The following is a 174,922-nucleotide window of genomic DNA, read 5'->3' as shown; positions in this document are numbered from 1 at the left end:
TAGACATTATTCAGGACGCGACACAGTACATGTTAGAGATACTTCTCTACGAGCTCTGCGTGCTCCATTCCTCTGCGTGAGCTGTTCAGGGACTGGACTCTATAGAGGCTAGAGGGCAGTCAGCGTATCGTCACTGCGAGACGCGTTGAGCACTGAGCGTGCGGCGAGTTCCGGTAATTCATGTACAGAGAACTGCTCCGCTCTTGTCTGGGCTTGTGACTGCTGGTGCAGAGTATCACGGCGCTCAGCGATCCACAGCTGCATCGCCGCGCCACGGCCGCGTACCGTTGCGTGGTACTGGGTTCGCACACCGCTGCGCCGGTGATGCAAGGCAACGTGCCAGTGGCTGTGCTCAATCTTGTCGGTCGCTGCCTCGGGCCTCACCACCAGGTCATACACACCGAGCCGATCGGGCAGGGGGCCGACGCGTTCCGCGTCAGCAAGTGAGGCCAAGGCCGCGGCGCCTGCCGCCACGCGCATGCCCACATCGCGATCGGGCAGGGCGTCATGCAGGAACACGTCGGCGGCACTGGGGCCATGGTGGCTCTCGTGCCTGGCCAGACGCAGGGCGTCGACCAGGGGACCGGCCCAGGCGCCAGTCTGTCCGCTGAGTTCGAGCACGCGGGCCGCGTAGCGCAGCACCTGCCGAACCTCAATGCGATCGACGTCGTCGAAGAACCAGGCGCAGGATGTGAACAGCCGGAGTGTGGCGCGCTCGAGTTCGAGCAGCTCACGGGCCCGCAGCAACGGCTGCGCTTCCTGTGCGCTGTCGGCCATCGGGCGCAGCTGCGCGCGAACGAAGGTCTCCAGCGTGTCGCCATCTTCCGACACCACCTCGCCGTAGGCATCACGCACCGCCCACGGATCGGTGGCAAACAGCGAGCGCGCCTCGTGTTCGTACTGCGCATGCGCGCGTTCTGCCAGCGTAGTGAGCGCGTCGCGCAGCGGGCCACGCCAGCCTTGTTGTGGCGGACGATTGCCATCGAGGCGACAGCCACAGTTGCTGCGCCAACGCTCCACCCCATGTGCGCAGCTCCACGCTGAGGGTGAGACGAGGCGCACCGTCGTGGTGGCGGGGACACGCGCCACCAGCGTGGCGGCATTGACGAGGAGAGTCTGCGGCCCTTGTGATGCGGTCCCGTTGCGCTCTGCTACCCTGCGCAGTGCGTCGAGCAGCGTGACTTCCCCGCCCGCGTGATGATGCCCGAACGTCTCGCCGTCGGTGCAGAGCGTCGTGGCCCGCGGTTCGCGCGCCAGCTGCTCACGGGGCCAGTCACGAAATGGCGTGAAGCGCGAGGCCAGCGCCTCGGCGTTGCGCAGCAGGCCCCCAAACGCGACGTCGCCGGCGAGACTGCCGTCGTAGGGCAGAATGGTCAGCGAGCGTCCGCCGCTGCCCTGCCAACGCAGTGGCAGGCCGCGTCCGTCATGGCCTTCCACCTGATAGGGAGCCAGTATGACAAAGCGCAGGCCTTCGTCAGCGAGTGCGTCGAGCGTGGCCTCATCCACCGCGCACTCGGGCAGCCAGAAGCCTTCGGCCTCGCGACGAAAGCGACGCTGGAAGTCCCGCAGACCCCAGCGGATTTCGGTGCGCCGTTCACGCGGTGAGGCCAGCGGCAGGATGACATGATGATACGGGGCGGCCATGGCATTGCCGTGCCCCCAACGCGCCACACTTGCGGCGTCACCCTGCTGCATGGCGCGCATGGTGTCAGGCGCCTCGCGTTCGAGCCATTCGCAGAGCGTGGGTCCCACGTCGAACGAGCACCACGCGTACAGATTCACCACCTGGGCCAGGCCAGCCCGCGCATCAGGGTCGATGACGGCCGATGGGCCGTGCGCGGCTTTGTGCTGCACCCAGCGCTCGGCCGCAGCCTGCCGCGCGTAGCACTCGCGGGTGATGCGTGCGTTCCAGTCGTGGTCGGGCGCGGCCGAGGCTTCGCGCGGCACCAGCTCCATCCACGGATCTTCACGAGGTGGCTGGTACAGATGCTGATGCACGACAAGCCAATGCATGCTGCGCCCGGTCAGCCGCGGCGTCGCGCGATGTCCAGCGCCCGACGATACACCTCGGCGTAGCGCTCGGCCGACCGCTCCCAGCTGAAGTCGCGGCGCATGGCGGTCTGCATACGGGGCAGCCAGGCGCGCGGATCGTGGAAGCGCGCGAGGGCGCGCGTGATGCCGCGGTCCAGTGCGCGTGCATCGTACTCGTCGAACAGGAAGCCGCTCGCGTCGTCATCGATGGTGTCGGCTATGCCGCCCACGCGTCGGCCCACCGGCAGGGCGCCGTAGCGCTGCGCCCGCAATTGCGTGAGCCCGCAGGGTTCGTACTGCGAGGGCATGAGAAAGATGTCTGCGCCCGCCATGAGGCGATGCTCAAGGCGATCGGTGAAATCGAGCTGCACGCCTACGTGGCGCGGCCTCGCCCGCGCCAGCTCCAGCAGGGCCCGCTCATAGCGGGCTTCGCCGGCGCCAAGGAACACGAACTGCGCATCGAGATTCCAGATCTCGTGCGAGCCGAGCATGAGATCGAGGCCCTTCTGCGAAACGATGCGTCCGGTGAAACCGAACAGCGGCGTGCGTTTGCGCTGCGGCAGTCCGAAGGAGCGCTGGAGCGCGGCCTTGCAGCGCTGCTTGCCGGACAGATCGGCGACCGAATAGTTGGCCGTGATCTGATCGTCGGTGGCCGGATCCCAGACCTGCTGATCGATGCCGTTGGTGATGCCGCCGAAGCGGTTGCCCAGCCATTGAAACACTTCGTGCAGGCCAAAGCCACCGCCCGCCGTGCGCAGTTCTTGCGCGTGCGTGGGGCTCACGGTCACCACTTGATCGGCAAAGGTCAGTCCGCACTTGAGCAGATTGATACGTCCGTACCATTCGGCATGCCGGAAGTTGAAGACCTCGGGCGGAATGCCGCAGTCGTTCAGCATGGACGCCGGAAAGTGTCCCTGGTAGCCGGCGTTGTGTACCGACAACACCGTGGGGGTCCCGGCGTACTGGGCATCGAGACCGGCGTAGCTCCGCATGTAGAGCAGCGCCAGCGAGGTATGCCAATCGTTGGCGTGCACGAGCACCGGGCCGCTGATGAGCCGCGGAATGGCATCCAGCACGGCGCGCGAGAACAGCGCGAAGCGTCTGGCGTTGTCGGTGTAGTCCTTGCCGCCTTCGCCATACAGGCCACCGCGCGCGAACGCACTGGGGATGTCCACGAACACGACCTTGGGCCCCTTGCGTGGATGCACCTCGCGGAAGAAGCGCACTTCTTCGCCGCGGAAGCCGAGTTCGATTTGCAACGGACGCCCCAGGGGAGCGAGGTCCGGCGCATGGTCGCGCACGGTGCGATAGAGTGGCAGGAACACCACCACGTTGGCGCCACCGCGCACCTGGCACTCGGCGAGGCCCATGACGGCCTCACCGAGTCCGCCGCTGCGTGCAAACGGGGAGTACTCGGCCGTGAGGTGCACGATGGTGGGCGCGCCGTCGGCTGGCGCACGCACCAAGGGTGAGCCCAAGCCCGGAAGTGTCATGCTCAGTTGACCGGCGGATCGTCAGGCGTGCTGAGCCCGATCATGGCCGGCGCATAGTAGGAGCGGGCATACTGCTCCACCATGCGCCGCGAGGTGAACTGCTGGCCCGCCACCCGGATGGCATGCTTCATCATGACCAGCCAGCGACGCGGCAGCTCGTTGCGATCGCGCTCGTAGTAGCGTGGTACCACTTCCTTCTCGAGCAGGTCGTACAGACGCTGCGCCGTATTCCATCCGGCGTCGTCGTCCACTTCCGGTTCGATGGCCCAGCCGTTGTTGCCCTCGTAGCCCTCTTCCCACCAGCCATCAATGGTGGAGAGCTGCGGCACACCGTTGAGTGCGGCCTTCATGCCGCTGGTGCCCGACGCCTCAAGCGGAACGCGCGGCAGGTTGAGCCACAGGTCCACACCCTGCACGAGCAGATGCGCGAGGTGCATGCCATAGTCTTCCACGAAGGCCACGCGGCCCTCGAAGCGCGGATCGCGCGTAAACTGGTAGACGCTCTGCAACACCTGCTTGCCCGGCGTGTCGGCCGGATGCGCCTTGCCGGCGAACACGATCTGCACCGGACGCGACGGGTCGGTCACGAGACGGCGCAGACGCTCCACATCGCGGAAGATGAGATTGGCGCGCTTGTACGTCGCAAAGCGCCGTGCAAAGCCAATGGTGAGCGTGTTCGGGTCGAGGAGAGTACCCGCGCCCACGAGCTGCGTGGACTCCATGGCGCCGCGCGCAAAGGCCCGCCGCGCCTCCTCACGCACCAGCCGCATGAGCGTGTGCTTGAGGCGCTGATGCACATACCACAGCCGCTCGTCGTCGAGTGTGAGCACTTCTTCCCAGAGCGCGGCGTCGTTGCTGTGGCCCCACGCCGGCCCGAGATGCTCGTCGAGCAGGCGCATGATGGGATTGGCCATCCAGGTGGCGAGATGCACGCCATTGGTGACATGTCCCACGGGCACCTGTTCCGCCGGACGATTGGCCCAGAGCGAGCGGCTCATCTCGCGCGTGACAATGCCGTGTCGACGGGAGACGGCATTGACGTGCCGCGACAACCGTGCCGAGGCGGCCGTCATGTGAAATACCTCGCTGCCCGACTCGGGATGGAAGCCGATGCGCAGGAAGGTCTCGACGTCGATGCCCATGTCGTTCCACACGCCGTTGGCGCAGGCCCGCACATCGTGCGTCGGGAAGTGATCGTGTCCGGCCGGGACGGGCGTGTGCGTGGTGAACACGCTCGCATTGCGTACCTGCTTCACGGCCTCGGTGTAACCCAGTCCCTGTTTGGTGAGTTCGCGCACGCGCTCGACCATCATGAAGGCCGCGTGGCCTTCGTTGGCATGCCAGGCCGCCGGGTGAATGCCAAGCGCACGTAGCGCGCGGACACCACCCACACCCAGCAACCACTCCTGTCTGAGACGCATGGCGGGCCCACCGGAGTACAGCTTGGAGAGCAGGGGACGGTCGTCGGGATGGTTCTCCTCGAGATCGGAATCGAGCAGGTACACCGTCACACGCCCGACCTGCATGGTCCACACCCGAATGTGAATGTCACGGCCAAAGGTGTTGACCGTCACCAGGTGCTTCGCGCCATTGCGGCCCGGCAGCGGCGTGATCGGCACGTCGCGGAAGCTGATGCGAGCATCGGAGTCCTCCTGCCTGCCGTCGACGCGGATGTGCTGGTCGAAGTAGCCGTTGCGATACAGAATGCCCACGGCTACCAGCGGCACACCAAGATCGGAGGCCGTCTTCAGGTGGTCGCCGGCCAGTACGCCGAGGCCGCCCGAGTAGATGGGCACGGAGTTGTGAATGCCGAATTCCGCGCAGAAGTAGGCGACGGTCTTGCCGCGCAGGTCGGGGAAGCTGCGGGCGTACCAGGTGTGCTCGTCCGACTGCTCGGCGGCCAGCCACTGCATAGCCCGGTCGTAGCGCGCGAGGAACACGTCGTCCTGGGCCAGTTCCAGCAACCGAGCGGGTGCTACCTGCTGAAGCAAGGTGATGGGATTGTGGCGCAGTCGCGACCAGAGGGCTTCGTCGATAGCCTTGAAGAGCGAACGGGCTTCCCGGTTCCAGCTCCAGGCGAGGTTCTGCGCCAGACGGGCGAGGCCGCGGATGCGGGCCGGAAGGGCCGGTGCGTCAGGGGCAAAGGGATTCTGGGGCGCAGTAGCGGGTGCGGTCATGACGTGGGGCCGGTGTTGCCAATGGCCGCCCGAATGGCGACACGAGGATGTGCAAGGTGAAAGGTATGCAGGGAGACACGGGTGTGGACAGGGAAGGCGGCGCGAACTAGAGTCGGAAGTCCCGTAAAATGTCCCCAGACCCGTTGACCCATGCCGAGCCGCTCCGCCAGTAAACCGTCCTCCCGCAAACCATCGTCCCGCCGTGCCGCTACGCGAGGCACCCGGGGCACGACGGGCGCGGTGGAGGTCTTCAAATTCGGCGGGGCGTCGTTGGCCGATGCCGATGCAGTCCGGCATGCCATCGGCCTCATTGCCGACGCCCCATCGTCACGTGTGGTCACGGTTGTCTCGGCGTTGGCAGGCGTTACCGACGCGCTGCTGGACATTGCCGATACCGCCCTGCGCGGTGATGTGGCCAAAGTGGACAAGGCGGTGGACGCGCTGCGTCTGCGGCATCATGCCGTGGCCAACGGCGTGATGACGCGGCAGGCGGAGCGCAAGGCGCTCTGCGCCGAGCTGGATGTGGTGTTTGCCGAGCTGCAGGCGTTGGCCCATGGTGTGGCCAGTCTGCGTGAGCTCACGCCACGCACCCGCGATTTTCTGGTGGTGCGCGGCGAGCAACTCTCGGCGCGCCTGGTGGTGGCGGGACTCGTGGCGCGTGGTGTGAAGGCGCGCTATGTCGAAGCCGCCGAGGTGATTCTCACGGACGGCGTGTTTGGCAACGCGTTCCCTGATCTGGCGGCCACGGACAAGCAGGTGCGCGCCCGCATTCAGCCGCTGCTCGCGCGGCGCATCATTCCCGTGGTGCCGGGATTCGTTGGTGGCACCAGCAGCGGCGCATTAGTCACGCTGGGCCGCGGTGGCAGTGATCTGACGGCCACCGTGCTGGGGCGGGCCCTCAAGGCCGAGCGCATCACGTTGTGGAAGGACGTGCCGGGTCTCATGACCACCGACCCGCGGCTCGTGCCGTCGGCGCGCATCGTGCCGCAGCTCAATGTGCGAGAGGCGGCGGAGCTCGCGTACTATGGCGCCAAGGTGCTGCATCCGCGGGCGCTCATTCCGCTGGCGCGCACGGCGGTGCCGGTGTTTGTGCGTCCCTTTGCCACGCCGGATGCGCCGGGCACCGAGATCAGTACACGGCACACGCTCGACAAGTATCCGGTCAAGGCGCTGAGCATCGTGCGGCAGCAGGCGCTGGTTACCGTGACCGGCAATGGTATGCTGGGTGTGCCTGGCATCGCCGCACGCACCTTCGCCGCGCTGCAGCAAGCGGGCATTTCGGTGACGCTCATTTCGCAGGCGTCATCGGAGCACAGCATTTGCCTGTGCATTCCGGCCGAGCGCGGCGATGATGCGCGCGTCGCGCTTGAGCAGGCCTTTGAGCGTGAACTGGCCCGTCGTGAACTCGAAGGCATGGCCGTGCAGACCGGCATGGCGACGCTGGCGGTGGTGGGTCTTGGCATGGCCGGCACCCCTGGCATTGCGTCGCGCATGTTCTCCTCGCTCTCGCAGGCGGGTGTGAATATCGTGGCCATTGCGCAGGGTTCGAGTGAGCTCAACATCTCGGTGGTCATTGATGAAGCGCAGGCGGTCATGGCTGCGCAGGCGGTGCACGACGAGTTTCAGCTGGACAAGATCGGCGGTGGCGGCACACGAAGCCGCGACCGCCTCGATGTGGTCCTGCTGGGTGTGGGGCAGATCGGGCGCGAGTTGCTGCGCATGCTGCCGCGCACGCGGCGCCGCGTGAAGCCCACGGTGGTTGGGCTCATCGATCGCAGCGGCTTCGTGTTTGAACCCGATGGCTTGTCGGCGGCGCAACTGCAGCAGGCCGTCAAACACAAGGCGGCGGGCGGCGCGCTGGCGTCGCTGCCGTCGGCGCACAAGAGTCAGGCCACGCAGGCCGTGCAGTACATTGCGTCGCATGCACTGGCGCAGCCGGTGCTTGTGGACCTCACCGCGGACGAAACATTGCCGGCGTTGCGCGCCGCGGTGGGCGGCGAGATGGACATCGTGCTGGCCAACAAGAAACCCTTGGCTGCGGCGCGTGGCGAAGTGGCGGCGCTGCACGCGGCCGCCGCGGCGCAGGGGGTGCGCATTCTGCACGAGACCACCGTGGGCGCCGGTCTGCCGGTCATGGACAGCTTTGCCAAGCTCGTGGAGACGGGGGATCAGGTGCTGCGCATCGAGGGTTGCACGTCGGGTACGCTGGGATTCCTGCTCACGCAGATTGGTGCGGGACGCGCGTTCAGCGAGGCACTGCGTGAAGCCATGCAGCGTGGCTACACGGAGCCCGATCCGCGTGACGACCTGTCCGGCATGGATGTGGCGCGCAAGGCGCTCATTCTCGCCCGCCTGATGGGCTTTGAAGGCGAGCTGTCGGATGTGCAGGTCGAGTCGCTGGTGCCCGAAGCGGCGCGCCAGCTCACAACGGCCCGCTTTCTGGCCACGCTGCATGAGCAGGACGCTGTCTGGGCCGCGCGTCAGGCGGCCGCCGAGCGGCAGGGGAAGGTACTGCGCTATGTGTTGCGGGCCACCAGTCGTGCGGTGCGCGTCGGTCTGCAGGCGGTGGACCGCAGTCACCCGCTGGCCAGCCTGCGTGGCACGGACAATCAGATCGTGTTCACCACGCGTCGATACCGCGAGTATCCACTGGTCATCACCGGTCCCGGCGCCGGGCCGGAAGTCACGGCCGCCGGTGTGCTCAACGACATTCTTCAACTCACGCCCGCCTGACCATGGCCGCTCACGATTCGCTGTTTCTGTCTGCGCATGAAGCGGCGGGCGCACTGAGTGTGCAGCGCTGCGATGTCTGCGGGGAAACGCTGCACGAGCACGACGCGTCACCGGCCTGTCCGGCCTGCGGTGGCCTGCTGGCCATCGTGCATCGGGCGCCGGTCGATGCGGCGGGTGCACCGCTTACGGCGATGGCCATGCGCCAGCAATTCGCGGGCCCTTGCTGTGCGCTGCCTGCGGTGGCTGGTGGCGGCCATGCGTCCGGCGTGTGGCGGTTTGCCTCGCTGGTCATGCCCAGCGTTGGCACGGCCATGGTAAGTCATCCGGAGGGCAATACACCCGTGCTGGCGCGCACGCGCGTGCAGACCTACGCCGGATGCGACGGGCTGCTGCTCAAGCACGAGGGCTACAACCCCACGGGGTCGTTCAAGGATCGCGGCATGACCGTGGGCGCCACGCAGGCGGCGCGTATTGGGGCGCGGGCGGTGGCATGTGCGAGCACCGGTAACACCTCGGCATCATTGGCGGCCTATGCGGCGCAGGCCGGCATACCGGGTTTGGTGTTCGTGCCAGCCGGCAAGGTGGCCATGGGCAAGATGGCGCAGACGCTGGCCTATGGGGCGCGCACGCTGCTGGTGCGCGGCGACTTCGACGAGTGTCTGCGCCTTGTGCAGGCCGCGTCGAAAGACTTGGGCATCTATCTGCTCAATTCCATCAATCCGTGGCGCGTGGAAGGGCAGAAGACCATCGTGTTCGAGCTGCTGCAGCAGCTCGGCTGGGATGCGCCGGATTTCATCGTGCTGCCGGCGGGCAACCTTGGCAACACGGCGGCCTTTGGCAAGGCGCTGCGCGAAGCGGCGGCACTGGGCCTCATTGCGCGCGTGCCTCGTCTCGTGTCGGTGCAGGCTGCGGGCGCGTCGCCGTTTGCGCGTGGCTTTGCCGAGGGCTTTGCCACGCGGCACAAGATGCAGGCGGACACCGTGGCCACGGCCATTCGCATTGGTGATCCGGCGTCGTGGGATCGGGCGGTGCGCGCCATTCGCGAAACCGATGGGCTCGTACTGAGTGTGAGCGACGAGGACATTTTGGAGGCCAAGCGTGTCATCGATGCGGCCGGAGTGGGCTGCGAGCCGGCGAGTGCGGCGTCGGTGGCCGGTGTCCGGCAGTTGGTGTCGCGTGGTGTCGTGCGTGCCAGCGATCGCGTCGTGGCCGTGCTCACCGGTCATGTGCTCAAGGACCCGGGCATTCTGGTGAGCATGCATCAGGAACGCGAGGCGTCAGAGGGCGCCAACCGGCCCATCGAGATTGATGCGACGGTGGAGGCCGTGGCGCGTGTGATTGACGCGTCGCGCTCGGAAGGAGCGGCGTCATGAACGCCCTTGGTGCACGTCGCACGCTGGTGACGGGAGCCGCACATCCCCTGGGCATCGAGTTGGTGCGCCAGTGCCTGGCGCGTGGCGACCGCGTGTATGCCGCCTGTCGCAATCCGGCGCGTGTACCGGAGTTGGCCGACCTTCGTGCGGAGTTCGGTGGGCTCGAGCTGCTGCCATTTGAACCGGCGGACGCCTCGAGTGTGGCCGATGTGGTGCCGGTGCTGGAGAGTCTCACCGATTCGCTCGACCTGGTGGTACTGGGGCCGGTAGAGCTCGGGGCGCATGAGCGGGTACGCGATGCTGCGCGGGACGCACACTTGTCCACCATGACCTCCACGGGACTGACGGAGCACTACCGGCGACACGCGGTGGCCCCGGTGCTGTTGATTCGCACGCTGCTGCCCTGGCTCACGCGAGGGGACGGGGCGCGGGTGCTGGTGGTGAGCAGCGAGCGCGGCTCGCTCAAGGACAAGCAGCTTGGTGGGGATTACGCGGAGAGCGCAAGCGCCGCCGGACTGCACATGCTGGTGCGCGCGCTGGCGCACGACTTGCGCGAGGAGCGGGTGGTGCTCTGTCTGGGCAATGCGAGTGCGCTGGTGCTTGGCGCAGGCCACGTGGCCGAAGACGAAGATGTGCCCGCAGACGAGGAGCGCAGCGTGGAACTGGCGGATGTTGCATCAGGCCTCCTGATGCAGTGCGAACGCCTGGCTCGCGATCGCAGCGGCGCGTTCGTGGATTGGACGGGGGTTGAGCGGGCCTGGTGATGGACGAGCGAGTTGGTGAGCGCGGCGAGGTGACAACGCCGTTGGCGGGGGAGGCACAGAGTGTCTCACACAGTGTCTCATGCGGTGTCGCACCGGCGGCGCAGGTGCCGGTTGTGGTGGAGTTTGAGGAATCGCCGGTGCGCAGTGAACCGGAGCCCGCGCCGGCGTCGTGGCCGCTGCACTTGCTCACCTGGTTGTTTGCGGCGGGCATAGTCGGCGGTGTGCTTGGTCTTGTGTTTCTTGCGCTGTTCGACGTGCCGGCCAATCTGCCCGAGGGTGTGACGTACGAGGAGCTCAAGCCCAAGATGTATTTGCGCGCGGTGTTGGCATTGGGCACGAGCGCAACCGCATGGTGGTTGCTGAGCAAGCGTCGACGCGCTGGCGCCATCCTCGCCGCATTGGTCTTTGCGCTGCCGCAGATCCCCACGTTGGTCGTCGGTCAGTTTCACTGGTCTTCGCTGGCATTTTCGGCGGCGGTGATTGCGTGTGCTGCCGCGAGCTGGCGCGAGTTGGAATAGCCGCACTATCCCACCAGCTTGCGCCAGAGCCACGCCTTTTGCGTCCGGGCACAAAGGATGGCGCCAGAACCGCGAGAGGATAGAATGTGTAGGTGGTTCCATCCTGACACTCCCCGCGTTGATCCGGAGTACTTCGTGAAGTCACTGTCTCCCGTCGTTCGGTTCGCACTTTGTGCTGGTCTGTCTGTGCTTGTGGCGCCTGCGGCGCTTCGCGCGCAGGACAGCGCGGCCGTCGCTGGCAAGTCCGGCAAGTGGTCGGCCACCATGTCCACCTTGAACGGACTGCGCGGCGCCGCGGACCTGCGTGTGGAGCCGCAGGGTGGCAAGGACTCGCGTGCCCGCCTCAGCATTCGCAACGCGCCCATCAATCGTCAGTTGGCATGGGACATCGTGGCCGGCTCCTGTGGGGACGAAGGCCGTCCCGTGGCAGCAGGCGCGGCATTCCGTCAGATCCTTACGCGCAACGACGGCACGGGTGACGCCACGGCGCGCATTTCGAAATTGGAGACCGGCAAGCGCTACTACGTGCGCCTGTTTGAGCCGTCCCAGGTGCCGGGAGACCGGACGGGCTTTGGATGCGCCAATCTGAGCGAAGAACCCTAGAATTGCGGCGTGGAGTTGTGAGCTTTGGGTTATGAGTAAGGGGCGTCTCCCGGGTAACGGGAGGCGCCCCTCACTTGTTCATGCTAGGTCGGGACGACTATCAGGGCGCGCTGCCCGGACCACCGCCACCAATGGTGTAGTAGGGCAGGCCAAGCGTCTCGAGCTCACGACCGTGTACCGGGAAGTGCATGGGTGTGCCCGGGAGCAACTTGCCCCAGCCACGTGCGTCGGCAAAAGCGATGATGGCCTCGGTGGGGAAGAGTTCGATACGCTTCTCGTACTGGAGGGCGTCGAACAGATCACCACAGCTGCCGTCATCCCGCTTGGGCACGCAGGCGCGTCCCGGTGGCGGACCGTTGACGTCCACCGCCGGCAGGTTGGACGCAATACGCGTGGGATTGATGAGTGCCGCCGCTTCTGCCCGCCGGTTGAGACGATACAGGGCCTCGGCGCGGATGAACATCATCTCCTGGGTGCTCATCGTGGTGATGAGCCCGACCTGATGGTAATTGTTGGAGGGTGGCAGCAAGTAGCGGACGTTACGGTACTGCGAAAGCATGTACGTGCCACGCACAGTGGTCATGGTCTGCGTGGTGAGGAGGCCGAAGTAGCGTCCCGCCGTGGTGGGCGTGGCCCCATGAATGCGGCGGTCCGGTGTCACGAAGCGCGGCGCATTGCGTGAGCCCAACGGCTGCGCCAACCAAGCCTGATAGGCACCGCTGGTGTCAGCGGGGCCGATGAGGCGGTTGTTGGTGCGGCCGTTCGTCTGCAGGTACGAGTACTGGTAGTACGCCGATGAGGTGGCACCGATGAGCAGATCGGCCTGCTGGGCAAAGTTGCGCGTGATGCCCGAGTCCAGCAGCGTCAGCACCCCGTTCCAGTTGACCGACGCCCGCTCGGCCGGCGTGCGCGCGCCATACACCCGACCACGCACGATGTATGAGTACATGACACGAATGAACTCGTCTCGCGTGTAGGTCTGGCCGTTGATCCAGGTGGCCGGAATGGTGAAGTTCTCGGCCGCCCGCGCCTCGGCAATGGCTTCGCGCAGGATGCGCTCGGCATTGGCCAGCACTTCGTTGTACGGCTTGAGCTCGTACACAAAGGTGGAGACGTCGGTCTTTTCATCGGTGATGAAGGCCTGATCGAAGAGCAATCCGAGATACAGGTTGTCGACGCCGATGAGGAACTTGGCAAAGACCTTGGCCCGCGGTGTGTCCTGCCCGTTGGGATATTGGGTATTTACGGTGCCGATCTTGAGGCCCTTGTTCTCGATGGCCTGATAGGCTTCGCGGGCCGAGGCCATGCTCTCGAGCAGGTCGTACCAGGGCTTGCGGTTGGTCCAGCCGCCCTGATCGCGGTTGTCGATGGCAACGCGTGGTTCCTGCGAGATGATGTACGTGTCGAGATCGGCCGTGGTGAGTTCGTTGCCGAGCACGGACAACTGCTTGACGGGGTAGGGCGCCGTCGTGGTGGTGCCGCGTGCACCTTGCGCGACCCCCCAGAAGGCGCGCCAGGAGCCCAACAGCGCCGCCTCAAGATTGGCGCCGCTAGTGAACACACCGTCGATGTCCGGCGTGTTCTGGTTGGTGACATCGAGCGACTGACAGCCGGCCACACCCAGCACCGTGCCGGCGGCCGCGAGGCCGAGGGCCGCGGTGCGAAGCCGCCCACGTCGCGAGAAGAGAGAAGTGGACATGCAGATCAGAAGTTCAGGGTGGCTGCCATGGTCCACGTGCGGAGCAGCGGATACACGGTGTTGTCGACACGGGCCGAGTAGGGGCCCGATTGCGGATTGAGACCGGAGTACTTGGTAAAGGTCAGCAGGTTGCGACCCACGAGGTCGAGCTGCATGCGGCTCGCACCCGTGCGGCGCAGCCACGCGTGCTGGCGGGCGTCGAACATGTAGCCCAGCGTGAACTCGGCGAGGCGTGCGTAGGTGCCGTCTTCCACGAAGACCTGGCCGTAGTTGTTGTTGCCATCGGCCAGCGAGGTGCTGTAGTAGGCCGTTGGCTTCTTGCTGTCTTCCGCCTTGCCCGTCTGATCCACGTCCATGTGGTCATTGGTGGCGTAGAGCGTCTGCTTGACCTGATTGTAGACATCACCGCCCAACTGGCCGTTGAACAGCGCGTACACACGGAAGCCCTTGTAGCGGAAGGTGTTGCCGAAGCCGAACTGGAGATCGGGATTGCCATCACCGATCTGACCGTACCAGCGCTGACCAGTCGTGGGATCAATCTCGAAGATCGGACGGCCCCAGGCATAGCTGCGGCCATCGATGTTGACCGTGGTGCCCCAGAGGTTCTTGGCCTTGCCATCGCGCCAGGTGTTGCCGGCACCGACGGGCACGACGTAGCCCTCGTCGTTGATGTCGAAGGCGCCCTGGTTGTTGGCATGAACCGTAGGCAGGCTGGCCTTGTCCCGCACGTGGCGGTTGCCCCAGAAGGTGGCAATGCGATTGCCCTGGCAACGGTAGAACGAGCCTTCGGTGTAGCAGGTGCGCGGGAACTCCGACACGAAGTTGCGACGCTTGTCAGCCGTGAAGAGCACGTCCCACTGCAGACCTTTGGGGTTGTTGAGCAACTGCGCCTGCAGCGTGGTTTCGATGGTATTGCCGGTGGTCACACCGCTGTTGAGCTCCACCGTATTGAAGCCGGAAAGACCGGACGCCGGCATGCTGATGAGATTGTCCTTGGACATGACGTCCACGAACACCAGCGACCACTGCACGCGATTCTTGAAGATCACGTCCATGCCGTATTCCTGCTCTGTGGCGATCTCGGGACGCAGGAAGGGGTTACCGAGCGCCTGACGCGTTACGGCACCCGTACCGTCGATGCCAAGCGCGGCGTACTGGTCAGCAAAGTCGGGGCGTGTACCGGCGGTACCGATGTTGTAGCGCAACTTGAACAGGCTGAGCGCCGGAATATTCCACCAGCCTTCCTCACTCATCAGCCAGGCGGCCGAGGCGCGGTAGAAGGTGTTCCACCGGCTTTCTGGACCGAAGAGCGAGCTGCCTTCACGGCGGTAGAGCACATCGCCGACGTACTTGCCGTTGTAATCGAGGCCAAGATTGACGAAGCCCGCGTTGGTGCGGCGGTCGGTGTAACCGGACGTGACGTTCTTCGTGCGGGCTACATCCATGTCCTTGATGCCCGTAATCGTGAAGTCCGTGCCGGAGGTCTCAAGGTAGGGATTCTGCTCCCGTTGCATCTCACCGCGGAGCGCGAGCCGTGTAGTGAGACCACCGAAGGCCTTGATGACACTGGCGCCACCCTGCGCGTTGATGCCGTCCACGTCGTCATCGACGATGGTCAGGGCGCCCAGTGTGGTGCCCTCGCCGTTCAGATTGATGAGCCCACGCGGTGTGTAGTTGGTCACCTGACGGTCGCCGCGATCATAGCTGGCAAATCCATCGAGGCTGAGCCAGGAGAATGGCCGGTACGACGCATTCACGTTGAGCAGCGTGCGCATGCGCTGCGTGGTGTTGTCGTTGAAGCCCTGACGGTAGAGCGGGTTGGTCCGGGTTTCGGTGGAGTCCGGAATGATGATGTATTGACTCTGCCCGGTTGGATCGGGAGCGCGCAGGTTTACATCCGGATTGATCCGGTAGAGGTCAGAGAACGAGATCTGCGACGGATCTTCATTGCCGCGCGTGTGCGAGACCGACATGCCCACCTGCAGGGCATCACGCAGGCGATGGTCCACGTTCAGGCGAATGCTCTGACGCAGGAAGCCATTGCTGTTCTCCACCACACCCGGCTGCTGGTTGCGCGTGTACGACAGATTGAAGTTGGTGCTCGCGCTATTCTGCTGCAGCGTCAAAGTCTGCGTATTGAAGGTGCCAGGGCGGAAGAACTGGTCCACGTGATCATAGAGTGGATCGATGTACGCATTCTCCATGATGCCATTGGCCTGCACCACGCGCTGGTTACGGCTCACCACGGCCCCTTGGGCGTTCACATACTGTCCGAGTTCGTTCACCCGGTATTGATGCGCGCGTGGCTTCTCCAGCGTTTTTGCGATCTGGTCGCCGCCTACTTCGTTGCGCACCGTGAACTGCGTCTGGCCAAGCGCGAGATTCTTGCCGCGATTGGTGGTGATGGAGATGACACCGGACGCTGCGCGCGATCCATAGAGCGACGCGGCGGCCGCACCCTTGATGACCTCGATGGACGCGATGTCCATCGACTCGATGTCCTGCGTGGTCACCGCCTGCGTGCTGTTGAGGAACACACCGTCCACCACGTACAGGGGCGAGGTGCTCTTGAACTGCGAGACGGGGCTGCGCAGCTGGACGTACACACCGGAGCCCGGCGCACCACTGGCCTGGATGATGGTCGCACCGGCCACCTTGCCGATGAGTGCACCTGCTGCCGACGTAGTGGGGGCCACCGGCAGGTTCTCACTGGTGATCTTGTCCACCGTGTACGGCGTCTTGCGACCCGAGGTGGGATCGAGCGAGGCCGAGACCACCATTTCGTTGAGGCGGAGCGGATTGACCGTGAGCTCAAACGTCAGCGTGAGGACGCTGTCGGCCACCAGTCGCACGTTCTCCTTTACGGAATTGCCAAAGCCGATGCGTCGCGCTTCGACGCTGTACACGCCAACCGGTGCCGACGGAATGGCAAAGCGTCCGTCTTCATTGGTGGTGGCGGCTACGGATGTTCCGACGATCTGGACGTTGGCGCCCTGAACGGGTTGGCCCGACGCGGCGTCGAGTACACGTCCGGTGATGCGCGCGCGGCGTGATGCCGGTTGCGCCGTACCTGACGCTTGTGCGCCGATGTCCTGTACGATGCCCGGAGCGGCCGTCATGGCCGCAATCAGGGGCAAGATGCGCATCAGGGCCGCGCGTGCGCGCGGCGGTGGTGTGCAATGCATGCGGATGTTGGGGGTAGGGTGAACCAACGAGGAGGGCGCACTATCGTTGAGCGCACTACTCGCTGCAATGCATTCGTTACTCGACGTTGACTGGGTGGTGCCACACGCGTTGTACAGGTACGGCCCTCTCACTTCTGAGCAGGTCAGTACTGTGTGCGTACTTTCGCATTAGCATTCATCAGAGCATCGTCATATCATCACACGATCAATTCCTTCTTGGAGAAAGCGACATGCGTCTTTCGGTGGGTTGCATGCGGCGGACAACCATGCTGTCAGCGCTCGCGTTGGTGTTGTGCAGTGTTGCGCGCAGTGTCGACGCGCAAAGCGGCGGGACCAGCAGCGCTTCACCTGCGCCGGATGCCACGACCTCTCGACTCATGCAGCGCCTGCACGCGCTCGCTGCTGACTCCATGGAAGGGCGACGCGCCGGTACACCAGGCGCCGCGCGTGCTCGGCGCTGGCTGATTGCCGAACTGCGCGCGATCGGGGTCGAACCGATGGGTACGTCGTACGAACATCCGTTCGTCATTCGCACGCGCAACGCGTCCCCCGATACCAATGGTGTCAACGTGGTCGCGCGCATCAAGGGGACTGCCGGCAGCGGTCCCGCGTTGGTGCTCAGTGCACACTATGACCATCTCGGAATTCGGAACGGCGAAGTTTTCAATGGCGCAGACGACGATGCGTCCGGCTGCGTGACGTTGCTCATGATTGCCGAGCGGCTCATGCGCGAGCGGCCCACGCATGACGTCATTCTCACGTTCTTCGATGCCGAGGAGTCGGGGCTTCAGGGAGCCCGCGCGTTTGTTGCCAATCCACCGTTGCCACTAAGCACCATTGGCATGAACCTCAATCTCGACATGGTGTCGCGGCAGGATGCCGGAGCGCTCTGGGTGGCAGGCACGTCACACACGCCCATGCTCAAGTCGGTCGCCGAATCTGCGGCCAATGGCGCCCGCGTGACCATTCGTTTCGGGCATGACACGAAGGACCTCAAGCCCGGCGACGATTGGACCAACTCATCGGATCACGGCGCGTTTCACGCACGCGGCATTCCGTTCCTGTATCTCGGCGTGGAGGATCACCCCGACTACCACAAGGCGGGTGACGAGGCACACAAGGTGGATCCCACGTTCTTCCGCGGCACCATGGAGTACGCCTATGCGCTGCTGCGTCGTGTCGACGCGGCGCTGCCGGACATCGCCAGGGCTCGTCGCACCCCCTGACGTCGCGCTGGGCTGTTGGACGGAAACGACGAAGGGCCGCCACCGATTGCTCGGGGCGGCCCTTCATGATTCCCTGCCGGCTCGAGGATTCCGAACCGGAGTACCCGTGTTACCGGGCGCCGATCAGGAGATCGCGTGCCCAGGACGAGCCGGCTACGGGACTTTCGCTAGACAATTGATCACCTCCTCGAGATGGGTGGGACATCGGGCTGACGTTCGCCGATTTGCTACGCCTGCAGTGCTGCTGGTACTCTCACCGGTTCTCGCCCCCAACGGCCGGCTGGATGCCGGGCATGAGGGACCCCCTCGGGACTGGGCCGCTCCTCCGCAGTCGACCACATCCTAGGCGGGAACACGCAATTCGGCAAGGATTTGTTTGGCCGACCGTCACATTTCTGGCGCCAGCCGTCTAGCTTTCTCGCCATCGGGCTGCGGCCCGTCCCACCTCCCCCCGTTCCTTTCCTCCCGGATCCGACGCATGGTGCTCTCGATCCTCTCCGCCCCGTGGCGGCGTCGTCACAGTTTTGCTCTATCCACACTTGTGCTGGCCGCTTCGGCCACGCTGCAGCCGATCGCCGCCGAGGCACAGGGCGCCGGCCGTGGTCAGGCGCCCCGTTCCGCCGGCGCCAGCCAATCGCTGCCCAAGGGCCCGCGGGCCATGATGCTGGGCGACTGGTATCGCGTGGTGAATGTCAGCAGCCCGGCCGTTTCGCCGGACGGCAAGCAGGTCGCCATGACCGTGACACGGGCCGTGGAAAGCGATAATCGTCGCCACAGCGAAGTGTGGGTGGTGAGCACGGCCGGCGGTGAGCCGCAGCGCTGGACCTCACCTGGCACCGAAAGCAGCAACCCACGCTGGTCGCCCGACGGCAAGTACCTGTTCTTCAACTCGCAGCGGCCGGGCGGCCGGGGCAACACCTGGGCCATCCGGCTCGACCAGCCGTCGGGTGAAGCGGTGCAGGTGCCCGAGTATCCCGCGGGCTCGATGCCGGCCAATGGCCGCTTTGCCGTTTTCACGGACGCGGTGACGCCCGCTCCCACCGTACCCACGCCCGATGTGTTCGCGCAGATGCCGGCCATGGCGCGTCCGCCATACGACGCCATCACGCGTCCGACGGTACCAGCGCGTTTCGATGGCCGCCATGTCGTGGACATGGTTTACAAGAACAACAACACTGGCTTCGTGCCGGGCCGTCGCACGCCGCGCGTGTGGCGCCCGCAGCAGCTGTTCAAGCAAAATGTGGGTGACACGGCGCGGACGCAGATCACCAACGTGGCCTACTCGCATCGCGGCGCGACGGTGAGCCCCGATGGTCAGTGGATCGCCTTTGTTGCCGATGCGGGACTGCGTCCCGACTCGGTCGTGGATCTCGAGCGCGATTCGCTGGCCAGGCTGCCCTACGACAAGGTGCGCGATGAGGCGGAGCGCAACGACGCGGACATCTATCTGCTGCCGGTGGCCGGCGGAACGCCGCGCAAGCTGATGGAATGGATGGGTGCAGAGTCGAATCTCACCTGGTCGCCCGACGGTAAGCAGCTGGCCTTTGTGGGGCGTCCCGCACGCACCAAGAGCGCGCGCATCTATACGGTTCCGGTTGCCGGCGGCGCGCCGGTGAATGTGTTGGGCGACTGGCAGTTCGAGCCGAGTTCGATGGAGTGGCTCAAGAACGGTTTGCACTTCACGGCTGACATTGGCGGTCGCTCGGCCGTGCTGAAGGCCGATCTCACGGGCAAGACGGCACCGAAGGAACTCGTTGGTGGCCGCCGTCAGGTGCGCGGCATGAGCTTTGACGCGGCCGGTCGGACGATGGCCTTTGTTGCCACCAGCCTCACGCGCCCCACGGAACTGTTCGTGGCCAATGCCGACGGCACGGGCGAACGACAGCTCACCAACTTCAACAAGGACGTGAACGCCGACGTGGTGTGGAGCGACGCCGAGCGCTTCACCTACAAGAGCGTGGGCGACGTGGAGATTGAAGCCTGGCTGATGAAGCCCTACGGCTACCAGCCGGGCAGGAAGTATCCGCTGGTGCTCTACATTCACGGCGGCCCGCACTCGGCCTATGGTGAAGGCTGGTTCGATGAGTTCCAGAACCTAGCCGCGCAGGGCATGTTCGTGCTGTTTACCAACCCGCGCGGATCGAGCGGCTACGGCGCCGACTTCACCTACAGCACGCGCGGTCGCTGGGGTATGGAGGACTACGAAGACCTCATGAAGGCCGTGGACATCGTGGCCGCGCGCCCCGACGTGGATGCGACCAAGCTTGGCGCATCCGGTGGTTCGTACGGTGGCTTCATGACGACGTGGATGGCCACCAAGACCACGCGCTTTGCGGCCATTCAGACGGACCGCACCATCACCGATTGGACGTACTGGTATGGCGCGAGCGACGCGCAGGGGCTCACGGAGTTCGAGTTCTATGGCAAGCCCTGGGACAACCAGAAGCTGTACGATGAGCTCTCGCCCATTCGCTATGTGAACAAGGTCAAGACGCCCATGCTGATCGTGCAGAGCGAAGAGGATCATCGCACGCCCATGGGCAGTGCCGAGATCTGGTTCATGTCGCTGAAGAAGCAGGGTGTACCGGTGGAGCTCATTCGCTATCCGCGCTCCAATCATGACCTGAGCCGCACCGGTGAGCCGTGGCTGCTGGTCGATCGACTCGGCCGTCTGCGGGACTGGTTCGGGTACTGGCTGCAGGGACAGAAGGCCGGTACGGCGAACTGATTGGAGTCGTCACCACGAAAGCAAACGACCGACCGCTGATGCGGTCGGTCGTTTGACTTCGGCGATATGATTCGACTACACCGCGAAGCAGTAGAACAGCCCCGCGCCTCCGGTGGCGCGCAGGTTGTCCTGCCCGCAGCCACGGGAGGCATGCGCTGAGTTCCACGAGGTCGGATTGGCGCCGCCACCCTGACGGTCGTGATGGCCCAGCAGGGCCGACCCCGTGGCCGCGTTGCTCGTCCAGTTGCTGCAGGTACTGTCGCCATCGCCGGCCTGTACGCGTCCGTCGAGTGTGGAGCCGGTGAGAATGTCGTGGGTGTTGGGCTGATCGCCGCGTCCGTTCACCGGCGCGCCCTTCTCCGTGAGACTGTTCTCCTTGGACAACTTGTTGTTGTCGCTATGGAGGTCGTCAACGCTCGTGGCGACGACCACACCCTTGGCGTTCTTCCACGGGCCTTTGCCAATGCGATCGCGGGCGTTGACTGCCGCTTTGCCGCCCACGGCCTGCTGGCTCAGATAGGCGTGCCAGGTCTTGCCTCGCACGCCAGCCGCTTCGGCCAGCGTGGCGCAATGTTTGTCGGCGCCCTCGAGGCCACCGAGATTGGCGCCATCACCCGGGCCAGCGCTGGTGATGAAGAACGACATGTCCGTCTGGATACGCGGCGCCGAGGTCGGATCAACCGGGGCGGGAGCGGCCGAGACGGAAGCGGCCAGCACGATGATGGGAAGGGAGATGGGAAGCATGGTCGGGTGGGGTTGAATGTTACGCTACAGGGTTGAGCGAACAGCGGCGCGATTCACAGTTCTGAGTGCTGTGACGTGCGTTCTGGGTGAGAGTGGTTCAGCAGGGATGCCTCGCATTCCGCCACGATGTCACCGGCAGGTTTGATGTCGGCGATCGTTTCGACACTGCGTCCAGCCTGCCAATAGTCACTGTTGCTTCCGGCAATGGAGCTGCGCTTGAGCCGATAGAGCGAACGCAGCGCGTACCAGCTGCGAATCCAGTGCTTCGTGCGTCGTCCGCGAAACATCCAGCGCGCCAGCGGTGACACGCGGGTGCCGAGTCGTTCGACGTAGGGCGTGCGCAGCACCGCCACCGGCACACCGGTCAGACGTTCGGTGAGCACCACATCACTTGCCTGCGCGTTCACGATGGCCTGCTTGTAGCGCGGATCGGCAATGCACTCGGTGGTGGCGATGAAGCGCGTGCCCATCTGCACACCGGCATAGCCCATGCGCAGCATGTCCACAAACTGCTGTGCATTGCCCACGCCACCGGCACCCACCACCGGGAGACCGAGATCGGCCACTTCGTCGAGCAGCGCCTGTGGACTGCGCGCGCCGGCATGTCCGCCCGCCTCGCGGTTGACGGCCACCAGGCCATCGACGCCCGCGTCCCGCCCCTTGAGCGCCCACTTGCGTTCGGTGACGTCGTGGTACACCACCCCACCTGCCGCGTGTACCCGCTCACAGACCCAGCGTGGATTGCCAAGCGACGTGAGAAAGAATCGTACGCCTTCTTCGAGCGCGATGTCCACCCAGCGCTGCATACGCTCGTGGTAGGTGCGACTGGACGCCTCGATGAGGGCGTTGAAGCCTATGGGCGCATTGTTGCTCAGTTCGCGAATGCGCTGGAGGCCGGCACGAAACTCGTGCCCGTGCACATAGGTGAGCGAAATGGGTTGTACGATGCCCAGACCACCCGCGCGGCTCACCGCAGCCACCAGCTCCGGGTTGCTGCACGGGTACATGGGGCCGCAGATGAGCGGGACCCGCACGCCGGCGTGCCGGGTGAACGGCGTCTCGATGTCTGCCGTGTGCAGTCGCGCGTTCATCATGTTCACGACACGTCCAGTGGCGAGAGACGCCAGTGCACCGTGCATTCGGCCACGACATCGCCGGCTCCATCACGAATGACGGCCGTGACGGGATGGTCGCGTGGTGTGTCGATGACATCGGGGGCGCTGGCCGTGCAGGAGCAGGTGAGTGTGCCGCGCGCCTTCTTGAGATAGCGAATGTCCAGCGAAGACACGATGCCTCGCACCCCGCGCGGCAGAGCAGTGAGCAGGGCGACACCGCTGGTCATCTCGGCCAGGTTGACGAGCGCCACGGCGTGAACGGAGCGGAGATGGTTGCGCACCCGTTGGCGATCGCGCAGCTCGACCTGCGCAAAGCCCGGCCGGACCTCGGTGTACACCCCGCCCACCGTGCCCGTATAGGGCGCCATACGTCCCACGGCCCAGCTGAAAAGCTGTTTGCCGAGCGGCCAGCGGTGCACGCGCGCCCAGTTGGCGAGCAGCCGCTGACCCAGCGATTCCGGAGCAGAAGTCATGTGAGAGCCTATCCCCGGAACCGCCGGGGCGCCACCTTCCATTGGTCAGGCAGGGAGTGGCTGGCCGCTGTTCTGGCGGCCACTCCCGATCTGTCACCGCTCGACCACTGCAGGTCCCTGCAAACTTTCTGCAGACTCCCCGTTTTCCGCGCATGCTGCCTTCCGTGTCGCCCGGCGTCCTGTTTGGTCTTGGCCTGCTGTTCGTGCAGGCCGTGCTGCTGAGTGTGCTCACACTCCGGCTGCTGCCCGGGCGCACTCGGCGGCCGCCGCTGCCGCCACGTCTGTCGCCGCGCGACGACACCACGGTGAGTGTGATGGTCACCACGCTCAACGAGGCGCATCGCGTGGGGCCGTGTCTCGAAGGGCTGATGCAGCAGACCGCGCCGCTGCTCGAGGTGCTGGTGGTGGACAGTCGATCCACCGACGGCACACGCGAGCTGGTGCAGGCGGCCGCGGCGCGCGATCCGCGTATCCGGCTCATCACCGACGACCCGTTACCGCAGGGTTGGGTGGGGAAGGTGTGGGCGTTGGAGAGTGGTCTGCGCGAGGCACGCGGCACCTGGGTTCTGGGCATCGATGCCGACACGGTGCCGGCCCCGGGCATGGTGGGCGCCGTGGTGGATGCGGCCGAGCAGGATGGCTACGATGTGGCCAGCTTCGCGCCGCAGTTCATTGGGCAGACAGCGGCTGAGCGTTTTGTGCAACCGGCCATGCTGGTGACCCTGGTGTATCGCTGCGGCGCGGCTGGCGCCACGCAGCCACCGCCCGATCGCGTGCTGGCCAATGGCCAGTGCTTTCTCGCGCGACGTGAGTTGCTGCTGCAACATGGCGGCTACGCGCCGGCCCGGGCCTCATTCTCCGACGATGTGACGCTGGCGCGGCATCTGGCGCGTCATGGCGCGCGCGTGGGTTTTCTCGATGGCTCGCGTCTCATTCAGGTGAGCGCCTATCGCTCGCTGGGCGAGATGTGGCGTGAGTGGGGACGCAGCTTTGATCTCAAGGACGCCACCGGCTGGTGGCTGCGCTGGTTCGATGTCTGTCTGGTATGGCTGGTGCAAGCGCTGCCTCTGACGATTCTGCTGGCCCTGTTGGTGACCTGGCGCGCTGGGGTGTGGAGTCCCACCGGTTCCGATCTGGCGTCGCGCGTGGGAACGGGCCTGCTGATTGTGAATGCGGTGGCGCAGAGCCTCAGGTGGTTCATGCTGTGGGCGCTGCGCGGCAGCTACGGCACCCGTGGCCTGTCGTATTGGGCCTCGTGGCTGGCGGATGCCGCGGCGGCGTGGCGGCTGACGCAGAGCACGCTGAAGACGCCCACGGCCTGGCGCGGCCGGAAGTACGAGCCGCTGTCTGCGACTGCTTCGGGCGTTGGGACTTGAGGGCTGTGAGATGGGATGGTGGGATGGTGAGAGGATGAGACTGAAATAGAGGGATGGGAGACCAGCAACCAATGATGTGAGAATCCCGATCGTGTGCTGCCAGGACTGCGGTTGCGGTCAACCACAACTGCGGTCCTGGCCGCCGAGATTCGGGTCTCTCACATCATTGGTTGCTGGTCTCCCATCCCTCTATTTCAGTCCCATGCTCTCGACTCGCAACTCGCACATCTCGAGTCTCGATGGCCTGACGAAAGATGGACGAACTGCGCCTACTTGTGACTGATCTTGTACACGTACGCCGCTACGGCTCTGTGCTTGGCCGCGTCGAGGGGCGCACCGCCGAACGGCGGCATGACACCAGAGAATTCCTTGGGCGTCATCACGCCTGAGGCGATGGTCTTGTGAATGCCCTCGAAGCTGCCGTCGCTGTGCAGCCACTTGTCGTCCACCAGGCTCGGCGCCGCCGCTCCATTCACGCCGCCCGCGCCGTGGCAGGACTGACAGGATGTGGCACCGATCAGGCCGTGAAAGATCGAGTCGCCGAGCGCGAGCTCGGCGTCGGTGATGGTGGAAGGATCAAACGACACGGCAACAGCCGGTGTGGCGTCGTCCTTGTCGTCGCCTTCCTGTTCCTTCGCCGCTTCGCCGCCACCACAGGCGGCAATCAAGGTGGCAACGGCGATTCCGGCGGGCAGCAGCATCCGGGACATACGCATCATGGCAGGACTCCGTGAAATGGTGGTGGGTGGGGAAAACACGGATCAGAAGTCGCGTCGTTCGAAACTGCGGCGCGCGACAAGCATCGGCAACACAATCCAGGCCAGAAGGCCCAGAGCGGCCGCGGCCGTGCCGACGGCCGACCCGAGGAATCGCTGCATGACGGCGCCGGTGTAGCCCATGAGGGCTGCCGTGTCACTCTGCAGGATGATGACACTGCGGGCGAGATCGACCGGATTGCCAAGCATGAGCGCCAGCATCGGCCGCTCGAGCGGATAGTCGGCCATCGTGGTGGAGACGATCAACACCAGCGCGTCGTAGCCAACGGTGAGCAGCAGCCACAGCATGAGGCCCGTCATGACCGAGCGCAGCCGGTCGTCGACACGAATGCCGATGAGCAAGGCCAGGCCCCCGAAAACGAACGTAAGCGCGACGCCACCGCCGACCGTGGACAACAGGAGGCCACTCGTTTCGGGACCGATGACCCGATGCCAGGCCATGGGGAGCAGGAGGCCAAGGGCGAACACCACGGCCAGCGGCAGCACCAGTGCGAGGTAGAGCGCCACGAACAGTGAGCGGCGGCGTACCGGTTGGGTGAGCAGCAGTTCGTTGAACTCACGCGACGCATGCCAGCTGATGATGCCGGCCATGGTGGTCACGAGCGGCACCACCAGCAGCACCAGGTTGAGCAGGGCACTGAGTGCGCGGGGCGCCGATCCGGTAAGGCGCAGCACGATTTCCGTGAGGAGCAGCGTACCCACGCCAAAGACCAGCACGCCACGATTGCGCAGGACGCTGCGCCACTCATGACGCAGGACCGTGCCCACCACCGACGGTGACGCCATGGCCACGGCACTCATGCGACCGCCATGCCGGCGGACTGCGACGGGCCGCGCGAACGCTTCATGAGCAGCGCGATGGCCCGTTCGAGCGAGGTGACGTTGGTCCGCTCGAGCAGGGCATCGAGCGTGCCGGAGAAGTGTACGCGCCCTTCGTGCAGAAAGACCACACGATCGGCAAGTTCCTGCAGCTCACTGAGAATGTGTGAGGTGATGACGACGGCGCGTCCCTCCGCACGCACGGCACGGATCTTGTCCTTGAGGATGCCGCTGGCCACGGGATCAAGCGCGGCCGTGGGTTCGTCGAGCAACAACAGGTCGGGTGTGAAGAGGAAGGCGGCGGCCGCGTTGACTCGCTGCCGCTGCCCACCTGAGAGGGCGCGTGCCGGGGTGCCAAGCAGTGGCTTGAGCTCGAACGCAGTGATCAGTTCGTCGTCGATGCGCGCTGACGGGCCACGCAGTTCGCGCAGCAGCGTGAGCACATCCCCAGCGGTGAAGGCATCGGGATAGCGCGGCGTCTGGGGCATATAGCCGATGCGTGCGCGATGCACGATGTCACCGCGCGTGTCGCGACCATCAAAGCAGATCTGGCCCGCATCCACACGCACGAGGCCCAGCACGGCTTTGTTGAGCGTGGTCTTGCCGGCGCCGTTGGGACCGATGATAGCGGTCACGCTGCCGCGCGGCAGGTCCAGATCAACCTGCGAGAGCACCTCGCGTGCGCCGTACTTCTTCACCACCCCACGCAGGCTCACGATGGTCCCGGTGGATTCCTGCATGTCGCGTCCGATCATCGCACGGTCCTCGGCGCCCGCATCAGCGGGGCCTCATCACGCAGAGTTTCCGGCGTCAGTGTGGGCACCACGCGTTCCGCCACATCGAGTACATCCACCAGCAGGCTGCGCACCAGCACCAGTGCCGCGGGGGACTGCTCGACCAGCAACGCAAAGAGTCGCACAGGACGGTGGGCCACGTCACCACGGCCGTCGCGATCGAGGTCGTAGCCGCGATAGCGGTCCCACCAGTTGCCGGTGAAGGTGCTGAAGTTGAGTCGACTGTTGGTGCCCACGTCAAACACATTGCCGGAGAAGAGATTGCCACGCAGCACATTCTCCTGGGCATCAGCCATGATGCGTACGCCCCAGCCATTGCGGACGAAGTCGTTGTCCGCAATCCGGTTGCGGTTGGCCCCTTCGAGGTGCAGGCCGATGGAGTTCTCCACAAACACGTTGCCACGCAGTTCGCTGTCGCTGATTTCCTTGAGCAGCACGCCGTAGGCCGCACTGCCGCGATTGCGCTCGAAGCGATTGCCGATCATGCTGACGTACTTGGCGTACATCACCGCCACGCCCGATTCGTTGGCCAGGAAGGTGTTGTTCTCGTAGCGACAACTGTCGGAGAACATGAAGTGCAGCCCGTAGCGGCGGCTGTGGCGGCTGATGTTGCGCCGCGCCACACCACCCACGGTGAACTCGAAGTAGATGCCGTCCCGGTGACCGTCGATGACGTTGTCTTCAAAGACGACGTCGCGGCTCGACCAGCTGTGCAGGCCGTTCCCGGTGACGGTCTGCGATCCGGCCATGCCCTGCAGCACGTTGCGCCGCACGAGGCAGGCGCTCGCGCGCTGCAAATAGATGCCGAACAGTGTGTTCTCGAAGCGATTGTACTCCACCAGACATCCGGCGGCTTCCACGAAACGCAGCGCCGCCCGATCGGTGGCCTGACTGGTCCCGGTGTTGCGAAACGTGAGGCCTCGCACCGTGACCGAGTCGGCGCCGACCACCAGCAGCTCGCGCTGCCCCTCGCCGTCGAGTACCGCCCCGCTGTCACCCACGAGTGTGAGCGGCTGACGGACGATGACGGTGGGCTCCCTGTAGATACCGGCGCGCACTCGCACCACGCCGTACCGCGGCACACGCGCCACCGCGTCGCTGAGTCGTGTCACCGTGCCCGCCTCGCCATCTGCGGAGACGACAATCGTGTCACTCTGCGCGTGGCCGATGCTGGACGACGCGCCGAGCATGGACAGCATCAGCAGCGTGGCCGTTGCCGAACTGCGCCAGTCAGTGCGCATGCGCGCTGGCACGGGCTGCGGTATCGGCAGCCGTATCGCGCTGCGGGGACGGACCAGCCGTGGGCCGGAAACCGGCCACCGGGTCGGACACCAGGGCGCGGACACCCGACCAGGTGGTCAGCGTGCCGCCATGTTCGGCCAGGAGCGTGGTGGTGTCGGCATCGGCCGCGAATGCCACGAGCTCACGGCCCATGGGGGAGCGCAGTCGACTGCCATGCAGGTACACCGCGCGCGTGGCGTCCACCCATCGCGCCGGCGCCGAGAAGTCGGCCACCCACACCGTGCGCGGCGGTTCGCTGTCAGCCAGGCCCTGCACATAGGCGGCCGCGCACTCGATGGAGTCAAACGTCTCAAGGCGCCCCTTGGCGGTCACGACCAGCGCGCCGAATCGTGCATCGTCGATCGTCATACGGCAGAAGGCGCAGCTGTCCTCACCGGGCACCAGAGGTCGTGGGCTGGCGGTGCAGGCCATGGTGGAGAGGCCAAGCCCGCCTACAGCGAGCCAGGCCATCGTGGAGGCCATCGTTGAAAGCACGTCGCGGCGCGACAGGGTGGAGGTCATGCGGTCACCCGACGCGCACGCGTGGCGACACCAAGCGAGAGCAGCACCGCGCCGATGGCCAGCAGGCCACCCGTTGCCGGGAGCGACGTGGCCGTGAAGTTGAGCAGGTTCTTGCTGCCGATGAGCGGCGGCTGATAGGTCATGCCCGGTACCTTGATGGGCGCGTTTTCGAGATCGAGATCGTGTCCGTAGTCGTACTCCCAGCGCCAGAAGTCCACGAGGCCGACAATGGCGGACAGCACGAGCACGCCGGTCCACCAGCGCATGTAGCGCAGTCGGCCGGTGAAGGCCACGAACAGTCCAAGTGCCGCCATGGCCAGAATACCGGGCCGCATGACCTTGAGTTCGGGAATCGACTCGGGCACGATGGCCTTCATGCCGATGTAGTGATTGAGGCCGTTGATGTTCTGCAAGTCGTTTGGGCTGATTCCGGCCACTGTATGGGCCCAGATGTACATGCCCAGCCCTTCGGGGTACTGCGGCGCGGTCAGCGAGACGCGCCAGAGGGGAAAGAGCACGGCCGCGCCCAGCGCGAGTGCGGCGATGGCAAAGAGAACACGGGAACGCTGGGAAACCATTGTATCGTCACCCGGGCGCCGGATGCGGGGTGTCTGGAGCACCACCGCACCCGGGTCCCTGAAGGGAGAAAAGTGAGAGGTCCGCTTCAGCGCGGCGCTTCTCGGCGCGGCGCGTCTCAGCGCGGCTGCGGCATGCTGTGTCCCGCATGCGGATTCGCGCCTTCACCACTCGGCGGTGTGGGCAGCGTCACACCGCGCGCTGCCGCACGGGCTACCTGACCCTGCGCCTTGACCGAGTTGCCCTTGAGCGGCACGCTCGAGCCAACCGGCGAGACCCGCACGTAGCCCGACATTTCCTGGTGCAGCGCCGAGCAGAAGTCGGTGCAGTACATCGGGTACACACCCACGGTCTTCGGCACCCACTTCAGTGTGCGCGTTTCACCCGGCATGATGAGCAGTTCCGCGTTGGTGGCGCCCATGACCGCGAAGCCGTGGGGGATATCCCAGTCCTGCTCGAGGTTGGTGATGTGGAAGAGCACCGTGTCACCCACCTGCACGCCCTCGAGATTGTCCGGCGAGAAGTGCGAGCGGATGGCGGCCATCTTCACGTGCACCGTCTTGCCACTGCGGCTGACGCCCGTTTCCTTCTCGTTCCGCACGACCTGCGGGTGCTTGTTCTCGGCGAGCGTGAAGAACTTCTTCTGGTTGGGCTTGATCTTGTCGGCGGCAATGGCGTTGCCGTAGTGCGGCTCACCTGTCGTCGGGAAGTCGAGCAGCAGTTTCATGCGCTCACCCGAGATGTCGTAGATCTGCGCTGACTGCGTGAGCTCGGGGCCAGTGGGCAGATAGCGGTCCTTGGTGATCTTGTTGAGGGCGACGACGTACTTGCCGGACGGCTTGGTGGTGGCACCACCGGGAATCATGAGGTGGCCGATGGAGTAGAACGTCGGCGCGCGGTCGACGATCTCCCAGGTCCCCAGCTTCCACTTCACGATTTCGCTGGAGATGAACATCGACGTATAGGCATAGCCCTGGCCATCGAACTCGGTGTGCAGGGGGCCAAGGCCCGGGTCCTTCACTTCACCGGCGAGAATGGCTTCGTACTTGATCACGGGGATGCCGTCGATCGTCGTTTCAAAGGCCTGATCCTTGATGGCCTGCTGCAGCTTGGTGAACGAGTGCACGGGAATGACCGTGGCCAACTTGCCACCGGCGACGATGTACTCACCGCTCGGGTCCACGTCGGCGCCGTGCGGCGACTTGGGCGTAGGCAGGAAGTAGATCGAGTTGGGGCAGGTGGTGGGCGTGAGCACCTTCACCGACTGCTTGACCTCGTTCTGCGCGGTGCGCGTGGCGTGGTCCATGGTGTTGTGCATGTACTGCGCCGGCCAGGTCTCCGCCTTGCCGCCCGCGACGCAGGCCTCGAGCGTCTTCCAGTTGATGGCCGCGATGAAATCCTTGTCGGCCTTCGATGCGTTCACTTCCAGCTTCTCGTACGCCTGCTCCGAGTTGTACGAAGTGAAGAACACCCAGTCCTTGGACGGACCCTTGCCGGCACGCGCGAGGTCGTAGTTGTAGCCGGGCACGAGCAGCTGGAAGGCCACGTCCATCTTGCCGGGCTGATCGGCCTTCACGAAGGAGATGGTACCCTTGAAGCTCTTGGCGTAGTCGGCGATGGCCACGTCGGCCTGGGGAATCGGCACCGAGAAGCGCGTCGAGGCCAGTACATACTCACTGTTCGATGTGATGAACGGCGAGCCGTGGTTGCCACCGGAGTTCGGGATCTGGAGGATCTCGTCGGTCTCGAAGGTGGCGAGGTCCACGCGCGCGACACGCGGCGTGTTGTTGGCGTTCACAAACAGCCAGCGCCCGTCGTCTTCGCCGTTGGTTTGCGACAACGCTGTGTGGTGGAGGTCATCCCACGGGATGTTGCCGAACGTGGTCTCGAGCATCGGCTTCGTTTCTTCCGAATAGCCGTAGCCGTTCTCGGCGAACTGGGAGAAGACCGGAATGATCTTGAGCAGACGGCCCGAGGGCAGGCCGTACACACCGACCTGGCCATTGAATCCGCCGGAAAGGAACGCATAGAACTCGTCGTGCGTCCCGGGCGCGACGTACACCTTGCTGGCAGCGTCACCGGTGCCGATGGTGCCCGCCGGCCGGTTGGCCGGCGCACAGGCAAAACCGTAAACCAGCGTGGCCACAATGGCGGCCGACGCGGCAATCCATCCGGTGCGGCGTGGAGCAGACATGGAGAAACCCCCGTAGGGAGTGAGAGGTGCGGGGAAGGCTCGGTCACCCCCAATGGGCGACCGGTCCTGCACGAACGAATCTCGGATATCGAATACCGGATTGAAGTCGGAGAATTCCCGCGACATGGCAGGATTTCCCTGACAGGAGCGATGGGGGGGCGCGTTGCAGCTTGCTGTGCATGCGACTCACCCAATTCAGCGACAACGCGCTTCGCTGCCTGCTCGCACTCGGACTGCAGCCCGACCAGGTCGTGTCCATCAACATCATTGCGGTGCAGATGGGCATGTCACACGAGCACCTGATGAAAGTGGTGCACCGGCTGCATGACCTCGGCTACGTGGAAACGCGGCGCGGTCGGCATGGCGGTGTCCGGCTTCTGAAGGCTCCGGCCGATATTGTACTCGGGACCGTGATTCGGCAAACGGAAGACAATCTGGACTTGGTTGAATGCTTCAATAGTGAGACATCTCGTTGTCCCATTGCGCCGGCCTGCCAGTTGGCCGGCATGATGGACGAAGCGCTCTCTGCTTTTCTTGGCGTGCTCGACCGTTACACGCTGGCCGATGCGCTGCTCAATCGCGCAGCCCTCGTGCCGCTGTTGCGGGCCGCGCGCCATTGAACGCGCGCGCGAAGCGCAACAGCGGCCCGAAGCCGCCAGGCGTGCCTACTGCGGCGGCAACAGCACGCCGTCGATGACGTGCACCCAGCCGTTTGACGCGCGCACGGATGCCACGATGCGCGCACTGCCGATGTAGGTGTTGCCGTCCTTGCGCGTGATGCGCTCACTGCCGCCGGCCACCATGCCAAGGTCCTGACCGTCAGCCAACGATTCGAGGTCGAGGGCGGAGGTCGTCACATGATGATGCAGCACCGCCGTGAGCTGACTCTTGTTGGCGGGCTCCATCAACGAGGACAACGCACCGGGTGGCAACTTGTCGAACGCGGAGTTGGTGGGCGCAAACACGGTGAACGGTCCCGGATTGGCGAGCGGGTCCACCAGGTTGGCCGCCTGCAGAGCCTTCACGAGTGTGGTGTGATCGGCGGAGCGCACCGCCACACGCACGACATTGGGGACCGAGGTGGTGTCGTCAACCAGCGCCTGACCCGCCGTAGCGCCGGTCGCGGGTTCATCCGATGAAGCTTGGGGCGCCTCACCGCGATTGCAGGCCGACAGGCCTAGCGTGAATGCGGCAGACAGCACGAGCACAGCGCGCGACATGGGTTCTCCTGCGTGCAGAGTGGTGGGGCAGTGAAGACCGAACTGGGGGTGTGTGCGTGCCTCAGTTGGTGACCATGCCCTGCGGTGCGATACGAGCGGGGCGACGGCCAACCACGTACATGCGCGCGGTATTGACGACCACGAGGCCCGTGCCCAAGGCCCAGAGGGCTGCCGCGGCGCGCGCGCCGGCAGCGTGTTCGGCCAGCAGCGCGACGACAAGCAGGCTCCATCCGGCGCCGAGGCACACGGCGCTGATGCACTGCCAATCGTCGCGCAGCAATGCGTTGGGGCTGCCCAAGGCGGCAAAGCCTGGCATGTGACGCGCGAGATTGATGTAGCTCAAGTGCGGCAGAATCTTGGCCATGACACCAACCACCAGCACGGCCAGACAGCCGGCCACCAGCGCCACCAGCAGGGCTGCCCAGCGACTGAAGCGGTATGGATCGCCAAGCAACAGCCACAGACCGACGGCGGTGGCGGCGGCGAGCGCCAGCATCGATGAGGCCACCTGCCAGAGCGCGCCATCGAGCGGACGTCGCCGCCGCGCAAACCACCGCCACGGCAACATGAGTGTGGGAACAGCCGCCGCCATGAGCAGCCACGCGCCACTCTGCATGAGCCATCCGGCGGTGAGCACGGCGCCTGCGGTGTACACCAGCAAGGCCAACACCGTAAGTCCAAGCTGCCAGTGCAGCCAGCGTGTGTCGTCACCCGGGCCCATGAGGAAAGTGGGCAGCATGCGACTGCCGACACCAATAACCGATAGCAGACCAAACCCGACGGCGCCAAGCAGGGCATGCGCACTGACCAGCGCCATGCGGTCGACTTGCCACCAGCCCAGTGTTTCGCCAATGCGGGCGAAAGCCACGATCATGCCGAAGCCCAGCGCCGAGTGGGCGACGGTGATGTAGAGCCCGACCAGCTTGCCGTTCACACTGTGACGTCGGGCGCGCAGCACGTTGCGCGACACGCCACCAACGGCGCCCAGGATGGCCAGCCAGCCCAATCCTTGCGCCCAGCCACGCCATCCAAGAAAGCCCAGCACGAGGATGGTGACGCCGAACTGCAGCAACGCAAAGCTGGCAAAGCCAAGGCGCACGCTGCGGAGTGGTACGCCAAGTCCTCCCGGCACGAATTGCTGGAGCGTGCCGAAGATGGCGGAGCCGACGACGCCAAGCATGAGCGCGTGCACGAGGGCAAAGACGGGCGGGTCAAAGACGCGGCCCATGGCGAGGCGGGGGGCGAGCCAGACGAGCAGACCCGCGGAGACGAGCAACCAGAACAAGGCCGCCGCGAAATGCACGGCGGGCAGGGCAAAGGGCGGAGCGGCAACTGGACCGCCGGCCGTCGGCAGGGCGCGTCCTTGTGATTGTACCATGGGTCCAAATCTCGGATGTGGTTTACCGGATTGCCATCAGTCGATCCCTGACAACGGCGTAGGGGCCCGAGGGGAGTGAATTGCTTCGGCATTTGTTCGTGGTATGGCCGCGCTTCATCCCAAGGATGTTCCAGCGTGCAGTCCTGGCAAGTTCTCTGCGTCATCTTGGCATAAATGTGAAGTAGAAGGCCGATCAACTGGAACATTGGTGCAGTTTGTGCAATTGTTCCGGTACACCGGCGCTTTCAATCTCCCGAGCCCACCTGTCATGAAGCTCATCGTGGCCATTATCCGCCCGCAACGTCTGGCCGAGGTCAAACGGGCTCTGTTCGAGGTTGGCGTCACCGGCATGACCTTGTCGCGTGTGAGCGGGCATGGCGGGGAGCGCGACGTGGTGCAGCAATACCGCGGCGAGTCAGTGGTGCTGGAGTTTCACGAAAAGGTGCGCATCGAAATGGCCTGCTCCGAGGAGTTCGTCGAGCGCGCCATCGATGCCATCTGCAAGGGGGCTCGCACTGGCGAGGTGGGTGACGGAAAGATCTTTGTGCTGCCGCTCGAGCGCACCGTCCGCATTCGCACCGGTGAACGCGACAATGACGCACTCACCGCCGTAAACGCCGACGAGATCATGCGGCAGACGCAGCTCGAGATGCGCATCCCGTCGCCGGAGTCATTGTGAGCGAAGGGATATCGGAAGCGTCTACCCTTGTGGCTGGTGATACCGCGTGGGTGCTGATGAGCGCTGCGTTGGTGCTGCTCATGGTGCCGGGCCTCGCGTTCTTCTACGGCGGGCTGGTGCGCACCAAGAGTGCGCTCAACACCATGCTCATGAGCCTCGGCGCACTCGCGGTCGTGACGGTGCAATGGGTGTTGCTGGGCTACAGTCTGGCCTTCGGCCCAGGCTCCACCTGGATTGGTGATTGGTCGTACGTCGGGTTCGCCGGCGTCACGGCCGAGCCCAATGCCACTTATGCAGCTGGCTTGCCGCAGCTCTTGTTCGCGGCATTTCAGGCCATGTTCGCGGGCATTACGGTGGCGCTGTTTTCTGGCGCCGTGGTCGACCGCATGCGCTTTGCAGCCTATCTCGTGTTTGGTGTGCTCTGGACCACATTCGTATACGACCCCCTCGCGCACTGGGTCTGGGCCTCAGGCGGCTGGCTGCGCGAACTCGGTGCGCTCGATTTTGCCGGTGGCACGGTGGTGCACATCAGTGCCGGCACCACAGCCGTCGTGCTTGCTCTCGTGCTTGGGCCACGTCGCGATTTCCGGCGAGTGCCCAATGTGCCGCACAACGTACCGTTTGCGCTGCTTGGCGCAGGACTGCTCTGGTTCGGATGGTTTGGCTTCAATGCGGGTTCGGCACTCGCGGCGGACGGTATCGCCGCAAATGCGCTGGTTACCACGCACGCCGCCGCAGCGGCCGGTCTGGTGACCTGGGTGCTCATTGAGTTCGTGCGTAGCAAGCGCGCCACGGCGGTGGGTGCGGCGACAGGCGCCGTGGTGGGACTCGTGGCCATTACTCCGGCCGCCGGATTTGTCACTCCGCTCTCGGCGCTGGCCATGGGGGCACTGGCCGTGCCGTTCTCGTTTGCCGCGCTGCACTATCGTCCCAAGACCCGTCTGGATGACACGCTCGATGTGCTGGCGTGCCATGGTGTGGCCGGAGTGGTGGGCGCCGTGCTCACGGGCGTCTTTGCGAGCAAGGCGGTCAATCCGCTCGGTGCCGATGGACTACTGGCTGGAAACGCGGAGCTCTTGGGGGTGCAGGTGCTGGCGGTCCTGGCGACGGTGGCGTTTGCGGCGGTGGCCAGCACGGTGTTGCTGCTCGGCCTTCGTCTCGTGATGCCGCTTCGTGTGCCGGTGGTGGCGGAGGTCGAGGGTATCGACCTCGCGGAACACGGCGAAGAGGCGTATCACGGCGGCGACCTGAGTGATCTCACCGGCCGACGCACGTCGCTTGGCGATGCGGTGGTGCTGCCCGTGAGTCTGCTTCGGTAGCGAGAGTTCGCAGAGCACAGCCGTCTGGGCTGAACCGCCTTGTCGCGGATGACGCGGATGGGGCGGAAACTGCACGGATTGGCATCTGGGAGAGTTTGCGGCTATTCCTCTGCGACCTCTGCGAGCTCCATTCCTCTGCGTGAGCTGTTTGCCGATCGCATTCATGGACGCCAGCGCCAGCTCGCTGAATCGGGGCAGGCGACTGAACACGAAAAAACGGCGAGGCCAAGGCCTCGCCGTTCGTGCTTCGTGATACGCTGGGGATGCTGCCGAGCGCTACGCGACCTGCGCGTCGCGACTCCGACGCGCCTCAGTTGTTGAAACCGCCCTGCTTCTGCTTGAGCCAGGAGAGCGGAATCAAGAACAGCGGCGTGAGGAACAGTCCGAGCAACAGATTGATCCACGTGAGCGCCATGTAGTAGGCGGTCATGCCGAACGAAGCCCAGATGGTGCCGAGGGTGCCGTGATATTCCACTGCCGTTCTCCGGTGACGATGGGCGGCGCGGGTGGGTGACCCCGGCGCCGGAACACGACAAGAGTAAACGCGAAGCGCGTTCAAGGGTAGGCCCTATGTCCCCGGTGCCTGCGTGTGGTGGCCAGCGGTTGACTGGGCGGAGTTCCGTGGCGAGTGTGCGAGACATGGAGGCCAGCGTGCACACACCGCGCGGCGACGTCGCCCGGCAGGACGAGGCGGAGCTGCCGCTGCCAGACTTGGAACCGATTGCCCCGGGCGACCTGCTCCGGGCCGCATTGTCGGTGGCGCTGGATGCGACAACCGAGCCCTGGGTGCTGGCGGTGTCCGGCGGCAGCGATTCCATGGCGCTGCTGCATGCCATGGTGCGCTGGGCGCCGGAGCGACTGGCGGCGGTGGCCACGTTCGATCATGCCACGGGCGACTGGGCCACGGAGGCCGCGTCGGTCGTGGCGGCGCAGGCCCGTCGCCTCGGGGTGACGGTGGTGCGCGAGCGGGCACGGGTGCCGGGAGCCACCGAGGCCGCGTGGCGTGATGCGCGATGGAGTTTTCTGCGACGGGTGGCGCGCGGCTTCAAGGCGCGCGTGGCCACCGCACACACGCGCGATGATCAGCTCGAAACCATTGTCATGCGCGCCCTGCGCGGCAGTGGCGCGCGTGGGCTGGCGGCGCTGGCAGCGCCGTCGCGTGTCGTGCGACCCTGGCTGGGCGTGTCGCGGGCGGAGCTCAAACGCTGGGTGGCGAGCGAGGGGATTCCCTTTCTCGATGATCCCATGAATGAGTCGCTGCAGTTCCTGCGTGGACGGGTGCGACACGAGTTGCTGCCGGCGCTCGAGCGGGTGGCGCCAGGTTTTGGTGATGCGATGCTCACGGTGGGGGAGCGGGCCGCCCAATGGCGCCGCGACGTCGAGCGTCTGGTGGACGAGACGGGCCTGCAGATTCAGGCCAACGGTCAACGGCTGGTGGTGCCGGTGTCGGTCCTCGAGGCTACATCGGACGCCGGGCGGGGGGTGCTGTGGCCGGCACTCTGCGCACGGGTGGGCATTACGCTCGACGCCGCCGGAACCCGCTCGGCCGTGCGGTTTACCACAAACCGGCGTGTGGGGGCGCACATCACCGTCGCGGGCGGGGCGAGCATCATGCGCCGCCGCGAGGGACGCGGCGAGGTGTTCGAAGTGCGGCGTCCCGAGCGCCGGGTGAGTGCGCCGTCCATCTGGACGGGGCTGAGTGAGGCGCTGCCGCTCCGGTTCGGGCGGTGGCGCTTCCGCCGTCTGGGTGTTGAGCCGCTGGCCAGCGACGCCTGGTGTGTCGGTTTACCGGCCGCGGCGCCGGTCGTCGTCCGACGGTGGGAGCAAGGCGACCGCATCCGCACGGCGGGAGCACCAGCGGGACGGCGTGTGACGCGGTACTTTTCGGAGTTGCGGATTCCCGTCCTCGATCGGCCAGGCTGGCCGGTGCTGCTGTTGCATGACGAGGTCGTGTGGGTCCCTGGAGTCTGCCGCGGCCTAGCGGCGCCGTCCCGACCCGGTCGGTCGGACCTGATCTGGTATCGTTGTGAGCGTGAGTTCGACTGAGTCTTCGCATCCGGGACACCCGGCTTCCGGTGACGCCGATCCGCGGCTGAGTGGTCGGGCGGTGAAGCGGGTGGTGTACGATGCCGCCGCCATCCAGGCCCGCGTGGCCGAGTTGGGTGCCGACATCACGGCCGCCTATCCGGACGGCGACTTGCTCGTGCTCGGGTTGCTCAAGGGCAGCTTCATTTTCCTCAGCGATCTGGTGCGACACATCAATCGCCCCCTGCAGGTGGATTTCCTCGTGGCCAGTTCCTACGGCGACGCCATGGAATCCAGCGGCGTGGTGCGGTTGCTGTACGACCCGGAAACGGAATTGGAGGGTAAGCACATTCTGCTGGTGGAGGACATCGTGGATTCCGGGCGAACGCTCAGTCGACTCATCGACTTGTTACAGGCACGGAACCCGCGGTCGCTCGAAATCTGTGCGCTGTTGCACAAGCACATCGCCACGGAGTTGCAGCATCCCACGCGGTTCGTCGGGTTCGACGCGCCACACGAATTCCTGGTGGGCTACGGCCTCGATCATGCCGAAAACTTTCGGCACCTGCCGTACGTCGCCAGCCTGCAGTAAGGCGGATACCTCATGGCACCAAACATGACGCCCACTCCCAAGAAGCCCACGAACTGGGGACGTTTCTCCAAGACGCTCTCGTTCTGGATCCTGGTGATTCTCATCCCGGTGGCGCTGCTGTCCTACGGCAATGGCCGTGAGCCGCAGAGCGCCGAGATCGACTATTCCGCGTATCGGCAGCAGTTGGCCGCCGGCAACATCAAGACGGCCACCTTCACCGAGAACGTGCTCAACGGCCAGTTCAACCAGGAAGTGCGGGTGGGGAATCGTCCCACCACGCGCTTCACGGTGCGTCTGGTCAACGGCAGTGCGCCCAAGGAGCAGGAAGACCTGTACAAGGCCGGCGTGAAGACGGCGGCGGCCGAGCCGCGCGCGAACTTCGGCAGCCTGCTCATCACCATGCTGCCGTACCTGCTCCTGATCGGCTTCTGGATCTTCCTGTTCCGTCAGATGCAGTCGGGCGGCAACAAGGCGTTCTCGTTCGGCAAGAGCAAGGCCAAGCTGCTCAGCGGCGACACGCCCAAGGTCACCTTTGCCGACGTGGCCGGTGCGGATGAAGCCAAGGTTGAACTGCAGGAAATCATCGAGTTCCTGAAGGATCCGCAGAAGTTCACGCGTCTGGGTGGCCGTCTGCCCAAGGGCGCGCTGCTGGTGGGTCCGCCGGGTACGGGCAAGACGCTGCTGGCCAAGGCGGTGGCTGGTGAGGCCGGCCGTCCGTTCTTCAGCATGTCGGGTTCCGACTTCGTCGAAATGTTCGTGGGTGTCGGCGCCTCGCGGGTACGCGACTTGTTCGAGCAGGGCAAGGCGCACGCGCCCTGCATCATCTTCATNNCATCGACGAAATCGACGCCGTGGGTCGTCATCGTGGCGCCGGGCTCGGTGGCGGACACGATGAGCGCGAGCAGACGCTCAACCAGTTGCTGGTCGAGATGGACGGCTTCGAGTCCAACGACGGCGTCATCCTGATTGCGGCGACCAATCGTCCGGACGTGCTCGATCCGGCCCTGCTGCGTCCCGGCCGTTTCGACCGGCAGATCGTGGTGGATGCGCCGGACCTGCGAGGCCGCGAGGGCATCCTCAAGGTGCACCTGCGCAACAAGCCCATTGCCGACGACGTGAGCGTCACGGCCATCGCGCGCGGCACGCCGGGCATGGCGGGTGCCGACCTGGCCAATCTCGTGAACGAAGGCGCGCTGCTCGCGGCGCGCAAGAATCACGAGAAGATCTACATGAGCGATCTCGAGGAAGCCAAGGATCGTGTCATGCTGGGCGCCGAGCGCAAGTCGCTGGTGATGAAGGAGGAGGAGCGTCGACTCACCGCCTTCCACGAAGCCGGGCATGCGGTCTGCGCGATGATGGTGAAGGGCAACGATCCGCTGCACAAGGTCACCATCGTGCCGCGTGGTCGGGCACTGGGCATTGCCTTCACGCTGCCGGAGGACGACCGCGTGAGTGTGACGCGTGAGCAGCTCGAAGCGCGTCTGGTCATGGCGTACGGCGGCCGCGCGGCCGAAGAGATCGTGTTCGGCCACAACCGCGTCACGACCGGTGCGGCCAGCGACATCCAGCAGGCCACCAACATCGCGCGGCGCTATGTCACGCAGTGGGGATTGTCCGACACCATCGGCCCGATCCTCGTGGGTGACAACGAGCAGGAGCTCTTCCTCGGTCGCGAAATCCAGTCGCGTCGTGAAGTGTCGGAGCAGACGGCGCAGCTGGTGGACGGCGAAGTGAAGCGCGTGGCCACCGAAGCGCACCAGCGCGCGGTGACGGTGCTCACCGAGTATCGCACGCTGCTCGACGCGGTGGCGTATGCGCTGCTCGAGCGCGAAACGCTGACGCGCGACGACATTCTGTTGCTCAAGGAAGGCAAGGCCCTGCCGCCGCGCACCGGTCCCGACGTGCCGTCGGCGCCGGCCCCGTTGGCCGCCGCGCCGGTGTCGTCGCCGCGACCGGTCACGCCGCCGCTCCTCGGCGGCCCTGAGGTGGCGCCGGCCTGATTCGCTTGGCGCGTCCCCGACTCGTTGTTCCGCTGTCTCCCACCATCGTCGCCACTGTCGTGGCGACGATGGTGCTTTTTGCGACCTATCTGTCCACGGCCGCGCCCGATCTGACCTTCTGGGACGCGTCGGAGTTTACGGCGGCTGCACATGTGCTGGGCATTCCGCATCCGCCCGGCACGCCGCTGTGGATTGTGTTGGGCAAGCTGGCCACGCTGCTGTTTTCGGGAACGTCACCGGCTCGCATGGTGACGGTGTTGGCCGTCTGGTGCGCGGCGCTGGCGGGCGGCTTGGGGGCGTGGCTGGTATCGCGGTGGTCCGGTGCGCGGGCCGGCGTGGTGTCGGCGGTGACGGCCGGTACCATGTACACCGTGTGGAGCCAGGCCACCGAGGCCGAGGTGTATGCCGCCGCGCTGTTGCTTGCCGTGGCCATGCTCGTGGCCGGGGAGCTGAGTGGTCGCGCGTCCGCCACGGGCGATGTGCTCACGAGTGAGCGCGGCCGGGCGCTGCTGGCTTTTCTTGCGGGCCTTGCGCTGCCGCTCCACCTGAGCGCTCTGGTGGCGTTGCCGGCGGCGGTGGCGCTGGCCTACGGCGGCGCGCGCCCGTCGCGCAACACGGTGGTGTTGTGGGGCGCGTTGCTGCTGCTGGGCGCGTCGGCCGTGCTGGTGCTGCCGCTGCGCTCGTTGCACAATCCGCCGCTCGACTCCGGCAATCCGGAAACGTGGCGCGCCCTCTGGAGCGTGCTGCAACGCGACCAGTACGAAGTCGCGGGGCTGTTGCCGCGGCGGGCTCCGTGGTGGCTGCAACTGGGCAACCTCGGGCAGTGGGCCGACTGGCAGGTGGCCTTCGGACTGCACCCGTATCCGACGGCGGCTTGGCCGCGCACGCTGCTCACGCTGGCCTGGCCGTGGTTGGCCGCACTCGGGCTGCGCGCCGTCTGGCGCAGCGATGCGCGTGTTGGTCGAGGCATGCTCGTCCTGCTGCTCAGCGCGTCGCTGGGGGTAGTCGCGTGGCTCAACCTGCGCGCGGGGCCCAGTTTCGGTGTCGGGGTGTTGCCGGATGGCGCGCTGCATGAGGCGCGGGAACGCGATTACTTCTTTGCGTTGGCGTTCTGGGCCTGGGGGCTCTTGGCTGGTGTGGGTTTGGCCAGTCTCTCGGGAGCGCTCGCGCGCCGACTGCCGCGGCCGCTGGCCTTGCTGCCCCTGTCATTCGCCCTTGTCCCGCTCGTCGCCAACCGCAGTGTGGCCGATCGCGCGCGCGAGCCCGTGGCCACCTTGCCTCGCACCTACGCGAGGCTGTTACTGGACGCGGTCCCCACCAATGGCGTGCTGCTCACGGCCGGTGACAACGACACCTTTCCGCTGTGGTACCTGCAAATGGTCGAGGACCACCGCCCAGATGTGACCGTAGTGACGGTGCCTTTGCTGGGCGCCTCGTGGTACCGCGAAGCGCTGGCCGCACGCGGCCTGCTGGACTCGGCTATGGTGCACACCTGGCCCGGACTGGCCCCGGCGCTGCAGATGGTGCACCACCGCGCGGAAGGCCGTCAGCGTGTCGTGCGCGTGAGTACCATGCTGAGCGCGGGTGACCGCGAGCGTGTGGCACCCGACATGGGGTGGCGCTGGGAAGGCCTGGTGTGGGCGCCTGACACGGCGGCCGGCGTTGCGATCGATGCCACGCGCTGGCGCCGCGCCGCTGCCCAATTGCCACGCTCGTCGCTGCAGGCCTTGCCGGCGGGCGCCGACCCGGCCGCCCGCGCGGTGCAGCGGCTGCTGCGCTGTCTCGCGGAGCCCCCGCCGGACTTACTTGTGTCGGGCTGCTGAGACGCCTAACCTTATGTGCTATGCCAATTTCCGACCATGTCACCGTTGTTCGGGAAGCCGTGGCGGAGGCGCGTGAGCGCATCGCCGCGGCCCGCGCGCGTGGTGGGCATGGACAGGACGTGACCCTGGTGGCCGTCACCAAGACGCACGGCCCAGAGGCCGTCGAGGCGGCGTATGCGGCCGGCGTGATGGACGTGGGCGAGAACCGGGTGCAGGAAGCCGAGCGCAAGATGGACGCGGTCACAGTGCCGGTCCGCTGGCATCTGATTGGTCACCTGCAAACCAACAAGGCCGGGCACGTGCATCGTTTTCATCTCCTGCACAGCCTCGATCGCGATCGTCTGGCCAACGCCCTGCAGGAGGAGATGCGTCGCCGTGAGGCGGTGTTGGACGTGCTGGTGCAGGTCAACGTGAGTGGCGAAGCCAGCAAGGGTGGGTATGAGCCCGCCGCCTTGCCGGCACTCGCCGACCGGCTGCATGCGCTGCCCAATCTGCGTGTGCGTGGCGTCATGACCATGGCGCCGTTCGACGCCGAGGAGCGCACGCTGCGCGCGGTGTTTGCGGGCGCGCGCGAAGCCCGCGAAGAATTGCGCCGCCGCGGCCATGAGGCGCCCGTGCTGAGCATGGGCATGTCGGGCGACTTCGAGATCGCGGTGGAAGAAGGGGCCACACATGTGCGCCTCGGCACCATGCTGTTCGGCCATCGCGGCTGATCGGTACAGACGCATAGACGCGCGAACCTGACGCACCACGGATCGTTCATGACCGACGACAGTTTCCAGGGCTTCCACCTCACCGCGCTCGATGCGCGTCGCTACGACTTCGGCAACGCGCTGCGTGGCTATGATCGCGCGCGTGTGGACCAGTTTCGCGAACAGGTGGCCGAGGAACTCGAGCGCCTGGCGCGACAGAATCAGGATCTCGACACCAAGGCGCGCAATTTTCACGAGCAACTCAAGGCGTTTCGCGATCGCGAGAAGGCCCTCAATGAGGCGCTGGTGAGTGCACAGCAGTTGCGTGGCGAGATCCGGGAACAGGCCGAGCGCGAAGCGCAGCTCATCGTGCGCGAGGCACAACAGGAAGCAGAGCGCCAACTGGCCGCCGTGCGCGAGGAGATGCGACGCGCACAGGACGACCTGCAACAGATCCTGCGCACGCGTCGCACGTTTCTGTCGCAGTTGCGCAATCAGCTCGAGCGGCAGTTGTCGGAACTCAACGCCGCCGAAAACGAGGCCTTGCCGGAGTTTCCCACGCCGCGCACGCTCACAGCCATGAACACCGGTCTGGGCGAGCCGCCGGTGGCGCGCGATATCCGCGAGATGCCGCCGCGTCCGATGGCGCCCACACCCTCGTGGCTCGACGCCGTGGTGGAGGAAGAAGAATCGTGAGTGGAACGCCCGTGCCGTCGTCGCGGCCGCAGTTGCAGTACACGCAGGCGCATCAGGCGGTTGGCCTCGCGCATCCTGCGCTGGGACTTCACGCGCGTGAGCGCATCGAGGCCTGTGCACAGGCCGTGCGTCAGCGTTTTGCGAAGCCCGTGGATGCCGCCATCATTCTCGGTACCGGTCTTGGCCGGCTGGCCGAAGAGATGGCGGTGGAGCAGGTCATCGAATACCACGAGCTGCCCAACTTTCCGCTGAGCACTGTAGAGTCGCACAAGGGCCGTCTGCTCTGTGGCACGTTGGGTGGCAAGACGGTGGTGGCCATGCAGGGGCGCTTCCATCGCTACGAAGGCTACACGTTGCAGCAGGTCACCTTTCCGGTGCGTGTGCTGCGGGCGCTTGGGGCACAAACCCTCATCGTGAGCAATGCCTGCGGTGGCATGCATCCTCTGTGGGCGCCTGGCGATCTCATGCTCATCGCCGATCACATCAATCTGCTGGGTGACAACCCGCTGATCGGGCCCAACGACGACACGCTCGGACCGCGCTTTCCGGACATGTCGGCGCCGTATGACACGGGCTTGCGTCAGTTGGCGCGCGAGGTGGCCGCGGCGCAGGGCGTGCCACTGCGCGAGGGCGTGTACGTGGCGGTGCAGGGCCCCAATCTCGAGACGCGCGCCGAGTATCGTTTTTTGCGCGGCATCGGCGCCGATGTGGTGGGCATGAGCACCGTGCCGGAAGTCATCGTGGCCGTGCATGGCGGCATGAAGGTGCTGGGTTTGTCCATCATCACCGACCAGTGCCTGCCTGACGCCCTCGAGCCGGCCGACGTGTCGCAGATCATCAGCGTGGCGCGCGCCGCCGAGCCCAAGCTGTCGGCGGTGGTGCAGGGCGTGCTCGCGCGTTTGTGAGCGCGCACATGCCTCCGGTTGAGCCGGCGTCCGAGACGCCCCACTTCTCTCGCTTCTTTCCGATTCCGACGTGACGCTGTATCCGCTGCTACCTGACACCGCTGCAGATGCCCTCGAGCGTGGGCTGCTGGACACCTGGGATGCCGAGCATCTGTTCGAGCAGAGCCAGGCGGCCCGCGCCGGCGCGAAGCCGTTTGTGTTCTTCGAGGGGCCGCCGACGGCCAACGGTCGTCCGGGCATTCACCACGTGTTCGCACGCACGGTCAAGGACCTGTTCTGCCGGCACCGCGCCATGCAGGGCTACTATGTGCCGCGCAAGGCGGGCTGGGATACCCACGGCCTGCCGGTGGAAATCGAGGTGGAGAAGGAGCTGCAGCGTGAGGAGGCTGCGCGGCGTGGCGTCGATCCGTCGGAGATTGCGAAGCTGGGCGGCAAGCAGCTCATCGAGCAGGTGGGGGTGGCGGAGTTCAATCGCCGCTGCCGTGAAAGCGTGTGGAAGTATCGCGGCGAGTGGGAGAAGCTTTCGCATCGCACCGCGTATTGGCTGGACTATGAGCGTCCGTATGTGACCTACTCGCACGACTTCGTGGAGTCGGTGTGGTGGGCGCTGCGCACGTTGTACGACAAGAATCTGCTGGCGCGCGGTCACAAGATTCTGCCATACTGCGCGCGTTGCGGCACGGCGCTGTCCAGTCATGAGGTGGCGCAGGGATACGAAGACGTCGAAGATCCGAGCGTGTACGTGGCGCTCGACCTGCTCGACGCCGACGGCAGTGCGCCGGCCATGCGCCGCCGCATCATCGTGTGGACCACCACGCCGTGGACGCTGGTGTCGAACACGGCGTTGGCCGTGAACAACGACCTCACGTATGCGGAGCTGCGCAAGAAGACCGGCGCCGAGTGGACGATCGTGCTGGCGGAAGCGCGCGTACCCGGTGTGCTGGGCGCGGATTGGGCGGACCGCTGGGACGTCGTGGGCACCATGGCGGGGCGTGAGCTGGTGGGCCGTCGCTATCGCCGTCCGCTGGATTGGGTGCCGTATCCCGATGAGGGCCAGCACGAGATCATCGTCGGCGAAGACTTTGTGTCTGCCGATGATGGCTCGGGCGTGGTACACATGGCGCCGGCGTTCGGCGCCGACGACTATGCCGCCGGTCAACGACATGGGCTCGCGTTCGTGCAGCCCGTCAACGCGCGCGGCGAGTTCAATGCCGAGGTCCCCGAGGTGGGCGGCGTGTTCGTCAAGAAGGCGGACGCGCGCATTCTCGAGGTGCTCAAGCAGCGTGACGTACTGTGGAAGGCCGGCACCTTCGTGCACGCGTATCCGCATTGCTGGCGCTGCGGCACGCCATTGCTGTATTACGCGCGCGGCTCGTGGTTCGTGCGCACCACGGCGCGCCGCGACGGACTGCTCTCACGCAACGCGGCGGTGAACTGGAATCCGGCCGAGATCGGTTCAGGGCGTTTTGGCGAGTGGCTGTCCAACAACGTGGATTGGGCCATCTCGCGTGATCGCTACTGGGGCACGCCGCTGCCGGTGTGGATCAATGACGCCGATCCGTCGGAAATCGAAGTCATCGGCAGCCATGCCGAGCTGGCCGAACGCATTGGCCGCGCGCTGCCCGAGGATTTTGATCCGCACAAGCCGCACATCGACCAGTACACCTGGCCCGCGAAGAGCGGCACGGGCACCATGCGCCGTGTGCCGGAGGTCATCGACACCTGGTTCGATTCGGGTTCGATGCCCTTTGCGCAGTGGCACTATCCGTTCGAGAACCAGGACATGGTGGCCGCGCAGTATCCGGCGGACTTCATCGCCGAAGGCGTCGACCAGACACGCGGCTGGTTCTACTCGCTGCTGGCCATTGCCACGGGTCTGGGTGATGCGCTGCCCAACAACACCGATGGACAGGCCGCGCCGTATCGGAGTGTGGTGGTGAACGACCTCGTGCTGGACGCGCAGGGGCAGAAGATGTCCAAGTCGCGCGGCAACGTGGTCAATCCGTGGGAGGTGCTGGAGCGCCACGGCGCGGACGCCGTGCGGCTGTTCCTGGTGGCATCGAGTCAGGTGTGGGTGCCGCGACGCTTCGACGAGAACGCCATTCGCGAAACCGCGGGGCGTTTCCTGCTCACGTTCCGCAATGTGTACAACGGCATCTTCGCGCAGTACGCCAACTTCGGCTGGCAGCCCAGCGCGGCCGATCCGGCGGTGGCGGATCGGCCGGCGCTGGATCGCTGGATCCTCTCGCGTCTTACGCGCGTGGAGCAGGACGTGGATGCGGCGCTGACGGCGTACGACGCTACGGCGGCCGCGCGTCGTGTCATGCAGTTCATGGACGACGACGTCTCCAAGTGGTACGTGCGGCAGAGCCGCGCCCGCTTCTACGACGTGTCCACCGATGACAACCGCGCGGCCTTTGCGACATTGCACGAGGTGCTGTCGGTCACCTGCCGTCTGCTGGCCCCGTTTGCTCCGTTCATGACCGATGCGGTGCACCGGGCCCTGACCGGAACTTCCGTGCATCTTGCGTCGTACACGCGGGAGACCCCGACGCCGGTGGACGCAGCGCTCGAGGCGGCCATGGACGACATCCGGACGCTGGCCGGTCTCGGGCACGCCGCGCGCGACGTCGCGGACGTGAAGGTGCGGCAACCGCTGCCGTCCATGCAGTGCGTGGTGCCGGGCGCCGTGGATCTGACCGCCACCCTGGGTGAGTTGCTGGCGGCCGAGCTCAACGTGAAGCGGGTGGAGTTTGTCACGTCCACCGACAACCTGGTGTCGCTGGAGGCCAAGGCGAACTTCCGGACGCTGGGCAAGAAGTTCGGGAAGGAAACGCCGGCAGTGGCGGCGGCGGTGGGCACCATGGCGGCCGACCTGCTGCGGCAGTTGGCGGCGGGGCAGGACGTAACCATCGAGGTGGACGGCGTCCAGCGCTTGATTGCGCCGGACGACGTCGCCATCATCCGGCGCGCCTCCGGCGCGGCCGTGGTGCAGGAGCACCAGGGTTACGGGGTGGCGCTCGATCCGACCATCACCCCGGAGCTTCGGGCCGAAGGTTTGGCGCGGGAAGTGATCAGTCGTGTGCAGCGACTCCGCAAGGAAAGCGGGCTCGAGGTCAGCGACCGCATCGCGCTCGCGGTGGGTGGAGACGACGACGTGCTGGCGGCGGTGGCGTCTCATCGGACGCATATCGCTGGTGAGGTCCTTGCCGCGCGATTGCTGCTTGGCGAGGAAGCAGGAACACCGTTCCCGACCGAGGGGAACGGCGGCATGTGGACCGCGCTGCAGTCGGCCGACGTCGATGGACGGACGGTGCGTCTGGCGCTTACCAAGGAAGGGTCGTGATGGCCGAGTCGAAAGCCGCGCCCGCCAAGGACGCGAAGAAGTCGAAGCCGATGCCCAAGAAGCAGCTGCAGTATTTCGAGAAGCGGCTGCTCGAAGAGCGCAAGCGTGTACTCAAGGAACTCGGCCATCACAGCGATACGCTGGGCCCCAACGGCGAGGCCTCCGAGGGCGACAGCAGCGCGTACTCCTTCCATATGGCCGACCAGGGCACCGACGCGATGGAGCGCGAGAAGGCCTTCCTGTTTGCGTCAAAGGAAGGGCGCTTCCTGTGGCACATCGATCAGGCGCTGCGGCGGCTGTACAAGGCGCCGGAGACCTTCGGCAAGTGCCACCAGTGTGGCGAAGACATCGCGTTCGAGCGCCTCGATGCGCTGCCGAACGCGCGCTATTGCATCGCCTGCAAGCAGCGCGAGGAAGACTCGAAGAAGAGCTGACGTGAAGGCGATCATCGCGGTACCCGTCTTCCTCGTCGTCGTCATCGTCGACTTCATCACGAAGGCGGTGGCCGTCGCAACGATGGTCACTGCCGGCGCGGCCCGTCCCGTTATCGGGGACTGGGTGCGCTTTGCGCTGGTGTACAATCCGGGTGCCGCGTTCGGACTGCATCTCGGGCCGTATTCGCGCTGGCTGTTCATGGCGCTCACGGTGGTGGCGCTGTTCGTGCTGTGGCGCCTGTATCGCAGCGCCACGGACGACGAGGTGCCCAAGGTGCTGGCCGTCGCCCTGGTGGCGTCGGGCGCGGTGGGCAACGTCATCGATCGCATGCGCTCGGAGTTGGGCGTGGTGGATTTCATTGACGTCGGCGTTGGCGCGCATCGCTGGCCCACGTTCAATGTGGCCGACATGGCCGTGAGCACCGGCGCGATTCTGCTGGCCTGGGTGCTGTGGCAGGAAGAACGTCGGGCCGAAGCGCTGCAGGCGCAGCAGCAAGCCGAGCAAAAGGCTTCATCGTCGACGACGGGCGCGTCGTGAAGCCGAATCCCCGTGCTGCCGCCGCGTCGGCGGTGTTGAACGACGCGCCCGTGGCATCGACCACGCTGCGCTTCTGGCTCATCGTGGCTGTCTGTGTGGCGGCGGACTTCGTCACCAAGGCGCTGGCCGTCGAGCATCTGGTGCCACGGCACATGCCGCACCGCATTATCGGCGATGTGGTGCGCTTCACGCTGGCCTACAATCCGGGGGCTGCCTTCGGCATGCACCTCGGTCCCGGCTCGCGCTGGATTTTTGCGGTCTTGAGTGTGGTGATCGTCGTGGTGCTGCTGCGTGCCACGGCCGACCTCACACGCATGTCGCGGCTGGCGGCGTTTGGTGTACCGGTGGTGGTGGGTGGAGCAATCGGCAACCTGCTCGATCGTGTGCGACTGCGTGAGGGCGTCGTGGACTTCATCGACATCGGCGTCGGCACGGTGCGCTTCTGGACCTTCAATGTGGCCGACACCTGTGTGACCATCGGCGCTGTCTGTCTGGTGATTGCGCTGTGGCAACAGGACATCGCGCAGCAGGACGTGGGGCAGCAAGGCGTGGGGCCGCAAGGCGTGGGGCCGCAGGGCATCGCCGAACGGGGGAGTGCACCGTCGCCGTCCGCTGAAGCCGGTGACGCTGGCCATGGCCAGTCCTGATTCGCCGACGGGTTCAGCCGCACAAGCGCTCGCGCGTCGATTCGCGTTTGTGGTGGAGCAGGCGGGCGAGCGACTCGACCTGCTGGTGGCGCGGCATGGGGATCTCTCGCGCACGCAGGCGGCCACGCTCATTGCGACGGATCACGTCGTGGTGAATGGGCGGCACGAGAAGGCGTCGTACCGCGGTGAGGTGGGTGACCGCGTGGAAGTCACCGTGCCGCCCCCTCCGGGCCGTGACATCGTGCCGGAGCAGATCCCGCTCGACATCGTATTTGAGGATGATCACCTGTTGGTGGTGGACAAGCCCGCCGGCATGGTGGTGCATCCGGCGCCGGGCAACTGGACCGGCACGCTGGTGAATGCGCTCATGGGCCGCGGTGAGCCGCTGGCCGAGGGCGGCGGCGAAGATCGGGCGGGCCTCGTGCACCGTCTCGACAAGGACACCTCGGGCCTTCTCGTGGTGGCCAAGACCGACGCGTCGCACCGCGTACTCAGTTCGGCGCTGGCGGCCCGTCGCGTCACCCGTCGCTACGTGGCCGTGTGTTGGGGGCACCTGCATGCGGACACCCTGACGGTGGACCAGCCGCTGGCGCGCGATCCGCGAGACCGAACGCGCATGGCAATCGTCCAAGGGGGCAAGGCGGCACGCACCGACTTTGTGCGGCTGGCCCGCTTCGACAGTGTGGACCTGCTGCGTGCGCACCTGCACTCGGGACGCACGCATCAGATTCGTGTGCATCTGGCGAGTGTGGGGCATCCGGTGATCGGTGATGACACCTACGGCGGAGGCGGCGGGCGCAAGCTGGCCGCCCTGCCGCCACGGCGTCATTTCCTGCATGCTGCCTGGTTGCGCTTCGTGCATCCGGTCTCGGGTGAGGTGGTCGACTTGCGCTCGCCCCTTCCGCCCGATCTCCGCCAGTCGCTGGCGGTGTTGAGCGGCATGCCGGAGCTCGCGTCCACTCACGACCCGCTCGATGTCTTCGGCTTCTACCAACTCCAGGACGGCCAGACCGGCTGAACTGCCTCACGACCACTCGGATGACGAAACACGTCCGGAGTGGTTGGTGGTGCGTGTGAGCGGGATCCGGCGCGGCATTCCCATCGCGCAGGTGCGCGAAGTCTTGCGGGCGCAGGGCCTTCGCCGCGTGCCGGGGACGCCGCCGGTGCACGCCGGCATCGTGAATGTGCGCGGGGCCATCGTCACCGTCCTGGACGCCGGCTGTCACACAGACGGCATGGATGTGGCCGCCGCATCTGCCGGTCCCCGTGCCGTCTCGGCCGGTTCAATCGTCCTGCTCGCGTATGGCACCCGGCCGATCGGGATTGCCGTGGACAGCGTGGACGGTGTGTCGGAGGTGGAGGCGGACAACGCCGATCACCCGCGCGCCATTCAGCCGTTCGACGCCGTGGCCTGGTGCGCGCGGCATCTGCATTCAGCCGAGGAGAGGGAACGGTGAGCCGCACGGTACTCATCTGCGACGACGCGATTTTCATGCGCACGATGGTGGGAGACATTCTCACGCAGGCGGGCTTCCAGATTGTCGGGGAAGCGGAGACCGGCGTGCAGGCGGTGGAGAAGTACAAGCACCTCCGCCCCGACCTCGTCACCATGGACATTGTCATGCCGGACATGGGCGGCATCGATGCCGTGCGGGAAATCACGAAGCATGATCCGGCCGCGCGCATTCTCATGTGCAGCGCGATGGGACAGCAGGCGCTGGTGGTGGAAGCCATTCAGGCCGGCGCCAAGGATTTTGTGGTCAAGCCGTTTCAGCCCAGTCGGGTGCTGGAAGCGGTGAATCGCGTCCTCGCGGCCTGATCAACGCGCCGTGGATGCTGCGCGGTATGCCGCGCTGTTCGCGGCGGAATCGCGGGAACATCTCGCGGAGATAGACGAGGCGCTGCTCGATCTCGAGCAGCGCCTTGGCGCGCGTGGTGCCGTCGATGCCGCGACTGTGGATGCCCCGCTGGCTGCGGTGTTCCGCGCCATGCATTCGATCAAGGGCATGGCGGGCGCCATGGGACACGAACTCGTCGAGCAGCTCGCGCACGCGCTCGAGAGTCGCTGTGAGCCACTGCGCGAGGGAAGCGAAGCCCTGTCGTCGACGGTGCTTGAACTGCTCTTTGACGGAACCGCGCTGCTGCGTCAGGCCATTGCCGACGCCACGGACAGTACTGCAGAACTGCCGGGCAGGTCGTCCGGCGAGGCCGACACGTCACAACGCGCCGCGCAGCTGATGGCGCGACTCGACGCCTCTCTGGGCCAGCCGCGTCGGCACCCGCAGGCTGACACGAATGGTGATGGAGAAGCCGCCGATCTCTTTCCGATGGCCCGTGCTGGCAGCGGTGCCCTGGAGAGCAACGCCACGGAGACATGGGGCCGAGCCGACGAAGAGACGCCGCAGCACACGAACCTGCGTCACGTCGATGTGCGCCTCACGGCGGATTGCCCGCTGAAGGGGGTGCGCGCTCTGCTCGTGCTTTCGCGTCTGCAGCAGGTGGGTCTGGTACGCAGCACGTATCCCGAGCAGGCGCAGTGGACGAGTGAGCAGTTCGACGGACAGTTTCGCGTCATGCTCATCACGGGCGCTGACGATGACAACATCGCGAAGGCGGTGCATTCGGCGGGTGATGTTGCCCAGGTGACGGTACGCCAGCCGGCGGCGGCGCGTGCAGCCACTGTTCCGGTTGCGGACACCAGCGCGCGCGCGGCCGACCTCGCAGCGGGCGGTCTGTCCGGCGACGGCGCACGGGGGGACAGCACGGGCCTCGCGCTCGATGGCCCGTCGGCGTTTGTGCGTGTGGATGCGCGTCGGCTCGATTCACTGCTCGATCTTGTGGGGGAGCTGGTCATCACGCGCGACCGGTTGCTGCGCGCCGTGGAAGCGAGTGAGCATCCCGACCGCGAAACCCAGCGTGCGGCACGTGATACCGCGCGGCTCGTGTCGGTGTTGCAGGACGAGGTGCTGCAGGCTCGTCTGCTGCCCATGGCGCAGGTGTTCGATCGCTTTCCGCGTGTGGTGCGCGACATGGCGCGCGATCTGGGCAAGGACGTGCGCTTTGTGATGGAGGGCCGGGACCTGGCGGTGGATCGCTCACTGCTCGATGCCCTCGTCGATCCCTTGCTGCATCTCCTGCGCAACGCCATCGATCATGGGCTCGAAGACAACACCACGCGGGTGGCCGCAGGCAAGCCGGCGTCCGGCGAGTTGATCGTGCGCGCCGCGCGTGACCGCGCGACGGTGGTGGTGCAGGTGCAGGACGATGGTCGAGGCATCGATCGGGAGGCCGTGCGGCGACGCGCGCAGGCGCTTGGGCTGCTCGACGCGGCGCAGGCGGCGCCCGGTGCCGCGCCACTCGATGATGACGCGCTGCTGGAACTCATCGCGCATCCGGGTTTCTCCACTGCGAGCAACGTATCGCGCGTTTCGGGACGTGGGGTGGGTGTCGACGTCGTCAACACGCGCGTGCGGGCGCTGGGCGGGCAGTTGGAGCTCGAAACGATTGCCGGCGTGGGCACGCTCATCACCATGCGCCTGCCGGCCTCGTTGGCCATCACCCGCGCCCTGCTGGTGCAGGTGGCCGGAGAGACCTTTGCGCTGCCCGCGGCCCAGGTGGAAGAAGCACTGGTCTGGCACGACGAACTGGCGGCGCCGGGAGCCCAGGCCATTTCGCTGCGGGACGAACGCATTCCGCTGGTGGCCCTGGAGGAGGTGTTCGGGCTGCAGCGGGCGGAGGGCGAGCGCGCAGGCACCCCGGATTCGGAGCGACATGTGGTGGTGGCCGAGTGGGGCGGACGTCGGGCGGCGTTGCTGGTGGATGCGCTGCTGGCCCAGCAGGACATCGTGGTCAAGCCGCTGGAGCGGGTGCGCGGGGCGGCCCCCTGGTTCAGCGGGGCCACGGTGCTTGGTGACGGGAGCCCTGCCTTGATCGTTGATGTGACGGGGGTGGTGTGAAGTCCGGCACGCCATTGGCCCCGATCCGGCTGATCTCCGACGTGTGAAGTGAGGGTGGTGCCCCGATGGCCGCAATTCAGTCGCTCAAGAACATCCAACTCGATGCGTTGCGCGAGACCGCCAACATCGGGGCGGGCCATGCGGCCACCGCATTGTCGCAAATGACGGGCAGCACCATCATGATCAAGGTGCCGGCCATCAGTGTGGCCAGTGTGGAAGAACTGCCGGCGCAATTTGCGCCGGACGAGGAACCCGTGGCCGCGGTGCTCATGCACATGCTCGGCGATCTCACCGGTCGCACGCTGCTGGTGTTTCCCAAGCCCACCGTGCTGCGCCTCGCGGAACTCATGCTGCGCCGACCCATTGGCTCGTCCGTGGCCTTCAGCGAACTCGAGACCTCGGCCATCAAGGAAACCGGCAATATCCTGAGTGGTGCGTACATGAACGCGCTCAGTGATTTCCTTGGCATGCTGCTGCTGCCTTCGCCGCCCACGCTGGTCGTCGACATGTCGGTAGCGGTCCTCACCAGCGCGTTTGGCGAGTTCAGCGCGGACCCGGACGCCATTCTCTGCGTGGAGAGTGAGTTCGTGGTGCGGGACAACAACCAGACGCTGCGGGGCTTCTTCCTGCTGCTGCCCGACCCGGCCTCGCTGCAGGTCCTGCTGCGCGCACTGCGTCTGGCCTGACCGGCCGCCCTCGCGCCGATGTCACCAGCAGCCGGATCCGGCCGCGACCTGGACGTGTTGCGCGGCATGATGTCCCGGGTCGATCCCAACGATCCGGGCGCGTTCAACAATCTGGGCGTCCTTTACCACACGCGCGGCCTGCATGCGGAGTCCGTGGAGGCCTTTCTGCGCGCCTTGGCCATCGACCCGCGCATGCGCACGGCGTCGCGCAATCTGGAGGTGGCCGCGCGTCAGCCCGGGGCCTGCGATGCGCGACTCGAGGCGCTCACGGCCCGCGTGGCAACCGATCCGGACGATCGGGACGCACTGCGTGAACACGCGCGGCTGCTGCGTCTCATTGGCCGTGTGGAAGAGGCCACCCGCGAACTCGACGCGCTGATTGCCGAAGATCCGGACGACGCGGCCGCCCTGTTCGAGCGCGGACTGATCGAGCAGCGCGTCGGTGATTTGCGGCGCGCGCAGCGCTGGTTTGAGCGCGCGGTGAATGCGCAGGCCGTCGGTGACGCCCGCCTCCATCTGGCCGAAGTGTTGTATCAGCGGGGCCAGAACGAACAGGCGCTGCACGTGCTCGATGAGCTGTTGACTGAGTCCGCTGAGCATGCAGAGGCGCACCTGTTGCGTGGATTCGTGCTCGGGGACATGGGTCGGCATGAGGCGGCCCTGATGGCCGCACGTACGGCCGCCCGGCTCGATCCACGACTCGAAACCGTGCAGGGTGATCTGCTGCTCGACGGCTCGTCGCAGGAGCCGGTGATGCAGGCGGTCATGCAGGTGGAGGGCGATGGCGCGCTGGCGCGGCATGGTCTGGGCCTCGCCTTTCGTCAGCGCGGCTATTTCCGAGAAGCCCGTCGCGAATTCGAGCGCGCACTCGAACAGGGCGAGGACGCGCAACTGGTGCAGCATGCGCTGGCCGAGCTGGACTTGCTTGACGGACTGTCGGCCGAAGCGCAGCAACGCTACGACCAGCTGCTCGAGCGTACAGAATCGGCGCGCTTGTGGAACGAGCGCGGCGTGGCGCTGCATCAGGGTGGCAACGTGGAAGCCGCCGCCGAGAGCTATCGCCGCGCGCTGCGTCTCGATCCGCGCCACGCTTTGGCCTACAACAACCTTGGCGTGGCGCTGGCCGACCGCGGTGATGCGCAGGCAGCTCGTGAAGCCCTGCTGCGTGCCACGGAGCTCGACCCCACGCTCGTCCTGGCCCGCGTCAATCTGGCGCGATGGGCGGTGCTGCATGGTGAGGCCTACGAAGCACTGACGCTGCTGCGTGAAGTGGTGGCGTTTCATCCGCGTGAGGCAGAGGCCTGGCATGTGCTGGGCGTCGTGCTGCGACAGGTGGGAAGGCCCGAAGACGCGCGTGATGCTCTGGTGCAGGCCATCGAACATCGCCCGACGCATGCGGAAGCGCGCTATGTGCTGGCCGAGGTGCTGGCCTCGCTTGGTGATGATGAAGGCGCCGCGCGGGAAACCGAGGGGGCGCTTGGCCTGGCGAGTGTGCGTCGTCCACTGCGTCTGGCCGTGACGGTGGCGCTGCAGCTGGAGTGCCCGGATGCGGTGGGGCCGCTTGACCTCCTCGCGCTTGGCAGCGGTGTCCCGCTGGAAGGCGTGACCTTTGATGCCTCGCAGGTGGAGGACTGGCTGCCCGAACAACCGCGGCACGCCGCTCCCAAGTCGCCGGTCGCGCGCGCCATTGATTGGTGCGAGCAGGCCGACGCGTTTGCGGAGCGTGGTTTGCATGGTGAGGCCGTGGAACGCTATCGCTCGGCGCATGAGCTGCTGTTGGGCGGTGAGGCCGATACCAATGCGGATGCCAATCCGGATGCCAATCCGGATGCCAATCCTGATGCCGCACAGCCCGGGGTCGCCGCCGACGACACGGTGGCGCAGGCGGTGCGCCACGCACGGCACCGCGCCTTGCGCGGCGAAGCGCGCACCCTGTGTCTGCTCGGACGCGCCGAGGAGGCGCTACCGCTGCTGCAGCGTCTCCTGCCCGCAGCGCCGCATGATGCCGAACTGCTCACACTGCAGGCGGCGGCGTTGCTGGGCCACTCGGACAGCGCTGCGCGTGCGGCTCTGCTGCGCGTGCTCGGCCAGGATTGCGACAGCGCCGCGCTGCTGCACTATGCGGGCGATCTGGCCTCGCGCTTGGGCGATGCCGCCATTGCCCTTGGCGCGTACCGCCGCGCGTTGGCGCTCGACCCCACGCGCCCCACACCGCGCGTGGCCATTGCGCGCGTACTGCGCGAACGCGGTGACCTGCTGGCCGCGCGTCTCGAGCTGGTGGCCGCACTGGCCACGGCGCCAACCTGGCGTGACGCCATCTGTGAGTTGGCGCTGGTGCATCGCGACGCCGGACGTCTGGAGGAGTCGCGTCGACTGCTCGTGGCGCAGTTGCAGCGCGTTCCGACCGACCTGGCCGCGCTGGAGCAGCTCACCGACGTGTTGGTGGCCGAGGAACGCATGAGCGACGCCCGCGTGGCGGTGGATCGATTGCTGCGTCACGAGCCCGATCGGGCAGGGGCCTGGTGGTTTGACGCGGTGCTGCTGGCCGATCAGGCCCGCTGGCGCGACGCCTTTACCCGCTGGCAGGCCCTTGCGGCGCGTGATGACGCCGCGCCGTGGAGCACGCGGGCGCAGGAAGCGCTGTCGCGGGCTGCGGCCCTGTCGTCCGCACAGCGCGCGAGCTGAGGCCAGCATGGCGCTCGAAGGACAGCTCCGCGATCTCAGTCTCACCGAAGTGCTGCAATTGCTCGCGCTCGGTCGCAAGCATGGCGTCCTGCACGTGGACGCCCCGTTGCAGGGGCGGCGGGGCCAGGTGGTCTTTCGTCAGGGCCTCATCATCGACGCCGTGGTGGGACCCGTGCATGGTCTCGACCGCGCAGCGCATCCGCACCGCCGCCAGGAGGATGCGCACGCCGTGGAAGACGCGGTGCTCGACGTGCTGGCGTGGCGCGACGGCAGCTTCCGCTTTGCACCGGGTGAAGACGAGAGCCACGCGTCGGTGTTGCGGCTGCCCATCGAGCCGCTGCTCATGGAGGCCACGCTGCGCGCGGAAGTCTGGTCGCGCATTGACGCCCGTGTCCCGCATGCGCATGTGGTGCCCGCCTTCGTGGAAGGCGAGACGCAGCAACTGCCCTTGTTGCGCCTGTCCCCCGCGCAGTGGGAGTTGCTCACGCGCATTGACGGCGCGCAGGATCTGGTGGCCCTGGCCGCGTCGACCGGCCGCCCGCTGGTGGACGTGGCGGAGATGGTGCATGACCTGATCGCGGCCGGGGTGCTCACGCTGCACGACGCCCAGGTGGCCCCGCGCCGCAATCCCACGCCGCCAGCGCAGCTGGCCATTGCGCCGCCAGGCGATCTGTGGATTCCTGAGACCTCGGGCGGGGACGACGACGCGGCGTTCGATACCGTTTTTGATCCGCTGCAGGCGGGACTGATGACGCCCGCGCCCGTCGTTGCGCCCCAGCCGTCCGGACCGTCACTTGAAGAGGACGCGCTCCGGCTTGGCGCAGACCGCGCACGGGCCGGTGATCTGTCCGGTGCCCTCGCGGTCTGGCAGCAGGCGCTGCCGTTTGCGACATCGTCGGACGCGGCAGACCGCTTGCGCGAGTTGATTGCCGTTGCGTCTCGTTTTGCCTTGCTGTTGACGGAAGCCGAGGAAGGCGCACATGCCCATCGTTGATCACGCCACGCGCCTGATCACCTGCAAGTTGGTGTACTACGGACCGGGTCGGTCCGGCAAGACCACCAATCTCATGTATCTGCACGACGCCCTGCCGTCGGAGCAGGTGGGCTCGCTCACGTCCCTGGCCACGCGCCGTGATCGGACGTTGTTCTTCGACTACCTGCCGGTGGACCTGGGCACCGTGGGCGCGTATCACGTGCGCTTCCAGCTGTACACCGTGCCCGGCCAGCCGTACTACAAGGCCATCCGGCAGCTCGTGCTGCAGGGCGCTGACGGCATCGTGTTCGTGGCCGACAGCCAACGCAGCCGCTGGGACGACAATATCGAGAGCCTTCAGGACATGCACGCCAATCTGGCCGAGCATGGCGTGGATGCGCGCGCGCTACCCATCGTGCTGCAGTACAACAAGCAGGACCTGCCGGCTTCGCTGGTCGCGAGTGTGGACGAGCTGTCGGCGGCCCTCAACTTTCGCGGCGTGCCGGAGTTTGGTGCGGACGCCACGCAGGGCACCGGTGTGTTCGACACGCTGCGGGCATTGGGGACGCGGGTCATGAAGCGACTGGGCGCAGAAGAGGGCGGCGGATCTTCGTCGCGTGCCGCCTGATGACTGGTGATGGAGACGCCGCGGTGAACACCCCGGCCAGCGAATCGGTGGACCGCGCCCTGCGTTTTGACACCTTCGTGGTGGGCGCGTCCAACAAGCTCGCGCATGCCGCGGCACGCGCCGTGGCCGACGCGCCGGGTCAGGCCTACAACCCACTCGTGGTGTATGGTGGATCGGGCCTCGGCAAGACACATCTGGTCGGTGCCATTGCTCACCGCGCGCGCGAGCATCGTCCCGATCTGCGCGTGCGCTTTACCTCGGGCGACGAACTGGCGTCCACGTTGCATCGCGCCATCGCGAGTGGACAGCCGCACCAGTTTCTCGTCGATCATCAGCAGGTGGACTTGCTGGTCATTGACGATATCCAGTTTCTCACCGGACAGCGTGAAACGCAGACCGAGCTGCTGCGCCTGTTGAATGTGCTGCTCCAGGGCGGTCAGCAGCTGGTGCTCACCAGCGACCGTCAGCCCGCCGATATCCCCGATGTCGATGAACGGCTGCTCTCGCGACTGGCCGGTGGGCTGGTGGTCGATGTGGGCGCGCCCGACTTCGAAATGCGACTCGCCATTCTGCGCAACGTGTCGCAGGATCGCTCGGTGAGCTTTGCCGACGGTGTGCTCGACGCCGTGGCGCGCATGCCCTTCGGCAATGTGCGCGAGCTCAAGGGCGCACTCAACAAGCTGAGTGCCTATCAGCAGCTGGAGGGCACGCCCGTGTCGGTGGGCGATGTGCGGGCTGTGCTGGGTGAGCGTGCGCCCACCACTGCCCCCGAACGCATTGAAGCCATCATCCCGGCCGGCACGGACTACGAAGGCTTTCTGGCCGACGTGCTGCAGGAGGTGGAGACGCGCGTCGAACCCTGGCGCATTCAGCTCGGTGATGCCATCGCGCGCTATCGGCCGGAAGGCTGGCGGGTGTCGGTGCTCGAGCGCGCCCTCAATCTCACGCAGGCTCCCGACGTGGATGGCCTGCTGCGCGCGTATGCGGCCGCGGTAGAGCACCTGCGGGCGCTGGAGGCCCAGGCCGCCGCGGTGGACCCGTCGTGGGCGGGTCACGAGGCCTTCCGCAATGTGGAGGCCATTGCCGCGGCGGAACAGTTGCTTCAGCGTGTCATCGAGACGGCGCAGCCGCTGCCTGGTCCGTCACCGGCGTTCACACGCGCGGCCCTCGACAGCACGCCCGAGTCACAGTTGGCGCTCAAGGCCGTGGATGCCGTCATTGCGGAACCTGGCGTGCGGTACAATCCGCTGCTGGTGCACGGGCCGGCGGGCAGTGGCAAGTCACATGTGGCCCATGCCATTGGCAATGCCATGCGCGAGCGCTGGGCGGGCAAGCGCGTGGCTTGCCTGTCAGCTTCGCTGTTTGTCGAAGAGCTGATTGCCGCCATGCAGGAGGGCGGCACCGAGCGCTGGCGTGCGCGCTACCGCAGCGCCGATGTGTTCATTCTCGACGACATCCACCTGCTTGAGGGCAAGGAGCGCACGCAGGACGAGCTCTTCCATCTCTTCAATCAGCTCATGTCGCAGGGCGCGCAGCTGGTGCTCACCTCGCAGCGTGCGCCGCGGGCCCTGACCGGGCTGGCCGACAGGCTGCGCTCGCGTTTTGAGGGCGGCCTCGTGGTCACGCTACCGGCGCGTGAGCGGCCGCGTCTCGAGCATCTGGTCGCGCGCGCACCAGGGGAGCCCGATCGTTTCTTCCTCGATCGAGAGAAGACGGTGTGGGATTGGCCGGAGCTGAGCGGCCGCCTCATCGAGGAGTACCGGTGATGGCGCGCTCGGTGGTGTCGACACCTGTGGAGGCGCGCGGCTGATGGCCATTCGTGGCAATCTCAGCGAAGCCAGTCTCGCCGACGTGCTGCAGTTGCTGGCACTCGGACAGAAGACCGGCTGCCTCAGCATCGCGCGTGAGGGCAGCTTCGGCACGGTGCACTTCGCCGAAGGCCGCGTGGTACACGCGGCGCTGGTGAACGGCCGCGACCGACTCGGTGATCGTCTCGTGCGCCTTGGCGCGCTGGCGGCCGACGAGCTCGCCCGCCAGGCCGCGCAGTTGCCGGCGCACGACGATCACGCTCTGGCCAAGGCGCTGCTGCAGGGCGGGGACATCGAGCGCGACCTCGTGTTGTCGGAGTTCCGCTTTCAGGTGGAAGAGGCGGTCTATCACCTCTTCACCTGGACGCAGGGCACCTTCACCTTCGAGCCAGACGAAGACCCGGCGCCCGACACCCCACTCCTGTCCATCAGCGCCGACACGCTGCTGCTCGAAGGCGCGCGGCGAGTGGACGAGTGGTCGCAGATCGAAAAGAAGCTGCCCAGCCTCGATCTCATTTTCGAGGTGGATATCGCACGGCTGCAGGGCATCGAGGTGCCGCTCAGCACGTCGCAGGAACGTATCATTCCGCTGCTCGACGGCACGATCGATGTGCACGCCGTGGTGGAGCGCAGTGGCCTCAGCGAGTTTGATGTCGGCAAGGCGCTGTATGGGCTCATCAGCGCCGGCTATGTGCAGCGCGTGGGACGCAGCGCCACCCGGCGCCAGCCGCCCCCGGAAAGCCGTGTGGCGGAGCATCGCAACCTCGGCATCGCGTTTTATCGCACGGGCATGCTGGCTGAGGCGGAGCGTGAGTTTCAACGCGTCCTGGAATTGCGTGAGGCCGACGGGGTGGCACGCTTCCACCTCGGCCTGGTCCAGGCACGTCGGGGGGCATGGGCGGAGGCACAGGCCACGTTTGCGCAGGCCGCCGCAGCCGCTGACGCGCCGCCCAGTGTGCTGCACAACCTGGCGTTTGCCGAAGCACAGTGTGGCAAGCTTGCGCAGGCGTCCGCAACGCTCGAGGCCGCGCATCAGGCGGCGCTGCGCGGCGGTGTGACGCCCGATCCGCGCATGGCGCTGCTGCAGGCCACACTGGCGCTCGAGGCCGGGCAGTTGGTGGCGGCCGAAGAAGCGCTGTCAACGGCGCGTGCCCAGTTTGGTGCGCGCCAACCATCGGCGGCGTGGTATCACGCCGCAGCCCTTGCCGCGGCGGTGGGGGGGGACACGCAACGTGCAGTGGCCTTGTTGGAGGAAGGGCTGCAGTACTACCCGCAGGCCGTCGTGTTGCACAACAATCTGGCTGTGGTGCAGGAGCGGCGCGGACAGTACGAGGGGGCCTCGCGCACACTCGAGCACGCGTTGCTCACCGATGCGTCGCTGCCGCAGCTGCACAAGAACCTCGGGGACTATCTGTATCGGGCGCAGCGCTACGACGAAGCCTTCGACGCGCTGTCCCGTGTGATCCGTCTGGCGCCGTCGCATGGCCCCGACGTGTATCTCAAGCTGGGCAACATCCACTACCGCCGCGGTGACCTGGTGGCCGCCCGCGTGGCCTGGGAGAGTGCCCTGCAATTCGATCCGGAGCATCGCATCGTGCGCGCCAACCTCGCTGCGCTCACGCCTCCGGCTGACCCTGTGACTGTGTCGACGCCGACCGATGGAGCGACCCCCGTGGGGGCCGTGCCGTCGGTGCCGTGACGCAGAAATCCGTGGGCATTGCCGACCTTGCCGTGGGGGCCGGAGACCTGACGCTGTTCACCGTCGGGCTGGGGTCCTGCGTGGCCATCGTGCTGCACGACGCCGAGTGCTGCGTGGGCGGTTTGGCGCATGTGCTGCTGCCGCATCTCGCGCTGACCGCCGGCGCGCCCAAGGCGGGCAAGGTGCCGTCACTGGCCGTGCCTGAAATGCTCACCCGCATGCGGGCGCTGGGCGCCAGCTCGGAAATCCGTGCGCGGCTCGTTGGTGGGGCCTCGATGTTTGCGCCGCTGCTGGCCCCTGGCTCGTCGGGGCTTGGCATTCGCAACGTGCAAGCGGCGCGTGCGGCCTGTGCGGCCGCTGATCTGCCCATCGTGGGTGAGGCCGTGGGTGGTGACTTCGGACGTTCGGTGTTCTTCGATGTGCGCACGGGCCGAGTCGATGTGCGCACGGTGCGAGGGCCGCATGTCATCCTCTGAGCGCATCGCGGCATCGGACGGGCACGCGGTGCCCGGCGCACCCGTCACGGCACGCCGGCGTGTGCTGGTGGTGGACGACAGCGCCTTCATGCGCCGTCTGGTGAGCGATGTCGTGCAATCGAGCGGTGAGTTCGAGGTGGTGGGCACCGCGCGCGACGGGCACGATGCACTCCGGCAGGTGCAGACGCTCAACCCCGATCTCATCACGCTCGACGTGGACATGCCGGGCCTCGACGGGCTCAGTGCGCTCACCCAGATCATGCGCGAGGCGCCGCGTCCGGTGGTGATGCTCAGCGCCGGTACCACACACGGCGGCATCGACGCCACGCTGCGGGCGCTCGAAGCCGGTGCGGTGGATTTTGTGCGCAAGCCGTCCGGCGCCATCAGCCTCGATCTCGATCTGGTGCGCGATCAGCTGCTGCAGGCCCTGCGTGGGGCCGCGCATGCGCAGTGGCGGCCGTCTCAGCCTGACACACGCCGGTCAACCGTCATGTCGTCGCCGTTGCCGCAGCTGGCGTCGGCAGTGGCTACGGCGCACAGGGCAACGGGCGGTGCGTCCGGGCAGGCGCCGCGCCTGGTGGTGGCCATTGCGGCATCCACGGGCGGTCCGGCGGCACTGGCTCGCGTCATTCCGCAATTGCCCAACTGGAGCGACGTGGCGGTGGTGGTGGTGCAGCACATGCCGGCCGGCTTCACGGCCAGCTTTGCGCAGCGCTTGGGCGCCGCGTCGCGGCTGCGGGTGGCTGAGGCGGTGGCCGACGAGCCGCTGCGGGCGGGGCATGTGTACATCGCGCCCGGCGGGTGGCATCTGCGCGTGCGCGGTCCGCGCGAGCAGCCGCGGGTGGCGCTGCATGACGACGCGCCGCTCTGGGGGGTGCGTCCCGCGGCCGACTACCTGTTCGGATCGGTGGCCGAAGTGTTTGGGCCGCAGGCGCTGGGCGTGGTGATGACGGGCATGGGACGTGACGGCGCACAGGGCCTCGCTGCGATGCAGGAAGCGGGGGCACCAGTCATGGTACAGGACGCCGCCACGTGCATCATTCCCGGTATGCCGGAGGCCGCGCGCCGCGCTGCGGGTTTGTCGGGTGGGGTGCCGCTTGCTGATCTTGTGACGGCCATTGCACAGGTGGTGGCGCAAACGCAAGCGCAAACGCAAATGCAAACGCAAACGCCCTTTACTGCACCGCGCACAACGTCGGAGAACGACGCATGAGTCAGGTCGAAACACACGGTGCCGTCGCAACGAGTGCGGACTCACGCCCATCGCAGACGTCCACGCCGTTTCGCACGGCAGTGGGCAATGCCCGCCGTCGTCGCACGCCGGATGTCGAGCGTTCGACGTTTGTCATCTGCCGCGTTGAGAACGTCCTGCTGGCATTTCCCGTAGAGCAGGTGGAACGTGTCGTGCCCCGTCAGCAAACCAGCACGCATGCCGCGGCAGCGCACATGCCCACGCTGACTTTGCCCGAGCGACGAGCCACTGCACACGAGGTCTGTGCGCTGCATCCGCACGCTCAGGCACTGCCGCGCACGCTCGTGCTGCGCCATGGCGCCGCGCGCATGCTGCTCGATGTCTCGCATGTCTACGAGGTGCGCGCCATCGAAACCGCGCGCGTTGCCGGTGCAGGTGACGACGCGCCCTGGGCGTTTGTGGTGGGGCAGTTCCCGCGCGACGACGAACCGTGTTGGGTGCTCGATGTGCCGCGTCTCTTGCGCGCAGCGGAGACGGCGCACGCATGAGCAGCCAATGAGCGACGCGCAACCGAACACGCCGCGCCCGGAGTGGCTGGACGCCAGCGGTCAGCCGCTGTCGGCCAGGCTTGCTCAAGTGGCTGATGCCATTGAGAAAGCCATCGGGCAAGCGGGCGATGACACGTCAACTGCGGACGCGGCCCGCCGCACCGCACAGCTCAAGGACGACATCATCGCCTGCTTCCGCGAAGCCGACGCCGCCCTGCTGGCCGCGCAGTCGGCCAAGGACGCGGTGAAGGCGCTGGCCGAGCGCTGGAAGGTGCTCAACGCCAATACGCCGAGTGTGGCCCCAGATCAATCGCCGTCGGCGCAGGCGCCGTCCACCGCAGCCGCTCCCATCTCAGCGCGCGTAGACCTGCTCGGCGCGTCCACCTTCGTGGAGAAGGGTTGGAACCTGCTGTCGCTGGGGCAGGTGCCCGAGGCCATCGTCGCACTGCAGAAGGCCCTGGCGTTGGCGCCGGGGCAGGTTGAGGCGCTGGTGCTGCTGGCCTGGGCCTACGTCAATGACGGCCAGCTTGACGCCGCCCACGCGCCGTTGGAACAGGCGCGTGCACAGGCCCCCGACGATGCCCTGGCCGTCATGGTCTGGGGGCGCTGGCTGGCGCTACAGGGGCATTTCACCGACGCCGATCGCTGTCTCGAGCAGGCCGCGGCTTCGGGCGACGGGCGGGCCGCGCTGTATGCGCACCTCTACCGCGCGCAGCTCCAGCGCACGCTGGGCGCACACGACGCGGCCGCGTTGACGCTCCGTCAGGCGCTGCAGAAGGGACCCAACCTCGTGCAGGCGTGGTATGAGCTGGGACGCACGCACTGGGAATGCGGGCGACGCGCAGACGCCCTGCAGGCATGGCAGAGCGGCAGCGCGGCCAACAAGTTCAGTCCATGGGGCAAACGCTGCGCAGCGCTTCTCGATCTCGTGTCGGCCAATCAGGAACTCGTCTTCGTCGATACCTGACGGTCTTGGGCGTGGTCCTGGCCCTGTGGCTCGGGTCTGGGGCGCAGAGCATCCCGGGTCTGCGCGCATCGGTAGCGGTGGCGCAAGGTGCACCGGAGACCGGCGCGCAGGGCATCCGACTCGACAACGGGCGATTCACGGTGGTGGCCGGGCGGCGCGATGAGCGCCTCGCCCGCGCGCTCATGGCGTCAGCCGTGGCCAACGATCGCTTTCCCGGACTGCGCCCATCCGCGGCCCGCGTGCTCATTGCCGTGGCGCCCGACGCGGACACCTTTCGCCAGTGGGTCGGGCCCTTTGCGCCGGAGTGGGGCGCGGCCATCGCCTTCCCTGACCAGCAGCGCATCATCATGCAGGGCGGTTACGCCAGTTCCGACGCGGGCGATCCACTGATCGTGCTGCGACACGAAATGGCGCATCTCGCGCTGCACGAGCAGTTGGGGCCCCGTCCCTCGCGCTGGTTTGACGAGGGCTATGCCAGTGTGGCCGCCGGTGAGTTCTCGCGTGAGCAGGTGTTCGAGACCACACTGGGCATGGTGTGGCGCACGCTGCCCAGCTTCGAGGCGCTCGAAGACGGTTTCCGCGGCGGCGGCATGGAAGCCTCGTGGAGCTATGCCATGGCGCATCGCATCGTGTCGGAACTCCGCGAGTTGGGAGGCGATGCCGGTCTCGCGCGCTTCTTTGTCGAGTGGGAGAGCACCAACTCCTTCGAGAAGGCGCTGCGCAGCAGCTATGGCATGACCGGTGAGGCCTTCGAGAAGCACTGGCAATCGCAGACCCGTCGGCGCTACGGCGCGCTCGCACTGGTCACCAACGTCTCGGCTGTGGTCGGTCTGTTGTCTTTGGCCCTCGTGCCGTTGGTGGTGCAGCGGCGCAAACGGGACCGGGCGCGTCTCGAGGCCATGCGGGCGGCCGACGCCGCGCAGGAGGCCGCCTTGCGCGAGAGCAGCCTGCAGGCGCTGCTGGACATACCGGAAGGCGTGACATCGGACCCTGAGGCCGAACCGGAATCGGACCCGGAGCCGGTGGCACCCTTGCCCGGGCCATCCTCGCCCCGATATCCTCCGGCATGACCTCGATCGAAAAGTCCCGTTCCAAGGCCCTGCTGTTGTGGGGACTGGCGGCTGCCTCGCTGCTGCTGGGCTATGCCGACCTCGCCCGCGGGGGCGAAACCATCGCGCCCATCCTGCTTGTGCTGGGCTACGTGGTGCTCATCCCGCTGGCCATTCTCAAGGGCTGACCGCCCAGTTCGACTTCGCGCCCGCTCCCGCCACCCGGAGCCGGGCTCAGCCGGGACTCGTCCCCGGGAAACGTGACAATCCGGTTAAATCTTCGCCCGACCAGGAACGCCGGGGCGACGGATCTTGTACGTTTATCAACGGAGTGGGTGGGTGGCTCGTATCGCGGGCGAATAGCTCAGTTGGTTAGAGCACCTGTCTTACACACAGGGGGTCGGGGGTTCGAGTCCCTCTTCGCCCATCGCAGTTGTCCCACCTGCAGGGCCCGATGGCATCCGTCACACTTGCCGGCTGTCACTGGGTAACGCAGTTTCGCAGTTTCCCCCCCAGACCCGCCGGCTTGCGCACGGCCCGCGGGTTGTCCCAGCCCCGTTGACGGGGACCCACGGCTTCCGGTGCGGAGGTTACGACGTTGAAGACACGGCATATCCAGGCGATCGCCGGAATCGGTTTGGCTCTCGGAGGCACGTTGCTGCCTTCGGTGGCGTCGGCCCAGTACAATCGGGTCCCCGATCCGAATGCGACGCGCGTCATGGTCGCGGTGTTCCGCTCCGCGGAGAAGGGCCTGGGGGTGCAGGCGGCGGACGCGGTGCGTTCGCGCATGACCAGTGACTTCCCCTTCAAGCAGGTGTACGTCCTGCCCAAGCAGGACCTCACCGCCACGCTTGAAGCCTCGGGTTTCCCCACCACGGAAGCGCTCGAGCCGCATGACCAGAAGGCGCTGGCCTCGCTGCTGCGCGCCGACGAGTACATCACCGGGTCGGCCACCAAGTCGGAATCGGGTGTGAGGCTCGAAGCGGCGCTGGTGCTGGCCCGCGACAACTCGCTCGTGCAGCCGCTCGGCGTGTTCGAAGCCAAGAACTTCAGCGACGCCTCCAAGGCCATGGCGGTGGAGCTCAAGGAAGCCCGCAAGCAGCTCGACGCCGAAAAGAAGTGCATCGCCTCCGCCCGTCAGCAGAAGTGGGATGAGGCCATCGCGGCGGCAAAGGAAGGCGTAGCCGCTTATCCCAAGGCCACGCTGGCGCGCATTTGCTGGGCCAACGTGCTGGTGTCGCGGGAAGCACCGGCTGCCGAAAAGATGGCGGTGGCGCAGGAAATCACGAAGTACGATCCCAAGAGCCGCTACGGCCTCGAAATCCTCGCCGACGCCTACCAGGCGGCCGGTCAGAGCGACTCGGTGGTGGTGACGCTCACGCGTCTCCTGTCTACCGATCCGAAGAACCCGCGTCTCCAGAAGACGGTGGTGGAAGCGCTGGCCAAGGTCGCCAATCCGGCCGCGGCGCGCCCGGTGGTGGACGAGGCCGTGCAGGCCAACCCGGGTGACTCCGAGCTGCTGCGTCTGCGCTGGATCATCCTGCTGGCTACCAAGGACTATGCGGCGGCGCATGCGCAGGGCAAGGAGCTGATCGCGCTCGACACCTCGTTTGCCGACACCACGTACTTCATCCGCACCTCGCGCGCCTATCAGGCCGACAGCCAGTACCAGAAGGCGGCGGAGACGGCGGCTCAGGGTCTGGCCAAGTTCCCCAACCAGCCCTCGCTGGTCTACGACCAGATCGTGTCGCTGCGCAGCGCCGGCCAGAACCAGCAGGCCCTTGAGGCGCTGGACAAGGCGGTGGCGAACAAGGTGCCGGTGGAAAACGGCACGCTCATTCGCATCCTTACGCTGAAGGATCTCGGTCAGGACATTGTGCCGGCTATCAAGGACGCCATCGCTGCCGGAGATACCTCCTCGCTGCTTCGCGGCCAGTTGCTCGGCGCCGCGCAGGAAGCGTCGCGCAAGGCGGGGGCCAGCAAGAGCGAAGATGACTTCAAGGTGGCCGTCGACCAGCTGAAGTACGCTGAATCGGTTGCAACGCCCGACATCAAGGCGCAGGCGCAGTTCCTGCTCGGCGCGACGTATGTGCAGTATGGCTACGCCAAGGTGCAGGCGGCGGCCGCAGCGAAGGATTGTGCGGGTGCCAAGGCGGCCAAGGACATGTTCGTCGAAGCGCAGATCCTGTTGCCTCGTGGTGGTTCATTCTCACCCGATGTGACGCGCCAGCTGATGGGGCAGGTCGCTCAGCTCGATCCATACGCCGATCAGGTCATCAAGGCCTTTTGCAAGTAAGCCTTCGCAGTGCACGCTGCCGGCCCGCCGTCACTCGACGGCGGGCCGGTTCGTTTTTCGCCCATGTACGCGGTGCAGCACGCGCGGATCACATCCGTTGGCGGGAACGGGTAATGCACATTTTCGCACCCCTGAACCTCGCTTGACGCTGCCTTGCGCCCCCCGCTAACATGACCCTCCGCGACGCCCCATGACGTGCCCTCGTTCGGGCACCCCTTTGCTGCCATGACGCGCCAGACCGTTTGCCCCATCCGCGCGTGAGCCCGGCCCGTACGCTCCCCTCAGGGCGCGCGGGGACCTACCACGTCCCCGTCCTGCTGGCCGAAGTGGAAACGCTGTTGGCCGACGCCGACACCGTCCTCGACTGCACCCTGGGTGGTGGTGGCCATTCGGCCGCCCTGCTCGAGCGTGGCATGCGTGTCACCGGCGTCGACCGCGACCCGCGCGCGCTGGCCGCTGCGCGCGAGCGCCTGGTGGACTTCGAACGCAGTGGGCAGTTCCGCGCGTTGCTGGGCAACTATGCCGATCTTCCGTCGGCCGGTCTCGCCGATGCCGAGCGCTTTGACGGCATACTGCTCGACCTCGGGGTGTCCTCGCACCAGTTCGACGACCCGACCCGCGGCTTCACCTTCCGCGAAGGCGCGCCGCTCGACATGCGCATGGGCACCGACGCCGACGTCGATGCCGCCGAGTTGCTCAACACCATCGACGAAGTCGACTTGTCGGCGTTGCTGCGCAACTATGCCGATGAACCGCGCGCGGCCAAGATGGCCCGCGAAATCGTGCGGCGTCGCGCGCGTCGGCCGTTTGCCACCGCCGACGACCTGGTGGACGCCATTCGGGCCGTGCTCGGCCCGCGAAGTGGCGCGCCAGATTTTGCGCGCATCTTCCAGGCCGTGCGCATTGCCGTGAACGATGAACTGGCCGGACTCGAGCGCGCGCTGCCCGCGCTGCGCGACCGTCTCACCCCGGGTGGCGTGCTGGCCATCATTGCCTATCACTCGGGTGAGGATCGCCTCGTCAAGAACGCCTTCCGCGAGTGGAGCCGCGACTGCGTCTGCCCGCCGCGGCTCATGGTGTGCGGTTGCCGCGGCGTCGCGCTGGGCGAAACGCTGACGCGCCGCCCCGTGTCGGCGGCCGACGACGAGGTGGACGTGAACGTGCGGGCACGCAGCGCCAGACTGCGTGCCTGGCGCCTGGCGCGCTGATGGCCGCACGTCGAACCACTACCCGTCGTACGACACGCAGTCCACTGCGTGGGCGTGCCCTCGTGGCCATGGGGTTGGTGCTCTTCATGCTCGTCGCGGCCACGGTGGTCTGGCGCCGGAGTACCGGCGTGGCCACCGCACGCGAGATGCAGCGCATGCGCGGCGAGTTGCGCACGCTGCGCGCCGAGCAGCAGGATCTCGAGAATGACCTGCGCCGGGCCTCGAGTCGCCGCTCGGTGGTGAGCGAGGCCGAGCGTCGGCTTGGCATGCGGGTACCTACCGAGGCGCAGACGCGGTTCCTGCCTTCGTCGGCCTTTTCGGCCGCGCAGGATGTCGGGGCTGACAGCGCGTCTGGTGTTGCGGCCGACAGTCTGCACATCGGCCAATTAAAGCCATGACGCATCCGCATTCCGCGCCTCTGCACTCCGCGCAATCGCGCGCGGAGGCCGAGCATCAGCCACTCGTGACGGTGAGTCGCGGGCGCTCCACGTTCGTGCACTTGTGTCTGGTGCTGTTTGGCGCGGGCATCGTGGCGCGCGCGGCGCAGGTCCAGGTCATTGAACATGGCCTCTGGGCGGGCAAGGCCACCGACCAGCACATGCGCGACGAAACCGTCGAGCCGCTGCGCGGCACGCTGGTGGACGCGTCGGGCACCGTACTGGTGGAAACCCGTGAACAGATGCGGCTCGTCATCGAGCCGCACCATCTGCGGCCGGCGGTGCGCAAAACCGGGACGGGGGCGGCGCGCAAGGTGGACACGATCGATACGCGCAGTGTGTTGCGGCGGGGATTGCGCGATCTGCGAGTGGGTGACGAGTGGGTGAAGCGCGCGCTTGATCGCAAGCGCAAGTGGGTGGAGTTGCCCCATCGCTTTGCGCCCTCCGACGTGGAACGTCTCAAGGGCTTGCCCGGCGTGTCCATCAAGCCCGTGCTGACGCGCGTCAATTCCACACCGGCCGGACTGCGCGGCGTGGTGGGCGTGCTGGATCTTGAGGGCGAGCCGCGCAGTGGCCTCGAGCTCGAGCTGCACGAGTGGTTGCGGGGCGAATCGGGCCACATGCCGGTGGTGCGCGACGGTTTGGGCGGACGTCTGGAGTCGCCGGAGTATCAGCGCGTGGAAGCGCGGCCCGGGCACACTGTCACGCTGACCATCAATCAGAGCCTGCAGGAAATTGCCGAGGAGGCGTTGGCCGCCGCGCGCGAACGCACCGGGGCCAGTGGCGGGGATGTGGTCATTGTGGACCCGCGCGACGGCGCCGTATTGGCGCTGGCCGGTGTGCGCGACGGCAAACCCGCCTACACCAGCACGCCCATTGTAGAGGCCTACGAGCCCGGGTCGGTGCTCAAGCCCTTCGTGCTGGCCAAGCTGCTTGAGCGTGGCGTCACCACACCCGAGGAGGTCGTGGAAACCGACAACGGCCTCTGGAGCTACGGTGGCTACAAGCTCACCGATACGCACAAGGCCGAACGCATGTCGGTGTTTCAAGTCGTGCAGCACTCCAGCAACATCGGCACCGCTAAACTTTCGCTGCGTCTGCCACCGGCCGATGTGTATCAGATTCTGCGCGACTTCGGGTTCGGCAGTTACACCGGTGTGAGCTATCCCAGCGAATCGCGTGGCGTACTGCCGCTGCCGCGTGAGTGGAAAGAAGTCACACGCACACGCATTCCCATTGGCTACGGCATATCCGCCACACCGCTGCAAGTGGCGCTGGCCTATGTGGCCATTGCCAATGGGGGCGAACTGCTGCAGCCCACGCTGGTACGCGCCGTGCATCGGCGGAGCGGGGAACCACTGTATCAGCACCGGCGGACGGTGGTGCGCCGCGTGCTGACCCAGGACGCGGCCGCGCTCATGCGCCGCATGCTCAAGAGTGTGGTGGACAGCGGTACGGCGCAGGCTGCGGAAATGGGCAGCTTTGATGTGGGTGGCAAGTCCGGCACGGCGCGCCGTGTGGTGCAGGGCGGTTACCAGCAGGGGCTCTACAACTCGAGCTTTGCCGGCATGTTTCCCGCCGAAGATCCCCAGTACGTGATCGTGGCGCGACTCATCGACCCCAAGGGCACTTACTACGGCGGTGTCGTGGCCGGTGAAGCGGTGCACGACATTCTGCAGGCGGCGCTGGCCACACGTGACGCCTCGCTCGATGGCGACGCGCTCGCGGCCATCGCGCGCCCCATTGCCGCGCCGCTGCCCAAGCCGCGCACGCCGGAGCAATTGCGCGTGGCCTTGCGCGATTCGCTGCGCCGCGATTCTCTGCTTGCCCCTGCGCCGCGCGCGCCGGAACCGGTGGCTGCCCCGGCCATGGTGGTCGTGGACCTGCCACATCGATCGGCGGCTCGCGGCCCAGACGGTGGTCGCAACACCGGAGAAGCCGTGCGCGACCCGCGTCCTGTGCCGTCGGTGTACGGCCTCGATGCGCGGCGCGCGGCGCTCACGCTGCATCAGGCGGGCTTTCAGGTGAGTCTCGTCAACGGCACGGTGGTGCGCACGCGACCGGCGGCCGGCGTGGTGCTGCAGAGCGGCGCCACTGTGCAACTCGAGGTGCCCAAGCCGTGAGTGACACGCGTTCTGCGGAATCCGGTTCGCCCGTTGCGGTACCAGTGGTTGTCGATGCGCTACGTGATGCCGGCCTGTTGGTGTCGGGCGCCATCGATGGACACGCGTGGCCCGCGCACATCACCGATCTGGTCGACGACAGTCGGCGCGTGACACCCGGCTGCGCCTTTCTGGCCATTCGCGGTGCCACGCAGGACGGCCACGCCTGGATTGATGCGGCCGTGCAGGCCGGGGCCTCGCTGCTCATCGTGGAGGATGTGGAGGCCGCGCGGCACGTCAGCGTGCCGGTCGTGCCCGTGCGCGACGGACGTCGCGCGGCCGCCATTGCTGCAGCGGCCTTTCACCGATGGCCGGCGCGTTCGCTGACGCTGGTTGGCGTCACCGGTACCAACGGCAAAACCACCACCGTAGGATTGCTGCGTCATCTGCTTGATGGGCCCGATCATCCGGCGGCGTCCATCGGCACACTGGGTGTGCTGGTGGGCAGTCGTGGTGTGGCCTTGCCGGGCGGTGGTGGGCTCACGACGCCGGGCCCCGTGGAGTTGCAGCGTCTGTTGCGTCGTCTCGTGGACGACGGCGTGCGGGCCGTGGCCATGGAAACCAGCTCCCATGCGCTCGATCAGCGTCGCGTGGAAGGGCTCAGTTTTGCGGCGGCGGTGTTCACCAACCTCACGCGTGATCATCTCGATTATCACGGCAGCATGGACGCCTATCGTGCAGCCAAGCTGCGCCTCGTGGGCCTGCTCGCGCGTGATGGCGTGGCCGTGTTCAACGCCGACGATCCGGCCTGGCGCGGGGTGCACCATGCGCCGCGCACGCTGATGTTTGGCGCGGCCGCGCCGGGCACCGCCGAGCCGGCGCTCGATGTGGCGGCGCGCGATGTGCAGTTCGGCACGAGCGGCAGTCAGTTCCTGCTGGTGACCCGGAGCGGCGCGCATAGGGTCACGCTGCCACTCATTGGTGACTTCAACGTGGCCAACGCGCTCGCAGCGGCGGCGGCGGCCATTGGCTTGGGGATCTCGGCCGCTGACGTGGCCGCGCGCCTGGCCACCGTGCCGCAGGTGCCGGGTCGACTCGAGATCCTGCGCACACAGCCCACGGTGCTGCGCGACTACGCGCATACGCCCGACGCGCTCGAGCGCGCACTGCAGGCGGTGCGGCCGTTCACGCGCGTGCCCGATGCCCCACCCGGTCGCCTCATCGTGCTCTTCGGCTGCGGTGGTGACCGCGATCGCGGCAAGCGCCCGGAGATGGGCCGCATTGCCGAACAGTTGGCCGACGTGACCATCGTCACCAGCGACAATCCACGCACCGAAGATCCCGATCGCATCCTCGACGACATTGTCGCGGGCATGACGGCGGGTCGATACACGCGCATTGTGGATCGTCGCGAGGCCATTGCCGAAGCGCTGCGCATGGCGCAGCCCGAGGATGTGGTGGTGCTGGCTGGCAAGGGGCACGAGACCTACCAGATTCGCGGCACCACGTCGTATCCCTTCGATGAACAGGTCATCGTGAGGGAGTTGGCCACCAGCATGGGGTTGTCGTGAGTCCGGTTTTTACCTCGGGTACCGAGTATGCCGCCGTGCCGGCGGTCACGCCTGAATTCGCGCATCCCTATTGGACGTTCGAGCGGGTGGCGCAGGCTCTTGGCACTGGTCCGTCCATGCCGCAGCCGCTGGCGGGCATCAGCACTGACACGCGGCGCATTGCGCGCGGTGACGTGTTCGTGGCCCTGCGCGGCGAGCAGTTCGATGCGCACGATTTTCTGGCCACTGCACGCGACGCCGGCGCGGCGGCGTTTGTGGTAAGCGATGCCATGCGCGCCGCCGGTCTCGGGGTTCCCACCTATGTGGTGCCCGATACGCTGGTGGCGCTCGGCCAACTGGCCCATGCCTGGCGGAAGGCCTGGGGCCGCAGTGTCATCGCGGTGGCCGGCTCCAACGGCAAGACGAGTACCAAGGAACTGCTGCGCGCGGCGCTGAGCCGCAGCTATCAGGTGCATGCCACGGCCGGCAATCTCAACAACCGGGTGGGCGTACCGCTCACTCTGCTGGCCATGCCCAGTGATGCGGAGTTGGCCGTGGTGGAGCTGGGTACCAACACGCCTGGCGAAGTGGCCATGCTGCGGGCCATCGCCGCACCCGATGTCGCCGTGCTCACGAGTATCGGCGAGGAGCATCTCGAAGGACTCGGCGATCTCGCCGGTGTACTGCGCGAAGAGTGCGAGGTCTTTCATGGCGTCACGCTCGCTGTCGTCACGTCGTCGTCACCCGACGCGGTGGCCCTGGCCCGCTCGCGGGCGCAGGCGGTCATCACCGCCGGCCTGACTGACGCCGATGTGGTGCCCGAGACCTGGTCGCTCGACGCGCAGGGCCGGGTTCAGCTGCGATTTGGTGGCGAGGACATGACACTGCCGCTGCGCGGCGCGCATCAGGCAGGCAATGCCATGCTGGCGCTGGCCGTGGCGCAGGCCTGTGCGGTGTCATTGGCTGATGCGGCCACGGGACTGGCCAACATGCCGGTGCCGTCCATGCGTGGCGTCTGGGAGCAGCACGGTCCGCTCACGCTGCTCAATGACGCCTACAACGCCAACCCGGCCAGCATGCGGGCAGCGCTGCAATTGCTGCACGAGGTGCCCACCGAGGCGCAGCGCGTGGCCGTGCTGGGCAGCATGCGCGAACTGGGTGCGCAAAGCGCGGCGCAGCATGAGGCCGTGGCGCGCGAAGCGCTGGCTACCCGCGCCGAGCTTATTGCGGCGGTCGGAGAGTTTGCCGACGCCTTTACGCGCGTCGCGCCGCAGGACCCGCGCGTGGTGGCAGCCGATACGCTCGAGGCGCTTTGGCCGTTGCTCGAAGCACGTCTCTCGCCCAAGTCGCTGGTGCTGCTCAAGGCCTCGCGCGGCATGCGTCTCGAACAACTCGTTCCGCGTCTCGTGGCCTTCGCATCTGCTCACGCAGATGCTCACGCCACCGCATCATCCTCCCCGAATTCCTGACCCTCGTCCCACGCCGTGCTTTACGCCCTTCTGCTGCCTTGGGCGCGTGAGTTCAGTGAACTCCGCCTGCTCAACTACATCACCTTTCGTGCCGGTGCCGCCTTCGTCACGGCGTTGCTGGTGAGCTTTGTGCTCGGGCCGGCCATCATTCGCCGGTTGCGCGCCATGGCTGTGCATCAGGTGGTGCGCGAAGGCACGCCGGACACCCATGCGGGCAAGGGTACCACGCCCACGATGGGGGGGCTCATCATTCTTGCGGCCACCTTCATTCCGGTGCTGCTGTGGGCAAGGCTGTCCAATCGGTATGTGATGCTGGCCATGTTCGTCACGGCCTGGATGGGTGGCATCGGGTTCCTCGATGACTACCTCAAGCTGCAGCAGAAGCGGCGCGGCGAAAAGAATCGTGGACTCGTCGAGCGCTACAAGCTGGCCGGTCAGGTGATCTGCGGCCTCGGACTCGGTACCTACCTGCTGCTCTTTCCCATTTCCACGCTGCCCGGGGCCAGCACCACGCTCCCGTTCTTCAAGTACGTGCTGCTGGTGCCGGTCACCGCCTCGCTGGCCTGGCTCTACATCCCCTGGGTCACGTTCATTCTCACGGGTGTCAGCAACGCCGTGAACCTCACCGACGGGCTCGACGGGCTGTCGTCGGGTTTGGTGGCCATCGCCGTGACCACGCTGGGCCTCTTTGCGTACGTGCTGGGCCGCAAGGACACGAGTGCCTATCTGCAGGTGTTCTACCTGCTGGGCTCCGGTGAGCTCACCGTGTTCTGCGCGGCGGTGGTCGGCGCCTGCATCGGGTTCCTGTGGTTCAACGCGCATCCGGCGCAGGTCTTCATGGGTGACACCGGGTCGCTGGCGCTCGGCGGCGCCGTGGGCGCCATTGCCCTGCTGCTCAAGAGCGAGTTCCTGCTGCTGTTCGTGGGCGCGGTGTTCTTCGCGGAAACGGTGTCGGTCATTCTGCAGCGCTCGGTATTCAAGTACCGCAAACGTCGCTACGGCGAAGAGTATGCGAAGGCCAATCGTGTCTTCCGACGCGCGCCCCTGCATCATCACTTCGAGCTGCTGGGTTGGCCGGAAACGCAGGTGGTGGTGCGGTTCTGGATCCTTGGTATTCTCTGCGCCATACTGGCGCTGAGCACCCTCAAGCTGCGCTGAGTGGTCATGACTCCATCCCCCAACGCGCCAGCGAATTGGACTGCGGCGGCCCTCGCCTCACACGTCGCGCGTCTGTTGGTGATGCGTGAGGGCGAGTTCGCCGTCATCGGCCTTGGACGAAGTGGGGAGGCGGTGGCGCGCTTGCTGCGACGCGCGCAGGTCGCGGTGTATGCGTCGGACAAGAGCATCACGTCTGCCACGCAGGAAGCCGCCGGCCGCCTGGGCCGGGAAGGGGCCGCGGTCGACGTGGGGACGCATGATCTCGCGCGCATAGCCCGCGCGTCCTGCGTGGTGGTGAGTCCCGGCGTGCCGCCGTCAGCCCCGCCGCTCGAAGCGGCGCGGGCGGCGGGTGTGCCCATTGTGAGTGAGGTGGAGATCGCGCTCCGTCTCTCGCCGGCGCTGCAGTACATCGCCGTCACGGGCACCAACGGCAAGACCACCACCACGGCCATGATTGGCGCGCTGCTGCGGGCGTTGGGCCATGACGCCGTCGACGTGGGCAACATCGGCACGCCGGTCTCCGACTTGCCGCTCCAGGAGCCGGCACCCAGGTGGGCGGCGCTCGAACTGTCCTCGTTTCAGCTGGCCGACACCCCGGGTGTGCAGCCCAATGTCGGCGTGCTCACCACGCTCAGCCCTGATCATCTCGACCGCTACGCGAGCGTGGCCGACTACTACGCCGACAAGAAGCGGCTCTTTGCCAATGCCACGTCGGCCTCGCGCTGGGTCACCACCGCCGACAACGCGGACGTGGACGCGATGGTGGAGGGCATTCCCGGGCAGTGGGCGCGCTTTTCGGTACGGCGCCGCGACGTGGAGGCCTGGTATGATCGCGAAACCGATCAGTTGCAGGTGCTGGGCGCTCCTCTCATGTCGCGCCAGTCACTCGCGCTCGACGGCGATCACAACGTGGCCAATGCATTGGCGGCGCTGCTCGCGGTCATGCTGGCCAGCCCCGCGCATCAGACGCCGCAGGCGCGTCAGCAACTGGCCGCCGCCCTCATGGCCTTCAGGCCGTTGTCGCATCGGTTGGAGCCGGTCGGCGAGGCGCATGGTGTGCGTTGGCTCAACGACTCCAAGGCCACCAATGTGGCCTCGGCCCTTGTGGCGATCCAGGGCATGACGCGTCCCACGGTGCTGCTGCTGGGAGGGCGACACAAGGGCGAACCCTACACCGCGTTGCTGCCGGCGCTGGCGCAGCATGCGCGCGCGGTGCTGGCCTACGGTGAGGCGGCGCCAATCATTGCCGCCGACCTCGAGCATGCGCTGCGCGAACAGGCGCCAGCGGTGACCTTCGCCGATCTGCGCGATGCCAGCTTCCACGAGGTGGTGGCGCAGGCGCGCGCGTTGGCCCAGCCCGGTGACGTGATCCTGCTTTCACCAGCGTGCTCGAGCTTCGACATGTTCCGCAACTACGAGGAACGTGGACGTCGCTTTGCGGAGTTGGCGCAGGAGATGGCATGACCGATTTCACGGCCAGCATGCCGGCGCCGGTGGCTTCATCCGGTCCTGCAACACACACCCGCGGCCAGAACCTCGCGGGCACACGCGAGCGCTGGCGCATGTCCCTCGAAGCGCGCGCGCTCGTACTGGTGACGGCGGCGCTGGTGGCGGTGGGCTTGGCGGTGCTCTACAGCGCGTCGGCGCTGCAGGCGGTTTCGGAGAACCGCGCCGGACACTACTACGTCCTGCGGCAGGCCGTGGGCGTGGCGCTCGGCGCGATTGCCTTTGTGGTACTGGCCAAGGTCGATGCCGAGCGATTCAAGGCGCTGGCCTGGCCCATCATGATTGTGTCGCTGATCCTCATGGCCGCGGTGTTTCTGCCGGGCATGAATCGCGGCAACATCGGTGGCTCGCGTCGTTACCTGTTGGGTGGCTCACTGCAACCCTCGGAGTTTGCCAAGTTTGCGGTGCTCATCTGGACACCCATGCTGCTCGTGAAGAAAGGCGAGCGCGTGCGCGAACTGGGCAAGGGCATCATGCCCTTTGTCGTGGTCATCGGTGCACTGGTGGTGCTTGCCTTGCTCGAACCCGACATCAGTGTGGCCATCACGTACTGCGTGCTCATGGCCGTGCTGCTGTTTGTCGGTGGCGCGCGTCTCGCACACTTCATGCTGTTTGGTGTGGTGGGTCTCATGCTCATTGGCGTGGAGGCCGCACGAAATCCCTACATCCGCAATCGTGTGCAGACCTACCTCGCGGTGGGGCAGAGCACCGAGGCACCGCCCGACAATCCGCGCGACCAGCAGTATCAGTCGCTTGTGGCGGTGGGATCGGGCGGCCTGCTGGGTGTGGGCTTCAGTCAGGGCAATCAGCAACGCGGGTGGCTGCCGCTGGCCTTCAACGACTTCATCGGCTCCATCGTGGGTGAGGAGCTGGGCTTTGTGGGACTCGCCGGCGTCACCGTGGCCTTTGCACTTTATGGCTGGCTGGGCTTTCGCATCGCACGGCAGGCGCGGAGTCCGTTTCTTGCGCTGGTGGCCATTGGCCTCACCTTCACCACGGTGTTCACGGCCTTCGTGCATCTGGGGGTGGTGATTCGGCTGTTGCCCAACACCGGTCTCACCTTGCCGTTCGTGTCGTACGGGCGTTCCAATCTGCTGCTCACCCTGGCCATGACGGGCATTCTGGTCAACATCGGCAGCCAACGTGAGCGCGTATACGGGGTGACGGCCACGGACCCCCTCACTCCCGGTGGCGCGTGAGCGCGGCGGGTCCACTGGTGCTGTTCGCGGGTGGTGGAACGGGCGGGCATCTCTATCCCGGTCTGGCCATTGCCCGCGCGCTCGTGCGTGAGGCGCCTGGTGTGCGCCCGTTCTTCATTGGCGCACAGCGCGGCATCGAGCGCGACGTGCTGCCCACCACGGAGTTCCCGCATCAGCTGCTGCCGCTGCATCCGCTTTATCGCAAGCAGCCGTGGAACAACTGGCGCACGGTGCTGGGTGGCGTGCAGGCCTGGCGCGCCCTTACGCAGCTCACGCGCAACGATCGGCCGGCGGCCGTGGTGGGAACCGGTGGATATGCTGCGGGTGTGGCGCTGGCCTGGGCCCGCGCGCGGGGCATTCCCACCTTTCTGCACGAGCCGGACAGTCATCCCGGCCTCACCACGCGGGTGTTTGCGCGAGGCGCTCAGGGTGTGTTTCTCGGCTTTCCCGAGGCGTCAGCGCAGCTCACGGCCGCGGCGCCGGGTGCCGTCTATCCACTGGGCTGCCCCATCGACGAACCGCCCGCCAACCATGAGGCGCGTGCGCTCGCGCGTGCTGCGGCGCGTGCCGAATGGGGACTGCCGGACGAGGCGTTTGTCGTGCTCGTCATGGGCGGCAGTCAGGGCGCACGGGCCATCAACGAAGTCGTCGATCAATGGATCGCGCGCGGTCTGCCGCGCGGCGTTGCGCTCATCTGGTCCACTGGTCGAGCGCAGGCGGCGGCGTATCTGCATCGCGAGTCGGAGGCGGTGAAGGTGCGTCCGTATCTGGCGCCCATTGCACAGGCCTATGCGGCCGCCGATGTGGCCTTGGGGCGCGCGGGCGCCATGTCTATTGCAGAACTCTGCGCCTGGGGACTGCCAATGCTGCTGGTGCCGCTGCCAACGGCCGCGCAGGATCACCAAACGTTCAACGCGAGGGCGACTGCAGCGGCGGGTGCCGGTGTGATGCTGCGGCAATCCGACTTGAGCGTCGACGCGCTGTCCGCGCAGATCGCGTTGTGGCAGCAGGACACCACGCTTCTCGCGCGCATGCGTGAATCCGCACAGGCGCGGGCGCGGCCTACCGCGGCGCGCGATATTGCCCGTACACTCCGTCGCCTGCTGCAGCTGGCCGGCTGATCCTCGCGTTCAACTTCCCCTCGCTTTCAGGCTGTGATTTCGCTGTGACCTCGTCCTCTTCGCCACACTCCGAACCCCAGGCTTCGCACACGGCCCTGCTGCTCGATGCAGAGGACCAGCGCCCGGTGCACTTCATCGGCATTGCGGGCGCCGGCATGAGCGCGCTGGCCGAACTGCTCGCCCGTCGTGGTGTGCGTGTGCAGGGCACGGACGCCAATCCCGATGGCGCGCCGGATCTGCAGCGGCTTGGCATTGCGGTCACGGCACATGACGCGTCGCGCGTGGCGGCGGCGCGCGCGGTGGTGTACTCGTCGGCCATACCTTCGGCGCACGCCGAAATGCAGGCCGCCCGCGACGCCGGTCGGCCGTTGGTGCGGCGCGCCGAGGCGCTGGCCGCCGCGGTGAGCGGCGGCACGCTGGTGGGCATTGCCGGCACACATGGCAAGACCACCACGACCGTCATGACCACCGAGGCACTGGCCGCAGCGGGTCTGGCCCCCACCGGTGTCGTCGGTGGCCGCGTCGAGCGCTGGCAGGGCAACCTGCATCTCGGTGGCCCAACCTATGTGGTGGAAGCCGACGAGTACGACCGCTCATTCCTCGCGTTGGCGGTGGACGTCGCGGTGGTGCTCAATGTCGAGGCTGATCATCTCGACATCTACCGCGATCTCGACGACATCTCCCGCACCTTCGAGCAGTATTGCTCACCGGCGCGCGTCGTGGTGCGCTGCGCCGACGACGAGGGGGCCATGCAACTGCGTGTGGCCAGCAGTCGCGAAGTCATTGCCTACAGCGCCACGGTGCCGGGCACGGATCCGTCGCCGCACGCCCGCGATGCCAGGCTCGTGGCCCACGATCTGGTGCTCGATGCCGCGGGCTCGCGCTTTACGGTGCGCTTTGACGACGAGGCGGTGGGCGAGGTGCAACTGGCCGTACCTGGTGTGCACAACGTCCGCAATGCGCTGGCGGCGCTGGGCGCGGGGCTCGCGCTTGGTGCGCGCGTGCGTGACATGGCACCGGGCCTTGCGGCATTTCGCGGGGTGGAGCGTCGCTTCCAGCGACTGGGCAGTGCGGCCGGTGTGGAGGTGGTAGACGACTATGCGCATCACCCCACCGAGGTGGCGGCCACCCTCGCCGCCGCGCGGCACAGCTTCCCGGGTCGTCGCCTCGTGCTCGCGTTTCAACCGCATCTCTACTCGCGCACGCGCGATCTGCAGCGCGAGTTCGCCGAGGCACTTTCGGCGGCCGACGCATTGTTCCTCTGCGACATCTATGGCGCGCGAGAAACGCCGGAGCCGGGCGTGAGTTCCGCGCTCATTGCGCAGCGGGTGACGGGCGACATGCTGCGTTGGAGCGGCCCGCGCGCCGACGTGGCCGCGGCGCTCACCGACTTTGTGCGCGAGGGCGACGTGGTGCTCACCATGGGTGCGGGGGACATCACGCGCAGCGGACCGGAGTTGCTGGCCCGTCTTTGTGGTTCGACCCCGCAGCCGTCCTGAGGCAGCGCGTTCGTGGCTCGTAGCAACACACAGTCCACTGCGACAGGCGGTGCCGCCACTAGCGGTGCGGACCCAGCGGTAAGCTCGCGGCCGCGATGGTTGCGCTGGGTGCAAGGGGTCGCGCTGCTGTCGGGGCTGGCCGCGGTCGTGGGCAGTCCGTGGTGGGGCCCGCGCGCGCTGTCACAGCTCGACTTCTTCCACGTGCGGCGCGTCGAGATGGAGGGCGTGCGCTACGCGCGCACGGGCGAGCTGCTGGCGTTGCTCGATGTGGACACGCTGCAATCCGTGTGGCAGCCGCTGGCGCCACTCGCGCTGCGTCTGGAAGGACATCCGCTGGTACTCACGGCGCTGGTGGAGCGCCGCTTGCCGGGCACCCTGCACGTTCGCCTGACCGAGCGGGAGCCGGTGGCTCTGGTAGAGCGGAAGGGCCAGCCCCTCACACCGGCGGACGCGCGCGGGCACCTGCTGCCCATCGATCCCGTGCGCACCCCGATGGATGTGCCGATTGCCTCGGCCCCCGATAGCGCCCTGCTGCATCTTTTGGGAGGGCTGAGGGCATCGGCGCCGTCCATTTACCGGCGTGTGGCCCGTGCCGCGGCGGTCGGAACGACCGAATTCCGTCTGCAGCTCGATTCAGTGACAGTCCGGACTCCGCGCAACGTGACCGTGGCACGTGTCCGGGACATATTACCCGTGGAAGCAGATCTCGCACGCAACCGGTTGCGTGTGGTGGAGCTCGATCTGCGTTTCCGTGACCAGGTGATTGCCAGACAGCCATGACATCCGAACCCATCGTCGCCGCCCTCGACATCGGCACCGCCTACACCACCGCCCTCGTGGCGGCGGTTCACGGCGATGTGCCGCGTGCCCCGCGCCTCAAGGTGCTGGGTGTGGGGCACACGCGCACCATGGGCCTCAGGCGCGGCATGGTGTCGGACATCGAGGAGGCGACACGCTCCATTCGCGCGGCGGTTGAAGAAGCCACGCATCTGGCCGGTGTCGCCGCCGACGGACTGTTTGTAGGCATTGCCGGCGAGCATGTGCGGGCCATGACCTCGTCGGGTGTGGTGGCCATCAGTGGTCACGAGATCACGCGGCCCGACGTGGAGCGTGTCAACGAAGTCGCGCGCGCCATGGCCATTCCCCAGGATCGCGAGCTGCTGCACGCCATTCCGCAGGAGTATCGCGTGGACAAGGTCGATGGCATCCGCGATCCCGTGGGCATGATCGGCACCCGCCTCGAGACGGAGATGTATCTCGTCACCATTGGCAGCTCGCCGGCCATGAACCTGCGCAAGGCCATCGAGCGCGCGGGCTATCGCACGCGTGAGCTGGTGCTCGAGCCGCTGGCCAGCGCGCTGGCCGTGCTCACCGAGGAAGAAAAGGAGCTCGGTGTTGTGCTCGTGGAGCTGGGCGCCGGCACCACCGATCTCGCCGTGTTCCATGAAGGCAAGATCCGGCATCTCGGCACCATCCCCTTTGGTGGGCAGACCGTCACCAGCGATCTCGTGCAGGGCCTGGGCATCACGCAGCATGACGCCGAGCAGATCAAGGATGCGTATGGCTGCGCGTATGAGCCGCTAATCGATCCGCAGCAGGTCATTGCCATGCCCGCGTCAGGCGCACACGGTGAGCGGCACATTTCGCGCGAGCTCATGACGCACATCATTCACCAGCGCATGGACGAGATCTTCGAGAAGGCCCAGCGCGAGGTGCATCAGGCGGGTTTCACGGGCCGCCTGAACGGGGGCGTCGTCCTCACCGGCGGTGGCGCGTCACTCGAAGGCATTCGCGAACTCGCGGCCGATGTGTTCGGTCTCGGTGTGCGCATCGGCGTGCCCGGTGCCAAGCTCGATGGTCTGGTGGAAAACGTCACGCAGCCGCAGTTCGCCACGGCCGTTGGCCTCGCGCTATACGGTGCACACCGCGAGGCACTCGGCGGTGTGGTGGCCCGCAAGGGCGGGCGGCCCGGCGCGAGTGTGGACAAGCTGGCGTCACGTGTGAAGACCTGGTTGCAGGACTTCTTCTGACCGCAACGCGTTAGCGCAGGAAATGCAAAGGAGGCCCAAGCCGGCATGGCGTGGGCCTCTCGGATTTCGACTCAACGCTTCGTGGTTGGTTCGATCGGCCGCAATATGAAGCCGGACCGATCGCCACCGTCGAGCGTATGCGCAACGAGCTCTGCATCACTCGCGAAGCGCCAGTTGACCTGCGACAGGGTCTGCTCGCTGATGACATCGCCGGTGGTCAGGTCCACCAGCACGAGCACCGTTTCCGACCATGGCCCGTTGCCTCGCGGAATGGGTACGGCCGACCTGCCCGGGAACGTCTCGAACTTCGCTTTCCCGTACGCACGGAGCACGAGCATGGCCGCCCGGGTGTCGGACACCAAGCGCACGCCGGTCACGCGTGGCTGCATGGGCTTGGTGAACGCTGGCATCGGGTCGGCCTTGTCCCACGGCACAAACCACGGAAGGCGCACTGGGATCGTGCGAAACCTGCCGCAACCGCTGTCTGACACCACGAGCTCAGCTCGGTTCGGAACGCCAGCAATCAGCCGGTCGCCTCGAGCGGCCAGCATATCGGTACTCCCAAAGAAAGCTCGCAGGGCCAAGCCGCGTCTGGTGGAGTACAGCTGGCGGACACGCCTGGCCGTGTCCACCTCGAAGACGCCTTCGCTGGTGCCGTTGGTGCCATCACCACGATGCAAGCCGCTCAGCAGCAGTCGTCCACGACACATCGCCACGCCGTCGGGCACCATGATGGCTCGTGCCGTCATCTCCACTTTCCCGCCAGGTCCGAGCACGGTGCTGCGATCGAGTTGGTTCGCCACCACGATCGTTCGTCCGCCGGGCGCCGCAGCGACCACCAGCCATCCCGTCTGTTCCGCTGGGCCCGCACCTTGCCTGGCCAGACTGCGAACCTGCCGCAGATCCGGCGAGATCTGCGCGACAACGTGTTTACCCGTGAGTGGGCCGACCACAAACCCCCCGGTCTCCGTTCTTCGCAGTTGCGTCGATGGCTTCACGTTATACGAGAGCAATGAGTCATCGACAAACGTCGCTTTGGGCTGTGCAGACGTTGTAGACGACACACCCAGAGAGACGAGCGCAGCAGACAGAACGCTGACAGGGAATTGCATGGACCGGACCAGTTCACAAGTGCCCAAGGGACCACAGCATGGGGCGCATCTGCCAATGCTAGGAACTGGCCCGGCCGCCAGCAACTACTTCCGCGCCTCGAGCACCAGATTGAACGGGGACGCGTGCGCCCGACGGAAGTGCGTGAAGCCCGCCTTCCGGAACACATCGGCCAGGCGTGCTTCTCCCGCCTGTGCGCCGAGCACCAGCGCGCCGCCATCGCTGATGGCGTGTGCGCAGCAGAGGGACACCGACGCCGAGTAGTACAGACGGGCAACCGGCGAAATGTTGTCCTCTGTGCGATCGTTCGCGAACGGTTCCACCAGCATCACCGTGCCGTCGGGGGCCAGCACGGAGTGGGCGTGACGGACGGCCGCGAGTGGGTCGCCCATGTCGTGCAGCGCGTCGAAGAAGCACACCAGGCCGTAGTCCGCTCCCGCAAAACTCGAGGCCGCTCCCACGCTGAAGGTGACCCGATCGGCGAGCCCCGCTTCATCGGCGAGACGTGTCGCTTCGGCCACCGAGGGCGCGTGCCCGTCGATGCCATGAAAGCGCGAGTTCGGAAAGGCCTGCGCCATCAGCAGCGTGCTGTGGCCGTAGCCGCAACCGACGTCGGCCACGCGTATCCCGCGCTCGAGCTGTCCGACCACGCCATCCAGAGCCGGCAACCACACGGGAATCAGGTTGGCCCGGTACGCGTTGCGATAGAACGAGGCCACACCGCAGTACAGCGCGTCATCATGGTCGCCCCACGAGACACCGGCTCCGGTGCGAAAGGCCTGCAGCGTCTTGGCCTCATCACGCCACATGCTGGCCGTCACCTGCCAGGCAGGCGTCATGTACGCCGGACTGTCCGGGTCGGCCATGACGAGTGCCTGTTCCGGCGACATTTCGTACGTGCCGCTGATGGCATGGTAGTTCACGTAGCCGCCTGCCACCTGCGAGTTCAGCCATTCGCGCACATAGCGTTCGGCGCAGCCGGCGCGCGTGGCCACCTCGGCGGAGGTCAGGGGACCGGCGCCCGCCATGACCTTGTAGAGTCCGAGCTTGAAGCCTATGCTCACCATGACGCCGCCATGGGCGGCAGACAGGTCGCTGACGGCGCGACCGATGAGCGCGTCGAGTGTGTTGGGATCGAAGACCGGAGCGTGCATGAATCACCTGGTGTGTGCGGGACGATGTACGGGACGATGTGGGGCACGACGTGTTGTGCGACGTGCGGTACTGCTCGTGCACGATCGCCCGCCGGTGGCACGGCCTTCAGGGGCAACATGACCCGGAACCGGTCCATTCGTGCCACCATCCCCGGCACCAGCACTCGCCATGTGAGCCTGCTGGCCATCCCGGACGCCGTGCTGTCCACGCTCAGCGGCGTCTTCGACGTCATGAATGCCTTTGCGTTCATGACGCCGGCGCCAGGGGCGGCGCCCGCACCGCCGCCGTTCCAGGTGGACATCGTGGGCGCAGCGCGCGGCCCCCTCATGCTGGCCAGTGGGGTGCCGACCATGGTGCAGCGTGCCGTCGACGAGGTGCGCAGCACCGACATCGTCATCGTGCCATCCATTCTGCTCGGGCCCGAAGGTTGGCAGATCGGCCGCTATCCCGCACTCGTGGCATGGTTGCGCGCCATGCACGCGCAGGGGGCAATTCTCTGCTCGGCCTGCTCCGGAATCTTTCTCCTCGGGGAAACCGGCCTGTTCGATGCACAGCATGCCACGGTGCACTTCGGGTACGCCGAGGCTTTCCGTCGCGCGCACCCGCAGGTGCAGGTGCATCCGGAACGGGTGCTCGTTGTGTCAGGCGGCCGTGATGATCTGGTGAGCTCCGGTGCGTCCATGGCGTGGCACGACCTCGTGCTGTACCTCATCGCGCGCTTCGCCGGTGCGGTGGCGGCGCAGGAAGTGGCGCGGTCCTTTGCGCTGCAGTGGCATCAGGATGGTCTCACGCCCTACATGGTCTTCGAAGGTCGGCGGGATCACGGGGACGCCGAGATCGTGCAGGCGCAAACCTGGCTCGATGCGCACTACCAGGTTGCGAACCCCGTCGAAGAAATGATTCGGCAGTCGCGCCTCGCGCCGCGCACCTTCAAACGCCGCTTCACCGTGGCCACTGGCGTGGCCCCCATTGTGTACGTGCAATCGCTGCGTGTGGAGCAGGCCAAGCGACGACTCGAGCGCACCGATGTACCGGTGGAGCAGGTGGGCTGGCAGGTGGGATACGAGGACCCCGCCTTCTTCCGACGATTGTTCAAACGGGTCACGGGCCTTTCGCCAGGTACGTATCGCAAGCGCTTCGCCATTCCATCGTTTGCCGACGCGTCGCGCTCACCGATCTCTGGCACAACGCTGACACAGCAGCCGATGCGCTGAAGCAGACCGACAGCCCACCATGCGGATGTCACTCCTCTCACTCATGGAGCCCGCATGGCACGGTCTGCACCACCCACCAGTTCGCTGTTCGTCCGCAAGCCACTTGCCGCCCTGCAGGCGGAGGCGGAACGCGGCCTGCTCGCCCGTTCACTCGGCGTGCGAGAGCTCACGGCCCTCGGCATTGGCTCGGTCATCGGCACCGGCATCTTCGTCTTCACCGGGGTGGCGGCCTCGCAGCACGCCGGTCCGGCCCTCGTCATCAGCATGCTGCTCTCGGCGGTGGCCTGTGCGCTGGCGGGCTTGTGTTATGCCGAGTTTGCGGCGCTCGTGCCTGTGGCGGGCAGCGCCTACACCTATGCCTATGCTACCGTGGGCGAAGTGTTCGCGTGGATCATCGGCTGGGACCTGGTGCTCGAGTACGCACTGGCCACGGCCACCATTGCCGTGGGCTGGTCGGGCTATCTCGTGAGTTTTCTGCGCGATCTGGGGTTGCATATACCCTTGGCACTGACCGGCGCGCCCGGCACGGCGCTGCGCGCGCCCGATGGCGCCACGGCCACCGGCCTGTTCAACTTGCCAGCCGCCTTGATCGTGTTTGTGGTGGCGGCCTTGCTCATTCGTGGCATCAAGCAGTCGGCCGGTGTGAACACGGTGCTGGTGGTGCTCAAGTGCTGTGTGCTACTGGTGTTCATCGGCGTGGGGGCGCAGTACGTGCGCGCCGAAAATCTCACGCCTTTCCTGCCGGCCAATGAGGGCACGTTTGGCGCCTTTGGTTGGAGCGGTGTGCTGCGCGGCGCGGGCATCATGTTCTTTGCCTACGTGGGCTTCGACTCCGTGTCGACCGCGGCGCAGGAGGCGCGCAACCCGCAGCGCGACATGCCACGCGGCATGCTGGGCAGTCTCGCCATCTGCACCGTGATTTATGTGGGCGTGGCCATCGTGCTCACCGGCATTGTGCCCTATGCGCAGCTCAATGTGCCCGACCCGCTGGCTGTGGGTATCGATGCCACCGGCGTGCGCTGGCTCAGCCCCTTCATCAAGGTCAGCGCCCTGTTCGGCCTCTTCAGCACGATGATCGTGACCATGCTGGGGCAGACGCGCGTGTTTTTCAGCATGAGCCGGGATGGTCTGCTGCCCGGACTCTTTTCGCAGGTGCATCCGCGATTCCGCACGCCGCATCGCTCCACGGCCTTGGTGGCCGTGGTCATTGCAGCGGTGGCGGGCTTTACACCCATCAGCACGCTGGGCGAGCTCACCAGCATCGGGACCTTGCTGGCCTTCGTGCTGGTGTCCATCGGCGTGATCGTGCTGCGGCGCACCGAGCCCAATGCCCCGCGCCCCTTCCGCACGCCCTTCGTGCCCTGGGTGCCACTGGGCGCCGCCTTTGCCTGTCTGTTGCAGATGGTGAGCCTGCCGCTCGACACCTGGCTGCGACTCATTGCCTGGCTGGCACTGGGCTTCGTGGTGTATTTCGCCTACGGCCGCTCACGCGCAGCCGGCGTGCGACGCGCATCGGCCGTGTCGTCCACCGCCAGCCGGTAACCGGCCTTTCGCACCGTGAGGAGCCACTGCGGCGCAGCCGGATCGTCTTCCAGCTTGCGCCGCAGTTCGGCCATGTGGGTGTCCACCGTGCGACTCTGCACCTGGTCGCCGTACCCCCACACTTCACGCAACAGCGTGTCGCGGGACACAAGGCGTCCGTCGCGGCGGAGCAGGGCCAGCAGCAAGTCAAATTCGCGTGGACGCAACGGCACCACGGTTCCGTCACGCGTCACCGTGCGCGTGGCGACATCGACCGCAATCGGGCCAATATGCACCGCAGCACTCAGCTCAGCGGCTGCCGCCGTGTCCGGGATTGTGGCTGGCGCGGGAGTACCCTGCGCCCGGCGCAGCAGGGCCGCCACACGGGCCATCAGCTCCATCAGCCCGAACGGTTTGGTGACATAGTCATCGGCGCCAAAGCGAAACCCGCGCACCTTGTCGGCCTCTTCACCGAGGGCCGTGAGCATCAGAACGGGCGTGCTGATGCCATGATCGCGCAACTCCCGCAGCACCCGGAACCCGTCGGTGTCGGGCAGCAGCACATCGAGGATGATCAGCGCCGGACAGGCCTCGTAGGCCAGACGCAGCCCCTCACGCCCCGTGTCGCACGCGAGCACCTCGTAGCCTTCGAATTCGAGGTTGCTGCGCACGCCGGCGGCCAAGAGGGCGTTGTCTTCCACCAGCAGAATCGGGGGGGCTGGGCTCATATCATCGTTGGTGCACATGTCTTGACATGCATCAGGCGGCGCTCGCCACGCGCAGGGACTCGGCGCTGCGCAGCGTCACCAGAAAACGTGCGCCACGCGCCCCATCGGGCCGCGCGGTGCAGGCCACGTGGCCGTCCATGCCCTCCACCAGGGTGCGCACAATGGTGAGACCAAGCCCGGTGCCGGCGTCGGGACGCCGCAGGCCACCATCGTCTGCCGAGCGCTGCGGGCCCCGCTCGAAGGCGTGCCACAGGCGTTCACGGTCGGCATCGGCCACGCCCGGTCCTTCATCGTCCACGTAGACCTCCACCTGGGAGCCGGCGGCATGCACGGTCACCCGTACCACCTGTGATGTGGGCCCGTACTTGACCGCGTTGTCCAGCAGGTTGAGCAGCACCTGCCGCAGCGCGTCGGCATCAGCGAGCGCGCGCACCGAGGCCGCGGGCAAGTGCGTTTCGATGCGCACATCGGATACCAGCGGCGCGAATTGCGTGGCGACGTCCGTCACCACGCTGCGCACCTCCACGGCCTCGAGACTCAGCGCGTGTGTGCCATGTTCAATGCGTGTGAAGCGCAGCACGTTCTCCACCAGCCGCGAGAGCCGACGTGCTTCCTGATCTATGGCGCGGATGGCGAGATCGCGCTCGGCCTCGTTGCGCGTGCGTCCAAGACGCAAGGTTTCCGCAAAGAGCAGAATCTGCGCGAGTGGGGTGCGCAGTTCGTGCGACACCACACGCACGAAGTTGGAGCGCTGGGTGGTGGACAGATGCTCACGCTGCAGGCGCAGCAGCACCCACGCACCCAGAATGCAGGTGAGGGCCAAGCCTACGCTCACGAACACCTGCAGCGCCTGCGACATGCCGGGTGCCATGGGCAAGCCCGGTGTGTCACTCCGGCGCACGACGGTCTGCCGCGCCCCGGCGGATGCCAACTCCGCCAGCGGCTGGCCCGCGCTGATGGTCTCGCCGCGAGCCGCCACGGGCTCCAGCGCCAGGCCGGTGCTGTCGAGCAGACGCTGCATCGCGTCGCGCACTGACGCGTCGCGCGCTGACGCGTCGAGCGCTGACGCGTCGCGCGCAGGTGCCAGTCCGGAGCTGGGACCGGCCGTTGCCGCCACGTACAAGGCCACCTCACGCTGCAGGCGAAGCCCCGCCTTCTGCTGCGCCCGTCCCAGGCTGTAGGACGCCAGCACCAGCCAGAGCAGCAGCCCCCCCACGAGGCTGAGCAGCACGGTGAAGTCCGAGGTGGGGGAGCGGCCCACACGTGGGGCAGGGACGAGCATCGCGGTCTCCGGTGAGTGACGGCCCCGCAACCACACAGGTCCACGGGGCCTTCCGACAAATTGGCGGCGACGTTGGCCCACTCGGGAGGCCCGAATGTCAGAGTCCTGCAAAGTGGCGTGGCCCGGTTGGCGGCCCGGTTTCCACCTAACGACGGCCCGGGCCCCTGCGTAGAATCGTCAGGTTCCCGCATTTCCTCCCCGCTGCACCCCGGAGTGCTTCGTGTCTCACGTCGGACGCATTCGCCGTTCCCTCTCGGCGCTGCTCTGTGCCCCGCTGCTGGCCCTGCCGCTGGGGCTCTCGGCCCAACAGGCCTCACTCGATACCCGCGATCCCAATCAGAAGCAGGATCCCACCTTCGAGCAGGCGCAGAAGGAGTGGCTGGCCAACAAGAAGCACATCAGCCCCCTGGTCGATCACCTGCCCATCGTGCCCGGCATTCCCACGCCGCGCGACTTTCTGGGTTACCACGTCGGCGCGCCGCGCATTCTCACGTACTACGAGAAGCAGCTGGCCTACTATCGCGCCTTGGCGGCCGCCACGCCGCGTGTGCGCGTGGAGTCCATTGGGCGCTCCGACGAAGGCCGCGAACTGGTCGTGGTGTGGATTGCCAGCGAAGCCAACTTCGCGCGCCTCGAGCAGAACAAGAAGAACCTCGCCAAAATCGCCGACCCGCGTGGCCTGAGCGACGCGGACATCAAGACGCTGCTGGCCGACACGAAGCCGCACTATCACCTCATGGGTGGCCTGCACAGCGGCGAAACGGGCCCCTCGGAAATGCTGATGGAGCTCGCGTACCGTCTGGCCACGGAAACGTCGCCCATCGTGAGCCAGATCCGCGATCAGCTCTACGTGTCCATCACGCCGGCAGCTGACGCCGATGGCCGCGACCGCAACGTGGATTGGTTCCTGCGCAACCAGGAGCTCTTTGCCGCGCGTCCGGGTGACACCACGTCCACAGCGGGTCGCGCACCGGCCGGTGCCGTGCCCTACTGGGGCAAGTACGTGTACCACGACAACAATCGCGACATCAACATCAAGCTGGTGCAGATGCGCGCGATCATCGATTGGTATTTCACGGCGTTCCCCCCCATCATGCACGACCTGCATGAGTCGCTGCCGCTGCTGTACACCTACACGGGTGGACCGCCGCAGAATCCCAATCTCGATCCCATTCTGTTTGCCGAGCTGCCGTGGTTTGGCAACTGGGAAATGGCGCAGATGACCAAGTGGGGCATGCCGGGTGTGTACACGCACGCCTTCATGGACGGTTGGAGCCCGGGCTATCTGGGCTCGGTGGCGTACAACCACAACGGGCTCATGAAGATGTACGAGACGCAGTCAGGTCGGGATCTCGACAGCGCGGCCATGGCGGCTGCGCAGCGTCCGGGCCCCACCACGGCGGCTGCAGCAGGTGGCGCCGGTGGCGGCGGACGTGGCGGCAACGTGCCCACGGGCCGCGGCGGGGCGCAGGATCGCGAGTGGTATCGCGGCAATCCCATTGGCTTCAACGACGTGGCCACGTTCACGCGTCGCTCCAACGCCAATTACATGCAGACCGGTGTGCTGTCGGCGCTGCAGCTCGCGAGCATGTTCCCCAAGACCGTGCTCGAAAACTTTTACATGAAGACGCGCAACAGCATCGAGCACGGCAAGACTACCGCGCCCTATGGCTACGTCATTCCGCTGCAGCGTGACATGACCAAGGTGGCGGAGCTCGTGAATGTGCTGCGCATTCAGCGCATCGAAGTGGGCGTGGCCAACGCGCCGGTCAAGATCGGCACCGTCACCTATCCCGCCGGCTCCTACGTCATCAAGCGCGATCAGCCCTACGGTCGTCTTGCCAAGAACCTCCTGGAGAAGCAGCAGTATCCCGACGCGCGCCTCTCCACCTACGACGACAGCGGTTGGAGCATGGGCTACGCCTTTGGCGTGGACGTGGTGGAAGTGGCCGACTCCACCTTGCTCAAGGTGCCCACCACGCTCGTGAGCAAGGTCGTGCCCAAGGGCAAAGTCACAGGCAGCGGCAACGCGGCCATCGCCGTGGCGCACCTGGGCAGCAACCACATGGTCACGCTGCGCTATTTGCTGCGCAACGTGCCCATGCAGGTGGCTGAGGCCAGCTTCCAGGCGGGCGATACCACGTATCCCGCGGGCTCGTTCATCATCGACGGCAAGCACGCCAACGCCGTGCGCAAGCTGGTGGACTCGCTCGGTCTCACGGCGGCCATGTTGCCGGCGGCGCCCAAGGTGGCCACGCACAACGCCGACGTGCCGCGCATCGCCATCTACTCGCAGTGGTCCGGCACGCAGAGCCTGGGCTGGTATCGCCTCACCTTCGACGAGTTCAAGGTGCCCTTCGACCTCATTTACAAGGAGCGGGTGGTCAAGGGCAATCTGCGTCGCGACTACGACGTCATCCTCGTGGCCGAGCAGAACCTGAGCAAGGCCACGGTCATGGCCAAGCCTGCGTCGCGTCCGGTGCCGTACAAGAAGGATCCCAAGTACAAGTTCATGGGCATGTACGGCGAGACCGATGACATCACGGGCGGTTTTGGTCAGGAAGGCGTGGATGCCTTCCAGAGCTTCCTCGAGCAGGGTGGCACTCTCATCGCCATTGGGGAGAGCGCGCGCATGCCCATCGAGTTCGGCTGGGTGCGCACCGTGGACAAGACGCCGGTGCCAGGGCTCACGGCGCAGCGTCCGCTGGTGGAGGCGGAAATTGTGCGGCCTGAGCATCCGGCCATGTACGGCTTCGGCAAGACCACGATTCCGGTCAAGTACGTGGGCGGCACGCCGTTCAAGGTGGGCATTGCCGACGAGGCCAACGTGGTGGCGCGCTACGTGGGCGGCGACAAGGCGGTGCTCTCGGGGCTCATGACGGGCGCCGACTCGCTCAAGAACCGCCCCTTCGTGGTGGACGTGCCCGACGCGGTGAAGGGCCGGGGCCGCGTGATCATGTTTGCCAACAATCCCATCTACCGCTGGCAGAACCACGGCGAGTTCAACATGGTCTTCAACAGCCTGGTGAACTGGAACGACGTCGTGGCTCCGCAGCCCAAGAAGCCGGTAACGACCATGGACTGAGGGAGTCAACGCCCGAGTTTGCTTGACGTCAACGTGCGTCGCCGCGCATGCTCTTCCCGGAATCTTGGGTTCCATCTTCTCACGGAGCGTGCGCGATGATGCGAAGGATGATGGCGATGGTGGCGATGTCTGCCTGCGCGCTGGTACCAGCCGGCGCGCAGAGCGGACTGAGTTCAATCGACACGAGAGTCAGCCTGTTTCTCGCTGACGGCAATACGTATACCGCCACGCCGCCGGAGAACACGCCCCCCGGCGGCGGCTTTGCCCCACTGGCGATCAACCTCCTGGCCGGCACGGGGCGCGTGCTCACGCTCAGCGCCGAAGGGTCGTCGTTCTTCTGCCAGAACAACCAGTGTCTTGCCTCGACGCCTGATGGCCCCTCGATCGGCAACACCAACATCAACTCGTCGGGCCGCATTGCCGGACTGAACGCCGCGAGCTCGGGATTTCTGGCGGCGCTCTTTCTCGACGACGGGCTGCCTCTGACCGCGCCGGAACGTCTCACCATCCCGTCGATCGACTTCCTCACGCTTTCGCCGCTGCTCGGCCAGACGTTTTTCGTGGGGAACGGCACGACCTCCGGCGGCGTGACGCAGCAGTTCTTCGTGCCTGACGGTGCAACCCGTCTCTACTTCGGCATCGTCGACGGTGGCAGCTTCCAGGGTGAGCCGGGCTTTTACGGCGACAACCAGGGCGCGTATCGCGTGTCATACAACGTCAGCGCCGTCCCCGAGCCGGGCACCTTCGGGTTGCTCGCGAGCGGCGTGGTCGGCCTCGCGTTCCTGCGCCGCCGGCGCGCATGACGTGCCCTTGCACCGTCACTAACACGGCGCAGGCCACCGTCGCCAAGAGGCCGGCAACCCCAATTGGCTGATGGCCTTGGGGGCCCATGCCCCACAGCGATGGCCCGGAACCCACGACCTGCCAAACGGCCGGTCGTGGGTTCTCGCTTGTGAGGGATCACGAACCCGCGACGCGGTGGTTCAATGTGGATAAAATTGCACCATGGCGCAGCCCCTCCGATGCGCCCCAAGTTGTGAAAAAATCACGGGTTGCGCGAACTCGCCGGAAGTGTATTCTAGGGGAGATTCGGAAGTTCTCGCAGCTCCGTCCACATTTGCACATCGTCGGCCAGCGCGGTCCCTCAATGCCGGGGGAGCTCGCCGCATGCCGACAACCTCGCGTGACATCGCCCCCCACGCGCGGCTCCTCCACCCTGTGCCCCGAATAGCCCCGTATGGAGCTCCCCCGCATGACCTTCGAGTTCGAAGAGAGCGCTGCCCAAAACGCCCGCATGAAGGTCGTGGGTGTGGGTGGCGGTGGCGGCAACGCCGTCAACCGCATGATCGAGGAACACCTCGAAGGCGTTGAGTTCATATCGGTGAACACCGACGCCCAGGCGCTCATGAACTCCAAGGCCGACGTCAAGATCCAGATCGGCAAGAAGCTCACCCGTGGTCTTGGCGCCGGCGCCCGTCCCGAAATCGGACGGCAGGCCGTCGAAGAAAATCGCGAAGACACCAAGCGTGTGCTCGGCAACGCCGACCTCGTGTTCGTCACCTGCGGCATGGGTGGCGGTACGGGCACCGGCGCGGCCCCCGTCATCTGCCAGCTCGCGCGCGAAGGCGGCGCGCTCACGGTCGGTATCGTCACCCGGCCCTTCCTCTTCGAAGGCCGCAAGCGCATGCGTCAGGCCGAGGAAGGCATCGCCGAAATGCGCAAGCACGTGGACACGATGATCATCGTGCCCAACGAGCGCCTGCTGGCGGTGGTCGGGAAGGGCATCCCCTTCCACGAGGCCCTCAAGAAGGCCGACGAAGTGCTGCTGCACGCCACGCAGGGCATCTCCGTGCTCATCTCCGAGACGGGCCTCGTCAACGTCGACTTCGCCGACGTGCGCACCGTCATGCAGAACGGGGGCTCGGCCCTCATGGGCACCGGCATTGGCCGCGGAGAAAACCGCGCGTCCGAAGCCGCGCAGCAGGCCATCGCCTCGCCGCTGCTCGACAACGTGTCCATCTCCGGCGCCACGGGCGTGCTGGTCAACATCACCGGCGGCGAGGACCTCACGCTCGGTGAAGTGCACCAGATCAACGACATCGTGCACGATGCCGTGGGCGACGACGCCGAAATCATCTTCGGCGCTGTGCATGAGCCCGCCATGATGGGCGAAATCCGCGTCACCGTGATCGCCACCGGCTTCGATCGCTACGTCCAGCAGGGAAGCGCCTCGGCCCAGGCGGCGGTCACTTCGCCCTTTGCCCCTTCCCCCCGCAGCGCGCCGGCCGCATCTTCCGAATCTCAGGTCGCAGCCGCCCGGGCTTCGGTCCTGCCGTTCCCGGCGCCAAACCGGACGGCTCCGAGACCTCCGGTCGCCCCCGCTCGTCCTCAGTTTACGGGCGAACCGCCGCGACCATCGCGTGTCCCGCCTTCGACCATGTCCGCCAGTGCTGAACTGGACGACATGGAGATCCCCACGTTCATTCGGAGACAGATGGATTGACCACCTCGCGCGCGCTGCTCGTCGCTGTTGGTTGCCTCGGCCTCGGAGCAGCCGCCGTCGCGATTGGTCGTCCGGTGAAGGAACGCCCTGCTGCCAGTGTACTGGCAGCAGGGCCTCGCCTTTCCGTGGCCTCGCGTTGGCGCACCCACGTGGACACCATCCGGAAGGGTGAGCCGCTCACCGTGGCGCTTACTCGCGCCGGCCTCGCTCCTGAGGAGGCCGCCGAAGCCCTTCGCGCGGCGTCGGCCCTCGATCCGCGTCGCGTCCGTGCTGGCACGCCCATCACCGCCAAGGTGAGCGCCGACTCCGGCACCTCCGAGTTCACGCTGCAGTTGGCCATTGACCGCGTCATCCGCTTCACCCGGTCGGCCCAGACCTGGGTGGAACGCGAGGAATTGCTGCCCTGGACCACCGACACGGTCGTGGTGGGTGGCGAAGTGCAGTCCACCCTCACGGCGGCCATTGCCTCGGGGGCGCAGGACTTTCCCGAGCGCCAGCGTACCGAGCTGGCCTATTCGCTGGCCGACGTACTGGAGTACCGCGTCGATCTGAGCCGCGACTTGCAGAAGGGTGACTCCGTGCGCGTGCTCGTTGAGCGGCAGCGTGCGCCCAACGGCATGGTTCGCCCCGGTGCCATCATCGCCGCCCGCCTCACCATGTCGGGCAAGCCGGTCGAAACGCTGCGTTTTGCGCAGGGCACCCGTGTGTCCTATTTCGACGGCGAGGGCAAGTCCATGCGCGCCGCCTTCCTGCGGGCGCCGCTCGAGTTCCGTCGCATCAGCTCCGTGTTCGGCATGCGGCGTCATCCCATTCTGGGCACGCTGCGTCGTCACTCCGGCATGGACTACGCCGCCTCGCGCGGCACGCCGGTACGCGCGCTGGGCAACGGTCGCGTGGTGTTTGCCGGGTGGAAGGGTGGCTATGGCAAGACCATCGAAATCCGCCACGCCAATGGCATGGTCACCCGGTATGGCCATCTCGACGCCATCAACGTGAAGTCCGGCAGCATGGTCAACATCGCGCAGACCATTGGCAAGGTCGGCTCAACCGGCCTGTCCACGGCGCCGCATTTGCACTTCGAAGTGCTCGTCAACGGTGTGCACCGTGATCCGCGCGTCGCCCTGCGCAACGTGGCCGGCGAGCCGCTCGAGGCTCGGCATCGCGGCGAGTTTGCCGCGCTCAAGTCGCGCATCTTCGCCCAGCTCGATGCGCCCCTTGGCCTCGTGGCCGATCGACGGGTGCCGGTTCGCGTCGGAGGCGACTGAGCGTCGGCCACCGTTGCTGCGTAGACCTGGCGTAACCGTGTCGCCAACGCGATGGGATCACGCAGTCGCGCACGCACACTCGATTGACGGGGCAGGAGAATTCGTTCTTCTGCCCCGTCCCCGTTTCTTCCTGAACCGAACCTGAGACGCATGTGCTGTTGATTCCCTGGGCGGCTGCACTGGCACTGGGTGCCCTGGCCGCTTGGCTGGCGTACGGACGTGGCCCATCGCCGTCGGGTGAGGCCGCGGGACTGCGGCGCTGGTTGCTGGCGGCCCTGCGTGCGGCGGCCGTGGCGCTCGTGGCGGCCATGCTCTTTGGTGCCGCCGTCGGTCGCGCCACTCCGCGTCAGCCACTCATCGCCATTGACCGTTCCGCCTCGGCCCGGCGGGCCGCCGGCGACGACAGCAGCATGGTGCGCTCCTGGCGCAGTCTGCTGCGCGACTCGCTTTCGCGCTTCCCGTCCGACGCCCCGCTGGTTGTCATCGGGGATTCGCTCCGCGACGCCACGGCCGATGAGGTTGGGGGGTGGCTGCCCGACGATGCGGCGTCCCGTGTCCGGCCGGCCGTGGACCGCGCGGCTGCACTCGGGCGCAGCCTCGTGCTGTTCACCGACGGCGAAGTCGACGACGCCGAAGCCCTCGCCGAAGCGCCGCCGGGCTCCCGCGCCGTGCGCTGGCCCAGTACGCCACGTCCCGACGTGGCCGTCGCCGAACTGGCAGTCCCGTCGGCGTGGACCACCGGTGACTCCAGCGAGGTGCGCGTTACGCTCAGCGCCGGGCCGCTGGCCACTGGTGACGGTGCGCTGGTCCTGCTCGTGGACGGGCGCCCTGCGGGGAACGCCCCTGTGCCCGCGCTTGCGCCTTATGCCAGCGCGCGCGTCTCGCTGCCGGTGGTGGCGCCGTCGTCGAGTGAAGGCGTGGCCCTCGTTCAGGCAGCGCTCTCCGTGTCCGGTGACGTGGAGCCGCGCAATGACACCCTGGCGGTGGCGGTGGATGTGGGCGACCGACCGAGCGCGGTGTTCGTGTCCACGGCGCCTGATCTCGATGTGCGTGAGGTGCTGACCGTGCTGCGTGGTGCGCTTGATGTGCCCACGCGCGCCTACCTGCGCGTGGCGCCGGGTGTGTGGCGCGTCGAAGGCACGCTGGCGCCCATCAGCGAGGCCGAGGTACGCGCACGCGCTGCCTCGGCGGGCATGCTCATTGTGCATGGTGACACCACGTGGAAGCCCGCGGCTTCGGCGACGGCAGCTGCTGGCACGGCCGCTGCTGCCACGTCTGGCCCCCTGGCGCGTGCACTCTGGGTTCCGGCGCCACCCACTGTGCTGGCCCGCGCGGGCGAAGTCACCCGCACGCCCGAGTGGTATGTGTCGGGCGCTCCGGACTCGCCTCTCATGGCGGCGCTGGCGGCCTTGCCGTTTGACTCGCTGCCGCCCATCACACTGGCCGGCCCGGTGCGACAGGGTACGCCCGTGCTGACGGCGCAGTTGGGCAAGCGCGGCGACGCGGCGGCGGCGGTAGCCATTCGGGAGAGCGCCGGTCAGCGCAGCGTGCTGGTATCGGGCTCGGGCTGGGCCGGTTGGTCGCTGCGCGCGGGACGCAGCCGCGAGGCGTTTGCCGCCCTCTGGGGCGCTATATTCGACTGGCTGTCGGCCGGACGTGGTGACCTGCGTGCAGCGCGGCCGGTGGGCGGGGTGCTACGTGCGGGCGAACCCGTGGCCTGGCGCCGTGGCGGTGCCGATACCGTGGTCACCGTGAAGCTGGCCCGTCGCTCCGGCAACCCGACTGCGGTGTCCGCGGCAACCGATTCGCTGACGCTGCGTTTTTCAGGTGCGCAGTTCGAAACGCAGACGCCCGCGCTGCCGGCAGGGGTGTATGATGTCGAGACGGCCGGTGGACGCAGTGTGCTGGTGGTGAACGCTTCACGCGAGTGGGTGCCACGCGCGCCGGCGGTGCAGGGCGGACCGCTCGCGCGCGGCGTGGCAGGCAGCGATGCCCCGCGTCTCGCCGACAAGAGCTGGCCGTTCGTGGCGGCGCTGCTGTTGCTCTGCGCGGAGTGGCTGCTGCGGCGCGCCAGCGGTCAACGATAGCTGACTGCGATAGCGCTCAGCGATGGAGCTCCGCGCTGACGGCCAGCGATGGAGCTCAGCGACAACGGTACGCCCTGATTCCTGTTGACTTGAGTCCCGGTGGCATCATCGCCGACCGGGCGATGGATATCCTGCATGTCCCGACTGTTTCGTTCCAAGGATGACGTCCCCAAGCGCTCGCTGTGGCAGCGCTTCAAGGACGTGGTGCGCACCGATCTCGGTGTGCTGTTCAAGGGTGTCGACGAGGGCTCACTCGAGGCCCTCGAAACGCTGCTCATCGAGAGTGACTTCGGCGTGCCCACGTCGCTCGCGCTGGTGGCCGAGGTGGAGCGTCGGCACAAGCGCGGCGAAGTGAAAACCGAAGCCCAGTTCCGCGAGGCGCTGGCCGAAGGCGTGGAGTCCGCGTTGCGTGCCGGCAACGCCGATCCGGCGCTGCACATGGCGGCCAGCGGCCCCACCGTGCTGCTCGTGATCGGCGTCAATGGCGCGGGCAAGACCACCTTCATCGGCAAGCTGTCGGCACAATTGCAGCGCGAGGGCAAGCGTGTGCTGCTCGGCGCCGCCGACACCTTCCGTGCAGGCGCTATCGACCAGCTGCGGGTGTGGGCCGAGCGCGCAAAGGTGGACTTTGTGGGTGGAGCCGCCGGCTCCGATCCGGCGTCGGTGGCCTTCGATGCCGTCGACGCGGGCATCACGCGCGGGGTCGATGTGATCATCGTGGACACCGCCGGTCGTTTGCATACCAGTGACGACCTGATGACGGAGCTGCGCAAGATTCACCGCGTGATCAAGAAGCGACTTCCCGACGCGCCGCACGAAGTGCTGCTGGTGCTCGATGGCACCATCGGGCAGAACGCGCTCTCGCAGGCCCGCACCTTCTCGGCGGCCGTGCCCGTGACGGGCGTGGTGGTCACCAAGCTCGATGGCACCGCCAAGGGCGGCATTGTGGTGGCCGTGCACGAGGCGCTCAACGTGCCCATCAAGTTCGTGGGACTCGGCGAGCAGGTGGGCGATCTCGCGCCCTTCGACGCGGGCGACTACGCGCGGGAACTGGTCGAGGCCTGACGCCGTGAGCTGGCGCGAGAGCTCGGAGGCAGAAGAGCGGCGCCGTCGTGTCGGCGTCCGCCCGGCCCCGCGTCTCGCGCTCGATACGCCGGTCACCTATCTCAAGGGCGTGGGGCCGGCGCGCGCCACGCATCTGGCTCGGCTTGGCATCACGGTGGCCGGCGATTTGCTGCGCCACATTCCACATCGCTACGAAGACGCCAGTACGGTCACGCCCATTGTGCAGGCGGCGGTGGGCAGCGATGTCACCGTGCTGGGCAAGGTCATTGCCAAAGGCGTGCTGCCCACGCGCAAGGGGCTGCGGGTGTTTCAGGCTGTCGTGCAGGACAGCACCGGCATGCTCGAACTGGCCTGGCCCGGTCAGCCCTTCCTCGATCGCACCATCAACCAGGGCGATTGGCTGCTGTGCAGCGGCCCGGTGCGCTTCTACCACGGCAAACGCCTGCAGCCGCGCGAGTTCGTCAATCTGGGACCGCAGGAGGAAGGCACGGCCGGCGGGCGCGTGCTGGCGGTATATCCCAGCACCGAAGGACTCTCGGTGCGTCTCCTGCGCGGGCTCATTGAGCAGCATCTCGACGCCCTGCTGCCCTTGGTCGAGGAGCCGCTGTCGGACGCCGTGCTGCGCGAGGCCGACGTGCCGGCGCTCCCTGATGCGCTGCGCATGGTGCACCGGCCAGAGTCGCTGGCTGAAGCGGCGCGCGGCCGCGCGCGTCTGGCGTTCGAGGAGCTGCTTTGTGTGCAACTGCTGCAGCGCCGCGCCAATCAGATTGCGCGCGAGGCCCGCGGCGGCCGAGCCTTCGTCAACCGCCGCGAACTCACCAGTCAATTGCGTGCGGCCTTGCCGTACACGCTCACGCATGCGCAGGTGCGCGCCATTCGCGAGATCGTGCACGACATGGAGAGTCCGCGGCGTATGCACCGCCTGCTGCAGGGCGATGTGGGCGCGGGCAAAACCGTCGTCGCGGTGTTCTCCGCCCTGCTGGCCATGGAGAACGGCTCCCAGGTGGCGCTCATGGCGCCCACTGAACTGCTGGCGGAGCAGCACGCCCGCAGCGTCGGCGCCCTGCTCGCGCCGCTCGGTATCACGCCGGTCCTGCTGACGGGCCGTCTGGGCGCGCGCGAACGACGCGCCGCCCTCTCACGTCTGGCGGAAGCGGGCCCGGTTCTGGCCATCGGCACACACGCCCTCGTGCAGGACGCGGTGCACTTTGCCGACCTCGGGCTCGTCATCATCGATGAGCAACACCGCTTTGGTGTGGAGCAACGCGCACAACTGAGCGCCAAGGGTGAGGCGCCCGACGTGCTGCTCATGAGTGCCACGCCCATTCCGCGGTCGCTGGCCCTCACACTCTACGGCGATCTCGATGTGAGCGTGCTCGACGAACGGCCGCCCGGTCGGCAGCCCGTGACCACCGTGCTGCGCAGCGAAGCCGCGCGCGCCAAGGTGTTCGAGTTTGCCAATACCCAGCTCGATGAGGGGCGGCAGGTGTATGTCGTCTATCCGCTCATTGAAACGAGCGAGAAGATCGACCTCAAAGCGGCCACGGTCATGTATGAGCAATTGGTGGCCGGTCCCTTCAGTGCGCGACGCGTGGCGCTGCTGCATGGCAAGTTGCCGGCCGACGAGCGTGACCTCATCATGCGTCGCTTTCGTGACGGCGACGTCGATGTGCTGGTAGCCACCACCGTCATCGAGGTGGGCATTGATGTCGGCAACGCCACCGTCATGATCATCGAACATCCCGAGCGCTTCGGCCTCTCGCAACTGCACCAGTTGCGCGGACGCGTGGGGCGCGGGGCGGCGCAGAGTTTCTGTGTGCTGCTTGGCGACGTGGGGGCCGAGGCGGCTGAGCGGCTTGGCATGTTTGCCTCTACGGAGGATGGCTTCGAGATCGCGCGCGCCGATCTGCGCCTTCGCGGCATGGGCGATCTGTTTGGCGCGAAGCAGCATGGCTTGCCGGCCTTCAAGGTGGCCGATCTGCTGCGAGACGAGGTCTTGAATGACACGGCCCGCCGGATGGCGGATCAGATCCTGCGAAATGACCCGCTACTGGCTCATGCCGCCCATGCCGGATTGCGGCAACTGCTCACGGTTGGCTACGCACGGGCGCTCGACCTGTTCCGGGTGGGGTAATGGTGTCACCCAACGGGCCGCCGGAGTGACGAAAACGCGTCCCGAGGGTCATGTTAGACAGGAGTCCCGCGACGTCGCTGGGACCGCGCCGGTTCCCGATCGAGTGGTGAATTCCCTGGTGGCCCCACAACGTCCATCGTTTCTTGTCCGCCGCCTGCGCGCGGTGGGTTTGACGTTGCTGCTGGGCGCGGCCGTTGCCACGGCGTTCGATCGCTGGTATGCCGGTCAGCTTATCGCGCGCGAGCGCACGCGCGTGGAAGCCTTCGTGGCGCCGTATACGACGCTGCTCGAAGGCATCTTTCAGCGGCGCATTGTGCGTCTCGATGCGCTGCGCCAGTTCGTGAGCCTGCAGCCCTCCACCGACGAGCTCACTCGCAAGTTCCCCACCTTTGCCGACGGTCTGCGAGTGGCCGCGCCCGGCGTGCGTGCGGTGCAGTTGGTGCGGAACGCACGCATTGTGGCCACCAATCCCGGAGCGGACTCGGCGACACTGGTGGGCTATGACCTCATGACACACCCCGATCCTGAAGTGCGGGACGGGGTGGAGCGCGCACGACGCTCCGATGCCATGGCCATGGCCGGTCCGTTCCCGCTGCTTCAGGGCGGAGTCGGAATCGTGTTGCGTCTGCGGGTGACCGCGAAGGCCGAAGGCTTCCCCGATCAGGTGGCACTCGTGCTGAACGTGGGGGAGCTGCTCTACGAAGCGGACTTGGCCCGCCTTCCGTCCACGGTACAGGTGGCGCTGCTTGACCGACGAGGCTTGCCGGTGGCGCCGTTCGACCGCCTGCCTCAGGATCCGGTGAGTTTCTCGGTGTCGGTGGGAGACGGAGACTGGACCCTGTTGGCGGCACCGTCGTTTGGCTGGCATCAATCCGTGCTCGGCGACCTGCGGCCGACGCGTCTGGCCTCGGCGCTCATTGTGCTGCTGCTGGCCACCCTGTCCTACGGCGTCGCCGGACGACAGGAGCGTTTGCGCCGCGCGGTTGATGAGCGCACACAAGCACTGGCCCAGGCCAACGACGATCTGCGGCGCGAGGCCGCCGAGCGTCGTGAGCTCGAAGAGCAGTTGCTGCATTCGCAAAAGATGGAGGCCGTGGGCACGCTGGCCGGTGGCGTGGCGCACGACTTCAACAACCTGCTCACGGCCATAGTTGGCTTCGCGCAGTTGGCCGAGCAGCAGGCCGCGCAACTGCAGGCGGAATCGTCCGTTCCGGACATGGCGCGGCAGTTGGGCGATATGCGCACGGATCTCGCGGAAATCCTCAAGGCCAGTGACCGTGCCTCACTGCTCACCTCACAGTTGCTGTCATTCTCGCGTCGCCAGAAGAGCACACCCACGCGCCTCGATGTGAACGGTGTCGTGAAGGACATCGATCGCATGCTGCGTCGTCTCATTGGCGAAACGGTGCAGCTGCAGACGGAGACCGGTGCCGGTCCGCTGCCCGTGCTGGCCGACGGCGGACAATTGTCGCAGGTCATCGTCAATCTGGTGGTCAACGCCCGCGACGCCCTGCCAAACGGCGGCCGTATTCACCTGCGCACACGCGCCCTCGATCTCGCAGCGGTGGGTGCCGCGCCGTACGCCGGCCTGCCGTCTGGCGAATGGGTGTTGGTGGAGGTGCAGGACAACGGCACCGGCATGACACCCGAGGTACAGGCGCGCATGTTCGAGCCCTTCTTCACCACCAAACGTTTGGGTGATGGCACGGGCCTCGGGCTCAGCACCGTGTATGGCATTGTCACCCAGGCGGGTGGCCATGTGTTCGTGGACAGTGCGCCAGGGCAGGGCACCACCGTCAGTCTGGCCTGGCCACGCCTCGAACCGGCCGCCGTCGATCCCGAGGCGGCGCCTCCCGTACCTGCCGTGGCCAACGGGGAGCTCGTGCTGGTGGTGGAAGACGAGGCCGGTCTCCGTCGGCTGGTTGGCGAGATTCTCCGGCGGCATGGCTACCGGGTGGAAGTGGCCTTTGACGGGCAGGACGCACTCGAAAAGCTCGAGCAGGGTATGGAATTGCCCGAACTCGTGCTCACCGATGTAGTCATGCCGCGCATGGGCGGCGCCGAACTGGCGGACGCCATGGCGGCGCGGCGCTATGACATCCCGGTGCTGTTCATGTCGGGCTATCAGGAGGGCGACCCGCTGCCTGACGACATGCAGCACGGCTACATCGCCAAGCCCTTCACGCCCGACGCGCTGGTGAGTCGCGTGCGCAGCATGCTGCAGGCGCGCGTCTAGGCTGCTGCCAGCCTCCTGCCAGACTACCGTCAGCCTACTGCGCGAGCGGGGGCCGGTGGTGCATTATTCGAGGTTCGTGCCGGCCCGTTTACCAGCCGGCTTCCTCGATTTCAGCCCGTCGGTCCCGTGAATCAGACCACCGTCCGTATTGCCGATCTCAAGCACCATGAAGGCGCCACCGTGACCGTGCGCGCTTGGGTCACCCACCTGCGCAGCAAGGGCAAGCTGGGATTTGCCGTGCTGCGCGACGGCACCGGCATCATGCAGGCCGTGGTGGTGAAGGCCGAGGTCAGTGAGGCGGATTGGGAGGCCTTCGGGCAGCTCACGCAGGAAAGCAGTGTGGCCGTCACGGGCAGCGTGCGCGCCGACGCGCGGGCGCCGGGTGGCTTTGAAATGGGTGTCAGTTCGCTGTCGATTGTCGGCACGAGCCCGCTGGACTATCCCATCCAGCCCAAGGAGCACGGCATCGACTTTCTGCTCGACAATCGCACGTTCTGGCTGCGCAGTCCGCGACAGGTGGCCATCATGCGCGTGCGCCACGAACTCGAGCAGGCCGTGCATGACTTTTTCTATGCGCGCGACTTCGTGCGCTGCGACACGCCCATCCTCACCGCCGCCATCGGTGAGCGCGCGGGGCTCTTCAGCACCGAGTACTTCGAGGAAGGCACGGCCTACCTCGCGCAAACCGGTCAGCTCTATGGTGAGGCACTCGCGGCGGCGCTGGGTCGCATCTACACCTTCGGCCCCACCTTCCGCGCCGAGAAGAGCAAGACGCGCCGGCATCTCACCGAGTTCTGGATGATCGAACCGGAGATGGCCTGGTACGACCAGGACGACAACATGGATCTGCAGGAAGCGTTCGTGCGCTATCTGGTGGAGCGCGTCCTCGAGCGTCGACAGGAAGAGCTCAAGGTGCTCGAGCGCGATACGAGCAAGCTCGATTGTGTCTCGCAGCCTTTCGTGCGTCTCGACTACGGCGACGCGGTCAAACTCGCGCAGTCCAAGGGCAGCGACATCGTGTGGGGTGATGACCTGGGCGCGCCCGACGAAGCCATGATCGTGGACGAGTACCAGCGGCCCGTCTTCGTGGTCAACTATCCGAAGGAAGCCAAGGCCTTCTACATGAAGGAGAACCCGGCCGATCCGCGCACCGTACGCTGCGCCGACCTGCTGGCGCCCGAGGGCCGCGGCGAAATCATCGGCGGTTCGCAGCGTGAGGACGATTACGACAAGATCCTCGCGCGCCTCGTGCACGAGGGGCTGCCGGTGGAGGCCTACGGCTGGTACCTCGACCTGCGCAAGTACGGCACCTTCACGCACTCGGGCTTCGGACTTGGTCTCGAGCGCACCATTGCGTGGATCTGCGGCATCGAGCACATCCGCGAGTGCATTCCGTTCCCGCGGATGATGGGAAGACTGGCGCCGTAAGACGTTGGCAGCCGTTGAACCCAAAACTCAAGACTTCTACTCAAAGCTCAGAGCTGACCGGACTGTCGGTGAGCCTTGAGCTTTGAGTTCAAGTCTTGAGTCTTGAGTTCAATCCTGGGCGCCGCGCTCCTCCCGCTTCACCGCATCCCAGTACTCATCCTGCTCCTCGAGCGACAACGCCGTCAGCGTCTTCCCGTCGGCACTCGCCAGTCGCTCCATGGCCGCATAACGCCGCACGAACTTCGCGTTCGTCCGGTCCAGCGCCAACGCGCCGTGCACGCCGGTCTTCCGGCACACGTTCACTACCGCAAACAGCAGGTCGCCCAGCTCGGCTTCCAGCGCATCGCCATCGCGCACGGCGCCGGTGTCGGGATCAATGAGCCGCGCAACCTCCTCGACTTCTTCGCGCACCTTGGCCAGCGGACCGAGTGCATTGTCCCAGTCGAAGCCCACGCCGGCCGCACGATCCTGCAGCCGATGTGCGCGGTGCAGCGAGGGCAGGCCAGCCGGCAGGCCCTCCTCGAGCGTTGAGCGCGTGGCCTTGGCCGCCTTCATGCTCTCCCACGGCCGCTTGATGCCGTCCCCGTACAGGTGCGGATGCCTCGCGTGCATCTTGGCCACCAGCGCGCCCGCCACATCCTGCATGCTGAAGGCGCCGCGTTCCTCCGCCACCACCGAGTGAAACAGGACCTGCAGGAACAGGTCGCCCAACTCGTCGCGCAGCGTGGCATCGTCGCCCCCCGCGATGGCGTCGTCCACCTCGTGCGCTTCCTCGATGAGGTAAGGGCGGAGCGACTGATGCGTCTGCACGCGGTCCCAGTCGCAGCGCGCGCGCAGGTCCTTCATGAGGGCCAGCGCGTCGTCGAGCGAGCGCGGGGCAGGGGCCCCGGTGGTGGTTGAGGCCGCGGGAGGCGTGGCGCCGGGCGTTTCCGGTGAGCTGGGCATGGCTGGGCAGACGGGGAACCGATGAAAACTGCGCGCGGACCCCTTAGGATTGCCGGGATGTCCACTCCGCCAATATACCCGGCCCGTCCCACGGACCTCGATCGCGCCTGGCTCGAAGTGGACGACGACGCGCTGCGCCACAATGCGCGTGTCCTGCGGGCGCGGGCGGGCGTGCCGCTGCTGGTCATGATCAAGGCCAACGCCTACGGCCTCGGGGCCGTGAAATGCGCGCGCGCGCTCGGACTGCCCTTTGCCGACGAGAGGCCCACTCCGGTGAGTGTGGCGGACCGCCCCTGGGGCGCCGGCATAGCCTCGCTCGACGAGGCCGAGGAGCTGCGCGCCGCCGGCTGCACGGCGCGGCTCGTGTGCAGCACGCCACTGCGCGCCGAGGAACTCGCGCGCGCCGCCGCACTGGATCTGCGCCCCACCCTGCATCGCGAGACCGATATCGCCGCCTGGGCCGCGCTCAGCCCCGTCGGCGGGCTCCGCCCCTGGCACCTGGCCATCGACACCGGCATGGCCCGCGCCGGCGTGCGCTGGGACGAGGTCGCCCCGCTGCGCCGCGTGCTCGCGGCCCATCCGCCCGAGGGCGTCTTTACCCATTTCCATTCGGCCGACGAGTCGCTGGCCTCCCGCGACGAGCAGGACGACCGCTTTGACGAGGCCCTGGCCGCCCTCGCAGACGTGCTGCCCGCCGGCTGTCTCACGCACCGCGACAACAGCGGCGGCATCGTGAGCCGGACCACGGGCTCCCCCGGCCAGCTCGCGCGGCCGGGTATCGCGCTCTACGCCGGCATGTTTGCCGACGAGCTGGGGCTTGTGCAGGTCCCGCATCTCCGCGCCCGGATTGTCGATCTCCGTCACGTGGAGGCCGGGGAGTCGGTATCTTACGGGGCTACCTGGACGGCGCCCTCGCGGCGGACCATTGCCACGCTGGCCGCCGGGTACGCCGACGGATATCGCCGGCATCTTTCCAACGCCGGCGTGGTACTTATCCACGGAACGCGCTGCCCGGTGGTGGGGCGCGTCACCATGGACATGACCATGGTGGACGTCACCGACCAGCCCTGCGCGGTCGGCGACGTGGCCACGCTGCTGGGCGCCGACGGCGACGACCTGCTCACCACCGAGTGGGTGGCCGCCCGTGGTGGCGTGTCACCGTACGAACTGCTGGTGGGGCTCGCCCTGCGTGTCCCGGTCGTCCGTCGCCCTGGTGTGAGCCAGCGCGATCTGGCTGGTCCCTGAACTCTTCGCGATGCCGTCTCTCGAACCCACAACTGTCCAGGCTGAGGCCCGCCGCGCGCTGCTGCTCGTGCTCGACGGCGTGGGCTGCGGTGAGGCGCCCGATACCGCCGCCTATGGCGACACGGGCAGCGATACGCTGGGCAATGTGGCGCGCGCTGTCGGGGGCCTCGACCTGCCCAATCTGCAGCGCCTCGGCCTTGGCAGTGCCACCGAGGTGGTCGGGGTCCCACCGGTGACCCATCCGGTTGGCGCGTACGGCGTCCTGCTGCCGCGCTCAGCGGGCAAGGACTCCACGACCGGACATTGGGAGCTGGCCGGGCTGCATCTGGAGCGGCCCTTCCCGACCTATCCGCAGGGCTTCCCGCCCGAGGTCATCGACGCCTTTGTGGCGGCCACCGGACGCCCCGTCGTGGCCAATACGGTGGCCAGCGGCACCACGGTCATTGCCGACTACGCCGAGCAGCAGCGCGAGACGGGGGCGTGGATTGTCTACACCAGCGCCGACTCGGTATTTCAGGTCGCGGCCCACGAAGAGTGGATTCCGCTCGAGGAGCTGTACCGGGCCTGCGAAACCGCGCGTGCCCTGCTGGTGGCGCCGCACGATGTGTCGCGGGTCATTGCGCGTCCGTTTGTGGGTGAGTCGGGTGCCTGGCGCCGCACGGCCAATCGCCGCGACTACTCCATCCAGCCGCCGGGTGACACCTTGCTCGACCTGCTCGAGCGCGCCGGTGTTCCGCGGCATGGCGTCGGCAAGGTCGACGACCTCTTTGCGGGCCGCGGTATCGTCTCGCAGCATACGGCCGACAACACGGAAGGCCTGGCCGCCCTGCAGTACTGGCTGGAGACGGCCCCGCGTGGGTTCTGCTTCGCCAATCTGGTAGATTTCGACCAGCTATTCGGACATCGCAACGATGTCCGCGGATTCCAGGGGGCGCTCGAGGCGTTCGATCGGGCGCTCCCCGTGCTGCTTTCTGCCCTGCGGGAGGACGACCTGCTGCTCATTACCGCCGATCACGGCAACGATCCCACCACCGCCTCCACCGACCACGCGCGCGAGCGGGTGCCGGTGCTGGTGGCGGGTGCGCGTGTGCGCGGCGGGTCCATCGGCACGCGTGACACGTTCTCGGACGTGGGCGCGACGATTGCCGAGTGGTTCGGTGTCCCGTGGACGGGCCGTGGTCAGTCGTTTCTGTCGCAGGTTGTGCACGCATGAGCTCGGGGTCTGCACTCGTGGCCCCGGCGCCCTTGCGCGCTGCGGCCGACGCGGCGCGCGCCAACGCCTATGCGCCGTACTCGCACTTCCCCGTGGGCGCGGCGCTCGAAGCGGAAGACGGGCGCGTGTTTGCCGGCTGCAACGTGGAGAACGCGTCGTATCCGGCGGGGACCTGTGCCGAACGCGTCGCGCTGGGCATGGCGGTGGCGGCCGGTGTGCGCCGGTTCACGCGGGTGGTCATCACCTCGGAGGCGGCGCAACCCACGCCGCCCTGTGGCATCTGTCGTCAGGCGCTGGTGGAATTCGCCCCCGCGCTCGAAGTCTTTGCCGTCGCGCCCGATGGGCGCACGGCTCGCTGGTCGCTGGCCGAGTTGCTGCCGGCACCATTCACGCCTGCATCGCTCGAGAATGTCTGAGCAGTCCCGTTGGTCCTGGGCACGGTGGCGTGCCCCGCTGGTCGCTGGTGCGGCCATCCTGCTCTCGGTGGCCGCTGCGGCCTGCACCGAGAATCTCGATGGCGGCGTGGCCTGCCCCAGTCTCTGTCCTTCGCAGGACGAGCCCTTCCGCGATACCACCTTCGACGCCGTGGTGCTCGACACGTCGCTGGCTGGCTATCCGACGCTCGGCTTGTCGTCCACGCTGCTGCTGGCCAATCGCCCCGATACGCTCGTCACCCGCGCGGTGCTGCGTTTCGACCAGTTGGCCACGTCCTATCAGCCCAACGGCACCGGCACACTCGACTCCATCACCACGGTGGATTCGGTGTACATCGTGTTGCCACTCGACACCACAGGCCGCCGCGGCAGCACGCCGGTCACGCTCGAAGTGTTCGATGTCGACACCACGGCCTCCGACTCGGTGGCGTCGGTGGTGCGCTCGCTCTTCCGGAGTGATCGTCGCATTGGCTCGCTCACCGTCACGCCTTCCGCCACCGGCGACTCGCTGCGCATTCCCATCGGCCGCGCGGCGCTGGAAAGCAAGATCGCCAACCGGTCCCGCTTCCGCGTGGGACTGCAGATCAGCGGCGGCAGCGGGCAGTTGCGCGTGCGGGCCTTCCAGCTTGGAGCCGGCGCACCCACGCTGCGCTACGATCCGCGCACCGACACGCTGTATCGTCCCATCATCCTCGGCACCAACACCAGCATCAGCAACACGACCACCGACGTGTTGCTGGCCTATCAGGTCTACGCACTCACGGACCTCGGCTCGGCCGGTGTCTCGCCGGGTACGCTGGTGGTGGGCGGCTATCCGGCGCATCGCAGTTACCTGCGCTTCAATGTGCCGCTGCGCATTACCGACTCGAGCACCATCGTGCGTGCCGAGCTGCTGCTCACGCAGACACGTTCGCGTTTCGGTAACGCCAACGACACGGTGGCGCTCATTCCGCTCGTGCCCACCACCACCGACTCCATCAACAATCTGCGGCGTGTGCTGGACCTGGCGGCCGAGGGGGCCTTTGCGTCGGTCGACACGGCCGTCCTGGTGCCGTCGGACAGCGGTTTGCGCACACTCAACGTGCTGGCGCTCGCGCGGACCTGGCGCACACTGCCGCTCAACGTGCCGCGTGCCGTGGCCTTCCGTATCGGCCTCGAGGGCGCCCAGCCGGCAGAGTTGCGCTTCTTCAGCAGTGAGGCGGCGGCCGGCCTGCGTCCCCGTCTTCGCATCACCTACCTCCCGCGCGCGGACTTCGTGCTGCCATGATGTCATTGAGCACTCGTTTGAGCACTTTTCTTCGTTCGCGTTCTGCCGTCGCGGTGGCAACCGCCGCGCTGCTGGTGACGAGCTCTGGCGCGTTGCACGCGCAGGGTACCCTGAGCGGACTGGGTTTCGGCTATCCGGTGGGTGGCCTCAGCACGCGTGCGGCGGGCACCGCCGGGTCCTTCGGCGAGTTCGATGCCTTGTCGCCCATCAACCCGGCGTCCATTGGCGGCCTCACGCGCACCGTACTGAGCGCGCAGGCGGAGCCCGAGTATCGCCGGCTCCGCCTCAATGGCCGCAGCGAAAACACCACTGTGCAGCGCATTCCCCTGCTCACGGTGGCGGTGCCGGCCGGACGTGGACTGGCCGTGTCGCTGGCCGCCAGCAGTCTGCTCGATCGCTCGTTCACGACCATCACCACCGGTTCGGCGCTGCTCAATGGCGTCTCCGTGCCCACCACGGACAAGCTCGACATGCGCGGCGCCATCGGCGATCTGCGAGCGGCCATTGGCTGGCAGGCCAACAGCCGTCTGCGTGTGGGCCTCGCCGGTCACATCATGACGGGCGAGCATGTGGGCGCGCGTGAGCGGACCTTTGCCGACACGCTGCGTTTCGGTGGCGTCATCGATTCGTCGCGCGCCACGTACTTTGGCACGGCGTTGTCGGTGGGCGGCGAACTGCGGGTGTTGCCCAACCTGTCGGCGCATGCGTCGTATCGCATGGGCAACGACTTCGATGCACGCATCCGCGATACCGTGCGCGCCACGGGTGGCGTCCCCAATCGACTGGGGCTCGCGCTGCGCTACGACGGCATTGCCGGCTCCACGTTTGCCGTCGGCATGGAACAGGTGTCATGGTCCGACATGGAGAGCATGGGATCGGAGCGCGTGAAGGCCTACGACGCCCAGAACCTGTTTGCCGGTGCTGAAGTGGCCGGCCCGCGCCTGCGCGGAGTGCCGGTGCTGGTGCGCGCGGGCTTTGCGCGCAATCAGCTGCCCTTTGCCAACACGGGCGGGGCGCAGGTGCGGGAGACGCGCTGGTCCACGGGCCTCGGCCTTCCGGTGGCCCGCGAGTCCGCGTCCATCGATCTGTCGCTGCAGCGTGCCTCACGCTCAGCCAGCGGACAGGCTGCGTCGGAGTCGGCGTGGCTGTTCGGTATCGGCCTGCAGATCCGGCCCTGAGTCAACCATGAGCACCACACGCCCCACCGTGTACATCGAGACCTACGGCTGCCAGATGAACGTGGCCGATTCGGAACTCATGTACGGCAAGCTGGCCGCGCACGGCTACGACCCCGTTGATGCCCCCGACGGGGCCGACGTCATTCTCGTCAACACCTGCGCCATTCGTGAGAACGCGGAAACGCGTGTCATTGGTCGGCTGGGGGAACTGCGCCGCTTCATGAAGCCCGACACCATCGTGGGCGTCACCGGCTGCATGGCGCAGCGCCTCGGGCCCCGCGTGCTCGATCAGGCCAAGCATGTCTCGCTCGTGGTGGGCCCCGATGGCTACCGTGCGCTGCCGTCGCTGCTCGATGGCGCCCGCAACGGGGAGCGTTTCACGGCCACCGACTTCGACCTCGAAGAGCATTACGAGGACGTGGTGGCGCGCCGCTTCGAGGGCGTGAAGGCCTGGATTCCCGTGCAGCGTGGCTGCGACTATCGCTGCACGTATTGCATCGTGCCCTATACGCGTGGCCCCGAGCGCAGCCGGAAGCTGGCCGACGTGGTGCGCGAGGTGCAGCAGGTGGTGGAGCAGGGGCTCAGCGAAGTGGTGCTGCTGGGGCAGACGGTCAACTCCTACTCCGACGGCACGCACGACTTTGCCGACCTGCTGCGCGCCGTGGGTGCCGTGGATGGCATTCGCCGGGTGCGCTACACCAGTCCGCATCCCAACGACTTCAGCGATCGCGTCATTGCCGCGATGGCGGAAACGCCCACGGTGTGTGAGCACGTGCACCTGCCCATGCAGAGTGGCAGCACGAGCATGCTCAAGCGCATGCTGCGTCGCTACTCGCGTGAGGACTATCTGGGCTGCGTGGCGCGACTGCGCGCCGCCATCCCCGGACTCGCCCTCACCACGGACATCATTGTGGGTTTCCCCGGTGAAACCGACGAGGAGTTCGAGGACACGCTGTCGCTGTGCCGCGAAGTGCGCTTCGACGACGCCTTCATGTTCAAGTTCTCCATGCGCGAAGGCACACCCGCCACACGCATGCCGGTGGAGTGGCACGTGCCGGACAAGCTGGTGGCCGAACGCTTCGATCGGCTGGTGGCCACCGTACGCGGCATCTCGCGCGAAAACAACATGGCCCGACTCGGCGACACCATGGAGGTGCTCATCGAGAAGGTCGCGCGTGATGGCGAGTTGCTGCAGGCGCGTTCCCGCGACTTCAAGACGGTCATGGTGCCGGCCGACGCCGGCGCCATTGGGGACTATCTCACCGTCACCCTGACGGGCACCACCGGTGCCACGTTCACTGGCACACCGCTGTCTGCGGTTGCCGGTGTGGTGGAGCGCAAGCCGCTGCCCATGTTGTAAGGCTGGCGACACGCGTGCACAGAACACCGCGCGCAACAAATTGATGCAACACGGAAGCGGCGGCGGTGCCATGGTGCCCGCATGCCGCTTCTTGTGCATATGGTGTGCTGGTGGCTGCTGGGCCTGGCCGTCGGGGGGCGCGCCGATTCGCTTGGGGCGCAGACGGTGCAAGGCCGCGGCGTGGACGTGACGGCCGCGCTGCCGCTGCTATTGGTGGCCGCGGTGTTCGTGGGCCTGATGCGACGTCTCAGGCAGAGTGGCCAACCGCGCAGTCGCTCGCAGGCGATGCCGTTGGTCTGGTGGCGCGACGCCCGTCTGATCGTCGCGCCATGTTTTGCCCTCGCCGGCGCCATGTTAGCACAGGCCGCGCGCATCGAACAGCAGAGTTGCCGCACGGAGCTCGCCGCTGCGGCGCAGTCAGGCGACACCCTGCAGCTGCTGGTGGATGATGTGGCCGCTGGCCGAGGGCAGCGTGGCAGCTTCGTGCGCGGCGTGGCGCAACTGCCGGCACGTCCGGCGCTCGGTAGCTGCGCAGTCCCGGCCACCCTGCGATGGTTCGGCCCCTTGCCACGTCCTGGTCAGCGTCTCACCGCCCCCGGAGTCGTGACCACCACGGCTCGCGGGCTACGCATTGAGCAGAGTGCGCACGAGCAGAGTGCGCAGCAGCAGACACCAAGCGGTGATGTTCAGCGTGTGCTCGACGCACCATCGCACGACTTGTTGCGAAGCTGGCGCGGCACGCTCGGCACACACATCGACGCCAACTTCCGCTCGCGGGCGCCGCTGGTACGCGCATTGCTCATAGCCGATCAGGATGGCATCGACCACGCCGTCCGTGACCAGTATGCCGACGCGGGACTCGTGCACATGCTGTCGGTGTCCGGTATGCACGTGGCCATCATTGCCTCGGCGCTGCTCACGCTGGGCGGCATGCTGCGTGTGCCGCGCCAATGGCTCGAACCGGCCGCGCTGGCGTTGGTGTGTGCCTATGTGTTGCTGCTTGGCGCGCCCGCACCAGCGGTGCGCAGTGCCATCATGCTGGCAGTCGTCACGCTCTCCGCGCGCTGGCAGCGACCCGTGCACGAATGGACCGCGCTCGCGCTCGGCGCCCTGGTGCCAACACACAACCCACTCGTGGTGTCCGACCTTGGCTACCAACTCAGTGTGTCGGGTATGGCGGCCCTGGTCGCGGCGCGCGCGACCCGTCGTCGCTGGCGTCACTGGGCGCGCGAAGAGTCGATCAAACAACGTCGCCGCTTCTCGCATCGCGCAGGCAACACTCACGTGGGGGAGCGCGCGCAGCAACGTCTTCGCGAAATAGTCGTACGCATGGCGCATTGGCGCGGCATCAGGGGCTGGCTGGTGGCCGAGTGTCTTACGGGCGTTGTCGCCACGGTGGTAACGGCGCCGCTCATTGCCTGGACCTTCGGACGCATCAGCATGGTCGCACCGCTCACCAATCTTGCGGCGGCGCCCATTGTGGGGGTGCTGCAGCCCGCCCTCTTTCTGGCGCTGGCCTGGGCCATGCTGTGCGCCGCCTGGCCCACGGTGGCCATCTGGTTGCCCGATGCCACGCAGCCCCTCATGGCCGCGCTTGACGCGCTGGCCGCGTGGGCAGCCCGGCTGCCCTTTGCCGTGTGGCCCGTGGCCCCAAGTCTCTCGGTGGCGGTGGGCGCCGGCCTCACGCTGGCGTTGCTCGTGCGCAGCACGGCCTCGCGCGCGGGCACGCATGACGCCACGCGCTGGCGGCTCGGTGCGGCGATGGCAGCATGCGCGACACTCTGGTGGGCAGCCGCCGATGCGCAGGGGGCGATACAGGCAATCACAGCCCGTCTCGGCTGGCCGAACCGCACACACCACGTCCTTGAATTACACATGCTCGACGTGGGGCAGGGTGACGCGGTGGCCCTGCGCACGCCGCGCGGTCGCTGGGTACTCGTTGACGCCGGGCCGCGCTGGCAGGGCGGCGACGCGGGCCGCCGTACGGTCGTGCCGCATCTCAGGCGTCGCGGCGGCGAGCTGGCACTGTTCGTGCTGTCCCACGCGCACGATGATCACGCCGGCGGCGCCGCCAGCGTCGTACAGGCCTTGAGGCCACGTCTCTGGTGGGAGTCGGCGTGGGTGGGCACCAGTCCCGGCTATCGCGAGGCGCTCTCGCGGGTGCAGCAACAGCAGCTACGGTGGCAGCGCGTGCGCCCCGGACAGTCGCTCACGCTCGACGGGGTGCACTTCGACGTGCTGGCACCTGACTCCACGTGGACCGCGGCGCAGCCCGATGCCAACGAAACGTCCGTCGTGCTGCGCGTGCGGTACGGCGCGCATCGCCTGCTGCTCACCGGCGACGCCGAAGGTGAGGAGGAGGCTTGGCTGCTCTCGCAGTATGCGCCTGACGATCTCAAGGCCGACGTGCTCAAGGTGGGCCACCATGGGAGCCGTACGAGCTCGTCGCCGGCCCTGCTGGACGCGGTAGCCCCGCGCGTGGCCCTCGCGTCCCTCGGGGCCGGCAACCGCTACGGCCACCCCGCGCTCGAGACCCTCGAGGCCTTCTTTGGCCGCGGCGTGCCGCTGCTGCGCACCGACCTGGAGGGTGTCATCGTGGTGCGTTCCGACGGACAGATACTGGAGATTGAGTCCCGCGGGGAACGATGGCGCGTCCCCTAGCGCTTGTTACATGTGTTTCATCGTCATGAAGACGCAGTCTCGCCCCCGTAACGCTTGCTGGGGGGCCTCGACCTTGCGAGCTTCCCCGTATTCCGTGCCGTCCCTTTCCCCTGCAGGGAGTCCCGCCGTGGTCAAGCACACCGCGACTTCGGTCGTCACCATTGAGCGTTTCATCATCGAACAGGAGCGCATGTTCCCGGAGGCCACCGGTGAGCTGTCCGGCATCCTCTACGACATGGCGCTCGCCGGCAAGATGATCGCCAACAAGGTGCGCAGCGCCGGCCTCGCCGACATCCTCGGCGCCACCACCAACGAAAACGTGCAGGGCGAGGTCCAGCAGAAGCTCGACGTCATCGCCAACGAAATCGTGGTCAAGGCCTTCGATCATGGCGGCCGTCTCTGCGCCATGGCGTCGGAAGAAGAGCCCGACATCATTCAGATCCCCGAGGGTTTCCGCAGCGGCAAGTACGTGTTGCTGTTCGATCCGCTCGACGGCTCATCCAACATCGATGTCAACGTGCCGGTGGGCACGATCTTCTCGGTGTTCCGCAAGATCACGCGCGGCACACGCGGCGAGATGGAAGACCTGCTGCAGCCGGGCCGTCGTCAGGTGGCGGCGGGCTACATCCTGTACGGCTCGAGCACGATGATGGTGTACACCACCGGACAGGGCGCGCATGGCTTCACGCTCGATCCGTCCATTGGCGAGTTCCTGCTCTCGCATCCCAACATTCGCATCCCCGAGCGGGCGCGCTATCTCTCGGTGAACGACGCCTACGAGCAGGACTGGCCCGAACCCACGCGCGCGCTCATGCGCCGCTATCGGGGACTGGACGGACAGCGCAAGGCGCTGAACGTGCGATACGTGGGCTCACTCGTCGCCGACTTCCATCGCAATCTGCTCGGCGGTGGTGTGTTCTGTTATCCGGCCAACGAGAAGTCGCCGCGCGGCAAGCTGCGTTTGTTGTACGAGGCCAATCCGCTCGCGTTCATTGCCGAGCAGGCTGGTGGGGCGGCCACCGATGGATACGGCAGCATTCTCGATGTCGAGCCCACCGAACTGCATCAGCGCACGCCGCTGTACCTCGGCAGCAAGGCCGAGGTGGAACTGGTGAGTGAGTTCCCGCTGCCCAGGTACGTGGCGCCCGGCATACCCGAGCGGCGTGGCGCCACGCGCCCCGCACCCACGCCGGTATCCGCCAGCTGATTCGTCTGGCGCAGTGCGTGGTGAGACAGCCGGTCGGTCGCGGAATGCGGTCGACCGGCTGTTAGATTGCGGCATGTCTGAACGCCTCTCTCCCTCCGGTATTCCCGTGCCGGCCGTCGTGCGGCCGGCCGATGTGTCCACCGACTACGCGCGCGACCTGGGTGATCCAGGTCAATTTCCCTTCACGCGCGGCGTGCAGCCCACCATGTACCGTGGGCGATTGTGGACCATGCGGCAGTACGCGGGCTTTGGTACCGCCAAGGCCACCAACGAGCGCTTCAAGTTGCTGCTCGACGCGGGACAGACGGGATTGTCCGTAGCCTTCGATCTGCCCACACAAATGGGCATCGATTCGTCGTCATCGCGTGCGACGGGCGAAGTGGGGCGCGTGGGCGTGGCCATCGACACGGTCGACGATCTGCATCTGCTCTTTGATGGCATTCCGCTGGACAAGGTGTCCACCAGCATGACCATCAACGCCACCGCCAGCACGCTGCTGGCCATGTACATCGTGGTAGCCGAGGAGCGCGGGATCTCGCGCGAGAAGCTCTCGGGCACGGTGCAGAACGACATCCTCAAGGAGTACATCGCGCGCGGCACGTACATTTATCCGCCCGCGCCATCGCTGGCGCTCACGGCGGAGATGTTCCGTTTCTGCGCCGCCGAAGTGCCGCAGTGGAATCCCATCTCCATCAGTGGCTACCACATTCGCGAGGCCGGTGCCACGGCGGTGCAGGAGGTGGCATTCACCTTTGCAGACGCCTTGGCGTATGTGCAGCAGGCCGTCGACGCCGGTCTGCCGGTGGATTTGTTTGCACCGCGCCTGTCGTTCTTTTTTGCCGCGCACAACGACCTGTTCGAGGAAGTGGCCAAGTTCCGCGCCGCCCGGCGACTGTGGGCGCGGCTCATGCGCGAGCGCTTCGGCGCCAACGATCAGAGCTGCCGTCTGCGCTTCCACACGCAGACGGGTGGCGTGACGCTGCAGGCGCAGCAGCCGCTCAATAACGTCGTGCGGGTCACCGTGCAGGCGCTGGCCGCCACCTTGGGTGGCACGCAGTCACTGCACACCAACGGCTACGACGAAGCGCTGGCCCTGCCCACCGCCGAAGCCGCCACACTCGCGCTGCGAACGCAGCAGATCGTGGGCTACGAGTCGGGCATTGCCAATACCGTCGATCCACTCGCCGGCAGCTGGTACGTGGAGCAACTCACCGACGCCATCGAGGCGCGCGCCATGGAGCTGCTTGGCAAGGTGGACGAACTGGGCGGCGCCGCCGAGGCCATTCGCGCCGGCTTCTTCCAGGAGGAAATCGCGCGCAGCGCCTACGAGTACCAGTTGCGCGTGGAGTCGGGAGACACCGTGGTGGTGGGCGTCAACAAGTTTGGTGACGGGCAGGATCCGCCAATCATTCCCGCGCCGGACTTCAGCGCGCTCGAGCGCGATCAGGTGGCGCGACTGGCCGCCGTAAAGGCCGAGCGCGACCCCAACGCCGTGACCGCTGCGCTGCAGCACCTGGTGGCGGTGGCTCCGCAGTACCTGGCCTCACACAGTGGGCCGCGTGCGGAGCTCATGCCACTCATCATCGACGCCGTGCGCGCCCGCGCCTCGGTGGGCGAAATCGCGGACGCGCTTGAAGGGGTGTGGGGAAGGTACCGGCCTGAATAACTGCAAACTGCGGGAGCGATACGCCGCTAGCCTTGAACTCAGAAGCCGTAGGTCAGGAGCACACGCCGTCGCGCATCGTGCTCCCGACCTACGGCTTCTGGCGTAAAGGCTTCCGGCGCAAAGGCTATCGCAGTTTGCTGTTCCTCAGGGCGTAATCGCCTTCTGCTTCGGCTCCAGCTTCGCCGCCCACAGACCCGTGTTGAAGTCCGTGAACAGGATCTGCCCCTTCCACGGCATCGCGTTCATCACGAACGGCGCGTTGGCCGTGTGGCCCTGCGGGTCATACGGCTTGAACACCGCGATCTCGCGCCGCTGCTCGGCCAGGTTGCCCATCAGTTCGCCGCTCACGTCTACAATGCGCACGCCGCCGTCGTAGTAGGCCTGATACAGCACGTCGTCTTCCACGATGATGTCGTGCGCGCCGTAGTCTTCGAGGTGGTAGCGGCCCACCTTGCGCATGTTCATGGGGTCGGTGGCGTCCACGATGTGCACGTAGCCGCCCGAGGTCTGCGCGATGCCGCCCTTCTGGCCGAGCGTGCTGCGATAGTTCGTCCCTTCCCACACGCGGCCGGCGCGGTTCATCTCCTCATCGCCGATGAACAGATAGGTGCGACCCGTGGACTTCTGGACGTACGGATAGATCTCGTGACCCGAGTTGATGGGGAACACGTTGATGAGCTTGGGCTTCTCGATCGTGCCGCCCCACTTGCCGTTGCCCACATCCACAATGACGGTGCCCACGCCACCCTGTGCCGAGTAGGCAATGCCGTCGCGCACCCAGAGGTCATGAATGCGCGCATTGGGATGCTGGTACTCGCTCACGTACTTCGGCTTGTAGATGTCCTTCACGTCGATGATGACGTACTTCTGACCACCGGAGATCGCGAACAGGTGATCGTTGGTGGCGAACATGTTGTGCACGCCGCCCGTCAATTCCTGCTCGAAGGTGGAGGCAATCTTGGGATGCGCCGGATTGGCCAGGTCCAGGATCACCACACCGTTGATACGGTTGGACGCGCCCTCGCGCGCCAGCACGCCGTAGCGGCCGTCGGGTGACACCGTCACGTCGTTGATCGTGCGCGCGTCGATCTTGATGGAGTCCGTCTTCACGATGTTGTTCATGTCCGTGATGTCGAACACCATGCCATAGCCATCGCCGCCCCAGGTGCCCACCAGCACGTAGTCGCGGCCATCCTTTCCCGTCCACGGCCACAGGTCGCTGGTGGCGGTGGTGTTGATGGTGCCGCGACCCGTTACGGAAATGCGGCGCACCACGTCACGCGGCTTGGCTTCCAGCACCTTGCGCGCCACCACGCCGCCGCTCTGCGCAAGCAGCGTGAATCGGCCCGGATGGTTGGCCGTGAAGCGGCCCCAGTCCACGATGCCCGGGCCACCCGGCGCGACGGTTGTATCGTCGGGCGTGTAGGTATAGCTCCAGGTGATGGGCGCGTCGCTTACCGGGGTACCACTCGCGTTGCGTGCCGTGGCCTTGAGTCGCACCACCTGTCCCGTGAGGATCACGTCCTCGGGAATGTCGAGCGCGATGCTCGCCACCGGGTTGGTCACCACGGTGTACGACGTGCTCGCCGTCACACCTTCCGCCTCAGCGGTGATCGTCACCGCGCCGGGCTTGAGCGCCGTCACCGTACCAAAGCGATCCACTTCGGCCACCGCGGCGTTGCTGCTGCGCCAGGTGGCCACAAGGCCGTAGCGCGGGCTGCCGTCGGCGTGCGTGCCTTCAATCTTGTGGTTCAGCGCCACACCGGTGTACAAGCGACCCGAGTCGGCCGTCATGGTGAGCTTGGCCAGTGCCGGCCAACTCACGATGACCGGAATGTCGAGCGTGATCGGCCCCTGCGCGCCCATGGCCGTGGCGGTGGCCGTGTACGAGCCCGCACGGAACGCTTCGAGCTTGCCGTTGCTGTAGCGCATGGCCTGGCGCGGCCCCGTCACACGCACGGTCGCGTCACTGAGCGCGCGCCCATTGGCGTCGTAGGCCGTGACCTTGACCGGCGTGGATTCACCGGCACGCAGCGTGACGCGCGCCGGTTCGGCCACCAGACGGGCCACCGTGGCAGCCGCGGGCGCCGCCTGCGCGTGCAGGGACACAGAGGGCAGTGGACCGACCGCCGACACGGCGGCAGCAATCGTGACGAAACGCAGGCGGCGCGCTACGTTCATGGGGAGGTCTCCGAGGGGATGATGGCAGTGCCCTGACGCGCCCTACCGGCGCGGGACACCCGGCCATCATGCGTCCCGAACTTCCCCCACGCAAGGCAGACATGCGACACGCATCCGGCTCCCAATTCCAGCGGTGGACCACGGCGTTGTGCATCGCCGCGACACTCGCCGCTTCTTCGGTGTCTGCGCAGCAACGGCCGCAGCAGAAGCCGCCGCAGCCCGCCAAGCCCACCCGGGACTACTGGGTGTATGTCGGGGCCGAGTCGGCCGACCTCATCCATCGTGTACGCTTCGGCCCTTCGGGCACGACGGTCGAGCGAACGACCGCCATCGGCGAACTCGCCGCCGAAATGGAAGGCCCGCACGGCCTCGTCATCTCGGCCGACGCCAGATACCTGTACATGACCACCGGCCACGGCTTTCCCGATGGCAAGTACTGGAAGTACGAGCTCGGCCCCGACACGCTCGTCGGCAATGGCACCCTGCTCGGCAACTTCCCGGCGTCCATCGACGTCACGCCGGACGGACTCTACACACTGTCGGTGAATTTCAATCTGCACGGTGACATGGTGCCGAGCTCGGTGTCGGTGGTGTACACGCCCACCAACACCGAAGTCGCGCGCATCGTGACCTGCACCATGCCGCATGGCAGTCGCATCACGGCGGATGGCCTGCACCAGTACAGCACCTGCATGATGGATGATCAGTTGGTGGAGGTCGACACGCGCAGCTTCGAGGTCTCGCGCCGCTTCTCGCTGGCCAAGGGCAAGGAAGGCCCGCTGCCACTCACGGCGGGCACCCTCGCGGCCATGAATGCCGGCATGAATCACACGGGGCATGACGCGCACGCGGCGCACAATGCCGCCGCACCTGCAGCCAAGGCCGCCGGCCCCGTCGTCGATCCGGCGCAGGTGGGACGCGCCGGGCTCGGTCTCGCAAAGCATGACATGACGCCCGCGTCCTGCTCGCCGACCTGGGCACAGCCGTCAGCGAAGGGCGATCGCATTTACGTGGCGTGCAACAAGGCCGACGAGATTCTCGAGATCGATCGCAAGACCTGGGCGTTGCAGCGGCGCTTCAAGACGGGCCGCGGCGTGTACAATCTCGCCGCCACGGCCGACAACAAGTACCTCATGGCCACGCTCAAGCAGGGCCACGCCGTCGAGATCTTTGATCTGACATCCGGCAAGAGTGTCGGCGTCGTGCCCACCTCCAACCGCCTCGCGCACGGCATCGCCGTGTCCGCCGACTCGCGCTATGCCTTTGTGTCCAGCGAGGGCGTGGGCGCGCAGCCCGGCAAGGTGGACGTCATCGACATCGTGGCGCGCGCCAAGGTCGGCACCGCCGACGTGGGCCAGCAGGCCAGCGGCATCGCGTTCTGGAAGCAGACGCCCTGATGGCCGCCCTCTGCAAACGCACGTGAGCAGCGAGGCCGCCAGCGCGCCACCGCGCACACTGTCTGTGCTGCGCGCCATGATCGACGCGCTCGATCGCGACCTCATGCAGATTCTCGCGCGGCGCATGGCCCTGGTGGCCGAAGTGGCCGCCTACAAGCGCGCACACGGCATTCGCATTCGCGACGCGCAGCGTGAGCACGACGTCTTGCGCGACCGCCATGAGCGCGCGCTCGAGCTCGGGCTGCCTGCCGGAGAAATCGAGTCCATCTTCCGTGTGCTGCTGCGCTCCAGCCGCGATCATCAGGCCGCGTTGCGCGCCGAGATTCCGCTCAGCGAAGCGCCGCGTACCGTGGCCGTCATTGGTGGACATGGCAAGATCGGGCGGCTCTTCGTGCGGCTCTTCGGCGACCTGGGGCATCAACTGCTCGTCGTCGATACCGACACCACCTTGCGTGCGGCTGAGGCCGCAACCGCGGCCGATGTGGTGGTGGTGAGTGTGCCCATCGAGCACACGGTGTCCGTCATTCAGGAAGTTGGTCCGCATCTGAATGGTGACGCGCTGCTCATGGACGTCACCAGCATCAAGGCCGAGCCCATGGCCGCCATGCTCGCACATACCGCTGCGAGTGTGGTGGGCACGCACCCCATGTTCGGGCCCAGCGTGCACACGCTGCAGGGTCAGCGTGTGGTGCTGTGTCGGGGCCGGGGCGACGCCTGGTTTGACTGGGTGCAGCATACGTTCACGGCGCGTGGTCTGGTCACCACGGAAGCCACGCCTGAGCAGCACGACCGCGCCATGGCCATCGTGCAGGTGCTCACGCATTTCCAGACGCAGGTGCTGGGCCTCACACTCGCGCGGCTCGGCGTGCCGCCGTCGGAAACCATGCCCTTCACCTCGCCGGCCTATCTGCTCGAGCTCTACGTGGCGGCGCGGCACTTCGCGCAGGACCCCGCGCTTTACGGCCCCATCGAGATGCGCAATCCACGCACCGGTGACGTGACGGCCGCGTTTGGCGCGGCCACACAGGAACTCGCGGCGGTCATCGCCAACGCCGATCAGGCGGCGTTCGCGTCGCTGTTTCACGAGGTGCGCGAATTCTTCGGCGACTTCACCGCTGAGGCGCTGGTGCAGTCCAGCTTCCTCATCGATCGTATCGTGGAGCGCAGCTGAGCCGTGGCGTGGCGCGTGGGGCAGGTGTGGCGGCGCATCGAGGATCGCATTTTCGCACTGGCCGCCGAGGCGGAGTATCGCACGGGACTCGCGCCACGCAGCACGCGCATTGTGCCGCAGTGGGCGGATCGGCAGTTCCTGCGGCTTGTCATCGCGGCTGTTCCGTTCCTGATCGCCAGTTGGTTCCTGCCGCAGGGGCGCACGCGCGGGCTCGTCATGCTGGCTGTGCTTGCTGTGGTGCTTGTGCTCGCCCTGGCTACTTTTCTCATGGCGCCCAAGCGCCGTCGCCGCTGAACGTCCGTCTCCGAAAGGCGGCGACCTCCCACCGCAAACCAACTCACGGAGCTCCCATGACTCGCCACCTGTGGCGTTCCGCAGCGTCCGCGCGGCCTGCACGCACTCTCGCTGTGCTCGGCCTCCTGACAGTCGGTGCCGCCAGCCTCTCCGCCACCCCGCGCGTTCGTGATTGGGCCGCCACGCTGACCGGCCGCGAGGGACGAAAGGTGTCAGGTACCGCCACCGCCGTGCCCACCGCCGATGGCAAGGGCGTCGAGGTGAGTGTGCAGCTTTCCGGCGATACCCCCGGCGCCACCCGCCCATGGCACGTACACGTTGGCAGCTGTAGCAAGTCCGGCGGTGTGTTTGGCGGCGGCCGGGCCTATACACCCATCACCATCGATGCCAAGGGCAACGGCTCGGCCAAAGCCACCGTCCCGGCCGTCTTTGCCGATACCAGCACCTACTACGTGAACATCCACGACGCCGCCGCAGCCATGAGCATCATCGTGGCCTGTGGGGACCTGGCGCGACGCTAAGAGCGCGCCCCAAGGGATCTTTCCCGGGGGCTCGGCGAGTATCTTTTCCCTATGAACCCGCAAGGACATTTTCGCGCGGCCGCGCTGGCCGGGGCGGCCGTCATGATGCTGGGCCTGCCGTCGGTACTGGCCGCACAGCAGCGCACCTCCGTGCAGGACCGCGCGCGCCAGGAGCAGGCACAGAATGCCGTGCGCGACGCCGACCGCTTCTCGGTCATCGACGGTCTCGTCACCGACACGCTCCTGAATCCGCTCGGCTCGGCCGACGTGTCGGTGGTGGGCACTGGCGCGCGTGTGGTGACGGGTGAGAACGGCCGTTTTCGCATGATGCAGGTGCCGCCCGGTCAGTACTTGCTGGTGGTGCGCCGCGTGGGCTTTGCGCCCACGTCGGGCATCATCGATGTGCCGGAGAAGGACACGCTGCGGCTGTCGTACACCCTGCTGCGCAGCAACTACCTGCTCGACACCGTGCGCACGCAGGGACGCCGTGTCACGATGCGCATGCTGGACTTCGAGCAGCGCCGTCAGCAGGGCATCGGACAGTTCGTGACGCAGGAAGAAATCGAAAGGCGTGGCTCCATCCAGACCTCGGATTTCATGCGCTACATGCGCGGCGTCCAGGTGGCAGTCAACACCACGCAGGCCTTTGGTGGCACGCAGGTGTACAGCCGCCGTGAGGGCGGTGGGTTCGACGGCAATCAGCAGCAGAACTACTGCCCCATGCAGGTTCTGCTCGATGGCATCATTCTGCCGCGCTACTTCAATCTCGACCTGCTGCCGCCACCCAAGCAGATCGCCGGCATTGAAGTGTACTCGGGTGCGGCGACTGTCCCCCCGCAGTTCGGTGGCGTCGACAGGCGCTGCGGCGTTGTTGCGGTCTGGACCCGCGACGGGTACTGAGAAACAAACCCAGGACTCGGAACTCGAACTCAAAACTCGGAACTGATCGGTTTCGAGTTCTGGGTTCAGGTTTCGAGTTTTGAGTTCGTGCAACTCGCAACTCATTCCTTCAACGCAAAGCTCAGCGCTGACCGGACTGTCGGTGAGCGCTGAGCTTTGAGTTCAAGTTCATGAGTTCCGAGTCTACAACACCAAAGCAAACGCCCCGACCGCCTTTCGGCGATCGGGGCGTTTGACCCATCATGGACTCAGGCTCAGCAGCCCGGGCCCGCCAGCGCGCCGGACTGGCCAACCCGCTGCAGGCACTCGGCCTGCGGCAGCGGCTGCACCCGCGCCACGAAGTGCGCGTTCACGCCCGTCGTGAGGTCACGCGGCAGCTGGTTGAGGCGGCCGTACCGCCGCATGTCGATCCACCGGTGGCCCTCAAGCAGCAGCGAGTAGCGCTTCTGCACGAGGATTTCCGTGACGATGTCCGCATCCGGTGAGGCGGCAGTCAGCGTCGTGGGCGCGAGCCCACCCGAGTTCACGCGGATGTTGTTGATCATCGCAATCGCGCCGGTCTTGTCACCGGTAGCCAGCAGGATCTCGGCGCGGAGGAGGATGAGCTCCTCGTTGCGGATGATCGGGATGGGCGTGGTGATGGCCGGGTAGATGTTGAAGCCCAGCGATGATGCCACGCCAAGCCCCTGCGGCGCGTTACGCGTGGGCCGGCTGCCGATCTTGGCCACGAAGCGGTTGTCCTTGCTGCCGTCGGCCTTGAGCGGCGCGTCGGCCTCAATGGACATGTGCGCGTACAGGTCGGTGTTCGTCGCCTGTGCGAGCGGGTTCGGCGCGTCCGGCGAGCCGGCGTAGGGGTGATACACGCCCACGTTGTACTGCGCCGCCGAGGTGGCGTTGATGTTGACGAACGAGGCGTCGATGGCCTGCCGCGCCCGCGTCCACGCCGTCGCACCGCCGCCAGCCGTGGCATAGTAGGCCGCGGCCCGCGCCGCGATGGCGCGGTTGAACTGGCGGAAGGTGGCCGGCGTGTTGAAGCCCGTAAACCCCGAGTTGAGGGCAAACGGGAACGCCGATCCGCCAGCCGCCAGGTCGGCCGCCGCTTCGTCCAGCGTGTTCAGGATGTACTTGTAGGTCGAGTCGCGGCTGACAAACGGCGCCAGCTGCGTGGCATCCTGGTTGATCTGCACCACGGCACCGATGGTGTCGCGCGTGGCAATCACCGTGAGCAGCTCAATGCCCTCGATGGTCTTGGCAAAACCCAGCGCCGCCCGCTTCTGCTCGGCCGTGAGCGTCGAGGCGTTGACGGTGTTCTTGAAGTTGAACACGTCACGCAGGTTGCCGTAGGGGCCGCCCCAGCTGCCCACTGCGAAGCCCGCCGGGTCGAGGCGGTTCTGCCCCGAGATGCCGATGAGGTAGGCCGAGGTGTTACGCCCTTCCTGCGGCGTGTACACGTAGGCTTCACGCCCGAATCGGCCCGTCTCGGTGATGAAACCACCACGGCTGTTGCGGTTCTGCCGAATCAGACCCGTGGCCAACAGCTGCAGAGCCTGCGGGTCGCTGCTGGCGCCCGCCACCGAGGGCGTGTTGGGGTTGGTGACGTTGAGCGTGTCCTTGCTGCAGGCCGCCAGCGAAAGAGACGCGAGGGACAGCGCACCCACAGTGCGCAGTGTGGCAGGACTCATGCGCGAAGCGCCCGAAAGTTGGTTGGTCGTCATGTCTTAGAACCCCACGTCGACCGTGAAGAAGAACTGGCGGCTGGGCGGGAACGGCGCCAGATCGATGAACCGGTTGAAGTTCGTATTGCCGAAGTTGTTGAACTCGGGGTCGTAGCCCCAGTAGTCCGACCACAGGGCCAGGTTACGGCCGCTGAGGTTGAAGCGCAGGGACTTGGCACCCGGCAGCTTCTGCGCCCACGAATCCGGCGCCTGATAGTTCACCGTGATCTCGCGCAGCTTCACGTACGAGCCGTTCTGCATGTACACGCGCGTGTCGCCGCCGTTGAACGTGAAGTAGCGGCAGTCGCCCAGCGTGCGGTTGCCGCAGGCGGCCGACGCCGGGGCGTTGCCACTGGCCGGGATGATCGTGGCCGGCGCCGCAGCATCGTAGTCACGCGAGTTGCCGCCCTCGTCCCACAGGTTGTTCGTCATGTTCGACACCGCGCCACCCGCGCGCTAGTCGAGCAGGGCCGACACCGTGAAGCGACCGATCGTGAAATCGTTGTTCCACGTGGTCGTGTGGATCGGGTTGGAGTCGTACGTGATCGTGTCGCGCACCGCGCCGTTCGCACCGTATGGCGCATTCGACCAGATGTACGACGAGCGCGTATTGGCCGTGATGCGGTTGCGGCCGTAGGCCGCGCCGAACGAGCCGGGTACCGGGAAGGCCGGCACCGGAATGTCGTTCGTGTACTGCACGTTCGCGTTGTAGATGATGCGGCTGGCCCACTCGAACTTGTTGCGCTTCACCGGCACGAAGGACACCACCGCTTCCGTGCCCAGCACCGACAGCTGACCGCCGTTGATGATCTGGTTGCCCAGACCCGACGAGGGCGGCAGCGGGAAGGTCAGCAGCAGGTCGGTGATCTTGCGCTGGTAGCGCGTGAACTCGAAGGCCAAACGCGAGTTGAGGAACGCGGCGTCGGCACCGAACTCGAGCTCGTTCATGACCTCGGGCTTGATGTTCGTATTGCCCAGCAGACTGGCCGACACGAGCGAGCCCTGGCCCGCAATGATGCCGCCGTCGGCGTAGAGGATGTCGCGATCGCCGTAGCGCGGACGGTTGCCCGACTGACCCCAGGCGCCACGGAACTTGATCTCGTCGATCTTGTCCGAGAGGGGCTTCACGAAGCGGTAGGAGCCCGAGTACTTCGGGAACATGAAGTACTTCTCGCGGTCACCGTTGGCACTCGAACGGTCGGCGCGGAAGCCGGCGTTGAGGGCCAGGCGTTCGTCGAACAGCAGCACCTGCTCGTTCACATAGTACGACTGGTCGCGGAACTCGTTGCGCGTGTCCTCCGTGGCGACGTCGGCCGCACCGGCCGCCGTCTTGCGCGTGGGCAGCAGGCCGCGGCCGCGAATACGATAGATCTCCTGCTTCTGCCGCTCATAGGTGCCACCCACCGAGGTGGTGAAGGAGGTCACCCAGCTCGTGGCCGGCGTCCACGTCCACACGGCGTTCACGCCGTTGTTGGTCTGCAGGCTCGACACGTTGTTCTGACCGGCCGTGCCCAGGAAGCCGTCGGCGGGCTCGAACTGCAGGTAGTTGGGCGAGTACTGCACGCCTTCCTGCTGGAAACGGTCGAAGCCGAACAGTGTGGACACCTGCACGCTGTGCCGGGCCGTGCTCACGGCGGCGTAGTTGAGGCGCAGATTGCCCGCCTGACGGAACACCGTTTCGTTGCTCTCGATGGCGCGCAGCACCTCGAACGGGTTCGCCGTGCCCGAGCCGCCGCCGTCAAACGGCATCAGCGGATAGCGGCCGTTCTCCAGCTTCGTGTTGAGGTCCACGACCGCCGGCGTATAGCCGAAGGTGTACGTGGGGCTCACACCGGCGTTGTTGTTGTTGCCGATGCCGCGCTGCAGGAAGTTGCGCGTCACATCGATGCCCATGCTGGCCGTCAACTTGCTCGTCAGCGTCTGGTCCAGATTGATGCGGCCACCCGTGCGACGGGCGCCCGTGTTGATCTGAATGCCCGACTCCTGACGGTCGTTGATGGACGCGAAGTAGCGCGTGTTGCCCGCGCCGCCCGAGGCCGACAGCAGCGTTTCATACGACGGGTCGGTGCGGCCGTAGAGGTCGCCTTCCCAGTTGTAGTTGGTGCAGTTCGGGTTGCAGGCCGCGCGCGCTGCCGCCTCACCCACCGGGCCGCCAACAAACGGCAGCACGTCGTCCAGCGTGGCGTACTGGCGATGGCCAAGCGGGCGCAGCAACTGCTGCGTGCCCACACGCTGCGTGATGTTCCAGCGCGTCTGGCCCGCCGAACCCTTCTTGGTCGTGATCACGACCACGCCGTTCGTGGCGCGCGAGCCATAAATGGCCGTCGCCGCCGCCGACTTGAGCACTTCAATGCTCTCGATGTCGTTCGGGTTGAGGTCGGCCAGACGGTTCACCACCTGGTCCTGGCTGGAACCCGTCGTGCCACTCGCGCGCGTGATGGCCGAGGCACCCGACGAAATGCCGGCGTTGGAAATGATCACGCCGTCCACGACATAGAGCGGGTCACCCTGACCCAGCACCGACGTGGCACCACGGATCTGCACCTGAGCACCACCACCCGGCGCACCGCTGTTGTCGAAGATGCGTGCGCCGGCCACTTTGCCGGCCAAGTTGCCTTCCACGGAGCGCGCTGGCACACGATTGAGCTCGGCCGCATTGACACTCGCCACGGCTGTGGCCGCCACCCGGCGATCCACCGTGGTCGCCTGACCCGTCACGGTCACGCCTTCCAGCTGCAGCACGTCCTTTTCCAGCTCGAAGTTGGCCACACTCTCGTTGGGGCCAAGACGCACCGTCGCGCGCTTGTAGCCGAGCTGGCGGGCCAAAATGGACACCTCGCCCGTTGGCACCCGCAGACGATACTCGCCGCGCTCATTGGTGCGCACACCCAGCTGGGTGCCGACCACACTGACCGTGACTTCCGCGATTGGTTGACCAGTGCCGGCCATCGTCACCTTGCCCGTGATATCACGGGTCTGCGCGTCCGCACGGAACGGCAGCAAGGCGACGGCAGCCAGCGCAGTCGCGACTCTGAGGAACCTACCCATGGATTCTCCGATGATGGGTATTTGGTGGGACTGCATCCGGTCGACGCGACGCGGGGCAGCAATACCGATCGGACGGACGGACCGCAAAGGCGGGACGCGCCACAGGAACGTGACGCGCGCGGTACATCCGTGGCGATTGCGACCCACGCTAAGCGTTGTTTGTCCCAGTGCCAGAGGGATGGACAGCTAAGAATCGCAATAGATGGCGATTGCGCTGGACCAAGTGCGAGATGCCGTGATCAAGCGCAGCAGGGGCCTGTCATCTTGTTGTTGAGATATTCCAATCGGCGCCAAGAATCCGGACCGTACGTTCCAGTTCATCCCGCGCCTGTAACACCTTCTGGCGAAGATCCGGCGCCAGCATGGAATGCGCCGCCAGCCACGCGTCCACCTCACGGAGCGCTTCGGCCGAACGCTGGCCGCCCATGACCGCCGAAAGCCAACTCCCCAGAAAAAAGATCCGCCGGTTCTGCTGAATCCACGGCAGGGTGTCCAACGCCGGCACCACGTACGGTGCGGTCAACAGCGCCTGATCACCATCGAAAAACGTGCGCAAGCTTGACGTGACCCATTCCTCATTGAGTGTGGCATCGCCGAACCAGCGCGCAAACAATGTCGCCTTGCTCGCCGAGTCGGGACGCGCCGCCTCCGCCACGAAGGCCTGACGCGCCCCCTCCGTCGACGCATCGCGTCGCCGCATGTCGGCAATCAGCGCGGCGTGATCACCAGCGCCGCGCGCCACCAACTGCTGGACCAGACTCCACTGTGTCGGTGCCCGGAGCGGCAATCCCCACACCGAGTCACGTGTCACCCACCGGCGCAGCGAATCCAGCGACGGCACATCACGCGCCAGACTCACCCAGGCATCGAACTGCGCCTTGCGCTGCCCGTACGGCAGGCGAGCATCCTGCGCTCCCGCCGCCAACGTGGCGCGCAGCACCGCTGCCAGTGAATCGCGCCCGGCCGCCGGCACATAGCGCTGTGTGGCCGTCACCGCCCGCGACACCAGACTCGCCGCAATCTGCTCGTCACGCTCCAGCGGCAGACCGCGCAGCACCGCCGCCACATAGCGACGCGGGTCGAGTTGCGCATCGCGCACCAGATCCCACAGTGCGCCCCAGAGCTGCGCGCGCAGCAGGTCATCGCGCACACTCGGCAGCTCCCTCGTGAGCCACGACACGCTGGCCGAGTCGGGCAGCACCACGGCGTAGCCATAGTCGCCGTCGTTGGCATACACGAAGGCGGGTGCGGGCAAACCACGCGCCGCCGGTACGTCCGTGTCATGCGTGTTTACGTCGACACGCAGCAGCACCGGCGCGCGGTCCACATAGTGGAGACGCAGTTGCAGCGTGAGCGGCCAGGCCTCGCTGCCTGACAGGGCAGGCTGTGCGGGTCGCTGCGTGAGGCGCAGCGACGCAATGCGCCCACGCTCCACCCGCACATGCTGCGAGATGATGGGCACACCGGGACGCAGCATCCACTGCCGTCCCCACTCGCTCAGGTCACGACCTGCGGCCGCACCAATGCTGGCCAGCAACTGCTGCCACGTGGCATTGCCAAAGGCATATTGCTGCTGGAACTGCTGCACGCCGCGCTGAAAGGCCGCCTCACCGACTACATGCTCCAACTGCCTGAGCAGCGACGGCGCCTTGTTGTAGACAATGGGCCCGTAGTTGCTCTTGGCCTGATCGAGATTGCCGAGCGACTGCCACACCGGCGTGGTGCCCGAGGTGACATCCGTGGCGTAGGCCACCGGCTTGTTGCGCAGATAGAACGTCTTCCACGCATTGGCCTCGGGCTGCAGCGCCGCCTGCATGCGCGCCGCCATGAAGGTGGCAAACCCCTCCTTGAGCCACAGATCGTCAAACCAGCGCATGGTGACGTAGTCACCAAACCATTGATGCGCGACTTCGTGAAAGGTGGTGGCCTGACGACCCAGCAACTGCGAGACCGTGGGCGGCTCGCGATAGATGAAGCTCTCCTCGTTGTAGAACACGGCCCCCGGATGCTCCATGCCGCCAAACGGGAATGCCGGCGCCAGCAGCAGATCGTACTTGCCAAAGGGGTAGGACACACCGAAGTACTGCCCCAACCAACGCAGCGCCCGCGCATTCATCTGCAGCAGCGTATCCGACTCGGCTTCACGCGCGCGTGACTGTCTCACCCACAGTGACATGGGCTGCGCCGGCGCGCCCTCATGCATTGCCAGCTCGCGTGTCTGTACGTCCCATGGCCCCGCTGCAAACGCAAACAGGTAGGTACTGATGGGAACCGTTGGTGCAAAGGTATGAACGACCTGCGCGGCCGAGCTGTCGCGCGATACGAGCGCAGCATTCGACAGCGCCCGCCACATGGGTGGAGTGCTCAGCGACAGGGTAATCCGCGCCTTGAGGTCGGGCTGGTCGAACACGGGAAACAGCAGATTGGCATCGGCCGGCACGAGCAGGGTGTACAGATACGTGCTGCTGTCGCGCACATCCTGGGTGCGAATGACCGCCGCGCCCGCCGACGCCACCGCTGAACCGAAGCGCAGGCGCACGCTGTTGCGCCCGGCCTGCAGCAGACGTGACGGCACGAGCAGGTGATGACCGTTCCAGGCCTCCCGCGCATTCCACGCCTGTCCGTTCACTTCGCCGCCATGTACAAACAACCCGCGAAAATCCAGCACCACATCGCCGGTGCTGCGTGTGGTGAACTCCACCGTCACCTCGCCATGCGCGGTGTCCGACGTCGACACACGCAGCGACAGCGCATAACGCAGGTCCTCGAGGGTCTGTCGCCGCGCCTCGGCCAGTTCGCGCGATACGCCCACACCGGTCAGGCCGGACAGCGGTGGCGGACCCGATTGCGCTGCGAGTGGGCCACACATGAGCACGCCCGTCAGCGCCGCTAGCACCAGGGCTGCGGTCGCAGCGCGCGACGGTGCCGGTCCGTGTGGACCGACAGAACTGCTCAAGGGTCGACGAGGTAGGCAGCGCGCGGACATGGGCGGGGGCAGGGGGACGGCGAGCGAGACACCAGGCAGGCATGACAGAGAACAATCTGTGACACGGCGCACCGAAGAGACTCTTTCGGAACACACCGGGGCGGATGCAACTTGGCGTCATGTCCGCCGATCTGCCTGTCATGCCCGACTCCAATTCCCCGCCGTCCGCTGGCCCCCAGGGCTGCGCTGGTTGCGCTGGCCAGGACCGCCGCGAATTTCTTGCCACCGCGTCCTGGCTTTCGCTTGGCGCAATGGCCATGGCCGCCTGTGGTGACGGCGTGATCAGCGGGCCCGACCAGATCCTGCCATTCCCGAACGAGACCTTCACGCTCGATCCGGCCACCGTGCCGGAGCTGGGGCAGGTGGGCGGACGCACCATCGTGTCGCGCGGCGCGGCGGCGCCCATCTATCTGGAGCGCACGGGCAACGCGGCGTATCGGGCCCTCTCTCTGGTGTGTCCGCACCGCGGCACCATCGTCAACGCCGAGGCCAGTGGCTTCGCCTGTCCCAATCACGGTGCGCGATTTGCCCTCGACGGCACCTGGCTGGGTGGACAGGCCACCGCCAGCCTCGCGCCCGTCGGCATTCGCCGTAATGCCAACGGCACGCTCACCATTGGCGGGGCGCCACTGCCACCCGCACTCAGCCTGTCTGCCACCACCATCGCCTTCTCGGCGGCCATTGGTGGCACCGCGCCGCCGTCGCAGTCGCTCGTCATTGACAACGAAGGCGGTGGCACCCTGAGCGGCATTCAGGTGGGCTTGAGCTACGCCCCCAATGAGCGCACCGGTTGGCTCAACGTCTCACTCGACGCCGCCACCGCGCCCGCGCGTCTCACGCTCACCGCGCAGCGCGGCACCTTGCCGGCCGGCAGCTACCGCGCCACGGTGGTGGTGTCCGCGCCGGGCACCAGCAATGGGGCGCAGTCCGTGTCCGTGGCCCTCGTCGTGCAAGACCCGAACGCGCCGGCCGTCCTGCAGCTCTCGGCCACCGCGCTGCAGTTTGCCGCCACCGCCGGCGCCATTCCGCCGGTGCAGGTGGTACGCTGTCTCAATGGAGGCGGAGGCACACTCTCGGGACTGTCGGCGCGCATCGCCTACGAGCCCGGTTCGTTCGGTTGGCTCTCGACGGAACTCACGCAGACCACCGCACCCGCCGACCTCCGCCTCACGGTCAATCCCAGTCTCACGGGGGTGGGCAGCTTCACGGCTACCGTCACCGTAAGCGCCAACGGGGTGACCGCCCGCACGCTCACAGTCACCATGACCGTCACGCCGCAGGGCCTGGTCGTGAACATCGGCGCCTGGCCGGCGCTGGCCAATGTGGGCGGGGTCGCCGGCAGCGTGGGCAATGTGGCCGGCACGCCAGTGGCGGTCGTGCGCACCAGCGCCACCAGCTTCTCGGCCTTCTCCATGGTATGCCCGCACGCCGGCACCACCGTCAACGTGGTGAACGGCACCAGCTTCAAGTGCCCCAATCACGGCGCCGAGTTCGACAATCAGGGCATCAACCTGCCTGATTCGCCGCAGCGGACCACCAACCTGACCCGGTTCACGGTCACCTACACCCCCGGCGCGCCCACCCTCGTGGTCAGCTGAGACGGCCCCGCTCGGGCCGTTGAACCCGGCCCCGGGTCTGGCTACCTTTCAAGGCTGTTTGACCTCAGCCAACTTTCGTAGCCATGCCAACTTACGAGTTTCGCGCGCCCGACGGCACGATCATCGAGCGGATCTTCAAGATCAGCGAAGTTCCCGACTCCGTCACGCTCGACGACGGCCGCGTGGCCACGCGCATCATTTCCGGTGGCGCCGGCCTGCTGTTCAAGGGCAGCGGCTTCTACATCACCGACTACGGCAAGGACGGCAAGAAGGACCAGCGTGCCGCGGCCGGTGGTGAGAGTGGCAGCAAGGGCGACACGTCCAGCAAGTCGTCCGACAGCGCGTCCGGTAGCGCCTCAAGCACCAAGAGCGACAGCAAGCCCGCGGCCAGTCCGGCCGCGTCGTCCACCAAATCCGACTGACGCACGCTGTCGGGCGCGCTCACGCGCTCGACGGCCGCGGTCGCACGCCCTCTTGCACCATCTGCCGTGACTCAGGCTGAAGCCCTGCGCGCCGAACTGGCGCGCGCGGCGCGTACCCTCGGTGCGCCCGACGATGTCTCCCCGATTCTCGAACGCCCGCGTGATCCGGCCTTCGGTGATTGGGCCACCAATCTCGCCATGACGCTCGCCAAGCCGCTCGGCAAGAAGCCGCGCGACATTGCCGAGGCGCTCATCGCCGCGCTCGACACGTCCAGCGTCGGCATCGTGTCGGCGGACATCGCGGGACCGGGCTTCGTCAACATCCGTCTTGATCCCGGTTTCCAGGCGCGCGGCCTGCTGCAGATTCTGGCCGCCCCCGAGCGGTGGGGCCACATGGACCTGGGCCACAACCAGCGCGTGTGTGTGGAGTTCGTCTCCGCCAACCCCACCGGTCCACTGCATGTGGGGCACGGGCGACAGGCGGCGCTCGGCGACGCCATCAGCACACTGCTCGAGTGGACCGGCTGGAACGTCGATCGCGAGTTCTACTACAACGACGCCGGCACGCAGATCGCCAATCTCGCCAAGAGCACACAGGCCCGGGTGCGTGAGTTGGCCGGCCAGCCGCTCGCGATTCCCGAGGGTGGCTATCACGGCGAGTACATTCGCGAAATTGCCGAGCGCTACGTCGCGCAGCATCCGGCGGACCGCGAGGGCAACGACCTCGACGCCATGCGCGCCTTTGCCGTTGCCGCGCTGCGTCATGAGCAGGATCTCGACCTGCAGGCCTTTGGCGTCAAGTTCGACACCTACTACCTCGAAAGCTCGCTCTACACCGACGGCCGCGTCGACAAGACCGTCGAAGCTCTCAAGGCCTCCGGTCACACCTACGAGGAAGACGGCGCGCTGTTCCTGCGCACCACCACGTTTGGTGACGACAAGGATCGCGTCATGAAGAAGAGCGCGGCCAAGGGCGGCGATTACACCTACTTCGTGCCCGACGTCGCGTATCACGTCACCAAGTGGGAGCGTGGCTACAAGCGGGCCATCAACGTGCAGGGTGCGGATCACCACAGCACCACCACGCGTGTGCGCGCCGGGTTGCAGGCGCTGGGCGTCGGTATTCCCGAGGGCTATCCCGACTACGTGCTGCACCAGATGGTCACCGTCATGAAGAGCGGCGAGGAGGTCAAGATCTCCAAGCGCGCCGGCTCGTACGTCACGGTGCGCGATCTCATCGACGAAGTGGGCCGCGACGCGGTGCGCTACTTCTACCTCATGCGCAAGGGTGACTCCCAGCTGGTGTTCGACGTGGACCTCGCGCGCAGCCAGTCGGAAGAGAACCCCGTGTACTACATCCAGATGGCGCACGCGCGCATGTGCGGCATCTTCCGTGTCGGTGAAATCGACGCCACCACGGTGACCGGCCAGGACGTGGACCTCGGTGTGCTCAGTGAGCCTGCCGAAGTGGAGCTCGTCAAGCAGCTGCTCGACTTCCCGGCCATGGTGAAGGGCGCTGCCGAGAATCTCGAGCCGCACCGCATTGCCGGGTGGCTGCTCGAGACCGCGCGCTGCGCGCACACCTGGTATCACAAGCATCACGTCCTCGGTGAGCCCGAGGCCATCACCCGCGCGCGCCTCGTCTTGGCGCGTGCCTCGCAGCTCGGTATTGCCGCCGGTCTGCGCATTCTCGGACTGTCGGCGCCGGAGCGCATGTGAGTACTGCCACGGGCAGCATCAGGAATCCCGTTCTTGTCGTCGGCTCGGTGGCCCTCGATTCCGTCGAGACGCCATTCGGCAAGGCCGACGAAGTGCTTGGTGGCTCCGGCACCTACTTCTCATCGTCGGCCAGTCACTTCACACCCGTGCAACTCGTGGGGGTTGTGGGTGACGACTACCCCGTGGAGAAGCTCGAGCCGCTGGCCGCACGCGGCGTCGATCTGGCCGGACTCGAAAAGGCCGAAGGCACGAGCTTCCGCTGGCGTGGTCGCTATCGCCACGATCTCAACTCGGCCGAGACGCTCGAAACGCACCTCGGCGTGTTCTCGCATTTTCGGCCGAAAATTCCTGAGCAGTTCAAGCGCGCGCCGTTTGTGTTTCTCGCCAACATCGATCCGCGCCTGCAGTTGCAGGTGCTCGAGCAGGTGGAGAAGCCGCGCCTCGTGGCCTGCGACACGATGAACTTCTGGATCGAGTCGCGTCGCCCGGAACTGGTGGAGCTGCTTGGCCACGTGGATCTCATTACGCTCAACGACGCCGAAGCCCGCCAGCTCACCGAGCACACCAATCTCGTGCAGGCCGCGCGCTGGATCATGGACAAGGGCCCCAAGCATGTGCTCATCAAGAAGGGCGAGCACGGTGCCTTCATGTTCACGCGCGAGAGCATCTTCTTTGCGCCGGCCTATCCGCTGGAAAGTGTGTTCGACCCCACGGGCGCTGGTGACTCCTTCGCCGGTGGTTTCATTGGCTACCTCGCGGCAACCGGCGACCTGAGCGACGAGAACATGCGTCGTGCGGTGGTCGTGGGCTCGGCCATGGGCTCGTTTGCCGTGGAGAAGTTCTCCAACGCGCGTCTGCTCGAAATCACGCGCGCGGACATCGACAAGCGTCTCCAGGAATTCCGTCAGCTGGTGGCCTTTGACACGGAGCTCGGCGCATGAGCAACCCAGAGAGCAGCGCGCCGCTCGACTATCGCAGTGCCGGCGTGGACATCGACGCCGCCGACGACGCCAAGAATCGTCTCGCCAAACTGGTGCAGAGCACCATGACGGCCGGTGCGCGCGGCGCGTTTGGTGGCTTTGGTGGCATGTTCCGTGTGCCCGAGGGATACAAGGCGCCGCTGCTGGTGGCCAGCGCCGACGGTGTGGGCACCAAGATCAAGATCGCCATCGAAGCCGGTCGCCACGACACCATCGGCCACTGCCTCGTCAATCACTGCACCAATGACATTCTGGTGCAGGGTGCCGTGCCACTGTTCTTCCTCGACTACGTGGCGTTTGGCAAGCTCGAACCGCCGGTGGTGGAAGGCGTGGTGGCCGGTGTTGCCGCGGGCTGCCGCGAGAACGCATGCGCGCTGATTGGTGGCGAAACAGCCGAAATGCCCGGCGTGTACACGCCGCCCGACTACGATCTGGCCGGTTTCATCACCGGCATCGTGGAGGAAGACGCCGTGCTGGGCAGTGCGCGCGTGCAGGAGGGTGATGTGCTGGTGGCGCTGGGCGGCAACGGCCTGCACACCAACGGCTACTCGCTGGCGCGTCGCATCATTGCCGAGCGACTCAAGCTCGGCGTGCATGACGCCTTCCCGGGCGCCGACGGTGCCAGCGTGGCCGACGTCATGCTCAAGGTGCATCGCTCCTACCTGCCGTGCCTCAAGCCGGTGCTGGGGCACATTCACGCCATGGCGCACATCACCGGCGGCGGCCTGCCGGGCAATCTCAACCGTGCGCTGCCTCACACCTTGGATGCCGACGTGGATACCTCCACGTGGACCGTCCCCAATGAGTTCCGGGTACTCGCGGAGGCGGGGCAGGTGGCCTCGCTCGAGATGTTCCGGGCCTTCAACATGGGGGTGGGCATGGTCGTCATCACATCGCGGGACAACGTCTCGCACATCACGTCGCGTGCGGCGTCGGTGGGCATTGCCGCATGGGAGTTGGGTCGCGTCGTGCCCGGCACGGGGCGTGTGCGCCTCGACGGCCAGGTCACCTGATGCGCGCCGCGCGGTGGCAGGCCGTGGCTGCGATGGCAGCCGCTGCGACGCTGCTGTGGCGCCCGTTCACGGCAGAGGCGCAGACCAGCGCCGGTACCTGCACCGTGGGGCCCGGCGCGAGTGTGGGCGCTGATGCCTGCACCAAGGCGCGCGATCTCTTTGCCTTTGTCATGCCTCAGGTGGGAGTCGCCCTTTCCGGCGGCAACCCCGTGCTGGGCGAGGGTGGCACCATGGGCGGCTGGGGCAAGCGCGCCATCAGCCTCCGACTCACGGCGGTGCAGGGGCAACTGCCGCGCAACTCCGTGCCGCTCAGTGTGACGGGTCCGCGCAGCGACGACTTCGGCGCCGAAGACACCTACGTGCCCGTGCCTTCTGTCGACGCGGCGGTTGGTGTGTTTGCCGGCGTGCCGGCGGGTCTCACCAACATCGGCGGTGTGGACGTGCTGCTTGGCGCCACCTATCTGCCCGATGTCTCCGAGGGCGCACTGCGCTTCGCGCCGCAGTCCGGCAACTTCGCGTTCTCGTACGGACTGCGTGTGGGATTGCTGCAGGAGTCCAGCCTCGTGCCGGGCGTCAGCCTCAGCGCCATGCGGCGCAAGCTGCCCACCGTCACACTCGATTACCTGCCGGGCAACGACTCGCTCACCGTCAGCAATCTGGCCGTCACCGCCAACACGTACCGCCTCGTGGCCAGCAAGCGCTTTACGCTGCTTGGTCTGGCGCTGGGCGTTGGCCGCGACGAGATCGAGAGCACCGCCGGCATGCGTGCCGCGGTCAATGAAAGCGTCGCCGGCCTGCCGGTGCGCAGTCAGTTGACACTCGATGGCCTGCGCAACGAAGTCTCGCGCAACACGGCTTTCGTGAACGCGTCCTTCGGCCTCTCCATCACGCGCATCGTGGCGGAATACGGGTGGTCCGGCGCCGGCACCATCGAGCAGACCGTCAATCAGTTTGGCGGCAAGCGCGCCAACGACAGCTATCGGTACGGATCACTCGGTGTCACGGTCCGATTCTGATTCGCACCTGCCGCATCATGCAGCGCGCGTGGACGTCGCCACTGACGATCACGCGCGCTTCATGCGTCGGGCCATAGAACTGGCTGAGCGCGGCGCGGGGCAGGTGGCGCCCAATCCCAAGGTGGGAGCGGTCGTCGTAAGGGACGGCGTCATCGTGGGAGAAGGCTGGCATCAGCGTTACGGTGAAGCGCATGCCGAAGTGCATGCCCTCGCGGCCGCCGGCGAACGCGCACGTGGCGCCACGGTGTATGTCTCGCTCGAACCTTGCAATCATCACGGCAAGACCGGTCCCTGCAGCGAGGCGCTCATTGCCGCCGGCGTGGCCCGCGTGGTCTGTGCGCTGCGTGACCCCAACAAGAAGGCGGCCGGCGGGCTTGAGCGCCTCGAGGCCGCGGGCATTCAGGTCGAGCACGGGATCCTGGCCAGCGAGGCCGCGTGGCGCATCGCGCCCTTCCTGCATGGCGCCGTCCATGCAGATCGCCCCTTTGTCACTCTCAAACTGGCCGTCTCGCTCGACGCTGCGGTAGCCGGCCCCTCACGACGCCGGGCCTGGCTCACCGGCCCCGAGTCCCGCGCCGCGGTGCACGCGCTGCGCGCCGAATCCGATGCGGTGGCCGTGGGCATCGGTACGGCACTGGCCGACGACCCGGCCCTCACCGTGCGCGAAGCGCCGGCCCCCCGCGTCCCGCCGGCCCGGGTGGTGTTTGACCGTCTGGCCCGCCTCCCTCTCGAGTCCCAGCTCGTCAGAACCGCCCACCAGCAGCCGGTCTATGTGGTGGTGGGCCGCGAGGCGCCGCCGCACCGTCTGGACGGCCTGGCCGGCCACGGCGTGTCGCTGCTGGCCGCCACCGGCCTTGCCGAGGCACTCGAGGCCCTGCGCGGCCGCGGCATCCGCCATCTCTTTCTCGAAGGGGGGGCCACCCTGGGTTCGGCCTTTCTGGCCGACCGATTGGTGGACCATCTGATTATCTTTCAGGCTTCCTGCATTCTGGGGGCAGGAGCCCTACCGGCCTTCGTTGGCCTGCCGGGTCGCGAGGCCGACGAGGCGCCTCGCCTGCGCGTGCTGGAGCGCCGCCAATATGGCGACGATCTCATGACGCGGTACGCCGTGTAGGCGGTACGCTGTTTAAGACGCTGGATGACGCTGGATAAGGAGACGGAACACCGGATGTTCACGGGACTCTTGGACGACGTGGGAATCATCGAACACGTCGCCGACACCTCGGCCGGGCGTGAGCTGCGCCTCGCCTGCCGGTATACCGACCTCGTCGACGGCGAGAGCATCGCCTGCAACGGCGTCTGCCTCACCGTGCGCGAACATGGGGTGACCGCCGAGGGCCAGGGCTGGTTTACGGTCGCGGCCGTGCATACCACGCTCGGACGCACCACGCTCGGCGAATGGACGGCCGGCCGCCGCGTCAACCTCGAGCGTGCCATGAAATTGGGCGACCGCCTGGGTGGCCACCTCGTGCTCGGCCATGTTGACGACGTGGGTGTGGTGCATGCCACGCGCGAATCCGGCGACGCCTGGCTGATCGACGTGGACGTCCCCGAAGCCCTGCGTCCGCTCTATGTGGACAAGGGCTCCATCGCCATCGACGGCGTGAGTCTCACCGTGAACGCCCTGCGCGACTCCGGCGTTCAGCTTTCGATCATCGAGTACACGCGGCGCCATACCGCTCTCGGCCAACTCGCCGCGGGCAGCCGGGTGCACATCGAGGTCGATGTCCTGGCCAAGCATATCCAGCGCCTCATGGCGCCTTACGGTGCGGCCGCTGCGATCAATACGCTCGCCGGCGCCGCCCTTCGGAGTGAGACCGTTCATGTCTGATACCCAGCAGCTGCCCGAGACCGACGAGCGCGTATTCGGCACCGTCGAGCAGGCCCTCGCCGACATCGCCGCCGGCAAGTTCGTGGTCGTGGCCGACGACGAGGACCGTGAGAACGAGGGCGACCTCGTCTGCGCCGCCGAAAAGGTCACGCCGGAAATGGTGAACTTCATGCTCGAAGCCAAGGGCATGATCTGTCTCGCCATGACCAATCAATGGGCCGACACCCTCGGGCTCGAGATGCAGGTCGATCACAACACCGAGGCCATGTCCACGGCCTTCACGGTGAGCATCGATGCCGCCGCCAAGTACGGCGTCACCACGGGCATCAGCGCCAGCGACCGCGCCACCACCATTCGTGTGGCCGTCGAGCCCAATGCCACGCGCGCAGACCTGCGCGTGCCCGGGCACATTCATCCGCTGCGTGCACGCGATGGTGGCGTGCTGCAGCGCGTGGGACACACCGAAGCGGCCGTCGATCTCGCGCGCCTGGCGGGTCTGCGCCCCGCCGGCGTCATCTGCGAAATCCTGAACAAGGACGGCACCACCGCGCGTCGTCCGCAGCTCGAAGTGTTCGCGCGCGAGCACGGCCTGACCTTCATCACCATCGCGCAGCTCGTGGCCTATCGTCTGCGCAACGAGCGCCTCGTGCATCGTGTGGCCGACGCCCGCCTACCCACCGCCTTCGGTGAGTGGCGCATCGTGGGGTACCGCAACGACGTCGATTCGCGCGAGCACATTGCCATTGCCTACGGCGACGTGCAGAACGGCGAAGACGTGCTTGTGCGCATGCACAGCAAGTGTCTCACCGGCGACGTGTTTCATTCCCAGCGCTGTGACTGCGGCTGGCAGCTCGAAACCGCCATGCAGATGATCCAGCGCGAAGGGCGCGGCGTCGTGGTCTATCTCGACCAGGAAGGCCGCGGCATCGGGCTGCTCAACAAGCTCAAGGCCTACGAGCTGCAGGATCAGGGCGCCGACACCGTCGAGGCCAACGAGCAGCTCGGCTTCAAGCCCGACCTGCGCAACTACGGCATCGGCGCGCAGATTCTGCTCGACCTTGGCGTGCGGTCCATCCGCATCCTCACCAACAACCCCCGCAAGCTCGTGGGCCTCGATGGCTACGGGCTCGTGCTCAAGGATCGCGTGCGCATCGAGGCGCCGTCCACCGATGAGAACGCTTCCTATCTTGAGACCAAGCGAACAAAGCTTGGTCACCTCTTCGCCGTCTGAGATCGACGTGGCTGAATTTTCCGGAGAACCGCGCGGCGAGGGACGACGCATCGTCGTCGTCGCGAGCCGTTTCAATGAGGGCATCACCGTGCCGCTCGCCGAGGGCGCCGTGAGCGCGCTCGTCGAGCACGGGGTGCGCTTCGAAGACATCGACGTGTGCTGGGTGCCCGGCGCATGGGAACTGCCCGTGGCCGTGCGCCGCGCGCTGTCCACCGAGCGCTACGACGCCGCCGTGGCCGTTGGCGCCATCGTGCGCGGCGACACGCCGCACTTCGATGTCGTGGTCAACGAATCCTCACGCGGTCTCATGGAAGCCTCGCGGGATTTTGACGTGCCCGTCACCATGGGTGTGCTCACCACCGACACCATGGCCCAGGCCGAGGAGCGCGCCGGGGGCGTGCACGGCAACAAGGGCGCGGACGCCGCACTGGCGGCGCTTGAAGTACTCGACCTGTTCGACCGCGCGTTTGCCGATGTGTTCGACGACGACGAGGACGCATGATGGCCGACCTTCGCGACGACGCCTTCTGGGACACGCCCACACAGGAGCCGTTGGCTCCCGCCCGTGGCAAGCGCAGCAACCGCCCCGCCACCAAGACCGAGCGCCTCGAAACACGCGGCCGCGCGCGCGCGCTGCAGGCGCTCTATGCCGCCGACCTGCGTGACCTCACGCAGCTCAAGCGCATTGCCATCACGGTCTTCGACGATCTCGCCATCGATCAGGGGGAACGCGAGTTCGCCTCGAAGCTCGTGGCCACCGTGGCCGAGTATGGTCCGCGACTTGATGCGGAGCTGGCCGAGGTGACGGCCAACTGGCGTCTCGAGCGCCTCGGGGCCATCGAGCGTTCGGTGCTGCGTCTGGCGGCCGCCGAGCTGCAACGCAACGAAACGCCCGTCAAGGTCGTGCTGCAGGAAGCCGTGCATCTGGCCGAACGCTATGGCACCGCGCGCAGCGCGCGCTTCGTGAACGGGGTGCTCGACGCCTACGCCCGGAAACTCGGACGGTTGTGAGCGCGGGCACCACAGCGCCTCTGCGGCTCGCGGTCGTCAACTGGCAGTGCCGCGAAAATCCCATGGCCGGTGGCGCGGAAATCCATCTGCACGAAATCTTCGGCCGTCTTGCTGCCATGGGGCACGAGGTGGTGTTGCTCTGCGGCGGATGGCCCGGCTGTCCGCCGCGCGCCGTGCTCGATGGCATCGAAGTGCATCGGGTCGGCACACGGCAGTCGTTTCCGTTTCTGGCGCGCCGCTATTGGCACCGGCATCTGGCCGATCGTGGTCTGCAGGTGCTGGTCGAGGACATCAACAAGGTGCCGCTCTTCACCACCACCTGGCGCGTGCCGCAGGTGGTGGGGCTCGTGCCGCATCTCTTTGGCGCCACGGCCTTTCAGGAACTCTCGGTGCCGCTGGCCACCGCGGTCTGGCTGTCGGAGAAGCCGCTGCCCTTCATGTATCGCGGCCGTCCCTTCCAGGCCATCAGCGAAAGCACCCGCGATGACCTCGTGAGCCGTGGACTGGCGGCCCGCGATATCCGCGTCATCTTCCCCGGCATCGACAGCACGCACTACACACCCGATTCGGCCATGCGCGCCGACCGGCCCGTGTTCGCGTATCTCGGACGCCTCAAGAAGTACAAGGGTGTGGACCTGGTGCTCAAAGCCTTCGCTGCCTGCAACCTGCCCGATGCCACGCTCGAAGTGGCAGGCGCTGGCGAGTTCCGCGGTGAACTGGAGCAATTGGCCGTGCAGCTTTGTGTCGCCGATCGGGTGCACTTTCTGGGCCGCATCGATGAAGCCGCCAAGTGTGCGCTGCTGCGCCGCGCCTGGGCCACGCTGTTTGCCTCGCCCAAGGAAGGCTGGGGCATCACCAACCTCGAAGCAGCGGCCAGTGGCACACCGGTGGTGGCCTCCAACTCGCCCGGCATTCGCGAGTCCGTCAAGCACGGGGTGACGGGCTATCTCGTGCCGCACGGCGACACCGCGGCCATGGCGGCGTATATGCACCAACTGGGCAACGACCGCGCACAGGTGGAACAGTTGGGGGTACGAGCACGGCAGTTCGCCGAAGGCTTCACCTGGGAACACGCGGCCCGGGAAACCGAACGCCACCTGCGCGAGGTGGTCCACGAAGTGCTGCATGGGGAGGCAGGGCCGACGTGACACAGCGACTCACGGTGGGCAAGCTCATCGAGCGACTCAAGGACTCGCTCGAACTCGAGGTGCTGGGCCCCGCCGTGGGGCTCGACCGCGAAATCACGAGCCCCGAGGCGTCGAGCCCGGGCCTCGTGCTCGCAGGCTACATCAATCGCTTTCCGTATCAGCGCATTCAGGTGCTCGGCGAAACCGAGATCACCTACTTGCAGTCGCTCGACGCCGCGCAGCGGGCCGCGCATCTCGATCAGTTCTTCAGCTTTCCCATACCCTGCGCCTTCATCACCAAGGCGCTCGAGCCGCCCGAACCCTTCATGCGCCTGGCCGAAGAAGCCGGCGTGGCCATCATCCGCTCGCGACTGAAAACGGCGGAGTTCTACCGGCTCATCAAGCCCTTCCTCACCGACCAGTTTGCGCCCGTCACCACCATGCATGGCTCACTCGCCGACGTGTATGGCGTGGGCCTGTTCTTCACGGGCAAGAGTGGCATCGGCAAGTCGGAGTGTGTGCTCGATCTCGTCGAGCGCGGCCATCGGCTCGTGGCCGACGATCTGGTGTTCGTGTCGCGGCGCGGCAACGATGTGCTGATTGGACGCGGACACGAGCTGCAGCGGCATTTCATGGAAATCCGCGGCGTGGGTCTGCTGGACATTCCCGCCATCTTCGGTATTCATGCCGTGCGCCAGCAGAAGCGCCTCGAGGTGGTGGTGGTGCTCGAGGAGTGGGACGCCAACGCGCCAGTCGATCGCACGGGCCTCGATGTGCAGACCATCGACATTCTTGGCGTCCAGATTCCCAAGATCACCGTGCACCTCAACCCCGGCAAGAATATCACCGTCATTGCCGAGGTGATCGCCATGAACCATCTCCTGCGCTATTATCGCGGGTACGATTCGGCCACGGCGTTCAACGAACGACTCATGGGGCAGATGCGCCGCAAGTCCGATGTGCAGCGCTATCTTCAGGAGGATGACGAGTAGTGGCCACGCACGCGCGCGCAGCCGGAAATGCGGAGGGCAGGAGCCATGGGTGATCACCATGAGTGAGCAGACCGCCATGCCGGTGCGGGCCGTCGTGGCCGGCCACGGCCAGTTTGCCGTGGGCATCATCTCGGCGGTGGAGCAGATCACGGGCCGCGGTGCGGTGTTTGTGCCCGTGTCCAACGCCGGGCTCTGTCTCGACGACATTCAGGGGGCCATCGCCCGCGCGCTCGACGATACCGGCGCACAGGTCATCTTCACCGACCTGCCCGCCGGCAGTTGCACCATGGCTGTGCGCCGGCTCGTACGCGAGCGCCCCGGCACGGTGCTCGTCACCGGCATCAATCTCTCGCTGCTGCTGGACTTTGCCATGCAGGATCTGCCCACCGACGGCGACGCGCAGACAGCCCTTCACATGGCCGTGCAAACGGCGGTCGAGCGTGGTCGTGCCTCGCTGGCCGTGTATGGACTCGAGGTGCGGACTTGAGTATCGCCCTGTTTCGCATCGACGACCGTCTCATTCACGGTCAGGTCGTGGTGGGTTGGGGACAGCCACTCGAGCTGCGCTTCATCGTGCTCGTAGACGACGAAGTGGCGGGCAGCGAGTGGGAGCAGGAGCTCTATCGCATGGGCGTGCCGCCGGAAATGACCGTGCACTTTGTCACGGTGGCCGAAGCCGCCGCGCAGCTGCCGGCCTACGCGCAGCAGGCGCAGCCCGGCATTGTGCTCGTGGGTGACATCGGCACCATGCAGCGCCTGGTGGTGGCCGCGCCCGGTCTCGTGCCCACCGTCAACGTGGGCGGTGTGCACCACGCCCCCGGTCGTCTCGGCAAGTTGCGCTACGTGTTCCTTACGCCCGCCGAAGAGCAGGGGCTGCGCGACATTGCGGCGCATGGGGTGGTGGTCACGGCGCAGGACGTGCCGTCGGCACGCGCCGTGCCGCTCGATGAGTTTCTCGCCGCGTCCGGCGCGGACTGAGGCGCGGCACACGCATGCCTGTCGATCTCGCCACACTGTTCGCCTCCATGATTCCCGTGGCGCTGCTCGCCGGCCTCGTTGGGCTGGACGTGGTGAGTTTTCCGCAGGCCATGCTCTCGCGGCCCATCGTTGGCGCTACGCTGGGTGGTGCGCTGGCGGGATCGCCCGAAGCCGGATTGGTGTGCGGCACCGCGCTTGAGTGTCTCGCCCTCGAGTCGCTGCCGGTGGGAGCGTCGCGTTACCCGGAGTGGGGCAGCAGCTCCGTCGTGGCCGGAACCGTGGCTACCGTGGGCACGACTGAGGGCGGTCTGCCGGCAACCGGCGCCTTTGCCGTGGCCGTCGTGGTGGGCGTGCTCTTCGCGTGGGTTGGTGGCTGGACCATGGTCAAGCATCGCCAGCTCATCGCGCGCTTTGCACGCCCGCGGCTCGATCAGCTCGCGGCCGGCTCTCGCAACACCGTGGTGGGTCTGCAGGTGTTTGGCATGACGGCCGACCTCGCACGCGGCGCGCTGCTCGGTGCTACGGCCTTCCTGATTGGTGTTCCGGTGGCGGAGGCGGTGCACGCCAACTGGTCGCTGCCCGAGAACGTGTCACGCGCGGTGGTCATTACCTGTGTGGCCGGCGTGGCTGCGGCGGCGGTGTGGAAGGATTTCCACGCTATCAGTGGTACGCGTCGACTCTTTCTGGCGGCCCTCGCCGTGGGCACGGCCCTGGTGGTGTGGGGTGCCTGAGCTCGCCATGCCTTCGGGTACCCCGGGTGGGACGCCGCCGGCGAGCAGCCCCGCCGTGCTCACCAGCCAACTGGTCAACACGCCCGCGCTGCCCGCCGCGCTGCGCGCCACCATGCTGCTGCGCTGCCTCGCCATCCAGGGCTCGTGGAACTACGAAATCCTCGTCGGCAATGGCATGGGCTTCTGCGTGGAGCCTGCGCTCAGGCGGCTGCCTGGCGGCATCGATGGCCCGGCCTACAAGGCCGCCCTGGCGCGCCAGTCGGTGTACTTCAATGCCCATCCCTATCTCGCGGGTCTGGCGGTCGGCGCGCTCGCGCGTGCCGAACTCGACCAGGTTCCGCCGGAGCGCATCGAGCGATTCCGCACGGCCCTGTGCGGGCCGCTGGGCTCCGTGGGCGACCGCCTCGTCTGGGCGGCCTGGTTGCCGGCCTGCTCGCTCGTGGCCATCCTGGTCTTCGGGCTGGGCGCGCCGCCGCTTGGAGTGCTGCTGGCTTTCCTGATACTCTACAACATCGGACATCTCGGCCTGCGCGATTGGGCACTGCGGGCGGGATGGCACCACGGGCTGCGCGTTGCGCAGGCAATGGGGCATCCGGTGCTGCAGCATGGTCCGCGCTACATTGGCCGCGTGTCGGCCGTGTTGGGTGGGCTCGCGCTGCCACTCGCGGTGCATCGGGCCATCGGCGGCGAGCCGCCGTTGACCCCGGTGCCGCTCGCCGTGGCGGTGGCTACACCGGTGTTCGCGCTGGTGCTGGTGCGTTTGCATGGGCGCGCGGAAGGATGGCGCGTCGTGTTGCTGGTGCTTGCGGCCTTTGTCCTTTACTCGGTGGTCCGTTGATGGCTGAACGCTCCGTCCAAATCGTGAACAAACACGGCCTGCATGCCAGGCCAGCCGCTGAGATGGTCAAGGCGGCGTCGCGCTTCAAGGCCGACATCACCATCTCGCGCGACGACCTCGAGGTGAACGGCAAGTCCATCATGGGCGTCATGATGCTGGCCGCCGAGTACGGCGCCATCATCACGCTCAAGGCCTCGGGACCGGATGCCGACGATGCGCTCCAGGCGCTCGAGGCCCTCGTCGCATCGCGCTTCGGGGAGAGCTAGTGCTGTCGATGCTCCGCGGCATTCCCGCTTCGCCGGGAATCGTGGTGGGACCCGTGCATCTCCTGCGATGGGAGGTGCCCGAGGTCAGGCATCGTCTGGTCGACGATGCCGACATCGACGCGGAGATTGCGCGCTATCAGCAGGCGCTCGACAAGGCGCGAGCGCGTCTGCGCCTGCTGCGGGCCCGAACTGAAACCCAGGCCGGCGCCACCGAGGCCGCCATTTTTGATGTGCAGCTCTCCATGCTCGACGACGGAGAGCTCACCAATCACACCGTGGCCCTCGTGCGCCAGAATCTCGGCGCCGAAAAGGCCTTCGACATCGTCATGAGTGAGTGGCGTCAGCACTTCGCGCGCTCCAGCTCACCCATGCTGCGTGAAAAAGTCGGCGATCTCACCGACGTGCACATTCGGGTGCTCTCGCTGCTGCTCGAACTGCCCGACCACGATCCCGTCGACGTGCCGCCGGGCAGCAACACCATTCTCGTCACGCACGACCTCACGCCCTCGCTCACGATGCAGCTCGACCGCAACTGCATCGCCGGCATCGCCACCGAGGCGGGAACGGCCACGGCCCATGTCGCCATTCTCGCGCGCTCGCTGGGCCTGCCGGCCGTCGTGGGTCTGCGCTCGGCGCTGTCCGCGCTGCGCGGCGGCGAGGTGGCCATTCTCGACGGCGCCGACGGCACGCTGCTCATTGCGCCCACCGACGACGAAGTGGCCGAAGCACGGCAGCGTGTGGCCGACGAAGCCGGTCGGGCCGATGTGCTGCGTGAGCTCGCCCACAGCGAGGCCATCACGCGTGACGCACATCGCGTCGTGGTCCGCGCCAACGTCGACATCCCCGAAGAGGCCGTGCTGGCCGCGGACAGTGGCGCGCGCGGTGTGGGACTCATGCGCACCGAGTTTCTCGTCGTGGGCCGCGCCACCATGCCGGATGAGGAAGAGCAGTACGCGGCCTACACACGCGTGGTGAAAGCCTTCGCCGGCGAGGCCGTCATCATTCGCACCTTCGACGTGGGCGGCGACAAGCTGCCGGTGGGTGGCTATCCGCACGAGGCCAATCCCTTCCTCGGCTGGCGCGCCATCCGCATGTGCCTGGACGAAAGCGAGTTGTTCAAGGTGCAGCTGCGCGCCCTCATGCGTGCGGCGGTGCATGGCGACCTGCGCATCATGCTGCCGCTGGTCGTCACCGTGGACGAGGTGCGCGAGACCCGGCAGCTCATGAGTGAGTGCGTGGAAGAGCTGGCCGAGCGCCGCGTGCCCTTCCGCGCTGATGTGCCGCTGGGGGTGATGGTGGAAACACCGGCTGCGGCCGTGTCCTGCGACACGCTGGTGCGTGACGTGGACTTCTTCAGCATTGGCTCCAACGATCTGGTGCAGTACACCCTGGCCGTGGACCGTGGCAACGCCAATCTCGCGCCGCGTTTCACGCCCTTTCATCCGGCCGTGCTGCGTCTCATGCAGCAGGTGCAGCGCACCGGCGCCGCGCACGGCCTCGATGTCTGCGTCTGCGGCGAAATGGCCTCGCAGCCGCTGGCCGTGTTTGCCCTGCTGGGCCTGGGTATTCGTCAGCTCAGTGTGGCGCCACGCGCCGTGGCCGACGTCAAGCGGGTCATTCGCGGCGTACGCGCTGAAGCCGCGGCGGACGCCGTGCAGGCGGCGCTGGCCACCAGTACCGCGCGTGAGGCTGAGACCCTGTTGCGCCGCAGGATGAGGGCGGAGCTGGATCGCTAGTGACTCACGTGTAATAGCAAAGTCTGGAAAAGTGCCAAGTTTCTATCGCTGAGCTTGCCATATTCCAGATGGTGTTGAATAATTGCTTAGCCCCAAAGTTAGGGCCATTCGACGTGCATCGGGAAGCTGGTGCACGATTCACCCACTGTTGGCATGAGGACTGTATCGATGAAAGAGCTCAAGATGTCAGGGAAGATGTATTTCGTCTCTATGTGCACAGCGCTGGCCGTTCTGGCGGCATGCGCTGAGTCGCCATCGTCCGTTCTTGTAGGAAGCTCAGACCAGGTTCGGATAGCAGGCGCGCGCGCCAGTCAGCTTCTGGAACAGCGGGGCCGGTACCCTCGTGGAATTGAGGATGATTTTCTGCGGCTTGAGGCCGATCTCCCGGGATTCGGTGGGCTGTATCTGGACAAAAACCAGGACGTGGTAGCTGTCACAACGGGCGCTGAATCGGATGTACGTGTTAGGGAGCGCGTACTGGAGTTTGTCAGATCGTCAAGCAATCGCTTCGCAAAGCCGGATGGCTCACTGCCCGCCGTGTTGGTAAAGCGAGGCGACTACTCCTTCTCACAGTTGCTCGATCACCTTTTCAAGGTTCGATCGCAACTCCGTGTAGAGGATGATGTCGTCTATCTCGATGCAGACGAAGAAAAGAACCGATTGCGAATTGGCATTGGGCCGAAGGGTTCACTCGCGCGGGCCTATGGTCTTGCGCAACGAGCCGGGATTGACACGGCGACTCTGCACATAGAGCAGGTACCAGGGTATCCGCAAACCAGCCAATTGTTCACTCTTCGAGACAGGTGGCGCGCGACTTTCGCTGGCATCCAGACGACGAGGTTGGGCGGAGGGGAGTGCTCCATGGGCTTCCACGTCACGGCCGGAAGCTCGTACTACTTCCTGACCGCCAGTCATTGCACGGGTAACTACTCCGGCGTGACCGGCACGATCTTTTATCAGCCGACCGTTTCGTCTTCGAATCAGGTGGGAGTGGAGAGCGTGAACCCAGCCTGGAGCACTTCCGGGTGTCTCCCGGGCGTAACTTACTGTAGGCTTTCAGATGCGGCCCTCATTCAGTTCAGCTCCTCATCGCTCTCATCTAAAGGCGTCGGTGAGAGTTCGTCGATCGGCTCCGGAAACAGCTCCGGGAACATAAACTTTGGGGCAGCCTATGCAGTCGCATCGCAGGGTGATGCGCTCAGTGGAACAATCGTCAATCGTACGGGTCGCACAAGCGGCACAACAACCGGTCCAATCGTTGGAACTTGCGTTGACGCGGGACTGATCTGGAACGGTTCCGCGTATGTCGAGATCTTCTGTGGCTCGGAGGTCACGGCAACTGCACAAGGAGGAGACAGCGCCGGACCCGTCTATCGGTGGGCGGCGCCCTTCGTGCCATCGGTTCGATTGGCGCACGGTGTGGTGTACGCAGCCCTTAACGGCGGATCAACCAACCGATATTGGTATAGCAGCTGGACTCAGGTCGAGGCAGATATGGGAACAACGCTCTGGGCCTTCTGAGCGGTCGAGTGATTCACGTTGCCGGGCGGACGCGTCTGTCCGCCCAGCTCACCCCGAAGTGTAAGGTGCCGAGATGCAAAAACGTACGATGACGCTGACGTCTCTTTTGCTCGCTACATTGTCGTCCTGTTCGTCGCCAACCGGCACCTCATCGTCCGCACTCACGGCAGAACTCAAGGCCGATTCCACGACCCTTATCGTCGGCGACTCCACCGCGCTCCGCCTTGTCGTGCGAAACACCGGCAGTGTGCCGCTCTCCTTCGAAGTGGGCGTCATCCCGTTTGATCTGTCGGTTGGACAGGAAGGACGCGGAGAACTGTGGCGCTTCAGCCAACAGCCAACCACCGGCCCGGCTACACGCCTGATCATTCCGGCTCGGGACTCCGTGGTCCTGCCCATGACGCTCCGCATTGGCGGACCCGCCGGTGTGAACGTCCAGCCCGGTCACTACCAGTTGCGCGGCTTCCTGCTTGGCCTGGGCAACGAGGTCCTGGTCACGGCCAGCCCCGTCGTCGACCTCACTGTCCGTCCGTAGCGCTCCAATTCGGGAAGGGGAGGGCCTGCGGGTCCCTCGCGTAGCGGTCCGGGTTGCCCCTCTGTCGGACCCGGACTAGTCTACGCCAGTCGACCCGTTGTCCCGTACCCTTTATCCCGAGCACTGCGTGGCTGAACGGCACCTGTTTACGTCGGAGTCCGTCACCGAAGGACACCCGGACAAGATCGCGGATCAGATCTCCGACGCGGTCCTTGATGCCATCCTCACCGAGGATGCGGCGGCCCGCGTGGCCTGCGAAACGCTGGTCACCACCGGCCTCGCCGTCATCGCCGGCGAAATCACCACCTCGGCCTACGTGCACCTGCCCGACATCGTGCGGCAGACCATTGACGGCATCGGGTACAACAACGCGGAATTCGGCTTCGATTCCAAGACCTGCGCCGTCATGAGCACCATCGACGCGCAGTCGCCCGACATCGCGCAGGGCGTGGACACCGGCGGCGCCGGCGACCAGGGCATGATGTTCGGCTACGCCACCGACGAAACGCCCGAGCTCATGCCGCTGCCCATTCAGCTGGCCCATGCGCTCACGCAGCAGCTGGCGGCCGTGCGCAAGGATGGCACGCACCCCTGGCTGCGCCCCGACGGCAAGGCCCAGGTCACGGTAGTCTATGAGGACAACCGTCCGGTGGCCGTGGACACGGTCGTCATCTCCACGCAGCACGACGAAAAGGTGTCCAACACCAAGCTGCGTCGTGCCGTGCTCGATGACGTCATTCACGCCGTCATTCCCGAAGAGTTCATCGGCCGTCGCATCAAGACGCACATCAACCCCACGGGCCGCTTCGTGATTGGTGGCCCGCAGGGCGACGCCGGTCTCACCGGCCGCAAGATCATCGTCGACACCTATGGCGGCATGGGCCGTCACGGCGGCGGCGCCTTCAGCGGCAAGGATCCCAGCAAGGTCGATCGCTCGGCCTGCTATGCTGCGCGCTGGGTGGCCAAGAACATCGTCGCCGCCAAGCTCGCGCGCCGCTGCGAAGTGCAGGTGGCCTATGCCATTGGCGTGGCCGAGCCCGTGTCGGTGTACGTGCAGACCTTCGGCACTGGCGCCGTGCCCGATCGGGTGATTGAGGCCGCCGTCAACGAAGTGTTCGACCTCACGCCGCGTGGCATCAGCAAGGCGCTCGACCTGCGCAAGCCCATCTATCAGGCCACGGCCGCCTACGGCCACTTCGGTCGCAAGTCGGAAACCATTGGACGGGGGCGCGCAGCACGCACCACGTTCACCTGGGAGCGCACCGATCGGGTCGCCGCGCTCAAGAAGGCCATTCGCTGAGTAGGCACCGGGTGTCACGGCGCCGCGGTCTCTGCCGCGCGCCGTGCCCCGCGATCCGGGAGAGCGCGCGCATGGTGGAAGTCCTCGTGGCCCGGTTGGGGCTCGACAGCGCCACGAATTCTTACGTCGTCATCCTCCGCGAACGCGGTGGACGCCGGCAGCTTCCCATCTGGATTGGTCGGCCCGAAGCCGAGTCCATCGTGCTCGAGCTCAATCAGGTCAAGCGCGAGCGCCCGCTCACGCACGACCTCTGCAAGACGCTCATCACGGGCCTGGGCGGCGTGCTGCGCCGCGTGTCCATCACGCACGTGCAGCAGAACACCTACTTCGCCGTCATGCAGGTGGAGAGTCCGCACGGACTGGTCGAAATCGACGCCCGTCCGTCGGACAGCATTGCCATCGCGCTGCGCATGGCTGCGCCCATCTTTGTGCAGGAAGATCTGCTGCACGACTTCGACGATGACGAGGATCAGGACTCGCCCACGTTGTCGCCGCCCGCCGGTGATGGCCACGCGCTCTCGCCCGAGCAGCTCAAGGCCCATCTCGAGCACCTGCGTCCCGAAGACTTCGGCAAGTTCAAGCCGTGAACCGTGTCCTGTTTCTCCCGCCCCGCGCACGCATGACCACCCGCCTCCGCGGCTTTGCCGCTGCCTGTCTTGCACTTGGTGTCGCCACCATGCTTTCGGCGCAAACAGTTGATGCGCAAGCACGCTCGGTAGACGGTCGCGTGCGACGCCCCATGGCACAGGGCGGAGACACCACGGGCATGGGTCCGGCGGTGGGGCAGTGGGTCACGCTGCATCGCGTGGGCAAGGACTCGGCCGGCCCGATAGACTCGGTCCGTACCGATGCGGCGGGCCGCTATCGTCTGCGCTACACACCCTGGGGCGCGAGTGACGCGGTGTACTTCGCGTCCACCACCTACGGCGGCATCGCGTACTTCACCGAACCACTCAAGGCGCCCGCGGTCACGGGCGAAGACGCCGAACTCACGGTCTTCGACACCACCTCGCGCGCCTTCCCCATGGCCATCAAGGGTCGGCACTTCATCGTCAGTCAGATCGACTCGGCGCAGATGCGCACGGTCATCGAAGTGTTCGAGGTGTCCAACGACAGTCTGCTCACGCGGGTCGCCGGTCCCGGCGCGGCGCCGGAACCCACGTGGAGTGTGGCCATTCCCGCGTCGGCCATTGATGTGCGCGCCAACGAAGGCGAGTTCTCGCCCGAAACGTTTGCGGCCACCAACGGACGGGTGGCCGTGTACGCGCCGCTCGCGCCCGGCATCAAGCAGATTGCGTTCTCCTACAAGGTGCCGGGCAGCAGCTTCCCGCTGGCCATGCGCGCCGACGGCGGTGCGGTGGTGTTTGAAGTCCTGCTCGAGGAGCCCAAGGGCACCGTCAAGGGCAAGGGCTTTGCGGCCGTCGACCCGGTGTCTCTCGAAGGTCGCAACTTCCGCCGCTTCCTCGCGCAGGATGTGGAGCCCGACGCAGAACTGATTATCGATTTGCCTTCGGCGGCCACGCCGGGCCGCAATCTGTACATCGCGGGTCTGCTGGTGGCTGTGGGCTTTCTCATGATGCTCGCGCTCATGCGGTCCTCGCAGCGTACGGCGGCGAGTCGGCTGCGAGACACCGCCAATGCACAGGCGGCCCGCCACGATGACCTGAGCTCCGAGCGCCTCGCGCAGGAGATTGCCGCGCTGGATGCCAACTATGCGCGCCAGCAGAGTCCATCGGAGGCCGTGCAGAAGGCCTATGCGCAGCGCCGCGAAGAACTCAAGCGTGCCCTGGCCGATGCCATGGCCACCGAGACCGCGCGGAAGTAGCCCGGGATGCGTGCATGGTGGGCGGCGAGGCGCGCGCTGGCTCTGGGCTTTGTGCTCATGGCCGGTGGCGTGTGGGCATGTGGCGGTGAAGCGGCGAGCAACGCAGCGCGTGATACGGTTGAGAGTGCGACCAGTGCTGCCACGTCGTCTGCTGTCGATTCGCTCGACGACTTTGGTGCCCCGGTCATGCCGCTTGAGGCCAACGCGCGTGTGGTCTCGCTCAACCCCACCGCCACCGAGGTGCTCTTTGCCCTCGGCGTGCAGCGTCAGCTGGTGGGGCGCTCCGACTACGACGAATTCCCCGCGGAGGCCAAGCGCCTGCCCGCATTGGGCAATGGCATCAAGCCCAACGTCGAAGCCGTGCTGGCCGCCAGACCGGCCCTCGTAGTGCTCTATGCCACGGCAGACAACCGGCCCGCCGCCGATGCCTTTGCCCGCGCCGGCGTACGAGTGCTCGCGCTGCGTGGCGATCGCATTGAAGGTTTTCATCGCCTCGTACGCATTCTTGGCACCACCCTCGGGGCCAGCGAGGCCGCGCGGGTGCTGAGTGATTCGGTGGCCGCCACACTCGACACCGTGCGTGCGCGGGTCGCGCGCAACGTGCCCGCGGCCTCGCGCCCTGCCGTGCTCTGGCCTGTGTGGCCCACACCGCCGATGGTCATCGGGCAAGGCAGCTATCTGCACGAGCTGCTCGAGATCGCCGGCGCACGCAACGTGTTTGCCGATCTCGACGCACCCTCGCCGCAGGTGAACATCGAAGAGGTCGTACGCCGCGCGCCCGACCGGGTCGTCAGCTCGCGCACGCGCGCCGACGAGTTGCGGAGCTCACCCGTCTGGCGCAGTGTGCCGGCTGTGGCACGCGGAGACTTTGTCATCATCGACCCCGCGCTCACGCTGCGTCCTTCGGTGCAACTGGGCATGGCCGCGTCGGCCCTCGCGCGCGCGCTGCACCCCACGCTGGCCGATTCGCTGCCTTAGGGCAGGCGCATGGCCACCTCGACGCGCAGTCCTCACGCCACGGAATCGCCGAGCGCCTCGCGCCTTACGCTGGCGTGGGTGGGTGGCGTGGCGGCCCTGGTGCTGCTGCTGCTCGCGGGACTGGCCTTTGGCGCCGTGCCCTTGCCGCTTGGTGAGGTGCTCGATGCGCTGCGTGGCTCGGCCGACGGCACCACCACCAGCATTGTGCGTGATTTGCGCGCGCCGCGCGTGATGCTGGCGGCGCTGGTTGGCGCGGGTCTCGCCATGAGTGGCGGGGCGCTGCAGGGCACCCTGCACAATCCGCTGGCCGAACCCTATCTGCTGGGCGTGTCGGGTGGCGCCGCGGTGGGCGCCGTGTTGGCCATGGCGCTGGTCGGGCCGTCCATGGGTGCGGCCACCCCGCTGCTCATCACGGGCAGTGCGTTTGCCGGCGCGGCGCTGGCTACGCTCGTGGTCACGGGCATTGCCCAGCTGGCCGGTGGTCGCGGTGATGCCAAACTGCTCATCATGGCCGGCGTGATTGTCGGCGCCTTCGCCAACGCCGTCATCATGGTGGCGCTGGCCGACGCGCCGCCCGAACGCATTCGTGGGGCGGTGTGGTGGATGATGGGCTCCGTGGCCGATGCCAATTGGGGCACGGTGGCACGCACGGCGCTCGCGCTTGCCCTGCTCGGCGCCGTGCTGCTCTACAAGGCGCGGGATCTCGACGTCATTGCGTTGGGCCACGAACCGGCGCGTGCACTCGGCGTGGACAGCGAGCGCGCGGGCCGCGTGATTTTTCTCGTGGCCTCGTGGCTGGCTGCGGCCACGGTGGCTGCAGCGGGCCTGGTGGGCTTTGTAGGCCTCGTGGTGCCCAATCTGGCCCGACTCCTTGGCGCGCGCCGTCATCGTCCCATGATGGCCTTGGCGGCCCTCTATGGCGCCGCCTTGCTGGTGGCCGCCGACCTGGCGGCGCGCACCCTGCGTGCGCCCGTGGAACTGCCGCTCGGAGCCCTCACGGCACTGGTCGGTGTGCCGTTCTTTTTATCGCGCCTCCGCCGGGGCGGGTCGTGAGCGGGCAGCGTGGCGAGGGCGGGCAGCGGGTCGTGAGCACGACATGAGCGCTCTCGTCTTTCAGCACGTCACCGTGCATTACCGGGGCAGTGATCGGCCGGCCGCGCTCGACATCAGCTTTACCGCCACGCCGTCACGCTTCACGGCCGTGGTGGGCCCCAATGGCAGCGGCAAGAGCAGCCTCGTGCGCGCGCTGCTTGGTCAGGCGCCGCTCGTGCGTGGAAGTGTGCAGTTGGGCGACGAGTCCCTGTTGGCCCTCGCGCCGCGTGAACTCGCGCGCCGTGTGGCCGTGGTGCCGCAGCGTGAGGAACCCCTGCTGCCGCTCACGGTCGAAGAGTTTGTCTTGCTCGGTCGCCATCCACATCGTGGGGCCTTTGGGGCGCCCTCGCCACACGATCGGCAGGTGGTGCGGCAGGCCATGCAGCGCGCCGGTGTCTACGAGGCCCGCGACCGACGCACCGATCGTCTCTCGGGTGGTGAGTGGCAGCGAGTGCGCATTGCCCGCGCCCTCGCGCAGGACGCGCCTGTGCTCGTGCTCGACGAACCAACAACTTTTCTGGACGTCGCGCACGAAATGGCGGTGTTCGAGTTGGCGGACGAACTCGCCAACGAAGGCCGCACCGTGCTCGTGGTAAGTCACCAGCTCAATCTCGTTGCGCGTTTTGCGCATCACATCGTGCTGCTCAATCGCGGCCAGGTGGCTGCCGCCGGCAGCGCCAGCGATGTCATGCGCGGCGAGATTCTCGAGGCCGTGTACGACTGGCCCCTGGTCGTCACCCGCGATCCCGCCGTTGGTGCCCCCGCGCTCGTGCCACTGCGCGGCCGCGCCCGCGAGTCGCAGGCTGGCAGAAGCGGGGCAGGGCAGGACGGCACATGAACACCGTCGGCACCGACGCCATCGTGCTGCACGTGGCCGACTACCTCGAGTCCAGTCGCATCTATCGGCTCATGACGCGCGAGGCCGGCGTGGTGTCGGTGATGGCGCGTGGTGCGCGCAATTCCCGCAAGCGATTCGGCTCGGGCGTGGACCTCTTTGCGGAAGGCCAGGCGCAATTGCAGTTGAAGCCCGGCCGCGACCTCCAGTCGCTGCTCAGCTTTGATGTGCAGCGCTCCCGCCCACAGCTCGCTGCTGATCTGGGCGTGTTCTACGGCGCGGCGGCCATTGCCGAGGTCACGCTGCGCCTGGTGCACGAAGAAGCCGCACCGCTGGTGTACGACCACCTGTCGGCGGGCCTCACCGCACTGGCCGCGACCTCGACCCCGACCCCGACCCCGACCCAAACCGCGGCACCTGCTGTTGAGGCCTCCGGCTCAATGGCTGCTGGAGTAATGGCTTCCGGCCAAAAGGCTATCGCAGTTGGCAGTTCCGAGCAGACGGCTATCGCAGTTGGCCGTTCCGACCAGCCCGCTATCGCCGTTTGCTGTTCAATCATCTGGCTTCTCATCTCCGACATCGGCTATCGGCCCACGCTGGCCAACTGCGCCAACTGCCACCGTCCCATCTCCCCCAATCTCACCTCCCAATTCTCCCCTCAGTCCGGCGGCGTGGTGTGTGAGGACTGCGCCAAGTCTCTGCCGAGAGGCCGGTCCCTTCCTCCCGACGCCCGCGCGGCCATCGCCCGCTGGCTCGACGGCGACCCCGTCTCCGGCCTCTCCCTTCCCGCCCTCCGCGCCCATCAGCGCCTCCTCCGCGAGTTCATCGCCCCCCATCTCCCCGACTCCCGTCCCCTCAAAGCCTACCTCACCTGGGAGTCCTTCACCGCAAGCTGAAGTAGCGTCTCATGTCCAATGTCCCAAGTCCCAAAACAACAATGACTTGCAGGCTAACGTAGCCAAAATCAACGGGTTCCAGCTCACAACGAACCCTGCAATGTTGCTTGACGCCCGGGGGTACGCGTCCTAACCTTACAACAGGCTCGATTCGCGAGCTGGCAGTTCACCCTCAACGGAGACTTCGACTCAGCACCTGATTCGTCAGTCGAGGAAGGAACATGAAACGTTTGTGGGGAGCACTGGGTCTGGTGCTCGCTCTCAGCGTGTTCATGCCACGAGTCACGGAAGCACAAACGTCGCAGGACGGTAAGACGCGACGGAACGGACACACCCTCGGACAGAACTATCCGAACCCGTTCAATCCGGAGACTCGCATTTCGTTCGGGTTGGGTGATGCACCCAACTGCACCAATCCCAGCAGGCAGTACCGCGTCTCGGTCAAGATCTACAACATCTTGTCCAACCAAGTCGCGATTCCCGTCTTGCAGGGTGGTTCGAACGGAGTGGCCGGTGGTCAACCGCTGGAAAACCTCACTCTCCCATGTGGCGAGTATGTCGCCTTCTGGGATGGTAAAATCCAAGCAACCGGGCGGGAGGCTGCCTCGGGCGTATATCTGTACCGGCTCGAGGTGGATGGCGTACCCACGCTGATGCGCAAGATGATCGTGGCCAAGTAAGCAGCCCTGCTGCGAGCACCACGAGACCCGCAGGACAAACAAAGAAGGCGCACCGGGTGAGCGGACCCGGTGCGCTTCTTTGTTTCCCCCACCCCCAGTCGCGACAAACCACAATGCCATTCCCACGCACGTCTGCGATTCCGCCGTTTCGGCCGACCATCGCCATTGACACTGCACGCCTGTCAGGCCGTAGGTTGTCCCACGACTCCTGAGCCTCCAGACTCTGCTGAACTGACGGGTGCCACACGGCACCACCCTTGCCCTTTTCGACAGCATGATCAATCCCGACCGCCTGACCGTGAAGAGCGCCGAGGCGCTCAACGACGCCGTGGCCATTGCCCGCAAGAACGGCAATCCACTCGTCTACGATCTGCATCTGCTGCTCGCACTGCTGGCGCAGGACGAAGGCATCGTCGTCCCGGTGCTGCAGCGCGTGGGAGCCAACGTCACCTCCATTCGTGCGGCCGCCGAGCAGGAAGCCGCGCGCTATGCCAAACAGTCCGACGCCCAGCCGTCCTTCAGTCGCGAACTCACCCAGGTGGTCGATGGGGCCGAGCGCGAAGCCAAGACCCTCGGCGACGAATACATCTCCACCGAGCATCTGCTGCTCGCGCTCTCCGATGCCAAGGGCACCGACAGCACGCGCGTGCTCACCGGCGCCGGTGCCCATCGCCAGGCCCTGCTCGATGCACTCAAGCTCGTGCGTGGGGCGCACAAGGTCACCGATCAGTCGCCCGAGCAGCAGTATCAGGCCCTGCAGAAGTTCACCCGCGATCTCACCGAAAGCGCGCGCAAGGGCAAGCTCGATCCCGTCATCGGACGTGACGAGGAAATCCGTCGCGTCATTCAGGTGCTCTCGCGCCGCACCAAGAACAATCCGGTGCTCATCGGCGAACCTGGCGTTGGCAAAACCGCCATTGCCGAAGGACTCGCGCAGCGCATCGTGAGCGGCGACGTGCCCGAGGGGCTCAAGAACAAGAAGCTCGTCTCGCTCGACCTGGGTGCCCTCATTGCCGGCGCCAAGTTCCGCGGCGAATTCGAAGAGCGCCTCAAGTCCGTGCTCAAGGAAATCACCGCCGCCGAAGGCCTCTACATCGTCTTCATCGACGAGCTGCACACCCTCGTGGGCGCGGGCAAGGCCGAAGGCAGCATGGACGCGGGTAACATGCTCAAGCCCATGCTTGCGCGCGGCGAGCTGCGCGTGGTGGGGGCCACCACACTCGACGAGTATCGCCTGCACGTGGAGAAGGACGCTGCCCTCGAGCGGCGCTTCCAGCCCGTGTTTGTGGGCGAGCCCAGCGTGGAAAGCACCATCGCCATTCTGCGTGGCCTCAAGGAACGCTACGAGGCCCATCACGGCGTGCGCATCACCGACGGCGCCGTCGTGGCCGCAGCCACGCTGTCCAATCGCTACATCGGCGATCGCTTCCTGCCCGACAAGGCCATCGATCTCATCGACGAGGCCGCCTCGCGCCTGCGCATCGAAATCGATTCCGTGCCGCAGGAAATCGACGAGGTCGAACGCCGCATCGTGCAGCTCGAAATCGAAAAGGCCGCGTTGCAGAAGGAAACCGATCCTGCCTCACTCGAGCGGCGTCAGGCCCTCGAGCGCGAGCTGGCCGACAAGAAGGAACAGGCCGCCGGCATGCGCGCCCAGTGGCAGCAGGAGAAAGAAACACTCGGCGCCGTGGGTCGCATCAAGCAGGAAATCGAGCAGGCCCGCTTTGAGGCCGAGCAGGCCACACGTGCCGGGGATCTCAACAAGGCCGCCGAAATCACCTACGGTCGGGTGCCGCAGCTCGAGCAGGCCATGAAGCAGGCCGAGTCGCAGTTGGCCAGCAACGCCGGGCGCCCGCAGTTCCTCAAGGAAGTCGTTTCGGCAGACGACGTAGCAGAAGTGGTCGCGCGCTGGACGGGCATCCCCGTCACGCGCATGCTCGAGTCCGAGCGCGAACGCCTCACGCGCCTCGAGGAGGTCCTCGGCACGCGTGTCGTGGGACAGCAGGAAGCCGTGAAGGCCGTGTCCAACGCCGTGCGCCGCTCGCGCGCCGGTCTGCAGGACCCCAACCGGCCCATCGGTTCGTTCATCTTCCTCGGTCCCACCGGTGTCGGCAAGACCGAAACGGCCAAGGCACTCGCCGAATTCCTCTTCGACGACGAACACGCCATGGTGCGCATCGACATGTCGGAGTACATGGAGAAGCACGCCGTGGCCCGGCTCATCGGCGCGCCGCCGGGCTACGTGGGTTACGAGGAGGGCGGTCAGCTTACCGAAACCGTGCGTCGTCGGCCCTACTGCGTCATTCTCTTCGACGAAATCGAAAAGGCGCATCCGGATGTGTTCAACATCCTGCTGCAGCTGCTCGATGACGGCCGTCTCACCGACTCGCAGGGTCGCACGGTGGACTTCCGCAACGCGGTGGTCATCATGACCTCCAACGTCGGCAGTCACATGATCCTCGAGCGCGGGCAGGGCGGGGGCGACTGGAATGCCGTGGAGCGCGACGTGCTGGCCGCGCTGCGTGGCGTGTTCAAGCCCGAGTTCCTCAACCGCATTGACGACGTGGTGGTCTTCCACCCACTGGGCCGCGGCGAACTCGATCACATCGTGGACCTGCAACTCGCCCATTTGCGGAAGCTGCTCGCCGATCGCAAGTTGACCCTCACGCTGAGTGAGGCGGCACGCAAGGCGCTGGCCGAGGAAGGCTACGACCCGGTCTTTGGTGCCCGCCCACTCAAGCGCGCCGTGCAGCGGCTGCTCCAGAATCCTCTGGCACTCGCGGTACTCGAAGGCAAGTTCAAAGAGGGAGACGCGATTGTCGCGGATGTGCAGGACGGACAGGACGCACTCGTATTCACACACGGTGCCCGCACGTAACACGCGTTGGCTTCGGGCGCTGCCGGCACTCTGGCTGGCAGCGCTTGCCTGCGGTGGCGGTGACGGCAGCAGTGTCGCGCCGCCGCCTGAACCGCCACCACCACCGCCGCCGCCAGCCATGCCCACGGCGCCGGTGGGGCCGCTGCGCGCCGGTGTCACCGTGGCCGATGCCGCCGGCTACGTGGAGTACACACTGGGCACGGCGCCACTGGTACTCATCGCGCCGCATGGTGGCACACAGAGCCCCGCCACCCTGGCCGACCGCAACTGCAGCGGCTGCACGACCGTCAACGATCTCAATACCCAGGAACTCGCACGCGCCATTGCCGTCGCCTTTGCGGCGCGCACGGGGCATGCGCCGCATCTGGTGGTCAATCGCCTGCATCGCCGCAAGTTCGACGGCAATCGCGACATGGGCGAAGCCGTAGGCAGCAACCGCATGCTCGACACCACATGGCTGTGGTTCCACGCCGCCCTCGACTCGGCGCGCGCCCGTGTCACCGCGCAGCAGGGACGTGGATTGGTCATCGACCTGCATGGTCACGCGCACGAAGTGCCACGTCTCGAGCTGGGCTATCTGGTAGACGACAGCGAACTGCGCCTGTCCAACAGTGCACTCGAAGCCGCTGGCGCGCTCTCGCGCAGCAGTGTGGCGCGACTGGCCACCGATTCGCGTGTCACGGCCGATCGTGGCGCCGGCATTCTGCGCGGCAGCAATAGCCTCGGTGCGTTGCTCGTGGCCGCAGGCTACGCCTCGGTGCCATCGCCTGCCGACCCTGCGCCACTTGCAGGACAGGCGTATTTCACCGGCGGCTACAACACCCAGCGTCATGGATCGCTGAGTGGAGGCACACTCGACGCCATTCAGATTGAAGCACATCTGAATGGTGTACGCGACACCGAGGCCTCGCGCACACGCTTTGCCGCCGCCTTGGCCGAGGCGCTGCAGCTGTATCTTGCGCGGCACTACGGCTGGACACCGGCTCCGTGATGTGCCGTGCGGCGTTGCGCGGGCAGGTGGCATGAACAACGCGCCGCTTGCCCCCGGTGTACTGCACGCCATGCATCTGGCTTTGGCCGAGGCCAAGACTGCCGCCCAAGCCGGCGAAGTGCCCGTGGGCGCCGTCATCATCGACTCGGCAAGCGGCGAGCCGCTGCTCAGCACGCAGAACCGCATGAAGCGCGACGGTGACGCCACCAGCCACGCCGAGGTATTGGCATTGCGGGCCATGGCGGCACAGCACGGCGACAAGGTGCTGAGTCACTGCACCCTTGTGGTCACACTCGAACCCTGCGCCATGTGCGCGGGGGCCATTGTGCTCTCGCGTGTGGGACGCGTGGTGTTTGGCGCCTGGGACGACAAGGCCGGCATGTGCGGCAGCGTGGGGGACATCGTGCGGCATCCGCGGCTCAATCACCGCCCCGAAGTGCGGGGCGGCGTATTGGCCGAGGAGAGCGGCGCGTTGTTGCGCGCGTTCTTTGAGTCGCGACGCTGAAGCGTGATTGAATATTCGTTGACGCGAGGCTGAACCCTCCGCGCACTGACGCTGTCTTGGGAATACCTGAAAAGGTATACGTTCCCCAGAACCCCAGGTCCATGCGTCGCATACATTCGCCAATTCGCGTTGCGGCCACGCTCTTTGCCACGCTGCTTGTCGCGCTGCCCATCCGCGCCCAGTCGTCCGCGCATTCAGTCGCAGCATTTGTCCTCCCCGACAGCGTCTCGGCGCCCGACGTCGTGCGGGCCTTTGCCGCGCAGCTTGCCTTCCCCGCGCCCATGTCCGACAAGGACTTCGTGCGTCAGTGGTTCGACAAGAGCGCCTACACCTTCGAGTCGGCCGAGTCTCTGGCCAAACGCATGGAGTCCGCGCGCCGCAGCACCGGCGGTGTCACCGTGCAACGCGTGGAGCAGCGCGGCGCGCAGCCCTGGCTGCTCGTGCAAACTCACCGCGGCGGTCACGAGCGCTGGATTCCGCTCTACCTCGAGAACAACAAGCTGCAGGGCTGGGATGTGCGCATCGACCCCTTAGCCGCCGTGGGTCGGCCACCCGAGCTGCCTGCGCGCCCTGTGCCAGCCGACTCCGTCCTGCCCGTGGTGCAGCACTGGCTCAACTGGTGGGCGCAGCACGACCTGTGGTCGGGCACCGTGGCCATCGCGCATCGCGACTCCATCGTGTTCACACGGGGCATAGGGCAGGCTGTGCGCGCCGCCACGGGCAACGAACGCGCTGCCGTGGCCGACACGCGCTATCACCTGGGCTCAGCCAACAAGATGCTCACCGCCGTGCGCATTCTGCAGTTGGTGCAGGAGGGGCGGCTGCGCCTCAGCGACACCGTGCAGCGCATTCTGCCGCAGTATCCGCGGCCCGATATCGGTTCGCGCATGACGGTGCGTCAGCTGCTCACGCATACCGCTGGTCTGGGTGGATTGTTCGAACTGCCGAGCTTCAACGTCAAGAAACGCTACAAGTCGCACGGTGAACTGCTGCAGGTACTGAAAACACGCGACCTGCTCTTTGAACCTGGCACACGGTATCGCTATGCCAACGAAGGCTATCTCGTGCTTGGCGCCATCATCGAGCAGGTCACCGGCGAATCCTACGAGCAGAGCATCAGCAATCACATTCTGCGCGTGGCCGACATGCAGGGCTGGTGCGACTGTGCGGCGCGCTTCGATGTCGCGCAGCGCGCCGACGGCTATTCCTGGCGCGAGGACACCGACCCGCTGGCCGTGGGCGGTGTGGTCGACAATCGCTGGTTCATTGGCTCGCAGGGTCTGTCACTGGGCGGCTACTACGCCACCGCACACGACATGCTCAAGTTTGCGCGCGCCATGCATCGTGGGCGTCTCCTCACCGACTCCCTGCGCGCCCTCATGTGGACCGCCGAGCCGCTCGCCAAGCCTGCGGCCTACGGACTCGGTGTGGGTCTCAAGACCTACGAGGGCCGCGCCGCCTGGGGCCACGGTGGCGGTGGTGGACGCAGCGGGATCGGCGTGGAGTTCGGGGCCATGCAGGACGGCAATTGGTCATTGGCCGTCATGGGAAATCGCGACCTCAGCGATGCGCGGCAGGTGTTCACGCCGCTCATGCGCTTTCTGGCGCGGCAGGGCAGGGAGCTGTTGTGAGCGTGGCTGGGGAGCGCTTTCTGCGTTGCTCAGTTTCTACGGTAGTCGGTTGTTCAGCGATTCTTTCGACCATGCGCAGGCGGTGCTGCGTCCTGCGCCGCCTCTACCTGACCGGTGAGCTCCCGCCTTAGTTCCTCGGCACGCTCCACGATATCTGCCTGATTCTGAACCCAGATATCGCGCCGGGCACCGATCATGAAGATGTGTACTTCGTGTCGATTCACGTCTACGCGATACACAATGCGCACATGCGACACACGCAGTTTGCGCATTCCGACCAGCGGACTACGTAGCGGTGCGCCGAACTGTTCTGGCGCCGTAGCCAGTTTTTCTGTTATCGCCTTGCGTGCGATCTGGAACGCGGCGTCTCCGATGGCAGGGAGATCTTCACGCAGTATTCGTGGAGAGAATCGGAGACGCCACCGCGATGTCTCCGCCCGCGTCTCCCTCTTGCTCACCGCCGTGTCTTGCGTGTGCGTGCGCTGCCTGTGGCTGACCGCGCGCCCTTCTTCGGCGTAGCTATGGCGGAGCCAGCAGCCAACATTGCATCAGCTTGCGCGAAGAAGTCGTCTTCGTCGAGCAGTGCCTCGCTGCCAGACTCGACGGCAGTCATGCGCTCCTGCGCCACCTTTGCCAGCGCCTGATCCTCGAGGAGATCTTCCACGAGACTCATGATTTCCAGGCTCACGATCCCTGCAACTGGCTTGCCGTCGTTGAGCACGTATATGCGGGCGTCCTGAGCGGCAGCCAGCGTCTGCTTGGCCTGAGTCTTGAGATCACTCATGGTGGCCATGCCGATTCCCGCCTGCTTGATGACGAACATATGCCGCTCCGGATATCGTATGATGGACTGCTAAAGGTACTGTATAAGGTACTGTACGGCACTCCTGAGCGAGCCGCAAGGTCCAGCCGATCAGGGGCGCGCCTTCGGCCATACGAGCGCGGCGATCGCTGGCGGGACCTCGGCCCCAACGGGAGATTGGGGGAGACACACACCCTCCCCCCACTCCCACCCCGTTGCCATGACCACGTGGTCCCGTCTGCTGCCCGTTGCCGGCCTTGTCGCGCTGACTGTTGCCTGCAGCGCCCCGGCCGATGCCCCGGCTGCGCTCATTCCGCCTGAGGCCCCGTATCAGGGCGTGTCGCTGCTGGGCGACACCCTGCGCAACTTCCCGCTGTCCGACGCCGCGCGCAGCCGCTATCTGGCGCAGCTCGACACCGCGCAGCAGGCCTACACACGCGCGCCGGCCAACATCGACTCGCTCATCTGGTACGGACGTCGTCTGGGCTATCTGGGGCGTTTGCAGGAGGCCATTGCCGTGTACACCCATGGCCTCACCCTCGCGCCCGACAACCACTGGCTGCTGCGGCATCGTGGGCATCGCTACCTGTCGGTGCGTGAGTTCGACAAGGCCATTGCCGACTTCGAGCGTGCCGAGCAGCTCACCGCGGGCAAGCCCGATGAAGTGGAGCCCGACGGCCAGCCCAATGCGCTCAACCAGCCCATTGGCACCCTGCAGAGCAACGTGCGCTATCACCTCGCGCTCGCGCACTACCTCAAGGGCAACTACGCCGACGCCGCGCGTGTGGCGCAGGCCGAGCTGGATGTGGCCAGCAACGACGATCGCCGCGTGTCCATGACCCACTGGCTGTATCACAGCCTGCGCCGCGCCGGTCGTGTGGAAGACGCCATCAAGTCGCTCGATGGCATTTCGGCCAACATGCAGATCATCGAGAACACCAACTACCACAAGCTGGTGCAGATGTACAAGGGCCTGCTGCCCATCGACTCCGTGCTGCCCGCCAACACCACCGGCGAGCTGTCGGTGCAGGACGTGTCCTCGGCGTACGGCGTGGCGGCCTACATGCTGGGCAATGGACAGGAGGCCGAGGCCAAGTCGCTCATGCAGCGCATCGTGCAGGCCGGGCAGTGGGGTGCGTTCGGGTCCATCGCGGCCGAGGCGGACTTGGCGCGGATGAAGTAGCAGGACCTCGCCTCAAGCAGCCCGGGCCCGTCCGGAAAGTATGATACACGTGAGGTATATACTTCACGTGTATCATACTCCCAGTCGTGTGCTGTAACGTGTTGTATTTGTTTGTTTTGCGATACAGCCATGAGGGACCTCCGCCCTCTCCGTTTCATCGGGCGTTGCATCATATGTGGATATTGGGTATATTCTTGGTATATTTTCAAGCGAGGTGTCGTGGCTGACGTTCTGGTGCTCGAGCCCAATCGCAAGACCCGCCACGTGGTCAATCAGGCTGTCGAGGAGTTGCAGCTTCGTCCGATTGAATCGGGGAGCTGGGACGACGCCGTTGCGCGTGCTGGGCGCGAACCTGTTGGTATTGTCGTGGCGGACTGGGAGGCCATGGTATCTGACGTAGATACCAGCGATTCCATCCGACTCGCCCATCGTTTCAAGAGCGCGATGCTGCGGTTGCGGTCGGTTCGCGAATCCGCGCAGAGCTATGCGCCTCGCGTGATCCTCACCGCCGGAGCAACGAGTCGTGAACGCTATGAGCAGGCGCATGCCGCGGCCATCACGGCGGGCGTCGACGCGTTTCTTGGCCCAGAAGATCTTCGTCTCTCCACAATTCTGGAATCGTACCTGCTACGACTCGTCGGAGAGCTTCCGCCACATGCCTCGTCAGCCGCACATGTGGCCGATGCTTTCGAACTTCCCGCCGTGCATCTTCGTCACGCTGAGTCTGGACGTTGGGACGCATCCAGGATCGCCAAGGCACTTGGCGTGCCCCTCAAGACACTCGCACAGTCTCTTGGCGCGAAATACAGCACGGTGCACAAGACGCCGCACGCCGAGGCTCTCCAGTCCGCGCTTGCACCATTTGGCAATGTGTTGGCGATGCTCGCGCAGATCTACAATGATGACCAGCGTGCTATAGCAGCGTGGCTCCAGACACCTCAGCGTCAGCTTGGCGGACTCACCCCGGTGGCAGCGCTCTGTGAGCCAGGACGTGCGGCGGCCGTGGAGCAGTGGGCGGCAGGATTGTGGATGGGTGACGTGGGATAATGGCGATCAGCACACGCGAGTATGCGACGCTGTATCCCACGTTCGGCGACCGTGTTTCGCAGTGGCGGGATATCCTGGCGTCGGCCCAGCGCGTTCGAAGTCAGCAGCTATGGACGCGGGACATACCTGCGGTGCGTTTGCGTCGGGACGGTGGGTCGCTTCCCAAGCTCCTCGCTCCAATTGGCTACAAATACACTCACAACAGGTTCAACGGACTCAATCGATTTCCGGCATTCTATCTGTCCGATAGTCAGTCTACCGTATTCGCGGAGGTATTCGGTGGGACCGCTGTAAGGTCAGGAACAGTTGGTCCGCCAACGGCGGCACGCCTTACGCTTCCTGTCGAAGCGTGCCTTGAAAAACTCGTGGATCTGAGGAACGTGGCCCTGTTGCAGGCCCTGCGAGTTTCCGAGAAGGAATTGACCGAAGAGTTCGACCTTTCTCGCGTCGATCCGGCGACTGGACGTTTTGCGGGGTACGAACTTCCGCAGTGCCTCGGTGAAATTGGCAACTAGCTTGGGCTCACTGGATTTCTTTACACCTCGGCAGCTGCAAAATCGGCCGGGTACGTGGGTTCCAACGTAGTGATCTTTACCGACAACCTTGCCGCAACCGTGAGCTGGTATGAGGCCGTGGATCCGGTCACGGGCGCCAAGGAGCGGTGGCCGTAACGGGCACTGCTCACGCCTCAACCGCAGTTCGCAGTGAGGCTGCTGCCCTACGGCTTCCGTAGCACGGCTTCCGAGGCACGGCTATCGCAGTTTGCCGTCTCGCCGCCCGGCTATCGCAGTTTGCTGTTCCTAGTAGCCCCGCTCCTTGTCCACCGCCCACGTCGGCACCTGCCCACGCTCAATCGCCGCCAGGTTCTCCAAAAACGCCCCCGCCGCGCCCTCCGCCGTTGTCAGCCCCGAGATGTGCGGCGACACCAGCACCCGCGTATCGCTCCACAGCGGCGACGACGCCGGCAGCGGCTCCTCGACGAACACATCCAGCGCCGCGCCGCGCAGCCAGCCTGCGTTGAGCGCTTCGGGAATGGCCGTCTCCTCCACCACCGCGCCGCGGCCGGCATTGAGCAGCACCGCGCCGCGGCAGCGGCTCAGTACCTCGCGGGACACGAGGCCACGCGTGGCCGGCGTATCGGGCGTGCTCACCACCAGCCAGTCCGCATCGTGCACCACCTCGGCCAGCGCTTCCACGCGGTGCATGGCGCTGAACGCCGGGTGGCCCGAGTGTCCACTGCGCGACACCCCGCTCACGCGCACCCCAAGACCGCTAAGTAGCGTCGCCACCGCGCGGCCAATGTCACCCGTGCCCAGCAGCACCGCGTGCGTGCCGGCTACTCGCGGAATGTCGCGCGGCGCCCACTGCCCACAGCGCTGCGCATCGGCCAGCGGCAGCAGCTGAAGCTGAATGGCAAAAATGCGCGAGACCACCCACTCGGCGATCATGGGCCCGAACGATTCCGACGAGCGCGTGAGCAGCACGTTGTCCGGCAGCAAGCCGGGCTCCAGCCAGGGGTCCACCCCGGCGCCGGTGCTTTGCACCCAGCGTACGCTGCCCAACTGCGCCTGCACGCTTCCAGAAGTGCCTGACGGCCGGCAGACCGGCGGCACACGAAACGCCACTAAGGCGTCGGCCCAGGTCATGTCTTCGGCCGTCACGTTAGCAGGAGTCCCATCGCGGACCTCGAGGTCTGGCCGGGCGGCGCGGATGCGAGCGGCAATGGCGGGGCCGCCGTTGCCGGCCACCAGAACGCGTCGTACGCCCGGGGGTAGGGCGGGGGAGGAGGGTGTGCTCATGCGCGCAAACTGCTCCCCGGACCTCGTGGCGGCCACCCTGGCGCCGGGTCCCACCCCGCAGACCCGAGGTGAACGCCAGTCAGCCCCGCCGGGAGATACCGGCCCTTGATCCCTACTGCTCAGTCGATTAGCTATTGAGGCTCTGCGGCGGTTGTTCCACGCTGTGGAGGGCGCACCGCAATGCTTGACCGTGTTGCACCGCGCCACGTTGGACAGGTGGCCGAGTGGTTGAAGGCACCGGTCTCGAAATACGGTTCACCCGCGTTGGCCCCGCCTCAGGACATGCTCCTGCGCGCGGGGCTTTTTCGTGTGCGGTGCTCGCAAATGATTGCCAGGAAACAGGATAGGGCGTTGGACGGCGCCGCGGGCGGTCACTTCCGGTACTCTCAGAATTTCTGCGGTTTCGTCGATTTCCGCGGTTCTGCGCAACGAATGCGCAACGGGAATCCCCCTTCGCGCCCGGTTCCCGCGGGCTCGTTTCGCGGCGGCGGCCGGGGGCAAATGGGGTGAGTGGGAGAAATCCGCTGCATTCGGCACGGCAGCTAGAGTGGGCCACACCTGCCTACTTGAGGACGTTTCCCATGTCGTCAGTTCATCAGATCCCGTCCATTTCTCGCCCGGCAAGCCGTTCCAAGCGGCGTCGCCATCATCCCATCCTGGATGCGGCGCCGAGCAAGTCCGCGACGGCAACCGGGCGTGAAGCGTGCGCTGCACGCGTCGCCGCCGATCCTGCAAAGCCATCGACGTCTTTGGGCGTGGCCGCCGGCTGGTCCATGATCGGCCCCCAGCTCATCGAGCGCGGCGGAGTGGCCACCGCGGACGACCTCGTGACGGAGGTCTTCGGTGTGCTTCCATCCGACCCAAGCTTTTCCGCGAAGAGGAAGATCGTCTATGGATGGAAGGCCGGGCGCTCACCGTTCGGACGGCCACTCTGGGACCGGAGCGCCCTCGGCCACGCCATGCGGGGGCCGGTCGTTGGGACAGACTGCGCTGCTGCTGCCCCTCTGTCGGTCGGGGGGCGATAAGCATGGGATGTTACGAACGCGACGGCGCCTACTATATCACGTGCAATCCGCGCACCAAGGCATGGCCGCGATTGGCACTTCGCACCGCGGCGACCACGCCCGAGGAGGCGCAGGTCCTGCATGCACTCTTGCACGATGAGATCATCGCGGGGCGCCGGCTCGATCTCGCGATGGCCCTCAAGCACGGTGACATCACGATCGAACGATTGGCCGCCTTGGTCGGCGAGAACCTCAAGCACGTCCACAGCCTGACGGTGAAAGGGCTGGGACTCCCGACCCGGGCGCTGCCAAGGGCAGACGGCGTGGGGCCCCTGACATTCGGTGACCTCGTAGCGACTTTCGGCGAGGAGCGCCGCACGACGAATCGGAACAATCCGCGTAAGAAGAGTAGGCGGCTCAGCGATGACACGGTCGCGCGCTATCTCCACTCGTACGTTTGCTACGCACGCTTTCTCGGTGACGGCGATGAGGACGCCGGCAAGCTACAGCCCGCCGACATCCTCTGGGATGAACACAAGCTGACGCAGTACGGCGCGGCGCGGCGCGATCCCGCGAAGGCGCCGAAGCTTGGACATGTTCAGCGGCAAGACAAGGTCGTGTCCGGTTCGACGGTGAATCGCGACCTCCGCGCCCTTGGGGCGCTGCGTGCATTCGGAATGCGACGTTACGCCAAGTGGTTCGTTGGGCTGAATGAGCCCGACAGTGTCATCGAGAACGAAGGCGACTCGAACGAGCACCTGTTGGAGCCGGGCGACTTCGAGGCGTGCCTCGCTTACTGTGACGAGCAAGCCATGCGGCCGACGCCGCACAGCCCTGCGCTGACCCAGCGCGACTGGGTGATGTTCAAGTACATGCTCATCGTGCTCTATTGGACGGGGGCCCGTCTTTCGGAAATGCTGCGTATGAAGTGGGATCAGTGGCTGCTGTTGGAAGTCGAGCCTGTCGTCCTTCTTGAAGGCCACTCGGAGCTGGGACCAAACCACAAGCGCCGGCTCACGTCGCCGCCGCCACTGACGCTCGCGATGCTGGAGTGGAAAAAGATCGCCGAAGCACGTGGATGGCGTACCGATGCCTCCGCTCCGGCGTGGGGAGACGAGCAACCGCTGCTCAAGAAGTCCACGTTCTCGAAGGCATGGAACAGCGTGCGCACAGGCCTCACGGCGCGGCCAAACGTTCGCGGGCATCGCATTCATGACTTCCGGCACGACGCGGCAGTCGGCTGGATCCGCGCTGGGGCATCGATCGAAGATGTTCGTCAGGCGCTGGGTCATAAGGATCGTGATGTCACCTATCGCTACACCAAATATCAGTCGGGCACGATGGCAGAAGCCGGAGCTCGCCGGGCGGCCATGGAGGCCACGCGATGCGCAGATCCGCTCACTGCGGTGATGCTGACCGATGGAACGCGCGCGTTGCAGCTGCTTCGCCTCTTGGTCGCCAAGCATCCGGAGCTGGCGTCCGCGATTGCGGCGCATGAGCAGTCTGCGAGTCGGACTTAACGGCGCCTGGTAGCTGCTGCTCGCACGGCGTAACCGCGTAGGTTGGCCCGGTGCTGCGCCACCCATACCGTGATCTTGCCGGACGGATTCGCCGTGTGGCAGCAACCACGCTCGCTGGAGTACACGATGACGCCACTGCAGGTGGCCGCCGCGCGCGGCCCGCAATATCGCGCAGCACTTTTCCTCCTGACCCGCTCACCGGTCTTTCAGCGCCGCGGGGATCATTGGGTAGTCCCGTACCTCCCGAACGGCGGCGGTATTGATTTTCCACGGCTGCTCGCGCGGGCGGATTGGTCGACGGGAGAACGGCTGATGGTCGAAGCCGCCGCGTCGGTTTTCGGATGTCGGCCCGACGGCAACAGCACCGTGTCGGTGAATCTGCTGGACCTTCGCTCAGGATTGGACGAGCCGAATCGTCGCGCCGTGTACCACGGGATCGAACTCTCGCTCTAACAGGGTGCTGAAAAACCGGT

General features: G+C 66.5%; 143 protein-coding genes, 1 tRNA gene and 1 pseudogene. 114 read left to right on the top strand and 31 right to left on the bottom strand.

The annotated features are described in order from the left end of the window. Positions 1-108 precede the first annotated feature (108 nt). Genes B2747_RS05645 through glgP form a run of 3 tightly spaced genes read right to left on the bottom strand, consistent with a single transcriptional unit; the run spans position 109 to position 5,701 of the window. Complete coding sequence (locus tag B2747_RS05645; protein WP_291157686.1) at positions 109-2,013, bottom strand: DUF3536 domain-containing protein; 1,905 nt, start codon at positions 2,011-2,013, stop codon at positions 109-111. A gap of 11 nt (positions 2,014-2,024) precedes the next feature. Further along, complete coding sequence (locus B2747_RS05640) at positions 2,025-3,524, bottom strand: glycogen synthase (RefSeq protein ID WP_291157683.1); 1,500 nt, start codon at positions 3,522-3,524, stop codon at positions 2,025-2,027. A 2-nt stretch (positions 3,525-3,526) separates the two neighbouring features. After that, positions 3,527-5,701 carry an alpha-glucan family phosphorylase gene (glgP, locus tag B2747_RS05635; RefSeq protein ID WP_291157681.1) on the bottom strand — a complete coding sequence of 725 codons (2,175 nt, stop codon included), beginning with the start codon at positions 5,699-5,701 and terminating at the stop codon, positions 3,527-3,529. 240 nt (positions 5,702-5,941) lie between these two features. Between glgP and thrA the strand changes: the two genes are divergently transcribed. The 5 genes from thrA (at position 5,942) to B2747_RS05610 (ending at position 11,692) form a co-directional block, all read left to right on the top strand. Then, positions 5,942-8,434: a bifunctional aspartate kinase/homoserine dehydrogenase I gene (thrA, locus tag B2747_RS05630; RefSeq protein ID WP_291157679.1), complete on the top strand. Its 2,493-nt coding sequence runs from the start codon at positions 5,942-5,944 to the stop codon at positions 8,432-8,434. Positions 8,435-8,436: 2 nt separating this feature from the next. Continuing rightward, positions 8,437-9,807 carry a threonine synthase gene (gene thrC, locus B2747_RS05625; RefSeq protein ID WP_291157677.1) on the top strand — a complete coding sequence of 457 codons (1,371 nt, stop codon included), beginning with the start codon at positions 8,437-8,439 and terminating at the stop codon, positions 9,805-9,807. After that, complete coding sequence (locus B2747_RS05620) at positions 9,804-10,571, top strand: SDR family NAD(P)-dependent oxidoreductase (protein WP_291157675.1); 768 nt, start codon at positions 9,804-9,806, stop codon at positions 10,569-10,571. Before thrC ends, B2747_RS05620 begins: the two co-directional genes overlap by 4 nt. Next, positions 10,568-11,089 carry a hypothetical protein gene (locus B2747_RS05615; RefSeq protein WP_291157673.1) on the top strand — a complete coding sequence of 174 codons (522 nt, stop codon included), beginning with the start codon at positions 10,568-10,570 and terminating at the stop codon, positions 11,087-11,089. Before B2747_RS05620 ends, B2747_RS05615 begins: the two co-directional genes overlap by 4 nt. A gap of 135 nt (positions 11,090-11,224) precedes the next feature. Then, the gene (locus tag B2747_RS05610; protein WP_291157670.1) at positions 11,225-11,692 is read left to right on the top strand and encodes a hypothetical protein; all 468 of its coding nucleotides are present in this window, start codon (positions 11,225-11,227) and stop codon (positions 11,690-11,692) included. Between the two features lie 100 nt (positions 11,693-11,792). Here the strand turns inward: B2747_RS05610 and B2747_RS05605 are convergent, their stop codons facing one another. Further along, positions 11,793-13,391 carry a hypothetical protein gene (locus tag B2747_RS05605; protein ID WP_291157667.1) on the bottom strand — a complete coding sequence of 533 codons (1,599 nt, stop codon included), beginning with the start codon at positions 13,389-13,391 and terminating at the stop codon, positions 11,793-11,795. 5 nt (positions 13,392-13,396) lie between these two features. Continuing rightward, on the bottom strand, positions 13,397-16,537 hold the full coding sequence (locus B2747_RS05600; protein WP_291157664.1) for a SusC/RagA family TonB-linked outer membrane protein: 3,141 nt from the start codon (positions 16,535-16,537) through the stop codon (positions 13,397-13,399). A 290-nt stretch (positions 16,538-16,827) separates the two neighbouring features. Between B2747_RS05600 and B2747_RS05595 the strand changes: the two genes are divergently transcribed. Then, positions 16,828-17,802: a M28 family peptidase gene (locus B2747_RS05595; protein WP_291157663.1), complete on the top strand. Its 975-nt coding sequence runs from the start codon at positions 16,828-16,830 to the stop codon at positions 17,800-17,802. A 478-nt stretch (positions 17,803-18,280) separates the two neighbouring features. After that, on the top strand, positions 18,281-20,530 hold the full coding sequence (locus tag B2747_RS05590; RefSeq protein WP_291157661.1) for a S9 family peptidase: 2,250 nt from the start codon (positions 18,281-18,283) through the stop codon (positions 20,528-20,530). 75 nt (positions 20,531-20,605) lie between these two features. Here B2747_RS05590 and B2747_RS05585 read toward each other — a convergent pair whose 3' ends face one another. Genes B2747_RS05585 through B2747_RS05575 form a run of 3 tightly spaced genes read right to left on the bottom strand, consistent with a single transcriptional unit; the run spans position 20,606 to position 22,862 of the window. Beyond that, entirely contained in the window at positions 20,606-21,274 is a 669-nt protein-coding gene (locus B2747_RS05585; protein ID WP_291157659.1) for a hypothetical protein, read from the bottom strand. Positions 21,275-21,327: 53 nt separating this feature from the next. Continuing rightward, complete coding sequence (locus B2747_RS05580) at positions 21,328-22,368, bottom strand: NAD(P)H-dependent flavin oxidoreductase (protein WP_291157692.1); 1,041 nt, start codon at positions 22,366-22,368, stop codon at positions 21,328-21,330. 2 nt (positions 22,369-22,370) lie between these two features. Beyond that, positions 22,371-22,862 carry a hotdog fold domain-containing protein gene (locus B2747_RS05575; RefSeq protein WP_291157657.1) on the bottom strand — a complete coding sequence of 164 codons (492 nt, stop codon included), beginning with the start codon at positions 22,860-22,862 and terminating at the stop codon, positions 22,371-22,373. Between the two features lie 152 nt (positions 22,863-23,014). Between B2747_RS05575 and B2747_RS05570 the strand changes: the two genes are divergently transcribed. After that, positions 23,015-24,238, top strand: a complete 1,224-nt coding sequence (locus tag B2747_RS05570; RefSeq protein WP_291157655.1) for a glycosyltransferase family 2 protein — start codon at positions 23,015-23,017, stop codon at positions 24,236-24,238. Positions 24,239-24,507: 269 nt separating this feature from the next. Here B2747_RS05570 and B2747_RS05565 read toward each other — a convergent pair whose 3' ends face one another. The 7 genes from B2747_RS05565 to nosZ all read right to left on the bottom strand — a co-directional run bounded on the left by B2747_RS05565 (position 24,508) and on the right by nosZ (position 31,200). After that, on the bottom strand, positions 24,508-24,957 hold the full coding sequence (locus B2747_RS05565; protein WP_291157653.1) for a c-type cytochrome: 450 nt from the start codon (positions 24,955-24,957) through the stop codon (positions 24,508-24,510). Positions 24,958-24,999: 42 nt separating this feature from the next. Further along, on the bottom strand, positions 25,000-25,815 hold the full coding sequence (locus tag B2747_RS05560; protein ID WP_291157651.1) for an ABC transporter permease: 816 nt from the start codon (positions 25,813-25,815) through the stop codon (positions 25,000-25,002). Next, entirely contained in the window at positions 25,812-26,588 is a 777-nt protein-coding gene (locus B2747_RS05555; RefSeq protein ID WP_291157648.1) for an ABC transporter ATP-binding protein, read from the bottom strand. The genes B2747_RS05560 and B2747_RS05555 overlap by 4 nt, the downstream gene beginning before the upstream one ends. Then, entirely contained in the window at positions 26,585-27,868 is a 1,284-nt protein-coding gene (locus B2747_RS05550) for a nitrous oxide reductase family maturation protein NosD (protein WP_291157645.1), read from the bottom strand. Before B2747_RS05550 ends, B2747_RS05555 begins: the two co-directional genes overlap by 4 nt. Continuing rightward, on the bottom strand, positions 27,858-28,430 hold the full coding sequence (locus tag B2747_RS05545; protein WP_291157642.1) for a nitrous oxide reductase accessory protein NosL: 573 nt from the start codon (positions 28,428-28,430) through the stop codon (positions 27,858-27,860). Before B2747_RS05545 ends, B2747_RS05550 begins: the two co-directional genes overlap by 11 nt. Further along, complete coding sequence (locus B2747_RS05540; protein WP_291157639.1) at positions 28,427-29,008, bottom strand: hypothetical protein; 582 nt, start codon at positions 29,006-29,008, stop codon at positions 28,427-28,429. The genes B2747_RS05545 and B2747_RS05540 overlap by 4 nt, the downstream gene beginning before the upstream one ends. A 116-nt stretch (positions 29,009-29,124) precedes the next feature. After that, positions 29,125-31,200 (bottom strand): Sec-dependent nitrous-oxide reductase, encoded by a 2,076-nt coding sequence (gene nosZ, locus B2747_RS05535; protein ID WP_291157635.1) that lies wholly within the window; start codon positions 31,198-31,200, stop codon positions 29,125-29,127. Positions 31,201-31,379: 179 nt separating this feature from the next. On the opposite strand from nosZ, the gene B2747_RS05530 reads away from it, so the two are divergent. Continuing rightward, positions 31,380-31,820, top strand: coding sequence for an RrF2 family transcriptional regulator (locus B2747_RS05530; protein ID WP_291157633.1), 441 nt, complete (start codon positions 31,380-31,382; stop codon positions 31,818-31,820). 45 nt (positions 31,821-31,865) lie between these two features. Here B2747_RS05530 and B2747_RS05525 read toward each other — a convergent pair whose 3' ends face one another. Next, positions 31,866-32,420, bottom strand: a complete 555-nt coding sequence (locus B2747_RS05525) for a fasciclin domain-containing protein (RefSeq protein WP_291157630.1) — start codon at positions 32,418-32,420, stop codon at positions 31,866-31,868. A gap of 61 nt (positions 32,421-32,481) precedes the next feature. After that, positions 32,482-33,798 (bottom strand): hypothetical protein, encoded by a 1,317-nt coding sequence (locus B2747_RS05520; RefSeq protein WP_291157628.1) that lies wholly within the window; start codon positions 33,796-33,798, stop codon positions 32,482-32,484. A 268-nt stretch (positions 33,799-34,066) separates the two neighbouring features. Here B2747_RS05520 and B2747_RS05515 point away from each other — a divergent pair, with 268 nt between their 5' ends. Both B2747_RS05515 and B2747_RS05510 read left to right on the top strand, forming a co-directional pair. After that, positions 34,067-34,477: a P-II family nitrogen regulator gene (locus B2747_RS05515; protein WP_291157625.1), complete on the top strand. Its 411-nt coding sequence runs from the start codon at positions 34,067-34,069 to the stop codon at positions 34,475-34,477. Further along, positions 34,474-35,796 (top strand): ammonium transporter, encoded by a 1,323-nt coding sequence (locus B2747_RS05510; RefSeq protein ID WP_291157622.1) that lies wholly within the window; start codon positions 34,474-34,476, stop codon positions 35,794-35,796. Before B2747_RS05515 ends, B2747_RS05510 begins: the two co-directional genes overlap by 4 nt. 310 nt (positions 35,797-36,106) lie before the next feature. Here B2747_RS05510 and B2747_RS05505 read toward each other — a convergent pair whose 3' ends face one another. Beyond that, a complete protein-coding gene (locus B2747_RS05505; protein WP_291157620.1) occupies positions 36,107-36,271 on the bottom strand; it encodes a hypothetical protein in 165 nt (54 codons plus the stop codon). Positions 36,272-36,447: 176 nt separating this feature from the next. On the opposite strand from B2747_RS05505, the gene tilS reads away from it, so the two are divergent. The 41 genes and pseudogenes from tilS to ftsA all read left to right on the top strand — a co-directional run bounded on the left by tilS (position 36,448) and on the right by ftsA (position 83,736). Continuing rightward, positions 36,448-37,842 carry a tRNA lysidine(34) synthetase TilS gene (gene tilS / locus B2747_RS05500; protein WP_291157617.1) on the top strand — a complete coding sequence of 465 codons (1,395 nt, stop codon included), beginning with the start codon at positions 36,448-36,450 and terminating at the stop codon, positions 37,840-37,842. After that, positions 37,829-38,413, top strand: coding sequence for a hypoxanthine phosphoribosyltransferase (hpt, locus tag B2747_RS05495; protein WP_291157615.1), 585 nt, complete (start codon positions 37,829-37,831; stop codon positions 38,411-38,413). The genes tilS and hpt overlap by 14 nt, the downstream gene beginning before the upstream one ends. Before the next feature lie 24 nt (positions 38,414-38,437). Continuing rightward, a pseudogene (gene ftsH / locus B2747_RS20130) lies at positions 38,438-40,413 on the top strand (ATP-dependent zinc metalloprotease FtsH). 5 nt (positions 40,414-40,418) lie between these two features. Then, the gene (locus tag B2747_RS05480) at positions 40,419-42,236 is read left to right on the top strand and encodes a protein O-mannosyl-transferase family (protein ID WP_291157607.1); all 1,818 of its coding nucleotides are present in this window, start codon (positions 40,419-40,421) and stop codon (positions 42,234-42,236) included. A 20-nt stretch (positions 42,237-42,256) separates the two neighbouring features. Then, complete coding sequence (locus B2747_RS05475) at positions 42,257-42,949, top strand: YggS family pyridoxal phosphate-dependent enzyme (protein WP_291157604.1); 693 nt, start codon at positions 42,257-42,259, stop codon at positions 42,947-42,949. 48 nt (positions 42,950-42,997) lie between these two features. Continuing rightward, positions 42,998-43,624 (top strand): DivIVA domain-containing protein, encoded by a 627-nt coding sequence (locus B2747_RS05470; protein ID WP_291157601.1) that lies wholly within the window; start codon positions 42,998-43,000, stop codon positions 43,622-43,624. Positions 43,625-43,704: 80 nt separating this feature from the next. Further along, complete coding sequence (locus B2747_RS05465; RefSeq protein WP_414652180.1) at positions 43,705-44,529, top strand: purine-nucleoside phosphorylase; 825 nt, start codon at positions 43,705-43,707, stop codon at positions 44,527-44,529. A gap of 70 nt (positions 44,530-44,599) precedes the next feature. Further along, positions 44,600-47,875: an isoleucine--tRNA ligase gene (ileS, locus tag B2747_RS05460; RefSeq protein ID WP_291157596.1), complete on the top strand. Its 3,276-nt coding sequence runs from the start codon at positions 44,600-44,602 to the stop codon at positions 47,873-47,875. Beyond that, entirely contained in the window at positions 47,875-48,309 is a 435-nt protein-coding gene (locus tag B2747_RS05455) for a TraR/DksA family transcriptional regulator (RefSeq protein ID WP_291157593.1), read from the top strand. Before ileS ends, B2747_RS05455 begins: the two co-directional genes overlap by 1 nt. 1 nt (position 48,310) lies before the next feature. Beyond that, complete coding sequence (gene lspA, locus B2747_RS05450) at positions 48,311-48,847, top strand: signal peptidase II (protein ID WP_291157591.1); 537 nt, start codon at positions 48,311-48,313, stop codon at positions 48,845-48,847. After that, positions 48,844-49,494, top strand: a complete 651-nt coding sequence (gene lspA / locus B2747_RS05445) for a signal peptidase II (protein WP_291157588.1) — start codon at positions 48,844-48,846, stop codon at positions 49,492-49,494. Before lspA (B2747_RS05450) ends, lspA (B2747_RS05445) begins: the two co-directional genes overlap by 4 nt. Continuing rightward, entirely contained in the window at positions 49,481-50,512 is a 1,032-nt protein-coding gene (locus tag B2747_RS05440; RefSeq protein ID WP_291157585.1) for an RluA family pseudouridine synthase, read from the top strand. The genes lspA (B2747_RS05445) and B2747_RS05440 overlap by 14 nt, the downstream gene beginning before the upstream one ends. After that, positions 50,469-50,951 carry a chemotaxis protein CheW gene (locus tag B2747_RS05435; RefSeq protein WP_291157582.1) on the top strand — a complete coding sequence of 161 codons (483 nt, stop codon included), beginning with the start codon at positions 50,469-50,471 and terminating at the stop codon, positions 50,949-50,951. The genes B2747_RS05440 and B2747_RS05435 overlap by 44 nt, the downstream gene beginning before the upstream one ends. Beyond that, complete coding sequence (locus B2747_RS05430; protein ID WP_291157579.1) at positions 50,948-51,313, top strand: response regulator; 366 nt, start codon at positions 50,948-50,950, stop codon at positions 51,311-51,313. Before B2747_RS05435 ends, B2747_RS05430 begins: the two co-directional genes overlap by 4 nt. Before the next feature lie 10 nt (positions 51,314-51,323). Continuing rightward, complete coding sequence (locus tag B2747_RS05425) at positions 51,324-53,450, top strand: chemotaxis protein CheA (RefSeq protein ID WP_291157576.1); 2,127 nt, start codon at positions 51,324-51,326, stop codon at positions 53,448-53,450. A gap of 65 nt (positions 53,451-53,515) precedes the next feature. Then, positions 53,516-54,136 carry a chemotaxis protein CheC gene (locus B2747_RS05420; RefSeq protein WP_291157574.1) on the top strand — a complete coding sequence of 207 codons (621 nt, stop codon included), beginning with the start codon at positions 53,516-53,518 and terminating at the stop codon, positions 54,134-54,136. 18 nt (positions 54,137-54,154) lie between these two features. After that, positions 54,155-56,821: a tetratricopeptide repeat protein gene (locus tag B2747_RS05415; RefSeq protein WP_291157572.1), complete on the top strand. Its 2,667-nt coding sequence runs from the start codon at positions 54,155-54,157 to the stop codon at positions 56,819-56,821. A gap of 7 nt (positions 56,822-56,828) precedes the next feature. After that, positions 56,829-57,815, top strand: coding sequence for a DUF4388 domain-containing protein (locus B2747_RS05410; protein WP_291157570.1), 987 nt, complete (start codon positions 56,829-56,831; stop codon positions 57,813-57,815). Beyond that, positions 57,802-58,422, top strand: coding sequence for a GTP-binding protein (locus tag B2747_RS05405; RefSeq protein ID WP_291157568.1), 621 nt, complete (start codon positions 57,802-57,804; stop codon positions 58,420-58,422). The genes B2747_RS05410 and B2747_RS05405 overlap by 14 nt, the downstream gene beginning before the upstream one ends. Positions 58,423-58,445: 23 nt before the next feature. Beyond that, complete coding sequence (locus B2747_RS05400; protein WP_291157566.1) at positions 58,446-60,188, top strand: DnaA ATPase domain-containing protein; 1,743 nt, start codon at positions 58,446-58,448, stop codon at positions 60,186-60,188. Positions 60,189-60,231: 43 nt separating this feature from the next. Then, positions 60,232-61,929, top strand: a complete 1,698-nt coding sequence (locus B2747_RS05395) for a DUF4388 domain-containing protein (protein WP_291157565.1) — start codon at positions 60,232-60,234, stop codon at positions 61,927-61,929. Further along, positions 61,926-62,405: a chemotaxis protein CheD gene (locus B2747_RS05390; protein ID WP_291157563.1), complete on the top strand. Its 480-nt coding sequence runs from the start codon at positions 61,926-61,928 to the stop codon at positions 62,403-62,405. The genes B2747_RS05395 and B2747_RS05390 overlap by 4 nt, the downstream gene beginning before the upstream one ends. Further along, entirely contained in the window at positions 62,392-63,618 is a 1,227-nt protein-coding gene (locus B2747_RS05385) for a protein-glutamate methylesterase/protein-glutamine glutaminase (RefSeq protein ID WP_291157561.1), read from the top strand. The genes B2747_RS05390 and B2747_RS05385 overlap by 14 nt, the downstream gene beginning before the upstream one ends. Beyond that, the gene (locus B2747_RS05380; protein WP_291157559.1) at positions 63,615-64,145 is read left to right on the top strand and encodes a chemotaxis protein CheW; all 531 of its coding nucleotides are present in this window, start codon (positions 63,615-63,617) and stop codon (positions 64,143-64,145) included. Before B2747_RS05385 ends, B2747_RS05380 begins: the two co-directional genes overlap by 4 nt. A 7-nt stretch (positions 64,146-64,152) precedes the next feature. Further along, a complete protein-coding gene (locus tag B2747_RS05375; protein ID WP_291157558.1) occupies positions 64,153-65,112 on the top strand; it encodes a tetratricopeptide repeat protein in 960 nt (319 codons plus the stop codon). 11 nt (positions 65,113-65,123) lie between these two features. Continuing rightward, positions 65,124-66,182: a peptidase MA family metallohydrolase gene (locus B2747_RS05370; RefSeq protein WP_291157556.1), complete on the top strand. Its 1,059-nt coding sequence runs from the start codon at positions 65,124-65,126 to the stop codon at positions 66,180-66,182. Beyond that, a complete protein-coding gene (locus B2747_RS05365) occupies positions 66,179-66,349 on the top strand; it encodes a hypothetical protein (protein WP_291157554.1) in 171 nt (56 codons plus the stop codon). The genes B2747_RS05370 and B2747_RS05365 overlap by 4 nt, the downstream gene beginning before the upstream one ends. Before the next feature lie 165 nt (positions 66,350-66,514). After that, positions 66,515-66,588: transfer RNA gene (locus B2747_RS05360), tRNA-Val, on the top strand. Between the two features lie 228 nt (positions 66,589-66,816). After that, entirely contained in the window at positions 66,817-68,457 is a 1,641-nt protein-coding gene (locus tag B2747_RS05355) for a tetratricopeptide repeat protein (protein ID WP_291157552.1), read from the top strand. Between the two features lie 257 nt (positions 68,458-68,714). Further along, a complete protein-coding gene (rsmH, locus tag B2747_RS05350; protein WP_291157550.1) occupies positions 68,715-69,665 on the top strand; it encodes a 16S rRNA (cytosine(1402)-N(4))-methyltransferase RsmH in 951 nt (316 codons plus the stop codon). Next, positions 69,665-70,063, top strand: a complete 399-nt coding sequence (locus B2747_RS05345; protein ID WP_291157548.1) for a hypothetical protein — start codon at positions 69,665-69,667, stop codon at positions 70,061-70,063. The genes rsmH and B2747_RS05345 overlap by 1 nt, the downstream gene beginning before the upstream one ends. Further along, positions 70,060-72,225 carry a penicillin-binding transpeptidase domain-containing protein gene (locus tag B2747_RS05340; protein WP_291157546.1) on the top strand — a complete coding sequence of 722 codons (2,166 nt, stop codon included), beginning with the start codon at positions 70,060-70,062 and terminating at the stop codon, positions 72,223-72,225. Before B2747_RS05345 ends, B2747_RS05340 begins: the two co-directional genes overlap by 4 nt. After that, the gene (locus B2747_RS05335; protein WP_291157545.1) at positions 72,222-73,775 is read left to right on the top strand and encodes a UDP-N-acetylmuramoyl-L-alanyl-D-glutamate--2,6-diaminopimelate ligase; all 1,554 of its coding nucleotides are present in this window, start codon (positions 72,222-72,224) and stop codon (positions 73,773-73,775) included. The genes B2747_RS05340 and B2747_RS05335 overlap by 4 nt, the downstream gene beginning before the upstream one ends. Further along, positions 73,772-75,223: a UDP-N-acetylmuramoyl-tripeptide--D-alanyl-D-alanine ligase gene (locus B2747_RS05330; protein WP_291157543.1), complete on the top strand. Its 1,452-nt coding sequence runs from the start codon at positions 73,772-73,774 to the stop codon at positions 75,221-75,223. Before B2747_RS05335 ends, B2747_RS05330 begins: the two co-directional genes overlap by 4 nt. 15 nt (positions 75,224-75,238) lie before the next feature. After that, positions 75,239-76,381, top strand: coding sequence for a phospho-N-acetylmuramoyl-pentapeptide-transferase (gene mraY, locus B2747_RS05325; protein ID WP_291157541.1), 1,143 nt, complete (start codon positions 75,239-75,241; stop codon positions 76,379-76,381). 6 nt (positions 76,382-76,387) lie between these two features. Then, positions 76,388-77,845 carry a UDP-N-acetylmuramoyl-L-alanine--D-glutamate ligase gene (gene murD, locus B2747_RS05320; protein WP_291157539.1) on the top strand — a complete coding sequence of 486 codons (1,458 nt, stop codon included), beginning with the start codon at positions 76,388-76,390 and terminating at the stop codon, positions 77,843-77,845. Continuing rightward, positions 77,842-79,086, top strand: coding sequence for an FtsW/RodA/SpoVE family cell cycle protein (locus B2747_RS05315; RefSeq protein ID WP_291157537.1), 1,245 nt, complete (start codon positions 77,842-77,844; stop codon positions 79,084-79,086). Before murD ends, B2747_RS05315 begins: the two co-directional genes overlap by 4 nt. Beyond that, positions 79,083-80,207: a UDP-N-acetylglucosamine--N-acetylmuramyl-(pentapeptide) pyrophosphoryl-undecaprenol N-acetylglucosamine transferase gene (locus B2747_RS05310; RefSeq protein WP_291157535.1), complete on the top strand. Its 1,125-nt coding sequence runs from the start codon at positions 79,083-79,085 to the stop codon at positions 80,205-80,207. Before B2747_RS05315 ends, B2747_RS05310 begins: the two co-directional genes overlap by 4 nt. 44 nt (positions 80,208-80,251) lie before the next feature. Next, positions 80,252-81,706, top strand: a complete 1,455-nt coding sequence (murC, locus tag B2747_RS05305) for a UDP-N-acetylmuramate--L-alanine ligase (RefSeq protein WP_291157533.1) — start codon at positions 80,252-80,254, stop codon at positions 81,704-81,706. Positions 81,707-81,814: 108 nt separating this feature from the next. After that, positions 81,815-82,486, top strand: a complete 672-nt coding sequence (locus B2747_RS05300; protein WP_291157531.1) for a cell division protein FtsQ/DivIB — start codon at positions 81,815-81,817, stop codon at positions 82,484-82,486. Next, complete coding sequence (gene ftsA, locus B2747_RS05295) at positions 82,483-83,736, top strand: cell division protein FtsA (protein WP_291157529.1); 1,254 nt, start codon at positions 82,483-82,485, stop codon at positions 83,734-83,736. Before B2747_RS05300 ends, ftsA begins: the two co-directional genes overlap by 4 nt. Before the next feature lie 71 nt (positions 83,737-83,807). Here the strand turns inward: ftsA and B2747_RS05290 are convergent, their stop codons facing one another. Together B2747_RS05290 and B2747_RS05285 are read right to left on the bottom strand one after the other, a co-directional pair. Next, entirely contained in the window at positions 83,808-84,575 is a 768-nt protein-coding gene (locus B2747_RS05290; RefSeq protein ID WP_291157528.1) for a hypothetical protein, read from the bottom strand. A gap of 357 nt (positions 84,576-84,932) precedes the next feature. Then, a complete protein-coding gene (locus B2747_RS05285; protein ID WP_291157526.1) occupies positions 84,933-86,000 on the bottom strand; it encodes a class I SAM-dependent methyltransferase in 1,068 nt (355 codons plus the stop codon). 117 nt (positions 86,001-86,117) lie between these two features. On the opposite strand from B2747_RS05285, the gene B2747_RS05280 reads away from it, so the two are divergent. Then, the gene (locus tag B2747_RS05280) at positions 86,118-87,215 is read left to right on the top strand and encodes a GlxA family transcriptional regulator (RefSeq protein WP_291157525.1); all 1,098 of its coding nucleotides are present in this window, start codon (positions 86,118-86,120) and stop codon (positions 87,213-87,215) included. A 54-nt stretch (positions 87,216-87,269) separates the two neighbouring features. Next, positions 87,270-88,757: an amino acid permease gene (locus B2747_RS05275; protein ID WP_291157523.1), complete on the top strand. Its 1,488-nt coding sequence runs from the start codon at positions 87,270-87,272 to the stop codon at positions 88,755-88,757. Here the strand turns inward: B2747_RS05275 and B2747_RS05270 are convergent. Next, positions 88,691-89,464, bottom strand: coding sequence for a response regulator transcription factor (locus B2747_RS05270; protein ID WP_291157521.1), 774 nt, complete (start codon positions 89,462-89,464; stop codon positions 88,691-88,693). The two genes, B2747_RS05275 and B2747_RS05270, sit on opposite strands and share 67 nt — an antisense overlap. 31 nt (positions 89,465-89,495) lie before the next feature. Beyond that, entirely contained in the window at positions 89,496-90,746 is a 1,251-nt protein-coding gene (locus B2747_RS05265) for an ATP-binding protein (protein ID WP_291157519.1), read from the bottom strand. Positions 90,747-90,966: 220 nt separating this feature from the next. Here B2747_RS05265 and B2747_RS05260 point away from each other — a divergent pair, with 220 nt between their 5' ends. From B2747_RS05260 to asnS, 9 genes are all read left to right on the top strand, one after another. Continuing rightward, entirely contained in the window at positions 90,967-93,831 is a 2,865-nt protein-coding gene (locus B2747_RS05260; protein WP_291157517.1) for a M14 family zinc carboxypeptidase, read from the top strand. 47 nt (positions 93,832-93,878) lie between these two features. Further along, positions 93,879-94,634: a PEP-CTERM sorting domain-containing protein gene (locus B2747_RS05255; protein WP_291157515.1), complete on the top strand. Its 756-nt coding sequence runs from the start codon at positions 93,879-93,881 to the stop codon at positions 94,632-94,634. Between the two features lie 449 nt (positions 94,635-95,083). Further along, the gene (ftsZ, locus tag B2747_RS05250; protein ID WP_291157513.1) at positions 95,084-96,334 is read left to right on the top strand and encodes a cell division protein FtsZ; all 1,251 of its coding nucleotides are present in this window, start codon (positions 95,084-95,086) and stop codon (positions 96,332-96,334) included. Continuing rightward, the gene (locus B2747_RS05245) at positions 96,331-97,599 is read left to right on the top strand and encodes a M23 family metallopeptidase (protein WP_291157511.1); all 1,269 of its coding nucleotides are present in this window, start codon (positions 96,331-96,333) and stop codon (positions 97,597-97,599) included. The genes ftsZ and B2747_RS05245 overlap by 4 nt, the downstream gene beginning before the upstream one ends. Positions 97,600-97,751: 152 nt before the next feature. Beyond that, the gene (locus B2747_RS05240) at positions 97,752-99,686 is read left to right on the top strand and encodes a hypothetical protein (protein ID WP_291157510.1); all 1,935 of its coding nucleotides are present in this window, start codon (positions 97,752-97,754) and stop codon (positions 99,684-99,686) included. A 135-nt stretch (positions 99,687-99,821) separates the two neighbouring features. After that, positions 99,822-100,751: a signal recognition particle-docking protein FtsY gene (ftsY, locus tag B2747_RS05235; RefSeq protein WP_291157508.1), complete on the top strand. Its 930-nt coding sequence runs from the start codon at positions 99,822-99,824 to the stop codon at positions 100,749-100,751. Positions 100,752-100,755: 4 nt separating this feature from the next. Further along, positions 100,756-102,885 (top strand): ATP-dependent DNA helicase RecG, encoded by a 2,130-nt coding sequence (gene recG / locus B2747_RS05230; RefSeq protein WP_291157506.1) that lies wholly within the window; start codon positions 100,756-100,758, stop codon positions 102,883-102,885. A gap of 118 nt (positions 102,886-103,003) precedes the next feature. Then, the gene (locus B2747_RS05225) at positions 103,004-105,121 is read left to right on the top strand and encodes a hybrid sensor histidine kinase/response regulator (RefSeq protein WP_291157504.1); all 2,118 of its coding nucleotides are present in this window, start codon (positions 103,004-103,006) and stop codon (positions 105,119-105,121) included. Between the two features lie 126 nt (positions 105,122-105,247). After that, positions 105,248-106,549, top strand: a complete 1,302-nt coding sequence (asnS, locus tag B2747_RS05220; protein ID WP_291157502.1) for an asparagine--tRNA ligase — start codon at positions 105,248-105,250, stop codon at positions 106,547-106,549. A gap of 108 nt (positions 106,550-106,657) precedes the next feature. Here the strand turns inward: asnS and mazG are convergent, their stop codons facing one another. Then, positions 106,658-107,494, bottom strand: a complete 837-nt coding sequence (gene mazG / locus B2747_RS05215) for a nucleoside triphosphate pyrophosphohydrolase (protein WP_291157500.1) — start codon at positions 107,492-107,494, stop codon at positions 106,658-106,660. Between the two features lie 57 nt (positions 107,495-107,551). Here mazG and alr point away from each other — a divergent pair, with 57 nt between their 5' ends. From alr to B2747_RS05170, 9 genes are all read left to right on the top strand, one after another. Further along, positions 107,552-108,739 carry an alanine racemase gene (alr, locus tag B2747_RS05210; RefSeq protein ID WP_291157498.1) on the top strand — a complete coding sequence of 396 codons (1,188 nt, stop codon included), beginning with the start codon at positions 107,552-107,554 and terminating at the stop codon, positions 108,737-108,739. Between the two features lie 10 nt (positions 108,740-108,749). Then, a complete protein-coding gene (locus B2747_RS05205) occupies positions 108,750-109,952 on the top strand; it encodes a phosphopentomutase (RefSeq protein WP_291157497.1) in 1,203 nt (400 codons plus the stop codon). After that, the gene (cdd, locus tag B2747_RS05200; protein ID WP_291157496.1) at positions 109,949-110,368 is read left to right on the top strand and encodes a cytidine deaminase; all 420 of its coding nucleotides are present in this window, start codon (positions 109,949-109,951) and stop codon (positions 110,366-110,368) included. The genes B2747_RS05205 and cdd overlap by 4 nt, the downstream gene beginning before the upstream one ends. Beyond that, a complete protein-coding gene (locus B2747_RS05195) occupies positions 110,361-111,653 on the top strand; it encodes a hypothetical protein (RefSeq protein ID WP_291157494.1) in 1,293 nt (430 codons plus the stop codon). The genes cdd and B2747_RS05195 overlap by 8 nt, the downstream gene beginning before the upstream one ends. 17 nt (positions 111,654-111,670) lie before the next feature. After that, positions 111,671-112,831 (top strand): hypothetical protein, encoded by a 1,161-nt coding sequence (locus B2747_RS05190; protein WP_291157492.1) that lies wholly within the window; start codon positions 111,671-111,673, stop codon positions 112,829-112,831. A 7-nt stretch (positions 112,832-112,838) separates the two neighbouring features. Next, the gene (gene miaB, locus B2747_RS05185) at positions 112,839-114,191 is read left to right on the top strand and encodes a tRNA (N6-isopentenyl adenosine(37)-C2)-methylthiotransferase MiaB (RefSeq protein ID WP_291157490.1); all 1,353 of its coding nucleotides are present in this window, start codon (positions 112,839-112,841) and stop codon (positions 114,189-114,191) included. An 81-nt stretch (positions 114,192-114,272) separates the two neighbouring features. Beyond that, a complete protein-coding gene (locus B2747_RS05180; protein WP_291157488.1) occupies positions 114,273-116,852 on the top strand; it encodes a ComEC/Rec2 family competence protein in 2,580 nt (859 codons plus the stop codon). 127 nt (positions 116,853-116,979) lie between these two features. Then, on the top strand, positions 116,980-118,059 hold the full coding sequence (gene fbp / locus B2747_RS05175; protein ID WP_291157486.1) for a class 1 fructose-bisphosphatase: 1,080 nt from the start codon (positions 116,980-116,982) through the stop codon (positions 118,057-118,059). 73 nt (positions 118,060-118,132) lie between these two features. Next, the gene (locus B2747_RS05170) at positions 118,133-119,725 is read left to right on the top strand and encodes an acyl-CoA mutase large subunit family protein (protein WP_291157484.1); all 1,593 of its coding nucleotides are present in this window, start codon (positions 118,133-118,135) and stop codon (positions 119,723-119,725) included. 144 nt (positions 119,726-119,869) lie between these two features. Here B2747_RS05170 and B2747_RS05165 read toward each other — a convergent pair whose 3' ends face one another. Beyond that, a complete protein-coding gene (locus B2747_RS05165; RefSeq protein WP_291157482.1) occupies positions 119,870-121,906 on the bottom strand; it encodes an Ig-like domain-containing protein in 2,037 nt (678 codons plus the stop codon). Between the two features lie 101 nt (positions 121,907-122,007). Here B2747_RS05165 and B2747_RS05160 point away from each other — a divergent pair, with 101 nt between their 5' ends. From B2747_RS05160 to B2747_RS05140, 5 genes are read left to right on the top strand one after another with little or no spacing between them, the layout of a single operon-like run. Then, on the top strand, positions 122,008-123,303 hold the full coding sequence (locus B2747_RS05160) for a YncE family protein (RefSeq protein WP_291157480.1): 1,296 nt from the start codon (positions 122,008-122,010) through the stop codon (positions 123,301-123,303). A gap of 22 nt (positions 123,304-123,325) precedes the next feature. After that, on the top strand, positions 123,326-124,474 hold the full coding sequence (gene tyrA / locus B2747_RS05155) for a bifunctional chorismate mutase/prephenate dehydrogenase (protein ID WP_291157478.1): 1,149 nt from the start codon (positions 123,326-123,328) through the stop codon (positions 124,472-124,474). Between the two features lie 3 nt (positions 124,475-124,477). After that, the gene (locus B2747_RS05150) at positions 124,478-124,768 is read left to right on the top strand and encodes a hypothetical protein (RefSeq protein ID WP_291157476.1); all 291 of its coding nucleotides are present in this window, start codon (positions 124,478-124,480) and stop codon (positions 124,766-124,768) included. A gap of 56 nt (positions 124,769-124,824) precedes the next feature. Then, entirely contained in the window at positions 124,825-125,289 is a 465-nt protein-coding gene (locus B2747_RS05145) for a CHRD domain-containing protein (RefSeq protein WP_291157475.1), read from the top strand. A 51-nt stretch (positions 125,290-125,340) separates the two neighbouring features. Beyond that, positions 125,341-126,189 (top strand): carboxypeptidase-like regulatory domain-containing protein, encoded by an 849-nt coding sequence (locus B2747_RS05140; protein ID WP_291157473.1) that lies wholly within the window; start codon positions 125,341-125,343, stop codon positions 126,187-126,189. Between the two features lie 254 nt (positions 126,190-126,443). Here the strand turns inward: B2747_RS05140 and B2747_RS05135 are convergent, their stop codons facing one another. The 4 genes from B2747_RS05135 to B2747_RS05120 all read right to left on the bottom strand — a co-directional run bounded on the left by B2747_RS05135 (position 126,444) and on the right by B2747_RS05120 (position 133,908). Beyond that, the gene (locus B2747_RS05135; protein ID WP_291157471.1) at positions 126,444-127,871 is read right to left on the bottom strand and encodes a RagB/SusD family nutrient uptake outer membrane protein; all 1,428 of its coding nucleotides are present in this window, start codon (positions 127,869-127,871) and stop codon (positions 126,444-126,446) included. A gap of 36 nt (positions 127,872-127,907) precedes the next feature. Next, positions 127,908-128,336: a hypothetical protein gene (locus B2747_RS05130; RefSeq protein WP_291157469.1), complete on the bottom strand. Its 429-nt coding sequence runs from the start codon at positions 128,334-128,336 to the stop codon at positions 127,908-127,910. A 24-nt stretch (positions 128,337-128,360) separates the two neighbouring features. Next, on the bottom strand, positions 128,361-130,952 hold the full coding sequence (locus B2747_RS05125) for a SusC/RagA family TonB-linked outer membrane protein (protein ID WP_291157467.1): 2,592 nt from the start codon (positions 130,950-130,952) through the stop codon (positions 128,361-128,363). Positions 130,953-131,211: 259 nt separating this feature from the next. After that, entirely contained in the window at positions 131,212-133,908 is a 2,697-nt protein-coding gene (locus tag B2747_RS05120; RefSeq protein ID WP_291157465.1) for a M1 family metallopeptidase, read from the bottom strand. Between the two features lie 149 nt (positions 133,909-134,057). On the opposite strand from B2747_RS05120, the gene B2747_RS05115 reads away from it, so the two are divergent. From B2747_RS05115 to B2747_RS04955, 33 genes are all read left to right on the top strand, one after another. Beyond that, entirely contained in the window at positions 134,058-135,536 is a 1,479-nt protein-coding gene (locus tag B2747_RS05115) for a ubiquinol-cytochrome c reductase iron-sulfur subunit (RefSeq protein ID WP_291157463.1), read from the top strand. Between the two features lie 83 nt (positions 135,537-135,619). Next, positions 135,620-135,958: an FmdB family zinc ribbon protein gene (locus B2747_RS05110; protein ID WP_291157461.1), complete on the top strand. Its 339-nt coding sequence runs from the start codon at positions 135,620-135,622 to the stop codon at positions 135,956-135,958. Positions 135,959-136,024: 66 nt separating this feature from the next. Then, complete coding sequence (argS, locus tag B2747_RS05105) at positions 136,025-137,677, top strand: arginine--tRNA ligase (protein WP_291157459.1); 1,653 nt, start codon at positions 136,025-136,027, stop codon at positions 137,675-137,677. Beyond that, positions 137,674-138,618, top strand: a complete 945-nt coding sequence (locus tag B2747_RS05100; protein WP_291157457.1) for a PfkB family carbohydrate kinase — start codon at positions 137,674-137,676, stop codon at positions 138,616-138,618. The genes argS and B2747_RS05100 overlap by 4 nt, the downstream gene beginning before the upstream one ends. After that, entirely contained in the window at positions 138,615-139,670 is a 1,056-nt protein-coding gene (gene purM, locus B2747_RS05095) for a phosphoribosylformylglycinamidine cyclo-ligase (RefSeq protein ID WP_291157455.1), read from the top strand. Before B2747_RS05100 ends, purM begins: the two co-directional genes overlap by 4 nt. Beyond that, the gene (locus tag B2747_RS05090) at positions 139,670-140,686 is read left to right on the top strand and encodes a hypothetical protein (protein WP_291157453.1); all 1,017 of its coding nucleotides are present in this window, start codon (positions 139,670-139,672) and stop codon (positions 140,684-140,686) included. The genes purM and B2747_RS05090 overlap by 1 nt, the downstream gene beginning before the upstream one ends. A 28-nt stretch (positions 140,687-140,714) precedes the next feature. Further along, positions 140,715-141,800, top strand: a complete 1,086-nt coding sequence (ribD, locus tag B2747_RS05085) for a bifunctional diaminohydroxyphosphoribosylaminopyrimidine deaminase/5-amino-6-(5-phosphoribosylamino)uracil reductase RibD (RefSeq protein ID WP_291157451.1) — start codon at positions 140,715-140,717, stop codon at positions 141,798-141,800. A gap of 24 nt (positions 141,801-141,824) precedes the next feature. Further along, a complete protein-coding gene (locus tag B2747_RS05080; RefSeq protein ID WP_291157450.1) occupies positions 141,825-142,517 on the top strand; it encodes a riboflavin synthase in 693 nt (230 codons plus the stop codon). After that, positions 142,510-143,748, top strand: coding sequence for a bifunctional 3,4-dihydroxy-2-butanone-4-phosphate synthase/GTP cyclohydrolase II (locus tag B2747_RS05075; RefSeq protein ID WP_291157449.1), 1,239 nt, complete (start codon positions 142,510-142,512; stop codon positions 143,746-143,748). Before B2747_RS05080 ends, B2747_RS05075 begins: the two co-directional genes overlap by 8 nt. A gap of 7 nt (positions 143,749-143,755) precedes the next feature. Next, complete coding sequence (gene ribH, locus B2747_RS05070) at positions 143,756-144,250, top strand: 6,7-dimethyl-8-ribityllumazine synthase (protein ID WP_291157447.1); 495 nt, start codon at positions 143,756-143,758, stop codon at positions 144,248-144,250. Then, positions 144,247-144,759: a transcription antitermination factor NusB gene (nusB, locus tag B2747_RS05065; RefSeq protein ID WP_291157446.1), complete on the top strand. Its 513-nt coding sequence runs from the start codon at positions 144,247-144,249 to the stop codon at positions 144,757-144,759. The genes ribH and nusB overlap by 4 nt, the downstream gene beginning before the upstream one ends. Continuing rightward, the gene (locus B2747_RS05060; protein WP_291157445.1) at positions 144,756-145,907 is read left to right on the top strand and encodes a glycosyltransferase family 4 protein; all 1,152 of its coding nucleotides are present in this window, start codon (positions 144,756-144,758) and stop codon (positions 145,905-145,907) included. Before nusB ends, B2747_RS05060 begins: the two co-directional genes overlap by 4 nt. Beyond that, entirely contained in the window at positions 145,904-146,878 is a 975-nt protein-coding gene (hprK, locus tag B2747_RS05055; protein WP_291157443.1) for an HPr(Ser) kinase/phosphatase, read from the top strand. Before B2747_RS05060 ends, hprK begins: the two co-directional genes overlap by 4 nt. Positions 146,879-146,936: 58 nt before the next feature. Further along, positions 146,937-147,365, top strand: coding sequence for a PTS sugar transporter subunit IIA (locus B2747_RS05050; protein WP_291157441.1), 429 nt, complete (start codon positions 146,937-146,939; stop codon positions 147,363-147,365). Further along, entirely contained in the window at positions 147,362-147,856 is a 495-nt protein-coding gene (locus tag B2747_RS05045) for a PTS system mannose/fructose/N-acetylgalactosamine-transporter subunit IIB (RefSeq protein WP_291157440.1), read from the top strand. The genes B2747_RS05050 and B2747_RS05045 overlap by 4 nt, the downstream gene beginning before the upstream one ends. A gap of 14 nt (positions 147,857-147,870) precedes the next feature. After that, entirely contained in the window at positions 147,871-148,587 is a 717-nt protein-coding gene (locus B2747_RS05040; protein WP_291157439.1) for a PTS sugar transporter subunit IIC, read from the top strand. Between the two features lie 7 nt (positions 148,588-148,594). Then, positions 148,595-149,425, top strand: coding sequence for a PTS system mannose/fructose/sorbose family transporter subunit IID (locus B2747_RS05035; RefSeq protein ID WP_291157437.1), 831 nt, complete (start codon positions 148,595-148,597; stop codon positions 149,423-149,425). Continuing rightward, positions 149,425-149,691, top strand: a complete 267-nt coding sequence (locus B2747_RS05030; protein WP_291157436.1) for an HPr family phosphocarrier protein — start codon at positions 149,425-149,427, stop codon at positions 149,689-149,691. The genes B2747_RS05035 and B2747_RS05030 overlap by 1 nt, the downstream gene beginning before the upstream one ends. An 8-nt stretch (positions 149,692-149,699) precedes the next feature. Then, positions 149,700-151,427 (top strand): phosphoenolpyruvate--protein phosphotransferase, encoded by a 1,728-nt coding sequence (gene ptsP / locus B2747_RS05025; protein ID WP_291157689.1) that lies wholly within the window; start codon positions 149,700-149,702, stop codon positions 151,425-151,427. A gap of 168 nt (positions 151,428-151,595) precedes the next feature. Then, positions 151,596-152,948 carry a hypothetical protein gene (locus B2747_RS05020; RefSeq protein WP_291157434.1) on the top strand — a complete coding sequence of 451 codons (1,353 nt, stop codon included), beginning with the start codon at positions 151,596-151,598 and terminating at the stop codon, positions 152,946-152,948. Between the two features lie 73 nt (positions 152,949-153,021). Beyond that, entirely contained in the window at positions 153,022-153,483 is a 462-nt protein-coding gene (locus B2747_RS05015) for a hypothetical protein (RefSeq protein ID WP_291157432.1), read from the top strand. 97 nt (positions 153,484-153,580) lie between these two features. Continuing rightward, positions 153,581-154,783 carry a methionine adenosyltransferase gene (metK, locus tag B2747_RS05010; RefSeq protein WP_291157431.1) on the top strand — a complete coding sequence of 401 codons (1,203 nt, stop codon included), beginning with the start codon at positions 153,581-153,583 and terminating at the stop codon, positions 154,781-154,783. A gap of 71 nt (positions 154,784-154,854) precedes the next feature. Further along, positions 154,855-155,370, top strand: a complete 516-nt coding sequence (locus B2747_RS05005) for a bifunctional nuclease family protein (RefSeq protein WP_291157430.1) — start codon at positions 154,855-154,857, stop codon at positions 155,368-155,370. Positions 155,371-155,402: 32 nt separating this feature from the next. Beyond that, a complete protein-coding gene (locus B2747_RS05000; RefSeq protein WP_291157428.1) occupies positions 155,403-156,608 on the top strand; it encodes a hypothetical protein in 1,206 nt (401 codons plus the stop codon). 6 nt (positions 156,609-156,614) lie between these two features. Continuing rightward, complete coding sequence (locus B2747_RS04995) at positions 156,615-157,586, top strand: ABC transporter substrate-binding protein (protein ID WP_291157426.1); 972 nt, start codon at positions 156,615-156,617, stop codon at positions 157,584-157,586. A 9-nt stretch (positions 157,587-157,595) separates the two neighbouring features. Continuing rightward, the gene (locus B2747_RS04990; protein WP_291157425.1) at positions 157,596-158,639 is read left to right on the top strand and encodes a FecCD family ABC transporter permease; all 1,044 of its coding nucleotides are present in this window, start codon (positions 157,596-157,598) and stop codon (positions 158,637-158,639) included. Between the two features lie 43 nt (positions 158,640-158,682). After that, a complete protein-coding gene (locus B2747_RS04985) occupies positions 158,683-159,516 on the top strand; it encodes an ABC transporter ATP-binding protein (protein WP_291157423.1) in 834 nt (277 codons plus the stop codon). Then, positions 159,513-160,409 (top strand): DNA repair protein RecO, encoded by an 897-nt coding sequence (gene recO, locus B2747_RS04980; protein ID WP_291157421.1) that lies wholly within the window; start codon positions 159,513-159,515, stop codon positions 160,407-160,409. Before B2747_RS04985 ends, recO begins: the two co-directional genes overlap by 4 nt. 221 nt (positions 160,410-160,630) lie before the next feature. Further along, the gene (locus B2747_RS04975; protein ID WP_291157420.1) at positions 160,631-161,089 is read left to right on the top strand and encodes a hypothetical protein; all 459 of its coding nucleotides are present in this window, start codon (positions 160,631-160,633) and stop codon (positions 161,087-161,089) included. 274 nt (positions 161,090-161,363) lie between these two features. Beyond that, positions 161,364-163,967: an ATP-dependent chaperone ClpB gene (gene clpB, locus B2747_RS04970; protein WP_291157418.1), complete on the top strand. Its 2,604-nt coding sequence runs from the start codon at positions 161,364-161,366 to the stop codon at positions 163,965-163,967. Beyond that, complete coding sequence (locus B2747_RS04965) at positions 163,954-164,958, top strand: hypothetical protein (protein ID WP_291157416.1); 1,005 nt, start codon at positions 163,954-163,956, stop codon at positions 164,956-164,958. The genes clpB and B2747_RS04965 overlap by 14 nt, the downstream gene beginning before the upstream one ends. 31 nt (positions 164,959-164,989) lie before the next feature. Further along, positions 164,990-165,463: a nucleoside deaminase gene (locus B2747_RS04960; protein ID WP_291157414.1), complete on the top strand. Its 474-nt coding sequence runs from the start codon at positions 164,990-164,992 to the stop codon at positions 165,461-165,463. Positions 165,464-165,564: 101 nt separating this feature from the next. Then, positions 165,565-167,094 (top strand): serine hydrolase domain-containing protein, encoded by a 1,530-nt coding sequence (locus B2747_RS04955; RefSeq protein WP_291157413.1) that lies wholly within the window; start codon positions 165,565-165,567, stop codon positions 167,092-167,094. Positions 167,095-167,147: 53 nt separating this feature from the next. On the opposite strand, the gene B2747_RS04950 is transcribed toward B2747_RS04955, so the two are convergent. Beyond that, complete coding sequence (locus B2747_RS04950) at positions 167,148-167,552, bottom strand: type II toxin-antitoxin system RelE family toxin (protein WP_291157412.1); 405 nt, start codon at positions 167,550-167,552, stop codon at positions 167,148-167,150. Beyond that, positions 167,549-167,917: a hypothetical protein gene (locus B2747_RS04945; RefSeq protein WP_291157410.1), complete on the bottom strand. Its 369-nt coding sequence runs from the start codon at positions 167,915-167,917 to the stop codon at positions 167,549-167,551. Before B2747_RS04945 ends, B2747_RS04950 begins: the two co-directional genes overlap by 4 nt. 199 nt (positions 167,918-168,116) lie before the next feature. Between B2747_RS04945 and B2747_RS04940 the strand changes: the two genes are divergently transcribed. Next, positions 168,117-169,079, top strand: a complete 963-nt coding sequence (locus B2747_RS04940) for a hypothetical protein (RefSeq protein ID WP_291157409.1) — start codon at positions 168,117-168,119, stop codon at positions 169,077-169,079. Positions 169,080-169,313: 234 nt separating this feature from the next. Next, a complete protein-coding gene (locus B2747_RS04935) occupies positions 169,314-170,126 on the top strand; it encodes an antitoxin Xre/MbcA/ParS toxin-binding domain-containing protein (protein ID WP_291157407.1) in 813 nt (270 codons plus the stop codon). Between the two features lie 800 nt (positions 170,127-170,926). On the opposite strand, the gene B2747_RS04930 is transcribed toward B2747_RS04935, so the two are convergent. Further along, entirely contained in the window at positions 170,927-171,925 is a 999-nt protein-coding gene (locus B2747_RS04930) for a D-2-hydroxyacid dehydrogenase (protein ID WP_291157405.1), read from the bottom strand. Between the two features lie 1,027 nt (positions 171,926-172,952). Between B2747_RS04930 and B2747_RS04925 the strand changes: the two genes are divergently transcribed. Beyond that, positions 172,953-174,449 carry a tyrosine-type recombinase/integrase gene (locus B2747_RS04925; RefSeq protein WP_291157403.1) on the top strand — a complete coding sequence of 499 codons (1,497 nt, stop codon included), beginning with the start codon at positions 172,953-172,955 and terminating at the stop codon, positions 174,447-174,449. A 69-nt stretch (positions 174,450-174,518) separates the two neighbouring features. Then, the gene (locus B2747_RS04920) at positions 174,519-174,902 is read left to right on the top strand and encodes a hypothetical protein (RefSeq protein WP_291157401.1); all 384 of its coding nucleotides are present in this window, start codon (positions 174,519-174,521) and stop codon (positions 174,900-174,902) included. The last annotated feature ends 20 nt before the right edge of the window (positions 174,903-174,922 follow it).

Origin of the sequence: Gemmatimonas sp. UBA7669 (assembly GCF_002483225.1) — a bacterium.
In the GTDB taxonomy this organism is placed as follows: Bacteria; Gemmatimonadota; Gemmatimonadetes; order Gemmatimonadales; family Gemmatimonadaceae; genus Gemmatimonas.
This window is presented reverse-complemented; position numbering and strand designations above follow the sequence as displayed.

Coding starts and splice junctions, on each gene's coding strand:
- B2747_RS05645 (WP_291157686.1), bottom strand. CDS start 2,013: ATGCATTGGCTTGTCGTGCATCAGCATCTGTACCAGCCACCTCGTGAA.
- B2747_RS05640 (WP_291157683.1), bottom strand. CDS start 3,524: ATGACACTTCCGGGCTTGGGCTCACCCTTGGTGCGTGCGCCAGCCGAC.
- glgP (WP_291157681.1), bottom strand. CDS start 5,701: ATGACCGCACCCGCTACTGCGCCCCAGAATCCCTTTGCCCCTGACGCA.
- thrC (WP_291157677.1), top strand. CDS start 8,437: ATGGCCGCTCACGATTCGCTGTTTCTGTCTGCGCATGAAGCGGCGGGC.
- B2747_RS05620 (WP_291157675.1), top strand. CDS start 9,804: ATGAACGCCCTTGGTGCACGTCGCACGCTGGTGACGGGAGCCGCACAT.
- B2747_RS05605 (WP_291157667.1), bottom strand. CDS start 13,391: ATGTCCACTTCTCTCTTCTCGCGACGTGGGCGGCTTCGCACCGCGGCC.
- B2747_RS05600 (WP_291157664.1), bottom strand. CDS start 16,537: ATGCGCATCTTGCCCCTGATTGCGGCCATGACGGCCGCTCCGGGCATC.
- B2747_RS05595 (WP_291157663.1), top strand. CDS start 16,828: ATGCGGCGGACAACCATGCTGTCAGCGCTCGCGTTGGTGTTGTGCAGT.
- B2747_RS05590 (WP_291157661.1), top strand. CDS start 18,281: ATGGTGCTCTCGATCCTCTCCGCCCCGTGGCGGCGTCGTCACAGTTTT.
- B2747_RS05585 (WP_291157659.1), bottom strand. CDS start 21,274: ATGCTTCCCATCTCCCTTCCCATCATCGTGCTGGCCGCTTCCGTCTCG.
- B2747_RS05580 (WP_291157692.1), bottom strand. CDS start 22,368: ATGATGAACGCGCGACTGCACACGGCAGACATCGAGACGCCGTTCACC.
- B2747_RS05575 (WP_291157657.1), bottom strand. CDS start 22,862: ATGACTTCTGCTCCGGAATCGCTGGGTCAGCGGCTGCTCGCCAACTGG.
- B2747_RS05570 (WP_291157655.1), top strand. CDS start 23,015: ATGCTGCCTTCCGTGTCGCCCGGCGTCCTGTTTGGTCTTGGCCTGCTG.
- B2747_RS05565 (WP_291157653.1), bottom strand. CDS start 24,957: ATGATGCGTATGTCCCGGATGCTGCTGCCCGCCGGAATCGCCGTTGCC.
- B2747_RS05560 (WP_291157651.1), bottom strand. CDS start 25,815: ATGAGTGCCGTGGCCATGGCGTCACCGTCGGTGGTGGGCACGGTCCTG.
- B2747_RS05555 (WP_291157648.1), bottom strand. CDS start 26,588: ATGATCGGACGCGACATGCAGGAATCCACCGGGACCATCGTGAGCCTG.
- B2747_RS05550 (WP_291157645.1), bottom strand. CDS start 27,868: ATGCGCACTGACTGGCGCAGTTCGGCAACGGCCACGCTGCTGATGCTG.
- B2747_RS05545 (WP_291157642.1), bottom strand. CDS start 28,430: ATGACCTCCACCCTGTCGCGCCGCGACGTGCTTTCAACGATGGCCTCC.
- B2747_RS05540 (WP_291157639.1), bottom strand. CDS start 29,008: ATGGTTTCCCAGCGTTCCCGTGTTCTCTTTGCCATCGCCGCACTCGCG.
- nosZ (WP_291157635.1), bottom strand. CDS start 31,200: ATGTCTGCTCCACGCCGCACCGGATGGATTGCCGCGTCGGCCGCCATT.
- B2747_RS05530 (WP_291157633.1), top strand. CDS start 31,380: ATGCGACTCACCCAATTCAGCGACAACGCGCTTCGCTGCCTGCTCGCA.
- B2747_RS05525 (WP_291157630.1), bottom strand. CDS start 32,420: ATGTCGCGCGCTGTGCTCGTGCTGTCTGCCGCATTCACGCTAGGCCTG.
- B2747_RS05520 (WP_291157628.1), bottom strand. CDS start 33,798: ATGGTACAATCACAAGGACGCGCCCTGCCGACGGCCGGCGGTCCAGTT.
- B2747_RS05515 (WP_291157625.1), top strand. CDS start 34,067: ATGAAGCTCATCGTGGCCATTATCCGCCCGCAACGTCTGGCCGAGGTC.
- B2747_RS05475 (WP_291157604.1), top strand. CDS start 42,257: ATGCCAATTTCCGACCATGTCACCGTTGTTCGGGAAGCCGTGGCGGAG.
- B2747_RS05470 (WP_291157601.1), top strand. CDS start 42,998: ATGACCGACGACAGTTTCCAGGGCTTCCACCTCACCGCGCTCGATGCG.
- B2747_RS05455 (WP_291157593.1), top strand. CDS start 47,875: ATGGCCGAGTCGAAAGCCGCGCCCGCCAAGGACGCGAAGAAGTCGAAG.
- B2747_RS05440 (WP_291157585.1), top strand. CDS start 49,481: ATGGCCAGTCCTGATTCGCCGACGGGTTCAGCCGCACAAGCGCTCGCG.
- B2747_RS05435 (WP_291157582.1), top strand. CDS start 50,469: ATGTCTTCGGCTTCTACCAACTCCAGGACGGCCAGACCGGCTGAACTG.
- B2747_RS05420 (WP_291157574.1), top strand. CDS start 53,516: ATGGCCGCAATTCAGTCGCTCAAGAACATCCAACTCGATGCGTTGCGC.
- B2747_RS05415 (WP_291157572.1), top strand. CDS start 54,155: ATGTCACCAGCAGCCGGATCCGGCCGCGACCTGGACGTGTTGCGCGGC.
- B2747_RS05410 (WP_291157570.1), top strand. CDS start 56,829: ATGGCGCTCGAAGGACAGCTCCGCGATCTCAGTCTCACCGAAGTGCTG.
- B2747_RS05405 (WP_291157568.1), top strand. CDS start 57,802: ATGCCCATCGTTGATCACGCCACGCGCCTGATCACCTGCAAGTTGGTG.
- B2747_RS05395 (WP_291157565.1), top strand. CDS start 60,232: ATGGCCATTCGTGGCAATCTCAGCGAAGCCAGTCTCGCCGACGTGCTG.
- B2747_RS05385 (WP_291157561.1), top strand. CDS start 62,392: ATGTCATCCTCTGAGCGCATCGCGGCATCGGACGGGCACGCGGTGCCC.
- B2747_RS05380 (WP_291157559.1), top strand. CDS start 63,615: ATGAGTCAGGTCGAAACACACGGTGCCGTCGCAACGAGTGCGGACTCA.
- B2747_RS05375 (WP_291157558.1), top strand. CDS start 64,153: ATGAGCGACGCGCAACCGAACACGCCGCGCCCGGAGTGGCTGGACGCC.
- B2747_RS05365 (WP_291157554.1), top strand. CDS start 66,179: ATGACCTCGATCGAAAAGTCCCGTTCCAAGGCCCTGCTGTTGTGGGGA.
- B2747_RS05345 (WP_291157548.1), top strand. CDS start 69,665: ATGGCCGCACGTCGAACCACTACCCGTCGTACGACACGCAGTCCACTG.
- B2747_RS05340 (WP_291157546.1), top strand. CDS start 70,060: ATGACGCATCCGCATTCCGCGCCTCTGCACTCCGCGCAATCGCGCGCG.
- murD (WP_291157539.1), top strand. CDS start 76,388: ATGACTCCATCCCCCAACGCGCCAGCGAATTGGACTGCGGCGGCCCTC.
- B2747_RS05315 (WP_291157537.1), top strand. CDS start 77,842: ATGACCGATTTCACGGCCAGCATGCCGGCGCCGGTGGCTTCATCCGGT.
- ftsA (WP_291157529.1), top strand. CDS start 82,483: ATGACATCCGAACCCATCGTCGCCGCCCTCGACATCGGCACCGCCTAC.
- B2747_RS05285 (WP_291157526.1), bottom strand. CDS start 86,000: ATGCACGCTCCGGTCTTCGATCCCAACACACTCGACGCGCTCATCGGT.
- B2747_RS05280 (WP_291157525.1), top strand. CDS start 86,118: ATGACCCGGAACCGGTCCATTCGTGCCACCATCCCCGGCACCAGCACT.
- B2747_RS05275 (WP_291157523.1), top strand. CDS start 87,270: ATGGCACGGTCTGCACCACCCACCAGTTCGCTGTTCGTCCGCAAGCCA.
- B2747_RS05270 (WP_291157521.1), bottom strand. CDS start 89,464: ATGAGCCCAGCCCCCCCGATTCTGCTGGTGGAAGACAACGCCCTCTTG.
- B2747_RS05265 (WP_291157519.1), bottom strand. CDS start 90,746: ATGCTCGTCCCTGCCCCACGTGTGGGCCGCTCCCCCACCTCGGACTTC.
- B2747_RS05255 (WP_291157515.1), top strand. CDS start 93,879: ATGCTCTTCCCGGAATCTTGGGTTCCATCTTCTCACGGAGCGTGCGCG.
- ftsZ (WP_291157513.1), top strand. CDS start 95,084: ATGACCTTCGAGTTCGAAGAGAGCGCTGCCCAAAACGCCCGCATGAAG.
- ftsY (WP_291157508.1), top strand. CDS start 99,822: ATGTCCCGACTGTTTCGTTCCAAGGATGACGTCCCCAAGCGCTCGCTG.
- mazG (WP_291157500.1), bottom strand. CDS start 107,494: ATGCCCAGCTCACCGGAAACGCCCGGCGCCACGCCTCCCGCGGCCTCA.
- alr (WP_291157498.1), top strand. CDS start 107,552: ATGTCCACTCCGCCAATATACCCGGCCCGTCCCACGGACCTCGATCGC.
- B2747_RS05205 (WP_291157497.1), top strand. CDS start 108,750: ATGCCGTCTCTCGAACCCACAACTGTCCAGGCTGAGGCCCGCCGCGCG.
- cdd (WP_291157496.1), top strand. CDS start 109,949: ATGAGCTCGGGGTCTGCACTCGTGGCCCCGGCGCCCTTGCGCGCTGCG.
- B2747_RS05195 (WP_291157494.1), top strand. CDS start 110,361: ATGTCTGAGCAGTCCCGTTGGTCCTGGGCACGGTGGCGTGCCCCGCTG.
- miaB (WP_291157490.1), top strand. CDS start 112,839: ATGAGCACCACACGCCCCACCGTGTACATCGAGACCTACGGCTGCCAG.
- B2747_RS05180 (WP_291157488.1), top strand. CDS start 114,273: ATGCCGCTTCTTGTGCATATGGTGTGCTGGTGGCTGCTGGGCCTGGCC.
- B2747_RS05170 (WP_291157484.1), top strand. CDS start 118,133: ATGTCTGAACGCCTCTCTCCCTCCGGTATTCCCGTGCCGGCCGTCGTG.
- B2747_RS05165 (WP_291157482.1), bottom strand. CDS start 121,906: ATGAACGTAGCGCGCCGCCTGCGTTTCGTCACGATTGCTGCCGCCGTG.
- B2747_RS05160 (WP_291157480.1), top strand. CDS start 122,008: ATGCGACACGCATCCGGCTCCCAATTCCAGCGGTGGACCACGGCGTTG.
- B2747_RS05145 (WP_291157475.1), top strand. CDS start 124,825: ATGACTCGCCACCTGTGGCGTTCCGCAGCGTCCGCGCGGCCTGCACGC.
- B2747_RS05140 (WP_291157473.1), top strand. CDS start 125,341: ATGAACCCGCAAGGACATTTTCGCGCGGCCGCGCTGGCCGGGGCGGCC.
- B2747_RS05135 (WP_291157471.1), bottom strand. CDS start 127,871: ATGAGTCCTGCCACACTGCGCACTGTGGGTGCGCTGTCCCTCGCGTCT.
- B2747_RS05130 (WP_291157469.1), bottom strand. CDS start 128,336: ATGACGAACAACCTGTGGGACGAGGGCGGCAACTCGCGTGACTACGAT.
- B2747_RS05125 (WP_291157467.1), bottom strand. CDS start 130,952: ATGGGTAGGTTCCTCAGAGTCGCGACTGCGCTGGCTGCCGTCGCCTTG.
- B2747_RS05115 (WP_291157463.1), top strand. CDS start 134,058: ATGTCCGCCGATCTGCCTGTCATGCCCGACTCCAATTCCCCGCCGTCC.
- B2747_RS05110 (WP_291157461.1), top strand. CDS start 135,620: ATGCCAACTTACGAGTTTCGCGCGCCCGACGGCACGATCATCGAGCGG.
- purM (WP_291157455.1), top strand. CDS start 138,615: ATGAGCAACCCAGAGAGCAGCGCGCCGCTCGACTATCGCAGTGCCGGC.
- B2747_RS05090 (WP_291157453.1), top strand. CDS start 139,670: ATGCGCGCCGCGCGGTGGCAGGCCGTGGCTGCGATGGCAGCCGCTGCG.
- B2747_RS05080 (WP_291157450.1), top strand. CDS start 141,825: ATGACGCTGGATAAGGAGACGGAACACCGGATGTTCACGGGACTCTTG.
- B2747_RS05075 (WP_291157449.1), top strand. CDS start 142,510: ATGTCTGATACCCAGCAGCTGCCCGAGACCGACGAGCGCGTATTCGGC.
- nusB (WP_291157446.1), top strand. CDS start 144,247: ATGATGGCCGACCTTCGCGACGACGCCTTCTGGGACACGCCCACACAG.
- B2747_RS05050 (WP_291157441.1), top strand. CDS start 146,937: ATGAGTGAGCAGACCGCCATGCCGGTGCGGGCCGTCGTGGCCGGCCAC.
- B2747_RS05040 (WP_291157439.1), top strand. CDS start 147,871: ATGCCTGTCGATCTCGCCACACTGTTCGCCTCCATGATTCCCGTGGCG.
- B2747_RS05035 (WP_291157437.1), top strand. CDS start 148,595: ATGCCTTCGGGTACCCCGGGTGGGACGCCGCCGGCGAGCAGCCCCGCC.
- B2747_RS05030 (WP_291157436.1), top strand. CDS start 149,425: ATGGCTGAACGCTCCGTCCAAATCGTGAACAAACACGGCCTGCATGCC.
- ptsP (WP_291157689.1), top strand. CDS start 149,700: ATGCTCCGCGGCATTCCCGCTTCGCCGGGAATCGTGGTGGGACCCGTG.
- B2747_RS05020 (WP_291157434.1), top strand. CDS start 151,596: ATGAAAGAGCTCAAGATGTCAGGGAAGATGTATTTCGTCTCTATGTGC.
- B2747_RS05015 (WP_291157432.1), top strand. CDS start 153,022: ATGCAAAAACGTACGATGACGCTGACGTCTCTTTTGCTCGCTACATTG.
- B2747_RS05005 (WP_291157430.1), top strand. CDS start 154,855: ATGGTGGAAGTCCTCGTGGCCCGGTTGGGGCTCGACAGCGCCACGAAT.
- B2747_RS05000 (WP_291157428.1), top strand. CDS start 155,403: ATGACCACCCGCCTCCGCGGCTTTGCCGCTGCCTGTCTTGCACTTGGT.
- B2747_RS04995 (WP_291157426.1), top strand. CDS start 156,615: ATGCGTGCATGGTGGGCGGCGAGGCGCGCGCTGGCTCTGGGCTTTGTG.
- B2747_RS04990 (WP_291157425.1), top strand. CDS start 157,596: ATGGCCACCTCGACGCGCAGTCCTCACGCCACGGAATCGCCGAGCGCC.
- B2747_RS04985 (WP_291157423.1), top strand. CDS start 158,683: ATGAGCGCTCTCGTCTTTCAGCACGTCACCGTGCATTACCGGGGCAGT.
- recO (WP_291157421.1), top strand. CDS start 159,513: ATGAACACCGTCGGCACCGACGCCATCGTGCTGCACGTGGCCGACTAC.
- B2747_RS04975 (WP_291157420.1), top strand. CDS start 160,631: ATGAAACGTTTGTGGGGAGCACTGGGTCTGGTGCTCGCTCTCAGCGTG.
- clpB (WP_291157418.1), top strand. CDS start 161,364: ATGATCAATCCCGACCGCCTGACCGTGAAGAGCGCCGAGGCGCTCAAC.
- B2747_RS04960 (WP_291157414.1), top strand. CDS start 164,990: ATGAACAACGCGCCGCTTGCCCCCGGTGTACTGCACGCCATGCATCTG.
- B2747_RS04955 (WP_291157413.1), top strand. CDS start 165,565: ATGCGTCGCATACATTCGCCAATTCGCGTTGCGGCCACGCTCTTTGCC.
- B2747_RS04945 (WP_291157410.1), bottom strand. CDS start 167,917: ATGTTCGTCATCAAGCAGGCGGGAATCGGCATGGCCACCATGAGTGAT.
- B2747_RS04940 (WP_291157409.1), top strand. CDS start 168,117: ATGACCACGTGGTCCCGTCTGCTGCCCGTTGCCGGCCTTGTCGCGCTG.
- B2747_RS04930 (WP_291157405.1), bottom strand. CDS start 171,925: ATGAGCACACCCTCCTCCCCCGCCCTACCCCCGGGCGTACGACGCGTT.
- B2747_RS04925 (WP_291157403.1), top strand. CDS start 172,953: ATGGGATGTTACGAACGCGACGGCGCCTACTATATCACGTGCAATCCG.